Annotated in this window: 196 protein-coding genes, 1 other RNA gene, 1 pseudogene and 1 riboswitch (2 of these 199 only partly in view); of the genes and pseudogenes, 92 read left to right on the top strand and 106 right to left on the bottom strand. The window is 60.0% G+C overall.

The window, feature by feature from the left end:
• Positions 1–829: the 5' portion of a sigma-54-dependent transcriptional regulator gene (locus AOA59_RS08620; RefSeq protein WP_065929760.1), read on the bottom strand. The gene continues 734 nt to the left of window position 1, outside the view; only the first 829 of its 1,563 coding nucleotides appear in the window; its start codon is at positions 827–829; its stop codon lies off the left edge, out of view.
• Positions 830–1,086: 257 nt separating this feature from the next.
• On the opposite strand from AOA59_RS08620, the gene phhA reads away from it, so the two are divergent.
• The 3 genes from phhA (at position 1,087) to AOA59_RS08605 (ending at position 3,540) form a co-directional block, all read left to right on the top strand.
• Positions 1,087–1,893, top strand: a complete 807-nt coding sequence (gene phhA / locus AOA59_RS08615) for a phenylalanine 4-monooxygenase (protein ID WP_017134919.1) — start codon at positions 1,087–1,089, stop codon at positions 1,891–1,893.
• A gap of 97 nt (positions 1,894–1,990) precedes the next feature.
• On the top strand, positions 1,991–2,347 hold the full coding sequence (locus AOA59_RS08610) for a 4a-hydroxytetrahydrobiopterin dehydratase (protein ID WP_017134918.1): 357 nt from the start codon (positions 1,991–1,993) through the stop codon (positions 2,345–2,347).
• Positions 2,347–3,540 (top strand): amino acid aminotransferase, encoded by a 1,194-nt coding sequence (locus AOA59_RS08605; protein ID WP_099486852.1) that lies wholly within the window; start codon positions 2,347–2,349, stop codon positions 3,538–3,540. The genes AOA59_RS08610 and AOA59_RS08605 overlap by 1 nt, the downstream gene beginning before the upstream one ends.
• A 130-nt stretch (positions 3,541–3,670) precedes the next feature.
• On the opposite strand, the gene AOA59_RS08600 is transcribed toward AOA59_RS08605, so the two are convergent.
• A complete protein-coding gene (locus tag AOA59_RS08600; protein WP_056861436.1) occupies positions 3,671–4,480 on the bottom strand; it encodes a UDP-2,3-diacylglucosamine diphosphatase in 810 nt (269 codons plus the stop codon).
• Between the two features lie 138 nt (positions 4,481–4,618).
• Here AOA59_RS08600 and AOA59_RS08595 point away from each other — a divergent pair.
• Together AOA59_RS08595 and AOA59_RS08590 are read left to right on the top strand one after the other, a co-directional pair.
• A pseudogene (locus AOA59_RS08595) lies at positions 4,619–4,915 on the top strand (hypothetical protein); the annotation flags it as partial.
• A 145-nt stretch (positions 4,916–5,060) separates the two neighbouring features.
• Positions 5,061–5,945: a DMT family transporter gene (locus tag AOA59_RS08590; protein WP_099486850.1), complete on the top strand. Its 885-nt coding sequence runs from the start codon at positions 5,061–5,063 to the stop codon at positions 5,943–5,945.
• Positions 5,946–5,948: 3 nt separating this feature from the next.
• Here AOA59_RS08590 and AOA59_RS08585 read toward each other — a convergent pair whose 3' ends face one another.
• Positions 5,949–6,236, bottom strand: a complete 288-nt coding sequence (locus AOA59_RS08585; protein ID WP_099486848.1) for a SelT/SelW/SelH family protein — start codon at positions 6,234–6,236, stop codon at positions 5,949–5,951.
• 84 nt (positions 6,237–6,320) lie between these two features.
• Here AOA59_RS08585 and AOA59_RS08580 point away from each other — a divergent pair, with 84 nt between their 5' ends.
• Positions 6,321–8,510, top strand: coding sequence for a patatin-like phospholipase family protein (locus AOA59_RS08580; RefSeq protein WP_099486847.1), 2,190 nt, complete (start codon positions 6,321–6,323; stop codon positions 8,508–8,510).
• Positions 8,511–8,559: 49 nt separating this feature from the next.
• Here AOA59_RS08580 and AOA59_RS08575 read toward each other — a convergent pair whose 3' ends face one another.
• Both AOA59_RS08575 and recQ read right to left on the bottom strand, forming a co-directional pair.
• Complete coding sequence (locus AOA59_RS08575; RefSeq protein WP_056861440.1) at positions 8,560–8,994, bottom strand: MarR family transcriptional regulator; 435 nt, start codon at positions 8,992–8,994, stop codon at positions 8,560–8,562.
• A gap of 121 nt (positions 8,995–9,115) precedes the next feature.
• Positions 9,116–11,245 carry a DNA helicase RecQ gene (gene recQ, locus AOA59_RS08570; RefSeq protein ID WP_065929768.1) on the bottom strand — a complete coding sequence of 710 codons (2,130 nt, stop codon included), beginning with the start codon at positions 11,243–11,245 and terminating at the stop codon, positions 9,116–9,118.
• A 276-nt stretch (positions 11,246–11,521) separates the two neighbouring features.
• On the opposite strand from recQ, the gene AOA59_RS08565 reads away from it, so the two are divergent.
• From AOA59_RS08565 to AOA59_RS08550, 3 genes are all read left to right on the top strand, one after another.
• Entirely contained in the window at positions 11,522–12,109 is a 588-nt protein-coding gene (locus AOA59_RS08565) for a YecA family protein (protein WP_099486845.1), read from the top strand.
• A gap of 11 nt (positions 12,110–12,120) precedes the next feature.
• A complete protein-coding gene (locus tag AOA59_RS08560; protein WP_099486844.1) occupies positions 12,121–12,513 on the top strand; it encodes a YbaN family protein in 393 nt (130 codons plus the stop codon).
• A gap of 820 nt (positions 12,514–13,333) precedes the next feature.
• Positions 13,334–16,804 carry a PAS domain-containing hybrid sensor histidine kinase/response regulator gene (locus tag AOA59_RS08550; protein WP_099486840.1) on the top strand — a complete coding sequence of 1,157 codons (3,471 nt, stop codon included), beginning with the start codon at positions 13,334–13,336 and terminating at the stop codon, positions 16,802–16,804.
• Between the two features lie 123 nt (positions 16,805–16,927).
• Here the strand turns inward: AOA59_RS08550 and rmuC are convergent, their stop codons facing one another.
• Positions 16,928–18,292 (bottom strand): DNA recombination protein RmuC, encoded by a 1,365-nt coding sequence (gene rmuC, locus AOA59_RS08545; RefSeq protein ID WP_163005473.1) that lies wholly within the window; start codon positions 18,290–18,292, stop codon positions 16,928–16,930.
• A 175-nt stretch (positions 18,293–18,467) separates the two neighbouring features.
• Entirely contained in the window at positions 18,468–18,791 is a 324-nt protein-coding gene (locus AOA59_RS08540) for a hypothetical protein (protein ID WP_056861445.1), read from the bottom strand.
• Positions 18,792–19,252: 461 nt separating this feature from the next.
• Here AOA59_RS08540 and AOA59_RS08535 point away from each other — a divergent pair, with 461 nt between their 5' ends.
• The 4 genes from AOA59_RS08535 (at position 19,253) to AOA59_RS08515 (ending at position 22,431) form a co-directional block, all read left to right on the top strand.
• On the top strand, positions 19,253–19,558 hold the full coding sequence (locus AOA59_RS08535) for a hypothetical protein (RefSeq protein WP_099486839.1): 306 nt from the start codon (positions 19,253–19,255) through the stop codon (positions 19,556–19,558).
• 441 nt (positions 19,559–19,999) lie between these two features.
• A complete protein-coding gene (locus tag AOA59_RS08525; protein WP_005790139.1) occupies positions 20,000–20,224 on the top strand; it encodes a hypothetical protein in 225 nt (74 codons plus the stop codon).
• A gap of 276 nt (positions 20,225–20,500) precedes the next feature.
• Positions 20,501–20,983, top strand: a complete 483-nt coding sequence (locus AOA59_RS08520; protein WP_056861447.1) for a hypothetical protein — start codon at positions 20,501–20,503, stop codon at positions 20,981–20,983.
• Between the two features lie 146 nt (positions 20,984–21,129).
• Positions 21,130–22,431 carry an OmpP1/FadL family transporter gene (locus AOA59_RS08515; protein ID WP_099486837.1) on the top strand — a complete coding sequence of 434 codons (1,302 nt, stop codon included), beginning with the start codon at positions 21,130–21,132 and terminating at the stop codon, positions 22,429–22,431.
• 63 nt (positions 22,432–22,494) lie between these two features.
• Here the strand turns inward: AOA59_RS08515 and AOA59_RS08510 are convergent, their stop codons facing one another.
• The 13 genes from AOA59_RS08510 to cobO form a co-directional block, all read right to left on the bottom strand.
• The gene (locus tag AOA59_RS08510) at positions 22,495–23,043 is read right to left on the bottom strand and encodes a glutathione peroxidase (RefSeq protein WP_099486835.1); all 549 of its coding nucleotides are present in this window, start codon (positions 23,041–23,043) and stop codon (positions 22,495–22,497) included.
• 149 nt (positions 23,044–23,192) lie between these two features.
• On the bottom strand, positions 23,193–24,392 hold the full coding sequence (locus AOA59_RS08505; protein WP_178076253.1) for an MFS transporter: 1,200 nt from the start codon (positions 24,390–24,392) through the stop codon (positions 23,193–23,195).
• A gap of 64 nt (positions 24,393–24,456) precedes the next feature.
• Positions 24,457–24,861 (bottom strand): MarR family winged helix-turn-helix transcriptional regulator, encoded by a 405-nt coding sequence (locus tag AOA59_RS08500; RefSeq protein WP_017134898.1) that lies wholly within the window; start codon positions 24,859–24,861, stop codon positions 24,457–24,459.
• A 42-nt stretch (positions 24,862–24,903) separates the two neighbouring features.
• Entirely contained in the window at positions 24,904–25,632 is a 729-nt protein-coding gene (locus AOA59_RS08495; RefSeq protein WP_099486831.1) for an adenosylcobinamide-GDP ribazoletransferase, read from the bottom strand.
• 2 nt (positions 25,633–25,634) lie between these two features.
• Positions 25,635–26,210: an alpha-ribazole phosphatase family protein gene (gene cobC, locus AOA59_RS08490; protein ID WP_099486830.1), complete on the bottom strand. Its 576-nt coding sequence runs from the start codon at positions 26,208–26,210 to the stop codon at positions 25,635–25,637.
• A complete protein-coding gene (gene cobT, locus AOA59_RS08485) occupies positions 26,207–27,262 on the bottom strand; it encodes a nicotinate-nucleotide--dimethylbenzimidazole phosphoribosyltransferase (RefSeq protein ID WP_099486828.1) in 1,056 nt (351 codons plus the stop codon). Before cobT ends, cobC begins: the two co-directional genes overlap by 4 nt.
• Positions 27,259–27,780 (bottom strand): bifunctional adenosylcobinamide kinase/adenosylcobinamide-phosphate guanylyltransferase, encoded by a 522-nt coding sequence (cobU, locus tag AOA59_RS08480; RefSeq protein ID WP_056861454.1) that lies wholly within the window; start codon positions 27,778–27,780, stop codon positions 27,259–27,261. Before cobU ends, cobT begins: the two co-directional genes overlap by 4 nt.
• A 490-nt stretch (positions 27,781–28,270) precedes the next feature.
• Positions 28,271–29,722 (bottom strand): cobyric acid synthase, encoded by a 1,452-nt coding sequence (locus AOA59_RS08470; protein WP_099486826.1) that lies wholly within the window; start codon positions 29,720–29,722, stop codon positions 28,271–28,273.
• Positions 29,719–30,708 carry a threonine-phosphate decarboxylase CobD gene (gene cobD / locus AOA59_RS08465; protein ID WP_065929780.1) on the bottom strand — a complete coding sequence of 330 codons (990 nt, stop codon included), beginning with the start codon at positions 30,706–30,708 and terminating at the stop codon, positions 29,719–29,721. The genes AOA59_RS08470 and cobD overlap by 4 nt, the downstream gene beginning before the upstream one ends.
• Complete coding sequence (cbiB, locus tag AOA59_RS08460; protein ID WP_065929781.1) at positions 30,701–31,609, bottom strand: adenosylcobinamide-phosphate synthase CbiB; 909 nt, start codon at positions 31,607–31,609, stop codon at positions 30,701–30,703. The genes cobD and cbiB overlap by 8 nt, the downstream gene beginning before the upstream one ends.
• The gene (gene bluB / locus AOA59_RS08455) at positions 31,606–32,256 is read right to left on the bottom strand and encodes a 5,6-dimethylbenzimidazole synthase (protein WP_056861459.1); all 651 of its coding nucleotides are present in this window, start codon (positions 32,254–32,256) and stop codon (positions 31,606–31,608) included. The genes cbiB and bluB overlap by 4 nt, the downstream gene beginning before the upstream one ends.
• Positions 32,253–33,650 carry a cobyrinate a,c-diamide synthase gene (locus AOA59_RS08450; RefSeq protein ID WP_099486825.1) on the bottom strand — a complete coding sequence of 466 codons (1,398 nt, stop codon included), beginning with the start codon at positions 33,648–33,650 and terminating at the stop codon, positions 32,253–32,255. Before AOA59_RS08450 ends, bluB begins: the two co-directional genes overlap by 4 nt.
• On the bottom strand, positions 33,647–34,258 hold the full coding sequence (gene cobO / locus AOA59_RS08445) for a cob(I)yrinic acid a,c-diamide adenosyltransferase (RefSeq protein ID WP_010208674.1): 612 nt from the start codon (positions 34,256–34,258) through the stop codon (positions 33,647–33,649). The genes AOA59_RS08450 and cobO overlap by 4 nt, the downstream gene beginning before the upstream one ends.
• Positions 34,259–34,336: 78 nt before the next feature.
• Positions 34,337–34,588, bottom strand: a riboswitch (cobalamin riboswitch).
• A gap of 99 nt (positions 34,589–34,687) precedes the next feature.
• On the opposite strand from cobO, the gene AOA59_RS08440 reads away from it, so the two are divergent.
• Positions 34,688–36,001 (top strand): sorbosone dehydrogenase family protein, encoded by a 1,314-nt coding sequence (locus AOA59_RS08440; protein ID WP_099486823.1) that lies wholly within the window; start codon positions 34,688–34,690, stop codon positions 35,999–36,001.
• Positions 36,002–36,137: 136 nt separating this feature from the next.
• Here AOA59_RS08440 and AOA59_RS08435 read toward each other — a convergent pair whose 3' ends face one another.
• The 5 genes from AOA59_RS08435 to AOA59_RS08415 all read right to left on the bottom strand — a co-directional run bounded on the left by AOA59_RS08435 (position 36,138) and on the right by AOA59_RS08415 (position 40,755).
• Entirely contained in the window at positions 36,138–36,677 is a 540-nt protein-coding gene (locus AOA59_RS08435) for a C40 family peptidase (protein WP_065929785.1), read from the bottom strand.
• Between the two features lie 144 nt (positions 36,678–36,821).
• The gene (locus AOA59_RS08430) at positions 36,822–37,466 is read right to left on the bottom strand and encodes a C40 family peptidase (protein WP_065929786.1); all 645 of its coding nucleotides are present in this window, start codon (positions 37,464–37,466) and stop codon (positions 36,822–36,824) included.
• 213 nt (positions 37,467–37,679) lie between these two features.
• Positions 37,680–38,384: a DnaA regulatory inactivator Hda gene (hda, locus tag AOA59_RS08425; RefSeq protein WP_065929787.1), complete on the bottom strand. Its 705-nt coding sequence runs from the start codon at positions 38,382–38,384 to the stop codon at positions 37,680–37,682.
• A 203-nt stretch (positions 38,385–38,587) separates the two neighbouring features.
• A complete protein-coding gene (locus tag AOA59_RS08420; RefSeq protein WP_056861686.1) occupies positions 38,588–39,661 on the bottom strand; it encodes an AI-2E family transporter in 1,074 nt (357 codons plus the stop codon).
• Between the two features lie 53 nt (positions 39,662–39,714).
• Positions 39,715–40,755 carry a DUF2066 domain-containing protein gene (locus AOA59_RS08415; RefSeq protein ID WP_099486821.1) on the bottom strand — a complete coding sequence of 347 codons (1,041 nt, stop codon included), beginning with the start codon at positions 40,753–40,755 and terminating at the stop codon, positions 39,715–39,717.
• 355 nt (positions 40,756–41,110) lie between these two features.
• Here AOA59_RS08415 and purM point away from each other — a divergent pair, with 355 nt between their 5' ends.
• The 7 genes from purM (at position 41,111) to AOA59_RS08380 (ending at position 49,750) form a co-directional block, all read left to right on the top strand.
• The gene (gene purM, locus AOA59_RS08410) at positions 41,111–42,169 is read left to right on the top strand and encodes a phosphoribosylformylglycinamidine cyclo-ligase (protein WP_099486819.1); all 1,059 of its coding nucleotides are present in this window, start codon (positions 41,111–41,113) and stop codon (positions 42,167–42,169) included.
• Positions 42,169–42,819, top strand: coding sequence for a phosphoribosylglycinamide formyltransferase (gene purN, locus AOA59_RS08405; RefSeq protein WP_017134880.1), 651 nt, complete (start codon positions 42,169–42,171; stop codon positions 42,817–42,819). The genes purM and purN overlap by 1 nt, the downstream gene beginning before the upstream one ends.
• Positions 42,820–42,827: 8 nt before the next feature.
• Positions 42,828–43,541 carry a DUF3108 domain-containing protein gene (locus AOA59_RS08400; RefSeq protein ID WP_065929791.1) on the top strand — a complete coding sequence of 238 codons (714 nt, stop codon included), beginning with the start codon at positions 42,828–42,830 and terminating at the stop codon, positions 43,539–43,541.
• 376 nt (positions 43,542–43,917) lie between these two features.
• Positions 43,918–44,106 (top strand): hypothetical protein, encoded by a 189-nt coding sequence (locus tag AOA59_RS08395; protein WP_065929792.1) that lies wholly within the window; start codon positions 43,918–43,920, stop codon positions 44,104–44,106.
• 385 nt (positions 44,107–44,491) lie between these two features.
• Positions 44,492–46,417, top strand: a complete 1,926-nt coding sequence (locus AOA59_RS08390) for an IucA/IucC family siderophore biosynthesis protein (protein ID WP_099486817.1) — start codon at positions 44,492–44,494, stop codon at positions 46,415–46,417.
• Positions 46,407–47,633 (top strand): MFS transporter, encoded by a 1,227-nt coding sequence (locus tag AOA59_RS08385; protein WP_058422134.1) that lies wholly within the window; start codon positions 46,407–46,409, stop codon positions 47,631–47,633. The genes AOA59_RS08390 and AOA59_RS08385 overlap by 11 nt, the downstream gene beginning before the upstream one ends.
• Positions 47,630–49,750, top strand: a complete 2,121-nt coding sequence (locus tag AOA59_RS08380) for a TonB-dependent receptor (RefSeq protein WP_099486815.1) — start codon at positions 47,630–47,632, stop codon at positions 49,748–49,750. Before AOA59_RS08385 ends, AOA59_RS08380 begins: the two co-directional genes overlap by 4 nt.
• A gap of 67 nt (positions 49,751–49,817) precedes the next feature.
• Here the strand turns inward: AOA59_RS08380 and AOA59_RS08375 are convergent, their stop codons facing one another.
• From AOA59_RS08375 to AOA59_RS08340, 8 genes are all read right to left on the bottom strand, one after another.
• Entirely contained in the window at positions 49,818–50,363 is a 546-nt protein-coding gene (locus AOA59_RS08375; protein WP_017134874.1) for a DUF2058 domain-containing protein, read from the bottom strand.
• Between the two features lie 25 nt (positions 50,364–50,388).
• Positions 50,389–51,222: a nucleoside triphosphate pyrophosphohydrolase gene (gene mazG, locus AOA59_RS08370; protein WP_099486813.1), complete on the bottom strand. Its 834-nt coding sequence runs from the start codon at positions 51,220–51,222 to the stop codon at positions 50,389–50,391.
• A gap of 161 nt (positions 51,223–51,383) precedes the next feature.
• The gene (gene relA / locus AOA59_RS08365; protein ID WP_017134872.1) at positions 51,384–53,627 is read right to left on the bottom strand and encodes a GTP diphosphokinase; all 2,244 of its coding nucleotides are present in this window, start codon (positions 53,625–53,627) and stop codon (positions 51,384–51,386) included.
• A 152-nt stretch (positions 53,628–53,779) separates the two neighbouring features.
• Positions 53,780–55,132, bottom strand: a complete 1,353-nt coding sequence (rlmD, locus tag AOA59_RS08360; RefSeq protein WP_099486811.1) for a 23S rRNA (uracil(1939)-C(5))-methyltransferase RlmD — start codon at positions 55,130–55,132, stop codon at positions 53,780–53,782.
• On the bottom strand, positions 55,132–56,034 hold the full coding sequence (cysM, locus tag AOA59_RS08355) for a cysteine synthase CysM (protein ID WP_056861474.1): 903 nt from the start codon (positions 56,032–56,034) through the stop codon (positions 55,132–55,134). The genes rlmD and cysM overlap by 1 nt, the downstream gene beginning before the upstream one ends.
• Positions 56,035–56,141: 107 nt before the next feature.
• Positions 56,142–61,979 (bottom strand): NEL-type E3 ubiquitin ligase domain-containing protein, encoded by a 5,838-nt coding sequence (locus AOA59_RS08350; RefSeq protein ID WP_256593036.1) that lies wholly within the window; start codon positions 61,977–61,979, stop codon positions 56,142–56,144.
• Between the two features lie 164 nt (positions 61,980–62,143).
• Complete coding sequence (locus AOA59_RS08345; RefSeq protein ID WP_099486807.1) at positions 62,144–62,743, bottom strand: tRNA-uridine aminocarboxypropyltransferase; 600 nt, start codon at positions 62,741–62,743, stop codon at positions 62,144–62,146.
• Positions 62,744–62,749: 6 nt separating this feature from the next.
• Positions 62,750–63,643, bottom strand: coding sequence for a LysR family transcriptional regulator (locus AOA59_RS08340; RefSeq protein ID WP_024076785.1), 894 nt, complete (start codon positions 63,641–63,643; stop codon positions 62,750–62,752).
• A 230-nt stretch (positions 63,644–63,873) separates the two neighbouring features.
• Between AOA59_RS08340 and speB the strand changes: the two genes are divergently transcribed.
• From speB to AOA59_RS08320, 4 genes are read left to right on the top strand one after another with little or no spacing between them, the layout of a single operon-like run.
• Complete coding sequence (gene speB / locus AOA59_RS08335; protein ID WP_056861477.1) at positions 63,874–64,824, top strand: agmatinase; 951 nt, start codon at positions 63,874–63,876, stop codon at positions 64,822–64,824.
• Positions 64,824–65,243 (top strand): nuclear transport factor 2 family protein, encoded by a 420-nt coding sequence (locus AOA59_RS08330; RefSeq protein ID WP_099486805.1) that lies wholly within the window; start codon positions 64,824–64,826, stop codon positions 65,241–65,243. Before speB ends, AOA59_RS08330 begins: the two co-directional genes overlap by 1 nt.
• Before the next feature lie 21 nt (positions 65,244–65,264).
• Positions 65,265–66,776, top strand: a complete 1,512-nt coding sequence (locus AOA59_RS08325; protein WP_099486803.1) for a cytosine permease — start codon at positions 65,265–65,267, stop codon at positions 66,774–66,776.
• Positions 66,777–66,811: 35 nt separating this feature from the next.
• A complete protein-coding gene (locus tag AOA59_RS08320; RefSeq protein WP_017134863.1) occupies positions 66,812–68,194 on the top strand; it encodes a sodium:solute symporter in 1,383 nt (460 codons plus the stop codon).
• A 70-nt stretch (positions 68,195–68,264) separates the two neighbouring features.
• On the opposite strand, the gene AOA59_RS08315 is transcribed toward AOA59_RS08320, so the two are convergent.
• From AOA59_RS08315 to AOA59_RS08310, 3 genes are all read right to left on the bottom strand, one after another.
• Positions 68,265–70,349: an FAD-dependent oxidoreductase gene (locus AOA59_RS08315; protein WP_099486801.1), complete on the bottom strand. Its 2,085-nt coding sequence runs from the start codon at positions 70,347–70,349 to the stop codon at positions 68,265–68,267.
• A gap of 318 nt (positions 70,350–70,667) precedes the next feature.
• Positions 70,668–70,790 (bottom strand): PA1414 family protein, encoded by a 123-nt coding sequence (locus tag AOA59_RS33110; protein ID WP_017134862.1) that lies wholly within the window; start codon positions 70,788–70,790, stop codon positions 70,668–70,670.
• Positions 70,791–70,932: 142 nt separating this feature from the next.
• A complete protein-coding gene (locus AOA59_RS08310; RefSeq protein ID WP_056861481.1) occupies positions 70,933–71,826 on the bottom strand; it encodes a LysR family transcriptional regulator in 894 nt (297 codons plus the stop codon).
• 104 nt (positions 71,827–71,930) lie between these two features.
• On the opposite strand from AOA59_RS08310, the gene AOA59_RS08305 reads away from it, so the two are divergent.
• Positions 71,931–73,130, top strand: a complete 1,200-nt coding sequence (locus AOA59_RS08305; protein ID WP_099486799.1) for an MFS transporter — start codon at positions 71,931–71,933, stop codon at positions 73,128–73,130.
• On the opposite strand, the gene AOA59_RS08300 is transcribed toward AOA59_RS08305, so the two are convergent.
• The 3 genes from AOA59_RS08300 to AOA59_RS08290 all read right to left on the bottom strand — a co-directional run bounded on the left by AOA59_RS08300 (position 73,042) and on the right by AOA59_RS08290 (position 75,970).
• Positions 73,042–74,484: an NCS1 family nucleobase:cation symporter-1 gene (locus tag AOA59_RS08300; protein WP_099486797.1), complete on the bottom strand. Its 1,443-nt coding sequence runs from the start codon at positions 74,482–74,484 to the stop codon at positions 73,042–73,044. The genes AOA59_RS08305 and AOA59_RS08300 overlap by 89 nt on opposite strands.
• A 198-nt stretch (positions 74,485–74,682) precedes the next feature.
• The gene (locus AOA59_RS08295) at positions 74,683–75,081 is read right to left on the bottom strand and encodes a DUF2177 family protein (protein ID WP_058422121.1); all 399 of its coding nucleotides are present in this window, start codon (positions 75,079–75,081) and stop codon (positions 74,683–74,685) included.
• 52 nt (positions 75,082–75,133) lie between these two features.
• Positions 75,134–75,970: a S1 RNA-binding domain-containing protein gene (locus AOA59_RS08290; RefSeq protein ID WP_028617391.1), complete on the bottom strand. Its 837-nt coding sequence runs from the start codon at positions 75,968–75,970 to the stop codon at positions 75,134–75,136.
• Between the two features lie 324 nt (positions 75,971–76,294).
• On the opposite strand from AOA59_RS08290, the gene AOA59_RS08285 reads away from it, so the two are divergent.
• From AOA59_RS08285 to AOA59_RS08275, 3 genes are all read left to right on the top strand, one after another.
• Positions 76,295–76,474, top strand: a complete 180-nt coding sequence (locus AOA59_RS08285) for a hypothetical protein (protein WP_003193095.1) — start codon at positions 76,295–76,297, stop codon at positions 76,472–76,474.
• Between the two features lie 207 nt (positions 76,475–76,681).
• Positions 76,682–77,404: a TorF family putative porin gene (locus tag AOA59_RS08280; protein WP_065929806.1), complete on the top strand. Its 723-nt coding sequence runs from the start codon at positions 76,682–76,684 to the stop codon at positions 77,402–77,404.
• Between the two features lie 66 nt (positions 77,405–77,470).
• Entirely contained in the window at positions 77,471–78,337 is an 867-nt protein-coding gene (locus AOA59_RS08275; RefSeq protein WP_099486902.1) for a DUF6279 family lipoprotein, read from the top strand.
• A 115-nt stretch (positions 78,338–78,452) separates the two neighbouring features.
• On the opposite strand, the gene AOA59_RS08270 is transcribed toward AOA59_RS08275, so the two are convergent.
• The gene (locus AOA59_RS08270) at positions 78,453–78,842 is read right to left on the bottom strand and encodes a hypothetical protein (RefSeq protein WP_017134854.1); all 390 of its coding nucleotides are present in this window, start codon (positions 78,840–78,842) and stop codon (positions 78,453–78,455) included.
• Positions 78,843–78,997: 155 nt separating this feature from the next.
• Between AOA59_RS08270 and AOA59_RS08265 the strand changes: the two genes are divergently transcribed.
• Entirely contained in the window at positions 78,998–79,273 is a 276-nt protein-coding gene (locus tag AOA59_RS08265) for a hypothetical protein (RefSeq protein WP_099486795.1), read from the top strand.
• A gap of 114 nt (positions 79,274–79,387) precedes the next feature.
• Here AOA59_RS08265 and AOA59_RS08260 read toward each other — a convergent pair whose 3' ends face one another.
• Entirely contained in the window at positions 79,388–80,734 is a 1,347-nt protein-coding gene (locus AOA59_RS08260) for a DEAD/DEAH box helicase (protein ID WP_026013512.1), read from the bottom strand.
• A 193-nt stretch (positions 80,735–80,927) separates the two neighbouring features.
• Between AOA59_RS08260 and AOA59_RS08255 the strand changes: the two genes are divergently transcribed.
• Positions 80,928–82,226: a mechanosensitive ion channel family protein gene (locus AOA59_RS08255; protein ID WP_099486793.1), complete on the top strand. Its 1,299-nt coding sequence runs from the start codon at positions 80,928–80,930 to the stop codon at positions 82,224–82,226.
• Between the two features lie 48 nt (positions 82,227–82,274).
• On the opposite strand, the gene AOA59_RS08250 is transcribed toward AOA59_RS08255, so the two are convergent.
• The 3 genes from AOA59_RS08250 to AOA59_RS08240 all read right to left on the bottom strand — a co-directional run bounded on the left by AOA59_RS08250 (position 82,275) and on the right by AOA59_RS08240 (position 84,410).
• Positions 82,275–83,141 (bottom strand): carboxylate/amino acid/amine transporter, encoded by an 867-nt coding sequence (locus AOA59_RS08250; protein WP_069788050.1) that lies wholly within the window; start codon positions 83,139–83,141, stop codon positions 82,275–82,277.
• A gap of 203 nt (positions 83,142–83,344) precedes the next feature.
• On the bottom strand, positions 83,345–83,944 hold the full coding sequence (locus AOA59_RS08245) for an FMN-dependent NADH-azoreductase (RefSeq protein ID WP_099486792.1): 600 nt from the start codon (positions 83,942–83,944) through the stop codon (positions 83,345–83,347).
• A gap of 151 nt (positions 83,945–84,095) precedes the next feature.
• A complete protein-coding gene (locus AOA59_RS08240; protein WP_065929811.1) occupies positions 84,096–84,410 on the bottom strand; it encodes a 3-phosphoglycerate kinase in 315 nt (104 codons plus the stop codon).
• A 49-nt stretch (positions 84,411–84,459) separates the two neighbouring features.
• Here AOA59_RS08240 and AOA59_RS08235 point away from each other — a divergent pair, with 49 nt between their 5' ends.
• The 5 genes from AOA59_RS08235 (at position 84,460) to aqpZ (ending at position 89,680) form a co-directional block, all read left to right on the top strand.
• Positions 84,460–85,383 carry a LysR family transcriptional regulator gene (locus AOA59_RS08235; RefSeq protein ID WP_065929812.1) on the top strand — a complete coding sequence of 308 codons (924 nt, stop codon included), beginning with the start codon at positions 84,460–84,462 and terminating at the stop codon, positions 85,381–85,383.
• Positions 85,384–85,397: 14 nt separating this feature from the next.
• Entirely contained in the window at positions 85,398–86,201 is an 804-nt protein-coding gene (locus AOA59_RS08230) for an alpha/beta fold hydrolase (RefSeq protein WP_099486790.1), read from the top strand.
• Between the two features lie 3 nt (positions 86,202–86,204).
• Positions 86,205–86,783 carry a peptidylprolyl isomerase gene (locus tag AOA59_RS08225; RefSeq protein WP_099486788.1) on the top strand — a complete coding sequence of 193 codons (579 nt, stop codon included), beginning with the start codon at positions 86,205–86,207 and terminating at the stop codon, positions 86,781–86,783.
• 82 nt (positions 86,784–86,865) lie between these two features.
• Complete coding sequence (locus AOA59_RS08220) at positions 86,866–88,698, top strand: ABC transporter ATP-binding protein (RefSeq protein WP_099486786.1); 1,833 nt, start codon at positions 86,866–86,868, stop codon at positions 88,696–88,698.
• A 280-nt stretch (positions 88,699–88,978) separates the two neighbouring features.
• Positions 88,979–89,680 carry an aquaporin Z gene (aqpZ, locus tag AOA59_RS08215; RefSeq protein WP_099486784.1) on the top strand — a complete coding sequence of 234 codons (702 nt, stop codon included), beginning with the start codon at positions 88,979–88,981 and terminating at the stop codon, positions 89,678–89,680.
• A gap of 11 nt (positions 89,681–89,691) precedes the next feature.
• Here the strand turns inward: aqpZ and AOA59_RS08210 are convergent, their stop codons facing one another.
• Positions 89,692–90,816, bottom strand: coding sequence for a GNAT family N-acetyltransferase (locus AOA59_RS08210; protein ID WP_099486900.1), 1,125 nt, complete (start codon positions 90,814–90,816; stop codon positions 89,692–89,694).
• Positions 90,817–91,098: 282 nt separating this feature from the next.
• Between AOA59_RS08210 and AOA59_RS08205 the strand changes: the two genes are divergently transcribed.
• On the top strand, positions 91,099–92,421 hold the full coding sequence (locus AOA59_RS08205; protein ID WP_017134842.1) for a putative porin: 1,323 nt from the start codon (positions 91,099–91,101) through the stop codon (positions 92,419–92,421).
• 119 nt (positions 92,422–92,540) lie between these two features.
• Here the strand turns inward: AOA59_RS08205 and AOA59_RS08200 are convergent, their stop codons facing one another.
• The 5 genes from AOA59_RS08200 to aceK all read right to left on the bottom strand — a co-directional run bounded on the left by AOA59_RS08200 (position 92,541) and on the right by aceK (position 100,763).
• Complete coding sequence (locus tag AOA59_RS08200; RefSeq protein WP_056861494.1) at positions 92,541–92,774, bottom strand: anti-sigma factor; 234 nt, start codon at positions 92,772–92,774, stop codon at positions 92,541–92,543.
• Complete coding sequence (locus AOA59_RS08195) at positions 92,768–93,382, bottom strand: RNA polymerase sigma factor (RefSeq protein ID WP_065929816.1); 615 nt, start codon at positions 93,380–93,382, stop codon at positions 92,768–92,770. Before AOA59_RS08195 ends, AOA59_RS08200 begins: the two co-directional genes overlap by 7 nt.
• Positions 93,383–93,505: 123 nt before the next feature.
• Positions 93,506–94,627: a beta-ketoacyl-ACP synthase III gene (locus AOA59_RS08190; protein WP_056861495.1), complete on the bottom strand. Its 1,122-nt coding sequence runs from the start codon at positions 94,625–94,627 to the stop codon at positions 93,506–93,508.
• Positions 94,628–94,958: 331 nt separating this feature from the next.
• Entirely contained in the window at positions 94,959–98,870 is a 3,912-nt protein-coding gene (hrpA, locus tag AOA59_RS08185) for an ATP-dependent RNA helicase HrpA (RefSeq protein WP_099486782.1), read from the bottom strand.
• A 183-nt stretch (positions 98,871–99,053) separates the two neighbouring features.
• Positions 99,054–100,763, bottom strand: a complete 1,710-nt coding sequence (gene aceK, locus AOA59_RS08180) for a bifunctional isocitrate dehydrogenase kinase/phosphatase (RefSeq protein WP_099486780.1) — start codon at positions 100,761–100,763, stop codon at positions 99,054–99,056.
• Between the two features lie 388 nt (positions 100,764–101,151).
• Here aceK and AOA59_RS08175 point away from each other — a divergent pair, with 388 nt between their 5' ends.
• The 5 genes from AOA59_RS08175 (at position 101,152) to AOA59_RS08155 (ending at position 108,543) form a co-directional block, all read left to right on the top strand.
• The gene (locus AOA59_RS08175) at positions 101,152–102,777 is read left to right on the top strand and encodes a methyl-accepting chemotaxis protein (RefSeq protein WP_099486778.1); all 1,626 of its coding nucleotides are present in this window, start codon (positions 101,152–101,154) and stop codon (positions 102,775–102,777) included.
• Positions 102,778–102,841: 64 nt separating this feature from the next.
• Complete coding sequence (locus AOA59_RS08170) at positions 102,842–103,735, top strand: DMT family transporter (RefSeq protein WP_065929820.1); 894 nt, start codon at positions 102,842–102,844, stop codon at positions 103,733–103,735.
• 100 nt (positions 103,736–103,835) lie between these two features.
• Positions 103,836–105,374 carry a sulfate adenylyltransferase subunit CysD gene (cysD, locus tag AOA59_RS08165; RefSeq protein ID WP_256593035.1) on the top strand — a complete coding sequence of 513 codons (1,539 nt, stop codon included), beginning with the start codon at positions 103,836–103,838 and terminating at the stop codon, positions 105,372–105,374.
• A complete protein-coding gene (gene cysN / locus AOA59_RS08160; RefSeq protein WP_099486777.1) occupies positions 105,374–107,263 on the top strand; it encodes a sulfate adenylyltransferase subunit CysN in 1,890 nt (629 codons plus the stop codon). The genes cysD and cysN overlap by 1 nt, the downstream gene beginning before the upstream one ends.
• Before the next feature lie 86 nt (positions 107,264–107,349).
• Entirely contained in the window at positions 107,350–108,543 is a 1,194-nt protein-coding gene (locus tag AOA59_RS08155) for an acyltransferase (RefSeq protein WP_256593034.1), read from the top strand.
• Positions 108,544–108,636: 93 nt separating this feature from the next.
• Here the strand turns inward: AOA59_RS08155 and AOA59_RS08150 are convergent, their stop codons facing one another.
• The 14 genes from AOA59_RS08150 to AOA59_RS08085 all read right to left on the bottom strand — a co-directional run bounded on the left by AOA59_RS08150 (position 108,637) and on the right by AOA59_RS08085 (position 122,018).
• Positions 108,637–109,083 (bottom strand): hypothetical protein, encoded by a 447-nt coding sequence (locus AOA59_RS08150; protein WP_065929823.1) that lies wholly within the window; start codon positions 109,081–109,083, stop codon positions 108,637–108,639.
• A 31-nt stretch (positions 109,084–109,114) separates the two neighbouring features.
• Entirely contained in the window at positions 109,115–110,188 is a 1,074-nt protein-coding gene (locus AOA59_RS08145; RefSeq protein WP_065929824.1) for a glycosyltransferase, read from the bottom strand.
• Positions 110,188–111,144, bottom strand: a complete 957-nt coding sequence (locus AOA59_RS08140; protein ID WP_099486773.1) for a glycosyltransferase — start codon at positions 111,142–111,144, stop codon at positions 110,188–110,190. Before AOA59_RS08140 ends, AOA59_RS08145 begins: the two co-directional genes overlap by 1 nt.
• Positions 111,144–111,605 carry a MaoC family dehydratase gene (locus AOA59_RS08135; RefSeq protein WP_099486772.1) on the bottom strand — a complete coding sequence of 154 codons (462 nt, stop codon included), beginning with the start codon at positions 111,603–111,605 and terminating at the stop codon, positions 111,144–111,146. Before AOA59_RS08135 ends, AOA59_RS08140 begins: the two co-directional genes overlap by 1 nt.
• The gene (locus tag AOA59_RS08130) at positions 111,602–112,270 is read right to left on the bottom strand and encodes an acetyltransferase (RefSeq protein ID WP_065929826.1); all 669 of its coding nucleotides are present in this window, start codon (positions 112,268–112,270) and stop codon (positions 111,602–111,604) included. The genes AOA59_RS08135 and AOA59_RS08130 overlap by 4 nt, the downstream gene beginning before the upstream one ends.
• A gap of 65 nt (positions 112,271–112,335) precedes the next feature.
• Positions 112,336–113,412 (bottom strand): DegT/DnrJ/EryC1/StrS aminotransferase family protein, encoded by a 1,077-nt coding sequence (locus tag AOA59_RS08125; protein ID WP_099486770.1) that lies wholly within the window; start codon positions 113,410–113,412, stop codon positions 112,336–112,338.
• 14 nt (positions 113,413–113,426) lie between these two features.
• Positions 113,427–115,427, bottom strand: a complete 2,001-nt coding sequence (locus AOA59_RS08120; RefSeq protein WP_099486768.1) for a sulfotransferase — start codon at positions 115,425–115,427, stop codon at positions 113,427–113,429.
• 77 nt (positions 115,428–115,504) lie between these two features.
• On the bottom strand, positions 115,505–116,836 hold the full coding sequence (locus AOA59_RS08115; RefSeq protein WP_065929829.1) for an ABC transporter ATP-binding protein: 1,332 nt from the start codon (positions 116,834–116,836) through the stop codon (positions 115,505–115,507).
• The gene (locus AOA59_RS08110; RefSeq protein ID WP_065929830.1) at positions 116,826–117,644 is read right to left on the bottom strand and encodes an ABC transporter permease; all 819 of its coding nucleotides are present in this window, start codon (positions 117,642–117,644) and stop codon (positions 116,826–116,828) included. The genes AOA59_RS08115 and AOA59_RS08110 overlap by 11 nt, the downstream gene beginning before the upstream one ends.
• Entirely contained in the window at positions 117,644–118,189 is a 546-nt protein-coding gene (gene rfbC / locus AOA59_RS08105) for a dTDP-4-dehydrorhamnose 3,5-epimerase (RefSeq protein ID WP_065929831.1), read from the bottom strand. Before rfbC ends, AOA59_RS08110 begins: the two co-directional genes overlap by 1 nt.
• The gene (gene rfbA, locus AOA59_RS08100; protein WP_065929832.1) at positions 118,189–119,073 is read right to left on the bottom strand and encodes a glucose-1-phosphate thymidylyltransferase RfbA; all 885 of its coding nucleotides are present in this window, start codon (positions 119,071–119,073) and stop codon (positions 118,189–118,191) included. The genes rfbC and rfbA overlap by 1 nt, the downstream gene beginning before the upstream one ends.
• Before the next feature lie 2 nt (positions 119,074–119,075).
• A complete protein-coding gene (gene rfbD / locus AOA59_RS08095; RefSeq protein ID WP_099486766.1) occupies positions 119,076–119,972 on the bottom strand; it encodes a dTDP-4-dehydrorhamnose reductase in 897 nt (298 codons plus the stop codon).
• Positions 119,969–121,039, bottom strand: coding sequence for a dTDP-glucose 4,6-dehydratase (gene rfbB / locus AOA59_RS08090; RefSeq protein ID WP_058422104.1), 1,071 nt, complete (start codon positions 121,037–121,039; stop codon positions 119,969–119,971). The genes rfbD and rfbB overlap by 4 nt, the downstream gene beginning before the upstream one ends.
• Positions 121,040–121,043: 4 nt before the next feature.
• Positions 121,044–122,018, bottom strand: coding sequence for a glycosyltransferase family 2 protein (locus AOA59_RS08085; RefSeq protein ID WP_099486764.1), 975 nt, complete (start codon positions 122,016–122,018; stop codon positions 121,044–121,046).
• 558 nt (positions 122,019–122,576) lie between these two features.
• On the opposite strand from AOA59_RS08085, the gene AOA59_RS08080 reads away from it, so the two are divergent.
• Positions 122,577–123,980 (top strand): FAD/NAD(P)-binding protein, encoded by a 1,404-nt coding sequence (locus AOA59_RS08080; RefSeq protein WP_065929834.1) that lies wholly within the window; start codon positions 122,577–122,579, stop codon positions 123,978–123,980.
• Between the two features lie 66 nt (positions 123,981–124,046).
• On the opposite strand, the gene AOA59_RS08075 is transcribed toward AOA59_RS08080, so the two are convergent.
• Positions 124,047–124,907: a DMT family transporter gene (locus AOA59_RS08075; protein ID WP_099486762.1), complete on the bottom strand. Its 861-nt coding sequence runs from the start codon at positions 124,905–124,907 to the stop codon at positions 124,047–124,049.
• 419 nt (positions 124,908–125,326) lie between these two features.
• Here AOA59_RS08075 and AOA59_RS08070 point away from each other — a divergent pair, with 419 nt between their 5' ends.
• Together AOA59_RS08070 and AOA59_RS08065 are read left to right on the top strand one after the other, a co-directional pair.
• Positions 125,327–126,118, top strand: coding sequence for a CPBP family intramembrane glutamic endopeptidase (locus AOA59_RS08070; RefSeq protein WP_099486760.1), 792 nt, complete (start codon positions 125,327–125,329; stop codon positions 126,116–126,118).
• Between the two features lie 73 nt (positions 126,119–126,191).
• Positions 126,192–127,757: a PAS domain-containing methyl-accepting chemotaxis protein gene (locus AOA59_RS08065; RefSeq protein WP_099486758.1), complete on the top strand. Its 1,566-nt coding sequence runs from the start codon at positions 126,192–126,194 to the stop codon at positions 127,755–127,757.
• 84 nt (positions 127,758–127,841) lie between these two features.
• Here the strand turns inward: AOA59_RS08065 and AOA59_RS08060 are convergent, their stop codons facing one another.
• Positions 127,842–128,534 carry an alpha/beta family hydrolase gene (locus tag AOA59_RS08060; RefSeq protein ID WP_099486757.1) on the bottom strand — a complete coding sequence of 231 codons (693 nt, stop codon included), beginning with the start codon at positions 128,532–128,534 and terminating at the stop codon, positions 127,842–127,844.
• Between the two features lie 79 nt (positions 128,535–128,613).
• Between AOA59_RS08060 and ccoN (AOA59_RS08055) the strand changes: the two genes are divergently transcribed.
• The 16 genes from ccoN (AOA59_RS08055) to hemN all read left to right on the top strand — a co-directional run bounded on the left by ccoN (AOA59_RS08055) (position 128,614) and on the right by hemN (position 143,348).
• Entirely contained in the window at positions 128,614–130,038 is a 1,425-nt protein-coding gene (gene ccoN, locus AOA59_RS08055; RefSeq protein WP_065929839.1) for a cytochrome-c oxidase, cbb3-type subunit I, read from the top strand.
• Positions 130,039–130,048: 10 nt separating this feature from the next.
• A complete protein-coding gene (ccoO, locus tag AOA59_RS08050) occupies positions 130,049–130,657 on the top strand; it encodes a cytochrome-c oxidase, cbb3-type subunit II (RefSeq protein WP_034108140.1) in 609 nt (202 codons plus the stop codon).
• A gap of 3 nt (positions 130,658–130,660) precedes the next feature.
• Positions 130,661–130,861 (top strand): cbb3-type cytochrome c oxidase subunit 3, encoded by a 201-nt coding sequence (locus tag AOA59_RS08045; RefSeq protein WP_056861518.1) that lies wholly within the window; start codon positions 130,661–130,663, stop codon positions 130,859–130,861.
• Complete coding sequence (gene ccoP, locus AOA59_RS08040; protein ID WP_099486755.1) at positions 130,858–131,805, top strand: cytochrome-c oxidase, cbb3-type subunit III; 948 nt, start codon at positions 130,858–130,860, stop codon at positions 131,803–131,805. The genes AOA59_RS08045 and ccoP (AOA59_RS08040) overlap by 4 nt, the downstream gene beginning before the upstream one ends.
• 365 nt (positions 131,806–132,170) lie before the next feature.
• Positions 132,171–133,613: a cytochrome-c oxidase, cbb3-type subunit I gene (gene ccoN / locus AOA59_RS08035; RefSeq protein WP_099486753.1), complete on the top strand. Its 1,443-nt coding sequence runs from the start codon at positions 132,171–132,173 to the stop codon at positions 133,611–133,613.
• Positions 133,613–134,221 carry a cytochrome-c oxidase, cbb3-type subunit II gene (gene ccoO, locus AOA59_RS08030; RefSeq protein ID WP_056861521.1) on the top strand — a complete coding sequence of 203 codons (609 nt, stop codon included), beginning with the start codon at positions 133,613–133,615 and terminating at the stop codon, positions 134,219–134,221. Before ccoN (AOA59_RS08035) ends, ccoO (AOA59_RS08030) begins: the two co-directional genes overlap by 1 nt.
• Before the next feature lie 5 nt (positions 134,222–134,226).
• A complete protein-coding gene (locus AOA59_RS08025) occupies positions 134,227–134,412 on the top strand; it encodes a CcoQ/FixQ family Cbb3-type cytochrome c oxidase assembly chaperone (protein ID WP_005790274.1) in 186 nt (61 codons plus the stop codon).
• Positions 134,409–135,386 carry a cytochrome-c oxidase, cbb3-type subunit III gene (gene ccoP, locus AOA59_RS08020; RefSeq protein ID WP_069788030.1) on the top strand — a complete coding sequence of 326 codons (978 nt, stop codon included), beginning with the start codon at positions 134,409–134,411 and terminating at the stop codon, positions 135,384–135,386. Before AOA59_RS08025 ends, ccoP (AOA59_RS08020) begins: the two co-directional genes overlap by 4 nt.
• Positions 135,387–135,539: 153 nt before the next feature.
• Positions 135,540–135,794: a type II toxin-antitoxin system Phd/YefM family antitoxin gene (locus AOA59_RS08015; protein WP_099486751.1), complete on the top strand. Its 255-nt coding sequence runs from the start codon at positions 135,540–135,542 to the stop codon at positions 135,792–135,794.
• Positions 135,794–136,204: a type II toxin-antitoxin system VapC family toxin gene (locus AOA59_RS08010; protein WP_099486749.1), complete on the top strand. Its 411-nt coding sequence runs from the start codon at positions 135,794–135,796 to the stop codon at positions 136,202–136,204. Before AOA59_RS08015 ends, AOA59_RS08010 begins: the two co-directional genes overlap by 1 nt.
• Before the next feature lie 207 nt (positions 136,205–136,411).
• Entirely contained in the window at positions 136,412–137,827 is a 1,416-nt protein-coding gene (gene ccoG / locus AOA59_RS08005; RefSeq protein WP_099486747.1) for a cytochrome c oxidase accessory protein CcoG, read from the top strand.
• Between the two features lie 18 nt (positions 137,828–137,845).
• A complete protein-coding gene (locus AOA59_RS08000) occupies positions 137,846–138,385 on the top strand; it encodes a FixH family protein (RefSeq protein ID WP_056861526.1) in 540 nt (179 codons plus the stop codon).
• 115 nt (positions 138,386–138,500) lie between these two features.
• Positions 138,501–140,951 carry a heavy metal translocating P-type ATPase gene (locus AOA59_RS07995; RefSeq protein ID WP_099486745.1) on the top strand — a complete coding sequence of 817 codons (2,451 nt, stop codon included), beginning with the start codon at positions 138,501–138,503 and terminating at the stop codon, positions 140,949–140,951.
• 22 nt (positions 140,952–140,973) lie between these two features.
• Positions 140,974–141,186 carry a cbb3-type cytochrome oxidase assembly protein CcoS gene (ccoS, locus tag AOA59_RS07990; RefSeq protein ID WP_017134806.1) on the top strand — a complete coding sequence of 71 codons (213 nt, stop codon included), beginning with the start codon at positions 140,974–140,976 and terminating at the stop codon, positions 141,184–141,186.
• Complete coding sequence (locus AOA59_RS07985; protein ID WP_056861528.1) at positions 141,179–141,862, top strand: sulfite exporter TauE/SafE family protein; 684 nt, start codon at positions 141,179–141,181, stop codon at positions 141,860–141,862. Before ccoS ends, AOA59_RS07985 begins: the two co-directional genes overlap by 8 nt.
• 103 nt (positions 141,863–141,965) lie before the next feature.
• A complete protein-coding gene (gene hemN, locus AOA59_RS07980) occupies positions 141,966–143,348 on the top strand; it encodes an oxygen-independent coproporphyrinogen III oxidase (RefSeq protein ID WP_065929848.1) in 1,383 nt (460 codons plus the stop codon).
• Positions 143,349–143,354: 6 nt separating this feature from the next.
• Here the strand turns inward: hemN and AOA59_RS07975 are convergent, their stop codons facing one another.
• Positions 143,355–143,840 carry a hypothetical protein gene (locus tag AOA59_RS07975; protein WP_065929849.1) on the bottom strand — a complete coding sequence of 162 codons (486 nt, stop codon included), beginning with the start codon at positions 143,838–143,840 and terminating at the stop codon, positions 143,355–143,357.
• A gap of 153 nt (positions 143,841–143,993) precedes the next feature.
• Between AOA59_RS07975 and fnr the strand changes: the two genes are divergently transcribed.
• Entirely contained in the window at positions 143,994–144,728 is a 735-nt protein-coding gene (gene fnr / locus AOA59_RS07970) for a fumarate/nitrate reduction transcriptional regulator Fnr (RefSeq protein ID WP_056861531.1), read from the top strand.
• Positions 144,729–144,809: 81 nt separating this feature from the next.
• Positions 144,810–145,358, top strand: a complete 549-nt coding sequence (locus AOA59_RS07965) for an adenine phosphoribosyltransferase (RefSeq protein WP_056861532.1) — start codon at positions 144,810–144,812, stop codon at positions 145,356–145,358.
• A gap of 110 nt (positions 145,359–145,468) precedes the next feature.
• On the opposite strand, the gene AOA59_RS07960 is transcribed toward AOA59_RS07965, so the two are convergent.
• The 5 genes from AOA59_RS07960 to dnaX all read right to left on the bottom strand — a co-directional run bounded on the left by AOA59_RS07960 (position 145,469) and on the right by dnaX (position 151,174).
• Positions 145,469–146,617, bottom strand: a complete 1,149-nt coding sequence (locus tag AOA59_RS07960; protein ID WP_099486743.1) for an acyl-CoA dehydrogenase family protein — start codon at positions 146,615–146,617, stop codon at positions 145,469–145,471.
• 196 nt (positions 146,618–146,813) lie between these two features.
• Positions 146,814–147,416: a recombination mediator RecR gene (gene recR, locus AOA59_RS07955; protein ID WP_099486741.1), complete on the bottom strand. Its 603-nt coding sequence runs from the start codon at positions 147,414–147,416 to the stop codon at positions 146,814–146,816.
• A 66-nt stretch (positions 147,417–147,482) separates the two neighbouring features.
• The gene (locus AOA59_RS07950) at positions 147,483–148,517 is read right to left on the bottom strand and encodes an NADP-dependent oxidoreductase (protein ID WP_099486740.1); all 1,035 of its coding nucleotides are present in this window, start codon (positions 148,515–148,517) and stop codon (positions 147,483–147,485) included.
• Between the two features lie 181 nt (positions 148,518–148,698).
• Positions 148,699–149,037, bottom strand: coding sequence for a YbaB/EbfC family nucleoid-associated protein (locus AOA59_RS07945; protein WP_003175481.1), 339 nt, complete (start codon positions 149,035–149,037; stop codon positions 148,699–148,701).
• 46 nt (positions 149,038–149,083) lie between these two features.
• Positions 149,084–151,174 carry a DNA polymerase III subunit gamma/tau gene (dnaX, locus tag AOA59_RS07940; protein WP_099486738.1) on the bottom strand — a complete coding sequence of 697 codons (2,091 nt, stop codon included), beginning with the start codon at positions 151,172–151,174 and terminating at the stop codon, positions 149,084–149,086.
• A 133-nt stretch (positions 151,175–151,307) separates the two neighbouring features.
• Here dnaX and AOA59_RS07935 point away from each other — a divergent pair, with 133 nt between their 5' ends.
• Both AOA59_RS07935 and AOA59_RS07930 read left to right on the top strand, forming a co-directional pair.
• The gene (locus tag AOA59_RS07935) at positions 151,308–152,099 is read left to right on the top strand and encodes an amino acid ABC transporter substrate-binding protein (protein ID WP_099486736.1); all 792 of its coding nucleotides are present in this window, start codon (positions 151,308–151,310) and stop codon (positions 152,097–152,099) included.
• A 54-nt stretch (positions 152,100–152,153) separates the two neighbouring features.
• The gene (locus AOA59_RS07930; RefSeq protein WP_099486734.1) at positions 152,154–152,525 is read left to right on the top strand and encodes a VOC family protein; all 372 of its coding nucleotides are present in this window, start codon (positions 152,154–152,156) and stop codon (positions 152,523–152,525) included.
• Here the strand turns inward: AOA59_RS07930 and AOA59_RS07925 are convergent.
• The gene (locus tag AOA59_RS07925; RefSeq protein WP_069788021.1) at positions 152,439–153,398 is read right to left on the bottom strand and encodes a DMT family transporter; all 960 of its coding nucleotides are present in this window, start codon (positions 153,396–153,398) and stop codon (positions 152,439–152,441) included. The two genes, AOA59_RS07930 and AOA59_RS07925, sit on opposite strands and share 87 nt — an antisense overlap.
• A gap of 102 nt (positions 153,399–153,500) precedes the next feature.
• On the opposite strand from AOA59_RS07925, the gene AOA59_RS07920 reads away from it, so the two are divergent.
• Positions 153,501–154,364, top strand: coding sequence for a LysR family transcriptional regulator (locus AOA59_RS07920; protein WP_017134792.1), 864 nt, complete (start codon positions 153,501–153,503; stop codon positions 154,362–154,364).
• Here the strand turns inward: AOA59_RS07920 and AOA59_RS07915 are convergent.
• The 9 genes from AOA59_RS07915 to AOA59_RS07875 all read right to left on the bottom strand — a co-directional run bounded on the left by AOA59_RS07915 (position 154,361) and on the right by AOA59_RS07875 (position 166,659).
• Entirely contained in the window at positions 154,361–154,954 is a 594-nt protein-coding gene (locus tag AOA59_RS07915; protein ID WP_099486732.1) for a hypothetical protein, read from the bottom strand. The two genes, AOA59_RS07920 and AOA59_RS07915, sit on opposite strands and share 4 nt — an antisense overlap.
• 1 nt (position 154,955) lies before the next feature.
• On the bottom strand, positions 154,956–156,002 hold the full coding sequence (locus AOA59_RS07910; protein WP_058422082.1) for an N-acetylmuramidase family protein: 1,047 nt from the start codon (positions 156,000–156,002) through the stop codon (positions 154,956–154,958).
• Positions 156,003–156,158: 156 nt separating this feature from the next.
• Positions 156,159–157,070, bottom strand: a complete 912-nt coding sequence (locus tag AOA59_RS07905) for an N-acetylmuramidase family protein (protein WP_218177926.1) — start codon at positions 157,068–157,070, stop codon at positions 156,159–156,161.
• Between the two features lie 206 nt (positions 157,071–157,276).
• An RNA gene (gene ffs / locus AOA59_RS07900) (signal recognition particle sRNA small type) lies at positions 157,277–157,373 on the bottom strand.
• A 239-nt stretch (positions 157,374–157,612) separates the two neighbouring features.
• Positions 157,613–158,779: a putative zinc-binding metallopeptidase gene (locus AOA59_RS07895; protein ID WP_065929860.1), complete on the bottom strand. Its 1,167-nt coding sequence runs from the start codon at positions 158,777–158,779 to the stop codon at positions 157,613–157,615.
• 161 nt (positions 158,780–158,940) lie between these two features.
• Positions 158,941–161,298, bottom strand: coding sequence for an NAD-dependent DNA ligase LigA (gene ligA / locus AOA59_RS07890; RefSeq protein ID WP_099486730.1), 2,358 nt, complete (start codon positions 161,296–161,298; stop codon positions 158,941–158,943).
• 87 nt (positions 161,299–161,385) lie between these two features.
• Positions 161,386–162,249 (bottom strand): cell division protein ZipA, encoded by an 864-nt coding sequence (gene zipA / locus AOA59_RS07885; protein WP_056861545.1) that lies wholly within the window; start codon positions 162,247–162,249, stop codon positions 161,386–161,388.
• 259 nt (positions 162,250–162,508) lie between these two features.
• Positions 162,509–165,997 carry a chromosome segregation protein SMC gene (gene smc / locus AOA59_RS07880; protein ID WP_099486728.1) on the bottom strand — a complete coding sequence of 1,163 codons (3,489 nt, stop codon included), beginning with the start codon at positions 165,995–165,997 and terminating at the stop codon, positions 162,509–162,511.
• 2 nt (positions 165,998–165,999) lie between these two features.
• Positions 166,000–166,659: a GntR family transcriptional regulator gene (locus AOA59_RS07875; protein WP_065929863.1), complete on the bottom strand. Its 660-nt coding sequence runs from the start codon at positions 166,657–166,659 to the stop codon at positions 166,000–166,002.
• Between the two features lie 280 nt (positions 166,660–166,939).
• Here AOA59_RS07875 and xdhA point away from each other — a divergent pair, with 280 nt between their 5' ends.
• The 4 genes from xdhA to guaD all read left to right on the top strand — a co-directional run bounded on the left by xdhA (position 166,940) and on the right by guaD (position 173,048).
• Complete coding sequence (gene xdhA / locus AOA59_RS07870) at positions 166,940–168,388, top strand: xanthine dehydrogenase small subunit (RefSeq protein ID WP_099486727.1); 1,449 nt, start codon at positions 166,940–166,942, stop codon at positions 168,386–168,388.
• Complete coding sequence (gene xdhB, locus AOA59_RS07865) at positions 168,381–170,768, top strand: xanthine dehydrogenase molybdopterin binding subunit (RefSeq protein ID WP_099486725.1); 2,388 nt, start codon at positions 168,381–168,383, stop codon at positions 170,766–170,768. Before xdhA ends, xdhB begins: the two co-directional genes overlap by 8 nt.
• 120 nt (positions 170,769–170,888) lie before the next feature.
• On the top strand, positions 170,889–171,728 hold the full coding sequence (gene xdhC / locus AOA59_RS07855) for a xanthine dehydrogenase accessory protein XdhC (protein ID WP_099486722.1): 840 nt from the start codon (positions 170,889–170,891) through the stop codon (positions 171,726–171,728).
• A 15-nt stretch (positions 171,729–171,743) separates the two neighbouring features.
• A complete protein-coding gene (gene guaD / locus AOA59_RS07850) occupies positions 171,744–173,048 on the top strand; it encodes a guanine deaminase (protein WP_099486720.1) in 1,305 nt (434 codons plus the stop codon).
• An 89-nt stretch (positions 173,049–173,137) separates the two neighbouring features.
• Here the strand turns inward: guaD and AOA59_RS07845 are convergent, their stop codons facing one another.
• Complete coding sequence (locus AOA59_RS07845) at positions 173,138–173,902, bottom strand: GntR family transcriptional regulator (protein ID WP_017134778.1); 765 nt, start codon at positions 173,900–173,902, stop codon at positions 173,138–173,140.
• A 214-nt stretch (positions 173,903–174,116) separates the two neighbouring features.
• On the opposite strand from AOA59_RS07845, the gene AOA59_RS07840 reads away from it, so the two are divergent.
• Positions 174,117–175,307 (top strand): benzoate/H(+) symporter BenE family transporter, encoded by a 1,191-nt coding sequence (locus AOA59_RS07840; protein WP_017134777.1) that lies wholly within the window; start codon positions 174,117–174,119, stop codon positions 175,305–175,307.
• 36 nt (positions 175,308–175,343) lie between these two features.
• On the opposite strand, the gene AOA59_RS07835 is transcribed toward AOA59_RS07840, so the two are convergent.
• A complete protein-coding gene (locus tag AOA59_RS07835) occupies positions 175,344–175,688 on the bottom strand; it encodes a YggL family protein (RefSeq protein ID WP_099486718.1) in 345 nt (114 codons plus the stop codon).
• A gap of 237 nt (positions 175,689–175,925) precedes the next feature.
• On the opposite strand from AOA59_RS07835, the gene dacB reads away from it, so the two are divergent.
• Positions 175,926–177,386 carry a D-alanyl-D-alanine carboxypeptidase/D-alanyl-D-alanine-endopeptidase gene (dacB, locus tag AOA59_RS07830; RefSeq protein WP_065929868.1) on the top strand — a complete coding sequence of 487 codons (1,461 nt, stop codon included), beginning with the start codon at positions 175,926–175,928 and terminating at the stop codon, positions 177,384–177,386.
• A gap of 20 nt (positions 177,387–177,406) precedes the next feature.
• Here the strand turns inward: dacB and AOA59_RS07825 are convergent, their stop codons facing one another.
• Together AOA59_RS07825 and rlmKL are read right to left on the bottom strand one after the other, a co-directional pair.
• Complete coding sequence (locus AOA59_RS07825; protein ID WP_099486716.1) at positions 177,407–179,791, bottom strand: diguanylate cyclase; 2,385 nt, start codon at positions 179,789–179,791, stop codon at positions 177,407–177,409.
• 151 nt (positions 179,792–179,942) lie between these two features.
• A complete protein-coding gene (gene rlmKL / locus AOA59_RS07820; RefSeq protein ID WP_056861554.1) occupies positions 179,943–182,207 on the bottom strand; it encodes a bifunctional 23S rRNA (guanine(2069)-N(7))-methyltransferase RlmK/23S rRNA (guanine(2445)-N(2))-methyltransferase RlmL in 2,265 nt (754 codons plus the stop codon).
• 532 nt (positions 182,208–182,739) lie between these two features.
• Here rlmKL and rmf point away from each other — a divergent pair.
• Positions 182,740–182,955 (top strand): ribosome modulation factor, encoded by a 216-nt coding sequence (gene rmf / locus AOA59_RS07815; RefSeq protein WP_002553055.1) that lies wholly within the window; start codon positions 182,740–182,742, stop codon positions 182,953–182,955.
• Between the two features lie 136 nt (positions 182,956–183,091).
• On the opposite strand, the gene AOA59_RS07810 is transcribed toward rmf, so the two are convergent.
• From AOA59_RS07810 to sctC, 4 genes are all read right to left on the bottom strand, one after another.
• A complete protein-coding gene (locus AOA59_RS07810; protein ID WP_065929870.1) occupies positions 183,092–184,111 on the bottom strand; it encodes a quinone-dependent dihydroorotate dehydrogenase in 1,020 nt (339 codons plus the stop codon).
• 85 nt (positions 184,112–184,196) lie between these two features.
• Positions 184,197–184,610: a transglycosylase SLT domain-containing protein gene (locus AOA59_RS07805; protein ID WP_065929938.1), complete on the bottom strand. Its 414-nt coding sequence runs from the start codon at positions 184,608–184,610 to the stop codon at positions 184,197–184,199.
• Between the two features lie 34 nt (positions 184,611–184,644).
• Complete coding sequence (locus AOA59_RS07800; RefSeq protein ID WP_065929871.1) at positions 184,645–185,034, bottom strand: winged helix-turn-helix domain-containing protein; 390 nt, start codon at positions 185,032–185,034, stop codon at positions 184,645–184,647.
• Between the two features lie 205 nt (positions 185,035–185,239).
• Positions 185,240–186,697: a type III secretion system outer membrane ring subunit SctC gene (sctC, locus tag AOA59_RS07795; RefSeq protein ID WP_099486715.1), complete on the bottom strand. Its 1,458-nt coding sequence runs from the start codon at positions 186,695–186,697 to the stop codon at positions 185,240–185,242.
• Between the two features lie 301 nt (positions 186,698–186,998).
• Between sctC and AOA59_RS07790 the strand changes: the two genes are divergently transcribed.
• The 8 genes from AOA59_RS07790 (at position 186,999) to cobA (ending at position 198,340) form a co-directional block, all read left to right on the top strand.
• Entirely contained in the window at positions 186,999–188,225 is a 1,227-nt protein-coding gene (locus AOA59_RS07790; RefSeq protein ID WP_099486713.1) for a CmpA/NrtA family ABC transporter substrate-binding protein, read from the top strand.
• Between the two features lie 13 nt (positions 188,226–188,238).
• A complete protein-coding gene (locus tag AOA59_RS07785) occupies positions 188,239–188,814 on the top strand; it encodes an ANTAR domain-containing response regulator (RefSeq protein ID WP_099486712.1) in 576 nt (191 codons plus the stop codon).
• A gap of 183 nt (positions 188,815–188,997) precedes the next feature.
• On the top strand, positions 188,998–190,209 hold the full coding sequence (locus tag AOA59_RS07780) for a NarK/NasA family nitrate transporter (RefSeq protein WP_099486710.1): 1,212 nt from the start codon (positions 188,998–189,000) through the stop codon (positions 190,207–190,209).
• Positions 190,209–191,879: a bifunctional protein-serine/threonine kinase/phosphatase gene (locus tag AOA59_RS07775; RefSeq protein WP_099486896.1), complete on the top strand. Its 1,671-nt coding sequence runs from the start codon at positions 190,209–190,211 to the stop codon at positions 191,877–191,879. Before AOA59_RS07780 ends, AOA59_RS07775 begins: the two co-directional genes overlap by 1 nt.
• Positions 191,880–192,110: 231 nt before the next feature.
• Positions 192,111–194,564, top strand: coding sequence for a nitrite reductase large subunit NirB (nirB, locus tag AOA59_RS07770; RefSeq protein WP_099486708.1), 2,454 nt, complete (start codon positions 192,111–192,113; stop codon positions 194,562–194,564).
• Positions 194,561–194,878, top strand: a complete 318-nt coding sequence (gene nirD, locus AOA59_RS07765; RefSeq protein ID WP_017134764.1) for a nitrite reductase small subunit NirD — start codon at positions 194,561–194,563, stop codon at positions 194,876–194,878. Before nirB ends, nirD begins: the two co-directional genes overlap by 4 nt.
• Positions 194,878–197,586 (top strand): nitrate reductase, encoded by a 2,709-nt coding sequence (locus AOA59_RS07760; protein ID WP_099486707.1) that lies wholly within the window; start codon positions 194,878–194,880, stop codon positions 197,584–197,586. The genes nirD and AOA59_RS07760 overlap by 1 nt, the downstream gene beginning before the upstream one ends.
• A 10-nt stretch (positions 197,587–197,596) precedes the next feature.
• Positions 197,597–198,340, top strand: coding sequence for a uroporphyrinogen-III C-methyltransferase (gene cobA / locus AOA59_RS07755; protein WP_065929879.1), 744 nt, complete (start codon positions 197,597–197,599; stop codon positions 198,338–198,340).
• Between the two features lie 59 nt (positions 198,341–198,399).
• On the opposite strand, the gene AOA59_RS07750 is transcribed toward cobA, so the two are convergent.
• From AOA59_RS07750 to ppsA, 8 genes are all read right to left on the bottom strand, one after another.
• Positions 198,400–199,383 carry an OmpA family protein gene (locus AOA59_RS07750; RefSeq protein WP_099486705.1) on the bottom strand — a complete coding sequence of 328 codons (984 nt, stop codon included), beginning with the start codon at positions 199,381–199,383 and terminating at the stop codon, positions 198,400–198,402.
• A 107-nt stretch (positions 199,384–199,490) separates the two neighbouring features.
• Positions 199,491–200,081 (bottom strand): RNA polymerase sigma factor SigX, encoded by a 591-nt coding sequence (gene sigX / locus AOA59_RS07745; protein WP_065929881.1) that lies wholly within the window; start codon positions 200,079–200,081, stop codon positions 199,491–199,493.
• A gap of 87 nt (positions 200,082–200,168) precedes the next feature.
• Positions 200,169–200,993 carry a mechanosensitive ion channel domain-containing protein gene (locus AOA59_RS07740; RefSeq protein WP_003193288.1) on the bottom strand — a complete coding sequence of 275 codons (825 nt, stop codon included), beginning with the start codon at positions 200,991–200,993 and terminating at the stop codon, positions 200,169–200,171.
• A gap of 2 nt (positions 200,994–200,995) precedes the next feature.
• Positions 200,996–201,241, bottom strand: a complete 246-nt coding sequence (locus tag AOA59_RS07735; RefSeq protein WP_005790375.1) for a hypothetical protein — start codon at positions 201,239–201,241, stop codon at positions 200,996–200,998.
• 86 nt (positions 201,242–201,327) lie between these two features.
• Positions 201,328–202,323 carry a zinc transporter ZntB gene (locus AOA59_RS07730; RefSeq protein ID WP_065929882.1) on the bottom strand — a complete coding sequence of 332 codons (996 nt, stop codon included), beginning with the start codon at positions 202,321–202,323 and terminating at the stop codon, positions 201,328–201,330.
• A gap of 25 nt (positions 202,324–202,348) precedes the next feature.
• Positions 202,349–202,837 carry a ribonuclease E activity regulator RraA gene (gene rraA, locus AOA59_RS07725; RefSeq protein ID WP_178076250.1) on the bottom strand — a complete coding sequence of 163 codons (489 nt, stop codon included), beginning with the start codon at positions 202,835–202,837 and terminating at the stop codon, positions 202,349–202,351.
• A gap of 234 nt (positions 202,838–203,071) precedes the next feature.
• Positions 203,072–204,061 carry an alpha/beta fold hydrolase gene (locus AOA59_RS07720; protein ID WP_099486701.1) on the bottom strand — a complete coding sequence of 330 codons (990 nt, stop codon included), beginning with the start codon at positions 204,059–204,061 and terminating at the stop codon, positions 203,072–203,074.
• Positions 204,062–204,167: 106 nt separating this feature from the next.
• A complete protein-coding gene (ppsA, locus tag AOA59_RS07715) occupies positions 204,168–206,543 on the bottom strand; it encodes a phosphoenolpyruvate synthase (RefSeq protein ID WP_056861567.1) in 2,376 nt (791 codons plus the stop codon).
• A gap of 178 nt (positions 206,544–206,721) precedes the next feature.
• Here ppsA and AOA59_RS07710 point away from each other — a divergent pair, with 178 nt between their 5' ends.
• A complete protein-coding gene (locus AOA59_RS07710; RefSeq protein ID WP_003193298.1) occupies positions 206,722–207,540 on the top strand; it encodes a pyruvate, water dikinase regulatory protein in 819 nt (272 codons plus the stop codon).
• A 126-nt stretch (positions 207,541–207,666) separates the two neighbouring features.
• Here AOA59_RS07710 and AOA59_RS07705 read toward each other — a convergent pair whose 3' ends face one another.
• Positions 207,667–209,091 carry a PLP-dependent aminotransferase family protein gene (locus tag AOA59_RS07705; protein ID WP_056861688.1) on the bottom strand — a complete coding sequence of 475 codons (1,425 nt, stop codon included), beginning with the start codon at positions 209,089–209,091 and terminating at the stop codon, positions 207,667–207,669.
• Positions 209,092–209,251: 160 nt separating this feature from the next.
• On the opposite strand from AOA59_RS07705, the gene AOA59_RS07700 reads away from it, so the two are divergent.
• The 5 genes from AOA59_RS07700 to AOA59_RS07680 are packed head-to-tail and all read left to right on the top strand — an operon-like array spanning position 209,252 to position 214,738.
• Complete coding sequence (locus AOA59_RS07700; RefSeq protein ID WP_178076249.1) at positions 209,252–210,145, top strand: DMT family transporter; 894 nt, start codon at positions 209,252–209,254, stop codon at positions 210,143–210,145.
• Between the two features lie 35 nt (positions 210,146–210,180).
• A complete protein-coding gene (gene moeB, locus AOA59_RS07695) occupies positions 210,181–212,043 on the top strand; it encodes a molybdopterin-synthase adenylyltransferase MoeB (protein ID WP_099486698.1) in 1,863 nt (620 codons plus the stop codon).
• A gap of 16 nt (positions 212,044–212,059) precedes the next feature.
• Complete coding sequence (locus tag AOA59_RS07690; protein WP_099486696.1) at positions 212,060–212,974, top strand: PLP-dependent cysteine synthase family protein; 915 nt, start codon at positions 212,060–212,062, stop codon at positions 212,972–212,974.
• A 37-nt stretch (positions 212,975–213,011) separates the two neighbouring features.
• The gene (locus AOA59_RS07685) at positions 213,012–214,004 is read left to right on the top strand and encodes a serine O-acetyltransferase (protein WP_056861570.1); all 993 of its coding nucleotides are present in this window, start codon (positions 213,012–213,014) and stop codon (positions 214,002–214,004) included.
• Between the two features lie 2 nt (positions 214,005–214,006).
• The gene (locus AOA59_RS07680) at positions 214,007–214,738 is read left to right on the top strand and encodes an alanyl-tRNA editing protein (protein ID WP_099486694.1); all 732 of its coding nucleotides are present in this window, start codon (positions 214,007–214,009) and stop codon (positions 214,736–214,738) included.
• Between the two features lie 61 nt (positions 214,739–214,799).
• Here AOA59_RS07680 and AOA59_RS07675 read toward each other — a convergent pair whose 3' ends face one another.
• On the bottom strand, positions 214,800–215,831 hold the full coding sequence (locus tag AOA59_RS07675; RefSeq protein ID WP_143522762.1) for a hypothetical protein: 1,032 nt from the start codon (positions 215,829–215,831) through the stop codon (positions 214,800–214,802).
• Positions 215,832–216,038: 207 nt separating this feature from the next.
• On the opposite strand from AOA59_RS07675, the gene AOA59_RS07670 reads away from it, so the two are divergent.
• Both AOA59_RS07670 and AOA59_RS07665 read left to right on the top strand, forming a co-directional pair.
• On the top strand, positions 216,039–217,784 hold the full coding sequence (locus tag AOA59_RS07670; protein WP_056861573.1) for an ABC transporter permease subunit: 1,746 nt from the start codon (positions 216,039–216,041) through the stop codon (positions 217,782–217,784).
• A 14-nt stretch (positions 217,785–217,798) separates the two neighbouring features.
• Positions 217,799–219,121, top strand: a complete 1,323-nt coding sequence (locus AOA59_RS07665) for an AAA-associated domain-containing protein (RefSeq protein WP_065929890.1) — start codon at positions 217,799–217,801, stop codon at positions 219,119–219,121.
• 165 nt (positions 219,122–219,286) lie between these two features.
• Here AOA59_RS07665 and prpD read toward each other — a convergent pair whose 3' ends face one another.
• The 6 genes from prpD to AOA59_RS07630 all read right to left on the bottom strand — a co-directional run bounded on the left by prpD (position 219,287) and on the right by AOA59_RS07630 (position 227,724).
• Entirely contained in the window at positions 219,287–220,771 is a 1,485-nt protein-coding gene (gene prpD, locus AOA59_RS07655; protein WP_099486687.1) for a 2-methylcitrate dehydratase, read from the bottom strand.
• Positions 220,772–220,971: 200 nt separating this feature from the next.
• Positions 220,972–222,162, bottom strand: a complete 1,191-nt coding sequence (prpF, locus tag AOA59_RS07650; protein WP_069787998.1) for a 2-methylaconitate cis-trans isomerase PrpF — start codon at positions 222,160–222,162, stop codon at positions 220,972–220,974.
• Between the two features lie 10 nt (positions 222,163–222,172).
• Positions 222,173–224,767: a Fe/S-dependent 2-methylisocitrate dehydratase AcnD gene (acnD, locus tag AOA59_RS07645; RefSeq protein ID WP_099486685.1), complete on the bottom strand. Its 2,595-nt coding sequence runs from the start codon at positions 224,765–224,767 to the stop codon at positions 222,173–222,175.
• A gap of 183 nt (positions 224,768–224,950) precedes the next feature.
• Positions 224,951–226,078 carry a 2-methylcitrate synthase gene (prpC, locus tag AOA59_RS07640; RefSeq protein ID WP_065929894.1) on the bottom strand — a complete coding sequence of 376 codons (1,128 nt, stop codon included), beginning with the start codon at positions 226,076–226,078 and terminating at the stop codon, positions 224,951–224,953.
• 42 nt (positions 226,079–226,120) lie between these two features.
• Entirely contained in the window at positions 226,121–227,014 is an 894-nt protein-coding gene (prpB, locus tag AOA59_RS07635; protein WP_099486683.1) for a methylisocitrate lyase, read from the bottom strand.
• Positions 227,011–227,724 (bottom strand): GntR family transcriptional regulator, encoded by a 714-nt coding sequence (locus AOA59_RS07630; RefSeq protein WP_056861578.1) that lies wholly within the window; start codon positions 227,722–227,724, stop codon positions 227,011–227,013. Before AOA59_RS07630 ends, prpB begins: the two co-directional genes overlap by 4 nt.
• A 272-nt stretch (positions 227,725–227,996) precedes the next feature.
• Between AOA59_RS07630 and AOA59_RS07625 the strand changes: the two genes are divergently transcribed.
• The 3 genes in view from AOA59_RS07625 to AOA59_RS07615 are tightly spaced (at most 5 nt apart) and all read left to right on the top strand, a layout consistent with a single transcriptional unit that may run on beyond the window.
• Entirely contained in the window at positions 227,997–228,530 is a 534-nt protein-coding gene (locus AOA59_RS07625; protein WP_058422048.1) for an ATP-dependent zinc protease, read from the top strand.
• 5 nt (positions 228,531–228,535) lie between these two features.
• Positions 228,536–230,068, top strand: a complete 1,533-nt coding sequence (locus tag AOA59_RS07620; protein ID WP_058422047.1) for an inactive transglutaminase family protein — start codon at positions 228,536–228,538, stop codon at positions 230,066–230,068.
• Positions 230,068–230,686: the 5' portion of an alpha-L-glutamate ligase-like protein gene (locus AOA59_RS07615; protein ID WP_065929897.1), read on the top strand. The gene runs 368 nt beyond the window's last position; 619 of the gene's 987 nt are visible here — the first part of the coding sequence; the start codon lies at positions 230,068–230,070; the stop codon falls past the right edge of the window. Before AOA59_RS07620 ends, AOA59_RS07615 begins: the two co-directional genes overlap by 1 nt.

Here is a 230,686-nt window from a genome sequence, read left to right as displayed (position 1 = left end):
GCTCGGTCTCGGCCATCGACTCCGGCAGGCCCGCGCAATTGAGCGCCATCAAGGGTGATTGCCCGCGCGGGCTGGCCAAGTGGCAAGCGCGTGCCAGCAACTCTTTGCCGGTGCCGGTTTCGCCTTCTATTAATAGCGGCGCATCCAGCGGTGCCATGCGCCGGGCTTCGCGCACCACCGCGGCCATGACCCTGGAGCTTTGGAAGATACTGTCGAAGCCGCGCAGCTCTTGCTTGCGCACATTGTAGATACGCTCGCCCACACGGTCGGCACGGTGCAGGGTCAGCACGGCGCCGGCCATGGCCTCGCTGTCATCGTGCTCGGAAGACTGCAGCGGCGCGATGTCCGCCAAAAACACGTCACCCTTGACCTTGACCCGCAAGCCGTTGATGCGCGATTTGCTCGCACGCACCAGCTCCGGCAGGTCAAAATCTTCGGCATAGCGCGACAACGGAATGCCCGGCACCTCGTCCACCCGCACCCCGAGCAACTGCGCCGCCGCGCGGTTGGCGGCGACGATGGAGCCGCCCATATCAATCGACAACACCGGAAACTCCAGAGCGCCGAGCAGCGCATTGAGCTCCATATGCCGACGTTCGCTGGGCATCAGCCCTACCCTTTTAACCCCAAAAACGCCGGCAATTGCTTCGAATTGCGGGCGCAGCGCCTGGAACTGCATGTTCACAAGGTTGGGGCAAAACAGGTAAATGGCGTTGCCATGTTCACCGCCCACCTCGCCTTTGGCGACGTTGACGCCGTACTCCACCAGCAGGTTGAGAATGTCCCGCAGGATGCCGATACGGTTCTGGCAGTGCACTTTAATACGCATGAAAAAGCCCAAATGGTGGGAAAGCGCCGGGGCTTTTTGCCGCTGGGCGCAGATAGTCGTCAAGATTATGTGACAGCTTGTGACCTTTTCCCAGCCCAAGACAACGATAGGCCGGCATACCGTAACGAAAACTTTACGAATAACGGTAACTTTTCCTACGAGTAAGCACCGGAGCCCGATGGAATCCGGCACTTTCCGCGTTATCAATAGGCTCATCGCAGGACATAACAAGAACGAATGCCTAGCAGGAGAGCCGTATGAAGCAGACGCACTACGTGGCCCGCGAGCCCGATGCGCAAGGTTTTATCCACTACCCGCCGGAAGAACACGCGGTGTGGAACACCCTGATCACGCGCCAATTGAAAGTGATCGAGGGGCGCGCCTGCCAGGAATACCTGGACGGCATCGACAAACTCGGCCTGCCCCTGGACCGCATCCCGCAACTGGGTGAGATCAACAAGGTGTTGGCCGAAACCACCGGCTGGCAAGTTGCCCGTGTCCCCGCACTGATCCCTTTCCAGACCTTCTTCGAATTGCTCGCCAGCAAGCAATTTCCGGTGGCGACCTTTATTCGCACCCGCGAAGAACTGGACTACCTGCAAGAGCCGGATATTTTCCACGAGATCTTTGGCCACTGCCCGCTGCTGACCAACCCATGGTTTGCCGAATTCACCCACACTTACGGCAAGCTCGGCCTGGCGGCCACCAAGGAACAGCGCGTTTACCTGGCGCGGCTGTACTGGATGACCATCGAATTCGGCCTGGTCGACACCCCGCAAGGCCGGCGCATCTACGGCGGGGGCATTTTGTCGTCGCCTAAAGAAAGCGTGTATTGCTTGTCGGATGAACCCGAACACCAGGCCTTCGACCCGCTGGAAGCGATGCGCACGCCGTATCGCATCGACATTCTGCAACCGCTGTACTTCGTATTGCCCGAGCTTAAGCGCCTGTTTGAGGTGGCGCAGGAAGACATCATGGGCATGGTCGAGCGCGGTATGCAGCTGGGTCTGCATGCGCCGCTCTTCACCCCAAAGGCAGTCCCGCCCAAACCCGAAGCTGCTTGAACCTTACAATTTGAGGCCAGGTGAATCTGTTCCCTGGCCCCGCGTTGCTTTAGGGTAACGCTCACTGATCTCAATCATTCGAATTCAGGACACCTCCATGACCACCTTGAACCAAGCCCATTGCGAAGCCTGCCGCGCCGATGCCCCACAAGTCAGCGACGAAGAGCTGCCGGTACTGATCAAGCAGATCCCCGACTGGAACATCGAAGTGCGCGACGGCGTGATGCAGCTGGAAAAGGTTTTCCTGTTCAAGAACTTCAAATTCGCCCTGGCCTTTACCAACGCCATGGGTGAAATCTCCGAAGCCGAAGGCCATCACCCAGGCCTGCTGACCGAGTGGGGCAAAGTCACCGTGACCTGGTGGAGCCACTCGATCAAAGGCTTGCACCGCAACGACTTCATCATGGCTGCGCGCACTGACGAAGTGGCCAAAGACGCCGAGGGCCGCAAGTAATGCATTTTGATGCCATTGGCCGCGTGCCCGGCGACCCGATCCTCGGGCTGATGGACCTGTATGCCCAGGACGCCAACCCGAACAAGTTCGACCTGGGCGTGGGCGTCTACAAGGACGACCAGGGCCTGACGCCGATTCCGCACTCGGTAAAACTGGCCGAACAGCGTCTGGTGGACACACAAACCACCAAGACCTACATCGGCGGCCACGGCAATGCGGCCTTCGGCGCGCTGATCAGCCAACTGGTACTGGGTGCCGATTCAGCGCTGATTCGCGAGCGTCGCGCCGGTGCCACGCAAACCCCTGGCGGCACCGGCGCGCTACGCCTGAGTGCGGATTTTATCGCGCAAAACCTGCCCGGCCGTGGCGTTTGGCTGAGCGACCCGACCTGGCCGATCCACGAAACCATCTTCGCCAAGGCCGGGCTCAAGGTCAGCCATTACCCGTATGTGGGCGCGGATAACCGCCTGGACGTGGACGCGATGCTGGCAACGCTTGCCACCGTGCCCAAGGGCGACGTGGTGTTGTTGCATGCCTGCTGCCATAACCCGACCGGTTTTGACTTGTCCCAGGACGACTGGCGCCAGGTGTTGCACATCGTGCGCGAACGGCAGTTGCTGCCACTGATCGACTTCGCCTACCAGGGCTTTGGCGACGGACTGGAGCAGGATGCCTGGGCGGTGCGGTTGTTTGCCGCCGAGCTGCCGGAAGTGCTGGTCACCAGTTCCTGCTCGAAGAACTTCGGCCTGTACAGCGACCGTGTCGGCGCGCTGATGGTGTGCGCGGCAAGCGCCGAGAAGCTCACGGACGTGCGCAGCCAGCTGGCGAATATCGCGCGCAACCTGTGGTCGACGCCGCCGGATCATGGCGCCGCAGTGGTAGCGACCATCCTGGGCGACGCCGAGCTGAAAAAGCGCTGGAGCGCTGAAGTCGAGGCCATGCGTTCGCGCATTGCACAACTGCGCTCCGGGTTGGTGGAGGCGCTGGCGCCCCACGGGCTGGCCGAGAAGTTTGCGCATATTGGTGCGCAGCGTGGGATGTTTTCCTATACCGGCTTGAGTGCCGAACAGGTCAAGCAACTGCGTGAGAAGCACAGCGTGTATATGGTCAGTTCAGGGCGGGCGAATGTCGCCGGCATTGATGCCACACGTCTGGCATTACTGGCCGAGGCTATCGCCGACGTCTCGAAATAACTGAAGAAATCCAATCAAACTGTGGGAGCTGGCTTGCCTGCGATTACGGAGTGTCAGTCACTGAATAAGTTGACTGAACAACCGCCATCGCAGGCAAGCCAGCGCCCACATTTTTGACCGTGCGAACCTTCTAGCCCGCAACCATCTCAGCTTTGAGCAGCGCCTCTTTAGCCTGCGCATCCGCCAACCGATACAACTCGATACTGCCATCCCAGTGCTCGATCAACGCGGTGCACGACTCCACCCAATCCCCGCAATTAAGGTAGTCCACCTCGCCCACCTTGCGAATCTCGGCATGGTGAATATGCCCGCACACCACGCCATGCAACTCGCGCTTGGTCACTTCGTGGGCGATCGCTTCTTCAAAATCGCTGATAAAACTCACCGCCGTCTTGACCTTGTGTTTCAGGTACGCCGACAACGACCAGTAGCCATAGCCATACCGCGCACGCCAGTGATTGAGCCAACGGTTGAGCGTGAGGGTGAACTCGTAGGCCGAATCGCCCAGGAAGGCCAGCCAACGGTGGTATCGGGTGATCACATCAAATTGATCGCCGTGAATCACCAGCAGGTGGCGGCCATCGGCAGTGACGTGCACGGCTTCGTCCACCAGTTGGATATTGCCCAGAATCAGCTTGGAGTAGCGGCGCAGGAATTCGTCGTGGTTGCCGGTGACGTAGATCACCTCGGTGCCGCGCTTGGCCATGGTGAGCAAGCGGCGGATCACATTGGTGTGAGCCTGGGGCCAATACATGCCGCCGCGCATTTTCCAGCCGTCGATGATATCGCCGACCAGGTAGACCTTGTCGGCGTGGTAACCCTTGAGGAACTGCGACAGGTGCTCGGCCTGGCAATCCCGGGTGCCCAAGTGCACGTCGGAGATCCACAGGGTACGAACCCGTTGTTTGCGGCTGGGTTTAACGAACTCGGCACTGGTCATGGGCATCCCTCGACGGTGTTTTCGCGAGCTTGCGCCCAGGCGGTTAATAGCCCATGACAACTGTGCGTCAGTCTGATGACAGCGCTCGCAGCCCTCAGAAGCGTTGTAGACTGCAGGCCTGCTGCCCAGGAGACTGCGATGAGACCGACCCTCACGCTGCGCCACTACCTCGAAGAACCGCTCGCCCACAGCCATGATCACGCCCAGTTGGTGTTTGGGTTGTCGGGGCACCTGGACCTGGAAGTCGATGGCCTGGGCAGCCAGGTGCACGCCAGCAGCGTGATGGTGCTGCCCTTCTCGGCCCACCATGCCTGTGGCAGTCGCGACGGCAGCCGCTGCCTGGTGCTGGCCAGTCTCAATCATCCGCTGGCCCAACCGATACCGGGCAAGCGTTTGCCGTATGCGGCGTTCAATGCGCACATCGAACGCCATGCTCCGTGAGTTTGGCGCCTCACCGGGCACGTTGCGTCGCTCGGGCTGACAAGAGCCTGTCGCTAAGATTCGCGAGGCCTGCGACAGACACAGGCGCCCTCAAGCCTCTAGACTGCGATTCTGTCACCCCGTTGGTTCAAGGATCGCAATGACTCCCCGTTCAGCCCTTGGCGCCCTGCATATCGGCGCACTGATGTTTGGCCTCACCGGTGTTTTCGGCAAACTGTCGGCCGCCTCGCCGGCCATCATTGTGTTTGGCCGCGCCGCCTTTGCCGTAATCGCCCTGGCGATTTTTGCGCGATTCGCCAGCAACACCACCTGGAAAACCCTGGAGATGCGCGACTGGCGTCGACTCGTCGTCAGCGGCGTGCTGCTGGCGGCACATTGGGTGACCTTCTTCATTGCCGTCAAAGTCGCCGGGGTGGCCGTCGCCACACTTGGCTTCACTGCGTTCCCGGCCTTTACCGTGATACTTGAAGGGCTGATCTTCCGCGAGCGCATCCGCGCCAACGAGGTATTGCTGGTGGCGCTGGTCACGGTGGGCCTGGTGTTGGTGACGCCAGACTTCGACCTCGCCAGCCAAGCCACGGGGGGCCTGTTGTGGGGGATTCTTTCGGGCCTGTTGTTCTCGCTGCTGTCGCTGAACAACCGCGCCAGCTCCGGGCGCATTCCGGCGGTGCAGGCCGCGCTGTGCCAGAACGTGGTGGTCGCAGCCTGCCTGCTGCCAGTAGCAGCGCCAGGCCTGGCGGATGTGCGTGGGATTGACTGGCTGTGGATCGGGCTGCTCGGCGTGTTCTGTACCGGCCTGGCCCATAGCTTGTTTGTCGCCAGCCTCGCGGTGATCAAGGCGCGCACCGCGTCCGTGGTGTTCGCCATGGAGCCGGTCTATGGCATCACCGCGGCCTGGCTGCTGTTCGCCGAAACCCCGACCCTGCGCATGCTGCTGGGCGGCGCGCTGATCATTGTCGCCATCGTGCTCTCAGGCTTAATGGGCAGCGCCAGCCAGGCCAAACAGCCGGCAGCCACCGCTTAGCATTCAGGCCTTGCGGTCGTTGTGCCCCAGGTCGCGCTGCGGGTCGATCTGGTCGCGCACGCGCTGCTTAAGCACCTTGGCCTCCGGAAACCCGCCGTCGGCCCTGCGCTCCCAGAGCTGCACGCCGTCGCAGGTGATGCGAAACGCCCCGCCGGTGGCCGGTTCAAGCGCCACGCGGGACAGGTCATCGGCAAATGTACTCAACAATTCCTGAGCCAGCCACGCGGCGCGCAACAGCCATTGGCATTGGGTGCAATAGGTAATGACGATCTCGGGTTTGCTGGCAGACATAAATTGAGAAGTTCCTGACATAACGGGCACGGACGATCGAATGACTATAATACCGGCCTTTATCGCCCAGCCTTGAGATTCATGATGCGCCGCCTGTTGTCCTGCCTGTTTCTGTGCCTGCTTCCCCTGATCGCCGATGCCGTCGACAGCCCACGCCCCAAGATCGGCCTGGTGCTGTCCGGCGGTGCCGCCCGTGGCCTCGCGCATATTGGCGTGCTCAAGGCCCTGGAGGAGCAAGGTATCCATATCGATGCTATCGCCGGCACCAGCATGGGCGCGGTGATTGGCGGCCTGTACGCCTCGGGCTACAAGATCGATGAACTGGAAAAGCTCGCGCTCAATATCGACTGGCAACAGGCATTGTCCGATGCCCCGCCACGCGAAGACGTGCCGTTTCGGCGCAAACAGGATGACCGCGACTTCCTCGTCAAACAGAAGCTCAGCTTCCGCGATGACGGCAGCCTCGGCCTGCCGCTCGGCGTGATCCAGGGCCAGAACCTGGCGCTGTTGCTGGAAAGCATGTTCGCCCACTCCAGCAATACGCGTAATTTCGACAAGCTGCCAATCCCGTTCCGCGCTGTGGCCACCGACATCACCACCGGCGAAAAAGTGGTGTTCAGCAAGGGTCACTTGCCCCAGGTAATCCGTGCGAGCATGTCGATCCCGGCAGTGTTCGCCCCGGTTGAGCTGGACGGGCGGCTGCTGGTGGACGGCGGCATGACCGACAATATCCCGCTGGATGTGGCGCGCGAAATGGGCGTCGATATCGCCATCGTCGTGGACATCGGCACGCCGCTGCGCTCACGCAAGCAACTGGCTACTGTGGTGGATGTGCTCAACCAGTCCATCACCCTGATGACCCGACGCAACTCCGAAGAACAACTCAAGGCCCTGCATCCCAGGGATGTGTTGATCCAGCCTCCGCTGGCCGCCTACGGCGTGACCGACTTCGGCCGCGCCAAAGACATGATCGACGCCGGCTACCGCGCCACCCGCGCCCTCGACGTGCGCCTGGCGCATCTGCGTCCCGCCGAACCGATCGACGCGCAATTGGTAGAGGCCCGCACCCCGGGTGAACGCACGCCGGTGATCACCGCCATCAAGGTGGAAAACGACTCGAAAGTCAGTGACGACGTGATTCGCTACTACATCCGCCAAACCCTGGGCGAGCCGCTGAACCTGGGCCGCCTGCAAACCGACATGGGCACGTTGTATGGCCTCGATTACTTCGAGCAGGTGCAATACCGCGTGGTGAAAAAGGGCCAGGACAATACCCTGGTCATCAGCGCGCGCGGCAAACGCAGCGGCACCGACTATTTGCGCCTGGGCCTGAGCCTGTCGGATGACATGCGCGGCGAAAGCGCCTACAACCTCGGCGCCAGTTACCGCATGAACGGCATCAACCGCCTCGGCGCCGAATGGCTGACACGCGTGCAGATTGGTGATCGCCAGGAGCTGTACAGCGAGTTCTACCAGCCACTGGATGTGGGTTCACGCTACTTCGTCGCGCCCTATCTCAGTGCCCAGGCGCAGAACGTTGACCTGGTGCTGGACAGCGACCCTATCGCCGAATACCGCCTGGAGCGCTACGGTTTTGGTTTGAACGTAGGGCGCCAGATCGGCAACAGCGGCGAGATCCGCTTCGGCGTCGGCGAAGCCTGGGGCAAGGCGGATGTGCGTGTTGGCGAGCGCGACTTGCCAAGTGTCAGCTTCAGCGAGGGTTTCTATGAACTCAAGTATTCGTTCGATTCGCTGGATAACGTGTACTTCCCCCATTCCGGTGAAGACATCGGCCTGGCCTATCGCGAGTTCGAACCCGGCCTGGGTTCGGACCAGCGCTACCGACAGTGGGAGTTCAAGCTGGACAAGGCCATGAGCCACGGCCCGGACACCTTGATACTCGGTGGTCGTTATGGCCGCACCCTGGATAAATCCGACGTGGTGGTTTCCAGCTTCCTGCTCGGCGGTGCGCGGCAATTATCGGGCTTTCGCGAAGATTCAATCTCGGGGCAGAACATCGCCCTGATGCGCGCCGTGTACTACCGCCGCCTGACGCCGCGCTCGTACCTGCCGCTGGATTTTCCACTGTACCTGGGGGCTTCGCTGGAGCGCGGCCGGGCGTGGAACAACGACAATCAGTTCGACAGTGGCTATATCAATGCGGCGAGTATTTTCCTCGGCTTTGATACGCCGTTGGGGCCGCTGAACTTCAGCTATGGGTTCAATGATGACAAGCAGCAGGCGGTGTACCTGAACCTCGGGCAGACGTTCTAGCTGGATGCCAGGCTTACTGTGGCGAGGGAGCAAGCTCCCTCGCCACACCTCAGGACTTTTCCAGGTTCGCCAGAATGTGCCCATGCACGCGCATGCACACACGCAAATCGTCTTCATCCACGCCCACAAACAGCTCATGGCGCAAGGCCGTGGCGATGGTTTCGATCTGGTCGATCAACGGGCGGGCGGTGTCGCACAGCAGGATGCGCTTGGCGCGACGATCCTCCAGCACCGCCTGGCGCTGCACCAGGCCCTGGCCTTCCAGGCTGTCGAGCAGGCGTGCCAGGGTCGGACCTTCTACGCCGACGCTTTGCGCCAGTTCACGCTGGGTGGGTGCATCGACAAAACGGGCCAGATGCAACAGCACCAGCCAACGCGCCTGGGACAAACCCAGCCCCGCCAAACGGCGGTCCAGTTCGGCGCGCCAGCCTCGGGACATTTGCGCCAACTGCATGCCAAAGCGGTGTTGTTCGGTTAACGGCATAAAAAACTCATGGTTTAGACTGAAAATAAAATGTGGCTAATTATTAGTCAGCTAAGCATGAGCCATGCCAGGAGGCAAGTGGCGCTATGGACTGATTCGTTACATTGTCGTAATTGGCACACTAAATTTCGAATTCAGACTGCAAAGCGGCACGTACGCAATACAAAACACCTTCAGGCACACGCCCGGTAAACAGCGGCGCGATCTCCGTAACCGGTGGCAATTCGCCTTCTCCGTCGAGGAAGGCATCCTGGATCTCACCGAGCAGATCTTCCGGTAAATCAAGCGCCTGCTCCAACGACAACTGCTGCTTGCCGATGGATTCAGCCAGCAAGGTGTAGACGTTTTTTTCCGAGCATTGCAACTGGCCGGCGATCTGGATCGGGGTCATGCCGGCACGTGCCAGGCTGATCAGCTCATGGCGGATGTCGGCGACTTCCTTGGGCGCCTCGGCCTGGCCGCCGAGCACTTCGAGGAAAGCCTGGCCGTAGCGTTCCAGCTTGCGCGCACCCACGCCGCTGACCTTGGCCATCTCGGCCATGCTGGTCGGTTGCTCGCGCAACATCTCCAGCAACGTGGAGTCGGGAAAGATGACGTAGGGCGGCACGCTGTGTTCCTGCGCCAGTTTGCGCCGCAGGGTGCGCAAGGCTTCCCACTGCTCGCGTTCTTCGCCACGCACCAATTGGCTGGCCGGGCTTGTGCTGCTGCTTTTGGCGGTGGTCTGCGGCTTAAGGTCGCGGCGCAGCTCCAGGCTCACCTCGCCCTTGAGCAAGGGCCGGCAACTGTCGTTCAGGCGCAGGCCGCCGTAACCCTCGATGTCGATGTCCACCAGGTTGCGCGCGACCATCTGCCGGAACAACGAACGCCATTCGCCTTCGGCGCGCGCCTTGCCGACGCCGTACACCGAGAGTTTTTCGTGGCCGAAGCTGCGCACTTTCTCGTTGTCCTTGCCCAGCAATACGTCCACCAGGTGCCCCACGCCGTAGCGCTGGCCGGTACGGTAGATGGTCGACAACGCCTGGCGCGCCGGCTCGGTCGCATCCCAGGTCTGTACGCCATCGGTGCAGTTATCGCAGTGCCCGCATGGCTCGGGCATGTCCTCGTCGAAATACGCCAGCAGCGTCTGACGGCGGCAGCGCGTCTCCTCGCACAGCGAAAGCATGGCATCGAGCTTGTGTTGTTCCAGGCGCTTGTGCCGCTCGTCGCCTTCGGAGTTCTGCAGCATCTGCTTGAGCATCACCACATCTTGCAGGCCGTAGACCATCCAGGCATCCGCCGGCAGGCCATCACGGCCGGCGCGACCGGTTTCCTGGTAGTAGGCCTCAAGGGATTTTGGCAGGTCCATATGCGCAACAAAGCGCACGTTGGATTTATCGATGCCCATGCCGAACGCGATGGTCGCCACCATGATCAGGCCTTCCTCGTTGAGGAAGCGCTTCTGGTGGGCAGAGCGCGTGTCATTGGGCAGGCCCGCGTGATACGGCAGCGCCGGGTAGCCTTGCTCACAGAGAAACGCAGCCACTTCATCGACCTTCTTGCGCGACAGGCAATACACGATGCCTGCGTCGCTGCGCCGCTCGGACAGGAACGCCAGCAACTGTTTGCGCGGCTGTTCTTTGGGCACGATGCGGTAAAAAATATTCGGCCGGTCGAAGCTCGACAGGAAGCGTTCGGCGTTTTGCAGGTGCAGGCGCTCAACGATTTCTTCGCGGGTGCGCTTGTCGGCGGTGGCGGTCAGGGCGATGCGCGGCACGTCGGGGAACAGTTCCGCCAGTTGGCCCAGTTGCAGGTATTCGCGGCGGAAATCGTGGCCCCATTGCGACACGCAGTGGGCTTCGTCGATGGCGAACAGCGCAATTTCCAGGCTTTGCAGGAAGGCCAGCATGCGCGGCTGCACCAACCGCTCAGGCGCCAGGTAGAGCATTTTCACTTCACCGCGCTTGATGCGCGCAGCCAGCTCGCGCTGCTGCTCGGCACTCAAGGTGGAGTTCAAGGAAGCGGCGGCGACACCAAGTTCTTCCAGGGTGGCGACCTGATCGTCCATCAACGCGATCAGCGGCGACACCACCACGGCCAAGCCATTGCGCAACAACGCCGGGACCTGAAAGCACAGCGACTTGCCGCCTCCGGTAGGCATCAGGACCAGGGCATCACCACCACTGGCCACGCGCTCAATGATCGCACCCTGGCGGCCACGAAAACTGTCGTAGCCGAAGATGTCCTTGAGGACGCGTTGAGCCTGCTCGAGCATGTAAAACTCCAAAATGGTGCCGAAATCCCTCTGTACAGGCTGGCCGAAAAAACACCGCATCACGGGAAATAATCCGTAAGCGAAGTTTTCGCGGATTGGCGTTTGGCCTGCAGGGGCATCACAAAACGCGGCAGTATACCCGAGCGTTACCCGGCAAAGGGCGTCACTGATGAATAGTCATCCCGCTCCAGAACCCGGCAAATATGCCTTGCAGCTGGCCGGGAGGCTCAAGAAAGCCTAGAATTGCGCATCGTTTATTCCCAAGGTAGCCCTTCAATGTCCTTCGCTGAGCAACTAACCCGCCTGCAAGCCTTCCTCGACGCCGATGAGCTGCATGACGAGGCGCTGGACTACGTGGCCGCTCACGGCTACCTGACCGCCCTGTCGATCTGCGCCGACGTCGTGCCCGACCGTGAATGGATCGACGCGCTGTTCGCCGAAGAACCGCACTACGCCGACGCCGCCCAACGCGAAGAAATCGAATCGACCCTGCTGGCCCTCAAGGCCCACATTGGTCGCCAGCTGGCTTCCGATGAGGAATTCGAGCTGCCATGCGAACTGGACCTGGGCGAAGAGCCGGATGACTCCGACCTGCGCGGCTGGTGCATCGGCTTCATGGAAGGCGTGTTCCTGCGCGAAGCCGCCTGGTTCGAAACTGCCGAGGAAGAAGTCAGCGAAATGCTGCTGCCGATCATGGTCGGTTCGGGCCTGTTCGACGACCAGCCGGAATTCTCCGACATCGCCGCCGATGCCAACCTGATGGACGACATGATCCTACAGATCCCGGAAGCCCTCACCGCCTTGTACCTGCTGTGCAACGCGCCTGACGAAAAACCGGCGATCCTCAAGCCACGTCACCACTGAGTCGTTTGCCCATGACGCCCATGGGCAAGCGCTCACTGCTCCTGCGCTACGTGCTGCTGGCCATCGGCTGGCTGAGCGTAGCGCTCGGCGTGATCGGTATCTTCCTGCCGGTATTGCCGACCACCCCCTTCCTGCTGCTCGCCGCCGCCTGCTTCGCTCGAAGCTCCCCGCGTTTCTACCAATGGCTGGTGGAACATCCGCGCCTGGGCCCGTGGATCAAAGACTATCTGGACGGCAAGGGTATTCCGCTCAAGGGCAAGGTGTATGCCATCGGGTTGATGTGGCTGAGCATTGGGTTTTCCTGCTACCTGGTGCCACTGCCTTGGGCACGTGGGTTTATGCTGACCAGCGCGGTGTTGGTAACCGTCTACATCTTGCGCCAGAAAACCTTGCCGCGGCGGTGAGCGTGTTTTTTCGTGGTGGCGGGTGGCGTGTATATCCATTGCCGCGGTAACGGCGGCCTACGGTTCCGCTTTTACAGCGGGTCACTTTTGGCAAACGCCCGGAATGCCGGCCCAGCCAAAAGTCCAAAGTGCAAGGCAAAAGCCTATTTACCTGATGCAACGCGGTCTAAATGTGGGAGCGGGCTTGCTCGCGAATGCGGTGGGTCAGTCAATTCATCTGTCACTGATACACCGCATTCGCGAGCAAGCCCGCTCCCACAGTTGACCGCATGCAAATTTGAATATGAGGTCGGCTGCAGATTTGCATACACTGAAGAGCTGCTTTTCTGTGGGAGCTGGCTTGCCTGCGATGCAGACACCTCGGTGTGTCAGGTACACAGAGTTGATGCCATCGCAGGCAAGCCAGCTCCCACAGTTGACCGAGTATGACTCTGCTGTTGCTGTTGCTCCGGCTCTTACATCCTTTTCGATGACGAAGTCAGCGGTCTTTTGATCTGCGCTTTTGATCGTGATCTTGATCTGAAATCGCCCCCCCAAATCACTGGTGGATTACGGGCATGCCGAGCTATAGCGAGGCCCCGAGTGTTGGGGCGAAGACTTTTTGGTTACTTTTGTCTGGGCCGGCATTCCGGTCTTTACAAAAGTGACCCGCCGTAAGGGCGGAACCCTAAGTGGCCGTTACCGCAGCAACGGATATGTACACCCCACCCCAACCTCGCCCCCTCACACGACCTTGGTCGACACTGACTAACCCCCGGCATCATGCGAGACTGTCCCACCGGGCTCGGAATGCCCGGGTGTTCTTATGCTCGGAGTTACCATGACGCTGTCCAGCGGGCTGATCGCCGCCGTTGCCCTGACCTATATGGCCATTATGTTCGCCATCGCCTTTTACGGCGATCGCCGCCACGCGCCGTTGCCGCCGCGAATGCGTGCCTGGGTATACAGCCTGTCGCTGGCCGTTTACTGCACCAGCTGGACCTTCTTCGGCGCTGTAGGCCAGGCCGCCGAGCAGCTGTGGGCGTTTTTACCGATCTACCTGGGACCTGTGCTGCTGCTGGTGCTGGCACCCTGGGTGCTGCAGAAGATGATCCTGATCAGCAAGCAGGAAAACATCACCTCCATTGCCGACTTTATCGCCGCACGCTACGGCAAATCCCAATCATTGGCCGTGGTGGTGGCACTGATCTGCCTGGTCGGCGTGCTGCCCTATATCGCCCTGCAACTCAAAGGCATCGTGCTGGGCGTGAACCTGTTGATCGGCTCCGGCCCCGACACCACCGGCACCCGCGCCCAGGACACCGCATTGATCGTGTCGCTGGTATTGGCGCTGTTCACCATTGTGTTCGGTACCCGTAACCTGGATGCCACCGAACACCACCGTGGCATGGTGCTGGCGATTGCGTTTGAATCCCTGGTCAAGCTGTTCGCCTTTCTGGCGGTCGGCGCATTCGTGACCTTCCGCCTGTACGACGGTTTTGGCGATCTGTTCAGCCAGGCCATGCTCGCCCCGCGCCTTGAAGAATACTGGACAGAAACCATCAACTGGCCGTCGATGGTGGTGCAGACCGGCGTAGCGATGATGGCCATCATCTGCCTGCCCCGACAGTTTCACGTTACGGTGGTAGAGAACATCGACCCGCAGGATTTGCGCCTGGCCAAATGGGTGTTCCCGGCCTACCTGATCCTCGCCGCGTTGTTCGTCATCCCTATCGCCCTCGGCGGCAAAATGCTTTTGCCCGCCTCGGTATTGCCGGACTCCTACGTGATCAGCCTGCCCATGGCCGAAGCGCACCCGGCCCTTGCCGTGCTGGCGTTTATCGGCGGTGCTTCGGCGGCAACCGGCATGGTGATTGTGGCGAGCATTGCCTTGTCGACCATGGTCTCCAACGACATGTTGCTGCCGTGGCTGCTGCGCCGCTCCAGCGCCGAGCGGCCGTTCGAAGTATTCCGCCACTGGATGCTGTCGGTGCGCCGGGTCAGCATTGTGATCATCCTGTTGCTCGCCTATGTGAGTTACCGCCTGCTCGGCTCCAGCGCGAGCCTGGCAACCATCGGCCAGATCGCGTTCGCCGCCGTTACCCAACTGGCGCCCGCGATGCTCGGCGCATTGTATTGGAAGCAGGCCAACCGACGCGGCGTGTTTGCCGGTTTGGCGGCGGGCACTTTCCTGTGGTTCTACACCTTGGTCCTACCGGTGACGGCGAAAAGCCTGGGCTGGTCGTTGAGCCTTTTCCCCGGCCTGACGTGGATGCATTCGCACCCCTTTGGTTTCACCGTCACCTCGCTGACTCTGGGCACTGTGTTTTCCCTGGCGGGCAACTTCACGCTGTTTGTGTGGGTGTCGATGCTGTCGCGCACACGGGTGTCCGAGCATTGGCAGGCCGGGCGCTTTATCGGCCAGGAAATCAGCCAGCGCGCCAATGCGCGCTCGATGCTGTCGGTGCAGATCAGCGACCTGCTCAGCCTCGCCGCACGTTTTGTCGGCGAGGAACGCGCCCAGCAGAGCTTTATCCGTTTCGCCTATCGCCAAGGCAAAGGCTTCAACCCGAACCAGAATGCCGACAATGACTGGATCGCCCACACCGAACGCTTGCTGGCCGGTGTGCTCGGCGCCTCTTCGACACGCGCCGTGGTAAAAGCCGCGATTGAAGGTCGGGAAATGCAGCTGGAGGACGTAGTACGCATCGCCGACGAAGCCTCCGAGGTGTTGCAGTTCAACCGCGCGTTGCTGCAAGGCGCGATCGAAAACATCACCCAGGGCATCAGTGTGGTCGACCAGTCCCTCAAGCTGGTGGCCTGGAACCGCCGCTATCTTGAGCTGTTCAACTACCCTGAAGGCCTGATCAGCGTGGGTCGGCCGATTGCCGACATCATTCGCTACAACGCCGAGCGCGGCCTGTGCGGGCCGGGTGAAGCCCAGGTGCATGTAGCACGCCGCCTGCACTGGATGCGCCAGGGCCGCGCGCACACTTCCGAGCGTTTATTCCCGAATGGCCGCGTGATCGAACTGATCGGCAACCCGATGCCTGGCGGTGGGTTTGTCATGAGCTTTACCGACATCACAGCGTTCCGTGAAGCCGAGCAGGCGCTGACCGAAGCCAACGAAGGCCTTGAGCAACGGGTAACCGAGCGCACCCATGAACTGTCTCAGCTCAATGTTGCACTGACCGATGCCAAGGGCGTGGCCGAATCCGCCAGCCAGTCGAAGACCCGCTTCCTTGCGGCTGTCAGCCACGACCTGATGCAACCCTTGAACGCCGCACGCCTGTTCTCCGCCGCCCTCTCCCACCAGCACGACGGTTTGTCTGCCGAGGCCCGGCAATTGGTGCAGCACTTGGACAGCTCGCTGCGTTCGGCCGAAGACTTGATCAGTGATTTGCTGGATATCTCCCGCCTGGAAAACGGCAAGATTAACCCGCAGCGCCAGCCCTTTGTGCTCAACGAGCTGTTCGACACCCTCGGCGCCGAATTCAAGGCGCTGGCTCAGGAGCAGGGCCTACGTTTTCGTTTGCGCGGCAGCCGGTTGCGGGTGGACAGCGACATCAAGCTGCTCAGGCGGATTCTGCAGAACTTTCTCACCAATGCGTTCCGCTATGCCGACGGCCCCGTGTTGCTGGGCGTACGCAGGCGCAAGGGCGAACTGTGCCTGGAAGTGTGGGACCGTGGCCCCGGCATTCCGCCGGATAAACAGAAGGTCATCTTCGAAGAGTTCAAGCGCCTGGACAGCCACCAGACTCGTGCCGAGAAAGGCCTGGGCCTGGGCCTGGCCATCGCTGACGGCCTGTGCCGCGTGCTCGGGCATACGTTGAGCGTGCGCTCGTGGCCGGGCCAAGGCAGCGTGTTCAGCGTGCGCGTGCCGCTGGCCCGCAACCAGGCCAGCCCGCAGGTCAAGATCGCGCCAGACAATGGGCAGCCATTAAGCGGCGCGCAGGTGCTGTGCGTGGATAACGAGGAAAGCATCCTGATCGGCATGCGCAGCCTGCTGACGCGCTGGGGCTGCGAAGTGTGGACCGCCACCGACCAGGCGCAATGCGCGGCGCTGCTGGCCGAGGGAGTGCGCCCGCAACTGGCATTGGTGGATTACCACCTGGACCACGGCGAGACGGGCACGGAGCTGATGGGCTGGCTACGGGCGCAGTTGGCGGAGCCGATTCCCGGGGTGGTGATCAGTGCCGATGGGCGACCGGAGATGGTCGCCGAGGTGCACGCGGCGGGGTTGGATTACCTGGCCAAGCCGGTGAAACCGGCGGCGTTGCGGGCGTTGTTGAGTCGGCATTTGCCGCTTTAAACAGTGTACTCGGTCAAAAATGTGGGAGCGGGCTTGCCCGCGAATGCGCAGCGTCAGTCACCGAATGTGCTGGCTGACACACCGCATTCGCGAGCAAGCCCGCTCCCACATTTCGGATTGCATTTACTCAGGCAGATGCGCCACGCCGTCTGAATCGGTCATTGCGCGTTCAAGCAAATCCGCCGGCAGGCTTTTGCTCGCACGCGCGCCCAGCAACCGCAATTGCTCGGTACGGCTGACCAGATTCCCCCGCCCATCTGTCAGCTTGTTACGCGCTGCGCTGTAAGCCTTATCCAACTGTTGCAGACGGTTGCCCACTTCGTCCAGGTCCTGGATAAACAGCACGAACTTGTCGTACAGCCAGCCGGCCCGTTCGGCGATTTCCCGCGCATTCTGGCTCTGGCGCTCCTGCTTCCACAGGCTGTCGATCACCCGCAGGGTGGCGAGCAAGGTAGTGGGGCTGACAATCACGATATGGCGGTCGAACGCTTCCTGGAACAGGTTCGGCTCGGCCTGCAGGGCAGCGGAAAATGCGGCCTCGATGGGCACAAACAGCAACACGAAATCCAGGCTGTGCAGCCCTTCCAGGCGCTTGTAATCCTTGCCGGCCAAGCCTTTGACGTGGTTACGCAGGGACAAAACATGCTGCTTAAGGGCCGCCTGGCCAATCACCTCATCATCCGCCGCGACGTATTGCTGATACGCCGTGAGGCTGACCTTGGAGTCGACCACCACCTGCTTGTCGCCCGGCAGCATGATCAGCACGTCCGGCTGGAAGCGCTCGCCGTCCGGCCCTTTGAGGCTCACCTGGGTCTGGTACTCGCGGCCTTTCTCCAGCCCCGCATGCTCCAGCACCCGCTCAAGAATCAGTTCGCCCCAGTTACCCTGGGTTTTCTGGCCCTTGAGGGCGCGGGTCAGGTTGGTGGCTTCGTCCGACAGGCGCAGGTTCAATTGCTGCAGACGCTCAAGCTCTTTGGCCAGGGAAAAACGCTCGCGGGCTTCGTTCTGATAGCTTTCTTCCACCCGCTTTTCGAAGGACTGGATGCGTTCCTTCAATGGGTCAAGCAATTGGCCCAGGCGTTCCTGGCTGGTTTCGGCGAAACGCTGCTCGCGCTCATCAAAGATCTTCCCGGCCAGCTCGGCAAACTGCGCGCGCAGCTCATCGCGCGAACCTTGCAGGTCGGCGAGGCGTTGTTGATGGCTGTCCTGTTGTTCACGCAATTCGGCGCGCAAGGCGGCTGACAGCGCATCAAGGCGGCGCAGCTCGGTTTCCTTGGCGCTGCGGTCGAGGTTCCAGGCGTGAGCGGCGTCGCGGGCGTTATCGCGGTCGATTTGCAGCAGTTCGACTTCGCGGCGCATGGCGGCCAGGTCGGCCTGTTTCGCGGCATTGGCCTGGCTGAGGTCGCTGATTTCATCGCGGCTGGCATCCAGTTGCGCCGCCAGCCCTTCCTGGGCCAGTTGCGCGGTCGCCAGGCGTTCTTCGAGCAGCTCCCAGCCGGTCATGCGCGCGGTCAGTCGTCGTTGAATCTGCCAGCACAGGGCCAACAAAGGCACTGCTGCACCCGCCAGACCCAAGGCAATACTGGTCCAGTCAAAAACCATAGCCATTTCTGCCATCACCGAAAAGGAGCAAGGTTAACCAAGCGCGTGGCTTGAGGACAGCTCAGTCTTCGACCTGCCCCAGCTCGCGCAGGGCGCGGCGGTCACCGGCACGGGCGGCCAGGCGCAGCAGGTCGTGGCCAATGCGGCGGTCACGGGCGTTGCCGCACTCGCGGCACATCAACTGGCCCAGGCGGCTTTGGGCGGCGACGACGCCATCGCGGGCAGGCTGCTTGAGCAGGCGCCCGGCGAAGTGCTTGATGTTGGCGTTGTGCCCCAACCGCGGGCTGTCGAGCAGCCACAAGGCAACCTTCAGCGAAAAGCGCTTGGGTGCGGTAACAGTTTGAGGGGTGTCGGTAACAGAAGGTGATACTGAGCGAAACTTCATAAAGCACTGTGGGACAGATTGGAAGGCGCGCCACTCTACTCTTTTTTTCGCGCAGGTAAAGCTGGAAAAATCCTACACGCCCGTTCTAGAGCAAGCGCTCGGGACAATCCACAGAAGCTGTGGATAACTCAGTGGACAACCCACCTTGAACCCGCGCAAAGCCCCATGAAACGGGGGCCGCAGTCAAACTGACGATTTTTTCACCAATAAAAAAAAGTGATGTTTTTCATTGACTTAAATTTTCGTTGCAGGCAAACAAGGGCGCTTTCGGGCAGTTGACAGAGTGGTTACACACCGCGCAACTAATGTGCACAAGTACCCATCCACTGGTTATATCACTGACGTTTTTTGCTTCAACCCGCTCGGGAATGTTACCGGCCTGCAGGAACAGAGGACTTTTCAAATCCACCTCGGCTCGCCACACTCATGCCCCCATCGACGTAACTCTCCTGCAGGCGCTGATGAAAGGAATCCTGTTGTTTGCCGTGTTGCCCCTCGCCATCTGCGCGACCTCACTGGGCATCAATGCAGCGCTGCCCTCGCCTGACGGCGCGTTGTTCGCCATCGCCATCCTGTTATCGGCGGCCTTTACTGCCGTCAGCCTGTGCATTGAGCTGGGTGACGGACGGGTCAATGACATGCGCGACGTGATGAAGGTGATCGAGGCCGGCCGCTCCTGGCGCCTGACCCTCGCGGCCTACGGCCTGGGTTGCTCGTTGGCCGCCGCCGTGACGGTGCTGGTCTATCGTGGCTTGCTCGGCGGCTGATAAAAGTTTTTTGCTCAGCCGCTTCCCTTCCCGGTTTCGATCCGTTACTATCCGCGGCGTTAGTACCAAGCTGAAAGTCAATTCTGGTCGAACAACTCCCCTGAACAACACGGGATCGACCACCTCGATGGTTTCCAGGTATCACTTGCGACGACACTGCCTTTGAACATGCAAAGGGTGTCGCGAAGTCTCAATACTCTGACCGAACCAACCTGCAAATTGATCAGGATCTTCACCCTGGGCCCAGAACCTTTGCCCCTGTTGTGTTGCCTGCCCTCCTAAGTACCTACCTGCCAGCCCAAGCGCGCCAACTTAATAGCGCTTCAAACTGGCTGCTTTGTTCCAGTCGGGTTCTTCGTTTGATCAATGGTGATCAACGTTACTGGAACGTTTTAACGCTGCACGGTTCTTATCCGTGTCATTTGTAGGAACACCAATAATATGAACGCTCAAATCCATACTCAGGATGCCATTCGCACCCTCACCAACGCTTTTGCACCAATGAACTGCCTGATCATGGCCGCTCGCAAAGGCTGCTTCAGCTTCACCCTGGTCAACGAACACGGTATCGCTCGTCACAGCGAACGCCTGTACCCCGATCAATACTCCAGCGCAGAGCCGCTGCAGGCCGTGATCGAACGTACCCGTCAGGCACTGACTGCCTGATCGACCCGAGTCGCTGAAACACAAAAACCCTGTTTAAAAAGCAGGGTTTTTTATTGCCTGAAATTTGCCATCGAAACATTTTGCCTAAGTTCAAATAGATATAAACGTTATAACTAAATGAAGAAGATGTTTTAAAAACAGTCCTTTACATCGTGAATATGACACTACACTTCAACTCAAGCGGCATGATCCGCTTGCGACGGGCCTGAGATCCGATCCACAGCTGCCAAGCCCCCTCTCAGGCACCGTCGACCACTTTCATGGACCGAGGCTTGTATGGGTATCGCCGCCAGCGAATTGTGTCGTTATGTGATCCGGCCGACGTTGATTTACCTTGGCCGCCATGACGCGACCGCCGAAGCCCTGCTGCTGGGCATTGCCGCCAGCCAGTCGGAACTCGGCTCCGCCCTGCACGACCGCCGTGGCCACGGCCTGTACAGCATCACCGAACCGCGCCACCGCGCACTTTGGGACCACTACCTGGCGCGCGACCCCGAGCGCGCCAGCCTGGTACGCGGCCTGGCCAGCCAGCATGCGTTCCTCAGTGCGCCCCAGCTTGAGCTGACCGTCAACCTGCGTTACGCCACTGCGATTGCCTGGCTGCTGGTGGAGCAACACAGCCCTGCCCTGCCGGCGCCGGGCGATGTACTGGCCATGGCGCGTATCTGGAAAGAAATATTTCACCCTCAAGGGCGGCTGCGGGATTTCACCCAAGCCTGGCAAACCTGTGTTTCACCCATGAATCAGGTCACTTGTTGATCAGGCGTTTCGCAAGGTTCGGCTAAAAACGTTGATTTTGGTCGGATTGTCCTACAAAACCGCTCTATCTCCTGCATTACAGCCTATAGCGCTAACCTAAATTTATTGTTACTTTCCGCAGCGGTGATCACCACGGAGTTCTAATAATGAAAAAAGTAATGCTCAAGACCACACTTAGCCTCGCCGTTGCAATGGCCTCCACCCAACTGTTCGCGAGCGGCTTTGCCCTCAACGAGCAAGACGTCGCGGGTATGGGCACAGGTTTCGCAGGCCGTTCTTCTTCTGCCGATAACGCCAGCACTGTCTATGGTAACCCTGCCGGTATGGCTCGCCTTGAAGGCCAGCAAATCACCGGTGGTGTCGCAGCCATTGACGCTTCTACCGACATCAAGGACGCCAGCGGTCGCTCACGCGGCAGCAACAAAGGCGACATGGTGCCGTTCACCGCCGTCCCTTTTGGTTTCTACACCAACAAACTTAACGACCAGTGGGCAATCGGCTTTGGCGTTTATGCGCCGTTCGGCTTGAAGACTGACTATGAACGCGGCTTCCAGGGCCGAGCATTCGGCAACAAAAGTGAAGTGGCGGTCATCACCTTCCAGCCGACTGTGAGCTACGCCTTCAACGACAAAGTGTCGATCGGTTTTGGTCCGACCATCAACCGCATCTCCGGCACGCTTGAGTCGCAGCCAAACCTTGGTTTGCTGCCATTGCCTGGCCTCGCTGGCACGGGTGACAGCAAAGTCAAAGTCAAAGGCGACGACACCGCCCTGGGCTTCAACGCCGGTATCCTGGTGCAAGCCACCGACACCACCCGCGTGGGCCTGACCTATCACTCGAAAGTGAAGTACAAGCTTGAGGGCCATACAGAGGTCACTCCAGGCACCGGCGTTCCAGCTGCCTACCTGGGTGCCGGTCGTTACGACGCGTCGCTGAAAGTTGACACCCCTGAATCCTGGGACGCCTCGGTCACTCAAGACCTGAGCAGCGACTGGAAAGTATACGGCGGTGCAACCTGGACACGTTGGAGCCGCCTGAAAGACATTACCGTCAACAACGAAGGCGTGACCCGTGCAGGCGGTGCGCTCGCACCTCAGATCGTCGGCCAGATCAAAGAGCCGCAAAACTGGCACGACACCTGGGCCTATGCTATCGGTACTTCGTACCAGGTCACCAAACAAGTGGTACTGCGCACAGGTCTGACCTTTGACCAGTCGCCCACCAACAACACCGACCGTTCGCCGCGTATTCCGACCGGTGACCGGACCATCTTCAGCGTCGGCCTTGGCTACGCTGTGATGGACAATATGACCATCGACCTGGCGTACTCCTACCTCAAGGAAGAGCCGGTCAAGGTCAACAAGCAGAACGCGCTGGGCCAGACCTACGCGTCCAAGTACGAAAACAGCGCCAACGGTTTCGGCCTGGGCATGACGTACAAGTTCTGATTCACGCTGTATAAAAAGCCCCGCCCTCCTGCACAGGAGGCGGGGCTTTTTAATGGCCGACGATCAGGGTTTGGAAGCCAATGCTGCTTCCACTGCCTTGATCAGGTCCGGGCTGTCCGGCTTGGTCAAACTGGAGAAGTTGGCAATCACCTTGCCCTGGCGATCGACCACGTACTTGTAGAAATTCCACTTTGGCGCGCTGGTCTGCTGTGCCAGGACCTTGAACAGGTGCACCGCGCCCGGTCCTTTGACTTTTTGCGGCTCGGTCATGGTGAAGGTCACGCCGTAATTCACGTAACAGACTTTGGCGGTCTCTTCACCGGTCTTGGCTTCCTGCTTGAAGTCATCGGACGGCACGCCAATCACTTCCAGGCCCTGGCCCTTGTAGCGCTGGTACAAGGCTTCGAGGCCTTTGAACTGCGGCGCGAAGCCGCAGAAGCTGGCGGTGTTGACGATCACCAGGGGTTTGCCGGCAAAGCGCTGGCACAGATCGATGGATTCCTTGGCGCGCAGCTTGGGCAATTGGCCCTCAAGCAACGGCGGGCAATTGGCGGCCATGGCAACACTGCCAATGGCCATCAGGACGGGTACTGCAAGCCAGCGCATCTGCATGTCGTGAGTCCTTAACATTTCCAGACCACGAACTTAACAGATCGACATACCCAGTTGCATCAACGCCAGCCCACCACGCTGCCAGCCCCACCAGGCCAGCAGCATCAGCACGACCAGCGCCGCTACCGTCAAACACCGTGCCGTCACACTCATGCCGCCTCCATCTGCGCCTGCAAGCGCGCCACCGGGCGCTCGCGCACCGGCCAGTTCAGCGCGGCGGCGAGCAGGCTGAGCAGAATCGCCACCTGCCAGATCAAATCGTAGTTGCCGGTTCGATCATAGACCACTCCGCCCAACCAGCCGCCAAGGAACGACCCGAGTTGGTGGAACAGGAACACGATCCCACCGAGCATCGAGAGGTTTCGTACACCAAACAAGGTTGCGACGGTGCCGTTGGTCAGCGGCACCGTGGACAGCCACAAAAAGCCCATGGCCATGCCAAAGAGGTAGGCCGTGACTTCGGTGACCGGCGCCCACAGGAACAACACGATGACCACCGCACGCAGCAGGTACAGGCCGGTGAGCAAGCGCGGCTTGGACATGCGCCCGCCCAGCCAACCGGCAGTGTAGGTGCCGAACACATTAAACAGACCAATCAAGGCCAGCACCGTGGTGCCCACCGTGGCGGGCAAGTGCTGGTCGACCAGATACGCCGGCAGGTGCACACCGATAAACACCACCTGGAAACCGCAAACAAAGAAACCGAATGCCAGCAGCCAGAAACCGGAATGGGAACAGGCTTCCTTCAAGGCTTCGCGCAAGGTTTGCTGGCCGGTCACCACCGGCAGCGGCTTGTCTTTGAGCATCGCCACCAGCGGCAGAATCAGCGCCACCATCAGGCCCAGTGCCAACAGGGCGGCCGACCAGCCCAGCCAGCCGATCAAACCCAAGGTGCCGGGCACCATGGCGAACTGGCCGAACGAGCCTGCGGCGCTGGCGATGCCCATGGCCATGCTGCGTTTTTCCGGCGGTACGGCGCGGCCGACCACGCCGAGAATCACCGAAAACGAGGTGCCCGACAGGCCGATACCAATCAGCAGGCCGGCACTCAACGACAATGACCACGCCGAATCGGACATGCCCATCAGCACCAGGCCCACGGCGTACAGCACGCCGCCGACAAACACCGCTTTGGTCGCGCCAAAACGGTCGGCCAGGGCGCCGGTAAACGGCTGCGCCAGGCCCCAGATCAAGTTCTGCAAGGCGATGGCGAAGGCAAACGTCTCGCGCCCCCAGCCAAACTCGTTGCTCATCGGCGCCAGGAACAGCCCAAAACCATGCCGCACGCCCAAGGACAACGCCAGGATCAGCGCACTCCCCACAAGGATCCAACCACTGGTGCGCCACATCGAGGTCATGTTCTTATTCTCCGCTCGCGGGTATATACCCGCTTGTATTTGAACAAACCCGCGCTCAGGCGAGTTCATCCAGCAAGGCCAACAAGGTTTCGCGCTTTTCGGCGCCTAACTGATCAATCAATTTTTGCTGCGCCGCTTCCCACGCCGGTAACGCCGCTGCCAGCCGCTCTTCGCCGGCTTGCGTCAGCAGCACCAGGCGGTTGCGCAAGTCATCACCCTCGACCAACTGCACCAGGCCTTCGCCTTCCAGCACGCGCAAGTTGCGCCCCAGGGTGCTGCGATCCAGGCCCATGGCGTCGGCCAGGCTGGAGATGCTCGGTTGGTCGAGACGCTGCAAGTTGCACAGCAAAGAATACTGGGCGACGTTGATCCCGAAGCCGTCGAGAGCGCCGTCGTAATGCCTGCTGACGCCACGGGCGGCACGTCGCAGGTTGGTGCATAAACATTGGGAGGCAAGCATGGAACGTGTATATACCCGCGATTAAGGAAATGCAAGAAAGTGTTACAGGGCCAAACCGATCAATACCGCGACTTCCAGCAGCTCCAGCAACGCACCGGCTGTGTCGCCAGTGGTGCCGCCCAACCGGTTGACCATCAGTTGGCGCAGGCCGATAAAACACAGCGCCGCCAGCAAAACCGCCAGGCCACCGCTGAAACCGCCGATCAGGGTGCAGGCCAGGCCACTGAGGATCAGCACCTGTTGGCCGACAACTCGCGGTAAATGGTCCGACAGCGCCTGACCCAAACCGCCTGCACGCACGTAGCGTGTCGTCAGGAACAGCGCCAACATCGAAGCACGCCCGATCAACGGCGCCAGGATCAATGCCGCGCCATTGTGTTGCTCGATCAGCGCCACCAGCGCGGTGAACTTGAGCAACAGCACCAAACCCAGGGTGACCACGGCAATCGGCCCGCTGCGCGGGTCTTTCATGATGGTCAGGGTGCGCTCGCGGTCGCCGAAACCACCGAGCCAGGCATCGGCGCTGTCCGCCAGGCCGTCCAGGTGCAGGCCACCGCTCAGCAACACCCACGCCGTCAGCAATAAGGCGGCATGCAGCAACAACGGCGCGCCCATCAATACGCTGTTCAGCGCCCATAACAGCACGCCGAACAACAGCCCGACCACGGGATAAAACAGCAGCGAACGCCCCAATTCCTGAGGCTGCGGCATGCCCGGCAAACGAATCGGCAGGCTGCTGAGAAATTGCAGGGCGATCCAGAATGGCAGCATCGTCAGATTCCTTCCCTCAACACGCCATCGGCGGCGACTTGCAGGCTGAACAGCCCACCGTGGCCGACCTCGACATTCAATAACTGCTCGCGTGGCAAACCTCGCGCCTGCGCCAAAAGTAGACGCATCACGCCTCCGTGGCTGATCAGCAACACACGCTCACCGGCATAGGCTTGATGCAAACGTGAGACGGCGCCGAGCACGCGATGGGAAAAGTCGCTGACCGGCTCGCCCTCAGGCGGTGTGAAGCTGTAGGGGTCGGCCCAGAACAGGCCCAGCCCTTCGGCGTCGGTTTGCATCAGCGCCGCTGCGCTGTGCCCTTCCCAGGTGCCGAAGTGCAATTCCTGCAGGTCTTTTTCCAGGCTCACCGGCACATCGAGGCGTGCGCCCAACTCTTGGGCGAACAGCGCGCAACGTTGCAACGGCGAACTGATCACGCGGTCCCAAGGCCCTTGCTCTGCCACGGCGGCGCGCATCTGTGCCCACCCCTTGTCGGTCAGGGCGTCGTCGAGGCTGCCGCGCAGACCGCCACCCAGCTCGGTTTCGCCGTGGCGCAACAGGTCCAGGTGCAAGGTCATGCCGGGCGGTCTGCCACGGCCGCTTCGGCGAATGTCGCCATTTGCCCGTGCAGCGCACACGCCAGGCGCAACAACGGCACCGCCAGCGCGGCACCACTGCCCTCCCCCAGGCGCAGGCCGAGTTGCAGCAAGGGTTCGGCGCTAAGGTGTTGCAGCACATGACGATGGCCCGGCTCGGCGCCACCGTGGCCGAACACCAGCCATTCGCGACACGCCGGATTCAGGCGCGTGGCAACCAGTGCGGCGACGGTGCAGATAAACCCGTCCACCAGCACGACGATGCCTGCTTGTGCGCAGGCCAGGTAAGCACCGACCAAGGCGGCGATTTCAAACCCACCGAGGTTGAACAAGGTATGCAATGCGTCATCGCGCTGCCCAGCATGCAGCGCCAGTGCGCGCTCGATAACGGCCACTTTGTGGCTGACGCCTTGGGCGTTCAAGCCGGTGCCCGGGCCGGTGAGGTCGCTGACCTTGCAATCGAGCAGCGCGCACGCCAAGGCACTGGCGGCGGTGGTATTACCGATGCCCATTTCGCCGCCGATAAACAGCTGGGCGCCGCTTTCCAAGGCGCGACGTGCGCTGTCACGACCGGCTTGCAGTGCCAGGCGGCCCTGAGCTTCGGTCATGGCCGGACCGTTGACGAAATTGGCGGTGCCCGCACCAATGTTCAGGTGACGCACACCGGGCAGGTTCAGGGACGACGTCACCGTGCCGAGGTCGACCACTTCCAGCTGCGCATCCAGCTGGCGTGCCAACACACTGATGGCCGCGCCGCCGGTCACGAAGTTGTGCAGCATTTGCCCGGTCACTTCCTGGGGAAACGCCGACACGCCCTCGGCGACCACGCCATGGTCACCGGCAAAAATGGCGATCCACACCTGGTCCACCAATGGTTTGACCTGGCCTTGCAGGCCGGCCAGTTGCACCGCCACCGCTTCCAATTGACCGAGCGAACCGGCCGGTTTGGTCAGCTGCTGCTGGCGCGACAGTGCTTGTTCGTGCGCCGCCGTGTCGACGGCCTTGCAGGGGTTGAGCCACCAAGTGTCAGTCATAACGCAGTACCTTTCAAAGTCAGGGGCAGGCCGGCAACCGTCAGGACAACACGCTGACACCGCTCGGCCAAGGCTTGATGCAGCCAACCGGCTTCATCCACATAGCGGCGAGTCAATTCGCCCAGCGGCACGACACCCATTCCGGTCTCGTTGCTGACAAAAATGATTTCTCCCGGCAGCGCTGCCAGTGTGTGCAGCAATTGATCGCGCTCCAGCGCCAGGCGCGCCGGGTCTTCGAGCATCAGCAGATTGGTGAGCCACAGGGTCAGGCAATCCACCAGCAGGCAACGTCCGGCAGCGGCGTTTTCGCGCAGTACGCGGGCCAGTTCGATGGGCTCTTCAATCAGCCCCCAGTGATCCGGACGACGCTCACGGTGATGCGCGACGCGCGCGCTCATCTCGCCATCCAACGGCTGGCTGGTGGCGATGTAGATGACGGGCAAGGTGCTGTCGCTGGCAAGTTTTTCGGCCAGACGGCTTTTGCCGGAGCGGGCACCGCCGAGGATTAGTTGATGCATGGGGTAGCACCTTGTTCGGCGGGTGGCGAGGTTGGAGTATGCAGCGGCGAGTGGGGTGAGCCAGATAGGTATGCAGTGGCTGACCTACCGTCATCGCAGGCAAGCCAGCTCCCACAGGAGGGCAGATTCGCTTTTGATTTGGCGGTTGATCTGGCTTTTGATGTTGATCTCAGTCGCCCCGTTAAACCACGCTGGCCGAACGCAGGTTTGAAGCCGTGGGTAACCCGGCAGGACGCCGGGTTAGCCGCGCTGGGCCAAGGATGGCCCATCGCGGCGGCCCACGGATTCAAGCCTGCGTTCGGGCACACCGAGCCCAGGCGAGGTGCCGAGTGGTGGGGCGAAGACTTTTTGGTTACTTTTGTGTCTTTACAAAAGTGACCCGCTGTAAGAGCGGAACCATAAGTGGCCGTTACCCAGCTTACGGATAGGTACACCGACAAACCGCCATCGCAGGCAAGCCAGCTCCCACAGTTGGATTGTGTGTGCACGGTTAAAGCCCGCATAGCTTGCGCAACAACGCGGTATCCAGGTGGTTTTCCACCAGGTCCGCCAAACGCTCGATATCGCGCTCGCGCAAGGCGTGGTAATCCACCGCCTGCACGTCCTGTAACCCAGCCCAGCGCAACAAGGCGCTGCACGCGGCGGGGCTTTCGAACAGGCCGTGCAGGTAGGTGCCGAGAATCTGCCCGTCGGCACTCTGGGCGCCGTCACTGCGGCCGTCATCCAGCCGCACGGCGGCGTTCGCCAGCGCTTCACCGCACGTCACGCCGGCGTGAATCTCATAACCACTGACCTCGGCATCTTCCAGCAACAAGCGCCCACGCACATTACGCAGTTGCTTCTCTGCTGCCAGGGTCGTACTGAACGCCAGCAGCCCCAGGCCTTCACTGGAGCCGGCCGGCCCTTCCAGCCCGAGCGGGTCATGCAGCTGCTCGCCGAGCATCTGCAAACCGCCGCAAATCCCCAGCACCTTGCCACCGTAGCGCAAGTGCCGAGCCACGGCAGTTTCCCAGCCATTGGCACGCAGATAGGCCAGGTCACTGCGCACGCTTTTGGAGCCCGGCAGGATAATCAGGTCGGCAGGCGGAATCGGCTGGCCCGGCCCGACAAACTGCAAATCCACCTGCGGGTGAAGGCGCAGCGGGTCGAAATCGGTGTGGTTGCTGATGCGCGGCAATACCGGCACCACCACCTTGAGCACTTGGGCAGCCTTGTCGATCTGGCGCTGGTCGATGCCATCTTCGGCTTCCAGGTGCAGGTCCATCACATAAGGCAGCACGCCCACCACGGGCTTGCCGGTGCGCGCTTCCAGCCAGTCGAGGCCAGGCTGCAGCAAGGCGATATCGCCGCGAAACCGGTTGATGATAAAGCCCTTGACCCGCGCCTGTTCAGTCGGCGCAAGCAATTCCAGGGTGCCGACCAGATGGGCGAACACGCCGCCGCGATTGATGTCGGCAATCAACAGCACCGGGCAGTCCACCGCTTCGGCAAACCCCATGTTGGCAATGTCATTGGCACGCAGATTGATTTCCGCAGGCGACCCCGCGCCTTCCACCATCACCACCGGGTAGGCCGCGCTCAGGCGTGTGTGGGAGGCCAGCACCGCCTGCATCGCGATGGCTTTATAGTCGTGATAAGCCACGGCGTTCATGCTGGTCACGGCGCGACCGTGAATGATCACTTGGGAACCGGTGTCACTGTTGGGTTTGAGCAGCACCGGGTTCATGTCGGTGTGCGGTGCGAGGTTGGCGGCCTGGGCTTGCACCGCCTGGGCGCGACCGATCTCGCCGCCTTCAGCGGTCACGGCACTGTTGAGCGCCATGTTCTGCGGCTTGAACGGCGCCACCGCGATGCCCTGGCGCACCAGCCAGCGGCACAGCGCGGTCACCAGAGTACTTTTGCCCGCGTCGGAGGTGGTGCCTTGCACCATCAGCGTACTCATGGGGCTTCCTTGTAGACGGCCAGGGCTTCGTCGAGTCGCAGCCAATCTGCCTCAGTATCGGGCAAGCCAAAGCGCAGGCTGCTGTCGTGGATAAACAGGCGCAGCAGAATGCCGCGCTGGGCCATGAATTCATGCATGCGTTCGGCGTGTGGGGTGATCAACCACTGGAACAAGGCGCAGCCGCCGTGGGGTTGAAAGCCGTGGCGTTCGAGCAGGTCAAACAAGCGCCGGCCCGCTTCGATACAGCGCTCACGCTGACGAACCTGCCCGGCGGTATCACCCAGGCACACTTGGCCGAGCACACGGGTCGGGCCGCTGACGGCCCACGGCCCAACCTGCTCGGCCAACAGCCGCAGCAACCTGCGCTCGGCCAGCACGAAGCCCAGGCGCACACCGGCCAGGCCGAAAAATTTGCCGAACGAGCGCAACACGATCAGGCCGACATGATGGGTATGGCCGGCCAGGCTCAGCTCTGGAGTGACGTCCATGAACGCCTCGTCCACCACCAGCCAACCGCCGCGCTGGGCCAGCCGCGCGTGCCAGTCCAGCAGGCGTTGCGGGCTCAGGCTCAGGCCGGTGGGGTTGTTGGGGTTGACCACCACCAGCACGTCGAGGCTGTCGAGAAAGAAGTCGACTTCCTGCTCCTGCACTTCGCGCACCACATACCCGGCGCGGCGCCAGGCTTCGGCGTGCTCGGCGTAACAGGGCGACAACACGCCAACCTTGCCGGAGCGGCGCAGCCGCGGCAGCAGCTGGATCGCCGCCTGGGAGCCCGGCACCGGCAGCAGGTGGGCGGCGCCGTAATAGTCGCAGGCGGCCTTTTCCAGGCCGTCATCGGCTTCCGGCAAACGCGCCCAGGCGCGCAACGGGATCTCGGGGATCGGCCAGGGCCAGGGCGCGAGGCCGCTGGACAGGTCGAGCCAATCGGCCTCGGCAATCCCGTACTCAATCACCGCCTTACGCAGGCGCCCACCGTGCTCAAGCATACCATTGCGCCCCCGCGCAGAGGATCAACAGCCATAACCAAACGCCACGCTGCACCAGTTGCCAGCCACGGTCGATGGCGTCGGCATCGGCGGCCGGGCCTTCGCCCAATTGCGGGCGTTGATGCAGCTCGCCGTGATAGATCGCCGCGCCACCCAGTTCCACGCCCAAGGCGCCCGCCCCGGCCGCCATCACCGGACCCGCGTTGGGGCTGTCCCAGGTTGGGCCCTGGGTGCGCCAGCATCTGAGCGCCAGGCGAGTTTTGCCCAACACCGCGTAGGTCAGCGCCACCAGCCGTGCAGGAATATAGTTGAGCACATCGTCGATCTTCGCCGCTGCCCAGCCGAAGCGCTCGAAGCGTTCATTGCGATAGCCCCACATGGCGTCGAGGGTGTTGCTCAGGCGGTATAACACCACGCCCGGCACACCGGCGACCACAAACCAGAACAACGCGGCAAACACCGCGTCGCTGCCGTTCTCCAGCACTGACTCGGTGGCGGCGCGGGCGACTTCGGTGCTGTCCAGCTCGCTGGTCTGGCGACTGACCAGATAACTCACGCGTTTGCGCGCTTCATCCAGATCACCGCTGCGCAACGCCTGCGCAACCGGCATCACATGCTCACCCAGGCTGCGCATGCCGAGCGCCAGGTACAGCGCCAGGATTTCCAGGACCCAGCCAATATAGGGCGCCCATGACAACGCAGTGGCCAGCAGCGTCAGCGGCACCACGGCGATAAACCATGCGGTCACGCCGTGGCTGCGCCAGCCACGGCCACCGGTGTTGAAACGTTGCTCGATGCGCCCGGCGAAATTGCCGAACGCCACCAGCGGATGCCAGCGCCTGGGTTCGCCCAGCAGCGCATCCAGCGCCACTGCAGCGACACACAGCAAGGCCACACTCATTGACTCACTCCCCACACATTCTCATACAACATGTCACTCAGCGGCCGTGGTTCGGTCCAGCCTTCGAGTTGCAACATCGGTGCCGGGTAGAACTCGGCGACCGGGCCCAGGCACAACACGGCCAGGGGTTTGGCGCCGGGCGGCAGGCCCAGCAGGTCGGCCAGCGCCTGTGGTTCGAACAGCGAGACCCAGCCCATGCCAAGGCCCTCGACACGGGCGGCCAGCCAGAGATTCTGGATCGCGCAGGACAACGACGCCATGTCCATCTCCGGCAAGGTGCGCCGGCCAAAGATGTGGCGCTCGCGGTCGTCCATCAACGCAGCCACCAAAACTTCGGCGCAGTCGTGGATGCCTTCGACCTTGAGCTTCATGAATTCGTCGGAGCGCTCGCCCAAGGCTTCGGCGGTGCGCACGCGTTCTTCCTCCACCAATTGCTGAATGTTCCCACGCAGTTGACGGTCGCTGATGCGGATAAACCGCCAGGGTTGCATCAAGCCCACGCTGGGCGCCTGGTGTGCGGCCTGGAGCAGGCGGTGCAGCAATTCGGGCGCGACCGTGCCGCCGGTGAAGTGGCGCATGTCGCGGCGTTCGGCGATGGCGCGGTAGACGGCTTGGCGGTCGGCGTGGGGATAGGCGTTGTTGGTCATGGCCCTATCGCGGGCAAGCCCGCTCCCACATTTGCAATGCATTCCCCTGTGGGAGCTGGCTTGTCGGGTGGCCGCATCGCTGCGATAGCGGTCTCAATGCTCGGCGCAAAGAGCGCGGCCACCGCCGTCGGATTCGACGGAAAGTAAAAGTGCACATAAGAAGCCGTCATCCGCCCCTGCCGATACACCGCTTCCGCCCCGCGCCCGCCATTGGGGCTCAGGCCACGGGCAATCGGCTGCCATTCGGTGCTGGTCAGGGAATGATGATAGGTATGACCGCGCAGCACGCCTTCGGGCAAATCGACACTTTGCAGGGCCAGGGCCGCGAGTTTCTTTTGCATCACCGCATCGCCTTGCAACAGGCCGACCAGTTCGGCACGGGTGCCGTGCACGTCGGTGAGCGAATCCAACAGGTAGAGCATGCCGCCACATTCAGCCAGCAGCGGTTTGCCAACCGCATGATGGGCGCGGATAGCCGCAAGCATCGGGGTGTTTTCAGACAGTGCCTGGTGATGCAATTCGGGATAGCCACCGGGCAGGTAGAGGCTGTCGGCGTCGGGCAATTGGCGATCGTGGATCGGCGAGAAAAACCTCAGCTCTGCGCCCATTGCCCGCAACAGATCCAGGCTGGCGCCGTAGGTGAAAGCGAAGGCTTCATCACGGGCCACGGCAATGCGCACACCGGCCAACAGCGGCTCAGCTTCAATCAGTTGCGGCGCGGCGAACATCACCGGCGGCGGCAATGCCACTTCGCAACTGCTGCCCAGCGCCTGGGCTGCGGCGTCCAAGCGGGCATCAAGGTCATTGAGTTCACTGGCTTGCACCAGGCCCAGGTGACGACTCGGTAATTCAATCCCCGTTTCACGGGACAACGCGCCATACCAGCGCAGGCCTTCGGTCAGGCTGCCTTCGAGCAGTTGCGCATGACGCAAGGTGCCGACGCGATTGGCCAGCACACCGGCGAATGGCAAGTCCGGCTGATAACGCGCCAGGCCCAGCGCCAGGGCACCGAAGGTCTGGGCCATGGCGGTGCCGTCAATCACACCGAGCACCGGCACACCAAAGTGCCGCGCCAGGTCGGCGCTCGAGGGCGTGCCGTCAAACAGCCCCATTACGCCTTCGATGAGGATCAGGTCAGCCTCGCCCGCCGCTTCCCACAACAACCGGCGGCTTTCCTGCTCGCCCACCATCCACATGTCCAACTGATACACCGGCGCACCGCTGGCACGCTCGTGGATCATCGGGTCGAGAAAGTCCGGCCCGCATTTGAACACGCGCACTTTGCGCCCCAGGTTGCGGTGCAAGCGGGCGAGCGCGGCGGTGACGGTGGTTTTGCCCTGGCCGGACGCCGGTGCGGCGATCAATACGGCTGGGCAATGACGGGGCTGGTTCAAAGTTCGACGCCCTTCTGTGCCTTGATACCGGCCTGGAACGCGTGCTTGAGCATGCCCATTTCGGTGACGGTGTCGCCCATTTCAATCAGCTCGGGCTTGGCGCCACGGCCCGTCACCACAACGTGCTGCATGGGTGGGCGGGCCTGCAGGTCGCTGAGTACCTGGTCCAGATCGAGGTAGCCGTGCTTGAGCGCAATGTTCAGCTCGTCCAGCACCACCAGGCCGATGGACGGATCTTGCAGCAATTCGCGGGAAACCGCCCAGGCGGCTTCGGCGGCGGCGATATCGCGCTGACGGTCCTGGGTTTCCCAGGTGAAGCCTTCACCCATCACATGAAAACGCACCTGCTCGGGGAAGCGCCGGAAAAACAGTTCCTCGCCGGTGCTGTTGCGCCCCTTGATGAACTGCACCACGCCGCATTGCATGCCGTGGCCCATGGCGCGGGCGAGCATGCCGAACGCCGAGCTGCTTTTGCCTTTGCCGTTACCGGTCAGCACCAGCAGCAAGCCGCACTCGTTTGGGGAATTGGCGATACGCTCGTCGATCACGGCTTTTTTGCGCAGCATGCGCGCCAGGTGGCGTTCGTCGCGGTCGGGGGAATCAGTCATGGCAGCTCTCCGTTGGGGCTGGACAAAAACGGCGGGCAGGAAAAAAGAAAAACAGACAGCCAAGCATCGCCCACCGTGATGCTGTTGGATGATCCAGGCCGGTCTCCGGGCTCATAAGTGGCGCTCTGCTTATAGCGCGAGCAGGCCAACGGCGCGCCTTCCCATATCACGCGGATACAGTGGCAAAAGGCACCGTTTTGACTCATTTACCGTTGCGGGGGCAGCGCCGGAATTGCGGCTGCGCTGTGTACAAGCGCGCTCACTCACCGGCTTCCCTGTTTCACTCTGTCGGCACATCGGCCACAGAGCACCTGGAACAAGCGGCGAAGGTTAGTGGGTTGGGGGTGGAGCGTCAATTAAAGCTGGCCTTGCACTTGAACCATCCGACTGCCGTGCTTCTCTACCTTTACAGGTATTAAGGAGAAAACCATGCACAAAACCAGACTCGCCTTACTGATCATGCTGGCAGGCACCCTCGCCGCCTGCGGTGAAAGCTCTACCTTGCAGGTCTCGGACGGCACCGGGCCATCGCCCAAACTGCCGGAGCCGAACAAAACCCTGATCCCCACCGTCAACATCGCCCCGGCGATCGGCTGGCCGGACGGCGCCAAGCCGACAGCCGCCGCCGGTACACAAGTCGCGGCGTTTGCCGAAGGCCTGGATCACCCGCGCTGGCTCTACGTGTTGCCCAATGGTGATGTGCTGGTCGCCGAAACGAACTCGCCGCCCAAGCCGGACGACGCCACCGGCATTCGCGGCTGGGTGATGGAGAAGGTCATGGGCCGCGCCGGCGCGGGCGTGCCAAGCCCGAACCGCATCACACTGCTGCGCGATGCCGACCATGATGGCGTGGCGGAGACGCGCACGGTGTTTCTGGAGAACCTCAATTCGCCGTTTGGCATGACACTGGTGGGTAACGACCTGTACGTCGCCGACTCGGACAAGCTGCTGCGCTTCCCTTATCAGCCGGGCGAAACCGCGATCAAGGCAGCCGGCACCAAGGTCGTGGACCTGCCCGGCGGCAGCATCAACCACCACTGGACCAAAAACGTGGTGGCCAGCAAGGACGGCAGCAAGTTGTATGTGAGTGTCGGCTCCAACAGTAACGTCGGCGAAAACGGCCTGGACGCGGAACAAGGCCGCGCGGCGATCTGGGAAGTTAACCGCGCCACGGGCGAGCACCGGATTTTTGCCTCCGGCCTGCGCAACCCCAATGGCATGGCCTGGGAACCGCAGAGCGGCAAGCTGTGGACGGCGGTCAACGAGCGCGATGAGATCGGCAGCGACCTGGTGCCGGACTACATCACCTCGGTGAAAGACGGCGCGTTTTATGGCTGGCCCTTCAGCTATTACGGCCAGCATGTGGACGTGCGTGTCTCGCCGCAAAACCTCGACCTGGTCGCCAAGGCCATCGCTCCGGACTATGCCGTGGGGCCGCACACTGCGTCATTGGGGCTGACGTTTGCCGAGGGCAGCAAACTCCCGGCGCAGTTCAGCAACGGCGCATTTATCGGCCAGCATGGTTCGTGGAACCGCAAGCCGCACAGTGGCTACAAGGTGATTTTCGTGCCGTTCGAAGGGGGGCAACCCAAGGGGCAGCCGGTGGATGTGCTGACCGGGTTTCTCAATAAAGACGAGAAAGCCATGGGCCGGCCGGTGGGCGTGGTGATTGATCAGCAGGGGGATTTGCTGGTGGCCGATGATGTGGGGAATAAGGTGTGGCGGGGGTCGGCAGCTAAGTAACTGCCTTGTATGGGGCTCATGTGGGAGCCGGCTTGCCTGCGATGGTCTCGCCTCGGTTTAATGACAGACCGAGTCGCCTGTATCGCAGGCAAGCCAGCTCCCACACAACCAGCTCTCACACTTGAAATTGCCCAAGTTACGGATTACGCGCCAGGCTCGCCGGCAGCACGCGTTTGGCGCTCAGGTAGGCATTCTGCCAATAGGCCTTGGACAAGGTGTCCAACTTCACCGTACCGCCCGTTTGCGGCGCGTGTACGAATCGGCCTTCACCCACGTAGATACCTGCGTGGCTTACTCGGGAGCCGCCGCCGGTGGCGAAGAAGATCAGGTCGCCGGTTTGCAGGTTGTTTTCGCTCACATCCTGAGCGCGCATCACGATCAGTTCGCGGGTAGTGCGCGGCAGGCTGATGCCGGCGGCGTCACGGTAGACAAAGCCGATCAGGCCACTGCAATCGAACCCGGAGTCCGGCGTGTTGCCACCCCAACGATAAGGCGTGCCGACCAGGCCCAGCGCACGGAAGAGCACGTCTTCAGCAGCCGGCGAGAAATTCTGGGTGGAATAGTTGAACACCGGCTTGGGCTTGACCACAACAGGCGCAGGCGGCGGTGGACGGCTTGCGCAGGCGCTGAGGAGCGCGGCGCAAACAAGAAGAATGAGGCGTGCTGAGGTCGACATGGGCAGAACAATCCTGATCTGGATGCGGCTTTGGCTGCCGAACGCTGAAAACCAGAACGCGCAAGCAAAGCTCGCGCGAACGGATTACAACAATGTCCAGGGATTCTAGCGCTTACACGTCAAACTTCAAGTATCACTTTAACTTTACTTACTAGCGGTAACCGTAGTCGGGGCCATGGCGAGTGCGCGCTTGGCTTCGATGAAGGTTTTGCTCCAGTAGCTGTCGCCCAGGTTGTCGACTCGAACACCGCCACTGCGACGACTGCTGGAGTGGATAAACTGGTTATCGCCCAGGTAGATACCGGCGTGGCTTACACGACCACGGCCTGCCGTACTAAAGAAAAGCAGATCACCCGGCTTGAGGTTGTTGCGTGCGACCAACGGTGCATCCACGTTGATCATTTCGCGTGTCGAGCGTGGCAAATTCATGCCGGCTTCTTCACGGAACAGGTAGCCGATAAAGCCGCTGCAGTCGAAACCGGCTTCAGAGGTACCGCCGAAACGGTAACGGGTACCGATCAGGGACATGCCGCGTTCGAGGATGCTGTCGGCCAGGACCGGGAGCTGGTAAGGCTTGCTGCCAGCAAAGGCGGCGAGTTCTTTTTCGGTTGCCTGCTCTTCTTTATAAAGAGCTTCCTCATAAACAGTGGAAGACTGCGCTGCAACAAATTTGGCCTGGGACTGTTGTGCCGGTTTTTGCTGCTCAGCCACGTTTTGAGTGTGGGTGGCGCAACCAAACAACAGGGTAACGAGTGCGAGGGGCACGAGGGGTGCGAAGCGATTTAGCATGGGCACGACCGTGGCTGATGTGTAAAGAAGTCGAGACTATGCCCTCTATCACATCGATTTGCAAATTCAATCGTGCTCTATGTGACTCCTTGTTTGGACGATGACATCTAAGCCCTTAACACCCTATTCATGCCTGTTGCGTGGCCAAACCGGCCCAAACGCAGGTTTTCTGGCGCCTGTAAGTTGCCGAAAACCTTGCTGGGCAAGGGCTGGCTACCAGCCGAGGGTTTCTTTGAGAAACGGAATGGTCAGCTTGCGTTGCGCCTGCAAGGAGGCTTGATCGAGCTGTTCGAGCAACTCGAACAAGGCGCTCATGCTGCGGGTGCCACGGGTGAGGATAAAGTGCCCGACTTCGTCGGTGAGGTGCAGACCGCGACGCGATGCGCGCAGTTGCAGGGCACGCAACTTGTCTTCATCGGAGAGCGGGCGCATCTGGAAGATCAGCGCCAGGGTCAGGCGTGACTTGAGGTCAGCCAGCTTCACCGGCAGCTCACGCGGCGAGGTGGACGCAGCAATCAACAAGCGCCGGCCGCTGTCGCGCAGGCGGTTGAACAGGTGAAACAGCGCCTCTTCCCACTCTGCCTTGCCGGCGATGGCCTGCAGGTCATCCAGGCACACCAGTTCGTATTGCTCAAGGTGGTCGAAGATGCCGATGCCACGGTCCATCAGCTCAGCCAGCGGCAAATAAACTGCCGGCTCGCCCATCTGCTCGAAGCGCAGGCAGGCCGCCTGCAACAGGTGGGTACGCCCCACGCCGTGTTTGCCCCACAGATAGATCAGGCTTTCAGTCCACCCGGCGTCGGCTTCGCAGAGCCGCTCGACATAGCCGAGTGCAGCGGCATTGGCGCCTGGGTAGTAATTGATAAAGGTGGCGTCGTCACGCAGACGCACACCCAAGGGCAGCTGAATCGGTTTCATGCTGACTGAACGGCTCCAAACGAACCGTTAGTGGCCTCTGTGTAAAGTTTGCAAAGTTTATACCCGTGAAGCCGGGCGCACAATGCAGCAGACCACAAGCAAAATCAAAGGTTTGCGTTAACTTGGGGCGATTTGCGCAAATTGTTTGACACCCCGCCCCAGAAACAACAAACCCGGCTTGGGCCGGGTTTGTTGCGAAGCGGTTACAGATCCGGGTCTTCAACCCCGGTATACGCGTCCGAATCCTTATACAGATCATGCACGTGGCGCACCAACACCATGATCACCGCTGCCACCGGCAGTGCCAGCAAGATGCCGGTAAAACCAAACAGCTCACCGCCCGCGAGGATCGCAAAGATCACCGCCACCGGGTGCAGGCCAATGCGGTCACCCACCAGCAGCGGCGTCAGCACCATGCCTTCCAGGGCCTGGCCGACCATGAACACCGCGACAATCCCAAGCATCGGGTACAGGTCGCCGCCAAACTGGAACAACCCGGCCACCAGCGCCGCACCGATACCAATCACAAAGCCCATGTACGGCACGATGGCCGCCAAGCCTGCGATCAAACCGATCAACAGCCCCAGCTCCAAACCAATTGCCATCAGGCCCGCGGCATAGATGATCCCCAGTGCCAGCATCACCAGCAGCTGGCCGCGTACGAACGCGCCGAGCACCTCATGGCATTCTTGCGCCAGGGAAACGATGCGCTCTTCGTTGTTGCGTGGCAGCAGGCTGCGGATCTTGGCCATCATGATGTCCCAGTCCCGCAGCAGGTAGAACGCCACCACCGGGATCAACACCAGATTGGTCAACCAGCCGATCAATGCAAGGCTGGAGGCTGTGGCCTGGCTGAGCACCACACCGACAATATCGGTGGTCTGGCCCATATGCTCACTGATCGCGGCCTTGACCTTGTCGAACTTCCAGAAGCCATCCGCCAGCCCCAGCTTGGCCTGGGCCCACGGCATGGCCGTGTGCTGCAACCAGTCGAGCATTTGCGGCGCCAGCTCATAGAGGCGAAACAGCTGCTTGGCCAGCATCGGCACCAACACCAGCACCAGGGCGGTGATAATCAGCGTGAACAGTGCAAACACCGCAACCACGCCCAAGGTTCGCGACAAACCGGCTTTCTCCAGGCGATCCACGACGGGATCGAACAGATAGGCGAGCAGCAACGCGACCAGGAACGGCGTCAGGATCGAATGCAGCAAGAACACAAAAACGCACAGCAGGACAACCCCACCAAGCCACACCCAACGACGCGTATCCGCCATAAACCACTCCATCTCTCATTTGCTTCCTTCTATCTATATAGAAGGAAGATCACCTACCAACGAAAACGTAACTGCGCCTGCGGCTCCGGGGCCGCCGGCGGCTGCGTACCATCGGCGACCGGCGGTTGAACCGGCGCTTCGCCCGCAGGCACTTCCTGCAACTTGGCCAGGCTCAACTGCGTGCGCAACTGATCGGCACTGCCGTTGACCCGATACACAATGCGATTGCCGTCCACCCACTGCGGCTGAGCGCCAAAGGGTTCAAGCAGATGGCCCAAAGCGGCATAGCGCTCCAGGTTCATGCCCTGCACTTCGAGCAGCTGTTCAGTGCTCACACCTGGCTTGACGGCAAAGCGTGGGGCCAGTTTTTGACTGACCGCCAACATTACGGCATCGGCCACCGCACCAGTGTCAGCGCCCTGGGCGGTGCCCTGCTCGCTCTTGTCGCCCAACCACAGGCGCCATTTGGCCTGCCACTGGCTGCCTTCCTGGCGCGCGTGCACGGCCAGCAAGGCGTCGGCGCCGTAGCGTTCGGAGGCGGCGCGCAAGGGCGTGGCGTCGGCACTTTCCAGATTCGGTGCAGTGGCGACGACTTGCTCATCCAGATCACCCAGTGGCAAACGCAACGGCAAGCCGCGGTGTTGCGCGGCACGGCGCAGTGCACCGGCTATCGCCTGGCCATCACCGACCAGGCTGCTGCCGTCAGTGGAATCGTTGAGCCACCAGCCGAGGATCGACGGCCGATTGCTGCCCCAGATCGACAGGCCCGCTTCACGCAGGGCGCGATCGGTGCTCACGGGGTCGAAGTCTACTTGCAGGCTTTCCGGCGGGCCGGCGTCGTAGCCGTATTGGCTGATGATTTGCTGCGGGTCTTTGCGGATCGCCGCCAGGCCTGGGCCTTCGGGGGCCTTGGCATTGCCGGTCAGGCGGATCACCAGGGTTTGCACGGCGCGCTGAGTGGCCTGGTCACGCTCTTGGGGCGACTGGCTGGCAACCGGTTCAAGTACTTGATAAAGGCCATTGAGGGTTTCGGCATGACTCGCCAGGCTGACCAACGACAAGCAGCCTACAAAGAAGACATTACACAGACGCATGGAAGATTCCCGAACGACAAATTTAGCGGCTGGAACAGACCGCGTGAACTCGGCTTGGCAAGGCTGTGACCACAGCAGCCGGTAAAACATTCACAGGGTCATGGCAGTTTTTGTACTGTCATAACGATAGCGGGTTAAAGGCTATACCTTAATACACGCCATTACCGGCTCGATTAGCATTTTTTTAACCGGCTTTTTTAACCTATATGGCCCTGCCCGTCGGCCCGAGGATGGCCGCTGCCCCTCAAGCCTGATAAAATCGCGCGCCTTCGCAGACCGTCAGCGGCTGGGCCTTTTATCAAAAGCGCCTGCCGGCTCGGTCGTTACCCAGAAATCCCCCCTAAAGGCCTGGATCATGAGCAAGCAACCCTCCCTGAGCTACAAGGACGCCGGTGTAGACATCGACGCCGGTGAAGCATTGGTCGAACGCATCAAGAGCGTCGCCAAGCGCACTGCGCGCCCCGAAGTCATGGGCGGCCTGGGCGGTTTTGGCGCCCTCTGCGAAATCCCGGCCGGCTACAAGCAGCCTGTGCTGGTGTCCGGCACCGACGGCGTGGGCACCAAGCTGCGCCTGGCACTGAATCTGAACAAGCACGACACCATCGGTATCGACCTGGTTGCCATGTGCGTCAACGACCTGGTGGTGTGTGGCGCGGAGCCGCTGTTCTTCCTCGACTACTACGCCACCGGCAAGCTGAACGTGGACACCGCCGCTCAAGTGGTCACCGGCATCGGCGCCGGCTGCGAACTGTCGGGTTGCTCCCTGGTCGGCGGCGAAACCGCTGAAATGCCGGGCATGTACGAAGGCGAAGACTACGACCTGGCCGGTTTCTGCGTCGGTGTTGTCGAAAAAGCTGAAATCATCGACGGTTCCAAAGTCGCAGCCGGTGACGCCCTGCTCGCCCTGCCATCGTCCGGCCCGCACTCCAACGGCTACTCGCTGATCCGCAAGATCATCGAAGTGTCCGGCGCCGACATCGAGAACACCCAACTCGACGGCCAGCCGCTGACCGACCTGCTGATGGCCCCGACCCGGATCTACGTGAAGCCTTTGCTCAAGCTGATCAAAGACACCGGCGCCGTCAAAGCCATGGCCCACATCACCGGCGGTGGCCTGCTGGACAACATCCCGCGCGTGCTGCCAAAAGGCGCACAGGCGATTGTCGACGTGGCAAGCTGGACCCGTCCTGCCGTGTTCGACTGGCTGCAAGCGCAAGGCAACGTCGACGAAACCGAAATGCACCGCGTGCTGAACTGCGGCGTGGGCATGGTCATCTGCGTGGCGCAAGAACACGTCGAAACCGCGCTGAACGTACTGCGTGAAGCGGGCGAGCAGCCTTGGGTTATCGGCCAGATCGCGACCGCTCAAGAAGGCGCGGCCCAGGTTGAACTGAAGAACCTCAAGGCTCACTGATGCCTGAGACCTGTGATGTCGTGGTGCTGCTCTCCGGCACCGGCAGTAACTTGCAGGCCCTGATCGACAGCACGCGCACCGGCGATAGCCCGGTGCGCATTGCTGCGGTGATCTCCAACCGCAGCGACGCCTACGGCCTGCAACGCGCCAGGGACGCGGGTATCGACACCCGCTCGCTGGATCACAAGGCGTTCGAAGGTCGCGAGGCCTTCGACAGCGCCTTGATCGAACTGATCGACGCCTTCAACCCCAAACTCGTGGTACTTGCCGGTTTCATGCGCATCCTCAGCGCCGATTTCGTGCGGCACTACCAAGGGCGCCTGCTCAATATCCACCCGTCCCTGCTACCCAAATACAAAGGGTTACACACGCACCAACGCGCGCTCGAGGCCGGCGACACGGAGCATGGCTGCAGCGTGCACTTTGTCACCGAGGAACTCGATGGCGGGCCTCTGGTCGTACAGGCAGTGGTTCCGGTAGAGTCTGCAGATTCGGCGCAGACACTTGCGCAACGGGTTCACACCCAGGAACACAGGATTTACCCGCTGGCTGTTCGCTGGTTTGCCGAGGGACGATTGATTCTCGGCGAACAGGGTGCATTATTGGACGGTCAGTTACTCGCGGCCAGCGGCCACTTGATTCGAACCTAGGAGATTTTATGCGTCGCGCCCTGCTCTTCGCTTTTGCGCTGTTCGCCTTGCCCGCCGTGCAAGCAGCAGACCTTCACCCCTTCTCCGCCAGCTACACCGCCGACTGGAAACAGTTGCCCATGAGCGGTTCGGCCGAACGCAGCCTGGTCAAGAATGACAACGGCTCGTGGACCCTGAATTTCAAGGCATCCATGATGATCGCCAGCCTCACCGAGACCAGTGTGATCCGTCTCGACAAAGATGCCCTGCAGCCCGTGAGCTACAGCTTCGAGCGTGGCGGCCTGGGCAAATCGAAGAAGATCAACCTGGACTTCGACCAGACGGCCAAGAAAGTCACCGGCTTTGAAAACAAAGACCCGGTCAATGTCCCCCTGCAAAGCGGCATGCTCGACAAGTCGACCTATCAGTTGGCGTTGCAACGCGATGTGGCGGCCGGCAAGAAGAGCATGAGCTACATCGTCGTTGAAGGCACCGACACCGACACCTACGACTTCCGCGTGATCGGCCCGGAAAAGGTCCAGACCAAGGTCGGCTCCATCGATGCGATCAAGGTTGAACGTGTACGCGACCCGACTCAAAGCAAGCGCATCACCCAGATGTGGTTTGCCAAGGACCTGGGCGGTATTTTGGTAGCCTTGCGCCAGGTGGAAACCGACGGCAAGGAATACAACATCATGCTGTTGGACGGTACCGTTGATGGCCAGGCTATCAAAGGTAGCTGATACCGTGATGTGATTTAAAAGAGCCTCGCTGAAATGCGGGGCTTTTTTTCGCCTGGAGGTTTTGTGTTGAAGCCACTACCGCTATCGCAGGCAAGCCAGCTCCCACAGGAAAACGCATTTCAAGGTGGGAGCTGGCTTGCCTGCGATGGGGCCAGCACGGTCACCGCAAGACTTTAAGCCCACCCCAACATGAAACTTTTGTCATAAAACTCAGCACCCTGCGACGCAATGTCGCGATTTGCGTGGCCTGCAGCACTGTTGCGTATCCTGCAATAAATAGTTGCGCCCAAAATCGGTTTACTTAGCAAGCTAACAAAACATATAAAAGAGGCCTGCGACGACTTGCCGCAGATCAACCAGAGATTGGAGCAAGCAGATGACTGTAAAAGTAACTGAACGCGACGATGCACACATGTCTCACGAAGCACTGGGTCATGGGATTCACATCTGGGATGTACATCAACAAGACCAACTGGTCGGCATGTTCCACAATGAGAACGAAGCCCAAAATTATAAAAACGAGCTCGAATCTCTAGAAATGAAACGCCAGGCGCAAGGCTCCTGAAACGCTGAAATCCGGTAGCCACCCAGCCCCACACAGCAGCTGGTGTGCCTGCACACAAAACCCCGCCTTTGAGCGGGGTTTTTCGTTTCTCACTTCCGTCGTTTTCCTGTGTTCTGCCACGACCGAATGAAAACAGACACATCCTACAAAGCCTCAGGCCGCGTATTACAAGTCCTCTCAAAGACACTGAACTAGCCTGACTTAGACGCTTCAAGCCCTGATTGCAGACCTGCATGGTTGCTCTGTCCGTCTTCGAACCGCCCTCCTTTCACTCCCTGAATAATCGTTTCTGCAAAAAGCGTAACAACAAATAGACATTTGGTAATGATTCTCGATAGTATCCGTTCGCTTTTCACTCAGCGCCACGGATAAGGAGTTCGAATTGATGCACGGACACATCGCCACACCGGAAAAACTACTGCTTGAACGCTGGGGTGAAGCACTCTCCACTCGCCAATTCCAGGCTAAGCACGTCACGCTTGATGCCCTGATCGATACCCTTGCACCCGCCGCCGAACGCAGCTTCCAGCGCTTGATCCAGGCCTTGTTCCGTGAGGGTCTGCTCAACCCCGCCACGCGCACCTATGACGAACACGATCGCTGCTGGCTGGAGCTACCCGACCACACCCGCCTGCGCTTTGATCACCTGCGCCCGGGCCGCATGGCCAGTTGGGATTTGCGCGGCTCGGTGAGTGTCCTGCGCGCCGGCCAGCCAGAACAGAAAATTCGGTTCCCCTCGCAGTTGCTGACATTACTCAACAGCAGCCTCGAGTCGCCTGCCGCCCCCGACGTGCTAAGCCGCCTCAACAGCGAGATCGATGACAGCGTTGTCAACGATACGCTGTGCCTCGCTTTCCACGAGCAGTGGACTCTCGAGCTGCACGCGGCAATGGCCCCCGCGCATCAAAACAACTTGCTCAGCTACCTCAGGAACAACCCAGGCGTTTCCAACCCGACATTGGTACTTGAGCAGTGGGGCACGCTAGGCCATCCATGGCACCCCAACTACAAGACAAAGCTGGGCCTGGGAACAGAGCAGGTTATTGAATTCTCGCCGGAGTTCGAGGCGCGCTTCCCGGTATTACTCTGCGCGCTGCACCGCCAGTTCGCCCATGTCGAAAGCCTGGCCGGTACTGCAGATTACTGGCAATGGTGGCAAAACCACTTCCCGCAGGCGGCCCGCCAATTGACGGCGCAGCTGACCGCTCAAGGCCTTGAGGCCGGCGACTACCTGCCGATGCCCGCTCACCCTTGGCAGGCTCGCCAAGAGCTGCCGCAACTGTTCGCCAATGAAATCGGCGACCGGCTGCTGGTGCTGACCGACATCGTCGCGTTCACCGCCCACCCGACCATGTCGTTCAGGACCGTGTTGCCCGAAGGCCGGTGCGACGCGCCAATGGTTAAACTTCCAGTGTCGCTGCGCTTGACCAGCGTGCAGCGCACCGTGTCGCCACGCTCCGCGCGCATGGGCCCACGGATCAGCCATTTGCTGCAAACCATCCTGGCACGCGAGCCACACATTCAAAAAATCCTGAGCATCGTGCCCGAACGACTCGGCGTGCATTTCCAACCACAACCTGCCAATGACGAACACTCCCGGCACCTGGCCGTCCTGTACCGGGACAACCCGCAGAGCCTGCTTGAACCGGGCGAAATGGCCATTCCGGTAGGCAGCCTGTTTGCCATCGATCAGCATGGGCAACCCCTGCTCAAGCAGTGGGTACGTCTGAGCAAAGGCACCGACGACGCGCAGGCCATGCAGGCGTTTTTTAAAGACTATGCATCCATCGCAGTGCCGGCGCTGTTGGGCATGTACCTGCGTTATGGCGTGGCCTTCGAGGCCCATCAGCAGAACTCATTTATGGTCATGGGCACCGACGGGCAAGCAAGCCGTCTGTTGCTGCGTGATTTCGGTGATATCCGCATCGACCGCAAGACCTTGCACGCCCACGGCCTGGACATCGAACTGCACGACCCGAAGATGACCTTGTACGACGATGCCGGTTTCGTGCGCGACAAGTTGCTGCACACGGTGTTCATGTGCCACTTGGGCGAACTGGTATTGCTCAGTGCGCGCCACTTCGATATTCCGGAGGGGCTGCTGTGGGACGAACTGTCGGCCCAGGTCCGCGAGTGTTTCGATGATTTGCGCAGCCAGGTCGAGCCCCAACGTTGGCAGACCGAACGTGCCGCGCTGCTGGAGCAGGACTGGCCAGCCAAGTCGTTTATGCGCATGCGCCTGATGGAAAGCCACGCCGATATCGTCGGCCGCCTGCCGAACCCGCTGAGCACTGCCGCCAATGTCGGCTAACAACACGGCACTGCGCCTGTTGGTGGTGATTCAGCTGGTGTCGATGGGCGCCATGGAAATGAGCGGCCCCTTCTGGCCGTTGCAGATCCAGAAGCTGCTGGGCGTTGCCAACGCCCAGTACACCGGCCTGCTGTCATCGCTGGTGTATGCCGGGCCGATGATGGCGGCGATGATCCTCACGCCGATGTGGGGGCGCCTGGGTGATCGTACCGGCCACAAGCCGATGATCATTCGCGCGCTGCTGGCCCTGGCGGTATGCCAGGCGCTGGCCGCCGTCACCACCGATCCGTGGCTGCTGGTGGTCATTCGCGTGGCGCAAGGTGCGCTGGCGGGCTTTATTGCAGCGGCCCAAGCCTACGCGCTGGCGTACTGCGCCGAAGGTGGACGCGGGCACGTTCTGGCGCGGCTGCAATCGGCCACCGCCGTGGGTTCGCTGGCCGGACCGGTGCTGGGTGGCTGGCTGATGGACATTTCCGGCTTCGCATTGCTGTGCTACAGCGCCACGGCGGTTTGCCTGCTGTGCGCGCTGATCAGCCTGTTTCTACCCAGCGATGCGCCGCGCTCAAGACCTGCACGCGCCTCAACGCCTACGGCACTGCCCAAAGGCTGGCTCGGCGCAATGCTCGCCATCATCGTGCTGATCCAGGCCGCCAAGATGATGCCCCAACCGTTTTATGCCCTGTACGTCGCCGATGTTCTGCACGCCCCTGCCTGGCTGATCGGCGCCAGCTACGCCGCCAGCGCACTGACGCTCGCGCTGTCCGCGCCGCTGTGGGGCCGGCTGTTTGACCGACACCCGGCGGCGCACACGCTGCGCATCATCGAATGGGTCACCTGGCTTTGCGCCTTGACGCTGGCCTTCACGGCGATCGCCGGCGAATGGCTGGGGTTCCTCGCCAGCCGGCTGCTGTGGGGCGTGTGGCAAGGCGCGCTGCTGCCGGTCGCCTACACGTTGATCGCCAACACCGTTGCACCCAGCCAGCAGGGGTTTGCCTTGGGCCTGGGCAATAGCGCCGCAAAAGGTGGCGCGTTGTGCGGTGCGCTGTTGGGTGGCGTCGGCATGGCAATGGTGGGCCTGGCGCACAGCTTTTGGCTGGTGGCACTGACCTATGCCCTGGCGGCCCTGGGTATCCGCGCCATCCGTTCGTTCACCCGAACACCTGAGACTTCCGATTTTTCTGTCAATACTTCTAATAACTCAAAGGCAAGATCATGAACAAATCACAATGGGCCGTCCTGCTGCCCCTGCTCGGTTCGATAAGCGCGCCTGTCTGGGCCGATCAACCGGAAGACGCGCCAGCGGCGGCTACCAACCTGCAATTGCAGGCGACGGTCGTTTCAGCCACTCGCAGTGAAACCAGCATTGCCGCGATCCCAGGCTCGGTGCAGGTTATCGACGAAGCACAGATCCGCCAGCAGACAGCGGCGGGACGCCGGGTTGCCGATATCCTCGGGCAACTGGTCCCGGGCATAGCGCCCTCCAGCGGTGGCATGAGCAACTTCGGCCAGACGCTGCGCGGGCGCAACACGCTGATCCTGATTGATGGCGTGTCCCAGAACGCCACGCGTGACAACTTCCGCCAGCTCAACAGCGTGGCACCGGAAAGCATCGAGCGCATCGAAGTGATATCCGGCGCCAGCAGCGTCTACGGCGCCGGCGCGTCAGGCGGCATCATCAACATCATCACCAAGCGCAACAAAGGCGAAGACCTGGCCTTCAGCAGCAAGATAGGCATGACCGCCGGCAACAACTTCAGCCATAAAGGGTTCTCCTACGAAGCCTTCCAAAGTGCCACCGGCCGCAAGGGCCCGGTGGACTGGTACGTGTCGGGCAATACGGTGCAACGCAACGACCAGTTCGACGGTAACGGCAAACGCATTCCCCAGGACACGTCCCAGGGCAGCAACATGGACACCGACACCTACGACCTGCAAGGTCGCTTCGGCTACGAGCTGGATGACGACAAGAAGATCAGCCTGTCGCTGCAAGACTATAAAGATGAACAGGACACCCGCTACACCAAGAACCCACGCATCACCAGCACTGCGGTCGCGGTAAAAGGCCTGGACCTGGATGACCAACCCTTCACCCACAACCAGGCGGTCAACCTCAATTACGCCGACAAGGACTTCTATGGCCAGGGCTTGCAGGTCGAAAGTTACTGGCGGCGTGCCGATGCACTGTTCTTCCCCGATCTGTCTCGCGGCCGTGCCGGGGTGTCCGACAACAACAGTGTGCAAGACGTCTATGGTGTGCGGGCGGCGATCGATACACAAATGCCGGACATCGGCCCGGCGACCGGCAACCTGGTCTGGGGCGCCGACTATGACCATGAAACCTCGCGCCAACGCGGCGACCAATACCGGGTCAATGGCCTGAGCTATACCAAGACCGGCACCACCTTCGAGATGGGCCCGGACATCGCAACCAGCACCAAAGCCATTTTTGGTCAGCTGTCCTACGATATCGATGACTGGACCTTACGTGGCGGCATACGTCGTGAGTGGATCGAAAGCGAAGTGTCCGACAGTATTGCCTACGGCGAGATCGTGCAGACCGGCAACCGCGCCACACTGCCGGGCGGCACCCTCAAATACGATGACACGCTCTACAACCTGGGTGCGGTGTACCACCTGAATGAAAACCAGGATGTGTTCGTCAATTTCAGCCAGGGGTTTTCCCTGCCGGATATCCAGCGCTTCCTGCGTGACGTCAACAGCAAGTACGACATCCAGGACCTGAACGCCCAAGCCCTCAAGGTCGACAGCTACGAGCTGGGCTGGCGTGGCAACTGGGACAAGTGGCAGGCCAACGTCACCGCCTATGAAAACACCTCGGACGTCACCCAGTTCTATGATGCCAATGACCGTGTGTTGCGCCTGATCAACCAGAAAGAGCGCGTGCGCGGCATCGAAACCAGCCTGACCTACAACGTCACCGATCAATGGTCGGTAGGCGGCACTTACGCCTACGCCAAAGGCGAGACCCAGCAAAACGGCAAATGGATCGACCTGCCCGCCACACGTATCTCGCCTGCCAAGACCACCGCCTTTGTCGGCTATGACCGTGGCGACTACAGCCTGCGCCTGCAAGGCATGCAACTGGCCGACTATGACGCCGCAGCCAAAGACAACAACGGCCGCGATATCAAAGGTTATACGCTGGTCGATCTGCTCGGTTCGGTCAGGTTGCCAGTCGGTCGCCTGGAAGGCGCGATCTACAACCTGAGTAACCGCAATTACCAGAACATGTTTGCCCAGGCCAACGCCCGTGCGCCGTACCCGAACGCTGAAGGGCGTACCTTCAGCGTGAGTTATGCCGTGGATTGGTGATCGGTTGAAGCTGCAGGTTAAAAACACAAACCCCGCCTTTTGAGCGGGGTTTGTTGTTTTTAACGCCTTACCACATCAGATCATCCGGGATCTGGTAGGCGGCGTATGGATCGTCCTCATCCGGCACCTGGCTTTCGGTGAGGATATTGAGCTGCACGATACGCTCCGGTGCGCGCTCCTGAATCTTCAGCGCCGCTTCACGCGGGATCACCTCGTAGCCGCCACCGTGGTGCACGATCGCCAGGGAGCCGTTGCTCAGCTTGTTGCGCATCAGCGTGTTGACCGACAGGCGCTTGACCTTCTTGTCATCCACGAAGTTGTAGTAGTCCTCGGTGGTCAGCTTGGGCAGGCGCGAGGTCTCGATCAATTGTTTGACCTGGGCCGTGCGCGCCTTGGCCTCGGCTTTTTCCTGCTGCTGGCGGTTCAGTTCCTGGTCGCGCTTGACCTTTTCGGCGTGCGCTTCGGCGGCCAAACGCGCCTGCGTGTCATCGGCCTCGATCTGGCCTTTGTGGACCAGACGCTGCTGTTTCTGTTTGTCTTTGCCGACCTGCTTGGCCTGCTTTTGGTTGACCAGACCTGCTTTGAGCAACTGGTCGCGAAGGGAAAGGCTCATGGTGCTTACTCACTTAGGCAACTGCTCAACCGCAGCTGGACACATTCTTTTCCTGGCGTTTGGCTTCGCCCCACAGGGCGTCCAACTCTTCGAGGGTGCAATCTTCTATGGGTTTGTGCGTGTCGCGCAATGCCTGTTCGATAAATCGGAAACGTCGCTCGAACTTGGCGTTGGCACCACGCAGCGCGGTTTCCGGGTCGACCTTGAGGTGACGGGCCAGGTTAACCGCCGCAAACAGCAGGTCGCCGACTTCATCAGCGATCGCCACCGAGTCGTTATCGGCCATGGCTTCGAGCACTTCATCCAGCTCTTCACGCACGTTATCGACCACCGGCAAGGCAGACGGCCAGTCGAAACCGACCTGCCCGGCGCGCTTTTGCAATTTGGCGGCGCGGGATAAAGCGGGCAGGGCCGTGGGTACGTCATCGAGCAGGGACAGTTGCTCGGGTGCGTCGGATTTTTCTGCGCGCTCCTCGGCCTTGATCTGCTCCCAGCGTTCTTTAACCTGCTCTTCGCTCAACTGGGGAATATCCAGCGGCGCATAGAGGTCACCAGTGGGGAACACGTGGGGATGGCGACGGATCAGCTTGCGCGTGATGCTGTCGATCACGCCGGCAAATTCAAAGCGCCCTTCTTCCCGCGCCAACTGGCTGTAGTACACCACCTGGAACAACAGGTCGCCCAACTCGCCTTGCAAGTGATCGAAGTCGCCGCGCTCGATGGCATCGGCAACTTCGTAGGCTTCTTCAAGGGTGTGCGGCACGATGGTCGCGTAGCTTTGCTTGATGTCCCACGGGCACCCGTATTGCGGATCCCGCAGCCGGTTCATCAGGTACAGCAGGTCTTCAAGTGAATACATCGGTCAATCTCTGCCCATTTTCTGGAACCACTGAAGATCTAATGTGGGAGCTGGCTTGCCTGCGATAGCCTCGCCTCGGTCTGTCAAACAGACCGAGGTGCCTGCATCGCGGACAAGCCCGACTCCCACACAAAGCAGTCCACACAGGTTTTCAAACCGTGTCATGGCGTGCGATTACGCCGGGTCTCAATGATGTTCGGCAACTGGGAAATCCGCCCCAGCAACCGCCCCAGCGCGTCCAACCCCGGGATCTCGATGGTCAGGGACATCAACGCGGTGTTGTCCTCTTTGTTCGAGCGGGTGTTGACGGCCAGCACGTTGATGCGCTCGTTGAGCAGCACTTGCGACACGTCACGCAGCAAACCGGAACGGTCGTAGGCACGGATGATGATGTCCACCGGGTAGGTGAGCACCGGCACCGGGCCCCAACTGACCTGGATGATGCGCTCGGGCTCGCGCCCGCCCAGTTGCAGCACCGAGGCGCAATCCTGGCGGTGAATGCTCACGCCACGCCCCTGGGTGATGTAGCCGACGATGGCATCGCCCGGCAATGGCTGGCAGCAACCGGCCATTTGCGTCATCAGGTTGCCCACGCCCTGGATCTGGATATCGCCACGCTTGCCGGGCTTGTAGCCGGTGGCTTTGCGTGGGATCAGTTCCAGCTGCTCGCTGCCGCGCTCCGGCTCGACCAGTTGCTGGGCCAGATTGACCAATTGCGCCAGGCGCAAGTCGCCAGCACCGAGGGCGGCGAACATGTCTTCGGCGATCTTCATGTTGGCTTTTTCGGCCAGCTTGTCGAAGTCCACCTGTGGCAGGCCCAGGCGCGCCAATTCGCGTTCAAGCAGGGTTTTACCGGCGGCGACGTTCTGGTCGCGCGCCTGCAATTTGAACCAATGAACGATCTTCGCCCGTGCCCGCGATGTGGTGATGTAGCCAAGGTTCGGGTTCAGCCAGTCGCGGCTCGGCGTGCCGTGCTTGCTGGTGATGATCTCGACCTGTTCACCGGTTTGCAGGCTGTAGTTGAGCGGCACGATGCGCCCGTTGATCTTGGCGCCCCGGCAGTTGTGGCCGATTTCGGTGTGCACGCGGTAGGCGAAGTCCAGCGGCGTGGCGCCCTTGGGCAGGTCGATGGCGTGGCCGTCGGGGGTGAAGATATAGACCCGGTCCGGCTCGATATCCACCCGCAGCTGCTCGGCCAGGCCGCCGATATCGCCCAGTTCTTCGTGCCATTCCAGCACTTGGCGCAGCCAGGAGATCTTCTCTTCGTACTGGTTGGACCCGGCCTTGACGTCGGTGCCCTTGTAACGCCAGTGCGCGCAAACCCCAAGCTCCGCCTCCTCGTGCATGGCGTGGGTGCGGATCTGCACTTCCAGCACCTTGCCCTCGGGGCCGATCACCGCAGTGTGCAGCGAGCGATAGCCGTTTTCCTTGGGGTTGGCGATGTAGTCGTCGAACTCCTTGGGAATGTGCCGCCACAGGGTGTGCACGATGCCCAGCGCGGTGTAGCAGTCGCGCATTTCCGGCACCAGCACGCGCACGGCGCGCACGTCGTAGATCTGGCTGAAGGCCAGGCCCTTGCGCTGCATTTTGCGCCAGATGGAATAGATGTGCTTGGCGCGGCCGCTGATGTCGGCATCGACGCCGGTGGCCTGCAACTCGGAACGCAACTGGCCCATCACATCGGTGATAAAGCGCTCGCGGTCGAGCCGCCGCTCGTGCAGCAGCGTGGCAATCTGTTTGTATTGATCGGGTTCGAGGTAGCGGAAGGACAAATCCTCCAGCTCCCACTTGATATGGCCGATGCCCAGGCGGTGCGCCAGCGGCGCATAGATGTCGAACACCTCGCGGGCCACGCGGTTGCGCTTTTCGTCGTCGGCGGTCTTCACCGCACGGATCGCGCAGGTACGTTCGGCCAGCTTGATCAGCGCGACGCGCACGTCGTCGACCATGGCCACCAGCATTTTGCGCAGGTTTTCGACCTGGCCCTGAGTACCCAGCACCATGGACTGGCGCGGGCTGAGGCTGGCGCTGATGGCGGCCATGCGCAGCACGCCGTCGATCAGCTTGGCCACCACCGCGCCGAAACGCTGGCTGACCGTCGGCAACGGGATATGCCCTTCACGCACGCCACGATAAAGCACGGCGGCGATCAGCGAATCCTGGTCCAGCTTGAGATCGGCGAGGATCTCGGCGATTTCCAACCCGGTGCGAAAGCTTGAAGTGCCTTCGGCCCACAGGTTCTTGGCCGCATTGTCTTGCTGTTCAGACTCACGAGCGAACTCGCAGGCTGCTTTCAAGGCTTCACGGTCCAGTGCCGGGTCGACACTGACGGCATGATCCAGCCATGCCTCGAGATTGATACTGCCGTCGGTGTTGATCGGCTGGTGTGCTCTCACCTGTACCATCTTGCTTACCTTCCCTACGACGCACCTTGGATGCGCCAAAAATCATCGCTGACCTGCTGCGTAACCCTAGCGGTGCAACCATTAGGCTAGGTCCCACTCCCTGACAGGTCACGGCCCAGGAGACGACAGGCCAGTCGGATTAAACGGGCATCCTAGCCCGCTTCAAATAACGCCATGGCCTCGACATGCGCGGTCTGCGGAAACATGTCGAGGATCCCGGCACGTTTTAGCCGGTAGCCTTGCTTGACCAACTCAACCGTGTCCCGCGCCAGCGTGGCCGGGTTGCAGGACACATACACCAGACGCTTGGCTCCCAGAGTGGCAAGCTTGCGCACAACCTCCAGGGCACCGTCACGGGGTGGGTCCAAGAGTACCGCAGAAAAGCCCTGTTTGGCCCATTGTGCGTCGCTCAAAGGCTGGGACAAATCGGCCTGAAAAAACTGCACACTATGCAAATGGTTGCTGACGGCGTTCTGCGCCGCTCGCTCGACCATGGTCTGCACGCCTTCTACCGCCACCACTTCGCGCACCTGTTTGGCCAGCGGCAGGGCAAAGTTGCCCAGCCCGCAAAACAGGTCCAACACCCGATCTTCGGGCTGTGGCGCCAGCCATTCCAGGGCCTGGGCAACCATCGCATCGTTGACGCCGGCGTTGACCTGGACAAAATCTCCCGGACGGTAAGCCAGTTCCAGATCCCACGCCGCCAGTCTAAAACCCAGCGCCTGACCCGGTTCTACCGGCTCCGGCTGGCCCTCGCCATGCAGCCACAACTGGGCTTGATGGAAGGTACAAAATTCGTTCAATACCTGCATGTCCGCTTCGGACAGCGGCGCCATATGCCGCAGCAACACGGCAATCGCCGAACCACTGAACAACTCCACATGCCCCAACGCCTGAGGCTTGCTCAGGCGGCGCAGCATGTTCGGCAAACGCTGCATGATCGGTTGCAAGGCTTGTACCAGCACCGGGCAATCATCAATGGCGACGATATCCTGGCTGGCCACGGCGCGAAAACCCACCTCAAGCTGTTTGGCCCTGGCATCCCAGCGCACCGCCACACGGGCGCGGCGACGGTAGCCGAATTCCGGCCCGCTCAAGGGTGCGGCCCACGCTTGCGGTTCGACACCGGCCACGCGGGACAGTTGCTCGGCGAGCATGCGCTGTTTCAGGGCAAGTTGTTCGTCATGGGGCAAGTGCTGCACGCTGCAACCGCCGCAGCGGCCGAAGTGCGCGCACGGTGCCGGGCGACGCAGCTCGCTGGCCTTGAACACACGCTCGGTGCGGGCCTCGACGATTTTGCCGTGGGCGCCCAGCACCCGCGCTTCGACTTCTTCGCCGGCGAGCGCGCCATTGACGAACCAGGTGCGGCCTTCGAAAAACACAATACCGCGGCCATCGTTGGCCAGGCGCTCGATGGTCAGGCGTTGTTTCTTGCCCACCGGAATCTGCGGGGCGCGACTGCCGCCCGTCGGCTGAAAGCGCAGGCCTCTCTCGTGCTTGGCCATCAGTTGGGTTCGTCGAAGATGCCGGTCGACAGGTAGCGGTCGCCTCGGTCACAGATGATCGCGACGATCACCGCGTTTTCAACTTCTTTGGACAAGCGCAACATACCGGCCACAGCGCCACCGGAGGACACGCCGCAGAAGATGCCTTCTTCGCGCGCCAGGCGGCGGGTGGTGTCTTCGGCTTCACGCTGGGCCATGTCGATGATGCGGTCTACACGCGCCGCGTTGTAGATCTTCGGCAGGTACTCTTCAGGCCAACGACGGATACCGGGAATGGCCGCGCCTTCCATCGGTTGCAGGCCGACGATCTGGATCGCCGGGTTCTGCTCCTTGAGGTAGCGCGAATTACCCATGATGGTGCCGGTGGTGCCCATGGAACTGACGAAATGGGTGATGGAACCGTTGGTCTGGCGCCAGATTTCCGGGCCGGTACTGGTGTAATGCGCCTCGGGGTTATCGCCGTTGGCGAACTGGTCCAGCACCACGCCACGGCCTTCGGCGGCCATGCGCTCGGCGAGGTCGCGCGCACCTTCCATGCCCTCTTCCTGGGTGACCAGGATGAGTTGGGCGCCGTAGGCGGTCATCGCTGCCTTGCGCTCGGCACTGCCGTTGTCGGGCATGATCAGCACCATCTTGTAACCCTTGATCGCCGCGGCCATGGCCAGGGCGATACCGGTGTTACCCGAGGTGGCTTCGATCAGGGTGTCACCGGGCTTGATCTGCCCGCGCAGCTCGGCGCGGGTGATCATCGACAACGCCGGGCGGTCCTTGACGGAACCGGCCGGGTTGTTGCCTTCGAGCTTGAGCAACAGGGTATTGCTGGTTTCACCCGCCATGCGTTGCAAGCGGACCAGGGGCGTATTGCCGACGCAATCGGCGATTGTAGGGTACTGCAAGGTCATGGCGTATTCGCAATCCAGACTGCGGGGGCGAACATCATACCGGGAAAGGCCGGCGGGCCATATCACGCAAAGTGTGGTGCTTATGGCTTAAAGGCATAAGCAGTGAGTTACCCGATCATGAAAGCGTTCCATTGCTCAAGGGTCAATTCGCTAATCACGTCAGCCTCAGCGTTGTTCGCTGGCACAACCAGGCTTTTTGCGTAGTTGTTGTACGCATCTTCGCTCATGATGCCAGTTGCCACTTTTTCGTTCGCCTCCTCCAACGCAAGCTGATATGGCTTGAGTGCTGCGTCAAAACGCTGCGGGTACTTAAGCTTCAGAAACCCCACCCAATACTCCTCACTTGCGAGTCGCTCAGGCTCATTGAGGTGCAGCTCCTCACGCATAATACGTTGACGCAGTTCATTCACGGACCTGGCACTGGGTACTGCCGTAGCCGCGTCAAACCGCCCTGGCAATGCCAGAGGCAAGTCCAGGCTGGGGGCCAATGCGATTCGATACGCCAGGATCTGCACGCACAGCTCTGGAGCGGATAACTGCGCAAATTCCCGTGACAGGTGATAGGCGATGGAACTTATCCTGCGCAGAGCCCCAAAATAATTCACAAAATCCGCGCCTGCGACGTCAACGTTTCCAGCCAGCATCTTCACCGGCAGCATCGCCAGTTCGATGTCATTGAGGCACAACAACCAGCCATCAATACCACCGCTCATGTAATTCAAGGGCGTGCGAAAAAGGATCTGTTGCAAGTCCCGGTTGTGATTTGCACCTTCAATCACCTGCCAGACTCGCTGCGTAACGTCCTGGCGCAAGGCTTGATGCTCCGGCGAAATCAACAGCGGATGAGAAGACAGGTTCCACAACAGGTTAAAAAAACGATCTGCCATCTGCTCACCCACCAACAACGCCCACTCAGCCCGCCACAACGCCACTTGGTTCAAAGGGACCGACGTCAGCCAACGCTCAATCGAAGGGAGCGGCAAGGCACCGTCGTGCCACAGGCCAAAATCAATATTCTGATAACCCGGCCGCGTCCGATATTGGCTGAGCAGCCGCAAGCTGGCCTGAGAAAGAGCATTGCCATGCAGGTTCATTGCGCGCAGCACGTTTTCATTGATGTAGAGATCAGAATCGGTCAGGACCCCGAACCGGTTATCGCGCAGGTCGAAGGTGCGCAGTTGTTCGAGCGTCACTGCCCCCAAGGGCAGCACATCAAGCCTGGCATCTCTAAGTATCAGTTGTCTGAGCCGTTTGAGGGGATGCAACTTTAACCTTTGGCCAAACCCGATCGGATTGCAGGACAGATCGAGTACCGTCAAGCCGGTCAATTCCTGAAGACTCATGACATCCGAAATAGTGGGTTTGATGCGGTTATGGGACAACGTAAGTCGATGCAGATACATCAGTTGCCCCAAACCTCGCGGCAAATTTTTCAACCGGTTACCGTCTAGCTGAAGCACACGCAACGCGGGGAAACACCTCAGGAATTTAGCTGGCAAATCTTGCAGCTGATTGTTTCTGACACTCAATTTCACCACATGGCCAAAATGCGCACTCAACTCAGGCAGGCCGTTGAGAGACAAGCCGTCGAGGTACAACTCGAATGGCACACCTCGAGGAGAGTCTTCTTTGCGCCAGCACTTCAGAATGCGCTCGGAGGCTTCAAGTTGGGCCTTAAGGTTCGCGGGTTCGCCCAACAAACACCAACGCTCAAGGCTGGCCTTCAAGGTGTCTTGTTCCTTGAACAAATAATTGATTATGTCCTCGCAATCCTGGAAGGAATCACTCACGTTCTGGAGTATCTCGGCGGCCTCGGTATCGGACTTTGTCGGAAACAACTGGCGAAATCGGGCTACTTGTCCACGGTTCACGCCGCCTGACCTGCCCTCGCCGCTCAGCGGATAACCCACTCGCCCGTCGGCCACGCGCCTGGGTGGGTTGTGCCAAGTGGGCCAGCCGATGTTGAGCACGTTGTCCGCCAATACCTCTTTGCGTCCCAAGCGCTGACCAATCTCCTGCACCAGCTCTTCGACGCCGGACGCATGGGTGTAGCCAAATGCCTGACGTTCCAGGGCCGGCAGCGCGCCTAACAGAACAGGCAGGAGATGCCCAGGAACTCCCACTGATTGCCGACTGCCATCCGCGTGGGGGATATACGCCTGGTAATGACCAGCCACTGGCTCCAGTACGCGTTTGAGAGGCCCATCGGTGGGGCCGATACTGTCGATCAGCACTGCGCGCTCCCACACCTCAACCCGCAAATGGGATGGCCACCCGGATATATCCGGCAATGTGTGCAGGATTAACTTCGCACTGTCTTCATTCATCGCCGCAGGCAGATACACCCCCTCCACAGCCCTGGCTCTGCGCAACGCTTTGAGGTACCAGCGGATATAAGGCGTGAGAGTCAAGGGAACGCGGCCGGCCTCCAGGCTCTGCCTCTCATCAGCCGAGGCTTGACGCGCCAGGCTGTCGGCAACTGTCGCAGACAAGCTGGGAAAATCACGTTGCAGCACCTGCGCCAAAGGCTCGGATGACTGCTCTGCCTTATGACACAGCGCCTTGAAAAAAAGCCGCTCCATCTGTGGCTTGTCCTCGACCACCCTGGATTCCAGCAGCGCGACTTGATCGGCGCGAGACGCCGCCGTCACCCCGGCCAATGCGTCGGCAGCCTCAGGCCCGACCTCACCGAGCAGCTCGTCGTAAAAGTCCCGCCCGACCTCCACACCCGATTTGACCCGCTGATGAATCGTGAAACGCTCAACCGTCTCGCGCAAGATGAGCGGGGGGCGCTCGTTACGTACATGCACCCGGCGCAGGATAGCCGGCGTCACGCCACTGATCTGCTGGATCTGCACAATGGCATCCGGCGTCAATTCACGTACCCAAGGCCCGAGACGCTGAAACGGTCTCTGCCCGTCCCAGGTCAGTGGGTTTTCCCATTCGTGACGCCAGGCGCCGGCACCGTTGTGGGTCAGCACGGGTGCATAAGCCTGCTCCAGAGACGGGTGTTGAATACGCCAGGGCTCAAGCCCTTGGCCCTGGACGACCTTGAAATACTCGCCGTCGATAAACAGGTAGCGATCGGCACCCAGGCTGTAGAGGCCGAGCGCGTCAGGCTCGGGCACAATATTTGACGTCTCGACCACGCTGGCGTACTGCCCGATCTCACGGCGTGACGGATAAAACCTGCCATCGGGCGTAAGGTTGTCGAGCAAGGTCCGGGCCACTGCGTAACGGAACTGAGAGGCGGCGCTCTGCGCGTCCCACTTCAACCGTAGCAGGTCGTGTTCAGAGATTTGGCTCACGACCGTTTGGTATAAATCATCGGTTTCGGTCGCCCGTGGGGTGGGCGATTGAGCGTCATACAGTGAGAACTGTCCGCCCCCGTGGTCGATCACGACAATGGTTTTGTCCAGCGGCCCTCGCGAAACATAAGGTATCGCTTGCGCTTGAGGGCTGATGACCAGTACCTGGCCGGTCAGGTCACGCAGTGCCCCGGCGGCAAACTCTGTGGCCCAGCCCTGAGTGTCTTGATTGAAGCGCCGAGGATGGAGTACGCCGTCAACCATGGCTTCTGCGCGTGCTATCTGACGGGCAGCGCGCAGCGCGGTGTAAAGCGCTTCGGGTTGAAATTGCGAGTGCAGGAGTTGTGTCTGCTGATGTTCCGACAACGGGTGTTGGCGCACTACCTCCAGCAAGCGTGCCCGGCTCAACAGCGGGTGCAATGTGTGTAACTGCTCGATCACCGCGTGCGCAGGGGTATCGTCGGCCACACTGTCAGGCAGTAATCGAAGCACTGCCTCAGACACGGTCGGGGCCGCAGAGCGACTGGCATTGGCATATTCCGTGAGCGCCTCAAACAGATCCAATCGCAAGGCGTCGGCCTTGCCGGCCAGTTGTTCGGCCAACGTCGTCTCGCCCGATAAAAAAACCTCGGGGAGCAAATCGACAATGGCCTGAGGCAAACTAAGGGTAATCCGCCGTGGCGTTGAATGAGCAAACAGATCGCCTTCCAACGCGGTTACCGTGACCACCGCCGTGGTCTTATGGTCCGCACGTTTGCTATAGCGCCGCACTTCCACACCATGCGGATTTTGAATGCTCAAGGCAGTGCTTTTCGGCCAATCCTTATGCTGGGTGAGCAGCGGAGCGAGAATCTCAACCGCCCCCATTGCCTCGGGACGTCTGGCGTCGGCCCCCTCGACTGCCCAGTCGATCAGCCGGTCGACGTTAAACCGATGCACTGCCTCAACCAGCGATGCCGAGGGCGGTGCTCCCTCCCAGACCTGGTCCAGGTCGGCTCTCGAGCTGTTGCTGAGGGTGACGATCCGTTCCAGCTTTTGTGGCGGCACATCGCTGGCGCCCAGCATTTTTTCCAGCAGTTGACCGTCAGTCTGGCTCTCGCGCTCGGCGGCGGTCAGCGGTTTGCTTTGCTGGGCCAACCGCTCATACAACGCTTGATGCCGGCGCCTGACAGTCGGGGCCAAACGTGCGTGCAGGAACCTGCTGCTGAGCAAGTCAGCGACATCCATCGCCGCTTGCACCAAGTCGCCACGACCATCCTTCTGCAGCCCCTGGAAAAGTGCCTGCCCTATTGAAGTGAACATGGCGAACGCTCTCAACCGCCCCAGACCTTTCAACGGCCCTGGCACCGGGATCAACAGCAGGCTGATGATTTCACCGAACAGTGTCTGGGAAAACTCCAGCAAGGTGGCCATGATGCCCGGCGTTTCATGCGCCAATACCTTGAGGTTGGCTCGGCAACGCTCGATGTAAAAACGATACAGGCTGACTGTTGGTGCGTTGTAGACGCTCTCGGGCTTGTAGCCGAGGTGGTCGACCTGAGTAAGCTTGCGTGCACGCCCGAACAACCGGTACAAGAACCGGGCAAAGGCATCTAGCCCCTCCGGCATGCTTTCTTTGGCTGACCTGGCGCTCAAGCGCGCATAATCCGGCAGCGACATGGACTGATACAACCACCCCATTTCTTTACGCGTATGGAACGCTTTGAAGCCGAGGTAAAACTCTTTGGACGCCTCCGAAAATTTGTCGTAGTGCCTGAGGGCGCCACCCGGCCGGTCGGGGAAATAGCTGAACACACCTTTGCAGTCTTTGACGGAAAAAATCACATAGGGAATGCTCAGGTAGTCGCCTCTTGGCAGGTCCGTGTAGACGCCGAGCAGGCCAAAGCGTTCGGTCCCATTAGTATTGTCCGGGCCATGGGGAATGAACATTTTCACTTCCTGGGTAACCCCCCAAAGCGACTTGTCTGACAACGCACTCACCACAGCCTGGTATTTTTCCCGGTCAACGCGGCTTCGGTCGCTGGTCCTCAAGGCCTCTATCAGCGCAAATTCAAGCTCTGCGGTTGCCAGCGCCATTACCTGCGCGCCCAATTGCGTGGAGCTCTGCAGCGCGCTATCCAGGCGCTTGCGCAACAGCGTGCCAAGATTGAGGTCGCGCACCAATTTGATAAAATCCGCCGCGCTGATTCCGACATTCGAATCCAGGTAACTGGCCTCCTCCAGGCTGACATGCCCCGCAAACCCCCATCCCGACAAACCGCCGTAGTTCATGCACGCGGCCTCCCACAGCGTGACGCTGGACAGCCCCGTGCTGTCTACGCGGTCATCCGCAACGCGGGGAACCCTCAGAGCCGGGTTGTTTGGCGTCGATGTAACAGCCGGTTTCACGTAGCGGGTATGGATACGGGCGACCTTGGGATCGACCTCTTTACCGGCGAGTTTTTTCAGTGCTGCCCTCAGCGTCGACAACGAGGTGGCTTCCAGGTCGGCACCGAGTTGATCAATGGCCGCTTCGAAAGCGGTTTGCGCGCGGATGCAGGCCTTTTGCAAACGGACGTAGTCTTGCTGCTGCTGCACATCGAGGCAGCCGTAAAAGCGCTCGAGAGACTTGCGCAAAGGCATCAGGACGCGCGTCATGGACCACTCGGCGCCAGACATCAACGGCCCTAGCGCTTGTTGTTCCTCGATATACGCAGATAACGTATCCGGGGCTGGGGGTGTCACGTCAGGCTCTGTCATTTTTCCCTCGGGGGGTGTGATAAATGACGAGCCTATCCAACGGTGCTTACGCCGGGCGGTAGCTATGTAGGCTCTACGTGATTACGCTGGTAGACCGCCTCCCCCATCGCCGCAATCTGACCTTCGATCAATGCATCGAACGGCTTGAGCAATGCATCGAATGAAGCCGGGGCTTCGAGTACCTGCAACGCTTGCACGATCGCTTCAACCGTCGACAACGCGCCCGGGCCGGGTGCCTTGCGCAACCGATAACGCGAGACGCGTTCACCCGCCAGGGTCACGCGCGGCAAAGCCGCCAACAGCGGGTTGAGGTGCAGCAGTTTGCGCGCCTTGCGCCAAGTGCCGTCGGGCACCACCAGCAACAAAGGTTGATCGTCAGGCATATAGGCGTGCAATGGCTGCGCGTCGTCAGCCGGGAACAGCAGACGTGCCTGATAACCCGGCGGGCTCAGTAGCGTGGCCAGGTCGTCAAACACCTCGCCCACCACCAACTGCGCATTGTTCAAGCCCAGTGCAGCCAACCGCGCGGTATTGAGCGCGTGATTGACCTCACTCGGGTGCTGCAAGAGCAAGATGCGGGTGCGGCTGTCGAGGCTGGGGATCAGCGCACACAGACAGTGAGTAACCGGCCTGAGGCAGCGAGGGCATTGGGGTCTGGACATCGTTTATCAGGCCTGGTTGAGCTGGGCTTTGAGTAGATCGCGGAAAGTCTGGATCAGCGGTTCGCGGCTGCGGCCTCGGCGCATGATCATCGAGAACGGCGCCTGGTAGCCGAAGGTTGCCGGCAGCAAGACGCGCAGGTCGCCCTTGTCGGCCCAGGCCTGGGCGTAGTGCTCGGGCAGGTAACCGATGTAGGCGCCGGACAGCACCAGAATCAACTGAGCTTCCATACTTTCCACGGTGGCCGCACTGTGTTTGAAACCATGCCGCGCCAGCTCGGCCTGGCTCCAATAGCCTCGGCCGACCATGCGCTGCTGGGTGATCACCTGCTCGGGGATACGCCGTTCGTTGAACAAAGGGTGACGCGTGCTGCAATACAACCAATGCTGTTCACGGTACAGCGGCATGTAGACCAGCCCGCTCATGCGGTTGGAAAAGGCGCCGATGGCCAAATCCAGGCGGTTGTCCTGCACGCCCAGTTGCAGCTCGTAAGGGCTCATCACCGACAGATGCAGGTGCACGGCCGGGTGTTCGAGGCTGTAGGCACCGATCACTTCGGCGAACGGCAAGGCCTTGTCGCTGACGGTGGAGTCCAGCACGCCCAGCTTGAGCGTGCCGCGCAGTTCGCCTTTGAGGGCGGCGGCGTATTGCTCGAAGCCTTCGAGCTCACCTAAAAGACGCAAGGTTTCCTGATGGAACAGCTCGCCCTTGCTGGTCAGGCTGAAACCGCCCCGGCCGCGATGGCACAGCACCAGGCCCAAGGCCGATTCGAGTTGGCTCATGTAGGTGCTGATGGCCGACGTCGACAGGTTGAGTTCGTGCTGGGCATTGGCGAACCCCTGGTGCCGCACGACGCTGACGAAGATGCGCAGGAGTTTCAGGTCGGGCAAGGCGTTGGCCATTTGTTCTCCGCGGAACACAAAAATCCTGTGGGAGCTGGCTTGCCTGCGATAGCACCAGTGAATTCAACGCCGCCATCGCAGGCAAGCCAGCTCCCACATTTGTGGCCGAGTTTAACCCAAGCATTAGTTTAGAAAAATCTGAACTAAGTATTTGCCTCTGCCGATTCTTCCCGCCACGGGCTTTTCGCAGAATCGGCCACTAATAAACAAAACAACGATGAGGCACTCCCGTGGACAAGATTTTTCACCAACCACTGGGCGGCAACGAAATGCCGCGCTTCGCCGGCATCGCCACCATGATGCGACTTCCCCACCTGCAGACGGCCAAGGGCCTGGACGCCGCATTTGTCGGCGTTCCCCTGGATATCGGTACCTCGCTGCGCGCCGGCACCCGCTTCGGGCCGCGTGAAATCCGCGCCGAATCGGTGATGATCCGCCCTTACAACATGGCCACCGGCGCCGCACCGTTCGACTCACTGTCGGTTGCCGACATTGGCGACGTGGCGATCAACACCTTCAACCTGCTCGACGCCGTGCGCATCATCGAAGAAGCCTACGACGAGATCCTTGAGCACGACGTAATCCCCATGACCCTGGGCGGCGACCACACCATCACCCTGCCGATCCTGCGCGCTATCCACAAAAAACACGGCAAGGTCGGGCTGGTGCACATCGATGCCCACGCTGACGTCAACGACCATATGTTCGGTGAGAAAATCGCCCACGGCACCACCTTCCGCCGCGCCGTGGAGGAAGGCCTGCTCGATTGCGACCGCGTCGTGCAAATCGGCTTGCGCGCCCAGGGCTACACCGCCGAAGACTTCAACTGGAGCCGCAAACAGGGCTTCCGTGTGGTCCAGGCCGAAGAATGCTGGCACCACTCCCTCGCGCCGCTGATGGCCGAAGTGCGGGAAAAAGTCGGTGGCGGCCCGGTGTACCTGAGCTTTGATATCGACGGCATCGACCCGGCCTGGGCACCTGGCACCGGCACCCCGGAAATCGGCGGGCTGACCACCATCCAGGCGATCGAGATCATCCGTGGTTGCCAGGGCCTCGACCTGGTTGGTTGCGACCTGGTAGAAGTCTCGCCGCCGTACGACACCACCGGCAACACCTCGCTGCTCGGTGCCAACCTGTTGTACGAGATGCTCTGCGTACTGCCCGGCGTGGCGCACCGCTGATGAGCGCCCATGAGGTGTTGAAAGCCGCCGCCGATCTGGTGGCGGCCTTCGCCGCGAATGACCGCGAGGCTTACTTCGACGCGTTCAGCGCCGATGCCAGCTTCGTGTTCTACACCCTCCCCCAACCGCTGCTGAGCCGCGATGCCTACCAGGCGTTGTGGGACAGCTGGCGCGCGGACGAGGGGTTTGAGGTGCTGTCCTGCAGCTCAAGCAATGCCGTGGTCAGCCTGCAAGGTGACGTGGCGATTTTTATTCATGACGTGGCCACCGAGCTGCGCATGAACGGGGAGCAATTTTTTAGCCAGGAGCGCGAGACCATTGTCTTCAAACGGCAAGCGTCTCACCTAGAACAACAAGGCCTGTGGCTGGCCTGTCACGAACATTTGTCCGCTATGCCGGAAGGGCTGCCGCCCCCTTAGCCAATGTGATCGGAGCTGATCATGAATAATAAAAACAACGAAAGCAGTATTCGCAAAATAGAAACCAACGGGGTCGAACAGATCCCGGACCACGAACGCAGCGCCGGGCCCAAGGATCTGTTTCGCCTGATCTTCGGCGGTGCCAACACCTTTGCCACCGCCGTGCTGGGCTCGTTTCCGGTGCTGTTCGGCTTGTCGTTCCAGGCCGGTGTCTGGGCGATTGTGCTGGGGGTGCTGGTGGGCGCGCTGATCCTGGCGCCGATGGGCCTGTTCGGGCCGATCAACGGCACCAACAACGCCGTGTCTTCCGGTGCGCATTTTGGTGTGCACGGGCGGATTGTCGGCTCGTTTCTGTCGCTGCTGACGGCGATTGCCTTCTTCTCACTGTCGGTGTGGAGTTCGGGTGACGCGCTGGTGGGAGGTGCGAAACGTCTGATTGGCCTGCCTGAAACCGACCTGACCCTGGGCTTGGCTTATGGCCTGTTTGCCCTGCTGGTACTGACCGTGTGCATCTACGGCTTTCGCTTCATGCTGTGGGTCAACCGCATTGCGGTGTGGGCGGCGAGCCTGCTGTTCCTGCTGGGCATCTTCGCCTTCGCGCCAGCGTTCGACAGCCACTTCGCCGGCACCGTCGCCTTGGGCCAGGCTGGCTTCTGGGCGGCCTTCATCGGCTCGGCACTGGTGGCCATGAGCAACCCGATCTCCTTCGGGGCGTTTTTGGGAGACTGGTCGCGCTACATCCCGCGTGAAACGCCGAAAATGCGCATCATGCTGGCGGTGGTGCTGGCGCAGATCGCCACCTTGATTCCATTCCTGTTCGGCCTGGCCACCGCGACCATCGTGGCGATCAAGGCGCCGGACTACATCGCGGCCAACAACTATGTCGGCGGTTTGCTGGCCGTATCACCGAGCTGGTTCTTCCTGCCGGTGTGCCTGATCGCGGTGATCGGCGGCATGTCCACCGGCACCACCTCGCTGTATGGCACCGGGCTGGACATGTCCAGTGTGTTCCCGCGCTTGCTGTCGCGGGTCAAGGCCACGTTGCTGATCGGGGTAATGTCGATTGCCTTCATCTTTATCGGACGTTTCGCCGCCAACCTGGTGCAAAGCGTGTCGACCTTCGCTGTGCTGATCATCACCTGCACCACGCCGTGGATGGTGATGATGATCATCGGCCTGATCGTGCGCCGGGGCTTCTACTGCCCGGACGACTTGCAAGTGTTCACTCGCGGTGAAACCGGCGGGCGCTACTGGTTCAGCCACGGCTGGAACTGGCGCGGCCTGGGCGCCTGGATCCCGAGCGCAGTGGTGGGCCTGTGCTTCGTCAACCTGCCGGGGCAATTTGTCGGGCCGCTGGGCAACCTGGCCGATGGCATCGATATCAGCCTGCCAGTGACCCTGGGGCTGGCGTCGGTGGTGTACCTGAGCTTGCTTCGTGTGTTTCCGGAACCGGCCGCCGTCTACGGCCCGGCCGACCCTCGCAGCCGGCGCACGGATTCGCACGTTAACCCGGCGCTGCAACAAGCCGCCTGATCGCCCATAAAAACCATAATCGGAGACTCGCCGTCATGGCTTTGGATTTATTCGTCGTACTCATCTACGCCGCCGGCATGCTCGTGCTCGGCTATTACGGCATGCGTCGCGCCAAGACCCACGAAGACTATTTGGTGGCCGGCCGCAACCTTGGCCCGTCGCTGTACATGGGCACCATGGCCGCCACGGTATTGGGCGGTGCATCCACCGTCGGCACCGTGCGCCTGGGGTATGTGCATGGCATTTCCGGCTTCTGGCTGTGCGCCGCACTGGGCGCAGGGATCATCGCGCTGAACCTGTTCCTGGCCAAGCCGCTGCTCAAATTAAAGATTTTCACCGTCACCCAGGTGCTGGAAAAACGCTACAACCCCATGGCCCGCCAAGCGAGTGCGGTGATCATGCTGGCCTACGCGCTGATGATCGGCGTGACCTCGATCCTGGCTATCGGTACCGTGCTGCAAGTGCTGTTCGGCCTGCCGTTCTGGGTCTCGGTGCTGCTTGGCGGTGGCGTGGTGGTGGTGTATTCGACCATCGGCGGCATGTGGTCGCTGACCCTGACCGATATCGTGCAGTTCGTGATCAAGACCGTCGGCCTGATGTTTATCCTGCTGCCGATCTGCCTGTACCGCGTCGGCGGCTGGGATCAACTGGTGGCCAAGCTGCCAGCGTCGAATTTCAGCTTCACCGAAATCGGCTGGGACACGATCATCACCTACTTCATGATCTACTTCTTCGGCATCCTGATCGGCCAGGACATCTGGCAACGTGTGTTCACCGCCCGTGACGAAAAGGTCGCCCAATACGCAGGCACGTTCGCCGGTTTTTACTGCATCCTCTACGGCCTGGCCTGCGCCCTGATCGGCATGGCGGCGCACGTGCTGCTGCCGAACCTGGACAACGTCAACAACGCCTTCGCCGCCATCGTCAAAGCCTCGCTGCCAGACGGCATCCGTGGCCTGGTGATCGCCGCCGCACTGGCCGCGATGATGTCCACCGCCAGCGCCGGCCTGCTCGCCGCTTCCACCGTACTGACCGAAGACCTGCTGCCACGCCTGCGTGGCGGCAAGCAGTCGAGCCTGAGCATCAACCGTCTGTTTACGATGCTGACTGGTATCGCCGTGCTGGGTATCGCGCTGGTGGTCAACGACGTGATCAGCGCCCTGACCCTGGCCTACAACCTGTTGGTGGGCGGCATGCTGATCCCGCTGATGGGCGCGATTTTCTGGAAACGCGCCACCACCTCCGGCGCCATTGCTTCCATGACCTTGGGCTTTGTGACGGCGCTGGTGTTTATGTTCAAAGACGGCCTGGACGCGAACACACCGATCTACTACAGCCTGGCGGTTGGGCTGGTGAGTTTTGTGCTGGTGAGCTTGTTGTCGCGCCGGCCAGAGGCTTCGGTAGCTCGGGCCATTTGACAGGTAACGGAATTTAAAGCGGTTTCTTCAGCGGGCGCGACGTCGGATGTCGCGCCCGTTTTTTTATTCTTCAATTATCGGGCGCTTTCGCCTGAATGATTTCCTGGACCAGGGAGGCCCATAACAATCCCTGCGTGGTGCCCCCGGCATACGTTGCCCCGGCCACGATTTGGTTGTAGGCGGACCAGTGGACGATTGAGAGACCGTCTGCGGTGCCGGGCCTGGCGCATTCGATGATTTGCAAATCGCCTCTTTCGATTGCCCTGCGATAAGACACTGGAAAGTGCCGAGAAACAACGTCCAGGCATGCCGTCAATATCTGCGCCTTGCATTCCGGCGTCGAATCGGGAGGAACTTGCCCGCCAGAGACAAGAATGCAGCCCTCGTCCAGACGGCAATTCATGACGCCAATTGGCAGATCGTATTGCAGCTTGAGTCCATGCATTTCGGCACCTTCACCGCCGACAGCACGCAGCTTGAAAAACCAGCCGATGATTGCGATAGCTTCCGGTTCCTCTATGCCCATAGCCGTGACGACAAAGTGTTCTCTGCTCAGATCAGCAATTTGGACAGGGTTTAGGTACTCGGGTCGAAACTGAACCCCAGAGCGCTGCAACAGCGTTACTAACTCATCCATTAGCCGGGTAAATTCCAGCTCGTAGCCCGATACCTGAATAGCTCGACCGATCCCTGGAATTCCATAATTTGTCTGAAATTGACGTTGACTGATCTCGACAGCTTCACCTCCCCACTTGCCGCTTGGCCAGCACCTATGTTCGATAGCCTTTTGCTCGCGGATTGCGGCCTCTACATCACTGGCCTTATCACCGTAGGCGCGCACAATCCCTGGCCGCGCGAATTGCGCCAGCGAGGGGTTGTCGGCCAGGAGCTTTTCGAATAGCTCGATGCCTGCGCGATTGCACTCAACGGCTAAATGCTGATTAGCGGGCGTCAGATAAGCGTTGTGCAGCGGCTTTGCCGTCGTCTCGGTTGCTGACAGATGACGCATGTTCACAGGCTTATGACTGGCGCCATCACTAGACTGATTTCCTCCGTAAACCATAACTTCATAATTGGCCAGGCGGAACATCAGGGCTTGGAAAAGGCCGTTGACTCCTCGGCCGATGATCGATACGCGCGGCGCACCTGTATCTGCCTGCTCAGCGGGGATCGTCATCGAATGCGTCAATCTGCGGCTGACCACGCCGCGCAGGGCCATCAAGCTCAACTGAACAGAGACCGCGTAATCCAGGTCGCATTTGCAGGCTTCGGTGGTTGCCGCCTGGGTCGTCAGCGTCGCCGGTTTGCGCCACGTGCAGACATTGCAGCCGAGTGTTTGGGTGCGTATTCGAAACGCGTCCAGTGTCTTAGGGCCGTAGTCCAATACCAGCTGCATATCTTCAGCCGTTGCCAGGCTCTGCAAAGCGTCATCGCTGAAGACGTCCGGCTTGGCGACGCAGACGAGGCGAGCGTTTTTATGTAAACCCTGGATGAGAGACCGATCAATGCGATGAGCGGATTCATCGTTCAGGGACAGGCAAATGGCCACGGCATAAGCGTCATGCAATGCCCCGCGCCAGTCTGCGACAAATGACACTCTGGAATGGCACAGGGTGTTGCCGCTGCTATCCGGCGCTCGCCCTTGTCTGTTGATAACCTTGATCCGAACATCCGGATCTCGATCAAGTAACAACCGGACAAGTTCTTTTCCCACGTTGCCATATCCCATCACGCAAACATCGCGGGGCATGGAACCATCGGCCAGTGTCAACCAATAGGCGATATAGGCTGCGACATGCGCAGCATTGACCCCAGGCGTATTGACCACTCGTATATCGTTCAGCGCACACAGTTCAAGTGCCACCTTATCCAGACTCGTTCCCCTGCGGACTAAATGGAGGGTTCCAAATGGGTGGGATATGCGCCATTGGTCGATGACGTCCGCATCGATAATCTGGTCCCCGACAATGAGGGTTGAAGGCCGCAAAAGCCCTATCTGCATGAGCAGCGCTTGCTTGGTCAGTGTAGGTGGGAAAAATACGACGTTGGCGGGCGCATCAGCCTTCCAGCCTCTGGACACCGGGGCGATGTGCAGAACATTTCCGGTGGTGGCGATCAATGACGCGGCAACTGGGGGAACGCAAGAGAGCTTCATTGCTTGTCTCCAGGAACGCTGACTTACTTTTAATCCGAGGAAAGCTACGTGCTTGGTTGCAACCTAAGCGCATAATTTGGATTGAAATAAGCCAGCCGATTCTGAAGAACAGGTAGTCCGGTTCCGACACTTAGAGTTATGAGAGCTGTTGTCGCGAAAGAAACGTCGCATGTCGCGCCCGTTTTTTTACCTTGCACAAAACAACTGTGGGAGCGGGCTTGCCCGCGATAGCGGTGTGTCAGTCAAGTTTTTATCGACTGATACACCGCTATCGCGGGCAAGCCCACTCCCACATTCTAAACCTGTTGCTACCTGAGCTTAGCGGCGACGCGGACGACGCTGCTCGTCATCCGTGCGAATCGGAATAGGCTGCAGCGGCGGTTCAATCAGGCCCAGCGCAACGCCGAGGTCGTGGAGCCAGTTTTGAATTTTCTCTTTCATGGTTGCCCCCTTTGAGGGTAATGCGGCTAGGCGGGAGTTCTGTCGCCTTTTCCTACAGTGATAGTAGCTCTAAGTCTTACGTAATGCTTGAACGAAACCACAACGAACTATTACAGGATTGATCCGAATCCTGACGGATCGTTCAAGCAATCGCGCGCGTGTCTTGCAGGAAATCGGCCTTGCCCTCTTGTTGCAGATCGATCCATGCATTGAGGTTAGCGCCGAGCATGCCCTTGCGCCACATCAACCAGGTGGTGGCAGTGGCAAAAGGCCCGGTCAACGGATGAACGGACACGCTGTCCTTGCCTGGCAGGCTGTCGAGCATTGATTCTGACATCAATGCCACGCCGGAGCCGGCGATCACGCAGGCGAGCATGCCTTGGTAAGACTCAATCTCGATGGCACGCCCCATGGCCACACGCTCGTGGGAAAACCAGGTTTCCAGGCGCGCACGGTAGGCGCAGCTGCGTCGGAAGGTGAACACCGAACGGCCGGCGACATCCTGGGGGCCACGCACGGGCGGGTGATCCGCCTCGCAAATGATCACCAGGCGCTCTTCGCACAGGGGCACACCGTCCAGCGTCGCGATCGTTATCGGGCCATCCACGAAGGCCGCGTCCAGACGCCCGGTGATCAAGCCCTCTAGCAACTCGCCGCTGGGCGCCGATTGCACCTGGAGGTTCACCATCGGATACGCCTTGTGATAGCGCGCCAGCAACTTGGGCAAATGCACTGCGGCCGTGCTGTACATGCTGCCCAGCACAAAATCGCCCGCCGGTTGCCCTCCTTGCACCGCGCCGTGGGCTTCATCATGCAGCGCCAGCAGACGGGTGCTGTAGTCCAGCAGCACTTTGCCCGCAGGAGAAAGCTGCAAACGCTGGCGCTCGCGTACGAACAGCTCGACGCCCAGTTGCTCCTCCATTTGCTTGAGCCTGGTGGACAAGTTCGAGGGCACTCGATGCAGGCGCTCAGCCGCGCGGGTGATGGAGCCCTCTTCCGCCACGGCCTGGAAGATGCGCAATTGACTGAACTCCACACCTTTCTCCAAAACTGAACAAGTTACTCACTATTATTCATTTTTACAGAAAGTCAATCCACTTTAGCCTACAGGTCATTTGCTTCCCCGTAGGAAACCTGCACATGTCACCGCTGATTCGCTTAACCGCCAGCTTTATCGCCCTGATGATGGCCATGGGCATTGGGCGCTTCGCCCTCACCCCGCAGATGCCACATTTGCTCAGCGAGGGGCAGATTGACCTGACCGGCGCCGGCCTGATTGCGGCCGCCAACTACCTGGGCTATTTCGTCGGCGCGGTGGACTCGATCTTCGCCCGCAGCCATCACCACATAAAAGCGCGTTTGTATGGCGGGCTGTGGCTGTGCGTGCTGCTGACTCTGGGGTCATATTGGGCGCATGGGTTCTGGCCGCATTTACTGCTGCGCTTTGGCACTGGCGTGGCGAGCGCCTGGGCGCTGGTGATGATCACCAGTCTGAGCCAGCCGCTGGCGATTGCCGCCGGGCGTCCACGTTTGGGGGCCTTGGTGTTTGCCGGGCCGGGCTTGGGGATTCTGCTGACCGGGGTGCTGGCACTGGGCTCCAATCTGTTGGGTGAAGACTCTGCGACCTTGTGGCTGGTCTATGGCGTGGTGGCATTGGTGATGTTGCTGGCCATCCTGCCCTTTTTACCGAAGCCGACCGTGACGGTGGCCCATGCCACCCGCGCGGGCAGCAACGCCAGCATTGCACACCTGTGCTGGATCTACTTCTTGTATGGCCTGGGCTACATCATCCCCGCGACCTTCTTGTCGCAGATGGCCAGCGCGCAGTTCAAAGGCGCCTGGCAAGCCGACCTGTTCTGGCCGTGCTTTGGCCTGGCGGCGGCGCTGGGTGTAGTGGTGGCGAGCCTGCGGCGCAAGGACCCGAACACCACCCGCCGCTGGTTGATGACGACCTTGTGGCTGCAAGCGGCCGGCGTATTCGCCTGCCTGCTGGGCAATGGCTGGGGCCTGGCGCTGGGTGTGTTGCTGTGTGGTGCGCCGTTCCTGGCGTGCATGCAACTGGTGATGGCGCGTTTGCGCGAGGTGGCGCCCCACGGCTACCAGCGCAGCACTGGGCTGCTCACCGCCAGTTTTGCTATCGGCCAATTGTGCGGCCCATTACTGGCCTCGGTGAGCAGCCACGTGAGCGGCGGCCTGCAACCGGCCTTGATCTTTGCCGGTTGCGGCTTGGTGGTGGCAGGTACGGTGTTGGTCAACCGGCAACCAGCGACCTTGGCGCACGAACCTGTCCACGCCGTGCCAGCACCAGGAAAAACAGCCCTCCCAGGAAACACCCGGTGAACCAGGCGAAATTGGCCATGCCCTGCAACGCGGGCGTGAAGGTGATCGCGACGCCCACCAGCGTCGCCGGCACCAAGGCTTTGACGGCTGTCCAGTTCACGCCGCCGTCGAAGTAATAAAGGCCGCTCGGGCTGTCGTCGAACAGGGCATCCACGTCGATTTTCTGCTTCTTGATCAGGTAGAAATCCACGATCAAAATCCCGAACAGCGGCCCGATAAACGCGGCGAGGATATCCAGGGTGTAGTGGATCATCAGCGGGTTGTTGAACAGGTTCCACGGCGTGATAAAGATCGAGGCCACGGCCGCGATCATGCCACCCGCGCGCCAACTGATCTTGCTCGGCGCGACGTTGGCGAAATCAAACGCTGGTGACACGAAGTTGGCGACAATGTTGATGCCGATTGTGGCGGTCACGAAGGCAAAGGCGCCGAGCAGCACGGCCATGCTGTTGTCGATGCGCGAAACCGTGGCGATGGGGTCATGCAACATTTCGCCAAACACCGGCAAGGTGCCCGACACGATGACGACGGTCACCAGCGAGAACGCCAGGAAGTTAACCGGCAGCCCCCAGAAATTGCCACGTCGCACGTCGTGCATGCTGCGGCAATAGCGGCTGAAATCACCGAAATTGAGCGTAGGCCCGGAGAAGTAAGACACCACCAGCGCCGTCGCCACAATCACTTGGCCAAACGCCTGCCAGCCTGACAGGGATTTTTCCGCCAGGGTGAAACTGATATTCGACCAACCTGCCTTCCACACAATCCAGCCGGCCAGGGCAAACATCACCGCATAGACCACTGGCCCCGCCCAGTCGATAAAACGGCGGATGGATTCCATGCCCGCCCAGAATACGGCTGCCTGCAACGCCCATAAGCTGAGGAAACCAAACCAGCCCAGGTAAGACAGGCCCGCAAAGTGCGGCTCTGCATACACCGCCATCTGTGGAAAAAAGCGCAGCACTACGATAATCAAGGCACTCGACGCCAGATACGTCTGGATGCCGTACCAGGCCACGGCGATCAAACCACGAATCACCGCCGGAATATTCGCACCAAACACACCAAATGCCAGCCGGCAGATGACCGGATATGGCACCGCCGCTTGCTGGCTCGGCTTGGCCACCAAGTTGGCAATCAACTGCACGATGCAAATGCCGGCGAGCAAGGCGATCAACACCTGCCAACTGGCCAGCCCGAGGGCAAACAGGCTGGCGGCGAACACGTAGCCGCCGACGCTGTGCACGTCGCTCATCCAAAAGGCGAAAATGTTGTACCAGGTCCACTTTTGCGGCAGCGGCCCGAGGTCCTGGTTGTACAGGCGTGGGCTGTAGCCTTTGGGCAATTGTTCGGTCATCGCTTGGCTCCTCGAAATACCGGCCTGCGCTGCCGTAACGGTGTGCATACGGGAGGCGGCATGGTTTGTATACGAGGCATTCAGCAGAATGCGTGCCAATGGCACACAATCTCTCTAAAACGGTGTTGCAAAGGGGTTTATGAGGGCCTATAGGCGGGGGTTGTGCTCAGCAACGGTGCAGGTTAATCCTGTACACAATCAACGCTGCACCCGATGTGCACACAGATAGCCGACACTGCAGCAGACCGCCGTCAGGAAGGTGCCCCAGGCCATGTCCATCAGTGCCAACCCGGCTGACCAGCCTTGCAGCGTGGCCCAGTTGCTCAGGTCATAGGTGCCGTAGGCCACCAGGCCGAGCAGAGCGCCAAGGCGTGCTGCTCGTTGCCAACTGCCGCTTTGCAGGACCACGAACACCACGCAACCGAGGGCATACAGCAGATAAAACAGCACGGCGGGCAGCCAGCGGGGCTGATCAAGCATCAGCGCGCCGAGCAGGGATTTGTAGGTCGGGCCCATGAAAACGCCGAGCCAGAGGCCGTCGAGCACCAGAAACGCGAGTAAGGTGCCGAGGTAAGCGAAGCATAGTTTGCGGGTCATGGTTGCAGCCTCTGTAGGCGCCGAGCGGCACCTACAGAAGAACAAAACGCGATCAGCTTAGTTCAATGCGATCGGCATGAATCACAATCTGGCCCTGCTTGTAGAGCGCACCAATGGCCTTCTTGAAGTTGCCTTTGCTGACACCGAACAAATTACTGATCACCGCCGGGTCGCTCTTGTCGCTGACCGGCAGGCTGCCGTTGTTTTCACGCAACTTGGCGAGGATCTTCGAGTTGAGGCTGGAGGCCGCTTCCTGGCCGACCGGCTGCAGGCTCAGGCTGATGTTGCCATCGGCGCGGATCTCTTTGATAAAACCTTTCTCTTCCTTGCCCGGGCGCAGGAACTTGAACACTTCGTTCTTGTGGATCAGGCCCCAGTGCTTGTTGTTGATGATCGCCTTGAAGCCCATGTCGGTGGCTTCGGCCACCAGCAAGTCGACTTCCTGGCCCACCTGGTAGTTGGCAGGCGTCTTATCCAGGTAGCGGTCAAGTCGCGCAGTGGCGGTGATGCGTTTGGTGTGCTTGTCGAGGTAGACGTGCACCACGCAGTATTCACCGGCGGTCAACTGGCGTTTCTCTTCCGAATACGGCAGCAACAGGTCTTTTGGCAAACCCCAGTCGAGGAAGACGCCGATGCTGTTGACTTCGACGACTTTCAAACTGGCGAATTCGCCGACTTGAACTTTCGGTTTTTCAGTCGTCGCGATAAGTTTGTCATCGCTGTCCAGGTAAATGAAAACGTTAAGCCAGTCTTCATCTTCACTGGGAATATCCTTGGGGATATACCGATTAGGCAAGAGGATTTCGCCATCTTGCGCACCATCCAGGTACAAACCAAAGTTAGTGTGTTTAACCACTTGCAAGCTGTTGTAGCGCCCGACTAAAGCCATTTCCAGATACCTTCGTTACGTGGGCGGCATTCTACCCGAGTTGCGGCCGCCACGCGCGTGCGCCTGAAAAATCGCGGGCCAGCGTGGCCGGGTAATGGCACCGCCCCGCTCGTCTGATCAATCGATCGAATTTTGCCGGTGGCCAGCCGCCGAACAAACCCTGTGGTTTCGAGTTAAAACAGTAAGTTAGCGGTTTATTTAAAGGTCAAACTTTGGCCGATTACAGCGGCTCGCGTAATTCCCAGGGGATATTTGCCAAGCAATTGTCAAGTATTTCCTGTACGATGCCTGGCCAAGTTAATTTTCTACAGGTTAGTGGCCGCCATGCGCGTAAAAGCATCCAATAGCAAAGCAAAGCCAGCTCCCGCCGTTGAAACCAGCGAATCGATCAACAGCCAAATTGCTGCTTTCCTCAAGTCCGGCGGTGAAATCCAGCAAATTGCCAAGGGCGTGAGCGGCCAGACTTTCGGCCCGTCCAAGCAGATCAGCCTGGGCAAAAAGTAATACCCGCGCGTCGCATCTAGCTCCTAAGCGTCTTGCCTTTCAAGGCGCCAGGACTAGAGTCTGAAACACCCTTCTGCTACATCTCCTGATACGCCAATCGACGAACGGGGCTCACCGCGAGGCATTCGCCGGTATGCTTGCACCCGTCTAGCACGGGCATCTGTCCGATTTTTCCGTAACTGCTCCTCGCTTTTCATGGAGTGAAGCATGCTCAAGCCCTGCTTGTTTCTCATCGCTGCCCTTGCGGCAAGCCCCCTCGCACACGCGCAGATTTTTCAGCGTGAACTGGGTGATTTCGACCTCAAATTGGGCACCACGCCCAGCCGCAGCATGGCCCAGGGCTTGGTCAAGCCCACCTCGCCGGGCAGCGATTCCTTCCACGGCGGCCTGGACCTGAGCCACGACAGCGGCCTGTATTTCGGCCAGTTTTCGCCCAATATGGGCCTGTCCTCAGCCAACAACCTCGAACTTGACTCCTACATGGGCTTCAAGCGCCCCTTCGACCAGACCCTGGGCTACGAAGTGGGCATGATCCACTACAGCTACCCCAAGCTCAGCCCGCTCGACAGCCAGGAGTTCTACGGCGGCCTGAACCTGCTGGGCAATCGTTTCGGTGTGTCCTTCAGCAACGACCCGGATCGCCAGGACAGCACGCTGTTTGCCGACCTCGGCGGTACGCAGCCGTTCGGCATCGGCGTCAGCATGAAATACACCACCCACCAACTCGGCACGCCGGCGGCGGTAGAAGGCGGTACCATCAGCAGCTTCAGCGACTGGTCGGTGCAGTTCTCCCGCGCCTGGAAAGGCGTGGACCTGGACCTGATCTACAGCGGTTCCAGCCTCAGTGGCGGCGACTGCTCGGCCTACTCCGGACACAATTCGCAATGCGACGGCCTGTTGACCTTGAAGGCCGCACGGTCGTTTTATTGATGGGCTGAACTGTCGCGCCCCGCGCAGGTTCACATGCATGACCCCTTCCTGCGCAAGGACACGCCCATGCTGCGTCGGCTCAAATTACTGGTGGTATTACTGACGTTGAGCCTGGTGCTCGCCGGCTGCAATCGCGTAGGCCTGGCCTACCGCAACCTTGATGTGATCATCCCCTGGACCCTCAACGACTACCTGGACATGAACGCCGGGCAAAAGAGCTGGTTCAATGACACCCTCAAGGAACACCTGGCTTGGCACTGCACCACTCAACTGCCGGGCTACTTGGACTGGCTTGATCGCCTGCAACAAATGGTCGACAACAACCAGATCACCGACGCCGCGCTGCAAGCGCGCACCGTCGAAGCCAAACAAGCCATCGCCGAGGTTGCCCGCGAGATCACGCCGTCAGCCGTCCAGTTGCTGCAGGGCCTGGATGATCAACAAGTCAAAGACATGGGTGATGCGCTGGCCAAAGACCTGCGCAAGCGCCAGGACGAATACCTCAAACCGCCGCTGGCTCAGCAGATCAAAGAGCGCGCCGAGCGCATGAGCAAACGCCTGGATGCGTGGATGGGGCCGCTGAGTGCCAGCCAGCAGAACCGAGTGACGGCATGGTCAATCGCGCTGGGTGAACAGAATCAGGAGTGGATCGGTAATCGCGCCCATTGGCAGGCGCAATTTATCGACGCCTTGCAGCAGCGTCACAGCGCTGACTTCCCACAGAAAATCCAACAGTTGCTGGTCGACCGCGAGAGCCTGTGGACCCCGCAATACCGCACCGCCTATGCACAGACTGAAGCCGCTGCCCGCGGCCTGATCATCGACCTGATGGCCGAAAGTACGGCGCAGCAGCGCCAGACACTCACACAAAAAATCGGCAAGGTTCGCAGTGACTTTCAGGCCCTCAAATGCCTCAAGGCCGCCTCGATTTAAAAATGTGGGAGCGGGCTTGCTCGCGAATGCGGTGAATCAGTCGATGAATCTATTGACTGACACACTGTATTCGCGAGCAAGCCCGCTCCCACATTTTTAGTTAGAGTGTGCTTTTTCAGGCAATCTGCGCTTTGGAAGCCACCTCGGCGAACGTCGCCGGGTCCAGCGCGTCGGCCTGCTCGTCCAGTACTTGGCGCGGGTGGTCATTGCCCGGAATTGAGCTGTCGATCAGGGCCAGCAACTGCGCGCCCAGCGCCGTGAGGATGAAGTTCTCACCATTGCCGCCCTCTTCTTCCGGGCGCGATTCAATGAAACCACGCTTGAACAACAGCGCTTCGTAATCGGCGGCGGTCTTTTTCAACGCGTCCAGGTTACCGGTGGATTCGCCCGCCGTGGCCTTCTCGGCCGCTTCCTGCTCGGCGTATTTGCGCGGCGCAAAGCTGCCTTCGCCGTTCTGCACTTCATGCAGCAGTCGCTCGATCAGATCCCAGTTGTAAGTCGTCATCCTGATTCCTCCTGCGGGCAGATTAAAAAGTGGCCCGTTAGAGGTAATGACACGACCGTGCTCTGGCCGTTCACCCGAATAGACGAGCGTCATTTCTCTGAACTTTCCAGACGTTCGCCCCCTCAACTGCACATTACTGCCAAGGAGGTCCGACCATGAAAACCCTGATCAACCTGGCCATCGCCGCCACGCTGCTGAGCGCCCTGCCTGCCTGGGCCTGCACGCCGGAAGAGGCCACGGCCAAACGCGAACAACTGGCCAAGGAAGTGACCCGGCTGACCCAGCAAAACCCGGCCAAGGCCAAGGAAATCAACGATGAGTTGCAGCACATGAACCTGGAAACCGCCAGCGCGGACCTGCCGGACAAGTGCCAACTGATCGACCAGCGCCTCAAGGAGCTGAAAGATGCGGCCGACAAAGCGAAAAATTAACCACCACAAAGGGACGCGGAGCGCCCCTGGCGGCATTCACGCGCAGAGCGTAGGAACGATTAACTGAGGGCATAAAAAAACCGGACAGCGTCCGGTTTTTTTGTATCAGCGGCCTTATTCGGCAGCTGGCGCTTCTGGCTTGCGGCGCTTGAGCGGCGCCATGCCGTCCTTGCTGACGAGCGACAGGTTGTCGGTCTTCGGCCGGTTGGCGATCTTGCGCTTGGTCGGAGACTTGGCGCCGGTTTTCTTCTTGTCGCCCTTGGCGTCGGTCTTTTTCTTTTTCACGCCAACGGCTTTGCCCGACGCCTTGACCTTCTTCGGCCCGGTGTAGGTGCCTTTGACTTCCTTGATGGTGCGGCGCTCGAACGACTGCTTGAGGTAGCGTTCGATACTCGACATCAGGTTCCAGTCGCCGTGGCAGATCAGCGAGATCGCCAGGCCATCGTTGCCGGCACGCCCGGTACGGCCAATACGGTGCACGTATTCGTCGCCGCTGCGCGGCATGTCGAAGTTGATGACCATGTCCAGGCCATCCACGTCCAGGCCGCGCGCGGCAACGTCGGTGGCGACAAGGATCTTCACGCCGCCAGCCTTGAGGCGGTCGATTGCCAGCTTGCGGTCCTTCTGATCTTTCTCGCCGTGCAGCACGAACGCCTTGTATTCCTGCGCCACCAGACGACCGTAGATGCGGTCGGCTGCTGCACGGGTATTGGTGAAGACGATGGCCTTCTGATAGGTCTCGTTGGCCAACAACCAGTTCAGGATCTGTTCTTTGTGTACGTTGTGGTCGGCCATCACGATCTGCTGACGCGTGGTGGCGTTCAGGTCGCTGACGTTGTTGACCTGCAAATGCTCAGGGTTGTTCAGCACCTTGGCAACCATGTCGCGCAAGGTCGAACCGCCGGTGGTGGCGGAGAACAGCATGGTCTGCTGGCGGTTGACGCACTCGGCCACAAGGCGCTGCACATCGTCGGCAAAGCCCATGTCGAGCATGCGGTCGGCTTCGTCGAGCACCAGCACTTCGACTTCCTTGAGGTCGAGGTTGCCGGCGTTGAGCTGCTCGATCATGCGGCCTGGAGTGCCGATCAGGATGTCGGGCACCTTGCGCAGCATGGCGGCCTGGACCTTGAAGTCTTCACCGCCGGTGATGATGCCGGACTTGATGAAGGTGAACTGCGAAAAGCGCTCCACTTCCTTCAAGGTCTGCTGGGCCAGCTCTCGGGTCGGCAGCAGGATCAGGGTCTTGATGCTCACGCGGACTTTGGCCGGGCCAATCAGGCGGTTCAGCACCGGCAAGACAAAAGCGGCGGTTTTACCGCTGCCGGTTTGCGCAGTCACCCGCAGGTCACGCCCTTGGAGCGCGAGCGGGATGGCCGCTGCTTGCACAGGCGTAGGCTCGACAAATTTAAGCTCGGCCACGGCTTTGAGCAGGCGTTCGTGCAGGGCGAATTGGGAAAACACGGGTGCTACCTCGAAGAAATACAAAATATCAGCTGCATAGGGTAACGGTTTCGGGCGCTCAAACCGAGTTTCTTTACGCGAATGGCGCTAATCAGCTGCTTTTTTGTCAGCAGATTTGTCCACAAAACCAACTTTGTTGCACATAAATGCTCTAATCGGCCCGTGTTGTCTTACAGAAGAATCGGTTTTACCCATGGATATCAAACAGCTCTGGCTCAACGTCCAAGACCTTTGGGGCGCCCTTGATGAACACCCACTGCTGCATTCCAGCCTGGGTTTGCTGATATTGCTGGTAGTCGCCTTATTGGTCGGACGGGTAGCGCGCTACCTCATCCTCCACGCCATCAAACTGCTCGGCCGGCAACCGGCGCTGCACTGGCTCAATGACCTGCGGCATAACAAAGTCTTTCACCGCCTGGCGCAGATGACGCCCTCCCTGGTGATCCAGTTCGGCCTGTACCTGGTACCCGAACTGAGCAAGACCGCCACCGTGTTTATCGGCAATGTGGCGCTGGCGTTCACCATCCTGTTCATGACGCTGGCCGTAAGCGCCCTGCTCAACGCCTTGCTGGATATCTACGCACGCACCGAACATGCCCGCACCCGCTCGATCAAGGGCTATGTGCAGTTGGCGAAGATGGTGCTGTTCGTGTTTGCCGCGATCATCATCGTCGCCACCTTGATCGACCGTTCGCCGCTGTTGTTGCTCTCGGGCCTGGGTGCCATGTCGGCCGTGATTTTGTTGGTGTACAAGGACACGCTGCTGTCGTTTGTGGCCAGCGTGCAGCTGACCAGCAACGACATGCTGCGGGTCGGCGACTGGATCGAGATGCCCCAGGTCGGCGCCGACGGTGACGTGGTGGATATCACCCTGCACACGGTCAAGGTGCAGAACTTCGACAAAACCATCGTCTCGATCCCGACCTGGCGCCTGATGTCGGAGTCGTTCAAGAACTGGCGCGGCATGCAGGCGTCCGGCGGGCGCCGTATCAAGCGCAGCCTGTATATCGACGCCAGCGGCGTGCGCTTTTTGCGCGACGACGAAGAAGTGCGCATGACCCAGGTACACCTGCTCACCGACTACATCAGCCGCAAGCAGGCCGAACTCAAGGCCTGGAACGAAGCCCAGGGCCATAGCGCGCAACTGTCGGCCAACCGCCGCCGCATGACCAACCTCGGCACCTTCCGCGCCTACGCCCTGGCCTACTTGAAAAGCCACCCGGATATTCAGCCGAACATGACCTGCATGGTGCGCCAGATGCAAACCACCGCCCAAGGCGTGCCACTGGAAATCTACTGCTTCACGCGCACCACGGCGTGGGCCGATTACGAGCGCATCCAGGGCGATATCTTTGATTATTTGCTGGCGGTGCTGCCGGAGTTTGGCTTGAGCCTGTATCAGCAGCCGAGTGGCAATGATCTACGCGCCGGGGTGTTGCCGGCGGCATTGGGGGCCAGCCAATTGCCAGCCCTGGAAAACGAATCTGCCTAACGCCATCAATTCCCTGTGGCAGCGGGCTTGCAGGCTGCCACACTAGCCTCAGCGGTGGATCGCGTCCGTACGCACACCCAAGCGACTGACCCACACCGCCCCCAGAATCACCAACCCACCCAACGCCAAGCGCCCCAGCGGCTCGTGCTGATTCCAGATCAGCAGGTTCAGCAGCAAACCCACCGGCACATGCAGGTTGTTCATCACTGCCAATGTGCCGCCGTTGACCAGGCAGGCGCCTTTGTTCCACCAGTACATGCCCAGCGCCGTGCTGACCAGCCCGAGAAACACCAGCACACCCCACTGCAGCGGCGCTTCGGGCAGGAAGTTGGTTTTGCCGAACAGCAGGAACGCCGGCAGCACCACGATCAAGGCGCCCACGTAGAAGTAGCCAAAGCGCCGGTAGTGCGGCAAATCACTCGGATAACGCGCGACCAAATGCTTGTACATCACCTGCCCGGCGGCGTAGGTGAAGTTGGCCAGTTGCAGCAGCAAGAAGCCCATCAGGAAGTTCGGCGTGATCTGGTCGAAGCGAATCACGGCCGCGCCGCCCACGGCCACCAGCGCAGCAATCAATGCCCACGGGTTGAAACGGCGGTTAAGCGCGTCTTCAATCAGGGTCACGTGCAACGGTGTGAGGATGGTGAACAGCAATACTTCCGGCACCGTAAGTACACGAAAGCTCAAATACAGGCACACATACGTCACGCCGAACTGCAGCGCGCCGATCAGCAACATGCCGCGCATGAAGGGCGGTGCCACCGAACGCCAACGGGTCAGCGGGATGAAAATCAGCCCGGCCAATACCACACGTACCAGCACGGCGAAGTAGCTGTCGACGTGACCGGCGAGGTATTCGCCGATCAAGCTGAAGGAAAATGCCTGAATCAGGGTGACAACCAGTAAATAGCCCATGCGCGCCTCGTTTCGAATGGGCGGGACATTAAAGGTTTTCGGCGTTTACTGAAACTCAAGGCAAAAAAAACCCGACCTCGCTATAGCGGCAGTCGGGCAGGAGCACTCAGGAGCAACAAGTGCAAAGGGAGGTTCGATACGCGTACTTGAAGGGTTTGCGTGGAGCGATATAAACACCGCGCGATTATGTGACGATTAAAGCGTTATGCGACCTGTGCCAGCAGCGCTTTGGCGTGGTTGATGCCCTTCTCCTGGAAGTCACCGCTCAGGTTCACGCCTTCGGCATGAATGAACGTGACGTCATGAATCCCGATAAACGCCATGACCTGGCGCAGGTACGGTTCCTGGTGATCGGAGGTGGCGCCGGTGTGGATGCCACCGCGGGCGGTCAACACAATGGCGCGCTTGCCGGTCAGCAGACCCTGCGGGCCGGTGGCGGTGTACTTGAACGTCACACCGGCGCGCAGCACGTGGTCCAGCCAGGCTTTAAGCGTGCTGGGAATGGCAAAGTTGTACATCGGCGCAGCCATCACCAGCACATCGGCGGCGAGCAATTCGTCGGTCAGTTCGTTGGAGCGGTCCAGGGACGCCTGTTCGATGCCGCTGCGCTGGTCGGCGGGTTTCATCCAGCCGCCGAGCAGGTTGGCGTCCAGGTGCGGGACCGGGTTGAGGGCCACATCACGCACAGTGATCTGATCCGCCGGGTGGGCGGCCTGCCATTGGCTGATGAACTGTTGAGTCAGCTGGCGGGAGATCGAATCCTGCTGGCGAGCGCTGCTTTCGATGATCAGAACATTGGACATGGCTGGGTAGGCTCCATCTGTAAATGCAGTAAGGCGATGGAGTGAAGATTAAACAGAGCTAATTCGATAAAAAAGCGTAAAAAACTGCTATAACCCATCTATAAATTTGTTTATAAGCGGAGTACTGCTGTGGGCATGCTCCGCTGCCGCGTTATTTTGGAGCGCACGCCAGGGCGATACGCATCTTGATAATCGAGCGGGTGAATTTGACCGTGGTGTTGGTGCTTTTACCTGCCGGCACCGTGACCGTTCGGCGACGCGGTGATTCCGGGCCGTTGGTGAAGGTTACCGAGCATACCGCGTCATTGGTGCCGTAATTATTCAGCTGTATCGAACTGATGTCGTTGTCGACGTCGGACGCCGTGTAGTCAATGCTCACGCCCTCGATCTTTTTAGTCACGTCGGTGGGATAGGCAAACGCGCTCATCGGCAGCAGCGCCAGCAACACACAACAGAATTTTCTCATTCGGCAGTCTCCAATAAGGACCGCCAGCTTAGGACAAGAGGAGCTCATCTTGAAAGCGCCCCGCGTTACCCTCGATCAATGGCGCACGCTGCAGGCCGTGGTCGACCACGGTGGCTTCGCCCAGGCGGCTGAAGCACTGCACCGTTCGCAGTCCTCGGTGAGCTACACCGTGGCCCGCATGCAAGACCAGCTCGGCGTGCCATTGCTGCGCATCGACGGGCGCAAGGCCGTGCTCACCGAGGCCGGTGAAGTGCTGTTGCGCCGCTCGCGGCAACTGGTCAAAAACGCCAGCCAGCTGGAAGACCTCGCCCACCATATGGAACAGGGCTGGGAAGCCGAAGTACGCCTGGTGGTGGACGCCGCCTACCCGAATGCGCGGCTGGTGCGTGCGCTCACCGCCTTTATGCCGCAAAGCCGTGGCTGCCGCGTGCGCCTGCGTGAAGAAGTGCTGTCGGGGGTTGAAGAGCTGTTGATAGATGGCATGGCTGACCTGGCCATCAGCAGTTTCATCATTCCGGGCTACCTGGGCACCGAAATGAGTGACGTGGAATTTATTGCCGTGGCCCATCCCGACCACTCGTTGCATCGCCTGAACCGCGAGTTGAGCTTCCAGGACCTGGAAAGCCAGATGCAAGTGGTGATCCGTGACTCCGGCCGCCAACAGCCGCGCGACGTCGGCTGGCTGGGCGCCGAACAGCGCTGGACCGTCGGCAGCTTGCCCACCGCCGCCACCTTCGTCAGCAGCGGCCTGGGCTTCGCCTGGTTGCCCCGGCACTTGATCGAGCGCGAACTCAAGGATGGCCTGCTCAAGCAGCTGCCATTGGAAAAGGGTGGCAGCCGCAACCCGACGTTCTACCTGTACTCGAACAAAGACAAACCCCTGGGGCCGGCCACGCAGATTCTTATCGATTTGTTGCGCACCTTTGACACCGCTCCCCTGGACGCACCTTTCGCCGCGCCCCAGCAAGCCTGAAACGGAGTTCACCCATGGCCTGGTTCGACCACGAAGGCTGCAGCCTGCATTACGAGGAATACGGTCACGGCACCCCGCTGCTCCTGATCCACGGCCTGGGTTCCAGCAGCCAGGATTGGGAATTGCAGATTCCGGTGCTGGCCCGGCATTACCGCCTGATCGTGGTGGATGTACGCGGTCACGGTCGCTCCGACAAATCCCGTGAGCGCTACAGCATCCAGGGCTTTACCTTCGATCTGCTGGCGTTGATCGAACACCTGAACCTGCCGCCCGCCCATGTCGTGGGCTTGTCCATGGGCGGCATGATCGCGTTCCAGCTGGCCGTGGACGAGCCCGCGCGGGTCAAGAGCCTGTGCATCGTCAACAGCGCGCCGGAGGTCAAGGTGCGCAGCGCCGATGATTACTGGCAATGGGCCAAGCGCTGGAGCCTGGCGCGCGTGCTCAGCCTGGCCACCATTGGCAAGGCCCTGGGCGATCGGCTGTTCCCCAAGCCCGAGCAAGCCGACCTGCGGCGCAAAATGGCCGAACGCTGGGCAAAAAACGACAAACGTGCTTATCTCGCCAGCTTTGATGCGATTGTCGGCTGGGGCGTGCAGGAACAACTTTCCAGAATCATCTGTCCTACGCTGGTCATCAGCGCCGACCACGACTACACCCCCGTGGCGCAGAAAGAAAACTATGTAAAACTGCTGCCCGATGCGCGGCTGGTGGTGATCGAGGATTCCCGCCATGCCACGCCCTTGGACCAACCCGAAGTCTTTAACGCTACCTTGCTCGATTTTCTAAAGACAGTCGAAACCACTACCCAGGATCACTGACCCATGCTGAAAAAAATCGCCTTCTTTGCCGGCTCCTTTCTGTTCGCCGCCAACCTGATGGCCGCCACGGCCACTGCACCGGCCAAGTCCAGCGCGCCCCACGTCCTGATCACTACCACCAATGGCGACATCGAAATCGAACTGGATCCGGTCAAGGCGCCGATCAGTACCAAGAATTTCCTGGCCTATGTCGACAAAGGCTTCTACACCAATACGATTTTCCACCGTGTGATCCCAGGCTTCATGGTCCAGGGCGGCGGTTTCACCGCGCAGATGTCGCAGAAACCGACCGAAGCACCGATCAAGAACGAGGCCAGCAACGGCCTGCATAACGTGCGCGGCACCTTGTCGATGGCACGCACCAACGATCCAAATTCGGCCACCAGCCAATTCTTCATCAACGTGGCTGACAATGCCTTCCTCGACCCTGGCCGCGATGCGGGTTATGCCGTGTTCGCCAAAGTGGTCAAGGGCATGGACGTCGTCGACGTCATCGTCAACTCGCAGACCACTACCAAGCAAGGCATGCAAAACGTGCCAATCGACCCTGTTGTGATCAAGTCGGCCAAGCGCATCGACTGAGGTCCGCAGCAAGCTCCGCACGCGGCCCACAACGCCGCGTGCGCATTTGAAAGGAGAGCCCGCAGCGCGGGCGTCAGACTGAATGCTCTATCGTCGCTTTGAACAACTGATCGACATCTTCCGCGACGCTCCGAGCGCCGCCCCTCCTGATAAAGTCCTGCCCTTCTACCTCTACTACCTGCGCCAGGTGTGGCCAAGCTTTGCCGCCTTGCTGGTGGTCGGCCTGATCGGCGCGCTGATCGAAGTGGCATTGTTCAGCTACCTGAGCCGCATTATCGATTTGGCCCAAGGCACGCCGCCCGCCAACTTTTTCCAGATTCACAGTGCCGAGCTGATCTGGATGGCCGTTGTAGCCCTGCTGCTGCGCCCGATCTTTAATGGCCTGCATGACTTGCTGGTGCACCAGACCATCAACCCCGGCATGACCAGCCTGATCCGCTGGCAGAACCATAGCTACGTACTCAAGCAGAGCCTGAATTTTTTCCAGAACGATTTCGCCGGGCGTATCGCCCAGCGCATCATGCAAACCGGTAACTCCCTGCGTGATTCGGCAGTGGCGACGGCGGAGGCCATCTGGCACGTGTCGATCTACGCCATCAGCGCGCTGGTGCTGTTTGCCGAGGCGGACTGGCGCCTGATGATCCCGCTGATCACCTGGATCATTCTGTACAGCCTGGCGCTGCGTTACTTCGTGCCCCGCGTAAAAGAACGCTCGGTGATTTCCTCCGAGGCGCGCTCCAAATTGATGGGCCGCATTGTCGACGGCTACACCAACATCACCACCTTGAAGCTGTTCGCTCATACGCAGAATGAGCAGGAGTACGCCAAGGAAGCGATCATCGAGCAGACCGAAAAAACCCAGTTGGCCGCGCGCGTGCTCACCAGCATGGACGTGGTGATCTGCACCTTGAACGGCGTGCTGATCGTCACCACCACTGGCCTGGCCTTGTGGCTGTGGACGCAGTCGCTGATTTCCGTGGGCGCCATCGCCCTCGCCACCGGCCTGGTGATCCGTATCGTCAACATGTCCGGCTGGATTATGTGGGTGGTCAATGGCATCTTCGAAAACATCGGCATGGTGCAGGATGGTTTGAAAACCATCGCGGCGCCGCTGGCCGTGACCGACCGTGAAAACGCACCGCGCCTGCAAGTGCCCCACGGCGAAGTCCGTTTCGAGCAGGTGGATTTCCACTATGGCAAGCAGAGCGGGATCATTGGCGATTTGAACCTTCAGATCAAGGCCGGTGAGAAAATCGGCCTGATCGGCCCCTCCGGTGCGGGTAAATCTACCCTGGTCAACCTGCTGCTGCGCCTGTACGACTTGCAAGGCGGGCGCATCCTGATCGACGGCCAGAACATCGCCGAAGTTGCTCAGGAGTCCTTGCGGGCACAGATCGGCATGATCACCCAGGACACCTCGCTGCTTCACCGCTCGATCCGTGACAACTTGCTGTATGGCAAACCGGATGCCAGCGATGAAGAGCTCAACGCCGCCATCCACAAAGCCCGCGCCGATGAGTTCATCCCGCTGTTGTCGGATGCCGAAGGCCGCACCGGGCTGGATGCACACGTGGGCGAGCGCGGGGTGAAACTCTCCGGCGGGCAACGCCAGCGCATTGCCATTGCGCGAGTACTGCTCAAGGACGCGCCGATTCTGGTCATGGACGAAGCGACGTCGGCGCTGGATTCGGAAGTGGAAGCGGCGATCCAGGAAAGCCTGGAAACGCTGATGCAAGGCAAGACCGTGATCGCGATTGCGCACCGCTTGTCGACCATTGCCCGCATGGACCGCCTGGTGGTGCTGGAGAAAGGCCAGATCGCCGAGACCGGCAGCCATGCCGAACTGCTGGCCCATGGTGGCTTGTATGCCAGGTTGTGGCAGCACCAGACGGGTGGGTTCGTCGGCATCGATTAAAAGTACACCGCGAAACAATGTGGGAGCTGGCTTGCCTGCGATAGCGCACCGTCAGTCACGAATCGTTTCTCTGGCACACCGCAATCGCAGGCAAGCCAGCTCCCACCCTTAATCAGCGCCAAGCCCCTCATGTACGGGCCCCTGGCGCTTTTTTATGGCCTGGATTTGTATCAAAAGCGTGCTGTAATCAGTGCAGTGCCCAGAAGGGCGCTGAAGTAAATCTGCAGGGAGCATCATTGATTTACTGATTCGGTAGAGCTATCTATCAAGGACGTGTCGCATGTCTTTGTTCAAACGTTCAATCACAGAGGGGTTAGGTACGTTTTGGCTGGTGTTGGGCGGTTGCGGGAGTGCGGTATTGGCCGCAGCGTTTCCCGCCGTCGGGATCGGGTTGCTCGGTGTGGCCCTCGCCTTCGGGCTGACGGTACTGACCATGGCGTTTGCCATCGGGCATCTCAGCGGGTGCCACCTCAACCCGGCAGTGTCAGTGGGGCTGGTCGTGGGCGGGCGGTTTCCGGCCAGGGAGTTACCGGCTTACATCGTCGCGCAGGTAATCGGCGCCACCGTCGCTGCTGCACTGTTGTACTTCATTGCCAGCGGTAAACCGGGCTTTGAGCTAGCCGGCGGCCTGGCCTCCAACGGCTACGGCGAGCATTCGCCAGGGGGCTACTCGATGGCTGCGGGGGTTGTCTGTGAGCTGGTGATGACAGCGATGTTCGTGCTGATCATTCTCGGCGCCACCGACCGTCGTGCCCCGCCGGGTCTTGCACCTATCGCCATCGGCTTGGCCCTGACCTTGATCCACTTGATCTCCATTCCCGTGACCAACACTTCGGTCAACCCGGCCCGCAGTACCGGCCCGGCATTGATCGTCGGCGGGTGGGCGATCCAGCAGTTGTGGATGTTCTGGCTGGCGCCGATCTTCGGCGCTGTAATCGGTGGCGTGACCTATCGATGGCTGGGCAAGGAGCAGCCGGCCTGAGGCAAACGGGTTCAGCCCTGCCGATAAGGCAGGGCTGCCCTCGCTTCTTCGGCATACGCCAGAATCCCAACCCGCTCGCGTTCCAGGAAGTCTTCGACGGCGCTCTTCAAACCGGGATGGCGCAGGTAGTGCCACGACCGTGTGATCACTGGCTCAAACCCGCGAATCAACTTGTGTTCGCCCTGGGCGCCGGCGTCGAAACGTTGCAGGCCGTGGGCGATGGCGTAGTCCATGCCCTGGTAAAAGCAGGTTTCAAAATGCAGGCGGTCGAACTCGGCCAGGCAGCCCCAGTAGCGGCCGTAGAAACTGTCGCCACCGATCAGGCTGAAGGCCATGGCCACCGGGCGTGTGCCTTGTTTGGCCAGCACCACGCGAATTGCCTCGGGCATGCGCTCGGCCAGCAGGCTGAAAAAGGCGCGGGTCAGGTAGGGTGCCTGGCGACGCACCGCGTAGGTGTTGGCGTAGCAGGCGTAGACAAAATCCCACTGCGCCTCGCTTAACTCATGGCCTTGCAACCATTCAAAATCGATGCCCTGCCCGGCCACTTGCTCGCGTTCTTTGCGCATCTGTTTGCGCTTGCGTGAACTCAAGGCATCGAGAAAGTCCTGGAAGTCGCGATAACCGCGGTTTTGCCAGTGAAACTGGCAGCCCAGGCGCTGCAACCAACCCGCCTGCCCAGCCAGTGCGGCATCGGCCAACGGGTCGGTGAAGTTGATATGGGCACTGGAGAGCCCTTCGATTTCCAGATAACCGGGCAGGCTACCCAGCAGTTCAACCCCGTCCTCGGCATTCCTGGCCAGCAAGCGCGGGCCGCTCACCGGACTGAACGGCACCGCCGTCAGCAACTTGGGGTAGTACTCGATGCCCGCGCGCGCGCAAGCGTCCGCCCAGCCGTGATCAAACACGTACTCGCCATAGGAGTGCCACTTGCGGTAGCTGGGCAGGGCCGCCACCAGCCGTTCGCCTTCCCAATGCAGCAAATGCTCGGGCTGCCAACCGGACTGCGGGCCCAGGCTGGCGCTGTCTTCCAGCGCACTCAGAAAGGCATGCCGCACAAAGGGTTGGGCCTGCGGCGCCAGGGCATCCCAGACGTGCGGGGCGATTGCAGACAGCTTGTCCAGGCGTTGCAGCGGCATCGGCATCCTCTCTGTTTCTTGGCGTGAAAGCCTGGCGAGTATCGCCTATCGCGGCGCCAGGCACACCTCGAAACGGGCTGGACAAACCTCGAAACAATTAGTTCCAGATTAAATAATTTGTCATCTAGGTGAAATCACTTAGCCACTACTCCGTCATAAACGGTCGCGATACTGACGCCTGTTTTTAGAGCGCCTGGTTCTACCAGGCGGCTATTTTCCGTCCGTCATCGGTCGGTTGTGTCCTGGATGGTTTGCCATCCCTCCTCACTTTCGGAGATTGATATGCGTCTTGCTTCCACTAAAACTGCGGCGGCCCTGTGTGGCGGCCTGTTGCTGGCCCTGAGCGTTCCGGCCAGCGCTGCAGTCGACGCTAAATTGCTCGACATGCTCAAGGCCAACGGCCAGATCACCGCTGCGCAGTACACCGAACTGCAAACGGAATTAGCCAAGGACCAGAAAGAAAAGCAGATCGCACAGCAAGCTCAACAAGAGACCAACGAGCAGATCGCGGCCACCGCGAAAAAAACCAACGACCTCAGCGTCTTCGATCAGAAGCTGGCCTGGGCCGCGCGCACCCAGCTCAAGGGTGATGTGCGCTTCCGTCAGGAAACCGTGAAGATCCAGGGCGAATCCAACAACGGCGGCCGCGACAAAGACCGTCAGCGCATCCGTGCCCGCCTGGGCGCCTACACCGAGATCAACTCCCAGGTCGACACCGGCATCCGCGTGGCCACCGGCAGCAGCGACGATGCGCGTTCGACCAACCAGGACCAGGACAACTACTTCGACAAGAAGTCGATCTGGCTGGACCTGGGCTACATCGACTACCACCCGGACCAGATCAAGAACCTGCACGTGATCGGCGGCAAGATGCTGCAACCGTGGGTGAACATGGGCGACGTGATCTGGGATAGCGACATCAACCCTGAAGGCCTGGCCGTCACCTACAAGTATCCATTGGGCGGCAGCGCCGAGCTGTTCGGCAGTCTGGGTAACTACAACCTCAAGGACAACGTGGACGGCGACGGCGTGCAATTTCGCCATGACCTACGCCTGACGTCCGGCCAGTTGGGCACGCGCTTCTCGCTCACCGACAACCTGAAAATGACCCTGGGCGGCAGCGTCTACGCCTACCAGAACGACAAGGACAGCCGCTGCACAACCACCACCACGCCATGCGCGCTGGCGGTCAACGGCAACTCGGCCAACAACGAATTCCGCCTGTATGAAGGCTTTGCCCAAGCCGACATCGGCGGCCTGGCCGTGCCTTTGGCGTTCTACGGCCAGTACGTGAAAAACAACGATGCGGTGACCGACCAGGACACCGCCTGGTTGATCGGTGCCAAATCCAAGGTGTTCGGTTTCAACCTGGACTACAACTACCGCGATACTCAGCGTGATGCAGTGGTTGGCGCCTTCACCGATTCGGACTTCGCCAACGGCACCACCGGTTCGCGCGGCCACAAGCTCAAAGTCAGCTACGACATCGACAAGAACTTCGCCCTCGGCGCCACGTACTTCCTGACCAAGGCTGACTACGCCAGCCGCACGCAGCGTGATGCCAACACCAACACCCTGCAGTTGGATGCTGAAGCCAAGTTCTAACTGAGTGTGCAATAACCCTTGGGCCAGGACGGCCCGAGGGGTTTCAACAGCCTTGCGTGGGTGGGCCGATCCCCATCATCCGTTCGACTCACCCACGCGAGCCTGGCTCTTCCCCGCCGTTACTGATCCTTGAGCCTTTCGGCCACCAGCCGATCAGCCAGTGCATCAACATCCTTTACCGGCTCCTGCGGCATGATCTTCAACGTCGCCTGCATCAGGCGCATCTGACGAATAAATCGCCGGCAGTTGGGGCAGAACATCAAGTGATGACGCACCAGCAAACGCTCTCGAAAGGTCAATTGCCCATCGAGGTAGTCACTGGACCGCGCCACTTGTTCCTTACAGGTCAACATTCACCCGTTTCCTCAAAATGCTCCACCGTGGCGAAGACTTTAAGCCGTGCTCGATGCAACAGCACACGAACATTGGAGAGCGAGAGGGTCAGAAGATTACAAATTTCCTCCAACTCCAGGCCTTGGCGTTCTCGCAGCACCAGCACGCTGCTTTGCAGCTCCGACAAACTCAGGATTGTATGCTCCAGGCACTTGCGCAGCTCATCCTCGGTCAGCAAGGCTTCCGGGGTGTCCTGGTGCCAGGCGTAAGGCGCAACAGCCCAGTGGCCGTCGTCGGGGACGAAGCGGTCATCACCAAGGGTGCCGTGGGGCGAAGGCAAATCATCGAGCAATACTTCCCGACGGTTCTGTTTGTAGCGGCCCTTGGCGGAGTTGGCGGTGATGGTCAGCAGCCAGGTCTTGAGGCTGGAGCGCCCTTCGAACTTGGCCAGGTTGCGCACCACCGACAGCCAGGCGTCTTGTACCACCTCATCGGCGTGGCGCTGGCCGACAATGGCATAGGCGACCGCGCGCATGGCGCTCTGGTAGGTGGTGACCAGTTCCTTGTAGGCCCGCTGCTCGCCCTTGAGCAGCCGTTCAAGCAGGTGCGCGTCGTCCGCTGCTGCCATTGTTTACCTCAAATTACCTTGGAATACGGTCGATGTGGGAGCTGGCTTGCCTGCGATGCAGGCACCCCGGTGGCTCAGTCACACCACAGTGATGCCATCGCAGGCAAGCCTGCGCCCACAGGATCAGCGCTTGCGCAGGATCACGCTGCCAATCGAGTAACCCGCGCCGAACGAGCTGAGCACCGCAACCGAGCCCTTGGGCAGATCGTCCTGGTAGGTGTGAAACGCAATCACCGAACCTGCCGAGCTGGTATTGGCGTAAGTATCAAGGATCACCGGCGCTTCCTCCACCGAGGCCTCGCGGCCCAGCAGTTTCTTCACAATCAGGTGGTTCATGCTCAGGTTGGCCTGGTGCAGCCAGAAACGCTTCACGTCGGTCACGTTCAGCTGGTTTTCTTCAAGATGTACACCGATCAACTCGGCAACCATCGGGCAGACATCCCGGAAGACTTTGCGGCCTTCCTGCACGAACAGTTTGTCCGGCGCGCCGATGCCTTCTTCAGCGGTACGGTTGAGGAAACCGAAGTTGTTGCGGATGTTATTGGAGAACTTGGTCAGCAGCTTGGTGCTGACCACGTCGAACTGGTGCTCGGAGGTCGCCAGATCAGCGCGCTCGAGGATCACCGCCGTGGCCGCATCACCGAAGATGAAATGGCTGTCGCGGTCGCGGAAATTCAAGTGGCCGGTGCAGACTTCCGGGTTGACCATCAGGATCGCCCGGGCCTGGCCCAGCTGGATGCTGTTGGCGGCGTTCTGGATGCCGAAGGTCGCCGAGGAACACGCCACGTTCATGTCGAAGCCGAAACCCTGGATGCCCAGGGCTTCCTGGACTTCAATGGCGATGGCCGGGTAGGCGCGCTGCAGGTTGGAGCAGGCGACGATCACGCCATCGATGTCGGCGGCGGTCTTGCCGGCGCGCTGCAGGGCTTGTTCGGCGGCGCCGATGGCCATCTGGCAGAGGACCGACCACTCGTCGTTGCTGCGCTCGGGCAAGCGCGGGGCCATGCGTTGCGGGTCAAGGATGCCGTCCTTGTCCATCACAAAGCGGCTCTTGATGCCTGAAGCCTTCTCGATAAAGGCCGCGCTCGACTCGGTCAGCGCCTGCACCTCACCGCGCTCGATGGCCGCGGCGTTATCGCTGTTGAACTGTTGCACGTAAGCATTGAAAGACTGCACCAGCTCTTCGTTGGAGATGCTGTTGGCCGGGGTGTACAGGCCAGTGCCGCTGATGACGACGTTATGCACGGTCGTTCCTCTAAATCTGTCAGGCAGAGAAGAATTTGGTACCGTCGTACCAAACTTTAAGTCGTTCGATGCCCTCCAGCGGGCATCAAACTGGCAACGCTTTATCCCATCGCGCCACAGCGTCTCGCGGCGTTACCGGTCTTTATGACTGCGAAGTTTGCCACAACCTCGCGGATTTGGCGCCATCCCCGGGATTAACCCCCCGCAACTCACTGGGAGCTGGCTTGCCTGCGATGCAGGCACTGCGGTGTATCAGTCAAGCAGTGGTGATGCCATCGCAGGCAAGCCAGCTCCCACAGGGGTTGGGCGTTGCCTGGAGGATCGAGGAAACTCAGGCCTCGACCTGGCTCCATTGTTTGCTCAAACGCTTATCGGAAATCGGCACCTTGGTGCCCAACTGCTGAGCAAACAGCGACACCCGGTATTCCTCCAGCCACCAGCGGTACAGCTCCAGCTGCGGGTCGCGCTTGCCTTCCTGGGCGTGTTTGTTCAGGCGGCTCTGGTACTGCGCCCACAAGCCACCCAGCTCCGTACTCCACACGCGATCTTTTTGCACCTGGCTCGGCAGTTTCTCCAGGCGCAGCTCGATGGCTTTGAGAAAGCGCGGCAATTCCTTGAACCACTGCGCCGGGGTTTCGCGCACAAAACCTTGGTACACCAGGTTGCTGAGCTGCTGTTTGATGTCGTTCAACGCCACGGCCTGGGCCAGGTCGATTTTGCCTTTGAAGCGTTTCTGCAAACCATGCCAGAGTTTCAGCACGTCCAGGGTCAAGCGCGCCAGGCGCTCGGCGTGCTCGGCCCAACTGCCGCGCTTGCGTTCGGCCAACGCAGCCAGACCGGCACCGTCACGCGGCAGGCTGGCTTCGCCGTCGAGCACGCAGGTGTCGAGGCTGGCCAGCAGAATATCTTCCACCAATGCGTCGATACGCCCCAGCTCGCGGTACATCAGGCCCAGTTCGGTCAAACCGGGCAGTTTGCCTCGCAGGAATTTTGCCGGTTCCGCCAGTTGCTGCATCAGCAAGCGCTGCAAGGCGCGACGGTGCTGGAACTCGGCTTCGGCGGCAGTGGAAAAACGCCCTTCCTTGACCGTGCCGTTTTCTTCGACCAGGGCCGGGTAGACCGTCATCGAGAGGCCGGCAATCTTTTGCTGGGTCTTTTCCGCCACGGCGGCAAACACCTTGGCTTCCACCGGCTGTTGGCTTTTCGCGGTTTGCGGCACCGCCAATGCGGCCTGGCTGGCCTCGGCGAAACGTGCGGTCAGCTCGGCCAGATCGCGGCCTTCGCCCAGGAACTTGCCCTGGCCGTCGACCACTTCAAGGTTCATCTTCAGGTGGCTTTCCACCTGCTGCGCCGCCTCGGCCCAGGCCTCATCACTGACCCGCGCGCCGGTCATGCGCAGCAATTCGCGGCCCAGTGCCTGAGGCAGCGAGCCCTGACCAAATTCGATACGTTGCAGGGCGGCCTTGACGAAGTCCGGCACCGGCACAAAGTTCTTGCGCAGCGCCTTGGGCAGGTTGCGCACCAGCGCAATGCACTTGGCTTCGATCACCCCCGGCACCAGCCACTCCAGACGCTCGGGCGGCAATGCCGGCAACAGCGGCGCCGGTACGCGCAGGGTTACGCCGTCGCGGGGGTGGTTGGGTTCAAAGTGGTAACTCAGGGCCAGTTCCAGGTCGCCCAAATGCAGCGTGTCCGGGTAATGCGCGGCGGTGACTTCACTGGCCTCGCGGGCCAGCACGTCTTCTTCACGCATGATCAGCAGTTGCGGGTCTTTCTGGCTGTTGACCTTGTACCAGCTGTCGAACGTGGCGGTCTGGTGGATCTCTGCCGGCAAGCGCGCGTCATAGAAGGCGTACAGGGTTTCTTCATCCGCCAGAATGTCACGACGACGGGCCTTGGCCTCCAGCTCATCGAGCTGTTCCAGCAGTTGCTGGTTGGCCGTGAGGCACTTGGCGCGGGATTGAATCTCGCCGCGTACCAACCCTTCACGAATAAACAACTCGCGGGACACCACCGGGTCAATCGGCCCGTAATGCACCGGCCGGCGCCCGACCACAATCAGCCCGAACAGGGTGATCTGCTCAAACGCCACCACTTGGCCGCGCTTCTTTTCCCAGTGCGGTTCGAAGTGGTTTTTCTTGATCAGGTGCCCGGCCAGCGGCTCGATCCAGTCGGCATCGATCTTGGCGACCATGCGCGCATACAGTTTGGTGGTTTCCACCAGTTCGGCGGCCATCAGCCATTGCGGACGCTTTTTGCCGATACCCGAAGACGGGTGAATCCAGAAGCGCCGCTGCCGTGCGCCGAGGTAATCGCCGTCTTCGGTCTTCTGCCCGATCTGGCTGAGCAGGCCGGACAGCACCGCCTTGTGCAGTTTCGCAAAGTCGGCCGGTTCCTTGTTGACCGTCAGCTGCATATCGCGGCAGATCAGGCTCAACTGGCGATGGGAGTCACGCCACTCGCGCAGGCGCAGGTAATTCAGGAAGTTCTTGCGGCACCAGTTACGCAACGGGCTGGCGGTCAGTGCCTGGCGCTGTTCTTCAAAGCCACGCCACAGATTGACCAGCCCGGCGAAGTCCGAATCGGCATCCTTCCACTGCGCGTGGGCCTGGTCGGCAGCTTGCTGGCGCTCCGGCGGACGCTCGCGTGGGTCCTGGATCGACATGGCGCTGGCCACAATCAACACTTCCTGCAAACTGCCGAGCCTGGCCGCTTCGAGCAGCATGCGGCCCATGCGCGGGTCCACCGGCAGGCGCGCCAACTGGCGGCCCAGCGGCGTGAGCTGGCTATTGCGGTCCACCGCCGAGAGTTCTTGCAGCAGGTTGAAACCGTCGCTGATCGCCTTGCCATCCGGCGGCTCGATAAACGGGAAGTCGGTGATTTCGCCCAGACGCAGGTGCAGCATCTGCAGGATCACCGCGGCGAGGTTGGTGCGCAGGATCTCCGGGTCGGTAAATTCCGGGCGGCCGATAAAATCTTCTTCGCTGTACAAGCGAATGCAAATGCCCGGCTCGACCCGGCCGCAGCGGCCTTTACGCTGGTTGGCACTGGCCTGGGAAATCGCCTCGATCGGCAGGCGCTGCACCTTGGCGCGGTAGCTGTAGCGGCTGATGCGCGCGGTGCCGCTGTCGATCACATAACGGATGCCCGGCACCGTCAGCGAGGTTTCCGCGACGTTGGTCGCCAGCACCACGCGGCGGCCTGGGTGAGACTGGAAAATCCGCTGCTGTTCGGCCGGCGACAGGCGCGCGTACAGCGGCAGAATTTCAGTGTGTTTGAGCTGGGCCTTGCGCAGCATGTCCGCGGCGTCGCGAATCTCGCGTTCGCCCGGCAAAAACACCAGCACATCGCCGGGGCTGCGACGTTCGCTAAGCTCATAAGCGGCAATTTCGTCGAGGGTGGCGAGAATCGCCTGGTCGACGGTCAAGTCGTCCTCGACGCGGTTGCCCTCCTCGTCCTGCTCCAGCGTCAGCGGGCGGTACCAGGTGTCGACCGGGAAGGTGCGGCCCGAGACCTCGACAATCGGCGCATCGTCGAAGTGCTTGGAAAAGCGCTCCAGGTCGATGGTCGCCGAAGTAATGATGACCTTGAGGTCCGGGCGACGCGGCAACAGGGTTTTCAGGTAACCGAGCAGGAAGTCGATGTTCAGGCTGCGTTCGTGGGCTTCGTCGACGATGATGGTGTCGTAGCGCTCCAGATAACGGTCATTCTGGGTTTCCGCCAGCAAAATACCGTCGGTCATCAGCTTGATCAGGGTGTTGGAGTCACTCTGATCTTCGAAACGCACCTGATAGCCGACCAGCGCGCCCAAGGGCGTAGCAAGCTCTTCGGCAACCCGGCTGGCGACGCTGCGCGCAGCAATCCGGCGCGGCTGGGTGTGGCCGATCAGGCCGTATTGGCCACGACCGATTTCCAGGCAGATCTTCGGTAACTGGGTGGTTTTACCCGAGCCGGTTTCGCCGGCAATGATCAGCACCTGATGCTTGAGCAACGCTTCTTTGATCTCGTCGCGCTTGGCGGCAATCGGCAGGCTGTCGTCATAGCGAATCACCGGCAGGCTGGCGCGCCGCGCGGTGACCTGGGCGCAGGACGCTTGCATACGCGTGACCCACTGCGCCAGCTTCTCCTCGTCAGGCTTCTTGCGCAGCTCAAGCAACTGGCGCCGCAAGCGGTGGCGGTCGGCGAGCATGGCGTGATCGAGGTTCTTGAGCAGTTGGTCGATAGCGGGCGCTTGGTCAGTCATCAGGTACTTTGCAGGTCGTCTATTTATGCACGGCCGGCAAGTGTGGCAGAAAAGCGGCTGATCTGGCAGACGCCGATCTAAATGTGGGAGCGGGCTTGCTCGCGAAAGCGGTGCATCAGTTGACCATTAAGGTGACTGGCACACCGCATTCGCGAGCAAGCCCGCTCCCACAGGAGTATGCGTTTACAGCGGGTCTTTGCGCCGATACGGAAACACATCAATCACCTTGCCGGCGCGAATCGCTTCCTGCAGGCCTTTCCAGTAGTCGGCGTTGTACAACTCGCCATGCAACTCGTCGAACAGTTTGCGCTGGCCGGCATCGGCGAACAGGAACGGCGGGAACTCTTCCGGGAACACGTCCAGCGGGCCGATGGAGTACCAGGGCTCCGAGGCCATTTCATCTTCGGGCGTGCGCGGTGCGGGGATGTGGCGGAAGTTGGCTTCGGTGAGAAAGCAGATTTCATCATAGTCATAGAACACCACACGACCGTGGCGGGTGACGCCGAAGTTCTTGAGCAGCATGTCGCCGGGGAAGATGTTCGCCGCCGCCAGTTGCTTGATCGCCAGGCCATAATCTTCCAGGGCTTCGCGCACCTGGGCGGGGTTGGCATTGTCCAGGTAGAGGTTGAGCGGGGTCATGCGCCGCTCGGTCCAGCAGTGGCGAATCAGCACCGTATCGCCCTCCACCTGCACCGTGCCGGCGGCGACTTCCAGTAACTCGGCCAGGCATTCGGGCTCGAATTTGCTTAGGGGAAAACGGAAGTCGGCAAACTCCTGGGTGTCGGCCATGCGCCCCACCCGATCAACGCTTTTAACCAGCCGGTACTTCTCGATCACCGTGGCACGGTTGACGTTTTTCGACGGCGAAAAGCGGTCCTTGATGATCTTGAATACGGTGTTGAAACCCGGCAGCGTGAACACACTCATGACCATGCCGCGCACGCCGGGCGCCATGATGAATTGATCATCGGTGGTGGCCAGGTGGTTGATCAACGCGCGGTAGAACTCCGATTTACCGTGCTTGTAGAAACCGATCGAGGTGTACAGCTCGGCAATATGCTTGCCGGGCAGGATGCGCTTGAGAAAGCCGATAAACTCCGCCGGCACCGGCACGTCCACCATGAAGTAAGAGCGTGTGAAGGAAAAGATGATCGACACATCGGCTTCGTCGGTGATCAGCGCATCGATCTGGATGCCGCGCCCTTCGCGGTGCAACAGCGGAATCACCAGTGGCCACTGCTCGTCTTGGGTAAAAATGCGGCCCACGAGGTAGGCACCTTTATTACGGTAAAGCACCGACGAAAACAGCTCGATACTCAGCTCAGGGTCTTTGCATACCCAATCCGGCAGATTTTCGCGCAGCTGCGCCTGGAGGCGGCGCAGGTCGCCGTCGAGGTCGGCATAGGCTTCGCTGAAGCGGTAATCGGCGAAGATCTGCGCCAGCGTCGCCGCCAGGTCGCCCGCAGGTTGATAGGTGCGGGTTTGCGCCGCACGCGCCCGGCGCAGGCTCGGCCGCGTGGTGTGGATGAACATGCAGCCGTCACTGATCAGGTCATGGCTGAACAGCCCGCAGAAGATCGAGTTGTACCAGGTCTCGGACAGCTCATCGTCAAAACGCAGATCGATCAGGCCGATGTACGCGCTTTTGACCAATGGCCACTCGTCCACCGCCAGCAACGCCGCCTCATCGAAGTGGGCACGCAGACGTGCCGTGACTTCAGCGACCTTCTCTTCATACAAATTGATCCGCGCCGCCGATGCCGCCTGCCCTTGTTGCCACTGAGCCGTTTCGAAACGCTCGCGGGCGCCGTCGGTGATCTGGCGAAAGTGCTCACGGTAATCGTCGAAGCCATCGAGGATCATGCGGGCAATGGCAGGGGCGGATGGCGACATGCGGGAAACCTCGAACGGGTATCTGGATGCCTGAGCTTAGCCAGTGAATCGAGGCAGGAGAAGGATGATTTGCACGGCCTGACTGTACAACATCATGCATTTTGTACATTTAGTTTCAGTTTTAATAAGTAGACCACTCGGTCAATAAAAGCACCCAAAAGTCACCCGACTCACCGCTACAGGCTTTGAACTGCGTGGCCCTGCCCTCGCCGAGCGCAAAACGTACCCACCGGTGAATTCATAACTGATGTAACGACCTCGGCACCGCTTAGGGGAAACCCCGATTACTACCTTAATGGCACTTTGATATACAGCGCGCCCTTTCCCACCCTTACAAGGTCTGAAGACCGACCCGGGAACCGGTTCAAATCGCCTAAGGAGCAATAAGATGTCATTGAGGAATATGCCGATCGGTCTGCGCGCCAGCCTGAGTTTTGGGGTGTTGGCCAGCATGCTGGTGATCGTCGGAATGTTTGGCCTGGGGCAGATGGCCAAGCTGCGCGAAAGCGCGCTGGTGATGGAAGAGTCGTGGATGCCGAGCATCGAGAATATCCACGACGCTGCAGCCTGCATCGCCAACATCCGCCTGGAGTCGATGCGCATGGTGACCACCGACGAATCAAGGATCCGCGACAACAGCAAAAGCCTGATCGCCCGCCAGCGCAACGAACTCAACACCCTGCTCGAGCACCACACCGACCTGCTCAGCAGCGACGAAGAGCGCGCCATGCTCAAGCAACTCAACAGCGATGTGAACACTTACAACAGCATCGTCAGCCAGATGATGGAGCTGGTCGACAAGGACCAGCAGCAAGACGCCATCGACCTGCTCAACACACGCATCGGCCCACAGGGCACGGTCTTGAATAAAAGCCTGGAGGACATGATTACCTTCAATCAGCAAGGCGTGGAAGCCGCCGCGGACGCGGCGGCGCAGATGTACACCCGCGCGCAGTGGGTGGTCGGCCTGATCATCCTGTGCGCACTGATCACGACCTTGTTGCTCGCCTGGCTGCTGACCCGCAGCATCACCGCCCCGCTGGGCCAGGCGCTGGCTGTGGCGCGCACCATTGCCGGTGGCGATTTGAGCCAGCCCATCGTGGTCAAAGGCAGCGACGAACCGGCGCAATTGCTGGCGGCCCTGGCCACCATGCAGGATCAGTTGCGCACCACCATTCATGGCATCAGCGAGTCGGCGCAGCAACTGGCCTCCGCAGCCGAAGAGATGAGTTCGGTGATGGAGCAGAGCACCCGTGGCCTGCAAGCGCAGAACGATGAGATCGAACAGGCCGCCACCGCCGTCAACGAGATGAGCGCGGCGGTGGACGAAGTCGCGGCCAATGCAGTGTCCAGCGCCGAGGCGTCCACGGCCTCCGACGAAGACAGCAAGCACGGTCATTACCAGATCAGCGCAACCATCAGCGCGATCCAGAGCCTGGTGGACGAAGTACTCGGTGCGTCCAACAAGGCCGAAGGCTTGGCGGTGCAGGCCCAGGACATCAGTAAAGTGCTGGAAGTGATCCGCGGCATCGCCGGGCAAACCAACCTGCTGGCGCTGAATGCCGCCATCGAAGCCGCCCGCGCAGGCGAGGCTGGGCGCGGGTTTGCCGTGGTGGCCGACGAGGTGCGCTCACTGGCGCAACGCACCCAGGACTCCACCGAAGAAATCGAGCAGATGATCAACGGCATTCAGCAAGGCACCCAAGGCACTGTCGAAGCGCTCAACAGCAGCGCCGAGCACGCCGGCCAGACCTTGCAGCGGGCCAACAGCGCCGGCAGCGCCCTGGAAAAAATCACTGCGGCCATCTCGCAGATCAGCGAACGCAACCTGGTGATCGCCAGCGCCGCCGAGCAACAGGCGTTGGTGGCTCGCGACGTCGACCGCAGCCTGGTGAACATCCGCGACCTGTCGACCCAGACCGCCGCCGGCGCCACCCAGACCTCGGCGGCCAGCCAGGAACTGTCACGCCTGGCGGTGGACCTCAACGGCATGGTGACGCGGTTTGTCCTGTAATTAGCGATTGTGTCGCGCAGGCCACTGGGCAACACTCGCCGCCTTATTGATGTAGGAGTGTTCCGTGAGACCTGTCGACACCCTGTACCTGTTGGGGCTGGCTGCCATTTGGGGCGCCAGTTTCCTGTTCATGCGCATTATCGCGCCGGAAATCGGCACGGTGCCGACTGCGTTTTTTCGCGTGTCGATCGCCGCCGCCGGCTTGCTGGTGATCCTCACGGTGATGCGCGTGAACTGGGACTTCCAGGGCAAGTTCAAGACCGTGCTGCTGCTCGGCGTGATCAACTCCGGGATACCCGCGACTATGTATTCCGTGGCCGCTCAGGTGCTGCCGGCGGGTTACTCGGCGATCTTCAACGCCACCACGCCGTTGATGGGCGTGTTGATCGGCGGGTTGTTCTTCAGCGAGCGCCTGACGCCTTCGAAAATCGCAGGTGTGTGCTTGGGCCTGTTCGGCGTAGGAATCCTGACCCGTGCCGGGCCGGTAGCCTTTGATAGGGACTTGTTGATGGGCGCACTGGCCTGCCTGCTGGCCACCACGTGCTACGGCTTTGCCGGGTTCCTTGCGCGGCGCTGGCTCGATCAGCGTGGCGGCCTGGACAGCCGGCTTTCGGCATTGGGCAGCATGCTCGGCGCGACCCTGTTCTTGCTGCCGTTCTTTGCCTACAGCGCCATCAGCCATCCACCGGCGAGCTGGGGAGGCTGGCAGGTGTGGTCGTCATTGTTGGGGTTGGGGCTGGTGTGCACGGCGTTTGCCTACATCCTGTACTTCCGCTTGCTGTCGTCGATTGGGCCGGTGAAGTCGATGACCGTGACCTTTATGATTCCGCCGTTTGGGGTGTTGTGGGGGGCGTTGTTGCTGGGGGAGCCGTTGTCGATGGCGCATTTGTATGGCGGGGTGTTGATTGGGGGCGCCCTTTGGCTGGTGCTGCGACCCGGGAAATTATCGGCCCGCTAGGCGCCCGTCATCATCTGGTCACGCAATAAATGCTTGAGATATTGGCCGTAGCCATTCTTGCAGCGTGGCGTGGAGGTTTCTCACACCAGATCGTCGCTATTTGCAAAAAATAAACAAAACACATAACAAAAAAATACAAATAATGTATTTTACGCCGCACAAATGGACAAATTCGCAAAATGCGACAAAGGTCATCATGCCCAACCCAGACTTTTTCGGCTTGGATGCCCCCGTTGTATGGGATACGCACTCGGCTTATCAACACCTTCATGCGCTCGAACAAGCCGACACCAAACGCACGGCCGAGCGCCGCCTGCACGAATTGGGCTTGCTGCCCGCCGAACTCACGGCGCACACCCTTGAAGATGAGTGGGGACGCCCACCGACCCCTGTCGTGCTGGCCTGGGATATAGAAAGAGCGCGGGCCAAGCGCAAGCTGGTGATCTTCGCGCAATTGTTCCGTACACCGGACGGCCAAGACTGTTTGCACGCCAATGACGCCAGGGGCGCACGCTACTGGCTGCCCCTCGGACCGGTGCCGCTTGATTCCCAGGCACTGGCCAATGCCCTGCAGCGCTTGCAGACCCACATTGGCAAATACATCGTCGTGTTTCCCAGCGGACGTCTCACTGCCATTTGCAGGCAAGCCTGCCCGCCGGCCAGCGTCGAACTCGGGCTGCTCAGTTATGCCCCGGTACTCGACGAAAGCCCATTGCGCGCGCCACATTCCCCGGCAAAATCGCTCACGCCTCATCTCAAGCGACTTGAGTCAGAGAGCGTGCAAATCATCCGCGAAGCGGTGGCCGAATGCGAAAACCCAGCCATGCTGTATTCGATGGGCAAAGACAGCGCAGTCATGCTCCACCTGGCCCGCAAAGCCTTTTACCCTTCTGTACCGCCCTTCCCGCTCTTGCACGTCGACACGCGCTGGAAGTTTCAGGAGATGTACATGTTCCGCGATTTCATGGTGCGCGAAAGCGGCATGGACCTGCTGGTGCATATCAACCCCGAGGCGATCAGCAAGAACATCAACCCATTTGACCACGGCTCGGCGCTGCACACCGACCTGACCAAGACCGAAGGCCTCAAGCAAGCCCTGGATAAGTACAAATTTGACCTGGTGTTTGGTGGCGCACGCCGCGATGAAGAGAAATCCCGCGCCAAGGAGCGCGTGTTTTCCTTCCGTAGCAAAAGCCATCAATGGGATCCAAAAAACCAGCGTCCCGAGGTATGGAACCTCTACAACACCCATAAAAATCCTGGCGAGAGCATTCGCGTTTTTCCGCTGTCCAACTGGACAGAACTCGATATCTGGCAATACATCCACCAGGAAAACATCCCATTGGTCCCACTCTATTTCGCAAAACAAAGGCCTGTCGTTATCCGTAATGGCGTGGCACTTATGGTGAATGATTCACGCATGAAGTTGCTCCCGGACGAGAAAATTGAAGCGCGCAACGTGCGTTTTCGCACCCTGGGCTGCTACCCACTGACCGGCGCGGTGGAGTCAAACGCCCTCACCGCCGCCGATGTCATCCTTGAATTGCTGGGCTCCACCCGCTCCGAGCGACAAGGCCGAGCGATTGACAGTGACAGCGGGTCAAGCATGGAGAAGAAGAAAAAGGAGGGCTATTTCTGATGGCACTCGAACCTACTGCGCTCGCCACTGATGCAACGATCGAAGCCTTTCTGGCGCAACAGGGTGACCAGGACCTGCTGCGCTTCATCACCTGCGGCAGCGTCGACGACGGCAAAAGCACACTGATCGGCCGCTTGCTGTGGGATGCACGGCAACTCACCGACGATCAACTGACGGCGCTGCACGCCGACTCGAAAAAACACGGCACCCAGGGCAAGGATCTCGATTTCGCACTCTTGGTCGACGGCCTGTCCGCCGAGCGTGAACAGGGCATCACTATCGACGTGGCCTACCGTTTTTTCTCCACCGCCAAACGCAAGTTCATCGTCGCCGACACTCCAGGCCACGAGCAGTACACACGCAATATGGTCACGGGGGCGTCGACCGCCGATGTCGCGGTGATCCTGATCGATGCCCGCCAGGGCGTGCTGACGCAAACCCGCAGGCATGCCTACCTGGTGTCGTTGATGGGCATTCGCCAGGTGGTCGTGGCCGTGAACAAGATGGACCTGATCGGGTTCGACGAGGGCGTTTTTCGCCAGATTACCGACGAGTTCCGCGAGTTTTCCCAAAGCCTGGGGTTCGAGAAGATCATCCCGATCCCCCTCAGCGCGCTCAAGGGTGACAACATCACCCAACGCTCCACTCACACGCCTTGGTACAACGGCCCGACCCTGATGGGCTGCCTGGAAACCCTTGAGATGGCTACGCCTGCGTCCGAGCGCCTGGTATTTCCGGTGCAATGGGTGAATCGTCCGGATGCCTCGTTTCGAGGGTTCAGCGGCTGTGTGGCAGAAGGTCAGGTCAGCGTCGGCGATGAGGTGCGCGCAAGCCTCTCGGGCCACACCGCTACGGTCACCGACATTATCGGCATGAACGGCTCCACCCAGTGCGCCACTGCCCCAGACGCCGTTACGCTGACACTGAGCAAGGAAATCGACGTGTCACGCGGTGACATACTGTCCCTGAGTCAAAGCCCGCTGGAGGTCACCGACCAGTTTGAAGCCGTGCTGATCTGGATGAACGAAGACGCAGGGCTCAACGGCCGCAGCTACGACATCAAACTGGCGACGCAATGGGCATCGGCTTCAATCACCAACATAAAATATCGCATCGACACCAATACCCTTGCCCGTGATGCCAGCCGCCATCTGTCCCTGAATGACATCAGTGTCTGCACCCTGGCAACCAGCAAACCCCTGGTATTTGACAGCTATCAACAGTCCAGGACCCTGGGAAGCTTCATTCTGGTGGATCGCGTCACCCACGCCACCGTCGCGGCAGGCCTGATCAACCACAGCCTGCGGCGGGCGCAGAACGTGCACCGACAGGCCCTTTCGATTACCCGTAAAGACCGGGAAAAGCTCAATGGCCACCCAGGCAAAGTCATCTGGTTTACCGGGCTGTCGGGGTCGGGCAAATCAACGCTGGCCAACGCGCTGGAATTGGAACTGCATGCCCAAGGCTATCGCACCTATATTCTCGACGGCGATAACGTGCGCCAGGGCCTGAACAGAGACCTGGGCTTTACCGATGCGGACCGCGTGGAAAATATCCGGCGTATCGCCGAAGTGGCCAAACTGATGATGGATGCCGGGCTTATCGTCTTGACGGCCTTTATCTCGCCGTTCAGGAGAGAGCGGCAAATGGCGAAAGAACTGATTGGTGAGGACCGGTTTGTAGAGGTGTACGTCAGTACAACACTTGAAGTGTGTGAAGAGCGGGATGTGAAAGGCTTGTATAAAAAGGCCAGGGCCGGGCAATTGCCGAACCTGTCAGGGGTGGGCAGCCCTTATGAAGCTCCGATCGAAGCTGACCTGAATATTGATGCCGCTCAGACCGAACTGAACCGTGCCGTTAGCAAGCTGATGCAGCACATAAACAAATAAAGATCTGCTGAGGGCTTGACACCGCATACCTATTGAAAAACAGGTATGTTAAGCTTCGCAAAATTATAAACAGGCCAACATGTATCATGCCCACCCTCTACGTCGCGCACACCCCAGAGTTAATTGCATTACTTATTTTTGCTTTCGTATGCGCACTTGCGCCGATGTTTTTTTTACAAAAAATAATACCTTCGCTAATACCACAAGCGCATCCTAAAACACGATGGATGGACGGATTACGTGGAGTAGCAGCAGCATTGGTATCACTCAATCATGCGCCCTTGGTCTTAATTAATTTGGTGATTGTTCCAAAAGTTTTTTACTTTGATCTTGTCGACAGCTCAATACTGTCCTTTTTCGGGGCTATTGGTGTACAGGTCTTTTTCTGCATAACAGGCTTTTTATTTGCAGGAAAGATCTTTTCCAAAAACCCCATCGACTGGACAGACTTCTATGCCAAAAGAGTCCGTCGAATTGTTCCCGCATTCTTCCTCGCTGGTTTGATAGCATCAATCATCGGGCTTTGGTTCTCTTGGCCGCTAGTGCAAAAAACAAGCGATATTATTCCTGCAGTCCCCGCTATTTTTGGCTTCGGCTTATTACCTATGCCTACAATTAATGGCTTCAATTTTTCACGCCTACTTGGCGTCGCTTGGACACTCGCAATCGAGTGGAAGTTTTACTTCGTCCTGCCCATTGTCTACATTGCGGTATGCCATGATCGTAAAAAATCACTGTCTGCAATTATTGCATTTGCTTTCATCGACTTATATCTGAACGATGCCAGCGCATGGGCATTCTTTATCCCTGGCGCCCTATGCGCGCTTTTTAGCGGCAAAGAATTCAAACATTCAACCCGGATTGTCGCAGGCCTTATCGCGCTCGCAATCGTCATTGCGATGTTCTACCGTATTGGAGCCAAAGCCAATTATGGCCTGGAACAATGGCTGACTGTTTCAGCACTGTTCGCAGCACTTGCTATATCGCGCCCGGGCATTCTCGCTACGCGTTTATTTGTCGCTCTGGGTACTGTCAGCTACAGTTTTTACCTACTCCATGCAATGACCTTGTTTGCTGTGTTCGCGGTTATTGACCGGTACATCATAGGCGCTGGTGAACTGACCATGGTGCAGTTTTACCTCGTCGCGGGCGGCTCCTTGGCGCTGGCTTCAATACTCTCCACCGCCTCCTATCTGCTGGTAGAGAAGCGCTTCATGCAGACATCTTCGCCAAACCAGACCAAAGCACTCCATCCGACTACCGTTCGGGCGCCCGTCTGATCGGCGGCACAACCCAACCGTACGGCGCAGTGCCTGATCAGCAGGCATAAAAAAACACCTCGATACTCTCGAGGTGTTTTTTTTGACCAAGAATCAGCCTTTGGCCGAGTGGAACTTCAATTTTACAGGGCTGCTGCATACGTAGCGGGTAGTGCCTTCCTGTTGAATGATCTTCACAGTATAGGTACCGGAAGCCAACCCACTGACATCCACTTTGCCAACAAACCCAGACATCTCGAGCTCCGGCTTGGAAAAAGCTTTAGCAACGTCAGGGCGAGCGGAACGTGTCAGGGGCGCACTAGCAGCAACGTCATTCGAAGCCGAGACGATCTCAATCGACACATCTTTCGGAATACTGCCCGCTTTTACATTGTAAGCCCAACCCCAAGGCTCAAAAGGCTCGGTAGTCTGAAGCGTAGTCGCCGTCACGGGACTGTCGAACGAGCAAAAGTCATTGGCCACAACGCCAGCAGGTTTACCACTGTCGCAAGCCGCCAACAAGCCGAATACTGCAAACACAGGAAGGTACAGATAACGCATAAAACTCTCCTTTAAATCGAAATATGAGCTGTTACTTAAAATTCAGTAGTTTTTTAAGTACTCGCCTGAGCCCAATGGTTTTTTCACCTATCATCGCCACAACCTTCGGGCGTAGCACATCGATATCGCCCATTTGCGCCTGGAACCAACGATCGTCAATTTTATAATCTCTTTGCAAGACCTCAAAGTGAGCAGGACTGTTCAGAAGACCATTAAATTTCAACAACCCTATCATTCTGTACGGCGCACCTAGCCACTGGTTGTAGTTAAACAACAACAGCGCACTTTCGATATCCCGATGCTCTTTGGTTGGGACATCCTTGAAAACAAGAACATCCTCAAACCCTTGAATCAATACCTCGGCAGAAACATCATCAAAGAAGGTTTCAGCCATCAAGTAGTGTTCGTTAATTGTTCGAATAGAGTTACTCGCAGTTTGACTGCTGGCATTCTCCCCCGGCATAATTCTGAAGTTAATCAGCGTTCGCTCAGAGATGTGAATATCATATCGCTTGACCAGCCTAACCCACATCTCAAAATCCGGCAGCTGGCGCATTCTGTTACTGTACAAGCCCAGCTCGTCATAACACGCCTTCCTTATCAACATAGTCGGGTGGCAAATGCAGTTGCCCAGATCAAAAAACCGACGTAACCACAATCCTTGCGAGCGATTCTCCTGATCAAAAACCGAGCCTGTCGGGAAGGAGGCTTTATCCATCGGTTCGCCAGCTTTATCGACAAAACGCGCGCGACCAAAAGAAGCACCTATCTTCGGGTTTTCGCGCAAGATATTTACTTGATAGGCAAGCTTGTCATCTTCGGCCCAAAAGTCATCTGAGTTAATAAGAGCGATGAATTCACCAGACGCGTGACTAATCAACTCATTAGTGACCACACAGGCGCCACGGTTCACCGTATTAGGAAAAAACGTTATGCGTTCATCCTTGATGGCGGCCACAACCTCACGAGTTCCATCCGTTGAACCGTCATCAGAAATGATCAGCTCAAAATCGACATCACGCTGGGCAAGCACGCTGGCGATAGCTTGCTCTACAAATGCAGCATGATTATACGTCGGCATAATCACGGATACAGTAGGCTTCATCAAACCTTCTCCCTATACAAGGCTTTGAGCAATATACGTTTGAACCGGTCAGGCATCACCGCACGCAAGAAGCGCATCATAAAGTTAGGGATATAATCGATGAAACGCGGCAACGCCTTAACGACGGGTTGAACCACCGCATCTACAGCACTTTCGACCTGCGACGAAGCAATCACATGACGCAAACGACTGGCCAACACTTCGAACTCAAGATGAAATACGTTATTCGTCAAAGCGTTGTACGCGGGGATAACTTCGAGTTGAATTTTTAGCTTGTTAATATGCGAAGTCTGCGTCCACACCCCATTCGAGTGCAGGCGATAAACCGACATAGGTTCCTCAAGGAAACCGATCAAGCTCGTCCGCGAGACGCAGATATTGACAATCCAATCATAAGAGCGCATTTCAAACAACGCAGGTGGCAGTTCGTCCAACGCGCTCTTGCGGTACATACACGTTGAAAAGTTGCCGACCAAGTTATCGGCGATCAGATCACGGGCACCAATGATGCGATAAGACGAACTAACAGGCACTCTAGGCGTAAACTGAGAGCGGTCTTCTTCATAAACCAGATAGTTTACCGAGCATAAGGAACACTCCCAGTGCTGCTCAAGAAACTCTAACTGACTTGCTAATTTCTTCGGGCTAACCCAATAGTCATCGCCTTCCAAGACAGCAATATACTCACCGGAGCACTCAGAGAAGCCCCGCTGGTAGTTTTTGGTAATCCCCAAGTTTCCATTATTGACCAAGAACTTAAAGGTAAACCGTGGGTCCGTACCTTCAAATTCCCTGATAATATTCAGCGTATTATCACTGGAGCCGTCATCGGCAATAACGAGCTGCAGCGGCCCGTTGATAACCTGCTTAAACAGCGCTTCAAGCGCTTGACGAATATACTTCTCGTGATTGTAAGTCACCAACAAAATAGAGAGTTTAAACGTTACAGCTTCCATTATACTTTCTCCAAGCGGGCGGAAGGACGTGGAATGTAAATTTCCGCCTCACCCTCAATCACGATCTTACCTCTTACACTGCACGATGTATCAAAAGACACTATTTTCTTGGCGGTATTAATGCTTGTCACGCAGATTTCAGCCACGACTGTATCACCCAGATAAACAGGCTTCTTAAATCGAAGATTTTGCGAGAGGTAGACACACCCAGGTCCAGGCAAGCGCGTACCAAATAACGCGGAAAAGAACCCGGCCGAAAAGAGGCCATGCGCAATACGCGATTTAAATCGCGACTTTTCTGCGTACTCTTCGCTCATATGCACAGGGTTATTATCACCCGACAACCCTGCGTAAGCCTTCACATCGGCGTCTGTCACGGTGTGGGAGTAAAAAGCCTGCATGCCGACTTCAATTTGATCAATAGTCAAACCACCGAAGTTGTGTCCACTGATGCTTGTCACTTCCTCAATCCTTCTCTTGAGAGTGGGCGTGCAGGGTTACCAACAACCGTCACCCCAGCAGCTACACTCTTGGTCACTACCGCGCCCATGCCCACTACGGCACCACGACCAATCGTCAACGGCTTGCCCTTCTTACCTTGAATAATAGAAGCCCCCGTACCGATGTAAGCATGGTCTTCAATAATGACATTACCGTTGCATTTTACCGATGGCGCGAAGGTAACGAAGTCACCAATGACACAATCGTGGGCAACGTAAGAATAGATATTGGCGTGAAAATGCCGACCGATCTTCACATTCGAAGTAATTGTCACAAAAGGAGAAAGCACCGCACCTTCAGCAATTTCATTCGCATCGAGGATGACGGTATTTTCAGCAAATACGGAGAATGCCTCTGCACCACGATCCTCGCAAAGAGCGGCAATTCGCTCCCTGACTGCGGACTGACCAATGGCAATACTAAAATACCGGTTACCAGGAAGACTCAAAAACTCATCCAGAGAAATAACAGAGTATCCGTTGATCTCAGATTCCTCTACGGCGCCCTCCACGACGAAGTAGAGTTTGGCGCTGCCAGAAGAAAGCGCTTCCTTGAAGCGAGCAGCCACAAGGGGAATAACCTCTCGACCGTAGCCACCTGCCCCCACTATTCCGTATGTGTTCATCTTGCTCCCCTCCCTAAACAAAAAATTCTTACTGACTTCTAGTTATCGAACACTGTGCCGAGCGATCAGAATGCTTGCTTGAGCAATACACACACCATGTCAACCTCTTCAAGGGACAGCGAGTGGTACAGCGGCAAACAAATAATACGACGGGAAATATCTTCAGCGATCGGCGCAGATTGCCCTTCTACGTAATGCAGTTCAGACAACGACGGATAAAAGTAGCGACGCGGGTAAATACTATGAAGGTTTAAGTACTCGAGCACGGCAAGCACCGCTGCCTCGTTCTCCAGAATAACCGGAAAATAGGCATGATTATAAACCGTATCATCAGCCACTTTTTGATACGAAAATCCACACTCTTTCAAATTCAAAAGATAGCGCTGCGAAAGTAGCTTGCGTTGCGCAAGGATGCTGTCCACATACTTTAAGTTACACAGCCCCATGGCCGCATGCACTTCGGAGTTCTTGCCATTAATACCGATGTCGCCAAATTCAGTCGCGGAAGAGTGCCCAAAGTTACGCATCATCGCCAAGCGCTTGATCAATTTAGCGTCGTTCGCAACGACGGCACCACCTTCGATGGTGTGAAACAACTTTGTTGCATGAAAACTGCAGGTGGCAATATCGCCATATGCAAGTAACGAGCGGCCCTTATAGGTTGTACCGAACGCGTGCGCGGCGTCATAAATCACGTGTAAATTATGCTTCTTTGCAATAGCCTCGATCGCCTCGACATCGCATGGGTTACCAAACACATGGGTCGCCAGAATCGCGGATGTTTTATCCGTGATAGCAGCTTCAATCTTAGCGGGGTCGATATTCAGAGTGTCTGGGCAAATATCAACCATCACCGGCAAGCAGTGCTCCCATACAATGCTTGAGGTCGTCGCCACGTAGCTGAAGGGTGTGGTAATTACCTCACCCTTCAGGTCCAAGGCACGGATCGCAATTTGCAGGGCGACAGTACCGTTACTCAAGAACAACAGCTTTTCGACACCGAGATTTTTCTTCAGCTCAATTTCAAGCTCATTAACCAACGGTCCGTTATTGGTCAGCCATTCTCGCGCCCAAATACCAGACAGATAGCTCTGAAACTCTGCGAACGGCGGGATGAATGGTTTTGTTACGGTGATGTTCATAATATTCCGATAAATTATTTATGAAGTTTTTGCCGAAAAGCTTGAAGCCTGCCGCACCAGGACGCATTCAGTTGATCAAGAGCTTCTTTCATGCGTAGAGCGTCAGTGGTTAACTCAATGATACGGGCTTGCTGTGTCAGAATATTATTTTCCAGTGCGCGAATTTCAGCGTTCTGAACACCTTTTTCTTCTTCTAATTCATTTATATGGTCTACGCGTCTAGACAGGTCGGCCGACAACTCACTGATCTGTATTGCCTGCTGATTGACGTTCGCATCGAGCTTGGCTATATCGTCTTCACGTGACCGCAAAGCCTGTTGGAGCAACGTGTGTTGATCCCCAGCGTTCAACAGAGCAGCATCCAGCTTATGGATGCGCTGCTCCTGAGCGCTCACAGTATCGTTAAGTTCAGCGAGGTGACTCTTTAGCGAGGCAGCAGCGGTTTCATATTCAGCCAACCGTTCACCACATAGCAAGAGTTCGGCATCGAGGTGCTGAACCTGTTGTGCCTGGTCGACTAACGCTTTCTCCAACACCGCTTTACGCTCAGCACATGCGATGACTTCAGCTTCATATGCAGCGTATTGTTCCGCTCTCATCGCCAGCTCAGCCACCAGTTCAGCAATATATTTTGTCTGGTCATCAATGAGCTGATTAAGATTGGATATATGTTCGCCTCGCGCTGACAACTCGACAGTCATGTCGGCTTCTTGGCGGATATGGGCCAACCGATCGGCCTCGTGATCTTCGATGGAGTGCGTCAAGTCCTCAATGGCCTGGTTCAAACCCGCGATATGCTGCGTGCGCGCCTTCAGCTCGGCCTCAAAATCGGCAAGCCGCTTGGCGCGATTCGACAGCTCACTGTCGAGCCCGGTGATGTGCTTGATCTGATCATCAATCGTACTGGCCAGACCCGCTATATGCTGGCCACGTGCGGTTAACTCTTGCTCAAATTCTGCAATACGCTGGGCGCGTATCGATAGCTCTGATTCAATACTGCGAATATGCACTGACTGATCATTGATTGTCAGCTCTCTACCTGCGACTGTTTCACAAAGATCAGCCACCTTTGCTTCCAGCGTCGCTAGATAGACCTTCACGTTATAATTGGAAGACTGGCTCTGCTGCGTATCATCTGCATCATCGGAAACGTCGTAACCGAACAGAGTCAACGACTCTTTGATGCGTTCAGGAACATTCTGAAACTGCGAGACTTTATCTTTCTTCCACGCGTAGGCACTGCCTTGAAAAGAAGATGAAGAGCCTTTGCCTTTCTTCCAGTTCAAATACGCCGTGGATGAAAGATTCTCCATATCGAATCGGCAATAGCTGTCGTAGTCTATATAACCTGCCGGGTCCAACTGAGAGGACTCCAGGGTAATACCCAGAAAATTACAGATGCGCAACACTTCAGCATGCGTGTCGGCCACCAGGTTTTCGTATTTAACAACCAGGTAGTTTTCGGCAGACAGCAAGGCAGCCGCATCCGCAGCTATCTTTTTGATCTCATTCGCCCAGCGTGCCAGATTCAGCTCGGCCTTTTTGAACCACCACGGCGTACGTGCAAACGACAGCGCAACGTCCCTGCCATCCCTTACGACATGTATAAACTTGGCGTCGGGAAACACCCGCGTCATGATGTCCAAACGCTGACCGTACCAAGGCGTTTGCTCGATCAGTATTTTTTTATTATGGGATTTAGCAATCGCATCATAATAACCAGCAAAAAAATCCTGCATCGAACGCAGCGGATACTTCAATCCCTCGCAGTACTCGCGATAATTGAAAAACCGCGCAAGGTCGTGGGGGCAGCAACGCTCGAGCAGATCCGCTGCGACCGCTGCATCCCCTATCGCGCCCAATGCAATATTTTCATAAAATCGACTGCCGTTCGTATCGTACTCAAAAATGCACTGCATCTCAGGTGGAACACACACCTGTGAATGTGCATTGAGTACTTGTGCCAGATACGTTGTGCCACAACGGCCGGTACCAATTATAAATGCGTTATTCATATTCGGTATAATCAACGTGCGACGTCATTGGGTACGCTGAAACAGGAAAACCGTTCAGACGCGGACTTTTCGGCATATCACACCTCAAACTCATGCAATTTCAGCTGCGAGAATCCGTGCACTTTTGACCACACCCTGGCCTTTTCCCAACGTCCTACCCTGAATACAACTGCATCACTGACGACGTCAATAAACTCAGCAGTTTCGTTCTCGACAATGGTCGATGAAATATTCACTCGCAGTGAGTAATTGCCTTCCTGCAGCGGCAATTTCAGCGCGTACTCCGCCAAATATCTCGAGCCTTGCTTAGTGACTAGATAAGGCTGATCAATGTGTGGAAAGCCGCAGCCGATAATATTGTTTTTCTTGTCATCAAAAATACTAATATTGACTGAAAGTTCTTTTTCGGCATAGGCTTCAAAATACACTTTAACGACCACATCTTGGTTGAATTCAACAAAAACCAAGTCATTACCATCGGTATCGACCAACTCAACGCAGGTCGACTTTACTTCACCACTGCCAAAGCGGAATTGCGCCACCCTGGTCTCGAACTCTTGGGAGCGTTTGAAGTTGAGTTCATCCTTAGGCGTGATCTGCTGGCTTGACTGTCCAGCCATATCATTCGGAAGACCAGGCACACGTGCCTGCTTTCGATGCTCGGCGTTCATTTCTTCCTGCATCGTACGGATGTAACGCTCAGCAACGTCCGCTGCCGGTCCGACCGTTACAACCTTGCCGCGCTCAAGATAAACACCACGTGAGCATAGGCTTTTTACCGAACCTACGTCATGGCTGACGAAGAGGATCGTGGCGCCGTTGTCCTGGATACGGGTCAATGCGGTCATGCATTTGGCCTGGAAGTTCATGTCGCCTACAGACAGCGCTTCATCGACGATCATGATTTCAGGCTTGGACATGATATTCGAAGCAAATGCCAAGCGGACGAACATACCGCTGGAGTAAGTTTTGACCGGTTGTTCGATGAAGTCGCCGATATCTGCGAACGAGGCAATTTCTTCAAAGCGCGCGTCGACTTGGTCTTCGCTCAACCCCAGGATAGCGCCATTCATATAGACGTTTTCGCGGCCGGTGAACTCGGGATTGAACCCCGCGCCCAACTCCAGCAATGCGGCAATTCGACCGTTGGTCAGGACAGTGCCGCTGGTAGGGTTAAGCGTGCCGCAGATCATCTGCAGCAATGTGGACTTACCACTGCCATTACGCCCAATGATACCGACCGTCTCGCCTTTCTTGATCTCAAACGACACGTCACGCAACGCCCAAAACTCTTTGAAGTATTGGCGGCGACCGCGCATCAGCATCTGTTTCAATCGGTCATGAGGCTTGTCATAAATGTGGTAGCACTTATTGAGGCCCTCAACGTGAATAGCTATATCAGAGGACATCAGCAAACCCCTTCCGCGTCTTTTGAAACCAGGCAAAGCCTAACCATGCAAATAATGCCGACCCCGCCATATATAAGGACAGCACCTTCATATCGGGCAGCCGTCCCCAAAACAACACGTCTCGCACACCCTCAACCGCCGGCGTGAGCGGGTTGAGCAAAAGGATATGCGCGTACTGCTGGGGCAAGGCGCTGGAAGGATAAAAAATCGGCGACAGGAACATCAATACCGTCGTCAAAATGCCGATGAACTGGCTAACGTCGCGCAGGTACACGCCCAACGAGGCCAAGCCCCAGGAGAGCCCCATCACAAGAAATATCAAAGGCAGCATGATGATCGGCAACATCAATGCCGTTAGGTGCGGCACCCCAAAGAGGCAGAGGTAGGCAATCAACCAAACGCTAAGGCTGACCACGAAATGAAACATCGCAGAACCCAGGTTTACCCAAGGAAGAATCTCCAGCGGGAATACCACTTTCTTCACGTAGTTTGCGTTCGCCAAAATCACCCCGGGTGCGCGGTTAACGCACTCAGCGAACAGGTTGAAAACCATCAGGCCACCGAACAGTACCAAAGCAAATTCGGTCTTTGAGTCAGTGCCACCACTCCAACGCGCCTTGAAGATCACGCTGAACACGAACGTATAAACGGCCAACATCAAAACCGGGTTGAAGAAAGACCAAAAGATCCCCAGAAACGAACCTTTGTAGCGGCCAATAACTTCCCGCTTGATCATGGCTTTGATCAAGCTGCGATTGCTCCAAACGCTCTTGACGAGCGCCTTAGGGGATATCGAGTGCAATTGCATCAGGCAAACACCTCAGCATCGCTTAACAGTGCGCCTTGCTGATCTTTACCAGAAAGTGCTGGCTCTCCAGTCACCGGCCAGCGAATGCCCAACGCCGGATCGTTCCACGCGATGCAGCGCTCATGTGCAGGGGCATAATAGTCCGTGGTCTTGTACAGAAACTCTGCAAACTCCGAGAGCACGACGAAGCCATGGGCAAACCCTTCAGGCACCCATAGCTGACGCTTGTTTTCTGCGGACAACACCTCCCCCACCCACTGGCCGAACGTGGGCGAGGATTTACGGATATCGACTACAACATCAAATACTTCGCCCGCAACGACTCTCACCAACTTACCTTGCGGTTGTTGGACCTGGTAATGCAGCCCTCGCAATACGTTTTTCACCGACCGCGAGTGATTGTCCTGAACAAACGTGACTTCTCTGCCAACCGCTGCTGAAAACTGCGCGCTGTTGAAGCTTTCAAAGAAAAAGCCACGATCATCACCAAATACCTTCGGCTCAAACAATACGACGTCAGATATGGCTAATGGTGTGGCTTTCATCAGTAAATCTTCTCTCGCAAAATACGTTGCAGGTATTGGCCATAGCCATTTTTTAAAAGCGGAGCAGCAAGCTTTTCGAGCTGCTCGCTACCAATCCATCCTTGCCTGAAAGCGATTTCTTCCGGGCAGGCCACCTTGAGGCCCTGGCGATGCTCAAGCGTGGCAATGAAGCTGCTCGCTTCCAACAGAGACTCGTGCGTGCCGGTATCCAGCCATGCATAACCGCGACCCATAATTTCTACAGACAGGCTGCCCTGCTCAAGATAAATGCGGTTGAGGTCAGTGATTTCCAGCTCTCCACGGGGTGAAGGCTTGATGCTTTTAGCAATATCAACCACTTGTTGATCGTAGAAGTACAGGCCAGTAACGGCGTAGTTCGATTTCGGCTTGAGAGGTTTTTCCTCCAGGCTGAGCGCTTTACCTTGCGCATCGAAATCCACAACCCCGTAACGCTCAGGGTCATTCACGTGGTAGGCAAACACGCTGGCACCTTCTTCACGCGCCATTGCACTTGAGAGCAATTGGTTGAAGTGGTGGCCGTGGTAAATGTTGTCACCCAGCACCAGCGCCGACAGATCGTTGCCAATAAAGTCTTCGCCAATGATGAACGCCTGCGCCAAGCCATCCGGGGACGCCTGTACGGCGTAGGAAATATTCAAGCCCCAGTTGCTGCCGTCACCCAATAGCTGTTCAAAACGCGGGGTGTCCTGCGGCGTGGAGATGATCAGAATGTCGCGAATCCCCGCCAGCATCAGCGTGGTCAGCGGGTAGTAGATCATCGGCTTGTCGTAGACAGGCAGCAATTGCTTGGAAATCGCCAAGGTTGCAGGGTGCAGACGGGTGCCTGAACCACCGGCCAAAATAATGCCTTTACGTTTTAGCATGTTCATTTCTCTAGAATTTCTACGAGCATCCGTGCCACGCCGTCCTGCCATTGAGGCAAGCGCAGTGAGAAGGCATTCTGCAGTTTTTGAGTGTTGAGTCGGGAATTGCCAGGGCGCTGGGCGGGCGTGGGGTACGCGGCGGTGGTGATTGCGCCTACGCTTGCCGGTTCGACCTTGAGCTGCACGCCGGCCGCTTGCGCCTGTTCCAGCACGAAACGGGCATAACGGTGCCAGGTGGTCTCGCCTGCTGCTGCCAGGTGATAAACCCCGCTCAGATGCGGGTTCGAACCCAGGGTGCGGATAGCGTGGGCGGTGATGTCGGCCAGCAGATCGGCGCCGGTGGGCGTGCCGAACTGGTCGTCAATCACGTTCAGGCTGTCGCGCTCGCGGGCCAGGCGCAGCATGGTCTTGGCGAAGTTGTTGCCGCGCGCGGCGTAGACCCAGCTGGTACGGAAGATCAGGTGCGCACAGCCGCTGGCCTGGATGGCCTGCTCGCCTTGCAGCTTGGTCGAACCGTAGACGCTCAGCGGGCCGACCGGGTCGGTTTCCAGCCACGGCGTGTCGCCGGTGCCGGCAAACACGTAGTCGGTGGAATAGTGCACCAGCAACGCATTCAGCTTCAGCGCTTCGGCGGCCAGCACTGCCGGGGCTTCTGCGTTCACACGCAGGGCCTGGGCAGGCTCGCTTTCGGCCTTGTCGACGGCAGTGTAGGCGGCGGCATTGACGATCACGTCAGGCGCAAAGCGCTGCACGGTGGCGGCCAGGCCTTGCAGGTCGTTGAGGTCGCCGCAGTAGTCCTGGCTTTTGGAGTCGAGCGCCAGCACTTGGCCCAAAGGGGCCAAGCTGCGTTGGAGTTCCCATCCCACTTGGCCATTTTTGCCAAGCAGAAGGATCTTCATGCCGTACGCTCGGCGTAGTTCTTTTCAACCCACTCGCGGTACGAGCCGGATTGGATATTGCTGACCCAACCCTGGTTATCCAGGTACCACTCGACGGTCTTGCGGATACCGGTTTCGAAGGTTTCAGCCGGCTTCCAGCCCAACTCACGCTCCAGTTTGCGCGCGTCGATGGCATAGCGGCGGTCATGGCCCGGGCGATCGGTCACGTAAGCGATCTGATCGCTGTAAGGCTTGCCGTCCGCTTGGGGGCGCAGTTCGTCGAGCAGCGCACACACCGTGTGAACGATATCCAGGTTCGGTTTCTCGTTCCAGCCACCGACGTTGTAGACCTCGCCCACAGTGCCGGCTTCCAGTACACGGCGGATGGCGCTGCAGTGGTCTTTTACGTACAGCCAGTCACGAATTTGCTGACCATCGCCGTACACCGGCAGCGCTTTACCCGCCAGTGCGTTGACGATCATCAGCGGAATCAGTTTTTCCGGGAAATGGTAAGGACCATAGTTGTTCGAGCAATTGGTCGTCAGCACCGGCAGACCATAGGTATGGTGATAGGCGCGGACCAGATGGTCGCTCGCGGCCTTGCTCGCCGAGTAAGGGCTGTTTGGCTCGTACTGGTGAGTTTCGGTGAACGCGGGGTCGTCCTTGGCCAGGGAACCGTAGACTTCGTCAGTCGACACGTGCAGGAAACGGAAGGACTGCTGCGCTTCGCCTTCCAGGCCTTTCCAGTAGGCACGTACCGCTTCCAGCAGACGGAAAGTACCGACGACGTTAGTCTCGATAAAGTCTTCCGGGCCATGGATAGAACGGTCGACATGCGACTCGGCAGCGAAGTTCAGGATCGCGCGCGGCTGGTGCTCTGCGAGCAAGCGCTGGACCAGTTGGGTATCGGCGATATCGCCCTGTACGAACACATGGCGCTTGTCACCCTCGATCGAGCTGAGGTTCTCCAGATTGCCGGCATACGTCAGCTTATCCAGGTTAATGACCGGCTCATCTGTCTGAGCTACCCAGTCCAATACGAAGTTTGCACCGATAAAGCCCGCACCGCCGGTTACTAAGATAGTCATTGAGTCAGATCTTTTTCAGTAGTGTTGCAAAAATTAGCCCGAGGTTCCCCATGAACGTCTGCCGATATAAACCGGCAGACCAGAACCCCAGCACTCGTCTAAATAACGTTTGACTGCGTGCACCTTTAAAGCGCGCAAGCGTCGTTCGATGTTCTTCACAAAGACGATGCTCCATGGCTTCGAGGGCACGAATGTTCTGTTCGTTCCACTCGTAAAAACGTCCTTGAAAGATCATCCGCAGCCGAACCAGGCGTGCGGCCCAGTTGGAGTTGCTGCCAATCAGATTTTCATCATGCTGGCGGTACTGCATTCTAGGCTCGGGATCGTAGTGAACGATACCTCCCGCGCCCGTAACGAGTTGATACGCCCACCAATCATGAGAGGGGACGACGACATCCGCGCCCGCCTCCATGATCAGCTTGCGAGCGGCCTGATTGAACACCATGGTATTGCCGCCCGCAATGCTCTGAACGAGTGCGTTCGAGAAGTGCGGAGGCAAGGAAAACCGCGGTGAAAAACCCAGTGCAACGCCCGAGTCACTGACCAGCTGCGTGCGGCCACAGTAAAGGGCCGGCACATCCGAAGGCTGGCTCTGCAGCCACTCAACGGCCACCTGCAGTTTATCTTCGTTCCAGATATCGTCCTGATCACACCAGGCAAAATAATCGGCCTGGATGTCGGCGCGACACGTCAACGAAAGAAAATTGGCAACAAAGCCCTTTTGCGGACCGCGCACCACGCTCAAGCGGTCGCTGCCCCAGCGATTGCAGTACTGCTGAAAGATCGCCGAGGAGCCATCTTTGGAGCCGTCATCCGAAATGACTAACGTCCAGCCACGGTAGCTCTGCCGCTCAATGGAGTCGAGCTGGTCCGCAAGGAACGTCTCCCCATTGTACGAGCACATCAAAACCGCGACGTTTGCCAGGCAAACGTCGTTCGGCAGAGCATTGGAAAGGCTACGCGATGTGAAAATAGACACGATATCCCTTTGAGATGTACTACATATCCTGCAGGGAGGTAGGATATTGGCCGCAATAAGGTCGGAATTATTACAGTATTGGACTGTAAGAGCAATCTTACTTGTGACCGACGGTCAAGCATGCTGAACCTGCCACAGCGCTCTAAGATGGGGCCTTGCACCGCCAGCCCGCCACTTGCATTTTTGCCGTGCCAACCGACGGTTTCAGGCCGGCTGCGGACAACGCTGATACGCCCAAGTTCCAACGCCGCCAACTAGCCCGACGAACGACTGCGCACCACTGCGTCCGGCAGCGCGCACCGCCCAACTCACTGCGCAGTCATCAGCGCGAAAGGTATAGTTCATATTCAGTTATGATGCGTCGACAACTTCGAGTATGCGTACCAACTGATCTATATCAACGAACGCTCAATAGCGGCAGTTACGTGCTGGATGACGTACCGGAACCACTTCATTATTGCGCTCATAACAACCCTTCGGTCGACGCTACACAACTCAAAAGAGTATTAGAACTACTTTGTCAAATAAAATATGAGCCGCGTTGAAACTGGAGCTGGAATGATTACCAAGACCCTCGCGATTATCGGCGCAGGCTTCTGCGGTTCGACGCTGGCTGTGCATTTGCTGCGCCACCCGCCGGCCACACCGCTGAAAATCCTGCTGATCAGCCGGCCAGGCAGCATGGCTCGGGGTATCGCCTACAGCACGCAGGCACGCGCGCACGTACTTAACGTGCCGGCCGGCAGGATGAATGCGCTGGCCGGCGAAGACGATAGCTTTTATGACTACATAAAACGCAGCCATCCCGACGCTACTCCCGCGCTCTTTGCGCAGCGACGCCTTTACGGTGATTACTTGCAAGCACTGCTGCAACAGGCGTCCGACAACGCGGCGCCCGGTTGCCAGTTGCAGGAAGTGATTGGGGAAGTGGTCAAGATAATCCCTCAGCCAAATGCTCAGGGTGGCCTGCTGTTGATGGATAACGGCGAACATTACCGGGCCGACGCCATCGTTTTGAGCATTGGCAGTTGTGCGCGCCAAGCGCCATCCATTGCTCCCGAATATCGACCGTTCTATGAAAGCCCAGGCTATGTACACGACCCATGGCAGCCCGGCGCACTCGATCGTATCGGCACGAACGACCCGGTCTTCCTGATCGGTAGCGGGCTGACGATGCTGGATGTGGTACTCGACCTGCGCGACCGCGGGCACACCGGCTCTATTCAAGCCGTGTCACGCCGTGGTCTGCTGCCACAGCCCCACCGCGAACTGAACGCGCACCCCGACTACGACGAAGGGCTGGCACAGCACATGCTCAGCGATTGCAGGGTGCGTCACTACGTACGCGCAGTGCGTGATGCGATTCGCCAGCATGCGCAAGCGGGCGGAGACTGGCGAGATATCATCGGCGGGCTGAGATCTGCCACCCGGCAACTGTGGCACGCCTTGCCACTTAATGAACGCCTGCGTTTCCTGCGACATGTACGCCCCTACTGGGATGCCCATCGCCATCGTTGCGCCCCACAACCGGGGGCACGCATGCAGGAGGAACTGGCCAGTGGCAAACTCAAGCTGATGGCCGGTCGCATCGTCGGCTACACCTCAAACCCAGGCAGCGTGAGCGTTTGCGTACGCCGTCGTGGTACCCGCGTCGAAGAACAGCTGGAAGTCAAAGCGGTGATCAATTGCACAACGCCAGCACTGGACCTGCGTCAATTGGACGACCCGCTGCTCAAGTCCCTGCGGGCTGATGGCCTGCTGGTGCCTGACGCGCTCGGCACCGGCATGGCTATCGCACCGTCCGGCGCGCTGCTTGATTGCCATGCAGCACCGTCAGACTGGCTGTATTACGTCGGCCCCTTCCTCCAGGCGCGCGACTGGGAGGCCACCGCCGTCCCGGAACTGCGCGAGTACGTGAAGCAGATGGCACAGACTTTGGCCACGCCCCTCAGCCGAGCATGAATCGCGCGCTGCCGGGGCTCGTTTTGGCGAGCCCCGCCAGCACCGATTCAATGGTCAGTGTCCGGCTCAGCTTCTGCGAAACACAAACCCCAACCCGACAATGATCAACCCCATCCCCAGCACGCTCAACAACGCCAGCCGATTGCCAAAAATCAGGTAATCCATCACTGCCGTTACCGCCGGTACCAGGTAAAACAGGCTGGTGACATTCACCAGATTGCCACGCGCGATCAGTCGATACAGCAGCAGCGTCGCCAGCAAGGACACCACCAGCCCCATCCACAGCACCGGCAGATAAAAGCTGGCGCTTTGCTCAAAGTGGAACGGCTGGAACGGCACAAACACCGCGCACAGCAGCAGCCCCGCCACGTACTGCACCGGCAGCGTGCCCAACGGGTTGTCGGTGATACGTTTTTGCATGATCGAACCGAGCGTCATGCTGGCCAGCGCCAGCAAGCCGAACAGCATCCCGGCCAGGGACATACGCGACAGCCCGATGCCCTGATAGACCACCATGATCAACCCCGCCAACCCCAGCCCCAGGCCGAACAACCGGCTTAGCGAGCGCTGACGCTCCATCAGTACCACCGTGAGGATCGGCTGCACGCCCATGATGGTGGCCATCATCCCTGGCGTGACTTTGAGGTCCAGCGCCAGCAGGTAGAAAATCTGATACGCCCCCAACAACACCAGGCCGGTCGCCGCCACGTACAGCATGGGTTTGCCGGGGCGCGGCAGTTTCAGCTTGAGGATCGGCACCAGGATCACCAGGCCCGCCAGGGCGATGGCAAAACGGATCAATAAGAAGGCAAAGGGCGAAGCATGGGCCAGGCCCCACTTGGAGAAAATCGCCCCGCTGCTCCACAGCAGGACAAACAGGCTCGTCGAGGCCGCCGCGGCCACGGATTGTTTCGAAAAAACAGACATGGTTACCACCTGTCATCAGGCAAAAAAAGCCGATTCAGCAGACGCTGAGATTCAATGGTTTTTTTCAGGCGGGCAGACGGGAACAGCGATTCGCTGATCAGCCCGAAATGCCAACACCCGGCGGTGATACGACTGCGTACACCGGCGTGCTACTGACAGGCGGGGGGTAGTGACTGATCTGCGCAGGCTGCTTGTTCCCACACGGCACGACCACAGCGTTGACCGCTGAATCGACTACCGCTATGCGCTGGGAAGCTGGCATGTGCTGATCTTTTTGAATGGATAAAGACCCGGGAACTATAACCAGCCGCCAACCGGTTTTGCAATCATTTCACCCAAGCGTTTGCGTGGCAGAGTTTTCATGCCTGCAACGAAAACCGGTCGTTATAATGCTGGCCGGTTTTTTTCAAGGATTTCACATGTTTGCTCTGCCCTGGCTGTACCTCGTGCTGCTTTCCATTGGCTATGTACTGGCCCTGACCTACGGGCAACTGGGCATGCTGGCGGCGGTCTCCGTGGTCATGTTGCTGATCGCAGGTTACGCCGTGCGCCAGCAACGCAACCCGTGGGCGCGTTACGTCGGGCACGGCCTGTTTATCGTGCTGGCGCTGGGTCTGGCGATGCATTGGCTGCCAGGCTTCTACAACGGCCGTGGTATCGCGCCTCAACGCTTTACGCCTGATTCGGTGCCCTTCTCGATGTACCTCAACCAGGACAAACCGTTGATCGGCTTCTGGCTGCTGCTGGCCTGCCCCTGGATCGTGGCACGCAGGTCATTGCGCCTGTCGATCTGCGTCACGGCGCTGGCCTTGACCCTGACGGCAGTCGCAGCATTGGGCGGCGCAATGTTGCTGGGGATGATCAGTTGGGCGCCCAAATGGCCGGAACAGGCGTGGTTGTGGGTATTGAACAACCTGCTGCTGGTGACCCTGGTTGAAGAGGCGCTGTTTCGTGGCTATATCCAGGGCGGCCTGAGCGAGCGCTTCAAACACCTGCCTTACGGCGAGCATGTGGCGCTGCTGCTGGCCTCGCTGTTATTTGGTTTGGTGCACCTGGGCGCAGGTTGGCACTGGGTATTGCTGGCAAGCATCGCCGGGGTCGGTTATGGCCTGGCTTATCGCTTTGGCGGGTTGGGCGCGGCAATTGCCACGCACTTCGGGCTGAACCTGCTTCACTTCGGGCTGTTCACCTACCCGATGCTGGCCGGCTGATTATTGCAAAAATAAGTTAAATAAAAGCCCGCAAGCGCCGATAACCCCTGAAAGCCTTGCGGATTGAACAACCATGCGTAATAACCAACCCGTTACCCAGCGCGAACGTACCTTCCCCGCTCAGCAACGGTTGATCTCCACCACGGATGCCAAAGGGGTCATTACCTACTGCAACGACGCTTTTGTCGAAATCAGTGGGTTCACCCGCGACGAACTGGTCCGAGCGCCGCACAACCTGGTGCGTCACCCGGATGTTCCGCCTGCGGTGTTCGCGCACATGTGGTCCACGCTCAAACAAGGCTTGCCATGGATGGGCATCGTCAAGAACCGCTGCAAGACCGGCGATCACTACTGGGTTAACGCCTATGTGACACCGGTCTTCGATGGCAACCAGGTGATCGGCTACGAATCGGTGCGCATCAAGCCCACCGCCGAGCAGATCCGCCGGGCCGAAGCGCTCTATCAACGCATCAACCAGGGCAAGTCGGCCGTACCGCAGCGCGACAAGTGGCTGCCGGTGTTGCAGGACTGGCTGCCGTTTATCCTGGTCAGCCAGCTGAGCTTCATGATCGGTGCATCGCTCAACTCCCACTGGGGCTTTGCCCTGGCGGCGGGCCTGTCGGTGCCACTGGGTCTGTTGGGCCTGAGTTGGCAGCAGCGCGGTCTCAAGCGTTTGCTGCGTTTGGCCGAACAAACCACGTCTGACCCGCTGATCGCGCAGATGTACACCGACAGCCGGGGCGCCCAGGCGCGGCTGGAGATGTCGATTCTCAGCCAGGAAGCGCGCTTGAAGACCTGTCTGACACGTTTGCAGGACACGGCCGAGCACCTCAACGACCAAGCGGCGCGGTCCAACACCCTGGCGCATAACAGCTCCAGCGGCCTGGAACGCCAGCGCGTGGAAACCGAGCAGGTGGCCACGGCGGTCAACCAGATGGCAGCGACCACTCAGGAAGTCGCCAGCCATGTACAGCGCACGGCGGACGCCACCCAGGAAGCCAATCGCCTGACCGGTCGCGGCCGCGACATCGCCGGGGAAACCCGCGAGGCGATCCAGCGCCTGTCGGTGGCCGTGGGCGAGACAGGTGTGACCGTCACCCAACTGGCCAAGGACAGCGATGAAATCGGCGGCGTGGTCGATGTGATCAAAGGCATTGCCGACCAGACCAACCTGCTGGCACTGAACGCGGCCATCGAAGCGGCGCGCGCCGGTGAGATGGGCCGAGGTTTTGCGGTGGTGGCTGACGAAGTTCGCCAACTGGCGCAGCGCACCGCCGAGTCCACCGGGCAGATCCATACGCTGATCGCCAAGCTGCAACACACCGCAGCGGCGGCCGTGCAAACCATGGACGCCGGGCATCGCCAGGCTGAAGAAGGTGTGGCGCGGGTGATGGAGGCGGATCAGGCGTTGGTGGGCATCAGTGAGGCGGTGGCCAATATCACTGACATGACCACGCAGATTGCCGCCGCGACCGAAGAGCAAAGCGCAGTGGCCGAAGAGATCAGCCGCAACATCAGCACGATTGCGCTGTTGGCGGACCAGACCTCGGAGCAGGCCATGAACTCGGCGCAATTGAGTGAAGAGCTCACGCATACGGCCAATACCCAGTATTCGCTGGTAGAGCGTTTTAACCGGTAAATCGCTATCGCAGGCAAGCCAGCTCCCACATTTGAAGGTATTCACAATTCAAAATGTGGGAGCTGGCTTGCCTGCGATGGGCCCCTAACAGCCGCCCAAAAAATCAGCCACTTTCACCGCAGCCGCCTCCAAATGCTGCTCATGACTAAACCCCGAAGCCTTCAACGGCTTCAAATCATGATCCCCCGCCACCAGCCACATCACGTCGATGCTCGGCGATAACACATACCCCTCCACCGTCGCCCGATTGCCCAGCGCATCGCGCTCGCCCTGCACAATCAACGTCGGCACCTTCAACCCGGCCAGATGTTCGACCCGAGGTTTTTCCGGCTTGCCCACCGCATAAAACGGATAACCCAAACACACCAGCCCGTCAGCCCCCAACTCATCTGCCAACAAACTGGCCATGCGCCCGCCCATGGACTTGCCGCCAACCGCCAGCTTCCCAGCGACATGACGTCGCACCTCGGCATACACCTCACGCCAGCATTCGAGCAGTTTCGGCGCCGGGTTCGGCGGGCGTTTACCGCCGTCCACGCGGCGTTGAGCCATGTACGGGAACTCGAAGCGCAACACGTTCACACCATGCCCGGCAAGGCGTGCAGCCATGTCGTTCATGAAGGATGAGTCCATCGGTGCACCGGCGCCGTGGGCCAGGATCAGCGTCACAGGTTTGCGTGCGATAGCCACGGTCGCGGCATCCCACAACCAGCCTCGCTCGCGCACACACTGCGCCCATTGATCCCCGTCAATACTGGCCTTGTGCTCTTTGCCCATGCTTGCCTCGCTTTTTAGTCTGCCTATAACTCCAGCCCAAGTGCCGCATTTGCTTGGGTTGAACCGTGGATGGGGAACCATGAACACTACTTTAAGTACCGCCTATAACTACAAGGTGGTCCGCCAATTCGCCATTATGACGGTGGTGTGGGGCATCGTCGGCATGGGGCTCGGGGTTTTTCTCGCCGCCCAATTGGTTTGGCCTGCACTCAATTTCGATTTGCCCTGGACCAGCTTCGGAAGACTGCGTCCATTGCATACAAACGCAGTCATTTTCGCCTTTGGTGGCTGCGCGCTGTTCGCCAGCTCGTTCTACTCGGTGCAGCGTACCTGCCAGACGCAGCTGTTCGCGCCAAAAATCGCCGCGTTCTGCTTCTGGGGCTGGCAGTTGGTCATCCTCCTGGCGGCGATCACCTTGCCGCTGGGTTACACCAGCTCCAAGGAATACGCCGAGCTGGAATGGCCGATCGACATCCTCATCACCATTGTCTGGGTGGCCTACGCCATCGTGTTCTTCGGCACGGTGATGAAGCGCAACACCAAGCACATCTACGTGGGCAACTGGTTCTTCGGTGCGTTCATCATCACCGTGGCCATCCTGCATATCGTCAACAACCTGGAAATCCCGGTCAGCCTGACCAAGTCCTACTCCCTCTACGGCGGTGCGACGGATGCCATGGTGCAGTGGTGGTATGGGCATAACGCCGTGGGCTTTTTCCTCACCGCCGGCTTCCTGGGGATGATGTATTACTTCGTGCCCAAGCAGGCCGAGCGTCCGGTGTACTCCTATCGTTTGTCCATCGTGCACTTCTGGGCGCTGATCACCCTGTACATCTGGGCCGGCCCCCACCACTTGCACTACACCGCGCTGCCGGACTGGGCACAGTCGCTGGGCATGGTGATGTCGCTGGTACTGCTGGCACCCAGCTGGGGCGGCATGATCAACGGCATGATGACCCTCTCGGGCGCCTGGCATAAGTTGCGCAGCGACCCGATTCTGCGCTTCCTCGTGGTCTCTCTGGCCTTCTACGGCATGTCGACCTTCGAAGGGCCGATGATGGCCATCAAGACGGTCAACGCCCTCTCCCACTACACCGACTGGACCATCGGCCACGTACACGCCGGCGCCCTCGGCTGGGTGGCGATGATTTCCATCGGCGCGCTGTACCACATGATTCCGAAAATCTTCGGCCGCGAGCAGATGTACAGCCTTGGCCTGATCAACGCGCACTTCTGGCTGGCCACCATCGGCACCGTGCTCTACATCGCTTCGATGTGGGTCAACGGCATTGCCCAGGGCCTGATGTGGCGTGCGGTCAACGAAGACGGCACCTTGACCTACTCCTTCGTCGAAACCCTGGTGGCCAGCCACCCTGGCTTCATCGTGCGGTTGGTGGGCGGTGCGATCTTCCTCAGCGGCATGTTGCTGATGGCTTACAACACCTGGCGCACCGTGCGCTCGGCGCAACCTGCCGAAGTCACCGCTGCGGCGCAGATGGCCTGAGGAGTCGATGATGAAACACGAAACGATTGAAAAGAACGTCGGCCTGTTGATGCTGCTCATGGTGCTTGCCGTGAGCATCGGCGGCCTGACCCAGATCGTCCCGCTGTTCTTCCAGGACGTCACCAACAAACCGGTGGAAGGCATGAAGCCCTACACCGCACTGCAACTGGAAGGTCGCGATATCTACATCCGCGAAGGCTGTGTGCAGTGCCACTCGCAGATGATCCGCCCGTTCCGCGCCGAAACCGAGCGCTACGGCCACTACTCGGTAGCCGGTGAAAGCGTGTGGGACCACCCATTCCTGTGGGGCTCCAAGCGCACCGGGCCGGACCTGGCACGCGTCGGCGCACGCTACTCGGACGACTGGCACCGCGCGCACTTGTACAACCCGCGCAACGTGGTACCGGAGTCAAAAATGCCGGCCTACCCGTGGCTGGTTACAGCCCAAGTCGACAGCAGCCATACCGAGACCAAGTTGAAGGTGATGCGCACCCTCGGCGTGCCGTACACCGACGACGACATCAGTGGCGCCGTCGCCAGCCTCAAGGGCAAGACCGAGATGGACGCGCTGGTTTCGTACCTGCAAGTGCTCGGCACTGCCATCAAGAGCAAGAGGTGAGCCATGGGATTTGAATTCGATGCGGGCACCATCCGCGGCCTTGGCACGCTGGTGGTCGCCATCGCCTTTATCGGCCTGTCGCTGTGGGTGTTCAACAACCGGCGCAACGCGGACTTCGAGCAGGCCCGCCTGCTGCCGTTTGCCGATGAACCCTCCCCGTCCGACGCTCAAGAAGAGCCTGCAACAAGGAGCACCCAGCCATGACTACCTTTTGGAGTACATGGATCTGCGTATTGACCCTCGGCAGCCTGATCGGGCTGACCTGGCTGTTGGTCGGCACCCGCAAGGGCGAAACCAAAGGCAGCGTTGACCAGACCATGGGCCATGCCTTCGACGGCATCGAGGAATACGACAACCCGCTGCCCCAGTGGTGGTTCATGTTGTTCGCCGGCACCCTGGTGTTTGCGGTCGGCTACCTGATCCTCTACCCGGGCCTGGGCAACTGGAAAGGCGTGTTGCCGGGCTATGAAGACGGCTGGACCCAGACCAAGGAATGGGACAAGGAAATGGCCAAGGCTGATGCCAGGTTCGGGCCGATCTTCGCCAAATTCTCGGCCATGCCGGTGGAAGAAGTGGCCAAAGACCCGCAAGCGCTGAAAATGGGTGGGCGCCTGTTCGCCTCCAACTGCGCGGTGTGTCACGGCTCGGATGCCAAGGGCGCGTATGGTTTCCCGAACCTGGCGGACAACCTCTGGCGCTGGGGCGGCTCGGCTGAAGCAATCAAGGCGACGATCATGAGCGGGCGCCATGCGGCGATGCCGGCCTGGGGTGAAATCCTCGGTGAGGACGGCGTGAAGAATGTCGCCGCCTATGTGCGGCATGACTTGGCCAAGCTGCCGTTGCCGGCCGACAACAGCGCCGACCTGGTGGCCGGTCAAGCCGCGTTCAACACCACCTGCGTGGCGTGCCACGGCCCACAAGGCCACGGCATGGAAGCCATGGGTGCGCCGAACCTGACCGAGCCTGCCGGTTTCATCTACGGCACCAGCCTGGCCCAGTTGCAGCAGACCATCCGCCACGGTCGCCAAGGCCAGATGCCGGCGCAGGATGTACTGCAAGGCAATGACAAGGTGCACCTGCTGGCGGCCTATGTGTACAGCTTGTCCCATACGGCTGATGGCGCAACGCCAGAAAGCCAACCTGAGTAACTGACCTGTGGCGAGGGAGCCTGCTCCCTCGTCACAGGTTCAGCGTTCGTTCTCGACATTACGCGGCCAAGTGTCGCACCCTTCCCAAGTCCAACTTTCCCCTCCTCACTTTCGGGTCTACGCTTGTTCCCACAGTGGACCAATCCTGGCCTACGCGACGGTATTCGTTGCGCCCCTTAAAATTCCTGTCCACTCGATCAGCTTTCCATTTCCGATTTTGTCCCTACGTAAAACATGGAAAGGGCGCAGAATCTGGCTCGGAACGCATTGATACAGGTCAGTCATTGCGTTGCAATGGCCCCTCGCTTTCTACATACTTGCGGCCGATTTTACCTATAAAAAAACCTAAACCGTGGAACCTTAGAATGAGCACAGCAATCAGTCCGACTGCTTATAACTATAAGGTCGTCCGCCAGTTCGCCATCATGACGGTGGTCTGGGGGATCCTTGGCATGGGGCTCGGGGTGTTTATCGCCTCGCAACTGGTGTGGCCGGAATTGAATTTCGGTTTGCCATGGACGACCTTCGGCCGCCTGCGCCCGCTGCACACCAACCTGGTGATTTTCGCCTTCGGTGGTTGTGCGTTATTTGCCACTTCCTACTATGTCGTGCAGCGAACCTGCCAGACGCGACTGATCTCCGATGGCCTCGCCGCCTTCACCTTCTGGGGCTGGCAAGCCGTGATCCTCGGCGCCATCATCACCCTGCCGCTGGGCTACACCACCACCAAGGAATACGCCGAGCTGGAATGGCCGATCGCGATTTTGCTCGCCATCGTCTGGGTGACCTACGCCGTGGTGTTCTTCGGCACCATCGTCAAGCGCAAGACCAAGCACATCTATGTGGGCAACTGGTTCTACGGCGCCTTCATCCTGGTGACGGCGATGCTGCACATCGTCAACCACGCCTCCTTGCCGGTGAGCTGGTTCAAGTCCTACTCGGCCTATGCAGGGGCAACCGACGCAATGATCCAGTGGTGGTACGGCCACAACGCCGTGGGGTTCTTCCTCACCACCGGTTTCCTGGGGATGATGTACTACTTCGTGCCCAAGCAGGCCGAACGCCCGATCTACTCCTATCGCCTGTCCATCGTGCACTTCTGGGCGCTGATCACCCTGTACATCTGGGCCGGCCCCCACCACCTGCACTACACCGCACTGCCGGACTGGGCGCAATCGTTGGGCATGGCCATGTCGATCATCCTGCTGGCCCCAAGCTGGGGCGGCATGATCAACGGCATGATGACGCTGTCGGGCGCCTGGCATAAATTGCGCACCGACCCGATCCTGCGCTTTCTGGTGGTATCGCTGGCGTTCTACGGCATGTCGACCTTCGAAGGCCCGATGATGGCCATCAAGACGGTCAACTCGCTGTCCCACTACACCGACTGGACCATCGGCCACGTACACGCCGGCGCCCTCGGCTGGGTAGCGATGATTTCCATCGGCGCGCTGTACCACATGATCCCCAAACTGTTCGGCCGCCCACAGATGCACAGCGTTGGCCTGATCAACGCGCACTTCTGGCTGGCGACCATCGGTACCGTGCTCTACATCGCCTCGATGTGGGTCAACGGCATCACCCAGGGCCTGATGTGGCGTGCCATCAACGATGACGGCACCCTCACCTACTCCTTCGTCGAAGCGCTGCAAGCCAGCCACCCGGGTTACATCGTGCGCGCCCTGGGCGGTGCATTCTTTGCCTCCGGCATGTTCCTGATGGCCTACAACGTCTGGCGCACCGTGCGTGCCGCCGACCCGGCAGAAGCCGAAGCCGCCGCCAAGATCGCCGTTGTGGGAGCTCACTGATGAAGCATGAAGTAGTCGAGAAGAATATCGGCCTGCTGGCCTTCTTCATGGTCATCGCCGTGAGTATCGGCGGCCTGACCCAGATCGTTCCGCTGTTTTTCCAGGACGTGACCAACAAGCCGGTCGAGGGCATGAAGCCGCGCACCGCCCTTGAAGTCGAAGGCCGCGACGTCTACATCGCCAACGGCTGCGTAGGCTGCCACTCGCAGATGATCCGCCCGTTCCGTGCCGAAACCGAACGCTACGGCCACTACTCGGTGGCCGGTGAAAGCGTGTGGGACCACCCGTTCCTGTGGGGCTCCAAACGTACCGGCCCGGACCTGGCCCGTGTCGGCGGGCGTTACTCCGATGACTGGCAGCGCGCGCACTTGTACAACCCGCGCAACGTGGTGCCTGAGTCGAAAATGCCGGCGTACCCGTTCCTGGTGGAAAACAAGCTCGACGGCAAGGACACCGCCAAGAAGCTCGAAGTCCTGCGCACCCTGGGCGTGCCCTACACCGATGAAGACATCGCCGGTGCCGCCGCTGCCGTGAAGGGCAAGACCGAAATGGACGCATTGGTGGCCTACCTGCAGGGCCTTGGCACCATCATCAAAAGCAAACGGTGATCTTCATGGATATCGGGATGATTCGTGGCCTGGGCACCGTTGTGGTGATGGTGGCCTTTGTCGGCCTGGCGCTGTGGGTGTTCAGCCCGCGCCGCAAGTCGGAGTTTGACGACGCGACCATGCTGCCCTTTGCAGATGATCCCGAGGCCATCAAGCACGTCGAGCAAGCTTCTAGGAGTAACAAAGAATGACTACGTTCTGGAGTCTGTACGTCACAGTCCTCAGTCTGGGTACCATTTTCGCCCTGACCTGGCTGCTGCTGTCGACCCGCAAGGGCCAGCGCACCGAGCAGACGGACGAGACCGTCGGCCACTCGTTCGACGGCATCGAGGAGTACGACAACCCGCTGCCAAAATGGTGGTTCATGCTGTTTGTCGGCACCATCATCTTTGCCCTTGGCTACCTGGCGCTGTACCCCGGCCTGGGCAACTGGAAAGGCCTGCTGCCGGGCTACAACTACCTCGACAATGACAAGCAAACCCCCTTCGCCAACGGCCAGACCGGCTGGACCGGCGTGCACGAATGGGAAAAGGAGATGGCCAAGTCGGACGCCAAGTTCGGTCCGATCTTCGCCAAATTCGCCGCGATGCCGATTGAAGAAGTCGCCAAAGACCCGCAAGCCTTGAAGATGGGCGGCCGTTTGTTCGCCTCCAACTGCTCGGTGTGCCACGGCTCCGACGCCAAGGGTGCCTATGGTTTCCCCAACCTGACCGACGCCGATTGGCGCTGGGGCGGCGAGCCGGCCACCATCAAGGAAACCATCATGAAAGGCCGCCACGCGGTGATGCCGGCCTGGGCCGAGGTCATTGGCGAGCAAGGCGTGGCCGACGTGGCGGGCTTTGTGGTGACCAATCTCGATGGCCGCAAACTGCCGGAAGGCGCCAAGGCCGACGTGGCCAACGGCGCGAAACTCTTCGCCGCCAACTGCGTGGCCTGCCACGGCCCGGCCGGTAAAGGCACGCCAGCAATGGGCGCGCCGGACCTGACCCACCCGGGTGCATTCATCTACGGTTCGAGCTTCGCACAATTGCAACAGACCATTCGTTATGGCCGTCAAGGCCAGATGCCGGCGCAGGAATTGCTGCAAGGCAATGACAAGGTGCATTTGCTGGCGGCGTATGTTTACAGCCTGTCCCATGGGGATAAGCAGGCTGAGGAGCAGTAAGCTCCCGGCAACGAAAAAGCCCCGCAGTGCGGGGCTTTTTCGTTGCCGGGCTGCGGCGATTGCAGCGCATGACCATTCGGAACATCGCACTTGCAGCGCGCCGCCGCAAAGTAGTAACGTTACTACATCAAGTCCGCCAAAGGGGAATACCCCATGACCATCACCACCATTTCCAGCCGTGAATTCAATCAAGACACAAGTGGTGCCAAAAAAGCCGCCAGTAAAGGCCCGGTTTTTATCACCGATCGCGGCAAGCCTGCCCATGTACTGCTAAGCATTGAGGACTACCAGAAACTGACAGGTTTGAACGTCAACATCGTTGACCTGCTGGTGATGCCGGAAGCGGCCGAAATCGACTTCGAAACCGAACGTGCCGTGATCACCCAGCGACCTGTGGACCTCTCTTGATGTATCTACTCGACACCGACGTAATCTCCGAACTTCGCAAACCCCAGGCCGACGCTAGAGTGGTGGCCTGGGCAAAAAGTATTATCGCTGCGCGCATGTTCATCTCGGCCATTACCCTGAAGGAATTGGAAACCGGTGTACTGCGCATGGAACGCCGCGACCCGGCCCAAGGGAAAGTGTTGCGTACATGGCTCAAACGCCATGTGATGCCAGCGTTCGATGCCAGGATACTGCCGGTTGATGCCGCCGTTGCGCTGCGTTGTGCCCATCTGCATGTGCCGGACCAGGCCAACGAAAGTGACGCGTTGATCGCCGCAACTGCTCTGGTGCACGGGCTAACCGTGGTGACGCGCAACGTCAGTGACTTCAAGTCCAGCGCGGTTCCATTGCTTAACCCATGGGACGAATGACCTGCCTACCGGCAAAAAACGTCCATACTTGCCAAGTCAATTGATCCAGATCACATATACCATCAATTGATTTCCCCCAACGCGACCAAAGGTCGCACCCGTTGAGCAGCATCGCAGGCGTATCATTACGCCACTGCAACAGCCTATTTTTGACCCCGGTTGGCACGTACTGGCCGAGGCAAATCTCCACCGCCGTGGGATGCAATGATGAGCAACCAGATACCGGTACATGACGTTACCCCGCCTGCCAAAAACGCCAGCAGCACTGTCGACCTCTACGCCTCGCGCGAGAAAATCTACACCCGCGCCTTCACCGGCCTGTTCCGCAACTTGCGTATGCTCGGTGGCGCCGGTTTGTTCCTGCTCTACTTCGGCACCGTGTGGCTGAACTGGGGTGGCCACCAGGCCGTGTGGTGGAACCTGCCGGAACGCAAATTCTTCATTTTCGGCGCGACCTTCTGGCCTCAGGATTTCATCCTGCTGTCAGGCATCCTGATCGTTGCCGCGTTCGGCCTGTTCTTTATCACCGTGTACGCCGGGCGCGTGTGGTGCGGTTATACCTGCCCGCAAAGCGTATGGACGTGGATCTTCATGTGGTGCGAAAAGGTCACCGAAGGCGACCGCAACCAGCGCATCAAGCTCGACAAAGCGCCCATGGGCGCGAACAAATTCCTGCGCAAGTTCAGCAAGCACACGCTGTGGCTGTTGATCGGCTTCGCCACCGGCATGACCTTCGTCGGCTACTTCTCGCCCATTCGCGAACTGGTGTTCGACTTCTTCACCGGCCAGGCCGATGGCTGGTCGTATTTCTGGGTCGGCTTTTTCACCCTGGCGACCTACGGAAACGCCGGCTGGTTGCGCGAACAGGTGTGCATCTACATGTGCCCGTACGCGCGCTTCCAGAGTGTGATGTTCGACAAAGACACCCTGATCGTGTCCTACGACCCGCGCCGTGGCGAAGTACGTGGCCCACGTAAAAAAGGGGTCGACTACAAAGCCCAGGGCCTGGGCGATTGCATCGACTGCACCATGTGCGTGCAGGTGTGCCCCACCGGCATCGACATTCGCGATGGCCTGCAAATCGAGTGCATCGGTTGCGCCGCCTGTATCGACGCCTGCGACAACATCATGGACAAAATGGACTACCCACGCGGCCTGATCAGCTACACCACCGAGCACAACCTGTCCGGGCAGAAAACCCATAAGCTGCGCCCGCGCCTGATCGGTTATGCCTTGGTGCTGCTGGCGATGATCGGCCTGTTGGCCGGTGCATTTTTCATGCGCTCGCTGGTGGGCTTCGACGTCAGCAAGGACCGCGTGCTGTACCGCGAAAACGCCGAAGGCCGCATCGAAAACGTCTACAGCCTGAAGATCATGAACAAGGACCAGCGCGACCACACCTACGTGCTCGACGCCTCGGGCCTGCCCGACCTCAAGCTGCAAGGCCGCCGCGAGATCAAGGTCGCCGCCGGGGAAATCTTCAGCATGCCGGTAGAGCTGTCCAGCGCCCCTGAGCAACTGCCGTCGAGCACCAACGAGGTGAAATTCATCCTCAAGGATGCCGATGACGACAGCGTCCACATTGAAGCCAAGAGCCGATTCATCGGCCCACAAGTCCGCTAATTAAAAGAGAGCACAACAATGCCCGCAGCTACTGCCGCAAGCCCTTGGTACAAGCACCTCTGGCCCTGGATCATCATCGGGATCCTGGCCTGCTCGGTGACCTTGACCTTGTCCATGGTGACCATTGCGGTGAAGAACCCGGACAACCTGGTCAACGACAATTACTACGAGGCCGGCAAAGGCATCAACCGCTCCCTGGACCGTGAGCGACTGGCCCAGACCCTGCAATTGCGCGGCAAGCTGCACCTGGACGAACTCACCGGTGAAGTCGAGCTGCAACTGACCGGCTACAGCAACCCCAATACCCTAGAGCTGAACCTGATTTCCCCGACCCAGCCGGAAAAGGATCGCAAGATCAACCTGACCCGCAGCGACAGCGAGCCCGGCCGCTACATCGGCCAGGTCACCGACAAGGTAGAGGGCCGGCGCTTTGTGGAACTGCTCGGCGTGGAAGGCGACAAGACCTGGCGCCTGTTCGAAGAAGAAGAGGTCAGCCACGACAAGGACTTGCTGTTGGGCGATGAGCCGTTGCAGGGTGCCGAAGACCTGAAAAAGTAAAACCCTTGCGCTTCGCGCATCGCGGGCAAGCCCGCTCCCACAGTGGATCGCGGTCTCCTGTGGGAGCCGGGCTTGCCCGCGATGAGGCCCTCCCAGCCGATATAGATTTCACACCATGACCAGCCCAACCCCCTGCTACCACTGCGCCCTGCCCGTCCCGCCCGGCAGCCGGTTTACTGCCGACATCCTCGGCGCGCGCCGCGAACTGTGCTGCCCAGGCTGCCAGGCGGTGGCCGAAGCGATTGTGGCCGGTGGGCTGGAAAGCTATTACCAACACCGCAGCGAAGCCTCGGCCAACCCCGAGGCGCTACCGGTGCAACTGGTCGACGAACTGGCGCTGTACGACCGCGCCGACGTGCAAAAACCCTTTGTGCGTCACGAGGGCGATCTGGCCGAAGCCACCCTGTTGATGGAAGGCATCAGCTGCGCCGCCTGTGGCTGGCTGATCGAGAAACACCTGCGCAGCCTGCCCGCGGTGGCCGAGGCGCGACTGAACCTGTCCAACCACCGCCTGCACGTGCGCTGGGCCGACGGCCAATTGCCGCTGAGCCAGGTGCTAAGCGAACTGCGCCATATCGGCTATGCCGCCCACCCTTACCAGGCCGATCGCGCCGCCGAGCAATTGGCCAGCGAAAACCGCCGAGCCTTGCGCCAACTGGGCGTGGCGGGGCTGCTGTGGTTCCAGGCAATGATGGCGACCATGGCCACCTGGCCGGAATTCAATATCGACCTGAGCCCGGAGCTGCACGTGATCCTGCGCTGGGTAGCGATGTTTCTGACCACACCCATCGTGTTCTACAGCTGTGCGCCGTTCTTTAAAGGTGCACTGCGCGACCTGCGCACGCGCCATCTGACCATGGATGTGTCGGTGTCCCTGGCGATTGGCGGGGCGTACCTGGCGGGCATCTGGACCGCCATTACCGGCACTGGCGAGTTGTACTTCGACGCGGTGGGCATGTTCGCGCTGTTCCTGCTTGCCGGGCGCTATCTGGAACGCCGGGCGCGGGAACGCACCGCCGCCGCCACCGCGCAGCTGGTCAACCTGCTGCCTGCTTCGTGCCTACGGCTTAAAGATGACGGTCAGAGCGAGCGCATCCTGCTCAGCGAACTGGCCGTGGGCGACCGCGTGCTGGTGCACCCAGGTGCCGTGCTGGCGGCCGATGGAGTGATTCTCGACGGCCAGTCGAGCATTGACGAGTCCCTGCTCACCGGCGAGTACCTGCCGCAGCCGCGCAACGTCGGCGATACGGTCACCGCCGGCACACTCAACGTCGAAGGGGCGCTGACCGTCGAGGTGCGCGCCTTGGGCCATGACACCCGCCTGTCCGCCATCGTGCGCCTGCTGGAACGCGCCCAGGCCGAGAAACCGCGCCTGGCGCAAATCGCCGACCGCGCTGCGCAGTGGTTCCTGTTGGGCTCGCTGATCGCGGCCGCGCTGATCGGCCTGCTGTGGTGGGAGCTGGACGCATCACGGGCGTTCTGGATTGTGCTGGCGATGCTGGTGGCGACCTGCCCCTGCGCGTTGTCCCTGGCCACACCGACCGCGCTCACCGCCGCCACCGGCACACTGCACACACTCGGGTTGCTGCTGACCCGCGGCCATGTGCTGGAAGGCCTGAACCAGATCGACACAGTGATTTTCGACAAAACCGGCACCCTCACCGAAGGCCGCCTGGCCCTGCGTGCCATCCGTCCTCTAAGCTCGTTGAACAGCGATGACTGCCTGGGCCTTGCCGCCGCGCTGGAAAACCGCTCCGAACACCCGATTGCCCGCGCCTTCGGGCGTGCGCCGCTGGCTGCCGAGGAAGTCCTGAGCTTTCCCGGCTTAGGCCTGGAAGGTCGCGTGGGCGAGCGTCAATTACGCATCGGCCAACCGGGTTTTGTCTGCCAATTGAGCGGCTGCGCGATTCCCGCCTCGCCGGACGAAGCAGGCCAATGGTTGCTGCTGGGCGATCATGAAGGCGCCCTCGCCTGGTTCGTGCTCGATGACCGCCTGCGCAGCGATGCGCCCGCCCTGCTGGCCGCGTGCAAAGCGCGAGGCTGGCGCACGCTGCTCCTGTCGGGCGACAGCTCGCCGATGGTCGCCAGTGTGGCGCTGGAGCTGGGGATCGACGAGGCCAAAGGCGGCTTGCGCCCCGACGACAAACTGCAGGTGCTGCAACAGCTGCACCTGCAAGGCCGCAAAGTGTTGATGCTCGGCGACGGCGTCAACGATGTGCCCGTGCTCGCCGCCGCCGATATCAGCGTGGCGATGGGCTCGGCCACCGACCTGGCAAAAACCAGCGCCGATGCCGTGCTGCTGTCCAACCGCCTCGACGCGCTGGTGCAGGCGTTTACCCTGGCGCGACGTACACGGCGGGTAATCATCGAAAACCTGCTGTGGGCCGGGTTGTACAATAGCCTTATGCTGCCGTTTGCCGCTCTCGGCTGGATCACGCCGATCTGGGCCGCGATCGGCATGTCGCTCAGCTCGTTGACCGTGGTGCTCAACGCCTTGCGCCTGACTCGCCTGCCGAGCCCGCAAGTAAACAGCGCCACCCTAGTAACCCGCCCGCTGCCGGCTTGAGCCGCGTGGGCCTGGAGTACCGATGCCAGCTCTTTACGTGATGATTCCGGCGGCGCTGCTGTTAGTCGGCGTGGCCATTTACATTTTCTTCTGGGCGGTGGACAGCGGTCAGTACGACGACCTCGACGGCCCGGCCCACAGCGTGCTGTTCGACGACCAGGACCCGAACCACCTGGCGGGCGTCGACGAAGCCAACCGGGCCGAACAACCGCCCAAAGACCCACCCCATGCTTGAGCTGGCGCCACTGCTGGTTTCTGCCTTGATCCTCGGGCTACTGGGCGGCGGCCATTGCCTGGGCATGTGCGGCGGGCTGATGGGCGCGCTGACCCTGGCAATCCCCAAAGAACAACGCAGCCGCCGTTTTCGCCTGCTGCTCGCCTACAACCTGGGGCGCATCCTCAGCTACGCCGCCGCCGGGTTACTGATCGGCCTGGCCGGGTGGGCAGTGGCCAACAGCCCGGCGGCGATGTTCATGCGCGTGCTCGCCGGGTTGCTGCTGATCAGCATGGGCTTGTACCTGGCGGGCTGGTGGAGCGGCCTCACCCGCATCGAAAGCCTGGGGCGCGGCCTGTGGCGCTCTATACAGCCGGTCGCCAACCGTTTGCTGCCGGTGTCCAGCCTGCCACGCGCATTACTGCTGGGCGCGCTGTGGGGCTGGTTGCCATGCGGTTTGGTCTACAGCACGCTGTTGTGGGCGGCGAGCCAGGGTAATGCGCTGGACAGTGCTTTGCTGATGCTGGCCTTCGGGCTTGGAACTTGGCCCGTACTACTGGCCACCGGCTTGGCGGCAGAACGCGTCACGGCGCTGCTGCGCAAACGCAGCGTGCGTGTGGCCGGTGGCATGCTGGTGATTGTGTTTGGGGTTTGGACGCTGCCAGGCCCGCATCAACACTGGCTAATGGGCCATTAAATCGCCATGTGGCATAGCGCCGCTCCCCGTTGATGCAAATCAAGATGGCACCTGCGGCGCGCCCCTAGACTCGGCCCACTAGCCAATCCGGGGGACCGCCCGCATGCTCGACGCCATTCGTTGGGACACAGATCTGATTCACCGCTACGACTTGGCGGGGCCGCGCTACACCTCCTACCCCACCGCCGTACAATTCGACAGCCAGGTCGGCACCTTCGACCTGCTCCACGCCTTGCGTGACAGCCGCAAGGCCGTGCGGCCCTTGTCGCTGTATGTGCATGTGCCGTTTTGCGCAAACATCTGCTACTACTGCGCCTGCAACAAGGTCATCACCAAGGACCGTGGCCGTGCCCAGGCCTACCTGCAACGCCTGGAACAGGAAATCCAGCTGGTGGCCTGCCACCTCGACCCGAAACAGCCCGTGGAGCAACTGCACTTCGGCGGCGGCACCCCGACCTTTCTCAGCCACGACGAACTGCGCCAGGTGATGACGCGCCTGCGCCAGCACTTCAACTTGCTCGATGATGATTCCGGTGACTATGGCATCGAGATCGACCCACGTGAAGCCGACTGGGCGACCATGGGGTTGCTGCGCGAACTGGGCTTTAACCGCGTAAGCATCGGCCTGCAGGATCTGGACCCCGAGGTGCAGCGTGCGGTCAACCGCCTGCAAAGCCTGGAAGAAACCCGTGCAGTCATCGATGCGGCGCGCACCTTGCAATTTCGCTCGATCAATATCGACCTGATCTACGGCCTGCCCAAGCAAACGCCGCTGAATTTTGCGCGCACCGTCGAAGAAGTGATTAACCTGCAACCGGATCGCCTGTCGGTATTCAACTACGCGCACCTGCCCGAGCGCTTTATGCCGCAGCGGCGCATCAACACCGACGACCTGCCCTCCCCATCCGAAAAACTGCTGATGCTGCAAACCACCATCGAACAGTTGACCCGTGCCGGCTACCGCTACATCGGCATGGACCACTTTGCCCTGCCGGATGACGAACTGGCCGTGGCCCAGGAAGAAGGCACGCTGCAGCGTAACTTCCAGGGCTACACCACCCACGGGCATTGCGATTTGATTGGGCTGGGGGTTTCAGCGATCAGCCAGATCGGCGACCTGTATTGCCAGAACAGCAGTGACCTCAATCACTACCAGAACGCCCTCGCCGGGGCGCAACTGGCCACCAGCCGTGGCCTGGTCTGCACCACGGATGATCGTTTGCGCCGGGAAGTGATTCAGCAGTTGATCTGCAACTTCAGCCTGGCATTCGAGCGGATCGAACAGGCTTTCAACATAGATTTTCGCGGCTATTTCGACGAACTATGGCCACAGCTGGAGACAATGGCTGCCGACGGCCTGATCGAACTGGATGCCCACGGCATTCGCGTGTTACCGGCCGGGCGCTTGCTGGTGCGCTCGGTGTGCATGGTGTTCGATGCCTACCTGGAGCACCAGAACAGGCAACGATTCTCGCGGGTGATCTAAAGGGCTTTATTTCGCCATCAGGCTCATGGCTTCCATCTGAGCCTGAGGCGGTTCCGACTTCAAGACCTTGCCCAGTTGCGTCTGGGCCGTCACCAGAGCTGCCTGCAACATCGCCACGTCGCCCTGTATGTTGGCGACACGGGCGCGCTGCGCCTCTGGCGTCAGGGAGGTGTCCGCCATGGCCGCAGACAGTTCGGCCATCTTCTCGGCCAGTTGTTTTTTCAGCTCGCGGATCATTTTGAGCAGGGTCTTGGCACTATCACTCAGGCTGCTCTCGTCAATATCGCTATTGGAGGATTTCTCAGCCGAAGCCATGCCCATCCCCGCGCCGGAAATGACCACCTTCACACCTTCAGCCGCATTAGGTTCAGCGGGTTTGTCCTCGGTGGCGGCCTTGGGCGCGGCGTCTTTATCCTTGGCCGCATCGGCGGCCTTCCAGACCGATACCGCTGCAACGTTGATCGATGGGTTTGAGACAGTGCTGACTGACATGATCTGAGCTCCAGCTCATAGAGAGACACCTGTGTATCGGCACCGATACAAAGAGCTTTATACCGTTGCTGCTTTTTTGTACACGCTGGCCTCAGCCACCCTCGGTGCGTTACCCTTACGTCTTATGTGTGTTTTCCCACAAGGATTTAAGAAATGTCCGAGCCAGTTAAACTGCGCGCTCACAGCCAGGCTCACTGCAAGGATTGCAGCCTGGCCCCCCTCTGCCTGCCACTTTCGTTGAATTTGGAAGACATGGAAGCGCTGGACGAAATCGTTAAACGCGGTCGCCCGTTGAAAAAAGGCGAGTTTCTGTTTCGCCAGGGTGACAAATTCGATTCTGTCTACGCAGTACGTTCGGGCGCGCTGAAGACCTTCAGCCTGAGCGACGGCGGCGAGGAGCAGATCACCGGCTTCCACCTGCCCAGCGAGCTGGTCGGGTTGTCTGGCATGGACACCGAGATTCACCCGGTGTCGGCCCAGGCCCTGGAGACGACCTCGGTGTGCGAAATCCCTTTCGAGCGCCTGGATGAACTGGCCCTGCAGCTGCCGCAACTGCGCCGCCAGTTGATGCGGGTGATGAGCCGCGAGATCCGTGACGACCAACAGATGATGTTGCTGCTGTCGAAGAAAACCGCCGACGAGCGCATCGCCACGTTTTTGGTCAACCTGTCGGCGCGCTTCCGTGCCCGAGGGTTTTCGGCCAACCAGTTCCGCCTGAGCATGTCGCGCAATGAAATCGGCAATTACCTGGGCCTGGCGGTGGAAACCGTGTCCCGCGTGTTTACCCGTTTCCAGCAAAACGAGCTGATTGCCGCCGAAGGCAAGGAAGTGCATATCCTCGACCCGATCCAGCTCTGCGCGCTGGCCGGGGGCTCGCTGGAAGTCTGAAGCGCACGCTTGCGGCCGCGCCAATCGGCAAGGCCGTAGGTATACTTCGAGTCCGTTTTCCGCTCCCAGGACTCTTCGACGATGACCTTCGATTCGTTCGACATCAAATCCCTGATCCGCCCCGTCATCGACTTCCCCAAGCCTGGGGTGATCTTTCGTGACATTACCCCGTTGTTCCAATCGCCCCGCGCCCTGCGCCTGGTGGCCGACAGCTTTGCCCAGCGTTACGTCGAGGCCGACTTTACCCACATCGGCGCGATGGATGCCCGTGGCTTCCTGATCGGCTCGATCATCGCCTACCAGTTGAACAAACCGCTGATCCTGTTCCGCAAACAGGGCAAGCTGCCGGCTGACGTGCTGGCCGAGGGTTACCAGACCGAATACGGCGAGGCCTTCCTCGAAGTGCACGCCGACAGCCTGTGCGACGGCGACTCGGTGCTGATGTTCGATGACCTGATCGCTACCGGCGGCACCTTGATTGCCGCGGCAAACCTGGTGCGGCGTATGGGCGCGAAAATCTTCGAAGCGGCGGCGATCATTGATCTGCCGGAGCTGGGTGGCTCGCAACGCCTGCAGGATATGGGGATTGCGACGTTTTGCCTGACGCAGTTTGGGTTGACCGAAGTTTAATCGCTGCCTGGACTGGCCTCATCGCGGGCAAGCCCGCTCCCACATTTTGAAATGCATTCCAAGTGTGGGAGCGGGCTTGCTCGCGAAGAGGCTCTCAAGGACACCCCACATCACAACCCCATCTGCTTGCTGATGATCTCGTTCATCACCTCACGCGTGCCCCCGCCAATCGACAGAATGCGGTTATCCCGATACAACCGCTCCACCAGGCTGCCACGCATATAGCCCTGCCCACCCAATATCTGCACCGCGTCATAGGTCACCCGATCCGCCGTATCAGTGGCCAGGTTCTTGGCCATGGAAATCTCCTTGATCACACTCTTGCCGGCCGCCATCTTCGCCGCCTGGCGATAGGTGAACTCGCGGGAGACTTCCACTGCGGTGGCCATTTCCGCCAGCCGATGCTTGAGCACCTGGAATTTGCCGATAGGTTTGCCGAAGGCTTCGCGCTGGCTCGCCCACTTGAGGCTTTCTTCCAGGGCCAACTGCGCGGTCATGTTCGCCATCAGCGCCAGCGCCAGGCGTTCGCTCTGGAAATTGCCCATGATGCAGGCAAAGCCCATGTTCTCGACGCCGATCAAGTTGCCTGCGGGTACTCGGCAGTCGTCGAAGAACAGCTCAGCCGTGTCCGACGCCCACCAGCCCATTTTCTTCAACGGTTGGCCGACGGTGAAACCTGGCGTGTGTTTTTCGATCAGCAACAGGCTGATGCCGCCGAAGCCCGGCCCGCCGGTGCGTACGGCGACTGTATAGAAGTCGGCGCGGATACCGCTGGTGATAAAGGTTTTGCTGCCGCTGACGCGATAAAAGTCGCCATCTCGAACAGCGCGGGTTTGCAGGTTGGCCACATCGGAGCCGCCACCGGGTTCGGTGACGGCCAGGGCGATGATCTTTTCACCGGCCAGCACGTGAGGCGCAACCCGCTCACGTAGCTGCGGCCGAGCCCATTTGACGACAGGCGGCAGGCCGATATCCAGCGAGCCCAGGCCTGCGACCACGCCACCCGAACCGCAACGCATCAACTCTTCGCTGGCGGCGACCTTGGCGAACAGGTCGCCTTCGTGGCTGCCGCCCAGGCTTTCGGGGTAGCCGATGCCCAGAATCCCCGCCGCGCCCGCCTTGAGGTACAGCTCGCGAGGAAAGCCCTCGGCTTCCTCCCATTGCTCGATGCCCGGCAACATCTCGCGCTCGACAAAACGGCGCACGCTGTCGCGGACCAATTGGTGGCCGGGGTCGAAGTAGTCCTGATAGGCAGACATCGGCAAGCTCCACGGTGAGGTGGAGAGAACTTACCAAGCGCTTGCTTGGTTATCAAGTGCAGCGAGATTTAGCCTGATCGTTCCCGCGCGCTGCGTGGGAATGCATCCCGTGACGCTCCGCGTCACTACTTTAGAGCGGACGCAGAGCGTCCGTGACGGCGTTCCCACGCAGAGCGTGGGAACGATCTGTATCGCATCAAAGCGCGATCGGTTTACGACCGGCAAACGAATGCGCCAGCGTGCCGCCATCCACCAATTCCAGCTCGCCACCCAACGGCACGCCATGGGCGATACGCGAGGTGATCAAGCCTTTGTTGGTCAGCAGTTGGGCGATGTAATGCGCGGTCGCCTCGCCTTCCACCGTCGGGTTGGTCGCCAGGATAACCTCGGTAAACGTGCCCTGCTCTTCAATGCGCGTCACCAGTTGCGGGATGCCGATGGCTTCCGGCCCCAGGCCGTCCAGCGGCGAAAGATGCCCCTTGAGCACGAAGTAGCGCCCGCGATAGCCAGTCTGCTCGACGGCATACACGTCCATCGGCCCTTCCACTACACACAGCAGCGTGTCGTCGCGGCGCGGGTCGGCGCATTGCGGGCACAGGTCTTCTTCGGTCAGGGTGCGGCACTGGCGGCAGTGGCCCACGCCGGTCATGGCCTGGCTCAAGGCCTGGGCCAACCGCGTGCCGCCGCTGCGATCACGCTCCAGCAGTTGCAGCGCCATACGCTGGGCGGTTTTCTGGCCCACGCCCGGCAAAATGCGCAAGGCGTCGATCAGTTGGCGAATCAGGGGGCTGAAGCTCATGGGCGAAGGGTCCGACAAAACAACGAGACGCGGTTTATACCCGCGCCTCGGATTAGCGTCAAATGCTCAATCCTGCGCGACGCGCACCACCAACTTGCCGAAGTTGCGCCCCTCGAGCAAACCGATAAAGGCTTCGGGCGCCTGTTCCAGGCCATCGACCACGTCTTCGCGGAACTTGATCTTACCGTCGCGCACCCATGGCGCCATGGCGCTGAGGAATTCCGGCTGGCGATCGCCATAGTCATCGAACACGATAAAGCCCTGGATGCGCACGCGCTTGGTCAACAAGGTGCGTTGCAGTGCCGGCAGCCGATCAGGGCCGCTGGGCGCTTCATGGGCGTTGTAGCCGGCGATCAGGCCGCACAGCGGAATGCGCGCCTTGGGGTTGAGCAGCGGCAGCACGGCGTCGAAGACTTTGCCGCCAACGTTTTCAAAGTAGATGTCCACGCCTTTGAAACAGGCCAACGCCAGCTGTTGGGCAAAATCGGCGCTCTTGTGGTCGATACAGGCGTCAAAACCCAGCTCGTCGACCACATAACGGCACTTGTCCGCACCGCCGGCAATCCCCACCACGCGCAAGCCTTTGAGCTTGGCAACCTGCCCGACCACCGAGCCCACCGCGCCGGAGGCAGCCGCCACCACCAAGGTTTCCCCGGCCTTGGGCTGGCCGATATCCATCAGGCCCATGTAGGCGGTCATGCCGGGCATACCCAATACACCCAGCGCCAGCGAGGGGCTGGCCAGGCCTTTGGGCACCGGGATCAAGTTGTGCCCGTCAGATATGCTATGGCTCTGCCAGCCGGTGGAACCTACTACCAGGTCACCTACACCGAACTTCGGGTTACGCGATTGTTCGATTCGGCTGACGGCACCACCGGTCATCACTTCGTCGATTTCCACCGGAGCTGCGTAGGACGGCGCGTCACTCATGCGTCCACGCATGTAGGGGTCGAGGGACAGGTACAGGGTTTTGAGCAGCACTTGGCCATCGGCCAATTCCGGCAGGTTCACGCGTTCCAGGCGAAAGTTTTCCGGGGTCGGCGCGCCTTGCGGGCGCGAGACCAGGACAATGCGTTGGTTGAGAATGGGCTCTTGAGGCATGAGGGGCTCCTTTAACGAATCTTTCGGTATAGGGTGCAGACCCTGCGTGCCGCGCCAGGGTTCATATTAGACGCGCAGCGTCTTGGGGCGGCATTCCCACGCAGAGCGTGGGAACGATCACACCACAAACAAAAATGCCAGGCGCGATGCCTGGCATTTGAGTCTAGCTAACGCTGCACAATCAGAACGGCAGCTTCATGCCCGGCGGCAGTTGCATGCCGGCAGTCACGCCACCCATTTTTTCCTGGCTGTTGGCTTCGATCTTGCGCACGGCGTCGTTGACGGCTGCGGCGAACAGCGCTTCGAGCATTTCCAGGTCATCTTCGCCCACGCCTGGCAACACGCTTGGGTCGATGCTTACGCGCTTGATGTCGTGACGACCGGTCATCACCACGCTGACCATATCGCCACCGGCTTTACCGGTGACTTCGGCGTTGGCCAGTTCTTCCTGCATCTTGGCCATCTTTTCCTGCATCTGCTGCGCCTGCTTCATCAGGCCGGCCATGCCACCTTTCATCATGGGAATCACCTCAAAGTACGTGGATCAATCAATTAGTAGCCCGGTTTTATGACGCTTGGGGCACCGGGGCTTCGACAGGTTCAATAGTATCGTGACGCACCACCGCACCGAACTGTTGCATCAACTGCTGGATGAGCGGGTCGCCATGGATCGAGTCTTCGGCCTCACGCTGACGGTTGATGCGCTTACGGGTCGCCGCCTGGGCCGGGGTTTCCTGCTCCGGCTTGATCAGTTCGATGGCGATGGTCAGCGTGCGTTCATGGTACTGGTTCAGCGCATCGTTGAGTCGGCGTTGCTGGGTCGCGTTGAACAAGGCGCTGTGGGCCGGGTCCAGGTGCAACAGCCAGTGGTCGCCCTCGATGGCGATCAAGGTGCAGTTGGCGGCGATGCTGCCGGTCATGCCGGAGATTGGCAATTTAGGAAACAATTCCAACCATTGCAACGCCAGGCCGGTGGCCGGAGCGGCAGCGGGTTCGGCTTCGGGCTCGGGGGCCGGCTCGGCGGTGTGCTCGCTGGCCAGGTCGTCCAGGTAGCTGTAGGCCGAATCCATGTCCGGCTCGATGTAATCTTCGTCCAGCGGCGGCTCGTCATCGAGGTCGATACCCGGCGTGGCAGCGTCCACCTGCGCGACAGTCGGCTCGGGGGCCGGTGCCGACACCCATTCCGGCGCGTCCGGCACCGCGCTGTCCGGGGTCGGCGTGGGCATCGGCGTCAACGCGGGCTGCTCGCCGGTGGTTTCCAGCACGGGTTCCACGGCAGGCACTTGCTCGACTTCAGGTTCAGGCTCAGGTTCAGCTTCTGTGTCGACCGGATCGTTCCAGGGCAGGTCAACCACGGGCGCGGGCGCAGGTTCAGGCTCAACCACCGGCGCGGGCTCGATCACCGGCGCGGCAACCACAGGCTCGGGCGCCGGCGCAGGCGCAACCGGCGCAGGTTCAGGTGCAGCCACTACTGGCGCGACTACCGCCGCGCCAGCCACTGGTTTGGCGGAATCAACTGTGGCCTGGCTGATCCCCACTGGCTTTAGCGGCTGTCTCGGTGCGTCTGCCGAGTCGGCGGGCCGGAAGGCCAGCATCCGCAGCAAGACCATTTCAAAGCCGCCGCGCGGGTCTGGCGCCAGAGGCAGATCCCGGCGACCGATCAGGCCCATCTGGTAATAAAACTGTACGTCTTCGGCCGGCAACGCCTGGGCCAGCGCCAATACGCGGTCGCGGTCGCCATGGCCGTTGTCGACACCTTCGGGCAACGCCTGGGCGATGGCCACGCGGTGCAGCACATTGAGGATTTCCGAGAGCACTCCATTCCAGTCCGGGCCTTGCTCCGACAAGTGGCGCACGGCTTCGAGCAGCGCCTTGGCGTCACCTTCGATCAGCGCATGCAGCACGTCGAACACCTGGCCGTGGTCCAGCGTGCCAAGCATGGCGCGCACATCCGCGGCCATAACCTTGCCTTCACCAAAGGCGATAGCCTGGTCGGTGAGGCTCATGGCGTCACGCATCGAACCATCGGCAGCCCGGCCAAGCAGCCACAGCGCGTCGTCTTCGAACGGCACGTTCTCGACGCCGAGCACATGGGTCAAATGCTCGACCACGCGCTCAGGCGTCATGTTTTTCAGGGAAAACTGCAGGCACCGCGACAAGATCGTTGCAGGAAGTTTCTGCGGGTCGGTGGTGGCCAGGATGAACTTAACGTAGGGCGGCGGCTCTTCCAGGGTTTTCAACAGCGCGTTGAAGGAATGGCTGGAGAGCATGTGCACTTCGTCGATCAGGTAGACCTTGAAGCGCCCACGGCTCGGCGCGTACTGCACGTTGTCGAGCAGCTCGCGGGTGTCTTCGACCTTGGTGCGGCTCGCGGCGTCGATCTCGATCAGGTCGACAAAACGCCCCTCGTCGATCTCGCGGCATACCGAACAAGTGCCGCAGGGTGTCGACGTGATGCCGGTTTCACAGTTCAGGCACTTGGCAATAATGCGCGCGATAGTGGTCTTGCCGACCCCGCGAGTACCGGTGAACAGGTAGGCGTGGTGCAGCCGTTGGCTGTCCAAGGCATTGATCAGAGCCTTGAGCACATGGGTCTGGCCGACCATTTCGCGGAACGAGCGCGGGCGCCATTTACGTGCAAGAACCTGATAACTCATCGAAAACCGTCGCAACTGGGAAGCGGAAGCCGGTAATGCTAGCGGAGCAAGGGGGAAATTGCATCCGGCACGCTCGTCTAATCTGACTAAGCTCTCCTGAATGGCCCCACAAAGGCCTGAACCCGGAGAGTGTATGCGCGTAGTCCTGGGCGCTTTATGGATGATATCTGTTGCTTGCCTGGCGGCGCCCGCACCGTTGCGTTTTTCGGTTTCCGACAGCTGGGCAATGCCCATGGCCCAGATAGAAGGTGACCAGCCCACCCAGGGCATTTTGTATGACTTGATGTTGAGCCTGGCCACCCAGGTCGGGCGGCCGGCCGAGTTTCACGTGTTGGCGCGGGCACGTCTGGCCGGTGCGATGGCACGTGCTGAGGTCGATGTGCGTTGCTATGTCGCCCAGGACTGGCTCGGCAACCTGTCCGGCGACTACACCTGGAGCGTGCCCTTGATGGTGCAGCGCAATGTGTTGGCCAGTGCCCACGCGCCGCCTGTTCAGGTGGCCAAGTTGGCACCCCAGGCCATTGGCACGGTGCTCAACTACCGCTATGCCGTCCTCGAACCGCTGTTCGCCAGCGGCCAACTGACCCGCGACGACTCGCGCAGCGAAGAGTTGGTGCTGCATAAGCTGGTGGCGGCGCGTTTCGAATACGCCGTGATCAACGAATGGACCCTGGACCGTTTCAACCTGAAAGTGCCCCCAAGCCTGCGGCTGCACGAAGTCGCGGTGATCGATGAACAAAACCTGGGCTGCATCGTGCGCAATGACCCGAATGTGCCGGTGCAACGGATCTTGCGCACGCTGCTGCGGATGAAAATGTCGGGCGAGATCGACGACCTGATCAAACTCTACACCGGGGAGAATGCGCGACCGCTGCGCACTCCTTACAAAAGCTCTCCTGACAAGAACGCTCCTGACAAAAACTGACAGGGCCGCGCCTTAGACTGGGCTCACTTAACCGCCCGTTCCCAAGGAGCCTGCATGCACACCGTCGCCCATTACTTCCTGCTCTACGTTGACAGCCCGGCCACCAGCGCCAACTTCTATAGCCGCCTGCTGGGCAAGCCGCCTGTGGAACTGAACCCGACGTTCGCCCTGTTCATTCTCGACAACGGCGTCAAGCTGGGGCTGTGGTCGCGTCATACCGTGGAGCCCGCGGCCGACCTCACCGGCGGCGGCAGCGAAGTAGGGTTCTCGCTGCCGGACCCAGCCGCCGTGGACGCCCTGCACGCTCAGTGGGTAGAACGCGGCGCGACCATCATCCAGTCACCGACCCACCTGGACTTCGGCTACACCTTTGTCGCCGAGGACCTCGACGGCCACCGGCTGCGCGCGTTCAGCCTGAGCGATTGAGCGCCAGCGCCCTTCAAGGCTGATGGCGGCGACACTGGCCAGCACGATCACCGCGCCCAGTATCACTTGCAGGGCAATGTGCTCGCCCAGCAGGGTCGAAGCCATCAGCATGGCCACCGGCGGTATCAGGTACATCGCCACCGTGGCGCGGCTGACGTCAACGTGCTTGAGTACATAACCCCAGGCCAGGTACGCCAGGGCGCTGGGGAAAATCCCCAATACCAGCACCGACAGGTTCTCCGGCAACGGCGCCTGGGCCACGGCAGCCGGCAAGCCCGGCAGGTTCACGCACAGCATCAAGGTGCCCGCCCACACCATGTAACACGCCATGGTCAGTGGGCTATAGCGATGAGCGTAATGCTTCTGGATGGCGAAATACACGCTCCACGACACGGCAGCCAGCAGGATCAGCAAGCCGCGCGGGTCGATATCACCGACGCCATGATCGCCCCAGATCACCACCAGCACACCGAACAAGCCGAGCAAGACGCAGCCCCACCGCCAGGCGCTGACCCGTTCTTTCAAACAGAAAAACGCGATCACCACACTGAACAGCGGCGCCGACTGCGCCAGCACACTCGATGCCGCCGCCGTCACCCATTGTTGCCCGTAGTTGAGGCTGGTGTGGTGCAGGAACACGCCGAAAAACCCCAACACCAGCAACCACGGCAAATCCCGCACACGCGGCCGGCCGATGCCTGCCGCCAGGGCGATGCCGCCCATGAACACCGAGGCGATCAGAAACCTCAGCAGCGCCAATTGGCCGGGGCTGTAGCTGTGCAGCCCCATGTGCACGCCAATCGGCGAATAAGCCCAACAGAGAATCACGCCAGCGATGACTAGCGTAAGCTTTACGGGTGACGGGGCATTCATCGACGGCATCCAGATACAGAGAGGGAATACCGTCAGTCTTGAGCCGCGCAAGGCGCAGGACAATTAAGCGTTTCTGACTTCTGAAATCATTGGAACTGAGCAATGGAACTGGCCCAACTGAAAATGGTGCGCGCCGTGGCCCAAACCGGCAGCGTGGCCCAGGCCGCGCTGCAATTGCACTGCGTGCCATCCAACATCACCACACGCATCAAGCAGCTGGAAAGCGAGTTGGGCACGCCGCTGTTTATTCGCGCGGGCCGTGGGCTGGCCATCAGTGCCGCCGGGGAAATCTTTCTCGATTACTGTGAACGCATCCTGGCGCTGGTGGACGAATCCAAACGCGCAGTGGATGCCAACGCCATTCCACGCGGCACGCTGCGCATCGGCGCGGTGGAATCCAGCGCCAGTGGCCGCCTGCCGCCGCTGCTGGCCGAATACCACCGGCGCTACCCGGACGTCAGCCTGGAGCTGGTCACCGGCGCCTGGGCGCAACTGCTCGACGACCTGCAACACCATCGCCTCGATGTGGCACTGGTGGCCTCGGGCGGCAAGCGCGCCAAGCTCGAACACAGCGTGGTCTACAGCGAACGCCTGGTGCTGATCGCCAGCGCCTCCAGCGCGCCGATCAACAGTGCCGAAGACTTGGCAGGCCGCACCTTGCTGGTGTGGCCGCCCGGTTGTCCGTATCGCGCGGCGCTGGAGAACTGGATCAAACCGCACGCCTTCAAACCAAGCATCGCCAGCTATGCCAGTTGGGGCACCATCATTGGTTGCGTCAGTGCAGGGATTGGCGTGGCGTTGGCGCCGGAAGGCATCCTGGCCCGCTATGAGCAGGCCAACCAACTGGCCTCCTACCGGTTCGAGGAATTGCAGGCCGTGGACAACCTGCTGTTCTGGCACACAGACACCCAGCGCCACCTGGCACGGGATGCGTTTGCCGGGCTGCTGCGGGAGACGTTCGGCTAGTCGGCTTGCGGCGCAACCAAGCGTGCGTACTGGTTTTGGCTGATCCAGCCGGTGTAGGTATGGTCTTTGGCATTGGTGAATTCGACTTTGGCCCAGCCGTCCTTGAACCCCAGAACGCCGACCACATCGTCCTTGACGATATACGCGCGCTTGGCGGCTTCAGCGCCTGGTTTTTTCAGCAGGTAAGCCTTGTCGGCCGTCACGGTCACCAGGCCGATCCATTGCTTGCTGGCGGTTTGGGTGAGGTCCAGGCCGGTGGCGATTTCCGGCATCAACACGCTGACACAACCGGGATGCTCGCGCCCCTGTTCTACCGTCAAGGTCACGCCGTCGGAGGACGCTGCCACGCTGCCGGGGTACGCCTTGTCGAGCCAGGTGGTGAGCGCTTCAGGCTGGCCCTGCAGGTAGAACGTGCAACTGCGGGTCACACCCTCGCCCAGCTCTTCTGCGTAGTAACCTTCGACCTGATGCTCAGGCGTGACCGCCAGCATCAGCCCTTCGTATTTGCCGGAATGCAGCTCGGCGGCACCTGCCAAGGTTGGCGCCAAGGCGCAAAACGACAACACGCTCATCGCTAGAAAACGGCTCATCTTATTTCTTCCCTTCCAATGCTTCGTAGGCCTTTTTGATACGGCTGTCGTAGTCGCCGTAATCCTTGCCGTTATAGTTACGCGCCATGGCCACGTAGTCTTTATCTTTCATGGCCTTGATCAGGGCCGGGCTCTGGCTGCAAAAACCGATAAACGCTTTTAATTGGTTACCGGCATTGATCTTCAGGGCGGCAACGAATTCAAACACCGTCTTGTAACCGCAGGAGGTGTAGTTGAACCCCATGATTTGAAACATGCCCCAGGACGCCGACATCAATGCCGCCTCCTGATCCAGCGCAAACGCGGTAGCCATGGTCTCCCAGGCCTTGGTCTGGTCCTTGTTATTGACCTGCCACTGCGGTCCGGCCTTTCTCACGTAGATGTAAGACAGCAGCGGGTGCGCCTGGTCATAGATGTGCTTGGTGTACTTGCGAAACAAGTGGCCTTCAAAGGCAATCACCGGCAACTTGGCCGGCCCGAATCCGGAACGCCCGCCGGATTCGACCGTAGCGAACGCCTTGATGATATTCACCGAAATGCCGCTGCCCAACTGGGTGGCAGCGCTCTGAAAGTCGGTATCGGTCAGCGTCATGCCGCCATCGCACGTGGCCTGGAGCATCAACTGCCGGTTGCGCCGCTCGGCTTCGATCATGGCGCGCATGCGCTCCAGGTACACATTGACTGTGGCCTGGACCGCATCGCCGCCGTTATTGCCAAACGCGTTGAGAAAGCTGGGAATGCGCATCGCCGGGAAGGCTTTTACCGGCACTTTCACCGCTTCTTCGATCAGGCTGTTGAAGGTTCGGCCGGTGGGGTCGATCACGCCATCGGGGTGCGCATATTTGAGATGCCGGAACTGATACTGGCTGATGCACTGCACCAATTGCCCATCGCACTTACCGTTTTCGGCCAGCGCAAAGCCCATCTTGGGAATGATCAAATTGAATAAATACTGAATGCACTGAACATCGGCGGGCAAATTGCGCGCTTTACCCGGCGCGCCCACTGAAGCACTGATAAGACGGGGCAACCCTGGCAGGCTTTTCATCACAGACATCCTTGTTAATTAAAGAAGTGATAGCACTTCAATATCAGCGCAGCACACTTGTCATGAATTGAAACAAATGGCTGGCGGAAACTAACAAGATGGTTTTGGGTTGTCCAGTGGGCGCTTTGCACGTTGTGAAACACCCGTCATACGCCGCTACTTTTTCCTTTCCAGCGCCTCGTAGGCGCGCTGAATCCGCCGATCGTAGTCGCCATAGTCTTTGCCGTTGTAATTGCGCGCCATGCCGGCATAGTCCTTATTCTTCATGGCGTTGAGCAAGGCCGGATTCTTGCGGCAAAAACCAACGAACGCCATCAATTGCTGGCCGGCATTGAGTTTCATCGCCGCAACAAAATCAAACACGTTTTTGAATCCGCACGCCGCAAAGTTGAAGCCCATGACCTGAAACATGCCGTAGGACGCCGACATCAGCGCTGCCTCCTGGTCCAACTCGAATGCATCGGCCAGCGTCTGCCAGGCCTTGGTTTGATCCCTGTTGTTAGCCCACCATTGCGGGCCAGCCTTTTCCAGATAAGGGTATGAGAGAAACGGGTAGGCTCTGTCGTACTTTTGTTGCGTGTACTTGCGAAAGATATGGCCCTCGTAGGCGATCACCGGCATTTTGGCCGGCCCGAACCCGGAACGTCCACCGGACTCCACCGTGGCGAACGCCTTGATCAGGTTCACTGAAACACCATTACCCAATGCTGTGGCGGCGCTCTGAAAGTCAGCATCGGTGAGGGTGATACGACCGTCACACGTGGCCTGGGTGACTAACTGCCGACGGGGTGGCGCGCCTGGGTTGGCCTTGCTCGCGTCTTCGACCAGGCTGCTGAACGTGCGACCTGCCGGGTCAATCACCCCATCGGGGTTACTGAACTTGAGACGATTCACCTGATAGTCGTTGATGCGCTGTAATAACAGCGGACCGCACTTGCCATCTTCCACCAGCCGCGAAGCGGGGTGGGGTGTAATCAGGTTAAACAGGCGCTGAATGTACTGAACATCAGCAGGCACATTACGCGCCTTGCCTGGGGTACCGACTGAAGCACTGAGAAGTGCAGGCATGGCAATCACCTTAATGGATCAAAGGAGTGCCATCACATCTTCACTACTCCAGCACAGGGTCGCTTACAAGAATGACGCTAGCAGGCAACTGAAAGTTTTCCAGCACAAAGCCGTCACGCTGCGCAAAAAATGGCAGATGAGCGAGTGAAAGAGTGTTTGATTTGAAACAGGAAGGGTGAAAACAAGGAAGAGCGTTATGGAGGCAACCCCACCAGCCACACCCCGGCACACAATGTTCCCGCTGTGGCTGCTGCCTTCCGGCTCTGACCAGGTTCACGGGTAATCGTTGCGGGGGGACCGATGGGGTCACCATAACGACGCTGGCCTCTCGGCAAGCCGCGCCATTGTACCGATCTCATCGGAAGTTACAACCGTTGTTCCCGATTAAAAATATGAAGGGGCTCAAGCACTTGTCCACCACCTCGATAACCCCGCAGAACCCTGTGGGAGCCGGGCTTGCCCGCGATTGCGGTCTATCAGTTGGGGCATTCGTTGACTGACACAGCGCAATCGCAGGCAAGCCAGCTCCCACATCGGGCGGATTACTGTGCTTGCACCACTTCATCGGCCCTGCCGCCCTCCTCCTGAATCACCAAGTGAATGAAGTGCAGCTTGGCGATCACCGCAGGCGGCAACACAAAGGGGTAGAAATCCGGCTGGCCCATGCTGCGTGACAGTTCGTTGAGCATGCCGGCCAGTTCGATCCAGGCGTTGACGAACGACAGGAAGGCCGGGCCGCCAGGGTGTTCGGGCTCAAAGAGCGTGGTCAGCGGGAACGGCTGGTAATCCAGGTCCATCTCGCGGGCGCTCATGCCAAAGCCCAGCGCGGTATCGACGGCGTCCATCATGTGCAGGTAGTGAGCCCAGGTTTCGGCCCAGTCTTCCCAGGGGTGCATGGTCGCGTAGGCGCTGACGCAGGTTTGCTGCCAGTCGGGGCGTGGGCCGTTTTGGTAATGCTGGTCGAGCGCCTCGGCGTAACTGGCGCGTTCATCGCCGAACAGGCTACGAAACGGTTCAAGCCAATGGCTGTTGGCGATCAGCCGGTCCCAGTAATAATGGCCGACTTCGTGGCGAAAATGGCCAAGTAACGTGCGATACGGCTCGCGCATTTGCACACGCACTTTCTCGCGGTGGGCGTCGTCGGCTTCCTTGATATCGAGGGTGACCAGGCCGTTGGCGTGGCCGGTGGTGGGTGCGTTGCCTTCAAGGTCGATGCCGACGAAATCGAAGGCCAGGCCGCTGTCTTCGTCAACACTTTTGGGCACCACTTGCAGGCCCAGGCTGATCAGTTGCGCCACCAACCGGCGCTTGGCGGTTTCGACTTTGCGCCAGCGTTCGGGGTTTTCCGGGATCGACAGGTCAGGGATGGTACGGTTGAGGCTACACGCCACGCACAGCGGCGCGGTGCTGTGGGCCGGAATCAGCCAGTTGCAGGCGGCTGGGGTGTCGAGGTTGGCGCAGCGACGGAAGGCGCCGGCGTCGAGGTTATCGTCCTGTAGCCATGTGCCGGCGACTGGGCCGGGCTGTAGCGACGACAGCCGGCTTTGCTGGGGTTGATAGCCCAACAGCGCAGAACAGACCAGGCACTGGCTGTTGCGAAAGAACAGCGACTGGCCGCAGCGGCATTGCCACACCTTGCTGCTGCGCGAGGATCCGGCCATGAACGGTGCGGCGATGCGCGTACTGAGTTGCTCGAAGTAGCGGAACATGGTGATCTCTCCCTGGGTGACCAAGACTAGATCATTTACCGTGAAGGATCGTTCCCACGCTCTGCGTGGGAATGCCTGCGGTGATGCTCTGCGTCACGAGGTTCAAGAGCAGACGCAGAGCGTCCAGGGCTGCATTCCCACGCGGAGCGTGGGAACGATCATCAGACGCTGATGTTGTGTTTGCCCAGGAAGGCGACAAAGGCCTCTTCGTCCAGCACCTTAAGGCCCAGCTCGGAGGCCTTGGCCAGCTTGGAGCCCGCGCCCGGCCCGGCGACCACGCAGTGGGTCTTGGCCGAGACGGAACCGGCCACCTTGGCGCCCAGGCTTTCGAGCTTGTCCTTGGCCACGTCGCGGCTCATCAGCTCCAGGGAGCCGGTCAGCACCCAGGTATGCCCCGCTTCCGGCAAGCCTTCGACGACCTTCTTCTCGCTCTGCCAATGCATACCGAAGTCTTTGAGCTGCTGCTCAATGGCCAGGGCATGGCTGGCATTGTCCGGGTTATCAAAAAACTCGCGCACCGCCTTGGCCTGCTTCTCGGGCAGCGCCTGGCGCATATCCAGCCAGTCGGCCTTGATCACGCCTTCGAGGCTGGCGAACTTGTCGGCGAGTTTTTGCGCGGCGCCAGGCCCTACGCTGGGTACGTGCAGCTTGTCGAGCAAGCCGCCCAGGGTGGTGCTGGCGGCGAATTCGGCGCTCAGGTCGCCCTGATCCTGCAATTGCAGGCCGCATTCATCCGGCGACAGCAGCGCGCCAATCACGTCCTGGTTATGGCGGTCTTCAAAGAAGCTGTGAATCTCGTGGGCCACTTCCAGGCCCACGTCCGGCAAGTACGTCAGCACTTCGGGCAAGGCCTGCTGCACGCGCTCAAGGGACGCCAGCGAACGCGCGAGCACCTTGGCGGTCTCCTCGCCCACATCCGGTATGCCCAAGGCGTAGATAAACCGCGCCAGGGTCGGGGTCTTGCTGTTTTCGATGGCGGTGATCAGCTTCTTGCTGGAAATATCGGCAAAGCCTTCCAGGTCGATGATCTGCTCGTATTTGAGTTTGTAGAGGTCAGCTGGCGAGCCGATAAGTTTTTCATCCACCAGTTGCTCGATGGTTTTGTCGCCCAGGCCGTCAATGTCCATGGCGCGGCGCGACACAAAATGGATGATCGCCTGCTTGAGCTGCGCGCCACAGGCCAGGCGCCCGACGCAGCGGTAAACCGCGCCTTCGCTGACGGTTTCCTTGCCCTTGCTGCGCTTGACCAATTGCGTACGCTCCACATGGGAGCCGCACACCGGGCAGCTTTCAGGGATTTGCACGGCGCGGGCGTTTTCCGGGCGGCGCTCGGTGACCACCGAGACGACTTGCGGGATCACATCCCCGGCGCGACGGATGATCACCGTGTCGCCGATCATCAGGCCCAGGCGCGCGACTTCGTCCATGTTGTGCAAGGTTGCGTTGGACACCGTTACACCGGCGACCTTGACCGGCTTCAAGCGCGCCACCGGGGTTACAGCGCCGGTGCGGCCGACCTGGAATTCCACGTCGAGCAGTTCGGTCAGCTCTTCCATGGCCGGGAATTTATGCGCGATGGCCCAGCGTGGTTCACGGGCGCGGAAACCCAACTCACGTTGGGAGGCAATGCTGTTGACCTTGAACACCACACCGTCGATTTCATACGCCAGGCTGTTACGCCGCTCGCCGATATCGCGGTAGTACGCCAGGCAATCCTGAATGCCCTTGGCCAGCTTCAGCTCATGGCTGATGGGCATGCCCCACGTCTGAAGTTGTTGCAGGTTGCCGATATGGGTGTCGCTGATATCCGTGGTCACGCCATAGCAGCAGAACTCCAGCGGACGGCTGGCGGTAATCTTCGAGTCCAGCTGACGCAGGCTGCCGGCGGCGGCGTTACGCGGGTTGGCGAAAGTCTTGCCGCCCACTTCCAGTTGCGAAGCATTGAGGCGCTCGAAGCCGGCCTTGGACATGAACACTTCGCCGCGCACTTCCAGGGTCGCCGGCCAGCCGCTGCCGTGCAGTTTCAACGGGATATTGCGCACGGTGCGCACGTTGACGCTGATGTCTTCGCCGGTGGTGCCATCGCCACGCGTGGCGCCGCGCACCAGCTCGCCGTCCTGATACAGCAGGCTGACCGCCAGGCCGTCCAGCTTGGGCTCGCAGCTGTATTCCACCGCTGCACCGCCGCCAAACAGATCACCCACCGGCAGGTCGAGACCTTCGGTCACTCGGCGATCAAATTCGAGCATGGCGGTTTCATCGAAGGCGTTGCCCAGGCTGAGCATCGGAATCTCGTGCTTGACCTGGGTAAACGCCGACAACGCCGCACTGCCGACCCGCTGCGTCGGTGAATCACGCGTCACCAGTTCCGGGTGCTCGGCTTCCAGGGCCTTGAGTTCATGGAACAGCCGGTCGTACTCGGCGTCCGGAATGCTCGGCTCGTCGAGGACGTGGTAACGGTAGTTGTGCTGATCCAGTTCAGCGCGCAGTTCGAGGATGCGGGTGTGGGCGGCGGTCATGGGTGTTCTCTCATAAAGCAAAAGAGCAGCCGAAGCTGCTCAATATGTTAGTGCGCTTATTCTACTGACAACGCTGAAGACCAATCCTCAGCGTTTTTGTGTCAGGGCGCGACGCTCGAACTCGACGATGCGCTGACGGTAATGCTCGATGGTCTGGGCAGTCAGAACGCTGCGTTGGTCGTCCTTGAGTTCGCCGTTGAGTTCCTGGGACAGCTTGCGGGCTGCGGCCACCATCACGTCGAACGCTTGTTTCGGGTGACGCGGGCCTGGCAGACCAAGGAAGAAGCTCACCGCCGGGGTGCTGAACAGGTCGATATCGTCCAGGTCGAAAGTGCCCGGCTTGACCGCGTTGGCCATGGAGAACAGCACTTCGCCGTTACCGGCCATGCTTTCGTGGCGGTGGAAAATATCCATCTCGCCAAAACGCAGGCCGCTTTCGAGAATGTTCTGCAGGAGTGCCGGGCCTTTGAAGCCGGCGGCGTCGCGGCAGATCACGCTGATCACCAAAACCTCTTCGGCGGCCGGCTGATCGTTTACCGACTGGCGCGCTGCAGGCTTGCCGACGTTTTCATCGGGGAAGTCATCATCACGGCTGCTGAAGCTCGGGCCTTCGTCAACGTCGAGGTTCAGGTCGCCCTGATGCGGCTCGGCCACAGCGGCACTGGCGCGCTTGCCTCGCTTGGACGACGGCTCGCGGGCTTCACGCACCGGCGCGCTCATCGACGGCAAGTCATGCTCGTCCAGTTGCGGTTCTTTATGGGTATCCAGCACACGGGGCGGCCCCAGCAGCTCGGCGCTGCCGTCGTCGTCGGGCAAGTTGGACAGGTTACGGTCCAGACGGAATTTGAGCTTGCCCTTGCCACCGCGCATGCGGCGCCAGCCATCAAAAAGAATACCGGCAATGACAATAATGCCGATGACGATCAGCCACTCGCGCAGACCGATTTCCATGTAATCCCGTGCCTCTAATAAAAAATGCTGAAAAATAAGGGGTTTAGCAACGTCCAAACCGCTTTAAAACGTGGCGCCAACTCTATGTTCTGACTGACGTTTTGCCCACGCATACGAAAATTTGACATTAAACTAGCACGACCCAAGATAACTTTACACCGTCTGTCAAAATGCCTTGAACAAATATGTCCATTTGCCACTTTTGCCAGACCGGTAAATCGCCTTACATCGCCCTACCAAAATCCTTTCCAGGCCCGGCTCAGGATTCCACCATCGCCATCGCTTCTTCGACATCCACCGCCACCAATCGCGAACAACCCGGCTCGTGCATCGTCACGCCCATCAACTGATCGGCCATTTCCATGGCGATCTTGTTGTGGGTGATATAGATGAACTGCACGGTCTGGGACATCTCCTTAACCAACCGAGCGTAGCGTCCAACGTTAGCGTCATCCAGCGGCGCGTCAACTTCGTCGAGCATGCAAAACGGCGCCGGGTTCAACTTGAAGATCGCAAATACCAGGGCCAATGCGGTCAGGGCCTTTTCGCCACCGGACAACAAATGGATGGTGCTGTTCTTCTTGCCCGGCGGCCGCGCCATGATCGTCACCCCTGTATCGAGTAGATCTTCGCCCGTCAGTTCCAAGTAGGCGCTGCCTCCACCGAAAACTTTCGGGAATAACGCCTGTAAACCGCCATTAATCTGATCAAAGGTATCTTTGAAGCGGTTACGGGTTTCCTTGTCGATCTTGCGAATCACGTTTTCCAGGGTGTCCAGTGCTTCGACCAGGTCGGCGTCCTGGGCGTCCAGATAACGTTTACGTTCGGACTGCTGCTGGTATTCGTCGATGGCTGCGAGGTTGATCGCGCCGAGGCGCTGGATACGCGCGGCGATGCGCTCGAGTTCTTCTTCGGCGTCTTTTTCGTTGGCCTGGGCGGTCAAGGTGGTGAGCACGCCGTGCAGGTCGTAGCCGTCTTCGAGCAGCTGGTCTTGCAGGGTCTTGCGGCGCACGGTCAGGGCTTGCCACTCCATGCGCTGTTGTTCGAGCTGGCCGCGAATCAGCTGGGATTGCTGCTCGGCCTGAGTCCGGCGCTTCTCGGCATCGCGCAGTTCGCGGTCGGCGTCTTCCAGGGCGATTTGCGCGGTCTTGAGTTCTTCGTCGACGGTCATGCGTTTGTCGAGCAACTCTTCGAGCTTGAGGCGCAATTCTTCCAGCGGCGCTTCGCCCTCCTCCAGGTTGAGGCTCAGTTGCTCGCGCTTTTCGGTCAGGCGTTCGGACTGCATCTCCAATCGCTCAAGGGCCTGGCGCGTGGAGGTGTGTTGGGCCTGCAACGAGCCCAGGCGCACTGCCAACTGATGGGCGTGATCTTTGTGCTGACGGGCTTCCTGGCGCACGCGATCAAGGCGTTCACGCAGGCTGTCGCGCTGGGCCAGCAGCAGCTCGCGCTGCTCGGTATCCAGCGCCATGCTGTCGAGGGCTTCCTGCAAGTGCAGGCGCGCCTCGCCGATCTGTTCGTGTTCGAGGGCGCGCTGCTCGCCCATCTCGGCCACTTCTTCGTCGAGGCGGGTGCGGCGCAGGGTCAGTTGCTCGGCCTTCGCCTTACTCGCCGACAACTGCGCTTTCAATTCGCCTTGCTGGCGCGCTTCGTCCTGCAACAGGCGGCGCAGGTGTTCGCGGCCGGTCTCTTGTTGGCGCTGAGTGGCCCGCAGGGTTTGCAGTTCGGTTTCCAGGCTTTCAAGGGTGGCCTCGCGCTCTTCGCGTTCGGCGCCCAGGTTGACGATTTCCTGGCCACGGGCCAATACGCCGCTCTCGGCCTCACTGGCACGACGCACACGCAGGAAGTGCCGGCCAACCCAGTAACCATCCCGGCTGATCAGGCTTTCGCCGGCGCCCAATTGGCCACGCTGGGCCAGGGCTTGCTCCAATGATTCAACCGGTTTGACCTGGCCCAGCCACGGCGCCAGATCAACCGCCGCCTCAACCTTGTCGAGCAAACTGCCCGGCACCCGCGTGCCATCGGCTGCGGGGCTGAGCAAACGCAAATCGCCCTGGGCAAACCCGGCCAGGTCGAAACCGCCAAAATCATCCACCAATACGGCTTGCAGGTCGGCGCCCAACACGGTCTCGACCGCCAGCTCCCAGCCCGCTTCAACTTTTAAGCCTTCGGCCAGGCGCGGACGCTCGGCCAGGTGCTGGTCACGCAGCCATTCGGCGGTGCCGGTGCCTGGGTCCAGCGCGGCCTGCTGCAAGGCTTCAAGCGACGCCAAGCGCCCGTTGAGCCGCTGCAAATCGCCCTGGGCCTGCTGCTGGGCCTGGGTCGCCTGTTGCAGTTGCTGACGCAATTGCTCCAGGCGCTCCACTTGTTGTTCTTCGCTGGCCTCCAGCTCCTCCAGGGTCATTTCGCTTTCGGCCAGTTGCTCGCTCAGCGCCATGATCGCCGCGTCTTCCGGGTCGGCGGCGAGCAACGCGCGCTCCTCCTGCATGCGGCGCTGGCGTTCGGCCAGGCGCTCCATGCTGGTTTCCAGTTGCTGGATGCGCGATTGCTGCACCTCAGCCTGGCGGCGCGGCTCGGCGGATTTCAGGTTGAACGTGTCCCACTGTTCCTGCCAGCCGTGCATGGTGGTTTCGGCTTCTTCCAGCGCGGCGGCGGCCTCTTCGGCGGCGGCGCTGGTGATTTCCTGCTCGGGCGTGAGCATGTCCAGCTCTTCGCCCAACGTCAGCAGCAAGGTGCGGTCGTGGCCCAGGTGCGACTCGGTTTCCAGCCGCGCGCGTTCGGCCTCTTTCAAATCATCCTGCAACTGCCGCAGGCGCTGCTGGCCGTGCTGGATGCTCTGCTCGACCCGGGCAATATCGCCGCCTACCGAGTAGAACCGCCCCTGCACCAGATTGAAGCGCTCGGACAGGTCATGGTGACCGTCACGCAAGCGCTCGATGCTGGCGTCGGCATTGCGCTGCTCGGCCACCAGCGCTTCAAAGCTGATTTCCTGGGTGCCGATGATCGCTTCGCGCTGGCCGACCTGATCATTGAGCGCCTGCCAGCGCAGGGCCGACAGTTGCGCCTTGAGCTGGCGCTCTTCGCCCTTGTATTCCTGGTACTTCTCGGCGGCCTGGGCCTGGCGGTGCAGGCGTTCGAGTTGACGCTCCAGCTCTTCACGCAGGTCGGTCAGGCGGGCGAGGTTTTCGTGGGTGCGGCGGATACGGTTTTCGGTCTCGCGGCGGCGCTCTTTGTACTTGGAGATGCCGGCCGCTTCTTCAATAAAGTTGCGCAGGTCTTCGGGCTTGGCTTCGATCAGCTTGGAGATCATGCCCTGCTCGATGATCGAGTAGCTGCGCGGGCCTAAGCCGGTACCGAGGAAAATATCGGTGATATCACGTCGACGGCATTTGGTGCCGTTGAGGAAGTAACTGTTCTGGCTGTCGCGCGTCACTTTGCGGCGGATCGAGATTTCCGCGTAGGCCGCATATTCACCGATCAAGGTGCCATCGGAGTTATCGAACACCAATTCGATGCTGGCCTGGCTCACCGGCTTGCGGCTGGTGGAGCCGTTGAAGATTACGTCGGTCATCGACTCGCCACGCAGGTTTTTTGCCGAGCTCTCGCCCATCACCCAACGTACGGCATCGATAATGTTCGACTTGCCGCAACCATTGGGCCCGACCACCGCCGCCATGTTACTGGGGAAGTTCACCGTGGTCGGGTCGACGAAGGATTTGACCCCCGCCAGTTTGATGCACTTGAGCCGCACGCTTAGGCGCCTGCCAACGCAGCGATGACCAGCGAGCTGCTGCGCTCGCAATAGGCCGACAGCACCTGGCGGATCTGCGGCAGATCACGGGCGAGCACCGCCGCGAGCAGGTGCTCGAACAGCGTCAGGTACTCACTCATCTCCGCCTTGCGCTGGTCCAGGGCCAGGTAATAGGCACGGTTCATCGCCGGCTGCAGGTTTTCGACGGTTTCCTGCAAGTACGGGTTGTTGGCGAAGGGGTACGCGGCGCGCATCACACTGAAGCTTTCTTCGACGAAGGCACGGATGTCCTGCCGCTCGAAACTGGCCACCAACCGTTGCTGGATCTGCAGGAACGGCGCCATGTCGGCCTGGACCTTCCAGCCTTCAGCCACCGAATTGCCGAGCAGGATGTACAACTCGCCCATCAGCGTGCACAGGCTCTGCACCTTGTGCGCGGTGAGTTCGGTGACGTGGGCGCCACGGCGCGGCAGGATCGCGATCAGGTGGCGGCGCTCGAGGATCAACAAAGCTTCACGCACGGAGCCACGGCTGACATTCAGTGCCAGCGTGACTTTCTGTTCCTGGATCCGCTCCCCAGGCTTGAGATCGCCGCGAATGATACGTTCGGCGAGGTGGTGAGCAATTTGCTCGGCGAGACTGTCCGGCGCCTTGAACGTCATGTTTTCCCTTCAAAATCTGCTATCGGTACAAGCGCGGCAGTGTAGCGCATTGGCTGGCTGATGGCGCTACGCCCACAGGCGCGAATTTGGCATGAAATAAGCAACGCTGAAAAGCCAAAAGCCAGCAAAAACACCGGTTCCAGAAGACTGGACCATAATTGAAAGGGTTGCGATCGCAATTTCTTGACCTTCTGGTCAGAAAACCGTTGACCGAAAAGTCAGACATGACTAGATTCGGCGCAAAGCGGTTAACAACAATAATGAGTCTGCGAGGCCTTCCGTGATCCAGTTTTTACTTAACCAGGAACTCCGTAGCGAGCACGCCCTGGACCCCAACCTGACCGTGCTCAACTATTTGCGCGAGCATTTGGGCAAATCCGGTACCAAGGAAGGCTGCGCCAGCGGCGATTGCGGTGCGTGCACCGTGGTAGTCGGCGAATTGCACACCGACACTCAAGGTGCGGAGCAGATCCGCTATCGCAGCCTCAATTCCTGCCTGACGTTTGTGTCGTCATTGCACGGCAAACAACTGATCAGCGTCGAAGACCTCAAGCATCAAGGCCAACTGCACAGCGTGCAGCAAGCCATGGTCGAGTGCCACGGCTCGCAATGCGGCTTTTGCACCCCAGGCTTTGTGATGTCGCTGTTTGCCCTGCAAAAGAACAGCGACGCCCCCGACAGCCAGAAAGCCCATGAAGCGCTGGCCGGCAACCTGTGCCGTTGCACCGGTTACCGCCCGATTCTGGCCGCCGCCGAACAGGCCTGCTGCAACAAGCCGGTGGATCAGTTCGACAGCCGCCAGGCCGAGACCATCGCCCGCCTCAAAGCCATCGCGCCCACGCAAACCGGTGAACTCAACAGCGGCGACAAACGCTGCCTGGTGCCGCTCACCGTGGCCGACCTGGCCGACCTCTACGACGCCTACCCGCAGGCGCGCTTGCTGGCGGGCGGCACTGATCTGGCGCTGGAAGTCACGCAGTTTCACCGCGTGCTGCCGGTGATGATCTACGTCGGTAACATTGAAGAGATGAAGCGCATCGAGTCGTTCGACGACCGCCTGGAAATCGGCGCGGCCACACCGCTGTCCGACTGCTACGGCGCGCTGCACCACGAATACCCGGACTTCGGCGATTTGTTGCACCGCTTCGCCTCGCTGCAGATCCGCAACCAGGGCACCCTGGGCGGCAATATCGGCAACGCCTCGCCCATCGGCGATTCGCCGCCACTGCTGATCGCCCTCGGCGCGCAGATCGTGCTGTGCAAGGGCGACACCCGTCGCACCTTGGCGCTGGAAGATTACTTTATCGACTACCGCGTCACCGCCCGCCAGGACAGTGAGTTTATCGAGAAGATCATCGTGCCCAAGGGCCACGCGCTGTTCCGGGCTTACAAGGTTTCCAAGCGCCTGGACGATGATATTTCCGCCGTGTGCGCGGCCTTCAACCTGAAGATCGACAACGGTGTGATCAGCGCCGCCCGCGTGGCGTTCGGCGGCATGGCCGCCACGCCCAAACGCGCGAAAAGCTGCGAAACCGTATTGGTGGGCGCGACCTGGAACGCCGCCACGGTGGAGAGAGCCTGCGCCGCCCTCGCCCAGGATTTCACCCCGCTGTCGGACTTCCGCGCCAGCAAGGAATACCGCCTGCTCAGCGCACAGAACCTGCTGCGCAAATACTTCATCGAACTGCAAACACCGCACATCGAGACTCGGGTGACCGCTTATGTCTAACCATCACGCCGTCGTTAAAACCCAGGCCGAACTCGCCGAGCTGTTTGCCCAGGACCTGACCTCGGGGGTCGGCCGCAGCGTCAAACATGACAGCGCCGCCAAGCACGTCAGCGGTGAAGCGCAGTACATCGATGATCGCCTGGAGTTTCCTAACCAGTTGCACCTGTATGCGCGCATGTCCGACCGCGCCCATGCGCGCATTATCAGCATCGACACCGCGCCCTGCTACGCCTTTGACGGCGTGCGCATCGCCATCACCCACGAAGATGTGCCAGGCCTTAAAGACATCGGCCCGCTGATGCCCGGCGACCCGTTGCTGGCCATCGACACCGTGCAGTTTGTCGGCCAAGTGGTGCTGGCAGTGGCCGCCCGCGACCTGGAAACCGCGCGCAAAGCGGCCATGGCGGCGGTGATCGAATACGAAGACCTGGAACCGGTGCTGGACGTGGTCGAGGCCTTTCGCAACAAGCACTTTGTGCTCGACAGCCACACCCACCAACGCGGTGATTCGGCGGGCGCACTGGCCACCGCGAAAAACCGTATCCAGGGCACCCTGCATATCGGCGGCCAGGAACACTTCTACCTGGAAACCCAGATTTCCTCGGTCATGCCCACCGAAGACGGCGGCATGATCGTCTACTGCTCCACGCAAAACCCCACCGAAGTGCAAAAGCTGGTGGCCGAAGTACTCGACGTGTCGATGAATAAAATCGTCGTGGATATGCGCCGCATGGGCGGTGGTTTTGGCGGCAAGGAAACCCAGGCCGCAAGCCCCGCGTGCCTGTGCGCGGTGGTTGCACGCCTGACCGGCCAGCCGACCAAGATGCGCCTGCCGCGTGTCGAAGACATGCTGATGACCGGCAAGCGCCACCCGTTCTATATCGAATACGACGTGGGCTTTGACGACAACGGCCGCCTGCACGGCATCAATCTGGACCTGGCGGGCAACTGCGGTTGTTCGCCGGACCTGTCCAACTCGATTGTCGACCGCGCCATGTTCCACTCCGACAACTCGTATTATCTGGGCGACGCCACCGTCAACGGCCACCGCTGCAAAACCAACACCGCGTCCAACACCGCGTATCGTGGGTTTGGCGGCCCGCAAGGCATGGTTGCCATCGAGGAAGTCATGGACGCCATTGCGCGCCATCTGGCGCTGGACCCGTTGGCGGTGCGCAAGGTCAATTACTACGGCAAGACCGAACGCAACGTCACCCACTACTACCAGACCGTCGAGCACAACATGCTCGAGGAAATGACCGCCGAGCTTGAGGCCAGCAGCCAATACGCCGAGCGCCGCGAAGCGATCCGCCTGTACAACGCCCACAGCCCGATTCTGAAAAAAGGCCTGGCACTGACGCCAGTGAAATTCGGTATTTCGTTTACCGCCAGTTTCCTCAACCAGGCCGGTGCGCTGATCCACATTTACACCGACGGCAGCATCCACCTGAACCACGGCGGCACCGAGATGGGCCAGGGTTTGAACATCAAGGTCGCGCAGGTGGTGGCTGAAATATTCCAGGTCGAGATCGACCGCGTGCAGATCACCGCCACCAACACCGACAAGGTGCCCAACACCTCGCCAACCGCCGCCTCCAGCGGTGCCGACTTGAACGGCAAGGCCGCGCAGAACGCTGCCGAAACCATCAAGCAGCGCCTGGTGGAGTTTGCTGCGCGCAAGTACGACGTGAGTGAAGCGGACGTGCAGTTCCACAATGGCCACGTGCGCGTGCGCGATCAGATCCTGACCTTTGAGGCGCTGATCCAGCAGGCGTATTTCGCCCAGGTTTCGCTGTCGAGCACCGGCTTTTACAAGACCCCGAAAATCTTTTACGACCGCAGCCAGGCGCGGGGTCGGCCGTTCTACTACTTCGCGTTCGGCGCGGCGTGCTGCGAAGTGATCGTCGACACCCTGACCGGCGAATACAAAATGTTGCGCACCGACATCCTTCACGATGTGGGCGCCTCGCTGAACCCGGCCATCGACATCGGCCAGGTCGAAGGCGGCTTTATCCAGGGCATGGGCTGGCTGACCATGGAAGAGCTGGTGTGGAACAACAAGGGCAAGCTGATGACCAACGGCCCGGCCAGCTACAAGATCCCGGCCGTGGCGGATATGCCGCTGGATTTGCGTGTGAAGCTGGTGGAAAACCGCAAGAACCCGGAAGACACGGTGTTCCATTCCAAGGCCGTGGGCGAGCCGCCGTTCATGCTCGGGATTGCGTCGTGGTGTGCGATCAAGGATGCCGTGGCGAGTTTGGGTGACTATCGCCATCAGCCGAAGATTGACGCACCGGCGACGCCGGAGCGGGTGTTGTGGGGCTGCGAGCAGATGCGGCAGTTGAGCGCTGCAAAGGCCGTTGAGACTGAACTGGCTTGATCGTTCCCACGCTCTGCGTGGGAATGCCGCCTTGGACGCTCTGCGTCCGCTGTTGTGACGCAGAGCGTCACGGTATGCATTCCCACGCGGAGCGTGGGAACGATCTGACTGGAGGTGACTATGAACAACTGGATCAGCGCCCTCGCCGACCTGCAGAACCAGGGTGAACCCTGCGTGCTGGTGACCATCATCGAAGAGCTCGGCTCCACGCCGCGCAACGCCGGCTCAAAAATGGTGATCAGCGCCGCGCAGACCTTCGACACCATCGGCGGCGGGCACCTGGAATACAAAGCGATGCAGATCGCCCGCGACATGCTGGTGCGTGGCCAGCAGAACACCCATCTGGAGCGCTTCAGCCTCGGCGCCAGCCTGGGCCAGTGCTGCGGCGGCGTGACGGTGTTGCTGTTCGAACCCATGGGCCAGGTGCAGGCGCAGATCGCGGTATTTGGCGCCGGCCATGTCGGCCGCGCCCTGGTGCCGTTGCTGGCGAGCCTGCCGTGCCGAGTGCGCTGGATTGATTCGCGAGATCAAGAGTTTCCGGAACATATCCCTCAGGGCGTGCGTAAAATCGTCAGCGAAGAGCCGGTCGACGAAATTGCCGACCTGCCGGTGGGCAGTTACTGCATCGTGATGACCCACAATCACGCGTTGGACCTGGAACTGACGGCCGCACTGCTCAAGCGCAATGACTTCGCCTATTTCGGCCTGATCGGTTCAAAAACCAAACGGGTCAAGTTCGAACACCGCCTGCGCGATCGCGGCTTCGACACCGCCCACCTGCAACGCATGCGCTGCCCCATGGGCCTCACCGAGGTGAAGGGCAAACTGCCGGTGGAGATCGCCATCTCCATCGCCGGCGAAATCATCGCCACCTATAACGCGAATTTCGGCCAGCACAGTGCGAGCGCCGAACCTATTGCCAAACTGCTGCCCGCCTCGCGTCGCAGCCAAGCTATCTAAACCATTGAGATCACCATGCCTTTGACTCGCAAAGCCTACCGTGCCGCCATTTTGCACAGCATCGCCGACCCCGCCGAAGTGGGGATCGAAGCCTCCTATGAGTATTTCGAAGACGGCCTGCTGGTGATCGATAACGGCCAGATCAGCGCCCTGGGCCACGCCAGCGATTTGCTGCCAACCCTGCCCGCCGACATCGACGTGACCCATTATCAGGATGCGCTGATCACGCCCGGCCTGATCGACACCCACATTCACCTGCCGCAAACCGGCATGGTTGGCGCCTATGGCGAGCAGTTGCTGGATTGGCTCAACACCTACACCTTCCCATGTGAAAGCCAGTTCGCCGACAAGGCCCACGCCGAAGAAGTCGCGGATATCTTCATCAAGGAGTTGCTGCGCAACGGCACCACCACAGCATTGGTGTTCGGCAGCGTGCACCCGCAGTCGGTGAATGCATTCTTTGAAGCCGCCGAGAAACTCGACCTGCGCATGATCGCCGGCAAAGTGATGATGGACCGCAACGCGCCGGACTACCTGACCGACACCGCCGAATCCGGCTACCAGGAAAGCAAGGCGCTGATCGAACGCTGGCACGGCAAGGGCCGTTTGCACTATGCCGTCACGCCACGTTTTGCGCCGACCAGCACCCCGGAACAACTGGCGCTGGCCGGGCAACTGCTGGGCGAATACCCGGACCTGTACATGCAGACGCACATCAGCGAGAACAAACAGGAAGTCGAGTGGGTAAAAGAGCTGTTCCCGGAGCGCAACGGCTACCTGGACGTGTACGACCACTACAAACTGCTGGGCGAGCGCTCGGTGTTTGCCCACGGCGTCCACCTGTGTGACGACGAGTGCGCACGGTTGGCCGAGACCGGTTCGGCCGTGGCGTTCTGCCCGACCTCGAACCTCTTCCTTGGCAGCGGCCTGTTCAACATGCCGATGGCCGAGAAGCACAAGCTGAATGTGGGCCTGGGCACCGACGTGGGCGGCGGCACCAGCTTCTCGCTGCTGCAAACCCTGAATGAAGCCTACAAGGTCATGCAGTTGCAGGGTGCGCGGTTGAGCCCGTTCAAGTCGCTGTACCTGGCCACCTTGGGCGGTGCGCGGGCACTGCGCCTGGAAGACAAGATCGGCACGTTGCAGCCGGGCACGGATGCGGACTTTTTGGTGCTGGACTACAACGCTACGCCGCTGCTCAGCTATCGCTTGAAGCAGGCCAATAACATTGCAGAAACATTGTTTGTGTTGATGACGTTGGGGGATGACCGGACGATTCTACAGACCTACGCGGCCGGCAATCTGGTGCATCAACGCTGATCTGAGCCACACCACAAAAAAATGTGGGAGCTGGCTTGTGTGGGAGCTGACCAGCTCCCACACTTTTAGTCCCAGGCGAACCTGGAAAATTACAGTTTGACTGAAGAACGCCCTGGCTTCTTGGTCTGCAACAAATGCGAGAACACCGCGTGCAAATCATCCGACGCGCTTTCCTCGTCGAGGTTGAGCTTGCTGTCGATGTGATCCATGTGATGCATCATCAAATTCACCGCCAGGGTCGCGTCGCGTGCTTCGATCGCGTCGATCAACTGGGTGTGCTCATCGTAGGAACAGTGCGAGCGGTTGCCGCTTTCGTACTGGGCGATGATCAACGAGGTTTGCGACACCAGGCTGCGCTGGAAACTGATCAGCGGCGCATTCTTCGCGGCTTCGGCGAGCTTCAAGTGGAATTCGCCGGAGAGGCGGATACCGGCACCACGATCACCCCGTGAGAAGCTGTCGCGCTCATCGTTGACCATCTGGCGCAGTTCGGCCAATTGCTCGGCCGTGGCGTGCTGCACCGCAAGCTCAGTGATCGCCCGCTCCACCAGCCGCCGGGCGAGAAATACCTGACGGGCTTCTTCGACACTCGGGCTTGCCACCACCGCACCGCGATTGGGCCGCAGCAGTACCACACCTTCATGGGCCAGGCGCGAGAGCGCGCGGCGGATGATGGTGCGGCTGACGCCGAAGATTTCGCCCAGTGCTTCTTCACTCAATTTGGTACCGGGCGCCAGGCGTTGTTCGAGGATCGCCTCGAAGATATGCGCGTAGACGATATCGTCCTGGGTTCCGCTGCGACCGGCCTTGCCAGCTCGCGGTTGTTTCTTGAGAGGTTGCAACTGTTCGTTCATGGGCACTCGGGTTTGGAGAACGGCGGCGAATTAACGGTAATACGTCAACAGCGTGTTGCTGGCAAGTATCACCTAAAAACAGGGCACATTGTACACAACCCAATGCGCCAACACACTGTACGGCTATTTGTGGTGGCGGCTGTATTGCAATGAGTGGTTACGTTTGAGTTTAGGCTTGAATTCGCTTTTTCCCAGGTAAAAGGAACACCTCTCCATGACCGACGCCACCCAAGCGCCTTTGCGCCCCTTGGCCGACACTTCTGCGTCGGCCGTCGTCGCCGGCTTCATCGCCATGATGACCGGCTACACCAGCTCTCTGGTGCTGATGTTCCAGGCCGGCCAGGCCGCCGGCTTGACCACCGCGCAGATTTCTTCGTGGATCTGGGCGATCTCTATCGGCATGGCGGTGTGCAGCATCGGCCTGTCGTTGCGCTATCGCACGCCGATCACCATTGCCTGGTCTACGCCCGGCGCCGCGCTGCTGATCACCAGCCTGGGCGGTGTGAGTTACGGCGAGGCCATTGGCGCGTATATCACTTGCGCCGTGCTGGTGACGCTGTGCGGGCTGACCGGCAGCTTTGAAAAACTGGTCAAGCGCATTCCCGCCTCGTTGGCGGCGGCGCTGCTGGCGGGGATTCTGTTCAAGATCGGCAGCGAGATTTTCGTCGCCGCGCAACATCGCACCGGGTTGGTGCTGGGGATGTTTTTCACCTATCTGATCATCAAGCGCTTGTCGCCGCGTTATGCCGTGCTGGCCGCGCTGGTCATCGGCACCCTGTTGTCGGGGCTGATGGGCTTGCTGGATTTCAGCGGTTTTCACCTGGAAGTGGCCACACCGGTGTGGACCACGCCGCACTTCTCGCTGGCCGCGACCATCAGCATCGGCATCCCGTTGTTCGTGGTGGCGATGACCTCGCAGAACATGCCCGGCGTTGCCGTGCTGCGCGCCGACGGCTACACCGTGCCCGCCTCGCCCCTGATCACCGCCACCGGCCTGGCCTCGCTGGTACTGGCGCCGTTCGGCTCCCACGGCATCAACCTGGCCGCGATCAGCGCGGCGATCTGCACCGGGCCACACGCCCATGAAGACCGCAACAAGCGCTACACCGCTGCCGTGTGGTGCGGGGTGTTCTACGGGATTGCCGGGGTGTTCGGCGCAACCTTGGCGGCGTTGTTCGCTGCACTGCCCAAGGAACTGGTGCTGTCGATTGCGGCCCTGGCGCTGTTTGGCTCGATCATCAACGGCTTGAGTATCGCCATGAATGAGCCCAAGGAACGGGAAGCGGCGCTGATCACCTTTATGGTCACCGCGTCTGGCTTGACGCTGTTTTCCATCGGCTCGGCGTTCTGGGGGATTGTGGCGGGGGTGTTGACGCTGCTGATTCTGAATTGGCGCAAGGCATAAAAAAACGGCGACCCTAAGGTCGCCGTTTTTTTAGTATCACTTAGCCGCGTTGATCGGCTTTTCCGGATACCACACGTCCAGCAGTGGGCTGACTTCAGCGCTTTTCAGCTCGCTGCGGCCTTTGAGCCAGCTTTCAACAGCTGCACGTTGCTCTTCGTTGACCGAGCCACGCTTCTGCAGGCAAACCAGACCGAAGTCATCGCCGCCGACATAGCCCAGACCGTTGGCTTCCATGGTTTCTTTGATGAATGCTTCGAGGAAAGCATCGGTAGCTTCTTCACTCAGGTCTTCTTTGAAGTCCAGGTTCAGTTCGAAACCCAGCTCTTGAAATTCATCAACGCACAGTTTTTTGCGCAGACGCTGGGAACGGTTAGTCGCCATTGGAACAATCCTCTTAAGTAATAACGGCCGGCACTTTAGCAGTTTAAGCCGACCTTTGCCCGACTCTATGGGACGGGCGGCCATTGGTCTGCAAAAAAACCCGAAATACCCGCTATCGTTCAGCTACAACTGGATCCACCTTGGGGCATAATGCCGACACTTTCGTGACCAATGAGGGATTTTCTTCCATACCCCTCACCTTTTTTCACCCTTCTCAGCAGTAGGGTTTTATTCCTTATGATCAACTCTTTTCGTTCAGTACTCCTTGCCGGTTTTCTTCTACCACTGGCCTTTTCCGTCACCGCCGCGCCGATCAACAACACCCTGCCGCCGAATGTTCAGCAGGCACTGCAGAAAGCCAAAATACCCAATACTTCGCTGTCGCTGGTGATGCTGCCCCTCACCGGGCCTGGCACGCCGACCGTGTTCAACGCTGACGTTTCGGTAAACCCGGCCTCCACCATGAAGCTGGTCACCACCTACGCAGCCCTGGAAATGCTCGGCCCCAACCACCAGTGGAAGACCGAGTTCTATACCGACGGCACCCTCAGCGGTGGCGTGTTGCGCGGCAACCTCTACCTCAAGGGCGGCGGCGACCCCAAGCTGAATATGGAAAAACTCTGGCTGTTGATGCGTGACCTGCGCGCCAATGGCGTGCAGCAAGTCACCGGCGACCTGGTGCTGGACCGCAGCTTCTTCAACCAGCCGCAATTGCCTGAATTCAATGACGACGGCAACGACGAGAACAAGCCGTTCCTGGTCAAGCCGGACGCCCTGCTGGTCAACCTCAAGGCCCTGCGCTTTGTCACCCGCAATGACTCGGGCCGGGTGATCGTGTCGGTCGAGCCGCCGATTGCGAGTATCCGCATCGACAACCAGGTCAAAGTCTCCAACGCCAAGCAATGCACCGGGGACGTGCGCTACAGCCCGGTCACCGCCGCCGATGGCAGCGTCACCGTGACCGTCAGCGGCCAGTTGGGCGATGGCTGCAGCTCCCAGACTTACCTGTCGCTGCTCGACCACGCCACCTACACCGCCGGCGCCGTGCGTGCGATCTGGCAGGAGTTGGGCGGCACCATCCAGGGCCGTGATATCCAGGCACCGGTGCCCAAAGACGCTAAAGTGCTGGCCCGTGCGTTCTCGCCGGACCTGGCGGAAATCATCCGCGACATCAACAAATACAGTAACAACACCATGGCCCAGCAGTTGTTCCTGAGCCTGGGCGCGCAGTTCCGTAACGACGCCGATGGCGATGATGCCAAGGCTGCGCAACGTGTGGTGCGCCAGTGGCTGGCGAAAAAAGGCATCACCGCGCCGCACCTGGTGATGGAGAACGGCTCCGGCCTGTCCCGCGCCGAACGCGTCAGCGCCCGCGAAATGGCGGCCATGCTGCAAGCGGCGTGGAAAGGCCCGTACTCGGCGGAATACATCAGTTCGCTGCCGATTGCCGGCACCGACGGCACCATGCGCAAACGCCTGAAAACCACGGCCCTGCGCGGTGAGGCTCACGTCAAGACCGGCACCTTGAACACCGTGCGCGCCATCGCCGGGTTCAGCCGCGATAACAACGGCAACACCTGGGTGGTGGTGGCAATCCTCAACGACTCGAAGCCATGGGGTGCTTCGTCGGTGCTCGATCAGGTGCTGCTGGATTTGTATCGCCAGCCGAAGCTGACAGCCGCAGCGCCAGTGCTCTAAAGGCCACACAGCGCCCACCTTCAGACGCGCAAGCGTTCGGCTTCCACCCGGTCGCGGCCCGCTTGCTTGGCCACATACACCGCCGAGTCTGCGCGCAGCAGCAGCCCGTCAATCCCTTCATTGATCCGCCAGCTGGCCACACCAAAGCTGGCGGTCACCACGCCCACCACCTCCATCGGTTCGGTGCGCAGCGACTGCCACAACTCCATCGCCAGGCAATAAGCCTGCTCGGCATCGGTATGCGGGCACAGCACCACAAACTCTTCACCGCCCAAACGACAAAACACATCCGTGCGGCGCAGGCGCTGGCCGATGCGTTTGCACACTTCCTGCAACACCCCATCGCCCACCGCATGCCCGTGCTGATCATTGATGCGTTTGAAGTGATCAATATCGAGCATGATCAACGACAATGCGCCCGTGGTTCGGTTGCGCCGGAGCATCTCGGCCTTGAGGCGATCCTGAAAATAACGGCGGTTATGAATGCCCGTCAGCGAGTCGGTAATCGACAGCGCGCGCAGCTCCTCTTCAACCCGCTTCAGATCGGAGATATCCGACACGTAGCCATGCCACAACGTGCCACCGCCGGTTAACTCCTCCGGCGTGGCTTCGCCGCGAATCCAGCGCAGGCCGCGTTGCGGCAACACCACCCGATACTCTTCGCGCCAATGGCTCAACTGCAGTGCCGACAGCCGGATCGACAGGCGCACCCGTTCCACGTCTTGCGGATGAATGCGTTCGAACACCTTGTCCGCGTTTTGCTGCAATACGCCCGTGTCGATTTCATAGATATCGCGCATACCATCGCTGGCATAGATGAAACGCCCTTTCCCCTTGGGTTCAAGGGTGAACTGAAAGATCCCGCCAGGCACGTGGGCACTGAGTTTTTTCAGTAGACGGTCGCGCGCGGCCAACGCCTCGTAGGCGCGCTTTTGTTCGGTCACATCCAGGTAGATCGCCAAGTGCCCGATCCACAGGCCGTAGTCGTCCAGCAACACGGTGGTGAGCATATTCACCGTCAGGTAGCTGCCATTCTCACGCAATAATGTCCACTCGCGCGCCTCGTGCAGGTTGTCCGGGCTTTCCACCAGCATCGCCTGGCTCGCCGGAATACGCTTGCCCAGGGCCACACTTAAACTGGCCGCGCGCGCTTCGAGTTCATGGGCCAGATGCAGGCCTTCCAGAGTCAGTCGCCCCACCACCGCCTCGGCCTTGAACCCGAGCATTTTCTCGGCACCGGCATTGAAGGTGTTGATCACACCCCGCAGGTCAGTGGCAATGATCGCAACATGGGTGGCGGCGTTCAGCACACTGCGCAATTGCCCGTGGGCGGCGCGAAGCTCCTGCTCACGCAGGTGCAACTGCTGTGTGCGTTGTTCCACCAGCTTGAGCGCACGCTGGCGCTGGCTGACCAACACATACAGCAACGCACTGAGCAGCAGGCTGAGGAGCACGCCCATGGCCAGGAGGGTGTGCATCGAGGAGTGATTGGCCTGGTCGAACACCTGGCTGGCGCGAATGCTCAAGGCATACACATGGTCGCCGAGGGTGAGGCGGCGCGTGGCGACCAGGCCGCTGTCGCCCACCGCGTTGCCGGACGCATACAGCACACGTTGCTGCGTGTCGGAGGTGTCGACGATCTGCATCACCAGGTTGTCGCGGCCGGGCTTGGGCAAACCATCGGCGACCAGTTGGCGCATGCTGATCACTGCCATCACATAACCATAGGGCTCGGTGTCGGCGGGTTTGTTCACGGGCGCCACCAGCAAAACGCCGGCAGCATAAGCCGGTTCTACGCCCACCAACTGCATGGGCTGGGACACCGCAGGCCGGCCGCTGCTTTGCACCCGCTCAAGCACCGAACGGCGTAGTGGCTGGGCCAACAGGTCGAACCCCAAGGGTGACCCCAGCAAGCTTTGGGTCTGGCTGTACAACACCGGCACATACTCGTCGCGCTCGGGTGCAGGCGCCAGTTCACCCGCAGCGTTCAACTCTCGAATGGCGAAAGGTGTACCCCGCTGACGCGAGATTTCCTGTTCAAAAGCACTGCGTTGTTCGCGAAATATACGCGGCGCCCAGGCATAGGCGCGGGCGCGCAGAAGCAAAGGCTTGGCGAAACCATCGAACTCGGCGCGGGACACGTCACTGGAATTGACGAAGAAACGCTGCAGGCTGGCCAGGCGTTGCTCCTGGTCTTCGAAACGCTCCTGAAGGCGGGTGTAGCGCTCGTTGACCATCAACTGAAAACGCTGGCGCACTTGCTGCTGGTAGAGGTCGGCGGTCGCCCAGGCGACGATGACCGTCAGCGCCCCACCTGCCAATAACACCACCAATGCCACCAGCCAAGCCGACGCCTGCTCACTGATAAAGCCTAGTATTTTCGGGCGAACGGCTTGCATCGGCATAGGCAACACTCACAACGCCAGCGTGCGGGGGGTGTCACTTTGGCTAGGCGTTAAGTTATAGCCATGAGGCCGGCGTTTGACCAGTGCAAAAAAGCCGCAAGCCCGGAATAGTCCGGGCTTGCGGCTTTTTGGTGCAGCTTGAGTGTGGCGATCAGCGCGCGGTGATTTTCCACGCCCGGTGAATCTTCGCGTTACGTGCGAAATCCGGGTCCAGGGTCTTGTCGCTGATTTCCTCGACCGCGTAGCGCTCGCTGAGGTTGTCCTCCAGCACGAACTTGCGGAAGTTGTTCGAGAAGTACAGCACGCCGCCAGGCGCCAGGCGCGCCATGGCCAGGTCGAGCAACTGCACGTGGTCACGCTGCACGTCGAAGATGCCTTCCATGCGCTTGGAGTTGGAGAAGGTCGGCGGGTCGATGAAGATCAGGTCGAACTCATCACGGCTGGCCTCCAGCCAGGCCATCACATCACCCTGCTCCAGGCGGTTCTTGTCAGAGAAACCATTAAGGGAGAAGTTGCGACGCGCCCAGTCCAGGTAAGTCTTGGACAAGTCGACGCTGGTGGTGCTGCGCGCGCCGCCCTTGGCTGCGTGCACACTCGCGGTGGCGGTGTAGCAATACAGGTTGAGGAAACGCTTGCCGGCCGCTTCCTTCTGGATGCGCATGCGCATCGGGCGATGGTCGAGGAACAGGCCGGTGTCCAGGTAGTCGGTGAGGTTGACCAGCAGCTTCACGCCGCCTTCGCTGACCTCGGTGAACTTGCCTTGGGCGCTTTGACGTTCGTACTGTTTGGTGCCGCTCTGACGTTCGCGACGCTTGACCACCACGCGGCTCTTGTCGACGTTCAGCGCCTGGGGAATCGCGGCCAGCGCATCGAACATACGCGCAGAAGCTTTTTCCGGGTCGATGGATTTGGGCGCGGCATATTCCTGCACATGCACCCAATCGTGGTAAAGGTCGATGGCCATGGAGTATTCCGGCATATCGGCGTCGTACACACGGTAGCAGTCCACGCCTTCGCGCTTGGCCCATTTGCCCAACTGCTTGAGGTTCTTTTGCAGGCGGTTGGCGAACATCTGCCCGCCTTCGCTGAGGCGCGCCTGCTCAACCACCGGGGCTGGAGCCGGCTTGATCGGGTTGCCGTTCTTGTTGTACTGGCGCTCGACCGGCTCGGTCGGGGCTTGATCGTAAGCCGCTTGCTCACGCTCGGCCTGACGCTGTTCCGGAGTGCGGCGCTCGCCAGTGACGAACTGGTCCGGGTTGACCTTGATCAGCAGCAACTTGCACGGCAACGCGCCGTTCCAGAACGAATACTGTTTGTGGCTGCGGATGCCCATGCGCTTGCCCAGGTCCGGCGCGCCGGTGAACACTGCGGCTTCCCAGCCCATGCACGCCTGGCGCAGACGCTCACCAAGGTTCTGGTAGAGGTACAACAGGCTGGCTTCGTCACCCAGGCGCTCGCCGTAGGGCGGGTTGCAGATCACCAGGCCTTTCTGGTTCTGGTCCGGGCGCGGCTCGAAAGTGCCGACTTCGCCCTGGTACACCTTGATCCAGTGGCTTAAGCCTGCGCGTTCGATGTTGTTACGCGCGGGTTGGATCAGGCGCGGGTCGGCTTCGTAGCCACGTACCCACAATGGCGGTTTGTTCATGCCGATGGCGGCACGCTCGGTGGCCTCGGTGTGCAGCTTCTTCCACAGCGCCGGCACGTGACCGAGCCAGGTGGTGAAGCCCCACAGTTCACGATTCAGGTTGGGCGCCATGTCGGCGGCGATCATTGCGCCTTCCACCAGGAAGGTGCCCACGCCACACATCGGGTCCGTCAGCGCGCCACCTTCGGCCGCAATGCGCGGCCAGCCGGCGCGGATCAGGATCGCGGCGGCCAGGTTTTCCTTCAACGGTGCGGCGCCCTGCTGCAAGCGATAACCGCGCTGGTGCAGGCTGTGGCCGGACAGGTCAAGGGAAAGGATGGCTTCGCCACGGTCCAGGCGCAGGTGAATGCGCAGGTCCGGGTTGATCTTGTCGATGGACGGACGTTCGCCGGTCGGGGTGCGCAGCTTGTCGACAATCGCATCCTTGACCTTCAGCGCGCCGAAGTGGGTGTTGTCGATGCCCGAGCCGTGGCCACTGAATTCAACGGCCAGGGTGCCGTCCGGGACCATGTGGTCGGCCCATTCGATATCCAGCACGCCGTGATACAGGTCTTCGGCGTCCTTCATCGGGAAGCGCTTGAGTACCAGCAGCACGCGGTTGGCCAGGCGCGACCAGAGGCACAGGCGGTAGGCGGTTTCCATGTCGGCCATGCCGCGCACGGCCGAGGTGTGCTCGCGCGCGTCTTCAAGGCCAAGCCCGACGGCTTCCTCGATTAGCAGGCCTTCGAGGCCCTTGGGGCAGGTGAGGAAGAGTTCAAAACGGTCCGACATGGGGCATTCCAGGCTTTTCAGCAATAAATGAACGGGCGACGCATCGCCGGCTCGGTTTTCAATCAAGCACTTTTCTTGAAGAGTGCTCGCGTGGCACGAATGTGCCGTTCCACCCCGGCTGCCGGGCGTTTGAGCCTTTATTGCCGGGGCAGATAAATAAATCATCGCAACAAAAAGAAATATTCCGACCCTTCGTCGAATAATAACCGACTGCAACGGGCGGGCATTCTCACTAAAGGATTAAACCCATCCTCTATGCAGGGCACATCATAGCTGGGTTTGCCTATTAAATGGGGCGAAAAGCCATCCCAGCTTATGGCTATAGCATCGTTATCGTTACGTGCTTATGACAAAACGATCATTGAATCCATGTGACCTATTGGTTAGAACTCAACACAGGTTGGCGCCGTAACGACGCCGACACATAGGCTCGCCACGCCGGCAGCGAGCCCACCAACGGCAGGAAAACCCTGCCCGGCCCCACGCGGGGCCGAAGGATATCTAGACAGTCAACAAGTGAGGGAAACACCCTATGAGAAGACTTAAGCGTGATCCGTTGGAAAGAGCATTTTTACGCGGATATCAATATGGCGTTCATGGTAAATCCCGTGAGCTTTGCCCATTTACTCTACCGTCGGTACGTCAAGCCTGGATCAACGGCTGGCGAGAAGGACGCGGCGACAACTGGGACGGTATGACTGGCACTGCGGGAATCCACAGACTCAACGAACTTCACGCCGTCGGCTGACACGGGGCACTTAATCCGACAACCACCTTGAAGATTTTGTAACGACTTAACCACGCACGTCCTATCCGGGCGGCGGGCTTCGGCCCAGGGGGCTCCTTTTGGAGCCCTTTTTAATGCGCGGAAATTGGCTGATCTATCAGCGCAACGCCGCGATGGCATCCACCGACTCGCGAATCAACGCCGGGCCTTTGTAGATGAAGCCGGAATAGAGTTGCACCAGGCTTGCGCCGGCAGCGATTTTCTCGGCTGCGTGCTTGCCTTCGGTAATCCCGCCCACGGCGATGATCGGCAAACGCCCCGCCAGCTCGGCGGCCAGCACCTTGACGATATGGGTACTCTGGTCCCGCACCGGCGCGCCCGACAGGCCGCCCGCTTCGTCACCATGGGCCAGCCCTTCAACGCCGACGCGGCTTAAGGTGGTGTTGGTAGCGATCACCGCATCCATGCCCGAATCCACCAGGGCCTGGGCAACCAGCACGGTTTCTTCATCGCTCATGTCCGGGGCAATCTTGATCGCCAACGGCACACGCTTGCCATGGCGCACGGCGAGGTCTTCCTGGCGCTGGCGCAAGGCTTCGAGCAATTGCTTGAGGGAATCGCCAAACTGCAGACTGCGCAGGCCTGGCGTGTTGGGCGAACTGACGTTGACCGTGACATAGCTGGCGTGGGCGTAGACCTTGTCCAGGCAGATCAGGTAATCATCCACAGCGCGCTCGACCGGCGTGTCGAAGTTCTTGCCGATATTGATGCCGAGAATGCCGTTGTATTTCGCGGCTTGAACCCGCGACAGCAAGTGATCAACACCCAGGTTGTTGAAGCCCATGCGGTTGATGATTGCTTCGGCTTCGGGCAAACGGAAGATACGTGGCTTCGGGTTGCCCGGCTGCGGACGGGGCGTCACGGTGCCGATCTCGACAAAACCGAACCCTAATTGCGCAAAACCATCGATGGCTGCGCCGTTCTTGTCCAGGCCGGCAGCCAGCCCGACCGGGTTGGGGAAATCGAGCCCCATCACCGACACCGGCATTTTTGCCGGAGCCTTGCATACCAGGCCATTGAGCCCCAGGCGGCCACCGGCACCGATCAGGTCCAGTGACAGATCGTGGGAGGTTTCCGGGGAAAGTTTGAACAACAGCTGGCGGGCCAGGGTATACATGGGCGGGCTAGACTCGGATGGCGGCGAAAGGTGGCGCGATTATAGCCGGGGTGGCACGCCGGGTGCGAGGCGTGCCGCCCAATCATCACGGGCGCTGTGCAACCAACGCCTCATACTGCGCCCAGATTTTTTCGGCATACCGCAGGCGCAATGCCTCGCGCCCAGGTGCCGGCCCGGCATTATAGGAACCCACGGCTGTCCAGTTGTAACCGAAGCGCTGGATGAAGTCGGCCAGGATCGAAGCGCCCACTTCGACCGATAAACAAGGGTCGCTCAGCAACCTTTCTTCGGTAATCCCCTGCTTGGCCAGACGCGGCAAGTGCATGCTATTGATTTGCATCAGGCCTATATCCCGCGAGCCATCACTATTGCTTTGGTTCATCGCGCCGCCGCGTGCGCCCGACTCCACCACAGCGATGGCCTGCAACAGCTCCGGCTCGATGTCGTAGCGACGGGCAACGTCATCCCAGCAACTGGCCCAGGCCTGATGACTGCCCATCAGCAGGCTCAACAGCACGCCCTTGCCCAGACGCCTAATCACGTTGCACCTGGCCACAGGCCGAACAGACGCGCTGCACGCGCCCCGCCCCTGGGTGGTGCCGGACGGTGACGGCACACGTAAAGCGATAACCCCTGCCGTATATGGTCTTGATAAAGCCCTTGTCTTTCCTCAAGTGCTTGCGCAATTCGTAGATACAACGGGTGAGTGACTCCTCCGCGACTTCGCCACGGGACCAGGCCTGCTCAAGTAAACGATCCTTGGTCATCAGCACACCATCGGATGCCAGCAGCAACCGCAGCACCTGCCACTCCTTGGGCGGCAGCTGAATATCCACACCCTCGCCCGTCAAACGGCCATCTGCCTGCAGGGTCCACCCGGCAAAAAACCATGCGGCCGTCAGCCCTTCATCCACGAGGGTCATATTCACCTCTGCACCTGACTACTGACATTGAATTCCTTGTTTCCAGAAACGGCCGATACGTCAACCCCGCGACTATAAAAAGCTGGCAGCAGAACAACGTTAGGAAAAACCCTATGAAATCGAAGCTTTCGGCGGGAAGTGCGTAGGACTTTTCTCGACTATCGGCAGCCAAGGCCCGTCAAAACGTTGATAGGCGCTCAAAGGGTTAGTTGCTGTCAGGGACTTCGGGGGCTTCGCGCACGAATGCGCGTTGCACGCGCGCATGCTGGCTTTGTGTCAGTGGCGGGGGCCCAACGGCACCGGCCAACATCCGTGGTTCGCCGCCAACCGCTCGGGCCTGGATCACAAATAGACGGACTTCGGCTCGTCGGCCTTGACTCGCGTCGCCCTCACGAGGAAAACCACCCAGCCACAGGCGCCTGCCTTGGGGCACCCGCACCACCGTACTGATGCCTACTCGCCCCACTGCCCCCGCCGAATCAGGCTTGTGTACGCTGCCCAGTTGACGGCCATCTTCAAGGACCAACTGCATTTCAATCTGATTGGCTGCGGCAAAGCGGGGTAGCACACTGGCTTCGGTGCCATACCCCACCGGCTGCCAATCGCCACTGTCGGCGCCGGGCCTGGGCAGGTAAAAAGTATGGTTGTCCTGGAAAACCGCCGGCACATTCTCCTGGGTGAGGATCACCGGGAATGCAGTGACCCGGGCCTTGCGCCGACGCTCCAGCACACCCAGTTGTGCCATCAAACGGCTGTCATCCAAAGGTTCCAATACGCGTGTCACGGCGGCCCCGAAGCTGGTTTCCTGCGCCCAGGCCGCGCCCATCTTGTCAAATTCTCGGCGATCGACATCAATCTGCCACAGCGCTACTTCGATCGGCCGCTTGGGCTTGTCCAGTTCCGCCACCAGCTCTTCGATCGCCTTGACCTGATCAGGCTTGCCCTTGATCAATAAACTGTTGGAGTCAGGATAAGCCATCACCAAAAGGCTCTTGTCAGCGAGCAGGCCTGGGGGGCGCTGCGTGGCATCCTGCTGTTCGATGGCCAGCAGGTTTTCAATAATCGTGGCCATTCCCGGCACATTGACCTGCTCGTCGCCCATGACGTACTGACGGTCGGCCACGTGAGTATTGAACACCTGAACCACCCCGAAAGCCTGCTTGCCCACCCGTACTTCGGAGCGCGGCCTGTCCATCAGTTGAGCCAGGTGCAGCACCTGATCCACATAGTTGGGGGGCCCGGACACATAGAACGTGCGCGCACCGCTTTCCCTGAGGGGATAACGTGATTCATCCAGCCCCGAGCGGCGCATGAACCCGCGCAATCGCTCGACCGGAATGTGCCGCAGCGACACCGCCGAGCCTTTCGCTTCGCCCGCGCCATACACATACAGCACCTGCCCATCGCTGTACCAGATCAGGCCCTGTTGCTCGGCCACGGTCATCAGCGTGTGCTGCGCAGCCTCCAGATCGAAAGTACCCGTGAGGCGTTTACGCGCCACTTCACGGCTGACGACAACCGGCAACCCCAGGGGCAACGACAACGCGGTAAAAAAGGTATGCAGGCTTTCATCCCGCGCCTGATAGCTCTGCCCCCAGGCGGGAACATTGGCCCACAGCACTGCACAGCACAGCAGCCAGCGGCATAGCCGTGGGTAACTCATCGGTGGTCGCTCTTGATGCTCGTGCATGATGATCGCGGAATCGAAAGACACCGTCGGGGTTCCTGGCAGTCTGGCGCAAAGAAGCGGCCATACTGAAAGGCACTCGAGTTTCAATCTTGATGGAAAGGTGACGACAGCCCACGCCCGTCTACCCGTGGCATGTGCCTTGCTATGAACTCTGCATCAGAGCCCGCACCAACGTCGGAGCAGGCTTACAGACAAAGGCGTCGTTACCCGGCAATGGCTTGCACTGCCATGCGAAGGAGCGATGCTTTTTTTTTGACAGAAAAGGTAGGTGTTGATGAACGACTCGGTCGGCAACAGCCCGGTGAACACCCCACTGGCGTGGGTCAACGGCAGTGACGCCCCGGAAAAGAGCAGCCTGGACCTGGGCTTCATGGCACTCACCGACTGCGCTTCGCTGGTTGTCGCCGCCACCCAGGGGTTTGCCCAACCTTACGGGTTGACGCTTAACCTCAAGCGCCAATCCTCCTGGGCCGGCCTGCGTGACAAACTGGTCAGCGGTGAACTGGACGCCGCCCACAGCCTGTATGGGTTGATCTATGCCGTGCACCTGGGCATCGGCGGGGTAGCGCCCACCGATATGGCGGTGCTGATGGGCCTCAACCAGAACGGCCAGAGCATCAACCTGTCCCACGGCCTGCAACAGCAGGGCGTGACCACTCCTGAGGCACTCGACCGCCATGTGCACCAAAGCCGGACAAAGCTGACGTTCGCACAGACATTTCCCACCGGCACCCACGCCATGTGGCTGTATTACTGGCTGGCGAGCCAAGGCATTCACCCTTTGCAAGATGTCGACAGTGTGGTGGTGCCGCCGCCGCAGATGATCGCGCACCTGCAAGCCGGGCGCATTGACGGTTTTTGTGTCGGGGAGCCCTGGTGCGCCAGTGCAGTCAAGCAAAACCAGGGGTTCACCCTGGCCACTACCCAGTCGATCTGGCCGAACCATCCAGAAAAAGTGCTCGGCTGCACCCGGGCATTCGTCGATCAATACCCGAACACCGCCCGCGTACTGGTTATGGCGATCCTCGAGGCCAGCCGTTTCATCGAACAAAGCCAGGAAAACCGCCGCTCCACCGCACAACTGCTCAGCGCCCGCGAGTACCTCGATGCGCCGCTCGACTGCATCGAACCGCGCCTGCTGGGAGCTTATGACGACGGCCTCGGCAGCCAGTGGCAAGACCCGCACGCCCTGCGCTTTTTTGCCGATGGCGAAGTGAACCTGCCCTACCTCTGCGATGGCATGTGGTTCATGACTCAGTTTCGCCGCTGGGGCCTGCTGCGCGAAGACCCGGACTACCTGGGCGTGGCCCGCCAGGTGCAGCAACTGGACCTGTACCGCCAAGCCGCGGCTGCGGTTGGCGTCCCGGCCGGCGCCCCAGACATGCGCAGCAGCCAGTTGATCGACGGCAAAATCTGGGACGGCTCCGACCCCGCCGCCTACGCCCGCAGCTTCCGCCTGCATGCCCTGGCGGACCTTACCAGCCGCCAGGCACTGCGCTGACAGGACCACGACTATGTTACGAATCCTGTTGATCAACGACACCCCGCGCAAGGTCGGGCGCCTCAAAGCCGCCTTGACCGAAGCCGGTTTCGAGGTGATCGATGAGTCCGGCCTGACCATCGACCTGCCGGCGCGCGTCGAAACGGTGCGCCCGGACGTGATCCTGATCGATACCGAGTCACCTGGCCGCGATGTGATGGAGCAAGTGGTGCTGGTCAGCCGCGACCAGCCGCGCCCAATCGTGATGTTCACCGATGAGCACGACCCGAATGTGATGCGCCAGGCGATCCAGTCCGGGGTCAGCGCCTACATCGTCGAAGGCATTCAGGCCCAGCGCCTGCAGCCGATTCTCGACGTGGCCATGGCCCGCTTTGAAAGCGACCAGGCCTTGCGCGCCCAGCTCCAGGCCCGCGACCAACAGTTGGCCGAGCGCAAGCGCATCGAGTTGGCCAAGGGCATGCTGATGAAAATGAAGCACTGCAATGAGGAAGAGGCCTACACCCTGATGCGCCGCCAGGCCATGAGCCGCCAGCAGAAACTGATCCAGGTGGCCGAGCAGATCATCGCCATGAGCGAACTGCTCGGCTGAACTGGCGCAGCTCTTGCTAAGCAATCAACACAGGTAGCCAACGGCGGTTGCCCCTTCTACGACAAAGACGTCGCCCATCCGGTTTGCACTCGCGAACTCGATGGCGGCGTTTTTTTTCGTTTTGGCCCCGGCGATTGGGGCCAACAGGCCTTCTGACAAGACCCCCAACCGTTGAGGTGCGTGATGAAATCAAGCTTCTGGAAATCCGGGCACACCCCGACCCTGTTTGCCGCGTTCCTGTATTTCGACCTGAGCTTCATGGTCTGGTACCTGCTGGGGCCACTGGCGGTGCAGATTGCCGCCGACCTGCACCTGACCACCCAGCAACGCGGCCTGGTAGTGGCCACGCCGATTCTGGCGGGTGCGGTGCTGCGCTTTTTGATGGGCATGCTGGCCGACAAGCTGTCGCCCAAGACCGCCGGGCTGATCGGCCAGGTGATTGTGATTGCCGCCCTGTTCGGCGCCTGGAAACTCGGCATCCATAGCTACGAACAAGCCCTGTTGCTGGGCGTGTTCCTGGGCATGGCCGGTGCTTCCTTTGCCGTTGCGCTGCCCTTGGCCTCCCAGTGGTACCCCGCCGAGCACCAGGGCAAAGCCATGGGCATCGCCGGCGCCGGCAACTCCGGCACCGTGTTTGCCGCATTGCTGGCGCCGGTGCTGGCCGCCGCATTTGGCTGGAGCAATGTGTTCGGCTTCGCGCTGATCCCACTGGTGCTGACGCTGATCGTGTTCGCCTGGTTGGCGCGCAATGCGCCCGAGCGCCCGAAAGCCAAATCCATGGCCGACTACTTCAAGGCCCTGGGCGACCGCGACAGCTGGTGGTTCATGTTCTTCTACAGCGTGACGTTCGGCGGCTTTATCGGCCTGGCCAGCGCCCTGCCCGGCTACTTCAACGATCAATACGGGCTGAGCCCGGTGACCGCTGGTTACTACACCGCCGCCTGTGTATTTGGCGGCAGCCTGATGCGCCCATTGGGCGGCGCGCTGGCCGACCGCTTCGGCGGGATCCGCACCCTGCTCGGCATGTATGGCGTGGCAGCGACCTGCATCGCCGCCGTGGGTTTCAACCTGCCCAGTTCCTACGCCGCACTGGCGCTTTTCGTCTGCACCATGCTCGGCCTTGGCGCAGGTAATGGCGCGGTGTTCCAGCTGGTGCCCCAGCGTTTTCGCCGCGAGATCGGCGTGATGACCGGCCTGATCGGCATGGCGGGCGGCATCGGCGGCTTTGCCCTGGCGGCAGGCATGGGCGCAATCAAACAAAGCACCGGCAGTTATCAGCTGGCCTTGTGGTTGTTTGCCAGCCTGGGCGTGTTGGCCTGGTTCGGCCTGCACGGCGTCAAGCGTCGCTGGAGAACGACGTGGGGCTCGGCCGCCGTGACCGCCGCACGCGTCTGATGAGCCTGCAACTGAGCGTTGCCCAGGCCAGCGCCATCGGCCCGCGCGCACAAAACCAGGACGCTCTGCGGGTGGTCACGCCCATGCCGGAACTGGCCGCGAGCAAGGGTTACCTGTGCGCCATCGCCGATGGTGTCAGCCAATGCGCCGACGGTGGCCTGGCCGCCCGTTCGACCTTGCAGGCGCTGGCCCTGGACTACTACGCCACGCCGCAAACCTGGGGCGTGGCCCAGGCCCTGGAGCGCTTGTTACTGGCGCAGAACCGCTGGTTGCAGGCCAACGGCGGTGGCCAGCCGCTGCTGACCACCCTCAGCGCCCTGGTCTTTCGCGGCCAACGCTTCACCCTGGCGCATGTGGGTGATTGCCGGGTGTATCGCTGGCTGGATGGCGAGTTGCAGCGCATCACGCAAGACCATGTGTGGGAGCAACCGGGCATGCAGCACGTGCTCAAGCGCGCCCTCGGCCTGGATCAACACCTGGTATTGGATTTTCTCGACGGTGAACTGCGCGAAGGCGAGTGCTTCCTGCTGCTCAGCGATGGCGTGTGGGCCACGTTGGGCGACCACAGCATCAGCGCAATCCTGCGCGAACAACCCGATCTCGACGCGGCGGTGAACACCCTAGTGAATGCCGCGCACCTGGCCGCCAGCCAGGACAATGCCAGCGCGCTGCTGGTGCGTATCGACCAGCTCGGCGCCGCGACCCTGGGCGATGCGCTGGTGCAGTTGCAGCAATGGCCGCTGCCACCGCCCCTGAAGGCCGGGCAACGCTTTGAAGGCTGGCAGGTTGAAAGCCTGCTGGCGCAAAGCCGACAGTCATTGCTGTACCGCGTGCGCGATGCCCAGCAGCAACCTTGGCTGTTGAAAACCTTGCCGCTCAACCGCGACGATGACACCGATGCCGGCCAAGCCTTGCTGTCGGAAGAATGGTTTCTGCGCCGAGTGGCGGGCCGCGCATTTCCTGAAGTGCATGCAGCCAGCGGGCGTCAGCATTTGTACTACGTGATGCGTGAATATTCGGGGCAGACCCTCGCCCAACTGTTCCAGCAACAAGGCCCGCTGCCCCTGGCGCAATGGCAGTCCATTGCCGAGCGTTTGCTGCGGGCAGTGGGCCTGCTGCATCGACGGCAGATCCTGCACCGTGACATCAAGCCGGAAAACCTGCTGCTGGGCGATGATGGCGAGTTGCGTGTGCTGGATTTCGGCCTGGCTTACTGCCCGGGGCTTTCCGAGGACCGCGCCCATTTGCTGCCTGGCACCCCGAGTTTTATCGCGCCCGAAGCCTTCAGTGGCGAACGTCCTACGCCGCACCAGGATTTATACAGTGTCGGTGTCACGCTCTATTACCTGCTCACCGGGCATTACCCCTACGGTGAAATCGAAGCCTTCCAACGGCCACGTTTCGCCCAGCCCGTCAGCGCCAGTCGTTACCGCCCCGATTTACCGGACTGGTTGCCGTTAAGCCTGGAACGCGCTGTGGCCGCACAGCCCGCAGAGCGCTATGAAACCGCCGAGGAATGGTTGCTGGTGCTGGAACAGGCCGACCGCCGTGAATTGAGCGTACGACCCAAACCCCTGCTGGAGCGCGAGCCGCTCAAGGTCTGGCAAACCCTGGCAACCGTCTCGCTGCTGATCAATCTGGTGCTGCTGTACTGGCTGCTGCACCACTAGGGGGCGATTTACCACACAGTATCGATGGCAATCCCAATAAAGCCGGCGCCTGGCGACTTGGCACAACCGCTGCATTAGCTTCATCAACAACTCACATATAGCCGCCCCTTCAACGTCGAAGGGCCGAGCTTCCCGAGAGAACGGGACCGGACAAAGGTGTCCTCGCCAGGTAACTGGTGGGGGCGCCTTTTTTGTTTGCGCACGATTTGTCGAGCCATTGCGGAGAACGACATGAAAAAACTCAAATTGGTGATGATCGGCAACGGCATGGCCGGGGTTCGCACCCTTGAAGAATTGCTCAAGCTGAGCAGCGACCTGTACGACATCACGGTGTTCGGCGCCGAGCCCCACACCAACTACAACCGCATCCTGCTGTCACCGGTGCTGGCCGGCGAGCAGACCTTCGAAGAGATCGTGCTCAACGACCTCGACTGGTACCTGGACAACCACATCAAGCTGTTGCTCAACCGCAAAGTGGTGCAGATCGACCGCGTAAGACGCATCGTCATCGCCGAGGACGGCAGTGAGGCCGAGTACGATCGTCTGTTGATTGCCACCGGCTCGACGCCTTTTATCCTGCCAATCCCCGGCAATACCTTGCAGGGTGTGATCGGCTACCGCGACATCGCCGACACCCAGGCCATGATCGACACCGCCAAAACCCACAAGCACGCGGTGGTCATCGGCGGTGGCCTGCTCGGCCTGGAAGCCGCCAACGGCCTGATGTTGCGCGGCATGCACGTGACCGTGGTGCACATCGGCGAATGGCTGCTGGAGCGCCAGCTGGACAAGACCAGCGGCCAGTTGCTGCAAACCGAACTGGAAAGCCGTGGCCTGGTGTTTCGCCTGTGCGAGCAAACCCAGGCCCTGCACGACGCCGGCAATGGTCGCGTCGGCTCGGTACAGTTCAAGAATGGCGACATCATCCCCGCCGACCTGGTGGTGATGGCCGCCGGCATCCGCCCCAACACCGAACTGGCAGAGAAATCCGGCATCCCCTGCAACCGTGGGATTCTGGTCAATGACACCCTGCAAACCTACGACCCGCGCATCTATGCCATCGGCGAGTGCGCCAGCCACCGTGGGATCGCCTACGGCCTGGTGGCGCCGCTGTTCGAACAGGCCAAGGTCTGCGCCAATCACCTGGCCCAACTGGGCTTTGCCACTTACAAAGGCTCGGTGACCTCGACCAAGCTGAAGGTCACCGGCATCGACCTGTTTTCCGCCGGGGATTTCATGGGTGGAGAAGGCACTGAGACCATCACCCTCTCCGACCCGATTGGCGGCGTGTACAAGAAGCTGGTGATCAAGGACGACATCCTGGTCGGCGCGTGCCTGTACGGCGATACCGCCGACGGTGGTTGGTATTTCCGCCAGATCCGTGAGAACCACGCAATTGGCGAGATCCGTGACCACCTGATGTTCGGTGAGAACACGCTGGGCGATGTCGGCCACCAAGGCCAGGACAAAGCCATGAGCATGGCCGACAACGCCGAAGTCTGCGGCTGCAACGGCGTGTGCAAAGGCACCATCGTCAAGGCGATCCAGGAACACGGGTTGTTCAGCGTTGACGATGTGAAGAAGCACACCAAAGCCGCCAGCTCCTGCGGATCCTGCGCCGGGCTGGTGGAACAGATCCTGATCAACACCGTGGGCGGCGCCGCCGACGTCAAACCCAAAAGCGAAAAAGCCATCTGCGGCTGCAGCGACCTCAATCACGGGCAAATCCGCCAGGCCATCCGCGACCAGCACCTGCTGACCATCGCCGGCACCATGAGCTACCTGAACTGGCGCACCCCCAACGGCTGCGCGACCTGCCGCCCGGCCCTGAACTACTACCTGATCTCCACCTGGCCCGGCGAGGCCAAGGACGACCCGCAATCGCGCCTGATCAACGAACGCGCCCACGCCAATATTCAGAAAGACGGCACCTACTCCGTAGTCCCGCGGATGTGGGGCGGTGTGACCAATCCGTCGGAGCTGCGGCGCATTGCCGACGTGGCCGACAAGTACAACGTGCCGATGGTCAAGGTCACCGGCGGCCAGCGCATCGACCTGCTGGGCATCAAGAAACAGGATTTGCCCGGTGTGTGGAAGGACCTCGACATGCCCTCCGGCCACGCCTATGGCAAATCCATCCGCACCGTGAAGACCTGCGTGGGCAGCGAATTCTGCCGCTTCGGCACGCAGAACTCCACACAGTTGGGCATCGAGCTGGAGCACGACCTGTTCAACATGTGGTCGCCCCACAAGGTCAAGCTGGCGGTGTCCGGGTGCCCACGCAACTGCTCGGAAGCGGGCATCAAGGACGTCGGCATTATCGGCGTCGACTCCGGCTGGGAGATGTACATCGGCGGCAACGGCGGGATCAAGACTGAAGTCGCGGAGTTCTTCGTCAAGCTCAAAACTGCCGAGGAAGTGCGCGAATACAACGGCGCCTTCCTACAGTTGTACCGCGAAGAAGCCTTCTACCTGGAACGCACCGTGCACTACCTGCAACGGGTGGGCATGGAGCACATCAAAAAAGCCGTACTGGAAGACCCGGCCCGGCGCCAAGCCCTCAACGAACGCCTGCAATTCTCGCTGTCATTCGAACAAGACCCGTGGAAAGAACGCCTGGAACAGCCGCTGCTGAAAAAGGAATTCGAAGTCATCCCCGTCAAGCAGTTGGAGGTGTCGCTATGAACTGGCTGGATATCTGCGCCCTCGATGAGATCAACGCCCTGGGCTCACGCATCATCAATGGGCCAAAAGGCGATATTGCGATTTTTCGTACCAGTGACGATGAGGTTTTCGCACTCGATGACCGCTGCCCCCACAAAGGTGGGCCGCTGTCCCAAGGCTTGATCTACGGCAAACGCGTGGCCTGCCCGCTGCACAACTGGCAGATCGACCTGGCGTCAGGCGAAGCTCAGGCGCCGGACATCGGCTGCGCCCATCATCACCCCGCCCGCGTAGAAAACGGCCGGGTGATGCTGGCCCTGCGGGACGCCGGTTGATGAACCGCCAGACCACCGCGTCCACCTGCTGTTATTGCGGGGTGGGTTGCGGCGTGCTGATTGAGCATGACGGCACGCAGATCCTGGGTGTGCAAGGCGACCCGAGCCACCCGGCAAACTTTGGCAAGTTGTGCAGCAAGGGCGCCAGCCTGCACTTGACCGGCGACCTGGAGGCCCGTGCCTTGTACCCGGAACTGCGCCTGGGCAAAGGCCTGGCCCGTGCCCGCACCGACTGGAACAGCGCCCTGGACCACGCAGCCAATGTGTTCGCCGACACCCTTGCCGAACATGGGCCGGACAGTGTGGCGTTTTACATCTCCGGCCAGTTGCTGACCGAGGACTACTACAGCTTCAACAAGCTGGCCCGCGCACTGGTGGGCACCAACAATATCGACAGCAATTCGCGGCTGTGCATGTCTTCGGCGGTGGTCGGCTACAAACGCAGCCTGGGTGCGGATGCGCCGCCATGCAGCTATGAGGACCTGGAGTCGAGTGACTGCGTGATGATCGTCGGCAGCAATATGGCCTACGCCCATCCGGTACTGTTCCGACGCCTTGAGGAAGCCAAGGCACGGCGTCCGCAAATGAAAGTGCTGGTGATCGACCCACGGCGCACGGATACCTGCGATTTGGCCGACTTGCACCTGGCGATCCTGCCGGGCACAGACGTGGCGCTGTTCCATGGGATCTTGCACCTGTTGCTGTGGGAAGACTGGATCGACCGCGACTTTATCCAGGCACATACCGATGGGTTGGTCGAATTGAAGCGACTGGTGCATGACTACACGCCGCAGATGGTCACGCAGTTGTGCGGCATCAGCGTTGAGCAGTTGCGCCTGTGTGCAGAGTGGGTCGGCACCTCCAGCAGTTTTCTCTCGCTGTGGTGCATGGGGCTTAACCAGTCCACCGCCGGCAGCGCCAAAAACAGCGCGCTGATCAACCTGCACCTGGCCACCGGCACTATTGGTCGGCCGGGTTGCGGGCCGTTTTCCCTGACCGGCCAACCGAATGCCATGGGCGGGCGCGAAACCGGCAGTTTGTCGAACCTGCTGCCGGGGCATCGCGAGGCGGCCAACCCTGAACACAGGGCCGAAGTCGCGGCTTATTGGGGCGTCGAAACGTTGCCGGCGCCTACCGGGCTGACGGCTATCGAACTGTTCGAACAGATCCAGGCCGGCAAGATCAAAGCCGTGTGGATTGCCTGCACCAACCCGGCGCAATCCTTGCCGGACCAGAACAGCGTGCGTGCGGCATTAGCGGCCTGCCCATTCGTGGTATTGCAGGAAGCTTTTCGCACTACCGAAACCGCTGCCTACGCCGACCTGCTGTTACCCGCCGCCAGTTGGGGCGAAAAAGAAGGCACGGTGACCAATTCCGAACGGCGGATTTCCCACGTACGCCGCGCCATCGTCCCACCTGGGGAAGCACGACCGGACTGGGCGATTACCGTGGATTTCGCACAGCGCCTGGAGCAACGCTTGCGTCCGGGGTTGCCGAGCTTGTTCGCTTTCGAGCAACCGGCGCAGATCTTTGATGAATACAAGGTGCTGACCCGCCACCGCGACCTCGACTTGTCGGGTATCAGCCATGCCCTGCTCGACCGGCTCGGCCCGCAGCAATGGCCATTTCCAGAGGGCGCGCACGCCGGCACGCCGCGTCTGTACACCGAGGGTGTGTTCCCGACAGACAGCGGCCGCGCGCACTTTATCGCCGACCCTTACCGCGCCGCCAAAGAACAACGTGATGCCCGCTTCCCACTGACCCTGATCACCGGGCGCCTGCGCGATCAATGGCACGGCATGAGCCGCACCGGCACGGCCGCGCAGTTGTTCGGACATGTCAATGAAGCCTTGCTGAGCCTGCACCCGGATGAACTGCGTCGGCACCGTTTCAAAGAGGGCGACCTGGTCAGCCTGAAAAGCCGTCGCGCCAGTGTGATTGTCGCCGTCAGCAGTGATGACAGCGTGCGCCCAGGCCAGGCGTTCCTGCCCATGCATTGGGGCGATCGCTTTCTCAAGGGCGGTGTTAATGCCCTTACCCAGCCGGCGTTCGATCCCTTGTCGAAACAGCCCGAACTCAAACACAGCGGCGTGCGCCTGGAAGCCGTGCAACTACCGTGGCAGTTGTTCGCGTTGATCGAAGAAAACGTGCAGCAACACTTTGACGCGCTACGTCCGCTGTGTGAGGGCTTTGCCTACGTCAGCGTGAGCCTGGCCGGGCGTGAACGGCCGGCTCTTCTGCTGCGCGCAGCCCATACCGAAGCGCCCGACTTGCACCTGTTAACCCGTATCGACGAACTGCTGGGCCTCAATGACGGCCCGGTCATGGCCTATGACGATCCGCGCCGTTCGATTGGCAAGCGGGTAAAAATCGAAAAAGGCCGCATTACCGCACTGCGCCTGGCCGGCGAAACCCTGGCGCGACATTGGCTGCAGAGTTTGTGGCTGGAAGGCCGTGCCGACGATCAACTTCGGCGCTGGTTACTTGCGCCGCTCAGTGCACCCCCGGGAGGCGCAGCGGCCAGCAGCAAAATTGTGTGCAACTGCAAGAACGTCAGTGAAAGCGCGGTATGTGCCGGTATTGGCCGTGGCCTGGACCTGGCCGGGCTTAAACAGGAACTGGGGTGCGGCACGCAATGCGGCTCCTGCGTTCCGGAAATCAAACGTCTTTTGGCCAGCACGTCGCTGCCAATCGCAATCAGTGTGTGAGGGGATAAACATGAGCGCAAAAGTCTGGCTGGTAGGCGCAGGCCCCGGTGATCCGGAGCTGTTAACCCTCAAAGCGGTACGCGCCCTGCACGCGGCCGATGTGGTGCTGATCGATGACTTGGTCAACGCTAGGGTGCTGGAACACTGCCCGGACGCCAGGGTAGTCACCGTGGGCAAGCGCGGCGGCTGCCGTTCGACCCCCCAGGATTTTATCCAGCGCCTGATGTTGCGCTATGCGCGCCAAGGCAAATGCGTGGTACGGCTCAAAGGCGGCGACCCGTGTATCTTCGGCCGCGGCGGCGAAGAGGCGATGTGGTTGCGTGAACACGGGATTGAAGTGGAATTGGTCAACGGGATTACCGCGGGCCTGGCGGGTGCAACGAACTGCGATATTCCCCTGACGCTGCGCGGGGTCAGTCGCGGTGTGACGCTGGTCACTGCGCATACCCAGGATGACAGCAGCCTGAACTGGCGCGCCTTGGCCGAGGGCGGGACGACATTGGTCGTGTATATGGGCGTGGCGAAGCTGGAGGAGATTCGTCAGCAATTGCTGGAGGGCGCAATGGCAGCGGATATGCCGGTGGCGATGATCGAGAACGCCTCATTGCCTCAGCAACGCGAGTGCCGCAGCACTCTGGCGCACATGCACACCGATGCACAGGTATTTGCTCTGAAAAGCCCGGCGATCCTGGTGATCGGCAGTGTTGCTGGCGCAGAACAAGCCGCCTGCATTGCCGTGTCAGCGAGCGCCTGAGGCAAATTTCAGGCAAAAAAAAGCCCGGCCTAAGCCGGGCTTTTTCTACTACTCAGTAATTACTGAGCAGCTTGAGCTTCAACCGACGCTTCTACGCGACGGTTAACAGCGCGACCAGCTTCAGTTGCGTTGTCAGCAACTGGGCGGGATTCGCCGTAACCTACCGCGGTGATGCGGCTAGGAGCAACGCCGTCTTTAACCAGGACTTGCTTAACAGCGTCAGCACGACGCTGGGACAGCTTCTGGTTGTAAGCGTCTGGACCGATGGAGTCAGTGTGACCAGCAACTTCTACGTTGGTAGCTGGGTACTGAGCCATGAAGTCGGCCAGGTTTTTCACGTCGCCGTAGCTGTTAGGCTTAACAACGGACTTGTCGAAGTCGAACTTAACGTCCAGCTCAACACGAACAACCTGAGCAACTGGAGCTTCTGGCTCTGGAGTTGGCTCTGGAGCTGGTGCTGGGGTAGGAGCTGGAGCGACTGCGCCGGCGTTGCCGCCGAAGTTCACACCCAGGCCAACCAGTGCGGAGTAGTCCCACTTGCCGTTGTCGATGCCGTAGTCAGCTTCAACGCCAGCACGAGCGAACAGGTTGTTGGTGAAGTAGTACTTCACGCCAGCGCCAGCGATTGCCAGAGTGGTCTGGTCACGACCTTTGTGGCCATCAGCTTCAACGTTGGTACGGCTCTGGTGACCGAAACCACCTTCTACGTATGGACGCAGGGAATCAACACCAGCCTGACCGAAGTGGTACTGAGCAGTTACGCTGCCAGTGTCACCTTTGATCTTCTGGGAACCAGTACCGTCGTTCGAACGGGTGTGGTTGGTGGTGTCGTAGTTCAGGTTGATCGACACGTCGTCGGTCAAGAAGTAACCGATGCTAGCGCCAGGGTTGAAGCCGTCTTCGATGTGCTTGACGCTATCGTTGTACTGCTTCTTGTAGAACAGCTGGCCTTCAACTGCGCCTTGGCCTTGTGCCAGAGCGCCGAAAGAAGTGGCCGCAATAAGAGAACCAATGGCAAAGCCCAAGGTGTTTTTCAGTTTCATCCGTTAAATCCCCATCTGGTGATTGTAAAGCAGTCCCACAAACCGGGGGACAACTCGGCGACAAGTCTAACAGAACTTGCCTACACGTAAGAGATATTTGCCACGCACTAAGTTTCAGTCTCGCCCGCAAATTTCTCACGTAATTTATCAAGAGCACGCTTGTAACGCATTTTTGTAGCACTCAAACCCATGTGCATGATGTCAGCAATTTCCTGAAACTCCAGCTCTGCGACAAATCGTAGCACCAGAATTTCACGGTCAATCGGATTCACATGCACCAACCAGCGATCAAGCCCGGTCTTTTCCTCGGGTACCGGCGCCTTTTCTTCAGACGCTTCCTCAAGGGGATCCAGGCTCAAAGCGTCCATCAAGCGACGCTTTCGCCGTTCCTTACGATACTGCGTGATGCACTCGTTGTACGTGATGCTATAGAGCCATGTCTTGAACTTCGATTTTCCCTCAAAGTTCTTCAGGCCGTATAGCACCTTGAGCATCACTTCCTGACAGACATCATCGGCGTCTCTATCGTTCCCCAAATACCTTGAACAAACGTTGAACAGAGTGCGTTGATATCTGCGCATCAATTCTTCGTACGCGCGTGTTATGTGAAACAGCTCCGTGTGCGAGCGCGCGACCAACTCCTCATCAGAGAGCTCACGGGGGTCATAGCGCGTGGACAGCGTTTGGGCTTTATTCAAAACAAGTCGTGCCGACAGTCAGGTCAATGTCCGCTACAGCCCGGTCACCCGGGTTTGCGGCGGCGTACATTAGCAGGATTTGCCGGGTTAGCGGCTACTGACCTGCTGCTCGAGGAGAATCCGATTGGACAGCGATACCAGCTCACCGTCATCGGTCAGCACCGTCGTCTTGACCGTGCCGATCTCCTCGATTTGCCCTTCGACCTCGCCCACACGCACCTGTTGCCCAACCTGATACAGCTCACGCACATAGATTCCCGCAAGAATCTGACCGGCAATTTCCCGGCTTCCCAACCCCATGGCCAGTGCAACGGCCAGACCAACGGTAATCAAAACAATCACAATCACGTGGTTGAGCAGGTCGGTTTTGACCTCCAACTGGCTGATCGCGACGGAAATACTGATGATGATCACCAGCCCCTGGGCGATTCGCCCCAGGCCCGCAGCATAGTCCAGCCCCACGCCTTCAGCGGCCCCGCGCACCAGCCCGTTGGCCAGTTGCGCCAGCAAAACACCTACCAGCAACACCAGCGCGCCGCCGAAAACCTTCGGCAAATACAGCGCCAGCATGTCGAGCGTAGCTGAAACTCGCTCAAGTCCAAGGGATTGCGCCGCAGAAACCAGAAAAATAAGCAGAACGAACCAATAAACGATCTTCCCGATGAGGGTAGAGATCGGCACCTGCAACCCGGCGCGGCCCAACAGCTTAGTCAGGCCCGTGCCCGCCATCAAGCGGTCCAGCCCCAATTTTGCGAGCAACTTGGACAGCAGGGTATCGAGCAACTTGGCCACGACAAAGCCCAGCAACACCAAAACCAGAGCACCAAACAGGTTGGGAATGAAATTCGCCACCTTGGTCCACAATGCGGTCATCGCGGTGACCAGGCTCTGGGTCCAGAGATCAAGTTCCATATTCAATCAGCCTTATCAGCAGTGCGAGCAAGAGGTTTACGACGCGAAACCGGCGATACGTGGGCCGAACCATTGTTCAGGGCCATCATCAACGCCGGCAACCAACGACCCAGCAGCCCGAACAGGTCACCCGCCCCTACCTGACGGTTGGCGGTTTTCAACACGCGGCCCAGGCAGGCATCGTCATCACGGTTGGATGGCGAAGCATTGAGCATGTCACGCAAAGACTGTTCGAACGGATCGTGCATAAAGACCTCTCGCAAGTGAGTTAAAAGACGAGGGTTAAATTCTTGGGGTCACATGTGACCCTGCCTGCGTTCAGGTCATATTCAGGTCAAACCCAGCGCAATCGTCGAAATAGCCACCATTGCCCCAGTGCTACCGAGACCATCAACAAGCAGGCAATCACAAATCCATAGGGGCTGGCGGAGAACGGAATCCCGCCCACATTTATGCCCAGCAAACCGGTCAGAAAACTCATCGGCAGGAAGATCCCGGTGATGATCCCGAAGCGGTACATGGTGCGATTCATGCGCACGCTCAAGCGCCGGTCTTCGGCCTCAAGTACCAGCCCCACACGCTCCCGGGTCAGTTCTAGCTCTTCCAGGTAACGGGTCAGGCTGTTGTTCAATTCGTTCCAGTAGTCAGCATCGTCGTCACAGAACCACGGCAATTTGATCCGCGTCAGCTGGGCAAAAATATCCCGCTGCGGCGCCAGGAAACGCTTCAATCCGGCAGCCCGTCGGCGGATCTGCAACACGTTGCCGTGCTCCGGCGTATACCGTTCGTCGGCATCGAGTTTTTCTTCCTCTAAATCGACGACTTCGGACAGGTCGGTGACCAGATCCTGCACTTTATTGGTCAGGTACTGCGCCATATAAAGGATGAGTTCAGAGGCGGTTTTTGGCCCTTTGCCCTCCGCCAGTTGCACCAGCAGCTCGTCGGTAGCCCGCAATGGGCGCAAGCGCAGGGAAATCACGCGGCTGGCGGCCGCGAAAATACGCACCGAAACCATGTCTTCCGGCTCGGCGCCCGGATTGAGGTTGACCCCGCGCAGAAACAGCAGCAATTCGCTGTCCGGCAGCGGCAACAGGCGCGGGCGGGTATTTTCCTCCAGCAACAGGTCGCAGGCGAATTCGCTCAGACCGCTGGATTTACGCAACCAGGTCTGGGTCTGGGGATGGCTGCGATCCCAATGCAGCCACAGGCTTTCCCGGGGCTGCAGCTGCAAATCGTCGAGCTCAGTCCGGGCAATCGAACGCGCACCGCCTTTACCGTCCAGCACCAGGGCATGCACCAGCCCCCACTGCGCGTTTTCTTCCTCGAACATCCTCACCCCTTTCGGCTACTGCGGTTTATTCAGGCATTTTCAGCGGGCTTGGCGAAACGATCACGCCATTATTGTCGGCATAGATGTATTCCCCCGGGCGGAAGGTCACGCCGGCAAACGTCACTACCACGTTCAGGTCGCCAATGCCGCGCTTGTCGGTCTTCATCGGGTGAGGCGCCAACGCCTGCACACCCAGGTCAGTCTGGGCGAGGACATCGACATCACGCACGCAACCGTAGATCACCAACCCTTCCCAGCCACTTTTTGCAGCTTTCTCGGCGATCATGTCGCCCAGCAGCGCGCGACGCAGGGAACCGCCGCCGTCGACCACCAGCACCTTGCCGGCGCCTGGTTGGTCGGCTTGTTCCTTGACCAGCGAGTTGTCTTCGAAGCACTTGATGGTGACGATTTCACCGCCAAAGGAGTCTCGGCCACCGAAATTACTGAACATCGGCTCAACTACCTGCACCAGCTCCGGGTAGGCGTCGCACAGATCGGGCGTCACGTAATGGATCATCGGGAAACTCCTGTCATCAAGGAAGAGGTCGAACATCCCAGGGTGTACATCAGAAAAACGCGCCACAACGGTTGAACTTTAAGTGCGCGCTCGTCAGTCGCGGCCATGATCAGACTCACACCGCCGCAACGCAATAGCCACTGCACGACTGAATATGACCAGAAACGTTTGCCGCGTCATATCTTAGCCGCAACCTCGCGCGAGTGAAACGCCCCTGGCAGAGCGGCTGCGTCAAACCATTGCGATGACCTGCGGCTCTGCCGCGAACAACGGTGTCAGCGGGTCTTTCAACCACTGCGCCACCAACGGCCACACTTCAGCCTGGGCGGCCTTGCTGACCAGCATCTCGACGTGTCCGAAATCCCCGCTGAAACCTTGCTTGCGTCCCAGGCACAGGTATTGGCGGTGCTCAGAGCCCACTTGTTCAAATAATTTGCGACACGCCCAGTCCGGATCCTGTTGATCGCCAGCAGCGCTGACCGCCAGCAGCGGCACGTCGACATCGGCCAAGCCTTTCCACCAGTCCTGCTTGCCATCGCCAAAACGACCGAACAGGCCATTCCAGCGCATCGCTTCGATCATCACGCCCGCCGGTTCGTCCTCGGGGCCGCGTTTGAGCCGTACGCCGGATACTTCACCAAAACGTTTCAAGAGCAACCGGCCGGTCCACTCCAGCGGCGGAATCTTCAACGGCCAGTGGGTGCGGCTGACCTGGCAACCAAACAGCGCCACCGACGCCACGGCTGGCGCGCCAAGGTGTTGACCGCCCAGGCCCGCTGCCAGGGCGGTGGCGCCCAGGGAGTGGCCTACCCAGTGCGGGATTTGTGCGCTTTGTTCTCGGACAAATGCGCCGATCGCCGGCAAATCGTAACGCGCGTAATCGGCGACGCGGTTTCTGGCGTAGGCCTGATTGCGCTTGGACAGGCCATGGCCGCGCATTTCCGGGATCCATACATCAAATCCCTGACGCGCCAGGTAAGCGCCCAAGCCGATGCCTTTGGGCGAATACCAGAAGCGCCGATTGGAAAAACTGCCGTGCAATAAAATAACCGGCGTGCCCCGGTTTTCCGGGGCATCCGCCAAACCCAAACGGGTCACAGCCAGCTCGACGGTGCCGTCGGGGCTGTTACCGGGTTTAAGACGGTACACATCTTCACTCAGGTCGCCACGACGTTCAGCGCTGATCAAGGCGACGGGAAATAGGTTGCTGCTGCTTTGCATAATGCTCTTGCACAAAAAAGGGCGGCGTCCGGATGGAGTTCCGCCCTGTACAGATAAGAATGCCGGTCACCCAGGCTGGGGGACCGGCACTTTTGACGTCACGACCTTAGGCGGACGCTTGGCCTTCCGCCAGGAAGAACCAGGTTTCCAGCACGGAGTCGGGGTTCAAGGAAACGCTTTCGATACCCTGTTCCATCAGCCATTTGGCCAGGTCCGGGTGGTCGGAAGGGCCTTGGCCGCAGATGCCGATGTACTTGCCGGCCTTGTTACAGGCCTGGATAGCATTGGCCAGCAGCTTCTTGACCGCAGGGTTACGCTCATCAAACAGGTGCGCGATGATCCCCGAGTCACGGTCCAGGCCCAGGGTCAGCTGGGTCAGGTCGTTGGAGCCGATGGAGAAGCCGTCGAAGAACTCCAGGAACTCTTCGGCCAGAATGGCGTTGGACGGCAGTTCGCACATCATGATCACGCGCAGGCCGTTTTCGCCGCGGGACAAGCCGTTTTCAGCCAGCAGGTCGACGACCTGGCTCGCTTCGCCCAGGGTGCGTACAAACGGCACCATGATCTCGACGTTGGTCAGGCCCATCTCGTTGCGCACGCGCTTGAGGGCACGGCATTCCAGCTCGAAGCAGTCGCGGAAGGCTTCGCTGATGTAACGCGAAGCGCCACGGAAGCCCAGCATCGGGTTTTCTTCTTCGGGCTCATAGAGTTTGCCGCCGATCAGGTTGGCGTACTCGTTGGACTTGAAGTCCGAAAGGCGCACGATGACCTTTTTCGGGTAGAACGCCGCCGCCAGGGTGCTGATGCCTTCCACCAGCTTCTCGACGTAGAAACCCACTGGGTCGTTGTAGCCGGCAATGCGTTTGTCGACGCTTTCCTTGATCTCCAGCGGCAGGCCGTCGTAGTTCAGCAGGGCCTTGGGGTGCACGCCGATCATGCGGTTGATGATGAACTCGAGACGGGCCAGGCCCACACCGGCGTTCGGCAACTGTGCGAAATCGAAGGCGCGGTCGGGGTTACCGACGTTCATCATGATCTTGAACGGCAGGTCCGGCATGGCATCGATGGAGTTTTGCTTGATGTCGAAGCCCAGCTCACCTTCAAAGATGAAGCCGGTGTCGCCTTCGGCGCAGGACACCGTCACACCCTGACCGTCTTTCAACAGTTGGGTGGCGTTGCCGCAACCCACAACCGCCGGGATCCCCAGTTCGCGGGCAATGATCGCTGCGTGGCAGGTACGCCCGCCACGGTTGGTGACGATGGCGCTGGCGCGTTTCATCACCGGCTCCCAGTCCGGGTCGGTCATGTCGGAGACCAGCACGTCGCCGGGCTGGACTTTGTCCATTTCGGACACGTCCTTGATGATCCGCACCTTGCCGGCGCCGATGCGCTGGCCGATGGCACGGCCTTCCACCAGCACGGTGCCGGTTTCTTTCAACAGGTAGCGTTCCATCACGTTGGCCGAAGTGCGGCTCTTCACGGTTTCCGGGCGCGCTTGCACGATGTACAGCTTGCCGTCGTCACCGTCCTTGGCCCACTCGATGTCCATCGGGCACTTGTAGTGCTTTTCGATGATCATCGCTTGTTTGGCCAGTTCGCTGACCTCTGCGTCGGTCAGGCAGAAACGCGCACGTTCGGCCTTGTCGACTTCAACGGTTTTCACCGAGCGACCGGCCTTGGCCTCGTCGCCGTAGATCATCTTGATGGCCTTGCTGCCCAGGTTGCGGCGCAGGATGGCTGGGCGGCCGGCCTCAAGAGTGTGTTTGTGGACGTAGAACTCGTCCGGGTTGACCGCGCCTTGTACGACGGTTTCGCCCAGGCCGTAGGCGCCGGTGATAAACACCACGTCACGGAAACCCGATTCGGTGTCCAGGGTGAACATCACACCGGCGGTGCCGGTTTCCGAACGCACCATGCGCTGCACACCGGCAGACAGGGCCACCAGCTTGTGGTCGAAACCCTGGTGTACGCGGTAGGAAATAGCGCGGTCATTGAACAACGAGGCAAACACTTCCTTGGCGGCGCGGATCACGTTTTCAACGCCGCGGATGTTCAGGAAGGTTTCCTGCTGGCCGGCAAAGGAGGCGTCCGGCAAGTCTTCGGCGGTGGCCGAGGAGCGCACGGCAACGGCCATGTCCGGGTTGCCGGCCGACAGTGCCGCAAAGGCGGTACGGATTTCTTCGTTGAGCTTCTCGGGGAACTCGGCGTCCATGATCCATTGGCGGATCTGGCTGCCGGTTTTCGCCAGGGCATTGACGTCATCGACGTCCAGAGCGTCCAGCGCGGCGTGGATCTGGGCGTTGAGGCCGCTCAGCTCGAGGAAATCGCGGTAAGCCTGGGCCGTGGTGGCGAAACCACCGGGCACCGAGACGCCAGCGCCTGCAAGATTACTGATCATCTCGCCGAGGGATGCGTTCTTGCCCCCCACATGCTCTACATCATGGACGCCGAGCTTATCGAGGGAAACTACGTACTCTACCAAGGTGATCTCTCCACTTTCTGTGTTGGAAAAGCTCAGGACGCCGGCGGCTCAGTAGGAGCAAACGCCAGCGCTTGTGGCCTGGACCTGGAAAATAAGTGAGAATGCGGCCCACTGCGGGACGGCAAAATCGCGCCTATCATATCCAAGATTCGCCATCAGCTTAAGGCCCAGGGCTCAAATGAAACGATCTGCTTTCTTTATTTCCGACGGCACCGGCATTACAGCCGAAACATTGGGCCAGAGCCTGCTCGCGCAGTTCGAAAACATTACCTTCGCCAAATTCACGCGGCCGTATATAGACAGCGTGGATAAAGCGCGGGCCATGGTACAACAAATCAATCTGGCGGCTGAAAAAGACGGTTTTCGCCCGATCATTTTCGACACCATCGTCAACCAGGACATTCGTGAGATCCTGGCAACCTCCAATGGTTTCATGATCGACATCTTCTCCACGTTCCTTGCGCCATTGGAACAGGAGCTGAGTGAACATTCCTCCTATTCCGTGGGCAAGTCCCATTCCATTGGCCATAACTCCAACTATATGGAGCGTATCGAGGCGGTGAACTTCGCCCTCGACAACGATGACGGCGCCCGCACCCACTACTATGACAAGGCCGACCTGATCCTGGTGGGCGTGTCTCGCTGCGGCAAAACCCCGACCTGCCTGTACATGGCCATGCAATTCGGTATCCGTGCGGCCAACTACCCGCTCACCGAAGACGACATGGAGCACCTGACGCTGCCTGCCGCCCTGCGTGCGCATTCGCACAAGCTGTTTGGGCTGACCATCGACCCGGACCGTCTTACCGCCATCCGCAACGAGCGCAAGCCCAACAGCCGCTACTCCAGCTATGCCCAGTGCGAATTCGAAGTGCGCGAAGTGGAAAATCTGTTCCGTCGCGAGAACATTGCGCACATCAATTCCACGCATTTTTCGGTGGAAGAGATTTCGGCGAAAATTCTGGTGGAGAAAGGTGTGGAACGCCGCTTCAAGTAACACCGCATTCAAAATGTGGGAGCGGGCTTGCTCGCGAATGCGGTGGATCAGCCAATAAATCGGGTGACTTGCACACCGCATTCGCGAGCAAGCCCGCTCCCACATTAGGTCAATGTATATGCTTGCCTACAGCTGAAACCTGTCACCGCCCTGCCCCAGCGCGGTGGCGAGCGCGTCAAAGCCCTCACGCAGCAACTGATCGTCACCCGACGTATTACAGATACTCGCCCGAATAAACTGCGGCACCGCCGTCTGCCCTACGGCAAACGCCTCTGCGGTGGCGATCAGGTAATTATTCTGCTTGAGCTCTGCCTCGATTTCCGACGCACGCCAGGGCTCCGGCACTTCAATCCAGAAATGCGGGCTGTTGAGGTGAGTGCGGTATTCCAAACCGACCAGAAGGTCGCGCACCAGGGCCTTGCGCCGGCTGATCTCGTTGATTTGCTGGCGCAGCAGGTATTCCGCCGTGCCGTTTTCGATCCACTGTGTCGCCAGCTCCAGCGTCACCGGCGTGGCCATCCAGCAAGTCGAGCGCAAGGCCGCCGAAATCCGGCTGACCAAGGCCGGAGGCGCGTGCACATACCCCACCCGCAGCCCGGCAGACACCGCCTTGCTCAGGCTGCTGATCAAAATCGTACGCTCGGGGGCGAAAAAGCTCAGCGGCGGCGGGCGATCTTCCACCAACACGCCGTGGGCTTCGTCTTCCAGAATCAGCAGATTATGCTCGCGGCACACCTTGGCCAGCGCTTCCCGGCGTGCAACGGACAGCACGGCCGTGGTCGGGTTCTGGATCGTCGGGGTGCAGTACAACGCCGAAACCCGGTGATTACGACAGACTTCATCCAGCGCACCGGGCAGCACGCCTTCATCATCCATCTCCAGGCCGATCAGCCGTACACCGAGCATGCGTGCGGCGGTGATAAGCCCTGGGTAAGTCAGTTGCTCAGTGACCACCGTATCCCCCGCCCGCAGCAACGCCATCATGGCGCAGAGCAGGCCATGCTGGCCGCCATTGACGCAGATGACCTGCTCGGGAATCGGATGAAAATCGCGCTGCACCAGCCATTGCGCACCGGCCTCGCGGTAGCGCGGCAAACCGGCGTCCGGCGTATAGGCGCTGATGTCCTGAAGGAACTTGGCGTTGGTCGACAAGGTTTGGAAGCTTTGGGCCAGGAACACCGTTTCTTGCCCTGGAATGTGCATGTTGCGGCTCATGTCGAAGTACTGGCGCGGCTCTTCGCTGACGTTGCGAAAGCCTTCATCACGCTGACGCTCCATCCCACGCTTGCGCACGAAGGTGCCGTCACCGACACGCGCCACCACTAACCCCAATCGCTCCAGCTCGCCGTAGGCGCGGCTGATGGTGCCGATGGTCACGCCGAGATTATCGGAAAGCACCCGATGGGGCGGCAGTTTGCGCCCCGGCTCAATCAAGCCTTCAAGGATGCCCCGCTCCATCACATCGGACAGGCGTTTGTACTTCACGCCCTGACCGCTGGCCAACCCCTCACGCATAATTGACACCATGTCAATATTTGTTTTGACAGCCATCATTCGCCCTAATAGTGTGCTTTTACGGGTTCAATCACCGAATGAAACAACTTAATACACAGTCAATATAGAGTTCAATTCCGGCTCAGGGAAGCAATAAACGATGCCAATGTCCGCCGTTCTTGAAAACACTACAAAAACAAAAAATCAGAAACAGTGGTTGGCCGGCCTGGTCACCAGCCTGATGTTTCTTATCGTGTGCCTGAGTTGGGGCACCACCTGGCTGGGCATCAAGATCGCCGTCGAAAGCGTGCCGCCGCTGACGTCTGCCGGGCTGCGCTTTCTGATCGCGTTCCCGTTGTTCCTGTGTTTTGCCCTGGTGCGCCGCGAGCCGATCCTGTTCCCGCGTGAAAGCCGCTGGTTCTTCGTATTCGTGACCCTGTCGTATTTCAGCGTTCCCTATTACTTGCTCAACTACGGCGAAATGCATGTGTCGTCCGGCCTCACCGCACTGCTGTTCAGCTGCATGCCGGTGTTCATCCTGATTTTCTCCGCGCTGTTTTTGCGCGAACGCATCTACTTTTCCCAGGTGGTCGGCATCGGCATCGGTTTCGGCAGCCTCTACATGATCATCAAGAGCCAGGGCCTGCACCTGGACCACGCCGAATTCTTCGGCGTGCTGGCGATTCTGACCGCCGCGATCATGCATGCCTTGTGCTACGTCATCACCAAGCAAAAAGGCAGCGCCATCAGCGTGATTACCTACAACACACTGCCCATCGGTATCGCCGGGCTGATGCTGTTCGTGGCCGGCCTGTGGTTCGAAACACCGACCTTCGAAAACATCACCCTGCGCTCGTGGAGTGCGCTGTTCTACCTCGGGCTGGTGGCGTCGGTGGGCGGGTTTATTGTGTATTTCATGCTGCTCAAACGTTTGAGCCCGATCATTTTGTCGTTCGTGTTCATTATTTTCCCGGTGTTCGCGGTGATCATCGGCGCCTGGTACGAAGGCGTAGAAATTTCCCGTGACCTGATGCTGTACTCGGCCATCCTGCTGGCGGGTTTTGCGATCACCAAGTTGCCGGTTGAAAAACTCCTGGCCAAAAAAAATTGACCCTTAAACCACAACGACAACAACGCGAGAGAAACATGGAAGTCCTCCGCCCCACCGCTCTGGAACAGATCTATGCCCATGCCAGATGCAGCTACCCGGACGAATGCTGCGGTTTTGTCTTCGCCGATGGCAGTGTGTACCTGGGCAACAATATCCAGAATGAGCTGCACCACAAGAACCCCGAGATGTACCCGCGCAGCGCGGCCAATGGCTATACCTTTTCGGTGGCCGACACCCTGCTGCTGAACAAGGCGTTTCGCAGCGACAACCCGGTGGTGGTGATTTACCACTCCCACCCGGACGTCGGCGCCTATTTCAGTGATGAAGACCAGGACAAGGCACTGTTCCTGGGTGAGCCGATCCACCCCGTCAGCTACCTGGTGGTGGACGTGCGCCAGGGCCAGGCCCTGGGCTCAAAGCTGTTTGCCTGGGATGGCAAGCAATTCGCCCTTAAACCCTTCAACGACCTGCACACGGAGTTGTCCATGAACGCTGTCTCTTTCCCCGATATCCTGGTTCGCGTGGCCAAGCTGCCGGAATCGACCCTTGAGGGCACTGGATCGACATTGCGCGAAGTCATTGAAAACCTCTGCAGCAGCCACCCGCAGCTGCGCTCGCACCTGTTCCACGAAAACAACAACCAGCTCAAGGAACACTTCCTGTTCACCGCCGAAGAAGCATTGATCGGCGCCGATGAACCCTTGCCGGAAAAGGCCAGGATCGAAGTGCTGCTGGCCACCTCCGGCGGCATGGATGTCGACGCACTGAGCAATGAAGAAGTCCAGCGCTATGTGCGCCATATCACCCTGCCCGGCGTCGGCCGTGAAGGCCAGTTGAACCTCAAAAAAGCCAAGGTGCTGATCATCGGCACCGGCGGCCTGGGCTCGCCCATCAGCCTGTACCTCGCGGCAGCCGGCATCGGCACCCTGGGCCTGGTGGATTTCGACGTGGTCGAGAGCAGCAACCTGCAACGCCAGATCGTGCACGGCAACAGCACCCTGGGCATGCCCAAGGTCGAGTCGGCCAAGCGGCGGCTGCAAGACCTCAACAGCCATATCCAGATCAATGCCCACAACACCGCCCTCAACGCCGACAATGCGCTGGAGCTGGTCGGCGCTTATGACCTGGTGATCGACGGCACTGATAATTTCGACACCCGCTACCTGGTCAACGATGCCTGCGTGCAATTGGGCAAGCCGTTGGTGTACGGCGCCATCTACCGTTTCGACGGGCAGATCAGCGTGCTCAACTACAAAGGCGGGCCGTGCTACCGCTGCCTGTTTCCTTCAGCACCGCCGGCCGAGTTGGCACCCAATTGCAGCGCCGGTGGCGTGATCGGTGTGCTGCCGGGTGTGGTCGGCATGATCCAGGCCACCGAAGCGATCAAATTGCTCATCGGCATCGGCGAACCGCTGTCGGGCCGCCTGATGCGCTTCGACGCGCTGGCCATGAAGTTCAGCGAGATCCGCTTCAAACGCCGTGCCGACTGCCCATGCTGCTCAGACCTGCGCCACAGCGAAAACGTCGCGCCTGCCGTTTGCGCGGATGCCGTTCCGAGCCAGCCCGCATTAGCCGAAGAGCGCTACATCAAACCACGCGTGCTCAAGCAACTGCTCGAACACCCACGTAGCGCCGACGTGTTGCTGGATGTGCGCGACGCCAGCGAGCTGGAAGTGTGCAAATTGCCGGGCGTGGTGCATATCCCGCTGGCCGAACTGGACGGGCAATTGGGCAGCCTGAGCCGCGACAATACCCATTACCTGATCTGCTACGCCGGAACCCGCGCCGAGCAAGCGGCCAGCACTCTGCTGGCCGCCGGCTTCGCCAATACCAAAGTCCTGCAGGGCGGCATGAAACATTGGGTTCGCGACGTCGAACCCGACATGCCTCTGTACTGATCCGGGGGGCTGAGCGATGTTGCATAACTCCATTCTCGACGTGATCGGCCATACGCCGATCGTGCGCCTGGCACAGTTTTCCGAAGACCTCGGCATCGAGGTCTACGCCAAGCTCGAATCCCTCAACCCTGGCGGCAGCCACAAGGCGCGTATCGCCCTGGGCATGATCCTCGACGCAGAACGTCGAGGCGTGCTGATTCGCGATTCCGGGCAAACCATCATCGAGCCCAGCGGCGGCAATACCGGCATTGGCCTGGTGATGGCCGGCAATGTGCTGGGCTACAAAGTGGTGCTGGTGATCCCTGACAACTACAGCCCCGAAAAGCAGAAACTGCTGCGCTTGTACGGCGCCAAGGTGGTGCTGTCGGACAGCCGCCTCGGGAACAATTCCCACGGCGAAAAGTGCATGGAACTGCAGTTGGAAAACCCCAATTTCGTGATGCTCAACCAGCAGCGCAACGGCGCCAACCCGCAGACCCACCGCGACACCACCGCACCGGAAATCCTCCGCGCCTTCGGTGAACAGCGCGTGGACTATTTCGTCAGCGGCATCGGCACCGGTGGCCATATCACCGGCATCGGCGAAACCCTCAAGGCGGCCTGGCCTGCGATGCGCGTCATGGGCGTGGAGCCGGAAGAATGCGACCTGCTCAAGGACCAGCACGCGCCGCACCATATCCAGGGCCTGTCGATCGGCTTGATCCCGAGCATTCTTAACGTGGGTGTCATTGACGGCATGCTCAAGGTATCGCGCCTGGCGTGCATCGACATGATGAAACGCATCATGCGCACCGACGCCATCAGCCTGGGTTTGTCTTCGGCCGCCAACATGGTGGCCATCGCCCAACTCGCCCCCGAACTCCCGCCCGAAACGGTGGTGTTGACCATGGTCTACGACAATGCCGACAGCTACCTGCCCAATTTCGAATAACCGGTTTTTCAACCAACCAGACTGTGGGGGTGCCTCCATGGGGGGCTTTATCGACATGCAACAGTTGCACGATGAGTTGCTGACCCACCTCATCCAGACCCTGACGCCTGCGCAGATGAAGCAGTTGGAACCGCATTTGGCGCCATTGATCCAGAATGCCGCCCAGGCCGTGGCAGAGGACTTGATTGCCTATGCCTACCGCGACCCGGCATCCCGTGGGCGGGGCGAACTGATCCTGGAGTCCTACGCCTCGTTCAAGGCGGTGTTGTTCTACCGGCTGGCACACTTGGTGTGGAATTTTCCCGACCAGGCCAACGGTCTGTTCTCACGCATGGCCCTCAAGCTCAGCAACCAGGGCAAAATCCTCTCCGGCGCCGAAATCCACCCTGCAGCCCGGATCGGCCGGCGCTTTGTGCTGGACCACGGTTTCGGCACCGTAATCGGCGAAACCTGCGAGATCGGCAACGATTGCTACATCCTCTGCGGCGTGACCCTCGGTGCCCGAGGCATTGCCAACAACCCGGACGGCAAACGCCACCCGCGCCTGGGCAATAACGTCGAGGTCGGCTCCGGCGCGCGCGTGCTGGGCTATGTGCAGATCGGCGACAACGTGTTTATCAGCCCTTCGTGTGTGATCACCCAGGATGTACCGGCGGGCACCAAGGTCAAGGTGGTCAACCAGATCCAGTTACAAAAGAACGCCGAATCGGATCACAGCAATTACCTGGGGGCTTTCGCGCTGGATGAGCGTTTGCACGTGGTCGGCGAAGTCAGCGCCAGCCACAAGGTCACGGTGCTGGATGCCGACTTTCACCCTTTGCACGGGCTGATGCTGGAGCCCACGGTGAAGGAGCGTCATCACTTGCAGTTTCGCCTGCGTCGCCTGGACACCGGCGACCATCTGCCCCGCTTGCCGCTGAACCTGAAAGTCTGTGGCCCCGAATTTGAGATCACCCTGCTCTCCCCGCCTGGCTTGAGCGCAATGGTGCGTCACCTGCTGCAAGCCAGCCCACTGATCGTCGGAGGTTGAACATGTCCGTGCATACCATGGAAACCCTGGCGCTGTTTGACAGCGCGCCCTACCAGAACGCTTTCAACGCCCGGGTGATTGCCGTCAGCGAACAGGGCATTGCCCTGGAACACACGCTGTTCTACCCCACCAGCGGCGGGCAGCCGGGCGACACCGGGCACCTGACCCTGGCCGATGGCACGCGGGTCAACGTGACCGGCACCGTGCGCGACCCGGTGTTGCGCTCGATCATCTGGCACCAGGTTGAACATTGCCCCGAGCAATTGACGGCTGGCGTACAGGTGGATGCCGGCCTGGATTGGGAACGGCGCTACCAGCACATGAAAATGCACACCTGCCTGCACCTGCTGTGCTCGATCATTGATGCGCCCGTCACCGGCTGCAGCATCAGCGCAGACAAAGGCCGCCTGGACTTCGACTTACCGGAAATGACCCTCGACAAGGACAGCATCACCCGCGACCTCAATGCCTTGATCGAACAAGCCCATGGGGTGAAAACCTTGTCGATGCCCGCTTCGGAATACTCGACCCTGCTGCAGATCACCCGCACCCAGGCGGTGGCGCCACCGGTCATCCAGGGCTCAGTGAGGGTAATAGAAATCGCCGGGATCGATATCCAGCCATGCGGTGGCACCCATGTGATCAACACCGAAGAAATCGGCCGGGTGTTCTGCGAAAAAATCGAGAAGAAGAGCAAGCACAACCGCCGGGTGATCCTGCGGTTTGAGGGATAAAGTACGCAATTCGGCTAAGCGTGGGCGCCGGAGACCACGCTTGCCGCAGTGAAGCTAAGCCCTACTGTTTCGCCTCATCAAGGTGTTTTCTCAACACCTTTACCTGTTCCTCAAGCATTGAAATTTGCGTGCTGTAATAGGACTTCATCTCAGCAATACCCGCTTCGATATTAGCGTTGTCCACCCTGAATTGATCAGAGGTGGGCGCTGCCTGCGTGGGTGACTCGCTGGCCGAATCCGCCGGCTCATCGCGGGTGGTCATCATGGACTTATCCGTAGGCGCCGTCGGCGTCCGGGTTTCAGCTGTGCTCATCGTCTTGACGTGCTCAGTCATACTTTTAAGCTCCTTGCCCAACGCTTCAAAGGCCTGCGTCATCTGCTGCATCAGCCTGCTGATATCTGCGCGTAACTGCGTATTCAGCTTGAGTGCCTCCTCAAGATCCTGACCCTGGGCAACTTCAGTTGTCTGACCGTCCGGAACAACCGGGTTAACCGGTTCCTGAGATGTTTGAGGCAGTTCGATGGGAGCCTCATCGGCGCCTTTGCGTGGAGCACTCAGTTGCTCACGCAGTTCGACAATTTCGTTTTTGAGTTTGACGATCTTGCCCTCGCACTCTGTGATAAACGCCTTGAAGTCGATCAGGAGCTGGTTATTTTTACCCACCAACTCCAGCGTCTCATCCTGTGAGCCCGCCTTTTGCAATTGCGGCGGGTTAACGAGGGTGCTGTGGCTCGATAACTGACCGCGCTGCTCTGGCGTCATGGGGGGCCGAGGCGCTGCAGCATCGCCCTGTGTGCCGACATCACTTGAGGTATCGGCCTTGCTGTCCTGACGGGGCGGCTTCGAATGTTGAGACGCTTCGTGGCCCACAGGGTAATTCGTTTGTGGCGGGGGATTTACGCTAATCATAAGATGCTTTCTCAAATCCAGATAATGCTGAGTGGTGGGTTGGCAGAGACTTGCTGCGGCAAGCGATCTGACCCATTGATTGGCATTTGTCTGAAAGCGGTTCCTGAAATACAGGATGTGTGGGTAGCTAATTATGTCGGCAGCACAATCAGCCCTTTCCGGAAGGTTGATCAACTCAGGCAAAACGGATGCCCAAGCCGCAGTTCGTACAGGAAACTGACAGCAAATTTATGCGCTTGTAACATTCAGAAACGTACAATCCCGCCTGCAACCTCTCGTTGCCCCTGACTCACGAACACAGCGCCCGCCCTTCTCGGTGGGGCATTCGTGCAGCAGCTAAGCTCACCCCCATTACGCCCCTGAACCTGAACGCTGCAGGACTGAATGCCTATGAACAAAGTGTTCCGCGATTACCTGCCGGCATCCACTCTGCGCTTGCTGCCCAACCGCTGGGATCTGGTCGCGCTGCCGCTGGTGATCGGCTTTCTGCTGTTTTTCTCCCTCACGGCCCGGGAAACCTGGGCGCCCATCGCCACGTTGCAGAGTGAAGTCATTTCCCTGGACCCGGCCAACTTGCCGGAATACGCAATGCGCACCACGATGCGCATGCTCGCGGCCATGGTCGCGGCGCTGGTGTTCACCTTGCTGTACGGCACCCTGGCGGCCAAAAGCCGGCGCGCTGAAAAGCTGCTGGTGCCGGTGCTCGATATCCTGCAATCGGTGCCGGTACTCGGCTACATCTCATTCACGGTGACGTTCTTCCTGCTGCTGTTCCCCGGGCGCGTACTCGGCGCCGAGCTTGCGGCGATTTTTGCGATCTTCACCAGCCAGGCCTGGAACATGACGTTCAGCTTCTATCAGTCGCTGCGCATGCTGCCCCACGACTTGGTGGAGGTGTCGACCAACCTGCGGCTTTCCGGCTGGCAGAAATTCTGGAAGCTCGATGTGCCATTCGCCATGCCGGGGCTGGTGTGGAACATGATGATGAGCATGTCCGGCGGCTGGTTCTTCGTGGTGGCTTCCGAAGCCATCACCGTCGGCGACAAGACCATCACCCTGCCGGGCGTCGGTTCGTACCTGGCCTTGGCGATCGCCCAGAAAGACCTGCACGCCGTGGGTTACGTGATTTTGGCGATGATTGTGGTGATCCTGCTGTACGACCAGTTGCTGTTCCGCCCGCTGGTGGCCTGGGCTGACAAGTTCCGCATGGAAACCACCGCATCCCAGGGCGCGGCGCCACAATCCTGGCTGTTGAACCTGATCCAGCGCACGCGCATCGTGCAGCGCATCCTGCGCCCCATCACCCGTGCCTTCAGCCGGATCGGCAATAAGCGTTTCAGCCTGGCGGGTGGTGCGTTCAAGGCGTTGCCGGCTGAAACACCGGCGGCGTCAAAAGTGATCGACTGGGTGTGGGGCACGCTGATTGCGCTGCTGGCCGCGTATGCGCTGTACCACATCGTGCAATACGTCGGCACCGAAGTGACCTTCGCCGAAGTCGGCCATGTCTTTGTACTGGGCCTGATCACCTTGCTGCGGGTGGCCGGGCTGATCCTGATCGCCTCACTGATCTGGGTGCCGTTGGGCGTGATGATCGGCTTGCGCCCTGCGTTGGCGGAAAAAATCCAGCCGTTGGCGCAGTTTCTCGCGGCCTTCCCGGCGAACCTGTTGTTCCCGGTGTTTGTGATCGTGATCCTGCACTACAACCTCAACCCGGATATCTGGCTGAGCCCGCTGATCGTGCTGGGCACCCAGTGGTACATCCTGTTCAACGTGATTGCCGGCGCCAGTGCCTTCCCCAATGACTTCAAGGAAGCCGCCGCCAACTTCCGCATTCGCGGCTGGCTGTGGTGGCGCAAGGTGATGCTGCCGGGGATCTTCCCCTATTACGTCACCGGCGCCATTACTGCCTCGGGCGGTGCCTGGAACGCCAGCATCGTGTCCGAGTACGTGTCCTGGGGCCAGGACAACGTGGTCGCCCATGGGCTGGGCGCCTACATCGCGCAAACCACCGCCGCCGGCGACTTTCCGAAAATTGCCCTGGGCGTGGTGGTGATGTCGATTTTCGTGGTGGCGTTCAACCGCGCGGTCTGGCGACCGATGTACGCCATCGCTGAAAACAAACTTCGTCTGAATTGATGGGATTCGCTGTGATGACTACCTACACCGAAAACACTGCCGATACCCCGCAAATCTACTCGCTGAAAAACGTGAACCGGGTATTCGGCAAAGGTAAAGACGAGCTGCAAGTACTCAGCGGCGTCGACTTGAGCCTGCACGAAGGCGAGATCGTCGGCATGCTTGGCCGCTCCGGCTCGGGCAAATCCACCCTGCTGCGCATTATCGCCGGGCTGATCCAGCCGTCATCCGGCGAAGTTCGCTACAACGGCGCGCCGCTCAACGGCCCGGCCGAAGGCGTGGCCATGGTGTTTCAGACCTTTGCGCTGTTCCCTTGGCTCACCGTGCTGGAAAACGTCGAAGCCGGCCTGCAAGCCTTGCAAGTCGAGCGCAAGGAAACCCGCCGGCGCGCCTTGGCCGCCATCGACTTGATCGGCCTCGACGGCTTTGAAAACGCCTACCCGCGCGAGCTGTCCGGCGGCATGCGCCAGCGCGTGGGGTTTGCCCGTGGCCTGGTGGTCAACCCGACGCTGTTGCTGATGGACGAGCCCTTCTCGGCCCTTGACGTGCTCACCGCCGAAACCCTGCGTACCGACCTGCTGGACTTGTGGAGCGGCAAGCAGTTGCCGATCAAGTCGATTCTGATCGTGACCCACAACATCGAAGAAGCGGTGCTGATGTGCGACCGCATCCTGGTGCTGTCATCCAACCCCGGCCGCGTGGTCGCCGAGATCAAAGTGCCGTTCGCACACCCGCGCAACCGCCTGGACCCGACGTTCCGGCAAATGGTCGATGACATCTACGCCCTGATGACCGACCGACGCAGCGCCGATGCCAGCCGTGGCATACCCGAGCTGAAAATGGGCAGCCTGCTGCCGGAGGTGTCCACCAACCTGATGGCCGGCCTGATCGAAACCCTGGCCGCCGAGCCTTACAACGGCCACGCCGGTTTGCCCACCGTGGCCGAACGGCGCTTGCTGGAGGTCGATGACCTGTTTCCGGTGGCCGAGATGCTCGAGCATTTGGGTTTCGCTGAACTCAAGGGCGCCGACATCACCCTCACCGACGCCGGCAAGCTGTTCGCCGACTACGGCACCCAGGAACGCAAAACCCTGTTCGCCGAGCATTTGATCAAACACGTGCCCCTGGCCGCGCGGATACATCAGGTGTTGCTTGAGCGCAGCGGGCACCGCGCGCCACGGGTGCGCTTCGAGCAGGAGTTGGAAGACTCGATGACCGAAGCGTTCGTGGAAAAAACCCTCGAAAGCGTGATTGCGTGGGGGCGTTATGCGGAGATTTTTTCGTATGACGACCATACCGAGACGTTTAGCCTGGATGATGTGGAAGGCAGTATGTAACGGCGTGAAGTCGACCATTTTCTATTGAGCAACACCGAAACAATGTGGGAGCTGGCTTGCCTGCGATGCAGACAACTCGGTCCTTCAGCTACACCGAGGTGATGCTATCGCAGGCAAGCCAGCTCCCACAAAAGCCCCGCTCCCACATTGGATACGGGGTGTTTGTCAGATTACGAACAGGTCCACAAACCGATTCACCGGCGTGGCCTCAAGCCGCGCCTGATCCTTGCACAACGCAAAAATCTCGCCACTGCGCTGCGCGGTAAACCGCGTGGCCAGGTTGGCCTTGAACTTGTCCTCCAACAACGGAATGCCATCCACCCGACGGCGACGATGCCCAATCGGGTATTCCACCGCGACCTGCTCGGTGTGGGTGCCGTCCTTGAAAAACACCTGCACGGCATTGGCGATGGAGCGCTTGTCGGCCTCCAGGTATTCGCGGCTGTAGCGCAAGTCCTCAACGATCTCCATCTTGTCACGCAGCTCATCGATGATCGGGTGCGCCGCGTGGAACTCATCTTCGTACTGCTCGGCCACCAGATTGCCGAAGGCCAACGGCACGGCAGTCATGTATTGCAGGCAGTGGTCGCGGTCGGCGGCATTGGCCAGTTTCCCGACTTTGGAAATGATGCGAATCGCCGACTCATGCGTGGTGATCACGATGCGTTCGATTTCATGCAGACGCTCCTTGACCAGCGGGTGCAAGGTCACCGCCGCCTCACAGGCCGTTTGCGCATGGAACTCGGCCGGAAAGCTGATCTTGAACAACACGTTTTCCATCACATAGGTGCCATAAGGCTGGCGCAGGCTGAACCCACGCTTGTCCTCAGGCTTGAGTGCGAGGTCTTTGTTGGTGTGGCTGAACAGCACGTCATAAAAACCCCATTGCGGCGCGCTCAGCACACCGGGAATGCCCATCTCGCCGCGCATTGCGATATCGGCCAGGCGCACGCCACGGCTCGATGCATCCCCGGCCGCCCAGGATTTGCGCGAACCGGCATTGGGTGCGTGGCGATAGGTGCGCAGCGCCTGCCCATCGACAAAGGCGTGGGACAACGCCGACAGCAGCTGTTCACGGTTGGCGCCCATCAGCTTGGCGGTGACCGCCGTGGAGGCGACTTTCACCAGCAACACATGGTCGAGGCCGACGCGGTTGAAGGAATTTTCGAGGGCAATCACGCCCTGGATTTCGTGGGCCATGATCATCGCTTCCAGCACCACACGCACGGTCAGTGGCGCGTCACCGTTGGCCACACGTTTTTGCGACACGTGATCAGCCACGGCGAGGATGCCGCCGAGGTTATCCGAAGGGTGGCCCCATTCGGCGGCGAGCCAGGTGTCGTTGTAGTCGAGCCAGCGCACGATGCAGCCAATGTCCCAGGCAGCCTTGACCGGGTCCAGGCGCAATGAGGTGCCCGGCACGCGCGCGCCGAACGGCACGACGGTGCCTTCGACAATCGGCCCCAGGTGCTTGGTGCACTCGGGAAAACGCAGGGCCAGCAGGCCGCAGCCGAGGGTATCCATCAGGCAGTTGCGGGCGGTGTCCAGGGCGTCCCGGGAATCGATATGGTAGTTGAGGACATAGTCGGCAATGTCCTGCAGGACCTGGTCGTAGTCGGGGCGGTTGTTCTGGTCGACGTTGGCGCTCATGGCAGTACTCCAAAGTGGGTTGGGGTTAGTCCTCGGGCTCACGGTTATTGGAAAGCAGATCTTGGGTGTCTGCCTTGAAATAGAGAATCACCTGTGGGAGCCGGGCTTGCCCGCGATGGCATCACCTCGGTTCATCTGAAACACAGAGGTGATGCCATCGCAGGCAAGCCAGCTCCCACACAAGCCAGCTCCTGCAAGGGTTAGAACGCGTCGCCGGGCACGCGCACGAAACCTTCCATCAGCACCCGTGCGCTGCGGCTCATGATGGCTTTTTTCACCACCCATTCGCCGCTAACCTGGGTGGCCTCGGCGCCCACGCGCAAGGTGCCGGACGGGTGCCCGAACCGCACCGCGTTGCGCTCCACACCACCGGCCGCGAGGTTGACCAGGGTGCCGGAAATCGCCGCCGCCGTGCCAATCGCCACCGCCGCCGTGCCCATCATCGCGTGGTGCAGCTTGCCCATGGACAGTGCGCGCACCAGCAAATCCACATCACCGGCCTTGATTGCCTTGCCACTGGACGCCACGTAATCCAAAGGTTTGGCCACAAACGCGACCTTCGGCGTGTGCTGGCGCTGGGCGGCTTCGTCCAGGTGTTTGATCAGGCCCATGCGCAACGCGCCATAGGCCCGCACGGTCTCGAACATCGCCAGTGCTTTCGGGTCGCTGTTGACCGCGCCTTGCAGCTCGGTGCCGGTGTAGCCGAGGTCTTCGGCGTTGATGAAAATCGTCGGGATGCCGGCGTTGATCAGCGTCGCCTTGAAGGTGCCGACTCCCGGCACTTCCAGGTCGTCGATCAAGTTGCCGGTGGGAAACATCGAGCCACCGCCACCCTCTTCTTCCGCTGCCGGGTCCATGAACTCCAGTTGCACTTCGGCGGCCGGGAAGGTCACGCCGTCGAGCTCAAAGTCGCCGGTTTCCTGCACCGCGCCGTCGGTGATCGGTACGTGAGCGATGATGGTCTTGCCGATATTGGCCTGCCACACCCGCACCACCGCCACACCGTTATGCGGCACGCGGGCCGGGTCAACCAGGCCGGCGCTAATGGCAAACGAACCCACCGCCGCCGACAGGTTGCCGCAGTTGCCGCTCCAGTCGACAAACGGCTTGTCGATCGAGACCTGACCAAACAGGTAGTCCACGTCGTGATCGGCGCGGGTACTTTTGGCCAGGATCACGGTTTTGCTGGTACTGGAGGTCGCACCGCCCATGCCGTCGATCTGCTTGTCGTAGGGGTCAGGGCTGCCGATGACCCTTAACAGCAAGGCATCGCGAGCAGCACCCGGCACCTGCGCCGATTCGGGCAGGTCCTTGAGGCTGAAAAACACGCCCTTGCTGGTACCACCACGCATGTAGGTGGCGGGGATCTTGATTTGCGCTGCATGTGCCATGGTTATCCCCTCAAGCGGTCGCCGCCGATTCCAGGAAGTCCTGGGCAAAACGTTGCAATACGCCGCCCGCCTCGTAGATCGACACTTCTTCGGCGGTGTCCAGGCGGCACGTCACCGGCACTTCGACACGTTCGCCATTCTTGCGGTTGATCACCAGCGTCAGTTGCGCACGCGGAGTGCGTTGGCCAACCACGTCATAGGTTTCGCTGCCGTCGATCTTCAGTGTGTGGCGGTCGGTGCCCGGCAAAAACTCCAGCGGCAACACACCCATGCCCACCAGGTTGGTGCGGTGGATGCGCTCGAACCCTTCGGCGGCAATCGCCTCCACACCGGCCAGGCGCACGCCTTTGGCCGCCCAGTCGCGGGACGAGCCTTGGCCGTAGTCGGCGCCGGCGATGATGATCAGCGGTTGCTTGCGTTCCATGTAGGTTTCGATGGCTTCCCACATCCGCGTGACCTGGCCTTCGGGCTCGACACGCGCCAGGGAACCCTGCTTGACCTTGCCGTTTTCCAGCACCATTTCGTTGAACAGTTTCGGGTTGGCGAAGGTCGCGCGCTGGGCGGTCAAGTGGTCGCCGCGGTGAGTCGCATAGGAGTTGAAGTCGACTTCCGGCAGGCCCATTTTCGCCAGGTATTCGCCGGCGGCGCTGCCCGGCATGATCGCGTTGGACGGCGACAAGTGGTCGGTGGTGATGTTGTCCGGCAGCACCGCCAGCGGGCGCATGCCCTTGAGCGGCCGCGCACCCGCCAACGCACCTTCCCAGTACGGTGGGCGACGGATATAGGTACTTTGCGGGCGCCAGTCGTACAGCGGCGCGACTTTGGGGCCGGTGTCTTCGTGGATCGCGAACATCGGGATATAGACGGCGCGGAACTGCTCCGGCTTGACCGAGGCCTTGACCACGGCGTCGATTTCTTCGTCGCTCGGCCAGATGTCTTTCAGGCGGATTTCCTTGCCGTCGGCATCCAGGCCCAGCACGTCCTTTTCGATGTCGAAACGGATGGTACCGGCAATAGCATAGGCCACTACCAGCGGCGGCGACGCCAGGAAGGCTTGCTTGGCATACGGGTGAATACGCCCGTCGAAGTTACGGTTACCCGACAAAACGGCCGTGGCGTACAGGTCGCGGTCGATGATTTCTTGCTGGATCACCGGGTCAAGCGCTCCGGACATGCCGTTGCACGTCGTGCAAGCAAACGCCACCACGCCGAAGCCGAGCTTGTCCAGCTCATGGCCCAGGCCGGCTTCTTCCAGGTACATGGCCACGGTTTTCGAGCCCGGCGCCAGCGAGGATTTGACCCAGGGTTTGCGCGTCAGCCCAAGCTGGTTGGCATTACGTGCCAGCAAGCCTGCGGCAATCACGTTGCGCGGGTTGCTGGTGTTGGTGCAACTGGTAATGGCGGCGATGATCACCGCGCCGTCGGGCATTTGCCCCGGCACTTCGTCCCACTGGCCGGAGATGCCTTTGGACGCCAGATCACTGGTCGCCACGCGCGCATGCGGGTTACTCGGGCCGGCCATGTTACGCACGACGCTGGACAGGTCGAAGGTCAGGCCACGCTCGTATTGCGCGCCCTTGAGGTCGTCTGCCCACAAGCCGGTATGGCGGGCGTATTGCTCGACCAACGTGACCTGTTCGTCTTCACGGCCGGTGAGTTTCAGGTAGGCAATGGTTTGCTGGTCGATGTAGAACATCGCGGCGGTAGCGCCGTATTCCGGGGCCATGTTGGAGATGGTCGCGCGGTCGCCCAGGGTGAGTGCCGAAGCGCCTTCGCCGAAGAACTCCAGCCACGCACCCACGACTTTCTGTTTACGCAGGAACTCGGTCAGCGCCAGCACCATGTCGGTGGCGGTGATGCCCGGTTGCAGCTTGCCCGTCAGCTCCACGCCGACGCTTTCCGGCAGGCGCATCCACGAGGCGCGGCCGAGCATTACGCTCTCGGCTTCAAGGCCGCCGACGCCGATGGCGATCACGCCCAGGGCATCCACATGGGGCGTGTGGCTGTCGGTGCCGACACAGGTGTCGGGGAAGGCCACGCCATCGCGTACCTGGATCACCGGAGACATTTTCTCCAGGTTGATCTGATGCATGATGCCGTTGCCCGGCGGGATCACGTCGACGTTCTTGAAGGCCTTTTTGGTCCACTCGATAAAGTGAAAACGGTCTTCGTTGCGACGGTCTTCGATGGCGCGGTTTTTCTCGAACGCCTGCGGGTCAAAACCACCGGCTTCGACGGCCAGGGAGTGGTCGACGATCAGTTGGGTCGGCACCACCGGGTTGACCTGCGCCGGGTCACCGCCTTGCAGGGCAATGGCATCGCGCAGGCCGGCGAGGTCGACCAGCGCGGTCTGGCCGAGGATGTCATGGCACACCACACGCGCCGGGAACCATGGGAAGTCGAGGTCGCGCTTGCGTTCGATCAGTTGGCTCAGGGAAGCGTTGAGGGTGGCCGGGTCGCAGCGGCGTACCAGGTTTTCGGCGAGCACACGCGAGGTGTACGGCAAGGTGGCGTAGGCGCCGGGGGTGATTGCCTCGACAGCCGCACGGGCGTCGAAGAAATCCAGGCGGCTGCCGGGCAGCGGTTTGCGAAATTCAGTGTTCATCGTCAGGACTCGGTCACGGTAGGTTCACAAGGCGAACTGTCGACACTGGCCTGGCTCTCTGTGGGAGCTGGCTTGCCTGCGATGGCATCACTGCGGTGTGACAGGTACACCAGGGTGATGCCATCGCAGGCAAGCCAGCTCCCACAGAACAGCACATTGGCCAATGTGCCGGGTTCAGCCTACTCAGCGACGTTCGATTGGCACGAACTTGCGCTGTTCTACGCCGATGTACTCGGCGCTTGGACGGATGATGCGGTTATTGGCGCGCTGCTCGAACACATGCGCGGCCCAGCCGGTCAGGCGCGAGCACACGAAGATCGGTGTGAACAGCTTGGTCGGGATGCCCATGAAGTGGTACGCCGAGGCATGGTAGAAGTCGGCGTTGGGGAACAACTTCTTCTGCTCCCACATGGTCTTGTCGATAGCCTCCGAGACCGGGAACAACACCTTGTCGCCCACCTCATCGGCGAGCTTTTTCGCCCAGCCCTTGATCACTTCATTGCGCGGGTCGCTGTCTTTATAGATCGCGTGGCCAAACCCCATGATCTTGTCTTTGCGCGCCAGCATGCCGAGGGTGCCTTCGACGGCTTCTTCGGCCGAGCCGAAACGCTCGATCATCTCCATCGCCGCTTCGTTGGCGCCGCCGTGCAGCGGGCCACGCAACGAACCGATGGCGGCGGTCACGCAGGAATACAGATCGGACAGGGTTGAAGCACACACGCGGGCAGTGAAGGTTGAGGCGTTGAATTCGTGCTCGGCGTAGAGGATCAGCGACACGTTCATGACCTTCTCGTGCAACTCGCTGGGCTTCTTGCCATGCAGCAGGTGCAGGAAGTGGCCGCCGATGCTCGGTTCGTCGGTCACGCAGTCAATCTTCTTGCCGTCGTGGCTGAAGCGATACCAGTAGCACATGATCGCCGGGAAAGCGGCGAGCAGGCGGTCGGTGACATCGTGCTGGGCGCTGAAGTCTTTCTCGGGCTCGATATTGCCCAGGAACGAGCAACCGGTGCGCATCACGTCCATCGGGTGGGCATCGGCGGGGATGCGTTCCAGCACTTCCTTAAGCGCTTGCGGCAGGTCGCGCAGTTTGCTGAGTTTGGCGCTGTAGGCGGCCAATTCGGTTTTGCTCGGCAATTGGCCGTAGAGCAGCAGGTAGGCGACTTCTTCAAATTGCGCATCGGCGGCCAGTTCACGCACGTCGTAGCCGCGATAGGTCAAGCCGGCACCGGCCTGGCCGACGGTGGACAGTGCGGTCTGCCCGGCCACTTGGCCACGCAGGCCGGCGCCACTCAGTACTTTTGCTTCAGCCATGGTTCTTCTCCAATTTTGTAGTTATTCAGGGAGGCGCGTTCGTTACTTTTTCGCGGCGAACAGCGCGTCGAGCTTCTGCTCGAAGGTGTGGTAGTCGATGCGATCGTAGAGCTCCATGCGGGTTTGCATGGTGTCGATCACGTTCTGTTGCGTACCGTCGCGACGGATCGCGGTGTAGACGTTCTCGGCGGCCTTGTTCATGGCGCGGAAAGCCGAGAGCGGGTACAGCACGATGGAAACATCGGCAGATTTCAGTTGATCGACTGTATAGAGAGGAGTTGCACCGAACTCGGTAATGTTAGCCAGGATCGGGGCCTTTACCTTTGACGCAAAGAGCTTGTACATCTCAAGCTCAGTGATGGCTTCCGGGAACACCATGTCGGCGCCGGCTTCGATGCAGGCGGCGGCACGCTCCAGCGCCGACTCCAAGCCTTCAACCGCCAGCGCGTCGGTGCGCGCCATGATCACGAAGCTGTCGTCGGTGCGTGCGTCCACGGCGGCCTTGATGCGGTCGACCATTTCCTGTTGGGACACGATTTCTTTGTTCGGGCGATGCCCGCAACGCTTGGCGCCGACCTGATCTTCGATGTGGATGGCGGCGGCGCCGAACTTGATCATCGACCTGACGGTGCGCGCCACGTTGAACGCCGAGGAGCCGAAACCGGTGTCGACGTCGACCAGCAGCGGCAGGTCGCACACGTCGGTGATGCGGCGTACGTCGGTGAGTACGTCATCCAGGCCGGTGATGCCCAAGTCCGGCACGCCCAGGGAACCGGCGGCAACGCCGCCGCCTGACAGATAAATCGCCTTGAAACCGGCGCGCTTGGCCAACAGCGCGTGGTTGGCGTTGATCGCACCGACCACCTGCAAGGGCTGTTCACTGGCGACGGCGTCACGAAAACGCTGGCCTGGAGTGGTTTTATTGTTGGAACTCATGACTCACCTCGTGATGAAGGAGCGCCGTCCGGGAAGTGACGGGCAATATTGCGTTTGGAAGCGCCGATATGGCGGCGCATCAACAACTCGGCCAGTTCACCGTCGCGATCGGCAATCGCGTCAAGAATGCGGTGATGCTCGGCAAAAGCCTGGCGTGGACGATTAGGGGTGGCGGAAAACTGGATGCGGTACATGCGCACCAACTGGTACAGCTCGCCGCAGAGCATTTGGGTAAGGGTGCGGTTACCGGCGCCTTGAATTATCCGGTAATGAAAATCGAAGTCGCCCTCCTGCTGGTAGTAGCCCAGGCCCGCCTGGAACGCTTCGTCGCGCTCATGGGTGTGCAACACCTGGCGCAGCTCTTCGATTTCCGCGTCGGTCATGCGCTCGGCCGCCAGGCGGCAAGCCATGCCTTCCAGGGATTCGCGGATTTCATACAGCTCGATCAGCTCGGCATGGCTCAAGGACACCACTCTGGCGCCGACGTGAGGTACGCGCACCAGCAGGCGCTGGCCTTCGAGGCGGTGGATAGCCTCACGCAAAGGGCCACGGCTGATGCCGTAGGTGCGCGCCAGTTCCGGTTCGGAGATTTTGCTGCCGGGAGCGATCTCACCTTTGACGATGGCGGCCTGGATGCGCCGGAAAACGTTCTCGGACATGGTCTGGGAATCGTCTTGCGCCACCACCGGCGTTTCCAGTTGATCCAGCATATTGTCGACACCTTTAAAAGCAATGCCGCAAAAACTAGCCAATCAAGCCCTGTTAGTCAAAGAATAAATACACATTGTCGACAATCGTCTAATAACCCTTGCCCCACCTTCACTGGGCATGGCCGCCTGCCAGCGCTGGCGCCAGAAAAGCATCATGTTAGAATGCCCGCCGCTTTTGCCTGACATCACTTGATGAAACGGCGCACGAGGGAGTTTGCGCAGCAATGCCAGTCGCCTTGAATTAAACATCGCACTGCACCGCGTCAGGATCTATGAGACTCAAGCCCTTCCTTCTTATTTGCCTACTGTGCATACCTGGCCTTGGCGTTGCTGCCGAGAAGACCGTGTATGGCCTGAATGAATACGCCAAATTGGCCGGCATCGACCTGGAAGTGGCCGCCAAACTCGACACCGGCGCCAAGACCGCCTCATTGAGCGCCCGCGATATCAAGCGCTTCAAGCGCAACGGCGAATCCTGGGTTCGCTTTTATCTCGCCATCGACACCGCCCATTCCCACCCCATCGAACGTCCTCTGGCCCGCGTGAGCAAGATCAAGCGCCGCGCCGGTGACTACGACCCCGATGAGGACAAGAACTACACCGCCCGCCCAGTGATTGCCCTGGATATCTGCATGGGCACCGCTTTACGCAGCATCGAAGTGAACTTGACTGACCGCAGCGCCTTCCAATACCCGCTGCTGATCGGCTCCGAAGCGTTGAAACGCTTTGATGCGCTGGTCGACCCCAGTCTTAAATACGCGGCGGGCAAACCCGCCTGCGCCGCCGACGCTCATACCGCCGAGTAAACCGAATGCGCTCTCTGACCCTGCACCTGAAAATCCTCATCACCATCCTGGTGGTATTGGGTATTTCGGTCACCGCTTACCAGATTTTCGTGCTGGGCATCCCCGTCACCGAAGACGCCACCGACGACTTGTGGAACATCGACGCCAAGGTCGAATTCGTCGCCAACCCCAAGGACCCGGTGAAAATTTCGATGTTCGTGCCGCCCCTGAGCCGCGACTTCGTCAGCCTTAACGAGAGTTTTATTTCCAATAACTACGGCGTGAGCGTCAACCGCGCCGACGGCAACCGCAAGGTCACCTGGTCGGCGCGCCGCGCCAAGGGCAACCAGACGTTGTATTACCGCCTGGTGCTGACCAAGCGTTACAGCGGCGAAAAGGTCAAGGTCAAAGGCCCGACCTTCCGCGACAGCATTGCCGTCGAAGGCCCCGAAAAAATCGCCGCCGAAGCCCTGCTGGCGCCGATCCGCCAGCATTCGGCCGACGTCGAGACCTTTATCACCGAAGCGATCAAGCGCACCAACAACCTCAACGACGACAATGTAAAGCTGCTGCTGGCGGGCGACCCGTCCACGCCGCACAAAGCCAAGATCGTCGAACTGTTGCTGTCCATCGCCCACGTGCCGGTGGAAAAAGTCCACACTATCCGGCTCGTCGCCGACCAGCCGCAAACCCCGGAACTGTGGCTGCGCAGCTTCAACGGCAATGACTGGCTGTACTTCAACCCGGAAACCGGCGAACAGGGCCTGCCTGCCGACCGCCTGCTGTGGTGGACCGGTGATGAAAACCTGATTTCGGTGGAGGGCGGCAAGAAAGCCATGGTGACCTTCAGCCTGAACAACAGCGAGATGAACGCGATTCGCCTGGCCAAGCTGACCGACGAAAACACCGACGCCAACTTTCTCGAATACTCGTTGTACGGCTTACCGCTGCAAACCCAGCAGACCTTCATGATCATGGTGATGATCCCCATCGGCGTGCTGGTGATTCTGATCCTGCGCAACCTGATCGGCCTGCAAACCCTGGGCACCTTCACCCCGGTACTGATCGCCCTGGCGTTTCGCGAGACGCAATTGGGCTTCGGTATTGCACTGTTTACCATCATCACCGCGCTGGGCCTTTCGCTGCGTTCGTACCTGGAACACCTGAAATTGCAGATGCTGCCGAGGCTCTCGGTGGTGCTGACCTTTGTGGTGGTGCTGATTGCGGCCATCAGCCTGTTCAGCCACAAGCTGGGCCTGGAACGCGGGCTGTCGGTGGCGCTGTTCCCGATGGTGATTCTGACCATGACCATCGAGCGTCTGTCGATCACCTGGGAAGAACGCGGCGCCAACCATGCGCTGAAAGTGGCCGTGGGCACCCTGTTTGCCGCTGCCCTGGCGCACATCATCATGAGCGTGCCGGAGCTGGTTTACTTTGTGTTCACCTTCCCGGCCATCCTGTTGATCCTGGTGGGTTTCATGCTGGCCATGGGTCGCTATCGCGGCTATCGCCTCACCGAGCTGGTGCGTTTCAAGGCCTTCCTCAAGGCTGATTCGTAATGTTCGGCTTCTGGAAAACCTGGAAGGCCCTCGAAGCGCGGGGGATCATGGGCATCAACCGGCGTAACGCCGACTACGTGCTCAAGTACAACAAGCGCAGCCTGTACCCGATCGTGGATGACAAGATCATCACCAAGGAACGGGCGATTGCCGCGGGCATCCATGTGCCCGAGATGTACGGGGTCATTTCCACCGAGAAGGAAATCGACAAGCTCGACGAAATCATCGGCGGGCGCAGCGACTTCGTGATCAAACCGGCCCAGGGCGCGGGCGGTGATGGCATCCTGGTGGTGGCCGACCGGTTTGAAGGGCGCTACCGCACGGTGTCCGGCAAGATCATCAGCCATGAAGAAATCGAGCACCAGATCTCCAGCATCCTCACCGGTTTATATTCCCTGGGCGGCCACCGCGACCGCGCACTGATCGAATACCGCGTGGTGCCCGACCAGATATTCAAGAGCATCAGCTACGAAGGCGTGCCGGATATCCGCATTATCGTGCTGATGGGCTACCCGGTGATGGCCATGCTGCGCCTGCCGACCCGTCAGTCCGGCGGCAAGGCCAACCTGCACCAGGGCGCGATTGGCGTGGGCGTGGACCTCGCCACCGGCCTGACCC

The sequence above is a fragment of the Pseudomonas sp. 2822-15 genome, assembly GCF_002742515.1.
GTDB classification, from domain to species: Bacteria; Pseudomonadota; Gammaproteobacteria; order Pseudomonadales; family Pseudomonadaceae; genus Aquipseudomonas; species Aquipseudomonas salomonii.
The sequence above is the reverse complement of the archived record's forward strand: the minus strand, read 5'-3'. Positions and strand labels throughout refer to the sequence as shown.

Excerpts from the sequence above, each read along its gene's own strand:
- relA (WP_017134872.1), bottom strand. The coding sequence starts at position 53,627 with ATGGTACAGGTGAGAGCACACCAGCCGATCAACACCGACGGCAGTATC.
- AOA59_RS08245 (WP_099486792.1), bottom strand. The coding sequence starts at position 83,944 with ATGTCCAATGTTCTGATCATCGAAAGCAGCGCTCGCCAGCAGGATTCG.
- rfbA (WP_065929832.1), bottom strand. The coding sequence starts at position 119,073 with ATGCTAAAACGTAAAGGCATTATTTTGGCCGGTGGTTCAGGCACCCGT.
- cobO (WP_010208674.1), bottom strand. The coding sequence starts at position 34,258 with ATGACTGATTCCCCCGACCGCGACGAACGCCACCTGGCGCGCATGCTG.
- AOA59_RS08280 (WP_065929806.1), top strand. The coding sequence starts at position 76,682 with ATGCTCAAGCCCTGCTTGTTTCTCATCGCTGCCCTTGCGGCAAGCCCC.
- AOA59_RS08115 (WP_065929829.1), bottom strand. The coding sequence starts at position 116,836 with ATGTCCTCTGATATAGCTATTCACGTTGAGGGCCTCAATAAGTGCTAC.
- AOA59_RS07895 (WP_065929860.1), bottom strand. The coding sequence starts at position 158,779 with ATGTTCCGCTACTTCGAGCAACTCAGTACGCGCATCGCCGCACCGTTC.
- ccoO (WP_034108140.1), top strand. The coding sequence starts at position 130,049 with ATGAAACACGAAACGATTGAAAAGAACGTCGGCCTGTTGATGCTGCTC.
- AOA59_RS08225 (WP_099486788.1), top strand. The coding sequence starts at position 86,205 with ATGCTGAAAAAAATCGCCTTCTTTGCCGGCTCCTTTCTGTTCGCCGCC.
- AOA59_RS08195 (WP_065929816.1), bottom strand. The coding sequence starts at position 93,382 with ATGGCAGCAGCGGACGACGCGCACCTGCTTGAACGGCTGCTCAAGGGC.
- AOA59_RS08395 (WP_065929792.1), top strand. The coding sequence starts at position 43,918 with ATGACTGTAAAAGTAACTGAACGCGACGATGCACACATGTCTCACGAA.
- AOA59_RS08150 (WP_065929823.1), bottom strand. The coding sequence starts at position 109,083 with ATGCGTTATCTGTACCTTCCTGTGTTTGCAGTATTCGGCTTGTTGGCG.
- AOA59_RS08550 (WP_099486840.1), top strand. The coding sequence starts at position 13,334 with ATGACGCTGTCCAGCGGGCTGATCGCCGCCGTTGCCCTGACCTATATG.
- AOA59_RS08575 (WP_056861440.1), bottom strand. The coding sequence starts at position 8,994 with ATGCCGTTAACCGAACAACACCGCTTTGGCATGCAGTTGGCGCAAATG.
- rfbC (WP_065929831.1), bottom strand. The coding sequence starts at position 118,189 with ATGAAAGCCACACCATTAGCCATATCTGACGTCGTATTGTTTGAGCCG.
- rmf (WP_002553055.1), top strand. The coding sequence starts at position 182,740 with ATGAGAAGACTTAAGCGTGATCCGTTGGAAAGAGCATTTTTACGCGGA.
- rlmKL (WP_056861554.1), bottom strand. The coding sequence starts at position 182,207 with ATGTCGGACCGTTTTGAACTCTTCCTCACCTGCCCCAAGGGCCTCGAA.
- purN (WP_017134880.1), top strand. The coding sequence starts at position 42,169 with ATGCCTGAGACCTGTGATGTCGTGGTGCTGCTCTCCGGCACCGGCAGT.
- AOA59_RS08380 (WP_099486815.1), top strand. The coding sequence starts at position 47,630 with ATGAACAAATCACAATGGGCCGTCCTGCTGCCCCTGCTCGGTTCGATA.
- prpB (WP_099486683.1), bottom strand. The coding sequence starts at position 227,014 with ATGAGTTCCAACAATAAAACCACTCCAGGCCAGCGTTTTCGTGACGCC.
- AOA59_RS08285 (WP_003193095.1), top strand. The coding sequence starts at position 76,295 with ATGCGCGTAAAAGCATCCAATAGCAAAGCAAAGCCAGCTCCCGCCGTT.
- AOA59_RS07935 (WP_099486736.1), top strand. The coding sequence starts at position 151,308 with ATGCGCGTAGTCCTGGGCGCTTTATGGATGATATCTGTTGCTTGCCTG.
- AOA59_RS08255 (WP_099486793.1), top strand. The coding sequence starts at position 80,928 with ATGGATATCAAACAGCTCTGGCTCAACGTCCAAGACCTTTGGGGCGCC.
- rlmD (WP_099486811.1), bottom strand. The coding sequence starts at position 55,132 with ATGGCCAAGCACGAGAGAGGCCTGCGCTTTCAGCCGACGGGCGGCAGT.
- AOA59_RS08060 (WP_099486757.1), bottom strand. The coding sequence starts at position 128,534 with ATGGGCAAAGAGCACAAGGCCAGTATTGACGGGGATCAATGGGCGCAG.
- AOA59_RS08320 (WP_017134863.1), top strand. The coding sequence starts at position 66,812 with ATGGCTTTGGATTTATTCGTCGTACTCATCTACGCCGCCGGCATGCTC.
- AOA59_RS07620 (WP_058422047.1), top strand. The coding sequence starts at position 228,536 with ATGCGCTCTCTGACCCTGCACCTGAAAATCCTCATCACCATCCTGGTG.
- AOA59_RS08435 (WP_065929785.1), bottom strand. The coding sequence starts at position 36,677 with ATGTCGACCTCAGCACGCCTCATTCTTCTTGTTTGCGCCGCGCTCCTC.
- AOA59_RS08420 (WP_056861686.1), bottom strand. The coding sequence starts at position 39,661 with ATGGCGGATACGCGTCGTTGGGTGTGGCTTGGTGGGGTTGTCCTGCTG.
- AOA59_RS08495 (WP_099486831.1), bottom strand. The coding sequence starts at position 25,632 with ATGCTGCCATTCTGGATCGCCCTGCAATTTCTCAGCAGCCTGCCGATT.
- AOA59_RS07945 (WP_003175481.1), bottom strand. The coding sequence starts at position 149,037 with ATGATGAAAGGTGGCATGGCCGGCCTGATGAAGCAGGCGCAGCAGATG.
- AOA59_RS08440 (WP_099486823.1), top strand. The coding sequence starts at position 34,688 with ATGCACAAAACCAGACTCGCCTTACTGATCATGCTGGCAGGCACCCTC.
- AOA59_RS08515 (WP_099486837.1), top strand. The coding sequence starts at position 21,130 with ATGAAAAAAGTAATGCTCAAGACCACACTTAGCCTCGCCGTTGCAATG.
- AOA59_RS07810 (WP_065929870.1), bottom strand. The coding sequence starts at position 184,111 with ATGTATACCCTGGCCCGCCAGCTGTTGTTCAAACTTTCCCCGGAAACC.
- nirB (WP_099486708.1), top strand. The coding sequence starts at position 192,111 with ATGAAAAAACTCAAATTGGTGATGATCGGCAACGGCATGGCCGGGGTT.
- ccoN (WP_065929839.1), top strand. The coding sequence starts at position 128,614 with ATGAACACTACTTTAAGTACCGCCTATAACTACAAGGTGGTCCGCCAA.
- AOA59_RS07685 (WP_056861570.1), top strand. The coding sequence starts at position 213,012 with ATGGGGGGCTTTATCGACATGCAACAGTTGCACGATGAGTTGCTGACC.
- AOA59_RS07730 (WP_065929882.1), bottom strand. The coding sequence starts at position 202,323 with ATGTTCGAGGAAGAAAACGCGCAGTGGGGGCTGGTGCATGCCCTGGTG.
- mazG (WP_099486813.1), bottom strand. The coding sequence starts at position 51,222 with ATGTATTCACTTGAAGACCTGCTGTACCTGATGAACCGGCTGCGGGAT.
- AOA59_RS07735 (WP_005790375.1), bottom strand. The coding sequence starts at position 201,241 with ATGCACGATCCGTTCGAACAGTCTTTGCGTGACATGCTCAATGCTTCG.
- bluB (WP_056861459.1), bottom strand. The coding sequence starts at position 32,256 with ATGACCAACAACGCCTATCCCCACGCCGACCGCCAAGCCGTCTACCGC.
- AOA59_RS07670 (WP_056861573.1), top strand. The coding sequence starts at position 216,039 with ATGAACAAAGTGTTCCGCGATTACCTGCCGGCATCCACTCTGCGCTTG.
- ligA (WP_099486730.1), bottom strand. The coding sequence starts at position 161,298 with ATGACCGCCGCCCACACCCGCATCCTCGAACTGCGCGCTGAACTGGAT.
- AOA59_RS08205 (WP_017134842.1), top strand. The coding sequence starts at position 91,099 with ATGCGTCTTGCTTCCACTAAAACTGCGGCGGCCCTGTGTGGCGGCCTG.
- prpF (WP_069787998.1), bottom strand. The coding sequence starts at position 222,162 with ATGGCACATGCAGCGCAAATCAAGATCCCCGCCACCTACATGCGTGGT.
- AOA59_RS08500 (WP_017134898.1), bottom strand. The coding sequence starts at position 24,861 with ATGCTTGCCTCCCAATGTTTATGCACCAACCTGCGACGTGCCGCCCGT.
- AOA59_RS08125 (WP_099486770.1), bottom strand. The coding sequence starts at position 113,412 with ATGAACATCACCGTAACAAAACCATTCATCCCGCCGTTCGCAGAGTTT.
- cbiB (WP_065929781.1), bottom strand. The coding sequence starts at position 31,609 with ATGAGTGTGGCCTTGCTGTGTGTCGCTGCAGTGGCGCTGGATGCGCTG.
- aceK (WP_099486780.1), bottom strand. The coding sequence starts at position 100,763 with ATGTCGCCATCCGCCCCTGCCATTGCCCGCATGATCCTCGATGGCTTC.
- AOA59_RS08610 (WP_017134918.1), top strand. The coding sequence starts at position 1,991 with ATGACCACCTTGAACCAAGCCCATTGCGAAGCCTGCCGCGCCGATGCC.
- AOA59_RS07800 (WP_065929871.1), bottom strand. The coding sequence starts at position 185,034 with ATGACCCTCGTGGATGAAGGGCTGACGGCCGCATGGTTTTTTGCCGGG.
- AOA59_RS08075 (WP_099486762.1), bottom strand. The coding sequence starts at position 124,907 with ATGTCTGTTTTTTCGAAACAATCCGTGGCCGCGGCGGCCTCGACGAGC.
- AOA59_RS08525 (WP_005790139.1), top strand. The coding sequence starts at position 20,000 with ATGAACGCTCAAATCCATACTCAGGATGCCATTCGCACCCTCACCAAC.
- cysN (WP_099486777.1), top strand. The coding sequence starts at position 105,374 with ATGGCACTCGAACCTACTGCGCTCGCCACTGATGCAACGATCGAAGCC.
- AOA59_RS07835 (WP_099486718.1), bottom strand. The coding sequence starts at position 175,688 with ATGGCGACTAACCGTTCCCAGCGTCTGCGCAAAAAACTGTGCGTTGAT.
- AOA59_RS33110 (WP_017134862.1), bottom strand. The coding sequence starts at position 70,790 with ATGAAAGAGAAAATTCAAAACTGGCTCCACGACCTCGGCGTTGCGCTG.
- ccoG (WP_099486747.1), top strand. The coding sequence starts at position 136,412 with ATGAGCAACCAGATACCGGTACATGACGTTACCCCGCCTGCCAAAAAC.
- AOA59_RS07705 (WP_056861688.1), bottom strand. The coding sequence starts at position 209,091 with ATGGCTGTCAAAACAAATATTGACATGGTGTCAATTATGCGTGAGGGG.
- cobA (WP_065929879.1), top strand. The coding sequence starts at position 197,597 with ATGAGCGCAAAAGTCTGGCTGGTAGGCGCAGGCCCCGGTGATCCGGAG.
- AOA59_RS08250 (WP_069788050.1), bottom strand. The coding sequence starts at position 83,141 with ATGGGCTATTTACTGGTTGTCACCCTGATTCAGGCATTTTCCTTCAGC.
- nirD (WP_017134764.1), top strand. The coding sequence starts at position 194,561 with ATGAACTGGCTGGATATCTGCGCCCTCGATGAGATCAACGCCCTGGGC.
- AOA59_RS07920 (WP_017134792.1), top strand. The coding sequence starts at position 153,501 with ATGGAACTGGCCCAACTGAAAATGGTGCGCGCCGTGGCCCAAACCGGC.
- AOA59_RS08470 (WP_099486826.1), bottom strand. The coding sequence starts at position 29,722 with ATGAGTACGCTGATGGTGCAAGGCACCACCTCCGACGCGGGCAAAAGT.
- AOA59_RS07785 (WP_099486712.1), top strand. The coding sequence starts at position 188,239 with ATGTTACGAATCCTGTTGATCAACGACACCCCGCGCAAGGTCGGGCGC.
- AOA59_RS08175 (WP_099486778.1), top strand. The coding sequence starts at position 101,152 with ATGTCATTGAGGAATATGCCGATCGGTCTGCGCGCCAGCCTGAGTTTT.
- hda (WP_065929787.1), bottom strand. The coding sequence starts at position 38,384 with ATGAAACCGATTCAGCTGCCCTTGGGTGTGCGTCTGCGTGACGACGCC.
- AOA59_RS08145 (WP_065929824.1), bottom strand. The coding sequence starts at position 110,188 with ATGAAGCCTACTGTATCCGTGATTATGCCGACGTATAATCATGCTGCA.
- AOA59_RS07775 (WP_099486896.1), top strand. The coding sequence starts at position 190,209 with ATGAGCCTGCAACTGAGCGTTGCCCAGGCCAGCGCCATCGGCCCGCGC.
- AOA59_RS08385 (WP_058422134.1), top strand. The coding sequence starts at position 46,407 with ATGTCGGCTAACAACACGGCACTGCGCCTGTTGGTGGTGATTCAGCTG.
- AOA59_RS08265 (WP_099486795.1), top strand. The coding sequence starts at position 78,998 with ATGAAAACCCTGATCAACCTGGCCATCGCCGCCACGCTGCTGAGCGCC.
- AOA59_RS07925 (WP_069788021.1), bottom strand. The coding sequence starts at position 153,398 with ATGAATGCCCCGTCACCCGTAAAGCTTACGCTAGTCATCGCTGGCGTG.
- AOA59_RS08110 (WP_065929830.1), bottom strand. The coding sequence starts at position 117,644 with ATGCAATTGCACTCGATATCCCCTAAGGCGCTCGTCAAGAGCGTTTGG.
- ccoO (WP_056861521.1), top strand. The coding sequence starts at position 133,613 with ATGAAGCATGAAGTAGTCGAGAAGAATATCGGCCTGCTGGCCTTCTTC.
- AOA59_RS08415 (WP_099486821.1), bottom strand. The coding sequence starts at position 40,755 with ATGCGTCTGTGTAATGTCTTCTTTGTAGGCTGCTTGTCGTTGGTCAGC.
- AOA59_RS07910 (WP_058422082.1), bottom strand. The coding sequence starts at position 156,002 with ATGAAAAGCCTGCCAGGGTTGCCCCGTCTTATCAGTGCTTCAGTGGGC.
- AOA59_RS08540 (WP_056861445.1), bottom strand. The coding sequence starts at position 18,791 with ATGAAGTTTCGCTCAGTATCACCTTCTGTTACCGACACCCCTCAAACT.
- ccoN (WP_099486753.1), top strand. The coding sequence starts at position 132,171 with ATGAGCACAGCAATCAGTCCGACTGCTTATAACTATAAGGTCGTCCGC.
- AOA59_RS07975 (WP_065929849.1), bottom strand. The coding sequence starts at position 143,840 with ATGTCAGTCAGCACTGTCTCAAACCCATCGATCAACGTTGCAGCGGTA.
- AOA59_RS07805 (WP_065929938.1), bottom strand. The coding sequence starts at position 184,610 with ATGGGCAGTCATCAGGCCTGGGCCAGTTGCTGGGATGACGTTGCCCGT.
- AOA59_RS07710 (WP_003193298.1), top strand. The coding sequence starts at position 206,722 with ATGAAACGATCTGCTTTCTTTATTTCCGACGGCACCGGCATTACAGCC.
- AOA59_RS08220 (WP_099486786.1), top strand. The coding sequence starts at position 86,866 with ATGCTCTATCGTCGCTTTGAACAACTGATCGACATCTTCCGCGACGCT.
- zipA (WP_056861545.1), bottom strand. The coding sequence starts at position 162,249 with ATGGAAATCGGTCTGCGCGAGTGGCTGATCGTCATCGGCATTATTGTC.
- sctC (WP_099486715.1), bottom strand. The coding sequence starts at position 186,697 with ATGAGTTACCCACGGCTATGCCGCTGGCTGCTGTGCTGTGCAGTGCTG.
- AOA59_RS07960 (WP_099486743.1), bottom strand. The coding sequence starts at position 146,617 with ATGTCTGCCTATCAGGACTACTTCGACCCCGGCCACCAATTGGTCCGC.
- cysM (WP_056861474.1), bottom strand. The coding sequence starts at position 56,034 with ATGACCTTGCAGTACCCTACAATCGCCGATTGCGTCGGCAATACGCCC.
- AOA59_RS08390 (WP_099486817.1), top strand. The coding sequence starts at position 44,492 with ATGCACGGACACATCGCCACACCGGAAAAACTACTGCTTGAACGCTGG.
- recQ (WP_065929768.1), bottom strand. The coding sequence starts at position 11,245 with ATGCTCGAGCAGGCTCAACGCGTCCTCAAGGACATCTTCGGCTACGAC.
- AOA59_RS07965 (WP_056861532.1), top strand. The coding sequence starts at position 144,810 with ATGACCTTCGATTCGTTCGACATCAAATCCCTGATCCGCCCCGTCATC.
- AOA59_RS08350 (WP_256593036.1), bottom strand. The coding sequence starts at position 61,979 with ATGACGCGCGTCCTGATGCCTTTGCGCAAGTCTCTCGAGCGCTTTTAC.
- AOA59_RS08330 (WP_099486805.1), top strand. The coding sequence starts at position 64,824 with ATGAGCGCCCATGAGGTGTTGAAAGCCGCCGCCGATCTGGTGGCGGCC.
- AOA59_RS07720 (WP_099486701.1), bottom strand. The coding sequence starts at position 204,061 with ATGCAAAGCAGCAGCAACCTATTTCCCGTCGCCTTGATCAGCGCTGAA.
- AOA59_RS08120 (WP_099486768.1), bottom strand. The coding sequence starts at position 115,427 with ATGAATAACGCATTTATAATTGGTACCGGCCGTTGTGGCACAACGTAT.
- AOA59_RS08325 (WP_099486803.1), top strand. The coding sequence starts at position 65,265 with ATGAATAATAAAAACAACGAAAGCAGTATTCGCAAAATAGAAACCAAC.
- dacB (WP_065929868.1), top strand. The coding sequence starts at position 175,926 with ATGATCAACTCTTTTCGTTCAGTACTCCTTGCCGGTTTTCTTCTACCA.
- AOA59_RS08045 (WP_056861518.1), top strand. The coding sequence starts at position 130,661 with ATGGGATTTGAATTCGATGCGGGCACCATCCGCGGCCTTGGCACGCTG.
- AOA59_RS08210 (WP_099486900.1), bottom strand. The coding sequence starts at position 90,816 with ATGCCGCTGCAACGCCTGGACAAGCTGTCTGCAATCGCCCCGCACGTC.
- AOA59_RS08240 (WP_065929811.1), bottom strand. The coding sequence starts at position 84,410 with ATGAGAAAATTCTGTTGTGTGTTGCTGGCGCTGCTGCCGATGAGCGCG.
- AOA59_RS07760 (WP_099486707.1), top strand. The coding sequence starts at position 194,878 with ATGAACCGCCAGACCACCGCGTCCACCTGCTGTTATTGCGGGGTGGGT.
- AOA59_RS08080 (WP_065929834.1), top strand. The coding sequence starts at position 122,577 with ATGATTACCAAGACCCTCGCGATTATCGGCGCAGGCTTCTGCGGTTCG.
- AOA59_RS08400 (WP_065929791.1), top strand. The coding sequence starts at position 42,828 with ATGCGTCGCGCCCTGCTCTTCGCTTTTGCGCTGTTCGCCTTGCCCGCC.
- AOA59_RS07930 (WP_099486734.1), top strand. The coding sequence starts at position 152,154 with ATGCACACCGTCGCCCATTACTTCCTGCTCTACGTTGACAGCCCGGCC.
- AOA59_RS08590 (WP_099486850.1), top strand. The coding sequence starts at position 5,061 with ATGACTCCCCGTTCAGCCCTTGGCGCCCTGCATATCGGCGCACTGATG.
- AOA59_RS07840 (WP_017134777.1), top strand. The coding sequence starts at position 174,117 with ATGACCGACGCCACCCAAGCGCCTTTGCGCCCCTTGGCCGACACTTCT.
- dnaX (WP_099486738.1), bottom strand. The coding sequence starts at position 151,174 with ATGAGTTATCAGGTTCTTGCACGTAAATGGCGCCCGCGCTCGTTCCGC.
- AOA59_RS08340 (WP_024076785.1), bottom strand. The coding sequence starts at position 63,643 with ATGGCCAACGCCTTGCCCGACCTGAAACTCCTGCGCATCTTCGTCAGC.
- rfbD (WP_099486766.1), bottom strand. The coding sequence starts at position 119,972 with ATGAAGATCCTTCTGCTTGGCAAAAATGGCCAAGTGGGATGGGAACTC.
- AOA59_RS08065 (WP_099486758.1), top strand. The coding sequence starts at position 126,192 with ATGCGTAATAACCAACCCGTTACCCAGCGCGAACGTACCTTCCCCGCT.
- cobU (WP_056861454.1), bottom strand. The coding sequence starts at position 27,780 with ATGCATCAACTAATCCTCGGCGGTGCCCGCTCCGGCAAAAGCCGTCTG.
- AOA59_RS08315 (WP_099486801.1), bottom strand. The coding sequence starts at position 70,349 with ATGAAGCTCTCTTGCGTTCCCCCAGTTGCCGCGTCATTGATCGCCACC.
- AOA59_RS08535 (WP_099486839.1), top strand. The coding sequence starts at position 19,253 with ATGAAAGGAATCCTGTTGTTTGCCGTGTTGCCCCTCGCCATCTGCGCG.
- AOA59_RS08375 (WP_017134874.1), bottom strand. The coding sequence starts at position 50,363 with ATGAGCCTTTCCCTTCGCGACCAGTTGCTCAAAGCAGGTCTGGTCAAC.
- cobD (WP_065929780.1), bottom strand. The coding sequence starts at position 30,708 with ATGCTTGAGCACGGTGGGCGCCTGCGTAAGGCGGTGATTGAGTACGGG.
- cobT (WP_099486828.1), bottom strand. The coding sequence starts at position 27,262 with ATGACTGACACTTGGTGGCTCAACCCCTGCAAGGCCGTCGACACGGCG.
- acnD (WP_099486685.1), bottom strand. The coding sequence starts at position 224,767 with ATGAACACTGAATTTCGCAAACCGCTGCCCGGCAGCCGCCTGGATTTC.
- AOA59_RS08520 (WP_056861447.1), top strand. The coding sequence starts at position 20,501 with ATGGGTATCGCCGCCAGCGAATTGTGTCGTTATGTGATCCGGCCGACG.
- AOA59_RS08560 (WP_099486844.1), top strand. The coding sequence starts at position 12,121 with ATGACGCCCATGGGCAAGCGCTCACTGCTCCTGCGCTACGTGCTGCTG.
- AOA59_RS08200 (WP_056861494.1), bottom strand. The coding sequence starts at position 92,774 with ATGTTGACCTGTAAGGAACAAGTGGCGCGGTCCAGTGACTACCTCGAT.
- AOA59_RS08305 (WP_099486799.1), top strand. The coding sequence starts at position 71,931 with ATGTCACCGCTGATTCGCTTAACCGCCAGCTTTATCGCCCTGATGATG.
- guaD (WP_099486720.1), top strand. The coding sequence starts at position 171,744 with ATGCCTTTGACTCGCAAAGCCTACCGTGCCGCCATTTTGCACAGCATC.
- AOA59_RS08295 (WP_058422121.1), bottom strand. The coding sequence starts at position 75,081 with ATGACCCGCAAACTATGCTTCGCTTACCTCGGCACCTTACTCGCGTTT.
- AOA59_RS07790 (WP_099486713.1), top strand. The coding sequence starts at position 186,999 with ATGAACGACTCGGTCGGCAACAGCCCGGTGAACACCCCACTGGCGTGG.
- AOA59_RS08510 (WP_099486835.1), bottom strand. The coding sequence starts at position 23,043 with ATGCAGATGCGCTGGCTTGCAGTACCCGTCCTGATGGCCATTGGCAGT.
- AOA59_RS07630 (WP_056861578.1), bottom strand. The coding sequence starts at position 227,724 with ATGCTGGATCAACTGGAAACGCCGGTGGTGGCGCAAGACGATTCCCAG.
- purM (WP_099486819.1), top strand. The coding sequence starts at position 41,111 with ATGAGCAAGCAACCCTCCCTGAGCTACAAGGACGCCGGTGTAGACATC.
- rfbB (WP_058422104.1), bottom strand. The coding sequence starts at position 121,039 with ATGACTATCTTAGTAACCGGCGGTGCGGGCTTTATCGGTGCAAACTTC.
- AOA59_RS07690 (WP_099486696.1), top strand. The coding sequence starts at position 212,060 with ATGTTGCATAACTCCATTCTCGACGTGATCGGCCATACGCCGATCGTG.
- AOA59_RS08025 (WP_005790274.1), top strand. The coding sequence starts at position 134,227 with ATGGATATCGGGATGATTCGTGGCCTGGGCACCGTTGTGGTGATGGTG.
- xdhB (WP_099486725.1), top strand. The coding sequence starts at position 168,381 with ATGTCTAACCATCACGCCGTCGTTAAAACCCAGGCCGAACTCGCCGAG.
- AOA59_RS08070 (WP_099486760.1), top strand. The coding sequence starts at position 125,327 with ATGTTTGCTCTGCCCTGGCTGTACCTCGTGCTGCTTTCCATTGGCTAT.
- hemN (WP_065929848.1), top strand. The coding sequence starts at position 141,966 with ATGCTCGACGCCATTCGTTGGGACACAGATCTGATTCACCGCTACGAC.
- AOA59_RS08430 (WP_065929786.1), bottom strand. The coding sequence starts at position 37,466 with ATGCTAAATCGCTTCGCACCCCTCGTGCCCCTCGCACTCGTTACCCTG.
- AOA59_RS08230 (WP_099486790.1), top strand. The coding sequence starts at position 85,398 with ATGGCCTGGTTCGACCACGAAGGCTGCAGCCTGCATTACGAGGAATAC.
- AOA59_RS08290 (WP_028617391.1), bottom strand. The coding sequence starts at position 75,970 with ATGGCTTTAGTCGGGCGCTACAACAGCTTGCAAGTGGTTAAACACACT.
- AOA59_RS08010 (WP_099486749.1), top strand. The coding sequence starts at position 135,794 with ATGTATCTACTCGACACCGACGTAATCTCCGAACTTCGCAAACCCCAG.
- AOA59_RS07995 (WP_099486745.1), top strand. The coding sequence starts at position 138,501 with ATGACCAGCCCAACCCCCTGCTACCACTGCGCCCTGCCCGTCCCGCCC.
- fnr (WP_056861531.1), top strand. The coding sequence starts at position 143,994 with ATGTCCGAGCCAGTTAAACTGCGCGCTCACAGCCAGGCTCACTGCAAG.
- AOA59_RS07845 (WP_017134778.1), bottom strand. The coding sequence starts at position 173,902 with ATGAACGAACAGTTGCAACCTCTCAAGAAACAACCGCGAGCTGGCAAG.
- AOA59_RS08155 (WP_256593034.1), top strand. The coding sequence starts at position 107,350 with ATGCCCACCCTCTACGTCGCGCACACCCCAGAGTTAATTGCATTACTT.
- AOA59_RS08270 (WP_017134854.1), bottom strand. The coding sequence starts at position 78,842 with ATGACGACTTACAACTGGGATCTGATCGAGCGACTGCTGCATGAAGTG.
- AOA59_RS08565 (WP_099486845.1), top strand. The coding sequence starts at position 11,522 with ATGTCCTTCGCTGAGCAACTAACCCGCCTGCAAGCCTTCCTCGACGCC.
- AOA59_RS08130 (WP_065929826.1), bottom strand. The coding sequence starts at position 112,270 with ATGAACACATACGGAATAGTGGGGGCAGGTGGCTACGGTCGAGAGGTT.
- AOA59_RS07905 (WP_218177926.1), bottom strand. The coding sequence starts at position 157,070 with ATGCCTGCACTTCTCAGTGCTTCAGTCGGTACCCCAGGCAAGGCGCGT.
- AOA59_RS07915 (WP_099486732.1), bottom strand. The coding sequence starts at position 154,954 with ATGAGCCGTTTTCTAGCGATGAGCGTGTTGTCGTTTTGCGCCTTGGCG.
- AOA59_RS08015 (WP_099486751.1), top strand. The coding sequence starts at position 135,540 with ATGACCATCACCACCATTTCCAGCCGTGAATTCAATCAAGACACAAGT.
- AOA59_RS07985 (WP_056861528.1), top strand. The coding sequence starts at position 141,179 with ATGCTTGAGCTGGCGCCACTGCTGGTTTCTGCCTTGATCCTCGGGCTA.
- AOA59_RS08140 (WP_099486773.1), bottom strand. The coding sequence starts at position 111,144 with ATGGAAGCTGTAACGTTTAAACTCTCTATTTTGTTGGTGACTTACAAT.
- AOA59_RS07740 (WP_003193288.1), bottom strand. The coding sequence starts at position 200,993 with ATGGAACTTGATCTCTGGACCCAGAGCCTGGTCACCGCGATGACCGCA.
- phhA (WP_017134919.1), top strand. The coding sequence starts at position 1,087 with ATGAAGCAGACGCACTACGTGGCCCGCGAGCCCGATGCGCAAGGTTTT.
- ccoP (WP_099486755.1), top strand. The coding sequence starts at position 130,858 with ATGACTACCTTTTGGAGTACATGGATCTGCGTATTGACCCTCGGCAGC.
- prpC (WP_065929894.1), bottom strand. The coding sequence starts at position 226,078 with ATGGCTGAAGCAAAAGTACTGAGTGGCGCCGGCCTGCGTGGCCAAGTG.
- AOA59_RS07780 (WP_099486710.1), top strand. The coding sequence starts at position 188,998 with ATGAAATCAAGCTTCTGGAAATCCGGGCACACCCCGACCCTGTTTGCC.
- AOA59_RS08600 (WP_056861436.1), bottom strand. The coding sequence starts at position 4,480 with ATGACCAGTGCCGAGTTCGTTAAACCCAGCCGCAAACAACGGGTTCGT.
- moeB (WP_099486698.1), top strand. The coding sequence starts at position 210,181 with ATGGAAGTCCTCCGCCCCACCGCTCTGGAACAGATCTATGCCCATGCC.
- xdhC (WP_099486722.1), top strand. The coding sequence starts at position 170,889 with ATGAACAACTGGATCAGCGCCCTCGCCGACCTGCAGAACCAGGGTGAA.
- AOA59_RS07665 (WP_065929890.1), top strand. The coding sequence starts at position 217,799 with ATGACTACCTACACCGAAAACACTGCCGATACCCCGCAAATCTACTCG.
- hrpA (WP_099486782.1), bottom strand. The coding sequence starts at position 98,870 with ATGACTGACCAAGCGCCCGCTATCGACCAACTGCTCAAGAACCTCGAT.
- prpD (WP_099486687.1), bottom strand. The coding sequence starts at position 220,771 with ATGAGCGCCAACGTCGACCAGAACAACCGCCCCGACTACGACCAGGTC.
- AOA59_RS08300 (WP_099486797.1), bottom strand. The coding sequence starts at position 74,484 with ATGACCGAACAATTGCCCAAAGGCTACAGCCCACGCCTGTACAACCAG.
- ccoS (WP_017134806.1), top strand. The coding sequence starts at position 140,974 with ATGCCAGCTCTTTACGTGATGATTCCGGCGGCGCTGCTGTTAGTCGGC.
- AOA59_RS07750 (WP_099486705.1), bottom strand. The coding sequence starts at position 199,383 with ATGAAACTGAAAAACACCTTGGGCTTTGCCATTGGTTCTCTTATTGCG.
- AOA59_RS07950 (WP_099486740.1), bottom strand. The coding sequence starts at position 148,517 with ATGCCTCAAGAGCCCATTCTCAACCAACGCATTGTCCTGGTCTCGCGC.
- AOA59_RS07825 (WP_099486716.1), bottom strand. The coding sequence starts at position 179,791 with ATGCCGATGCAAGCCGTTCGCCCGAAAATACTAGGCTTTATCAGTGAG.
- AOA59_RS07680 (WP_099486694.1), top strand. The coding sequence starts at position 214,007 with ATGTCCGTGCATACCATGGAAACCCTGGCGCTGTTTGACAGCGCGCCC.
- AOA59_RS07875 (WP_065929863.1), bottom strand. The coding sequence starts at position 166,659 with ATGACGTTCAAGGCGCCGGACAGTCTCGCCGAGCAAATTGCTCACCAC.
- AOA59_RS08580 (WP_099486847.1), top strand. The coding sequence starts at position 6,321 with ATGCGCCGCCTGTTGTCCTGCCTGTTTCTGTGCCTGCTTCCCCTGATC.
- recR (WP_099486741.1), bottom strand. The coding sequence starts at position 147,416 with ATGAGCTTCAGCCCCCTGATTCGCCAACTGATCGACGCCTTGCGCATT.
- ccoP (WP_069788030.1), top strand. The coding sequence starts at position 134,409 with ATGACTACGTTCTGGAGTCTGTACGTCACAGTCCTCAGTCTGGGTACC.
- AOA59_RS08605 (WP_099486852.1), top strand. The coding sequence starts at position 2,347 with ATGCATTTTGATGCCATTGGCCGCGTGCCCGGCGACCCGATCCTCGGG.
- AOA59_RS08345 (WP_099486807.1), bottom strand. The coding sequence starts at position 62,743 with ATGTCCAGACCCCAATGCCCTCGCTGCCTCAGGCCGGTTACTCACTGT.
- AOA59_RS08505 (WP_178076253.1), bottom strand. The coding sequence starts at position 24,392 with ATGTGGCGCACCAGTGGTTGGATCCTTGTGGGGAGTGCGCTGATCCTG.
- cobC (WP_099486830.1), bottom strand. The coding sequence starts at position 26,210 with ATGACCTTGCACCTGGACCTGTTGCGCCACGGCGAAACCGAGCTGGGT.
- AOA59_RS08000 (WP_056861526.1), top strand. The coding sequence starts at position 137,846 with ATGCCCGCAGCTACTGCCGCAAGCCCTTGGTACAAGCACCTCTGGCCC.
- AOA59_RS08585 (WP_099486848.1), bottom strand. The coding sequence starts at position 6,236 with ATGTCTGCCAGCAAACCCGAGATCGTCATTACCTATTGCACCCAATGC.
- aqpZ (WP_099486784.1), top strand. The coding sequence starts at position 88,979 with ATGTCTTTGTTCAAACGTTCAATCACAGAGGGGTTAGGTACGTTTTGG.
- AOA59_RS08275 (WP_099486902.1), top strand. The coding sequence starts at position 77,471 with ATGCTGCGTCGGCTCAAATTACTGGTGGTATTACTGACGTTGAGCCTG.
- AOA59_RS07625 (WP_058422048.1), top strand. The coding sequence starts at position 227,997 with ATGAGACTCAAGCCCTTCCTTCTTATTTGCCTACTGTGCATACCTGGC.